Source organism: Arthrobacter sp. DMZ02-1R, from assembly GCF_057747935.1.
On record NZ_CM173230.1, the window covers coordinates 399,946 to 624,303 of the forward strand.

Annotated in this window: 219 protein-coding genes and 5 riboswitches (2 of these 224 cut by a window edge); of the genes, 101 read left to right on the plus strand and 118 right to left on the minus strand. The window is 63.3% G+C overall.

The features are described 5' to 3' along the window. The 3 genes from AC3ANQ_RS01840 to AC3ANQ_RS01850 form a co-directional block, all read right to left on the minus strand. A protein-coding gene (locus AC3ANQ_RS01840) for a hypothetical protein (protein ID WP_488303533.1) crosses the window boundary here: on the minus strand, positions 1-1,609 show its 5' portion. Its footprint begins 305 nt before the window's first position; the window shows 1,609 of its 1,914 coding nt (coding positions 1-1,609); its start codon is at positions 1,607-1,609; the stop codon falls past the left edge of the window. Further along, positions 1,606-4,455, minus strand: a complete 2,850-nt coding sequence (locus AC3ANQ_RS01845) for a hypothetical protein (protein WP_488303534.1) — start codon at positions 4,453-4,455, stop codon at positions 1,606-1,608. The genes AC3ANQ_RS01840 and AC3ANQ_RS01845 overlap by 4 nt, the downstream gene beginning before the upstream one ends. Before the next feature lie 608 nt (positions 4,456-5,063). Next, positions 5,064-7,979 carry a Tn3 family transposase gene (locus AC3ANQ_RS01850; RefSeq protein ID WP_488303535.1) on the minus strand — a complete coding sequence of 972 codons (2,916 nt, stop codon included), beginning with the start codon at positions 7,977-7,979 and terminating at the stop codon, positions 5,064-5,066. 219 nt (positions 7,980-8,198) lie between these two features. Here AC3ANQ_RS01850 and AC3ANQ_RS01855 point away from each other — a divergent pair, with 219 nt between their 5' ends. The 6 genes from AC3ANQ_RS01855 to mnhG are packed head-to-tail and all read left to right on the plus strand — an operon-like array spanning position 8,199 to position 14,681. Then, on the plus strand, positions 8,199-11,282 hold the full coding sequence (locus AC3ANQ_RS01855) for a Na+/H+ antiporter subunit A (RefSeq protein WP_488303536.1): 3,084 nt from the start codon (positions 8,199-8,201) through the stop codon (positions 11,280-11,282). Beyond that, complete coding sequence (locus tag AC3ANQ_RS01860) at positions 11,279-11,734, plus strand: Na(+)/H(+) antiporter subunit C (protein ID WP_488303537.1); 456 nt, start codon at positions 11,279-11,281, stop codon at positions 11,732-11,734. The genes AC3ANQ_RS01855 and AC3ANQ_RS01860 overlap by 4 nt, the downstream gene beginning before the upstream one ends. Further along, the gene (locus AC3ANQ_RS01865; protein ID WP_488303538.1) at positions 11,731-13,365 is read left to right on the plus strand and encodes a Na+/H+ antiporter subunit D; all 1,635 of its coding nucleotides are present in this window, start codon (positions 11,731-11,733) and stop codon (positions 13,363-13,365) included. Before AC3ANQ_RS01860 ends, AC3ANQ_RS01865 begins: the two co-directional genes overlap by 4 nt. Further along, entirely contained in the window at positions 13,362-13,928 is a 567-nt protein-coding gene (locus AC3ANQ_RS01870; protein WP_488303539.1) for a Na+/H+ antiporter subunit E, read from the plus strand. Before AC3ANQ_RS01865 ends, AC3ANQ_RS01870 begins: the two co-directional genes overlap by 4 nt. Further along, positions 13,925-14,203 carry an MrpF/PhaF family protein gene (locus AC3ANQ_RS01875; protein WP_488303540.1) on the plus strand — a complete coding sequence of 93 codons (279 nt, stop codon included), beginning with the start codon at positions 13,925-13,927 and terminating at the stop codon, positions 14,201-14,203. The genes AC3ANQ_RS01870 and AC3ANQ_RS01875 overlap by 4 nt, the downstream gene beginning before the upstream one ends. After that, a complete protein-coding gene (gene mnhG / locus AC3ANQ_RS01880) occupies positions 14,193-14,681 on the plus strand; it encodes a monovalent cation/H(+) antiporter subunit G (protein WP_488303541.1) in 489 nt (162 codons plus the stop codon). The genes AC3ANQ_RS01875 and mnhG overlap by 11 nt, the downstream gene beginning before the upstream one ends. On the opposite strand, the gene AC3ANQ_RS01885 is transcribed toward mnhG, so the two are convergent. Beyond that, positions 14,678-14,938, minus strand: coding sequence for a DUF4235 domain-containing protein (locus tag AC3ANQ_RS01885; RefSeq protein WP_268020140.1), 261 nt, complete (start codon positions 14,936-14,938; stop codon positions 14,678-14,680). The genes mnhG and AC3ANQ_RS01885 overlap by 4 nt on opposite strands. A 60-nt stretch (positions 14,939-14,998) precedes the next feature. After that, on the minus strand, positions 14,999-15,763 hold the full coding sequence (locus tag AC3ANQ_RS01890) for an NUDIX hydrolase (protein WP_488303542.1): 765 nt from the start codon (positions 15,761-15,763) through the stop codon (positions 14,999-15,001). A 182-nt stretch (positions 15,764-15,945) separates the two neighbouring features. Continuing rightward, positions 15,946-16,082, plus strand: a riboswitch (TPP riboswitch). 74 nt (positions 16,083-16,156) lie between these two features. Between AC3ANQ_RS01890 and AC3ANQ_RS01895 the strand changes: the two genes are divergently transcribed. From AC3ANQ_RS01895 to AC3ANQ_RS01910, 4 genes are all read left to right on the plus strand, one after another. Further along, the gene (locus tag AC3ANQ_RS01895; RefSeq protein WP_488303543.1) at positions 16,157-16,786 is read left to right on the plus strand and encodes an ECF transporter S component; all 630 of its coding nucleotides are present in this window, start codon (positions 16,157-16,159) and stop codon (positions 16,784-16,786) included. Further along, positions 16,786-18,384, plus strand: coding sequence for an ABC transporter ATP-binding protein (locus tag AC3ANQ_RS01900; protein WP_488303544.1), 1,599 nt, complete (start codon positions 16,786-16,788; stop codon positions 18,382-18,384). The genes AC3ANQ_RS01895 and AC3ANQ_RS01900 overlap by 1 nt, the downstream gene beginning before the upstream one ends. Further along, on the plus strand, positions 18,381-19,184 hold the full coding sequence (locus tag AC3ANQ_RS01905) for an energy-coupling factor transporter transmembrane component T family protein (RefSeq protein WP_488303545.1): 804 nt from the start codon (positions 18,381-18,383) through the stop codon (positions 19,182-19,184). The genes AC3ANQ_RS01900 and AC3ANQ_RS01905 overlap by 4 nt, the downstream gene beginning before the upstream one ends. A gap of 203 nt (positions 19,185-19,387) precedes the next feature. Continuing rightward, complete coding sequence (locus AC3ANQ_RS01910) at positions 19,388-20,911, plus strand: UDP-N-acetylglucosamine 1-carboxyvinyltransferase (protein ID WP_488303546.1); 1,524 nt, start codon at positions 19,388-19,390, stop codon at positions 20,909-20,911. A gap of 145 nt (positions 20,912-21,056) precedes the next feature. Here AC3ANQ_RS01910 and AC3ANQ_RS01915 read toward each other — a convergent pair whose 3' ends face one another. Continuing rightward, positions 21,057-21,881, minus strand: coding sequence for an endonuclease domain-containing protein (locus AC3ANQ_RS01915; RefSeq protein ID WP_488303547.1), 825 nt, complete (start codon positions 21,879-21,881; stop codon positions 21,057-21,059). Between the two features lie 241 nt (positions 21,882-22,122). Here AC3ANQ_RS01915 and AC3ANQ_RS01920 point away from each other — a divergent pair, with 241 nt between their 5' ends. Then, positions 22,123-23,412, plus strand: coding sequence for a glutamate--cysteine ligase 2 (locus tag AC3ANQ_RS01920; protein WP_488303548.1), 1,290 nt, complete (start codon positions 22,123-22,125; stop codon positions 23,410-23,412). Between the two features lie 25 nt (positions 23,413-23,437). Here the strand turns inward: AC3ANQ_RS01920 and AC3ANQ_RS01925 are convergent, their stop codons facing one another. From AC3ANQ_RS01925 to AC3ANQ_RS01940, 4 genes are all read right to left on the minus strand, one after another. Beyond that, positions 23,438-24,646 (minus strand): O-succinylhomoserine sulfhydrylase, encoded by a 1,209-nt coding sequence (locus tag AC3ANQ_RS01925; RefSeq protein WP_488303549.1) that lies wholly within the window; start codon positions 24,644-24,646, stop codon positions 23,438-23,440. After that, positions 24,647-25,057 carry a rhodanese-like domain-containing protein gene (locus tag AC3ANQ_RS01930; protein WP_488303550.1) on the minus strand — a complete coding sequence of 137 codons (411 nt, stop codon included), beginning with the start codon at positions 25,055-25,057 and terminating at the stop codon, positions 24,647-24,649. Beyond that, positions 25,054-25,311 carry a DUF1737 domain-containing protein gene (locus AC3ANQ_RS01935; RefSeq protein WP_395799402.1) on the minus strand — a complete coding sequence of 86 codons (258 nt, stop codon included), beginning with the start codon at positions 25,309-25,311 and terminating at the stop codon, positions 25,054-25,056. Before AC3ANQ_RS01935 ends, AC3ANQ_RS01930 begins: the two co-directional genes overlap by 4 nt. 10 nt (positions 25,312-25,321) lie before the next feature. Beyond that, a riboswitch (SAM riboswitch) is annotated at positions 25,322-25,434 on the minus strand. A 202-nt stretch (positions 25,435-25,636) separates the two neighbouring features. Beyond that, positions 25,637-25,996 (minus strand): hypothetical protein, encoded by a 360-nt coding sequence (locus tag AC3ANQ_RS01940; protein WP_488303551.1) that lies wholly within the window; start codon positions 25,994-25,996, stop codon positions 25,637-25,639. Positions 25,997-26,305: 309 nt separating this feature from the next. On the opposite strand from AC3ANQ_RS01940, the gene AC3ANQ_RS01945 reads away from it, so the two are divergent. Continuing rightward, the gene (locus AC3ANQ_RS01945; protein WP_488303552.1) at positions 26,306-26,569 is read left to right on the plus strand and encodes a hypothetical protein; all 264 of its coding nucleotides are present in this window, start codon (positions 26,306-26,308) and stop codon (positions 26,567-26,569) included. A gap of 77 nt (positions 26,570-26,646) precedes the next feature. Further along, positions 26,647-27,144: a DinB family protein gene (locus AC3ANQ_RS01950; RefSeq protein ID WP_488303553.1), complete on the plus strand. Its 498-nt coding sequence runs from the start codon at positions 26,647-26,649 to the stop codon at positions 27,142-27,144. Between the two features lie 17 nt (positions 27,145-27,161). Here the strand turns inward: AC3ANQ_RS01950 and AC3ANQ_RS01955 are convergent, their stop codons facing one another. Further along, positions 27,162-28,103: an aminodeoxychorismate lyase gene (locus AC3ANQ_RS01955; RefSeq protein WP_488303554.1), complete on the minus strand. Its 942-nt coding sequence runs from the start codon at positions 28,101-28,103 to the stop codon at positions 27,162-27,164. 124 nt (positions 28,104-28,227) lie between these two features. Here AC3ANQ_RS01955 and cls point away from each other — a divergent pair, with 124 nt between their 5' ends. Continuing rightward, positions 28,228-29,676 (plus strand): cardiolipin synthase, encoded by a 1,449-nt coding sequence (gene cls, locus AC3ANQ_RS01960; protein ID WP_488303555.1) that lies wholly within the window; start codon positions 28,228-28,230, stop codon positions 29,674-29,676. Positions 29,677-29,679: 3 nt separating this feature from the next. On the opposite strand, the gene AC3ANQ_RS01965 is transcribed toward cls, so the two are convergent. Then, complete coding sequence (locus tag AC3ANQ_RS01965; protein ID WP_488303556.1) at positions 29,680-30,129, minus strand: MarR family winged helix-turn-helix transcriptional regulator; 450 nt, start codon at positions 30,127-30,129, stop codon at positions 29,680-29,682. A 112-nt stretch (positions 30,130-30,241) separates the two neighbouring features. On the opposite strand from AC3ANQ_RS01965, the gene AC3ANQ_RS01970 reads away from it, so the two are divergent. Further along, positions 30,242-31,339: an FAD-dependent oxidoreductase gene (locus tag AC3ANQ_RS01970; RefSeq protein ID WP_488303557.1), complete on the plus strand. Its 1,098-nt coding sequence runs from the start codon at positions 30,242-30,244 to the stop codon at positions 31,337-31,339. A gap of 120 nt (positions 31,340-31,459) precedes the next feature. Further along, the gene (locus AC3ANQ_RS01975) at positions 31,460-33,040 is read left to right on the plus strand and encodes an NCS1 family nucleobase:cation symporter-1 (protein WP_488303558.1); all 1,581 of its coding nucleotides are present in this window, start codon (positions 31,460-31,462) and stop codon (positions 33,038-33,040) included. Position 33,041: 1 nt separating this feature from the next. Here the strand turns inward: AC3ANQ_RS01975 and pabB are convergent, their stop codons facing one another. The 7 genes from pabB to uriH form a co-directional block, all read right to left on the minus strand. Then, positions 33,042-35,069, minus strand: a complete 2,028-nt coding sequence (gene pabB, locus AC3ANQ_RS01980; RefSeq protein WP_488303559.1) for an aminodeoxychorismate synthase component I — start codon at positions 35,067-35,069, stop codon at positions 33,042-33,044. After that, positions 35,066-35,641: a low molecular weight protein-tyrosine-phosphatase gene (locus tag AC3ANQ_RS01985; protein ID WP_488303560.1), complete on the minus strand. Its 576-nt coding sequence runs from the start codon at positions 35,639-35,641 to the stop codon at positions 35,066-35,068. The genes pabB and AC3ANQ_RS01985 overlap by 4 nt, the downstream gene beginning before the upstream one ends. Positions 35,642-35,836: 195 nt before the next feature. Then, the gene (locus tag AC3ANQ_RS01990; protein WP_488303561.1) at positions 35,837-37,429 is read right to left on the minus strand and encodes an ABC transporter permease; all 1,593 of its coding nucleotides are present in this window, start codon (positions 37,427-37,429) and stop codon (positions 35,837-35,839) included. After that, the gene (locus AC3ANQ_RS01995) at positions 37,426-38,358 is read right to left on the minus strand and encodes an ABC transporter ATP-binding protein (RefSeq protein WP_488303562.1); all 933 of its coding nucleotides are present in this window, start codon (positions 38,356-38,358) and stop codon (positions 37,426-37,428) included. Before AC3ANQ_RS01995 ends, AC3ANQ_RS01990 begins: the two co-directional genes overlap by 4 nt. A gap of 191 nt (positions 38,359-38,549) precedes the next feature. Further along, entirely contained in the window at positions 38,550-39,494 is a 945-nt protein-coding gene (locus tag AC3ANQ_RS02000; protein WP_488303563.1) for a ribokinase, read from the minus strand. After that, positions 39,491-40,933, minus strand: coding sequence for a uridine transporter UriT (gene uriT, locus AC3ANQ_RS02005; protein WP_488303564.1), 1,443 nt, complete (start codon positions 40,931-40,933; stop codon positions 39,491-39,493). The genes AC3ANQ_RS02000 and uriT overlap by 4 nt, the downstream gene beginning before the upstream one ends. Next, the gene (uriH, locus tag AC3ANQ_RS02010) at positions 40,934-42,007 is read right to left on the minus strand and encodes a uridine-preferring nucleoside hydrolase UriH (protein WP_488303565.1); all 1,074 of its coding nucleotides are present in this window, start codon (positions 42,005-42,007) and stop codon (positions 40,934-40,936) included. A 162-nt stretch (positions 42,008-42,169) separates the two neighbouring features. Between uriH and AC3ANQ_RS02015 the strand changes: the two genes are divergently transcribed. Further along, positions 42,170-43,207, plus strand: a complete 1,038-nt coding sequence (locus AC3ANQ_RS02015; protein ID WP_488303566.1) for a LacI family DNA-binding transcriptional regulator — start codon at positions 42,170-42,172, stop codon at positions 43,205-43,207. A 52-nt stretch (positions 43,208-43,259) separates the two neighbouring features. Here AC3ANQ_RS02015 and AC3ANQ_RS02020 read toward each other — a convergent pair whose 3' ends face one another. The 6 genes from AC3ANQ_RS02020 to AC3ANQ_RS02045 form a co-directional block, all read right to left on the minus strand. Then, positions 43,260-43,883: a LysE family transporter gene (locus AC3ANQ_RS02020; protein WP_488303567.1), complete on the minus strand. Its 624-nt coding sequence runs from the start codon at positions 43,881-43,883 to the stop codon at positions 43,260-43,262. An 89-nt stretch (positions 43,884-43,972) separates the two neighbouring features. Then, a complete protein-coding gene (locus AC3ANQ_RS02025; protein ID WP_488303568.1) occupies positions 43,973-44,371 on the minus strand; it encodes a type II toxin-antitoxin system VapC family toxin in 399 nt (132 codons plus the stop codon). Next, complete coding sequence (locus AC3ANQ_RS02030) at positions 44,332-44,583, minus strand: type II toxin-antitoxin system Phd/YefM family antitoxin (protein WP_488303569.1); 252 nt, start codon at positions 44,581-44,583, stop codon at positions 44,332-44,334. The genes AC3ANQ_RS02025 and AC3ANQ_RS02030 overlap by 40 nt, the downstream gene beginning before the upstream one ends. Positions 44,584-44,896: 313 nt before the next feature. Beyond that, complete coding sequence (locus tag AC3ANQ_RS02035; RefSeq protein WP_488303570.1) at positions 44,897-46,150, minus strand: RNA polymerase sigma factor; 1,254 nt, start codon at positions 46,148-46,150, stop codon at positions 44,897-44,899. A gap of 3 nt (positions 46,151-46,153) precedes the next feature. Beyond that, on the minus strand, positions 46,154-46,513 hold the full coding sequence (locus AC3ANQ_RS02040; protein WP_488303571.1) for a YciI family protein: 360 nt from the start codon (positions 46,511-46,513) through the stop codon (positions 46,154-46,156). 114 nt (positions 46,514-46,627) lie between these two features. Continuing rightward, positions 46,628-47,443 carry a methyltransferase domain-containing protein gene (locus AC3ANQ_RS02045; protein WP_488303572.1) on the minus strand — a complete coding sequence of 272 codons (816 nt, stop codon included), beginning with the start codon at positions 47,441-47,443 and terminating at the stop codon, positions 46,628-46,630. Positions 47,444-47,633: 190 nt separating this feature from the next. On the opposite strand from AC3ANQ_RS02045, the gene AC3ANQ_RS02050 reads away from it, so the two are divergent. The 3 genes from AC3ANQ_RS02050 (at position 47,634) to AC3ANQ_RS02060 (ending at position 50,462) form a co-directional block, all read left to right on the plus strand. Further along, complete coding sequence (locus AC3ANQ_RS02050) at positions 47,634-48,032, plus strand: YybH family protein (RefSeq protein ID WP_488303573.1); 399 nt, start codon at positions 47,634-47,636, stop codon at positions 48,030-48,032. 15 nt (positions 48,033-48,047) lie between these two features. Then, the gene (locus tag AC3ANQ_RS02055) at positions 48,048-49,529 is read left to right on the plus strand and encodes a purine-cytosine permease family protein (RefSeq protein WP_488303574.1); all 1,482 of its coding nucleotides are present in this window, start codon (positions 48,048-48,050) and stop codon (positions 49,527-49,529) included. Positions 49,530-49,619: 90 nt separating this feature from the next. Next, positions 49,620-50,462: a hypothetical protein gene (locus AC3ANQ_RS02060; RefSeq protein WP_488303575.1), complete on the plus strand. Its 843-nt coding sequence runs from the start codon at positions 49,620-49,622 to the stop codon at positions 50,460-50,462. Between the two features lie 144 nt (positions 50,463-50,606). On the opposite strand, the gene AC3ANQ_RS02065 is transcribed toward AC3ANQ_RS02060, so the two are convergent. The 13 genes from AC3ANQ_RS02065 to AC3ANQ_RS02125 form a co-directional block, all read right to left on the minus strand. Then, positions 50,607-51,833: a pyridoxal phosphate-dependent aminotransferase gene (locus tag AC3ANQ_RS02065; protein ID WP_488305240.1), complete on the minus strand. Its 1,227-nt coding sequence runs from the start codon at positions 51,831-51,833 to the stop codon at positions 50,607-50,609. Between the two features lie 63 nt (positions 51,834-51,896). Continuing rightward, positions 51,897-52,826 (minus strand): PASTA domain-containing protein, encoded by a 930-nt coding sequence (locus tag AC3ANQ_RS02070; protein WP_488303576.1) that lies wholly within the window; start codon positions 52,824-52,826, stop codon positions 51,897-51,899. A gap of 48 nt (positions 52,827-52,874) precedes the next feature. Then, a complete protein-coding gene (locus AC3ANQ_RS02075) occupies positions 52,875-53,348 on the minus strand; it encodes a hypothetical protein (RefSeq protein WP_488303577.1) in 474 nt (157 codons plus the stop codon). Then, positions 53,345-53,881: a phage tail protein gene (locus AC3ANQ_RS02080; protein ID WP_488303578.1), complete on the minus strand. Its 537-nt coding sequence runs from the start codon at positions 53,879-53,881 to the stop codon at positions 53,345-53,347. Before AC3ANQ_RS02080 ends, AC3ANQ_RS02075 begins: the two co-directional genes overlap by 4 nt. Beyond that, positions 53,868-56,570, minus strand: coding sequence for a baseplate J/gp47 family protein (locus AC3ANQ_RS02085; protein WP_488303579.1), 2,703 nt, complete (start codon positions 56,568-56,570; stop codon positions 53,868-53,870). Before AC3ANQ_RS02085 ends, AC3ANQ_RS02080 begins: the two co-directional genes overlap by 14 nt. Beyond that, the gene (locus AC3ANQ_RS02090; RefSeq protein WP_488303580.1) at positions 56,567-57,001 is read right to left on the minus strand and encodes a GPW/gp25 family protein; all 435 of its coding nucleotides are present in this window, start codon (positions 56,999-57,001) and stop codon (positions 56,567-56,569) included. Before AC3ANQ_RS02090 ends, AC3ANQ_RS02085 begins: the two co-directional genes overlap by 4 nt. Before the next feature lie 13 nt (positions 57,002-57,014). Continuing rightward, a complete protein-coding gene (locus tag AC3ANQ_RS02095) occupies positions 57,015-57,356 on the minus strand; it encodes a hypothetical protein (protein WP_488303581.1) in 342 nt (113 codons plus the stop codon). After that, positions 57,356-58,876 (minus strand): phage baseplate assembly protein V, encoded by a 1,521-nt coding sequence (locus AC3ANQ_RS02100; protein WP_488303582.1) that lies wholly within the window; start codon positions 58,874-58,876, stop codon positions 57,356-57,358. The genes AC3ANQ_RS02095 and AC3ANQ_RS02100 overlap by 1 nt, the downstream gene beginning before the upstream one ends. 25 nt (positions 58,877-58,901) lie before the next feature. After that, complete coding sequence (locus tag AC3ANQ_RS02105; RefSeq protein ID WP_488303583.1) at positions 58,902-59,660, minus strand: CIS tube protein; 759 nt, start codon at positions 59,658-59,660, stop codon at positions 58,902-58,904. A gap of 1,181 nt (positions 59,661-60,841) precedes the next feature. After that, positions 60,842-61,333, minus strand: coding sequence for a phage tail protein (locus AC3ANQ_RS02110; protein ID WP_268020181.1), 492 nt, complete (start codon positions 61,331-61,333; stop codon positions 60,842-60,844). Between the two features lies 1 nt (position 61,334). Then, complete coding sequence (locus tag AC3ANQ_RS02115; protein WP_488303584.1) at positions 61,335-62,624, minus strand: phage tail sheath family protein; 1,290 nt, start codon at positions 62,622-62,624, stop codon at positions 61,335-61,337. Positions 62,625-62,637: 13 nt separating this feature from the next. Continuing rightward, complete coding sequence (locus tag AC3ANQ_RS02120; protein WP_488303585.1) at positions 62,638-63,333, minus strand: hypothetical protein; 696 nt, start codon at positions 63,331-63,333, stop codon at positions 62,638-62,640. Between the two features lie 93 nt (positions 63,334-63,426). Next, on the minus strand, positions 63,427-64,362 hold the full coding sequence (locus tag AC3ANQ_RS02125; protein WP_488303586.1) for an NAD-dependent epimerase/dehydratase family protein: 936 nt from the start codon (positions 64,360-64,362) through the stop codon (positions 63,427-63,429). Between the two features lie 135 nt (positions 64,363-64,497). Here AC3ANQ_RS02125 and AC3ANQ_RS02130 point away from each other — a divergent pair, with 135 nt between their 5' ends. The 7 genes from AC3ANQ_RS02130 to AC3ANQ_RS02160 all read left to right on the plus strand — a co-directional run bounded on the left by AC3ANQ_RS02130 (position 64,498) and on the right by AC3ANQ_RS02160 (position 71,366). After that, on the plus strand, positions 64,498-65,223 hold the full coding sequence (locus AC3ANQ_RS02130; RefSeq protein ID WP_488303587.1) for a TetR/AcrR family transcriptional regulator: 726 nt from the start codon (positions 64,498-64,500) through the stop codon (positions 65,221-65,223). Positions 65,224-65,245: 22 nt separating this feature from the next. Further along, positions 65,246-66,067, plus strand: a complete 822-nt coding sequence (locus AC3ANQ_RS02135; protein WP_488303588.1) for an oxygenase MpaB family protein — start codon at positions 65,246-65,248, stop codon at positions 66,065-66,067. Continuing rightward, the gene (locus AC3ANQ_RS02140; protein WP_488303589.1) at positions 66,060-66,911 is read left to right on the plus strand and encodes a DUF817 domain-containing protein; all 852 of its coding nucleotides are present in this window, start codon (positions 66,060-66,062) and stop codon (positions 66,909-66,911) included. The genes AC3ANQ_RS02135 and AC3ANQ_RS02140 overlap by 8 nt, the downstream gene beginning before the upstream one ends. A 267-nt stretch (positions 66,912-67,178) precedes the next feature. Next, positions 67,179-69,047, plus strand: a complete 1,869-nt coding sequence (gene dnaK, locus AC3ANQ_RS02145) for a molecular chaperone DnaK (RefSeq protein WP_488303590.1) — start codon at positions 67,179-67,181, stop codon at positions 69,045-69,047. A gap of 2 nt (positions 69,048-69,049) precedes the next feature. Then, complete coding sequence (locus tag AC3ANQ_RS02150) at positions 69,050-69,712, plus strand: nucleotide exchange factor GrpE (RefSeq protein ID WP_488303591.1); 663 nt, start codon at positions 69,050-69,052, stop codon at positions 69,710-69,712. Positions 69,713-69,948: 236 nt separating this feature from the next. After that, positions 69,949-70,914 carry a DnaJ C-terminal domain-containing protein gene (locus tag AC3ANQ_RS02155; RefSeq protein ID WP_488303592.1) on the plus strand — a complete coding sequence of 322 codons (966 nt, stop codon included), beginning with the start codon at positions 69,949-69,951 and terminating at the stop codon, positions 70,912-70,914. A 29-nt stretch (positions 70,915-70,943) separates the two neighbouring features. Further along, the gene (locus AC3ANQ_RS02160; RefSeq protein WP_488303593.1) at positions 70,944-71,366 is read left to right on the plus strand and encodes a heat shock protein transcriptional repressor HspR; all 423 of its coding nucleotides are present in this window, start codon (positions 70,944-70,946) and stop codon (positions 71,364-71,366) included. A gap of 75 nt (positions 71,367-71,441) precedes the next feature. Here the strand turns inward: AC3ANQ_RS02160 and AC3ANQ_RS02165 are convergent, their stop codons facing one another. The 5 genes from AC3ANQ_RS02165 to AC3ANQ_RS02185 are packed head-to-tail and all read right to left on the minus strand — an operon-like array spanning position 71,442 to position 77,818. Further along, the gene (locus AC3ANQ_RS02165; RefSeq protein ID WP_488303594.1) at positions 71,442-73,832 is read right to left on the minus strand and encodes a bifunctional salicylyl-CoA 5-hydroxylase/oxidoreductase; all 2,391 of its coding nucleotides are present in this window, start codon (positions 73,830-73,832) and stop codon (positions 71,442-71,444) included. A gap of 14 nt (positions 73,833-73,846) precedes the next feature. Then, on the minus strand, positions 73,847-75,505 hold the full coding sequence (locus AC3ANQ_RS02170; protein WP_488303595.1) for an AMP-binding protein: 1,659 nt from the start codon (positions 75,503-75,505) through the stop codon (positions 73,847-73,849). 41 nt (positions 75,506-75,546) lie between these two features. Further along, positions 75,547-76,437, minus strand: coding sequence for an acyl-CoA thioesterase (locus tag AC3ANQ_RS02175; protein WP_488305241.1), 891 nt, complete (start codon positions 76,435-76,437; stop codon positions 75,547-75,549). Between the two features lie 5 nt (positions 76,438-76,442). Further along, a complete protein-coding gene (locus AC3ANQ_RS02180; protein ID WP_488303596.1) occupies positions 76,443-76,925 on the minus strand; it encodes a cupin domain-containing protein in 483 nt (160 codons plus the stop codon). A 5-nt stretch (positions 76,926-76,930) separates the two neighbouring features. After that, positions 76,931-77,818, minus strand: a complete 888-nt coding sequence (locus tag AC3ANQ_RS02185; protein ID WP_488303597.1) for a fumarylacetoacetate hydrolase family protein — start codon at positions 77,816-77,818, stop codon at positions 76,931-76,933. A gap of 154 nt (positions 77,819-77,972) precedes the next feature. Between AC3ANQ_RS02185 and AC3ANQ_RS02190 the strand changes: the two genes are divergently transcribed. After that, entirely contained in the window at positions 77,973-78,371 is a 399-nt protein-coding gene (locus AC3ANQ_RS02190) for a RidA family protein (RefSeq protein WP_488303598.1), read from the plus strand. 46 nt (positions 78,372-78,417) lie between these two features. Then, entirely contained in the window at positions 78,418-79,896 is a 1,479-nt protein-coding gene (locus AC3ANQ_RS02195) for an amino acid permease (RefSeq protein ID WP_488303599.1), read from the plus strand. Between the two features lie 107 nt (positions 79,897-80,003). Here the strand turns inward: AC3ANQ_RS02195 and AC3ANQ_RS02200 are convergent, their stop codons facing one another. The 3 genes from AC3ANQ_RS02200 to AC3ANQ_RS02210 form a co-directional block, all read right to left on the minus strand. Next, entirely contained in the window at positions 80,004-80,879 is an 876-nt protein-coding gene (locus tag AC3ANQ_RS02200; RefSeq protein WP_488303600.1) for a PaaX family transcriptional regulator, read from the minus strand. Positions 80,880-81,086: 207 nt separating this feature from the next. Further along, on the minus strand, positions 81,087-82,271 hold the full coding sequence (locus AC3ANQ_RS02205; protein WP_488303601.1) for a Fic family protein: 1,185 nt from the start codon (positions 82,269-82,271) through the stop codon (positions 81,087-81,089). 99 nt (positions 82,272-82,370) lie between these two features. Next, positions 82,371-85,793: a DEAD/DEAH box helicase gene (locus AC3ANQ_RS02210; protein WP_488303602.1), complete on the minus strand. Its 3,423-nt coding sequence runs from the start codon at positions 85,791-85,793 to the stop codon at positions 82,371-82,373. A 333-nt stretch (positions 85,794-86,126) separates the two neighbouring features. Here AC3ANQ_RS02210 and AC3ANQ_RS02215 point away from each other — a divergent pair, with 333 nt between their 5' ends. Beyond that, positions 86,127-86,957: a DMP19 family protein gene (locus AC3ANQ_RS02215; protein WP_488303603.1), complete on the plus strand. Its 831-nt coding sequence runs from the start codon at positions 86,127-86,129 to the stop codon at positions 86,955-86,957. A 147-nt stretch (positions 86,958-87,104) separates the two neighbouring features. Here AC3ANQ_RS02215 and AC3ANQ_RS02220 read toward each other — a convergent pair whose 3' ends face one another. After that, the gene (locus tag AC3ANQ_RS02220) at positions 87,105-87,647 is read right to left on the minus strand and encodes a COG4315 family predicted lipoprotein (protein WP_488303604.1); all 543 of its coding nucleotides are present in this window, start codon (positions 87,645-87,647) and stop codon (positions 87,105-87,107) included. Positions 87,648-87,801: 154 nt separating this feature from the next. Between AC3ANQ_RS02220 and AC3ANQ_RS02225 the strand changes: the two genes are divergently transcribed. Both AC3ANQ_RS02225 and AC3ANQ_RS02230 read left to right on the plus strand, forming a co-directional pair. Further along, positions 87,802-88,302, plus strand: a complete 501-nt coding sequence (locus AC3ANQ_RS02225; protein WP_488303605.1) for a sigma-70 family RNA polymerase sigma factor — start codon at positions 87,802-87,804, stop codon at positions 88,300-88,302. Next, a complete protein-coding gene (locus AC3ANQ_RS02230) occupies positions 88,299-89,051 on the plus strand; it encodes an anti-sigma factor (protein WP_488303606.1) in 753 nt (250 codons plus the stop codon). The genes AC3ANQ_RS02225 and AC3ANQ_RS02230 overlap by 4 nt, the downstream gene beginning before the upstream one ends. Positions 89,052-89,084: 33 nt before the next feature. Here AC3ANQ_RS02230 and AC3ANQ_RS02235 read toward each other — a convergent pair whose 3' ends face one another. The 3 genes from AC3ANQ_RS02235 to AC3ANQ_RS02245 form a co-directional block, all read right to left on the minus strand. Beyond that, positions 89,085-89,897, minus strand: coding sequence for a methylenetetrahydrofolate reductase (locus AC3ANQ_RS02235; RefSeq protein WP_488303607.1), 813 nt, complete (start codon positions 89,895-89,897; stop codon positions 89,085-89,087). Between the two features lie 17 nt (positions 89,898-89,914). Beyond that, positions 89,915-90,940, minus strand: coding sequence for a lipoyl synthase (lipA, locus tag AC3ANQ_RS02240; RefSeq protein WP_488303608.1), 1,026 nt, complete (start codon positions 90,938-90,940; stop codon positions 89,915-89,917). A gap of 49 nt (positions 90,941-90,989) precedes the next feature. Beyond that, a riboswitch (glycine riboswitch) is annotated at positions 90,990-91,095 on the minus strand. A gap of 1 nt (position 91,096) precedes the next feature. Then, positions 91,097-91,195: riboswitch (glycine riboswitch) on the minus strand. Between the two features lie 121 nt (positions 91,196-91,316). Further along, entirely contained in the window at positions 91,317-92,075 is a 759-nt protein-coding gene (locus AC3ANQ_RS02245; RefSeq protein WP_488303609.1) for an IclR family transcriptional regulator, read from the minus strand. A gap of 171 nt (positions 92,076-92,246) precedes the next feature. Here AC3ANQ_RS02245 and AC3ANQ_RS02250 point away from each other — a divergent pair, with 171 nt between their 5' ends. The 6 genes from AC3ANQ_RS02250 to dhaL (AC3ANQ_RS02275) are packed head-to-tail and all read left to right on the plus strand — an operon-like array spanning position 92,247 to position 97,115. Further along, a complete protein-coding gene (locus AC3ANQ_RS02250) occupies positions 92,247-93,002 on the plus strand; it encodes an MIP/aquaporin family protein (RefSeq protein ID WP_488303610.1) in 756 nt (251 codons plus the stop codon). Continuing rightward, positions 92,999-93,991, plus strand: a complete 993-nt coding sequence (gene dhaK, locus AC3ANQ_RS02255) for a dihydroxyacetone kinase subunit DhaK (RefSeq protein ID WP_488303611.1) — start codon at positions 92,999-93,001, stop codon at positions 93,989-93,991. Before AC3ANQ_RS02250 ends, dhaK begins: the two co-directional genes overlap by 4 nt. Position 93,992: 1 nt before the next feature. Further along, positions 93,993-94,640, plus strand: a complete 648-nt coding sequence (gene dhaL, locus AC3ANQ_RS02260; protein ID WP_488303612.1) for a dihydroxyacetone kinase subunit DhaL — start codon at positions 93,993-93,995, stop codon at positions 94,638-94,640. After that, a complete protein-coding gene (locus tag AC3ANQ_RS02265; RefSeq protein ID WP_488303613.1) occupies positions 94,637-95,356 on the plus strand; it encodes an HPr family phosphocarrier protein in 720 nt (239 codons plus the stop codon). Before dhaL (AC3ANQ_RS02260) ends, AC3ANQ_RS02265 begins: the two co-directional genes overlap by 4 nt. A 59-nt stretch (positions 95,357-95,415) precedes the next feature. Next, positions 95,416-96,423 carry a dihydroxyacetone kinase subunit DhaK gene (locus AC3ANQ_RS02270; protein WP_488303614.1) on the plus strand — a complete coding sequence of 336 codons (1,008 nt, stop codon included), beginning with the start codon at positions 95,416-95,418 and terminating at the stop codon, positions 96,421-96,423. A 26-nt stretch (positions 96,424-96,449) separates the two neighbouring features. After that, positions 96,450-97,115 (plus strand): dihydroxyacetone kinase subunit DhaL, encoded by a 666-nt coding sequence (dhaL, locus tag AC3ANQ_RS02275; protein ID WP_488303615.1) that lies wholly within the window; start codon positions 96,450-96,452, stop codon positions 97,113-97,115. Between the two features lie 333 nt (positions 97,116-97,448). Here dhaL (AC3ANQ_RS02275) and AC3ANQ_RS02280 read toward each other — a convergent pair whose 3' ends face one another. Together AC3ANQ_RS02280 and AC3ANQ_RS02285 are read right to left on the minus strand one after the other, a co-directional pair. After that, positions 97,449-97,982, minus strand: a complete 534-nt coding sequence (locus AC3ANQ_RS02280; RefSeq protein WP_488303616.1) for an NADPH-dependent FMN reductase — start codon at positions 97,980-97,982, stop codon at positions 97,449-97,451. Between the two features lie 179 nt (positions 97,983-98,161). Then, a complete protein-coding gene (locus AC3ANQ_RS02285) occupies positions 98,162-98,365 on the minus strand; it encodes a hypothetical protein (RefSeq protein ID WP_488303617.1) in 204 nt (67 codons plus the stop codon). A gap of 724 nt (positions 98,366-99,089) precedes the next feature. Here AC3ANQ_RS02285 and AC3ANQ_RS02290 point away from each other — a divergent pair. Together AC3ANQ_RS02290 and AC3ANQ_RS02295 are read left to right on the plus strand one after the other, a co-directional pair. Next, complete coding sequence (locus AC3ANQ_RS02290; RefSeq protein ID WP_488303618.1) at positions 99,090-99,749, plus strand: GNAT family N-acetyltransferase; 660 nt, start codon at positions 99,090-99,092, stop codon at positions 99,747-99,749. A 109-nt stretch (positions 99,750-99,858) separates the two neighbouring features. Then, a complete protein-coding gene (locus tag AC3ANQ_RS02295; RefSeq protein WP_488303619.1) occupies positions 99,859-100,302 on the plus strand; it encodes a P-loop nucleotide/nucleoside kinase family protein in 444 nt (147 codons plus the stop codon). Between the two features lie 160 nt (positions 100,303-100,462). Here AC3ANQ_RS02295 and AC3ANQ_RS02300 read toward each other — a convergent pair whose 3' ends face one another. After that, positions 100,463-101,143: an HAD family hydrolase gene (locus AC3ANQ_RS02300; protein ID WP_488303620.1), complete on the minus strand. Its 681-nt coding sequence runs from the start codon at positions 101,141-101,143 to the stop codon at positions 100,463-100,465. An 87-nt stretch (positions 101,144-101,230) separates the two neighbouring features. Between AC3ANQ_RS02300 and AC3ANQ_RS02305 the strand changes: the two genes are divergently transcribed. Beyond that, positions 101,231-101,761 (plus strand): ATPase, encoded by a 531-nt coding sequence (locus AC3ANQ_RS02305; protein WP_488303621.1) that lies wholly within the window; start codon positions 101,231-101,233, stop codon positions 101,759-101,761. On the opposite strand, the gene AC3ANQ_RS02310 is transcribed toward AC3ANQ_RS02305, so the two are convergent. Both AC3ANQ_RS02310 and AC3ANQ_RS02315 read right to left on the minus strand, forming a co-directional pair. Continuing rightward, positions 101,758-102,573, minus strand: coding sequence for a hypothetical protein (locus tag AC3ANQ_RS02310; RefSeq protein ID WP_488303622.1), 816 nt, complete (start codon positions 102,571-102,573; stop codon positions 101,758-101,760). The two genes, AC3ANQ_RS02305 and AC3ANQ_RS02310, sit on opposite strands and share 4 nt — an antisense overlap. A 58-nt stretch (positions 102,574-102,631) precedes the next feature. Further along, on the minus strand, positions 102,632-103,030 hold the full coding sequence (locus AC3ANQ_RS02315; RefSeq protein ID WP_488303623.1) for a GNAT family N-acetyltransferase: 399 nt from the start codon (positions 103,028-103,030) through the stop codon (positions 102,632-102,634). A 372-nt stretch (positions 103,031-103,402) separates the two neighbouring features. On the opposite strand from AC3ANQ_RS02315, the gene AC3ANQ_RS02320 reads away from it, so the two are divergent. The 4 genes from AC3ANQ_RS02320 to AC3ANQ_RS02335 all read left to right on the plus strand — a co-directional run bounded on the left by AC3ANQ_RS02320 (position 103,403) and on the right by AC3ANQ_RS02335 (position 106,951). After that, positions 103,403-104,557, plus strand: a complete 1,155-nt coding sequence (locus tag AC3ANQ_RS02320; protein WP_488303624.1) for an MFS transporter — start codon at positions 103,403-103,405, stop codon at positions 104,555-104,557. A 174-nt stretch (positions 104,558-104,731) separates the two neighbouring features. After that, positions 104,732-105,541: an aminoglycoside 6-adenylyltransferase gene (locus AC3ANQ_RS02325; protein WP_488303625.1), complete on the plus strand. Its 810-nt coding sequence runs from the start codon at positions 104,732-104,734 to the stop codon at positions 105,539-105,541. Between the two features lie 86 nt (positions 105,542-105,627). Continuing rightward, complete coding sequence (locus AC3ANQ_RS02330; RefSeq protein ID WP_488303626.1) at positions 105,628-106,026, plus strand: VOC family protein; 399 nt, start codon at positions 105,628-105,630, stop codon at positions 106,024-106,026. Between the two features lie 145 nt (positions 106,027-106,171). After that, on the plus strand, positions 106,172-106,951 hold the full coding sequence (locus tag AC3ANQ_RS02335; RefSeq protein WP_488303627.1) for a nucleotidyltransferase domain-containing protein: 780 nt from the start codon (positions 106,172-106,174) through the stop codon (positions 106,949-106,951). A 75-nt stretch (positions 106,952-107,026) separates the two neighbouring features. Here AC3ANQ_RS02335 and AC3ANQ_RS02340 read toward each other — a convergent pair whose 3' ends face one another. Beyond that, positions 107,027-107,740, minus strand: coding sequence for a class I SAM-dependent methyltransferase (locus tag AC3ANQ_RS02340; RefSeq protein WP_488303628.1), 714 nt, complete (start codon positions 107,738-107,740; stop codon positions 107,027-107,029). 237 nt (positions 107,741-107,977) lie between these two features. After that, positions 107,978-108,595 carry a GrpB family protein gene (locus AC3ANQ_RS02345; protein WP_488303629.1) on the minus strand — a complete coding sequence of 206 codons (618 nt, stop codon included), beginning with the start codon at positions 108,593-108,595 and terminating at the stop codon, positions 107,978-107,980. A gap of 121 nt (positions 108,596-108,716) precedes the next feature. On the opposite strand from AC3ANQ_RS02345, the gene AC3ANQ_RS02350 reads away from it, so the two are divergent. Continuing rightward, positions 108,717-109,007, plus strand: coding sequence for an antibiotic biosynthesis monooxygenase family protein (locus AC3ANQ_RS02350; RefSeq protein WP_488303630.1), 291 nt, complete (start codon positions 108,717-108,719; stop codon positions 109,005-109,007). 138 nt (positions 109,008-109,145) lie between these two features. Here AC3ANQ_RS02350 and AC3ANQ_RS02355 read toward each other — a convergent pair whose 3' ends face one another. Further along, positions 109,146-109,664 carry a cupin domain-containing protein gene (locus tag AC3ANQ_RS02355; RefSeq protein ID WP_268020207.1) on the minus strand — a complete coding sequence of 173 codons (519 nt, stop codon included), beginning with the start codon at positions 109,662-109,664 and terminating at the stop codon, positions 109,146-109,148. A 198-nt stretch (positions 109,665-109,862) separates the two neighbouring features. Here AC3ANQ_RS02355 and AC3ANQ_RS02360 point away from each other — a divergent pair, with 198 nt between their 5' ends. Continuing rightward, positions 109,863-110,408, plus strand: coding sequence for a MarR family winged helix-turn-helix transcriptional regulator (locus AC3ANQ_RS02360; protein ID WP_488303631.1), 546 nt, complete (start codon positions 109,863-109,865; stop codon positions 110,406-110,408). A gap of 50 nt (positions 110,409-110,458) precedes the next feature. Here AC3ANQ_RS02360 and AC3ANQ_RS02365 read toward each other — a convergent pair whose 3' ends face one another. The 13 genes from AC3ANQ_RS02365 to AC3ANQ_RS02425 form a co-directional block, all read right to left on the minus strand. Beyond that, positions 110,459-111,259 (minus strand): aspartate dehydrogenase domain-containing protein, encoded by an 801-nt coding sequence (locus tag AC3ANQ_RS02365; RefSeq protein ID WP_488303632.1) that lies wholly within the window; start codon positions 111,257-111,259, stop codon positions 110,459-110,461. Between the two features lie 146 nt (positions 111,260-111,405). Next, positions 111,406-111,528 carry a hypothetical protein gene (locus AC3ANQ_RS02370; protein WP_488303633.1) on the minus strand — a complete coding sequence of 41 codons (123 nt, stop codon included), beginning with the start codon at positions 111,526-111,528 and terminating at the stop codon, positions 111,406-111,408. Between the two features lie 11 nt (positions 111,529-111,539). Continuing rightward, the gene (locus tag AC3ANQ_RS02375; RefSeq protein WP_488303634.1) at positions 111,540-112,628 is read right to left on the minus strand and encodes a Rieske 2Fe-2S domain-containing protein; all 1,089 of its coding nucleotides are present in this window, start codon (positions 112,626-112,628) and stop codon (positions 111,540-111,542) included. A gap of 3 nt (positions 112,629-112,631) precedes the next feature. Next, positions 112,632-112,850, minus strand: a complete 219-nt coding sequence (locus tag AC3ANQ_RS02380) for a recombinase-like helix-turn-helix domain-containing protein (RefSeq protein ID WP_488303635.1) — start codon at positions 112,848-112,850, stop codon at positions 112,632-112,634. After that, complete coding sequence (locus tag AC3ANQ_RS02385) at positions 112,843-113,466, minus strand: alpha/beta fold hydrolase (RefSeq protein WP_488303636.1); 624 nt, start codon at positions 113,464-113,466, stop codon at positions 112,843-112,845. The genes AC3ANQ_RS02380 and AC3ANQ_RS02385 overlap by 8 nt, the downstream gene beginning before the upstream one ends. A 15-nt stretch (positions 113,467-113,481) precedes the next feature. Further along, positions 113,482-115,128: a thiamine pyrophosphate-binding protein gene (locus AC3ANQ_RS02390; protein ID WP_488303637.1), complete on the minus strand. Its 1,647-nt coding sequence runs from the start codon at positions 115,126-115,128 to the stop codon at positions 113,482-113,484. 88 nt (positions 115,129-115,216) lie between these two features. Then, on the minus strand, positions 115,217-116,005 hold the full coding sequence (locus tag AC3ANQ_RS02395; RefSeq protein ID WP_488303638.1) for an SDR family oxidoreductase: 789 nt from the start codon (positions 116,003-116,005) through the stop codon (positions 115,217-115,219). Positions 116,006-116,090: 85 nt separating this feature from the next. Next, on the minus strand, positions 116,091-116,834 hold the full coding sequence (locus tag AC3ANQ_RS02400; RefSeq protein WP_488303639.1) for an SDR family oxidoreductase: 744 nt from the start codon (positions 116,832-116,834) through the stop codon (positions 116,091-116,093). Next, positions 116,831-117,646 (minus strand): alpha/beta fold hydrolase, encoded by an 816-nt coding sequence (locus AC3ANQ_RS02405; protein WP_488303640.1) that lies wholly within the window; start codon positions 117,644-117,646, stop codon positions 116,831-116,833. Before AC3ANQ_RS02405 ends, AC3ANQ_RS02400 begins: the two co-directional genes overlap by 4 nt. Continuing rightward, positions 117,630-118,574 carry a VOC family protein gene (locus AC3ANQ_RS02410; protein ID WP_488303641.1) on the minus strand — a complete coding sequence of 315 codons (945 nt, stop codon included), beginning with the start codon at positions 118,572-118,574 and terminating at the stop codon, positions 117,630-117,632. The genes AC3ANQ_RS02405 and AC3ANQ_RS02410 overlap by 17 nt, the downstream gene beginning before the upstream one ends. Before the next feature lie 78 nt (positions 118,575-118,652). After that, complete coding sequence (locus tag AC3ANQ_RS02415; protein ID WP_488303642.1) at positions 118,653-119,687, minus strand: PDR/VanB family oxidoreductase; 1,035 nt, start codon at positions 119,685-119,687, stop codon at positions 118,653-118,655. Between the two features lie 3 nt (positions 119,688-119,690). Further along, positions 119,691-120,038, minus strand: coding sequence for a RidA family protein (locus AC3ANQ_RS02420; RefSeq protein ID WP_488303643.1), 348 nt, complete (start codon positions 120,036-120,038; stop codon positions 119,691-119,693). Positions 120,039-120,082: 44 nt separating this feature from the next. Then, the gene (locus tag AC3ANQ_RS02425) at positions 120,083-121,678 is read right to left on the minus strand and encodes an aldehyde dehydrogenase (RefSeq protein WP_488303644.1); all 1,596 of its coding nucleotides are present in this window, start codon (positions 121,676-121,678) and stop codon (positions 120,083-120,085) included. Between the two features lie 373 nt (positions 121,679-122,051). Between AC3ANQ_RS02425 and AC3ANQ_RS02430 the strand changes: the two genes are divergently transcribed. Beyond that, entirely contained in the window at positions 122,052-123,332 is a 1,281-nt protein-coding gene (locus AC3ANQ_RS02430) for an MFS transporter (protein ID WP_488303645.1), read from the plus strand. 163 nt (positions 123,333-123,495) lie between these two features. On the opposite strand, the gene trmB is transcribed toward AC3ANQ_RS02430, so the two are convergent. Next, on the minus strand, positions 123,496-124,419 hold the full coding sequence (trmB, locus tag AC3ANQ_RS02435) for a tRNA (guanosine(46)-N7)-methyltransferase TrmB (RefSeq protein ID WP_488303646.1): 924 nt from the start codon (positions 124,417-124,419) through the stop codon (positions 123,496-123,498). 77 nt (positions 124,420-124,496) lie between these two features. Here trmB and AC3ANQ_RS02440 point away from each other — a divergent pair, with 77 nt between their 5' ends. Then, entirely contained in the window at positions 124,497-125,783 is a 1,287-nt protein-coding gene (locus AC3ANQ_RS02440) for a CynX/NimT family MFS transporter (RefSeq protein ID WP_488303647.1), read from the plus strand. Between the two features lie 72 nt (positions 125,784-125,855). On the opposite strand, the gene AC3ANQ_RS02445 is transcribed toward AC3ANQ_RS02440, so the two are convergent. Next, positions 125,856-127,148 (minus strand): MFS transporter, encoded by a 1,293-nt coding sequence (locus AC3ANQ_RS02445; protein WP_488303648.1) that lies wholly within the window; start codon positions 127,146-127,148, stop codon positions 125,856-125,858. A gap of 28 nt (positions 127,149-127,176) precedes the next feature. Continuing rightward, the gene (locus AC3ANQ_RS02450; RefSeq protein WP_488303649.1) at positions 127,177-128,406 is read right to left on the minus strand and encodes a M20 metallopeptidase family protein; all 1,230 of its coding nucleotides are present in this window, start codon (positions 128,404-128,406) and stop codon (positions 127,177-127,179) included. A 143-nt stretch (positions 128,407-128,549) separates the two neighbouring features. Between AC3ANQ_RS02450 and AC3ANQ_RS02455 the strand changes: the two genes are divergently transcribed. Beyond that, positions 128,550-129,605, plus strand: coding sequence for an Lrp/AsnC family transcriptional regulator (locus AC3ANQ_RS02455; protein ID WP_488303650.1), 1,056 nt, complete (start codon positions 128,550-128,552; stop codon positions 129,603-129,605). A 106-nt stretch (positions 129,606-129,711) separates the two neighbouring features. Then, complete coding sequence (locus tag AC3ANQ_RS02460; RefSeq protein ID WP_488303651.1) at positions 129,712-131,181, plus strand: MFS transporter; 1,470 nt, start codon at positions 129,712-129,714, stop codon at positions 131,179-131,181. On the opposite strand, the gene AC3ANQ_RS02465 is transcribed toward AC3ANQ_RS02460, so the two are convergent. Then, on the minus strand, positions 131,178-131,852 hold the full coding sequence (locus tag AC3ANQ_RS02465) for an SAM-dependent methyltransferase (protein WP_488303652.1): 675 nt from the start codon (positions 131,850-131,852) through the stop codon (positions 131,178-131,180). The two genes, AC3ANQ_RS02460 and AC3ANQ_RS02465, sit on opposite strands and share 4 nt — an antisense overlap. 384 nt (positions 131,853-132,236) lie before the next feature. Here AC3ANQ_RS02465 and AC3ANQ_RS02470 point away from each other — a divergent pair, with 384 nt between their 5' ends. Further along, positions 132,237-133,961, plus strand: a complete 1,725-nt coding sequence (locus tag AC3ANQ_RS02470) for a DEAD/DEAH box helicase (RefSeq protein WP_488303653.1) — start codon at positions 132,237-132,239, stop codon at positions 133,959-133,961. A 112-nt stretch (positions 133,962-134,073) separates the two neighbouring features. Here the strand turns inward: AC3ANQ_RS02470 and AC3ANQ_RS02475 are convergent, their stop codons facing one another. The 5 genes from AC3ANQ_RS02475 to AC3ANQ_RS02495 all read right to left on the minus strand — a co-directional run bounded on the left by AC3ANQ_RS02475 (position 134,074) and on the right by AC3ANQ_RS02495 (position 137,447). Next, positions 134,074-134,724 (minus strand): MBL fold metallo-hydrolase, encoded by a 651-nt coding sequence (locus tag AC3ANQ_RS02475; protein WP_488303654.1) that lies wholly within the window; start codon positions 134,722-134,724, stop codon positions 134,074-134,076. A gap of 36 nt (positions 134,725-134,760) precedes the next feature. Continuing rightward, the gene (locus tag AC3ANQ_RS02480; protein WP_488303655.1) at positions 134,761-135,780 is read right to left on the minus strand and encodes an aldo/keto reductase; all 1,020 of its coding nucleotides are present in this window, start codon (positions 135,778-135,780) and stop codon (positions 134,761-134,763) included. A 78-nt stretch (positions 135,781-135,858) separates the two neighbouring features. After that, entirely contained in the window at positions 135,859-136,221 is a 363-nt protein-coding gene (locus AC3ANQ_RS02485) for a DMT family transporter (RefSeq protein ID WP_488303656.1), read from the minus strand. A 2-nt stretch (positions 136,222-136,223) separates the two neighbouring features. Beyond that, positions 136,224-136,538 carry a DMT family transporter gene (locus tag AC3ANQ_RS02490; RefSeq protein WP_488303657.1) on the minus strand — a complete coding sequence of 105 codons (315 nt, stop codon included), beginning with the start codon at positions 136,536-136,538 and terminating at the stop codon, positions 136,224-136,226. Between the two features lie 9 nt (positions 136,539-136,547). Continuing rightward, positions 136,548-136,613, minus strand: a riboswitch (guanidine-III (ykkC-III) riboswitch). Positions 136,614-136,811: 198 nt separating this feature from the next. Further along, positions 136,812-137,447 carry a HutD/Ves family protein gene (locus AC3ANQ_RS02495; protein ID WP_488303658.1) on the minus strand — a complete coding sequence of 212 codons (636 nt, stop codon included), beginning with the start codon at positions 137,445-137,447 and terminating at the stop codon, positions 136,812-136,814. Positions 137,448-137,581: 134 nt separating this feature from the next. On the opposite strand from AC3ANQ_RS02495, the gene AC3ANQ_RS02500 reads away from it, so the two are divergent. The 7 genes from AC3ANQ_RS02500 (at position 137,582) to AC3ANQ_RS02530 (ending at position 142,843) form a co-directional block, all read left to right on the plus strand. Further along, entirely contained in the window at positions 137,582-138,178 is a 597-nt protein-coding gene (locus AC3ANQ_RS02500) for a phosphoribosylanthranilate isomerase (protein ID WP_488303659.1), read from the plus strand. Between the two features lie 225 nt (positions 138,179-138,403). Next, positions 138,404-138,754: an ArsR/SmtB family transcription factor gene (locus AC3ANQ_RS02505; RefSeq protein ID WP_488303660.1), complete on the plus strand. Its 351-nt coding sequence runs from the start codon at positions 138,404-138,406 to the stop codon at positions 138,752-138,754. Next, positions 138,751-139,212 (plus strand): SRPBCC family protein, encoded by a 462-nt coding sequence (locus AC3ANQ_RS02510; RefSeq protein ID WP_488303661.1) that lies wholly within the window; start codon positions 138,751-138,753, stop codon positions 139,210-139,212. Before AC3ANQ_RS02505 ends, AC3ANQ_RS02510 begins: the two co-directional genes overlap by 4 nt. Before the next feature lie 392 nt (positions 139,213-139,604). Continuing rightward, positions 139,605-139,820 carry a hypothetical protein gene (locus tag AC3ANQ_RS02515; RefSeq protein ID WP_488303662.1) on the plus strand — a complete coding sequence of 72 codons (216 nt, stop codon included), beginning with the start codon at positions 139,605-139,607 and terminating at the stop codon, positions 139,818-139,820. A 302-nt stretch (positions 139,821-140,122) separates the two neighbouring features. Beyond that, the gene (locus AC3ANQ_RS02520) at positions 140,123-140,524 is read left to right on the plus strand and encodes a YccF domain-containing protein (protein WP_268020242.1); all 402 of its coding nucleotides are present in this window, start codon (positions 140,123-140,125) and stop codon (positions 140,522-140,524) included. Positions 140,525-140,605: 81 nt separating this feature from the next. After that, positions 140,606-142,342 (plus strand): ubiquinone-dependent pyruvate dehydrogenase, encoded by a 1,737-nt coding sequence (poxB, locus tag AC3ANQ_RS02525; protein WP_488303663.1) that lies wholly within the window; start codon positions 140,606-140,608, stop codon positions 142,340-142,342. A gap of 162 nt (positions 142,343-142,504) precedes the next feature. Then, complete coding sequence (locus AC3ANQ_RS02530) at positions 142,505-142,843, plus strand: DUF1801 domain-containing protein (protein ID WP_488303664.1); 339 nt, start codon at positions 142,505-142,507, stop codon at positions 142,841-142,843. 37 nt (positions 142,844-142,880) lie between these two features. Here the strand turns inward: AC3ANQ_RS02530 and AC3ANQ_RS02535 are convergent, their stop codons facing one another. The 4 genes from AC3ANQ_RS02535 to AC3ANQ_RS02550 form a co-directional block, all read right to left on the minus strand. Then, positions 142,881-143,660: a 2-phosphosulfolactate phosphatase gene (locus AC3ANQ_RS02535; RefSeq protein ID WP_488303665.1), complete on the minus strand. Its 780-nt coding sequence runs from the start codon at positions 143,658-143,660 to the stop codon at positions 142,881-142,883. Continuing rightward, a complete protein-coding gene (locus AC3ANQ_RS02540) occupies positions 143,657-144,526 on the minus strand; it encodes a DUF4031 domain-containing protein (RefSeq protein WP_488303666.1) in 870 nt (289 codons plus the stop codon). Before AC3ANQ_RS02540 ends, AC3ANQ_RS02535 begins: the two co-directional genes overlap by 4 nt. A gap of 18 nt (positions 144,527-144,544) precedes the next feature. After that, positions 144,545-145,012 (minus strand): SRPBCC family protein, encoded by a 468-nt coding sequence (locus AC3ANQ_RS02545; RefSeq protein ID WP_488303667.1) that lies wholly within the window; start codon positions 145,010-145,012, stop codon positions 144,545-144,547. Positions 145,013-145,108: 96 nt separating this feature from the next. Then, positions 145,109-145,447 (minus strand): YciI family protein, encoded by a 339-nt coding sequence (locus tag AC3ANQ_RS02550; RefSeq protein ID WP_488303668.1) that lies wholly within the window; start codon positions 145,445-145,447, stop codon positions 145,109-145,111. A gap of 224 nt (positions 145,448-145,671) precedes the next feature. Between AC3ANQ_RS02550 and clpB the strand changes: the two genes are divergently transcribed. Then, positions 145,672-148,341: an ATP-dependent chaperone ClpB gene (gene clpB, locus AC3ANQ_RS02555; protein WP_488303669.1), complete on the plus strand. Its 2,670-nt coding sequence runs from the start codon at positions 145,672-145,674 to the stop codon at positions 148,339-148,341. Between the two features lie 29 nt (positions 148,342-148,370). Here the strand turns inward: clpB and AC3ANQ_RS02560 are convergent, their stop codons facing one another. After that, a complete protein-coding gene (locus AC3ANQ_RS02560; protein ID WP_488303670.1) occupies positions 148,371-149,087 on the minus strand; it encodes a septum formation family protein in 717 nt (238 codons plus the stop codon). A 220-nt stretch (positions 149,088-149,307) separates the two neighbouring features. Here AC3ANQ_RS02560 and AC3ANQ_RS02565 point away from each other — a divergent pair, with 220 nt between their 5' ends. The 4 genes from AC3ANQ_RS02565 (at position 149,308) to AC3ANQ_RS02580 (ending at position 151,997) form a co-directional block, all read left to right on the plus strand. Then, entirely contained in the window at positions 149,308-149,541 is a 234-nt protein-coding gene (locus AC3ANQ_RS02565) for a DUF3073 domain-containing protein (protein WP_028265518.1), read from the plus strand. A gap of 221 nt (positions 149,542-149,762) precedes the next feature. Continuing rightward, a complete protein-coding gene (locus AC3ANQ_RS02570) occupies positions 149,763-150,113 on the plus strand; it encodes an ArsR/SmtB family transcription factor (RefSeq protein ID WP_488303671.1) in 351 nt (116 codons plus the stop codon). Beyond that, positions 150,110-151,090, plus strand: coding sequence for a TIGR03086 family metal-binding protein (locus tag AC3ANQ_RS02575; protein WP_488303672.1), 981 nt, complete (start codon positions 150,110-150,112; stop codon positions 151,088-151,090). The genes AC3ANQ_RS02570 and AC3ANQ_RS02575 overlap by 4 nt, the downstream gene beginning before the upstream one ends. A gap of 121 nt (positions 151,091-151,211) precedes the next feature. Continuing rightward, the gene (locus AC3ANQ_RS02580) at positions 151,212-151,997 is read left to right on the plus strand and encodes a VOC family protein (RefSeq protein WP_488303673.1); all 786 of its coding nucleotides are present in this window, start codon (positions 151,212-151,214) and stop codon (positions 151,995-151,997) included. A gap of 88 nt (positions 151,998-152,085) precedes the next feature. On the opposite strand, the gene purM is transcribed toward AC3ANQ_RS02580, so the two are convergent. The 3 genes from purM to AC3ANQ_RS02595 form a co-directional block, all read right to left on the minus strand. After that, positions 152,086-153,246: a phosphoribosylformylglycinamidine cyclo-ligase gene (purM, locus tag AC3ANQ_RS02585; protein ID WP_488303674.1), complete on the minus strand. Its 1,161-nt coding sequence runs from the start codon at positions 153,244-153,246 to the stop codon at positions 152,086-152,088. Beyond that, on the minus strand, positions 153,243-154,862 hold the full coding sequence (gene purF, locus AC3ANQ_RS02590) for an amidophosphoribosyltransferase (RefSeq protein ID WP_488303675.1): 1,620 nt from the start codon (positions 154,860-154,862) through the stop codon (positions 153,243-153,245). Before purF ends, purM begins: the two co-directional genes overlap by 4 nt. 62 nt (positions 154,863-154,924) lie before the next feature. After that, positions 154,925-155,296 (minus strand): hypothetical protein, encoded by a 372-nt coding sequence (locus AC3ANQ_RS02595; RefSeq protein WP_488303676.1) that lies wholly within the window; start codon positions 155,294-155,296, stop codon positions 154,925-154,927. Positions 155,297-155,431: 135 nt separating this feature from the next. On the opposite strand from AC3ANQ_RS02595, the gene AC3ANQ_RS02600 reads away from it, so the two are divergent. From AC3ANQ_RS02600 to AC3ANQ_RS02625, 6 genes are read left to right on the plus strand one after another with little or no spacing between them, the layout of a single operon-like run. After that, complete coding sequence (locus tag AC3ANQ_RS02600) at positions 155,432-156,976, plus strand: amino acid permease (protein WP_488303677.1); 1,545 nt, start codon at positions 155,432-155,434, stop codon at positions 156,974-156,976. A gap of 58 nt (positions 156,977-157,034) precedes the next feature. Further along, positions 157,035-157,769, plus strand: coding sequence for a FadR/GntR family transcriptional regulator (locus tag AC3ANQ_RS02605; RefSeq protein ID WP_488303678.1), 735 nt, complete (start codon positions 157,035-157,037; stop codon positions 157,767-157,769). Beyond that, positions 157,766-159,178, plus strand: coding sequence for a glutamine synthetase family protein (locus AC3ANQ_RS02610; RefSeq protein WP_488303679.1), 1,413 nt, complete (start codon positions 157,766-157,768; stop codon positions 159,176-159,178). The genes AC3ANQ_RS02605 and AC3ANQ_RS02610 overlap by 4 nt, the downstream gene beginning before the upstream one ends. A gap of 3 nt (positions 159,179-159,181) precedes the next feature. Beyond that, positions 159,182-159,988 (plus strand): gamma-glutamyl-gamma-aminobutyrate hydrolase family protein, encoded by an 807-nt coding sequence (locus tag AC3ANQ_RS02615; RefSeq protein ID WP_488303680.1) that lies wholly within the window; start codon positions 159,182-159,184, stop codon positions 159,986-159,988. After that, positions 159,985-161,349, plus strand: a complete 1,365-nt coding sequence (locus tag AC3ANQ_RS02620; RefSeq protein ID WP_488303681.1) for an aldehyde dehydrogenase family protein — start codon at positions 159,985-159,987, stop codon at positions 161,347-161,349. Before AC3ANQ_RS02615 ends, AC3ANQ_RS02620 begins: the two co-directional genes overlap by 4 nt. Positions 161,350-161,391: 42 nt before the next feature. After that, positions 161,392-162,174 carry a 3-oxoacyl-ACP reductase gene (locus AC3ANQ_RS02625; RefSeq protein ID WP_488303682.1) on the plus strand — a complete coding sequence of 261 codons (783 nt, stop codon included), beginning with the start codon at positions 161,392-161,394 and terminating at the stop codon, positions 162,172-162,174. Between the two features lie 198 nt (positions 162,175-162,372). Here the strand turns inward: AC3ANQ_RS02625 and uraH are convergent, their stop codons facing one another. Together uraH and uraD are read right to left on the minus strand one after the other, a co-directional pair. Then, a complete protein-coding gene (gene uraH, locus AC3ANQ_RS02630; protein ID WP_488303683.1) occupies positions 162,373-162,714 on the minus strand; it encodes a hydroxyisourate hydrolase in 342 nt (113 codons plus the stop codon). Next, positions 162,711-163,241, minus strand: coding sequence for a 2-oxo-4-hydroxy-4-carboxy-5-ureidoimidazoline decarboxylase (uraD, locus tag AC3ANQ_RS02635; protein ID WP_488303684.1), 531 nt, complete (start codon positions 163,239-163,241; stop codon positions 162,711-162,713). The genes uraH and uraD overlap by 4 nt, the downstream gene beginning before the upstream one ends. Positions 163,242-163,697: 456 nt before the next feature. Between uraD and AC3ANQ_RS02640 the strand changes: the two genes are divergently transcribed. Continuing rightward, positions 163,698-164,792: a pyridoxal-phosphate-dependent aminotransferase family protein gene (locus AC3ANQ_RS02640; RefSeq protein ID WP_488303685.1), complete on the plus strand. Its 1,095-nt coding sequence runs from the start codon at positions 163,698-163,700 to the stop codon at positions 164,790-164,792. Between the two features lie 377 nt (positions 164,793-165,169). On the opposite strand, the gene bcp is transcribed toward AC3ANQ_RS02640, so the two are convergent. The 7 genes from bcp to AC3ANQ_RS02675 form a co-directional block, all read right to left on the minus strand. Further along, positions 165,170-165,637 carry a thioredoxin-dependent thiol peroxidase gene (gene bcp / locus AC3ANQ_RS02645; protein WP_488303686.1) on the minus strand — a complete coding sequence of 156 codons (468 nt, stop codon included), beginning with the start codon at positions 165,635-165,637 and terminating at the stop codon, positions 165,170-165,172. A 67-nt stretch (positions 165,638-165,704) separates the two neighbouring features. Continuing rightward, positions 165,705-166,382 (minus strand): winged helix-turn-helix domain-containing protein, encoded by a 678-nt coding sequence (locus AC3ANQ_RS02650; protein ID WP_488303687.1) that lies wholly within the window; start codon positions 166,380-166,382, stop codon positions 165,705-165,707. A gap of 10 nt (positions 166,383-166,392) precedes the next feature. Continuing rightward, the gene (allB, locus tag AC3ANQ_RS02655; RefSeq protein WP_268020277.1) at positions 166,393-167,754 is read right to left on the minus strand and encodes an allantoinase AllB; all 1,362 of its coding nucleotides are present in this window, start codon (positions 167,752-167,754) and stop codon (positions 166,393-166,395) included. After that, complete coding sequence (locus tag AC3ANQ_RS02660; RefSeq protein WP_488303688.1) at positions 167,747-168,970, minus strand: glycerate kinase; 1,224 nt, start codon at positions 168,968-168,970, stop codon at positions 167,747-167,749. Before AC3ANQ_RS02660 ends, allB begins: the two co-directional genes overlap by 8 nt. 22 nt (positions 168,971-168,992) lie before the next feature. After that, positions 168,993-170,771, minus strand: coding sequence for a glyoxylate carboligase (gene gcl, locus AC3ANQ_RS02665; RefSeq protein ID WP_488303689.1), 1,779 nt, complete (start codon positions 170,769-170,771; stop codon positions 168,993-168,995). Between the two features lie 149 nt (positions 170,772-170,920). After that, complete coding sequence (locus AC3ANQ_RS02670) at positions 170,921-171,799, minus strand: 2-hydroxy-3-oxopropionate reductase (RefSeq protein WP_488303690.1); 879 nt, start codon at positions 171,797-171,799, stop codon at positions 170,921-170,923. A 120-nt stretch (positions 171,800-171,919) separates the two neighbouring features. Next, a complete protein-coding gene (locus AC3ANQ_RS02675; protein WP_488303691.1) occupies positions 171,920-172,723 on the minus strand; it encodes a hydroxypyruvate isomerase family protein in 804 nt (267 codons plus the stop codon). Positions 172,724-173,079: 356 nt separating this feature from the next. On the opposite strand from AC3ANQ_RS02675, the gene AC3ANQ_RS02680 reads away from it, so the two are divergent. The 4 genes from AC3ANQ_RS02680 to AC3ANQ_RS02695 all read left to right on the plus strand — a co-directional run bounded on the left by AC3ANQ_RS02680 (position 173,080) and on the right by AC3ANQ_RS02695 (position 176,896). Further along, the gene (locus tag AC3ANQ_RS02680) at positions 173,080-173,400 is read left to right on the plus strand and encodes a hypothetical protein (RefSeq protein WP_488303692.1); all 321 of its coding nucleotides are present in this window, start codon (positions 173,080-173,082) and stop codon (positions 173,398-173,400) included. A 33-nt stretch (positions 173,401-173,433) separates the two neighbouring features. Then, positions 173,434-174,426: a hypothetical protein gene (locus AC3ANQ_RS02685; protein WP_488303693.1), complete on the plus strand. Its 993-nt coding sequence runs from the start codon at positions 173,434-173,436 to the stop codon at positions 174,424-174,426. Positions 174,427-174,590: 164 nt separating this feature from the next. Continuing rightward, positions 174,591-176,153, plus strand: coding sequence for an IS21 family transposase (istA, locus tag AC3ANQ_RS02690; RefSeq protein WP_488303694.1), 1,563 nt, complete (start codon positions 174,591-174,593; stop codon positions 176,151-176,153). Then, positions 176,150-176,896 carry an ATP-binding protein gene (locus tag AC3ANQ_RS02695; RefSeq protein ID WP_488303695.1) on the plus strand — a complete coding sequence of 249 codons (747 nt, stop codon included), beginning with the start codon at positions 176,150-176,152 and terminating at the stop codon, positions 176,894-176,896. Before istA ends, AC3ANQ_RS02695 begins: the two co-directional genes overlap by 4 nt. A gap of 101 nt (positions 176,897-176,997) precedes the next feature. Here AC3ANQ_RS02695 and AC3ANQ_RS02700 read toward each other — a convergent pair whose 3' ends face one another. Both AC3ANQ_RS02700 and AC3ANQ_RS02705 read right to left on the minus strand, forming a co-directional pair. Beyond that, complete coding sequence (locus AC3ANQ_RS02700) at positions 176,998-177,507, minus strand: GNAT family N-acetyltransferase (protein WP_488303696.1); 510 nt, start codon at positions 177,505-177,507, stop codon at positions 176,998-177,000. Next, positions 177,504-177,791 carry a type II toxin-antitoxin system TacA family antitoxin gene (locus AC3ANQ_RS02705; RefSeq protein WP_488303697.1) on the minus strand — a complete coding sequence of 96 codons (288 nt, stop codon included), beginning with the start codon at positions 177,789-177,791 and terminating at the stop codon, positions 177,504-177,506. Before AC3ANQ_RS02705 ends, AC3ANQ_RS02700 begins: the two co-directional genes overlap by 4 nt. A 1,006-nt stretch (positions 177,792-178,797) precedes the next feature. On the opposite strand from AC3ANQ_RS02705, the gene mpaB reads away from it, so the two are divergent. From mpaB to AC3ANQ_RS02770, 13 genes are all read left to right on the plus strand, one after another. After that, positions 178,798-179,820 carry a daptide biosynthesis RiPP recognition protein gene (gene mpaB / locus AC3ANQ_RS02710; RefSeq protein WP_488303698.1) on the plus strand — a complete coding sequence of 341 codons (1,023 nt, stop codon included), beginning with the start codon at positions 178,798-178,800 and terminating at the stop codon, positions 179,818-179,820. A 54-nt stretch (positions 179,821-179,874) separates the two neighbouring features. Beyond that, a complete protein-coding gene (mpaD, locus tag AC3ANQ_RS02715) occupies positions 179,875-181,164 on the plus strand; it encodes a daptide-type RiPP biosynthesis aminotransferase (RefSeq protein ID WP_488303699.1) in 1,290 nt (429 codons plus the stop codon). Positions 181,165-181,211: 47 nt separating this feature from the next. Then, positions 181,212-182,375, plus strand: a complete 1,164-nt coding sequence (gene mpaC, locus AC3ANQ_RS02720) for a daptide-type RiPP biosynthesis dehydogenase (protein ID WP_488303700.1) — start codon at positions 181,212-181,214, stop codon at positions 182,373-182,375. A gap of 4 nt (positions 182,376-182,379) precedes the next feature. Next, complete coding sequence (locus AC3ANQ_RS02725; RefSeq protein ID WP_268020286.1) at positions 182,380-182,523, plus strand: daptide-type RiPP; 144 nt, start codon at positions 182,380-182,382, stop codon at positions 182,521-182,523. A gap of 51 nt (positions 182,524-182,574) precedes the next feature. After that, positions 182,575-182,700, plus strand: a complete 126-nt coding sequence (locus tag AC3ANQ_RS02730) for a daptide-type RiPP (RefSeq protein ID WP_265978757.1) — start codon at positions 182,575-182,577, stop codon at positions 182,698-182,700. A gap of 51 nt (positions 182,701-182,751) precedes the next feature. After that, on the plus strand, positions 182,752-182,889 hold the full coding sequence (locus AC3ANQ_RS02735; protein WP_265978759.1) for a daptide-type RiPP: 138 nt from the start codon (positions 182,752-182,754) through the stop codon (positions 182,887-182,889). Between the two features lie 84 nt (positions 182,890-182,973). Continuing rightward, positions 182,974-183,798, plus strand: a complete 825-nt coding sequence (mpaM, locus tag AC3ANQ_RS02740; protein WP_488303701.1) for a daptide-type RiPP biosynthesis methyltransferase — start codon at positions 182,974-182,976, stop codon at positions 183,796-183,798. After that, entirely contained in the window at positions 183,786-185,042 is a 1,257-nt protein-coding gene (locus AC3ANQ_RS02745) for a YcaO-like family protein (protein WP_488305242.1), read from the plus strand. The genes mpaM and AC3ANQ_RS02745 overlap by 13 nt, the downstream gene beginning before the upstream one ends. After that, a complete protein-coding gene (mpaP, locus tag AC3ANQ_RS02750; protein ID WP_488303702.1) occupies positions 185,039-186,739 on the plus strand; it encodes a daptide biosynthesis intramembrane metalloprotease in 1,701 nt (566 codons plus the stop codon). The genes AC3ANQ_RS02745 and mpaP overlap by 4 nt, the downstream gene beginning before the upstream one ends. Beyond that, positions 186,736-187,446: an ABC transporter ATP-binding protein gene (locus AC3ANQ_RS02755; protein WP_488303703.1), complete on the plus strand. Its 711-nt coding sequence runs from the start codon at positions 186,736-186,738 to the stop codon at positions 187,444-187,446. The genes mpaP and AC3ANQ_RS02755 overlap by 4 nt, the downstream gene beginning before the upstream one ends. Further along, on the plus strand, positions 187,443-188,192 hold the full coding sequence (locus AC3ANQ_RS02760) for a hypothetical protein (protein WP_488303704.1): 750 nt from the start codon (positions 187,443-187,445) through the stop codon (positions 188,190-188,192). Before AC3ANQ_RS02755 ends, AC3ANQ_RS02760 begins: the two co-directional genes overlap by 4 nt. Continuing rightward, entirely contained in the window at positions 188,193-188,906 is a 714-nt protein-coding gene (locus AC3ANQ_RS02765) for a hypothetical protein (protein ID WP_488303705.1), read from the plus strand. 40 nt (positions 188,907-188,946) lie between these two features. Further along, complete coding sequence (locus tag AC3ANQ_RS02770) at positions 188,947-189,144, plus strand: hypothetical protein (protein ID WP_488303706.1); 198 nt, start codon at positions 188,947-188,949, stop codon at positions 189,142-189,144. 424 nt (positions 189,145-189,568) lie between these two features. On the opposite strand, the gene mctP is transcribed toward AC3ANQ_RS02770, so the two are convergent. From mctP to AC3ANQ_RS02790, 4 genes are all read right to left on the minus strand, one after another. Next, entirely contained in the window at positions 189,569-191,266 is a 1,698-nt protein-coding gene (mctP, locus tag AC3ANQ_RS02775; protein ID WP_488303707.1) for a monocarboxylate uptake permease MctP, read from the minus strand. Then, positions 191,263-191,544 carry a DUF3311 domain-containing protein gene (locus tag AC3ANQ_RS02780; protein WP_488303708.1) on the minus strand — a complete coding sequence of 94 codons (282 nt, stop codon included), beginning with the start codon at positions 191,542-191,544 and terminating at the stop codon, positions 191,263-191,265. Before AC3ANQ_RS02780 ends, mctP begins: the two co-directional genes overlap by 4 nt. A 217-nt stretch (positions 191,545-191,761) precedes the next feature. Then, on the minus strand, positions 191,762-194,263 hold the full coding sequence (locus AC3ANQ_RS02785) for an alkaline phosphatase family protein (RefSeq protein WP_488303709.1): 2,502 nt from the start codon (positions 194,261-194,263) through the stop codon (positions 191,762-191,764). A 258-nt stretch (positions 194,264-194,521) separates the two neighbouring features. Continuing rightward, the gene (locus AC3ANQ_RS02790; protein ID WP_488303710.1) at positions 194,522-194,845 is read right to left on the minus strand and encodes a DUF6221 family protein; all 324 of its coding nucleotides are present in this window, start codon (positions 194,843-194,845) and stop codon (positions 194,522-194,524) included. Positions 194,846-194,999: 154 nt separating this feature from the next. Here AC3ANQ_RS02790 and AC3ANQ_RS02795 point away from each other — a divergent pair, with 154 nt between their 5' ends. Both AC3ANQ_RS02795 and AC3ANQ_RS02800 read left to right on the plus strand, forming a co-directional pair. Beyond that, a complete protein-coding gene (locus AC3ANQ_RS02795) occupies positions 195,000-195,737 on the plus strand; it encodes a glutamine amidotransferase (protein ID WP_488303711.1) in 738 nt (245 codons plus the stop codon). 28 nt (positions 195,738-195,765) lie between these two features. Next, positions 195,766-195,906, plus strand: a complete 141-nt coding sequence (locus tag AC3ANQ_RS02800; protein ID WP_488303712.1) for a hypothetical protein — start codon at positions 195,766-195,768, stop codon at positions 195,904-195,906. A gap of 223 nt (positions 195,907-196,129) precedes the next feature. Here AC3ANQ_RS02800 and AC3ANQ_RS02805 read toward each other — a convergent pair whose 3' ends face one another. After that, positions 196,130-196,360 carry a hypothetical protein gene (locus AC3ANQ_RS02805; protein WP_488303713.1) on the minus strand — a complete coding sequence of 77 codons (231 nt, stop codon included), beginning with the start codon at positions 196,358-196,360 and terminating at the stop codon, positions 196,130-196,132. On the opposite strand from AC3ANQ_RS02805, the gene AC3ANQ_RS02810 reads away from it, so the two are divergent. Next, entirely contained in the window at positions 196,344-197,018 is a 675-nt protein-coding gene (locus AC3ANQ_RS02810) for a serine hydrolase (RefSeq protein WP_488303714.1), read from the plus strand. The two genes, AC3ANQ_RS02805 and AC3ANQ_RS02810, sit on opposite strands and share 17 nt — an antisense overlap. A 1,155-nt stretch (positions 197,019-198,173) precedes the next feature. On the opposite strand, the gene AC3ANQ_RS02815 is transcribed toward AC3ANQ_RS02810, so the two are convergent. The 8 genes from AC3ANQ_RS02815 to AC3ANQ_RS02850 form a co-directional block, all read right to left on the minus strand. Beyond that, on the minus strand, positions 198,174-199,637 hold the full coding sequence (locus tag AC3ANQ_RS02815) for an aromatic amino acid ammonia-lyase (RefSeq protein WP_488303715.1): 1,464 nt from the start codon (positions 199,635-199,637) through the stop codon (positions 198,174-198,176). 101 nt (positions 199,638-199,738) lie between these two features. Beyond that, the gene (hutU, locus tag AC3ANQ_RS02820; protein ID WP_488303716.1) at positions 199,739-201,463 is read right to left on the minus strand and encodes a urocanate hydratase; all 1,725 of its coding nucleotides are present in this window, start codon (positions 201,461-201,463) and stop codon (positions 199,739-199,741) included. Positions 201,464-201,491: 28 nt separating this feature from the next. Further along, entirely contained in the window at positions 201,492-202,406 is a 915-nt protein-coding gene (locus tag AC3ANQ_RS02825) for an ABC transporter substrate-binding protein (RefSeq protein ID WP_488303717.1), read from the minus strand. Positions 202,407-202,521: 115 nt separating this feature from the next. Then, the gene (locus tag AC3ANQ_RS02830) at positions 202,522-203,250 is read right to left on the minus strand and encodes an ABC transporter permease (protein WP_488303718.1); all 729 of its coding nucleotides are present in this window, start codon (positions 203,248-203,250) and stop codon (positions 202,522-202,524) included. Further along, on the minus strand, positions 203,247-203,897 hold the full coding sequence (locus AC3ANQ_RS02835; RefSeq protein ID WP_184741542.1) for an ABC transporter permease: 651 nt from the start codon (positions 203,895-203,897) through the stop codon (positions 203,247-203,249). The genes AC3ANQ_RS02830 and AC3ANQ_RS02835 overlap by 4 nt, the downstream gene beginning before the upstream one ends. Next, positions 203,894-205,000, minus strand: a complete 1,107-nt coding sequence (locus tag AC3ANQ_RS02840) for an ABC transporter ATP-binding protein (RefSeq protein WP_488303719.1) — start codon at positions 204,998-205,000, stop codon at positions 203,894-203,896. Before AC3ANQ_RS02840 ends, AC3ANQ_RS02835 begins: the two co-directional genes overlap by 4 nt. Continuing rightward, positions 204,997-205,728 carry an IclR family transcriptional regulator gene (locus AC3ANQ_RS02845; RefSeq protein WP_488303720.1) on the minus strand — a complete coding sequence of 244 codons (732 nt, stop codon included), beginning with the start codon at positions 205,726-205,728 and terminating at the stop codon, positions 204,997-204,999. The genes AC3ANQ_RS02840 and AC3ANQ_RS02845 overlap by 4 nt, the downstream gene beginning before the upstream one ends. A 353-nt stretch (positions 205,729-206,081) precedes the next feature. Next, positions 206,082-207,290, minus strand: coding sequence for a CdaR family transcriptional regulator (locus tag AC3ANQ_RS02850; protein WP_488303721.1), 1,209 nt, complete (start codon positions 207,288-207,290; stop codon positions 206,082-206,084). 175 nt (positions 207,291-207,465) lie between these two features. Here AC3ANQ_RS02850 and AC3ANQ_RS02855 point away from each other — a divergent pair, with 175 nt between their 5' ends. The 5 genes from AC3ANQ_RS02855 to AC3ANQ_RS02875 all read left to right on the plus strand — a co-directional run bounded on the left by AC3ANQ_RS02855 (position 207,466) and on the right by AC3ANQ_RS02875 (position 211,756). Next, complete coding sequence (locus AC3ANQ_RS02855) at positions 207,466-208,389, plus strand: substrate-binding periplasmic protein (RefSeq protein ID WP_488303722.1); 924 nt, start codon at positions 207,466-207,468, stop codon at positions 208,387-208,389. 43 nt (positions 208,390-208,432) lie between these two features. Next, positions 208,433-209,191, plus strand: coding sequence for an amino acid ABC transporter permease (locus AC3ANQ_RS02860; protein WP_488303723.1), 759 nt, complete (start codon positions 208,433-208,435; stop codon positions 209,189-209,191). Then, positions 209,188-209,982 (plus strand): amino acid ABC transporter ATP-binding protein, encoded by a 795-nt coding sequence (locus AC3ANQ_RS02865; RefSeq protein ID WP_488303724.1) that lies wholly within the window; start codon positions 209,188-209,190, stop codon positions 209,980-209,982. The genes AC3ANQ_RS02860 and AC3ANQ_RS02865 overlap by 4 nt, the downstream gene beginning before the upstream one ends. A gap of 98 nt (positions 209,983-210,080) precedes the next feature. Beyond that, the gene (locus AC3ANQ_RS02870; RefSeq protein WP_488303725.1) at positions 210,081-210,512 is read left to right on the plus strand and encodes a RidA family protein; all 432 of its coding nucleotides are present in this window, start codon (positions 210,081-210,083) and stop codon (positions 210,510-210,512) included. Continuing rightward, positions 210,509-211,756, plus strand: coding sequence for a D-amino acid dehydrogenase (locus AC3ANQ_RS02875; RefSeq protein WP_488303726.1), 1,248 nt, complete (start codon positions 210,509-210,511; stop codon positions 211,754-211,756). The genes AC3ANQ_RS02870 and AC3ANQ_RS02875 overlap by 4 nt, the downstream gene beginning before the upstream one ends. A 485-nt stretch (positions 211,757-212,241) precedes the next feature. On the opposite strand, the gene AC3ANQ_RS02880 is transcribed toward AC3ANQ_RS02875, so the two are convergent. The 3 genes from AC3ANQ_RS02880 to AC3ANQ_RS02890 form a co-directional block, all read right to left on the minus strand. Continuing rightward, positions 212,242-212,895, minus strand: a complete 654-nt coding sequence (locus AC3ANQ_RS02880) for a cytochrome P450 (RefSeq protein WP_488303727.1) — start codon at positions 212,893-212,895, stop codon at positions 212,242-212,244. Continuing rightward, a complete protein-coding gene (locus AC3ANQ_RS02885) occupies positions 212,847-213,449 on the minus strand; it encodes a cytochrome P450 family protein (protein WP_488303728.1) in 603 nt (200 codons plus the stop codon). The genes AC3ANQ_RS02880 and AC3ANQ_RS02885 overlap by 49 nt, the downstream gene beginning before the upstream one ends. A gap of 201 nt (positions 213,450-213,650) precedes the next feature. Continuing rightward, positions 213,651-215,045 carry an IS1380 family transposase gene (locus AC3ANQ_RS02890; RefSeq protein WP_488303123.1) on the minus strand — a complete coding sequence of 465 codons (1,395 nt, stop codon included), beginning with the start codon at positions 215,043-215,045 and terminating at the stop codon, positions 213,651-213,653. Positions 215,046-215,310: 265 nt separating this feature from the next. On the opposite strand from AC3ANQ_RS02890, the gene AC3ANQ_RS02895 reads away from it, so the two are divergent. Further along, complete coding sequence (locus AC3ANQ_RS02895; protein WP_488303729.1) at positions 215,311-216,087, plus strand: IclR family transcriptional regulator; 777 nt, start codon at positions 215,311-215,313, stop codon at positions 216,085-216,087. Between the two features lie 323 nt (positions 216,088-216,410). After that, positions 216,411-217,220, plus strand: a complete 810-nt coding sequence (locus tag AC3ANQ_RS02900) for a PDR/VanB family oxidoreductase (protein ID WP_488303730.1) — start codon at positions 216,411-216,413, stop codon at positions 217,218-217,220. A gap of 235 nt (positions 217,221-217,455) precedes the next feature. Here AC3ANQ_RS02900 and AC3ANQ_RS02905 read toward each other — a convergent pair whose 3' ends face one another. Next, positions 217,456-218,901, minus strand: a complete 1,446-nt coding sequence (locus AC3ANQ_RS02905) for an aromatic amino acid ammonia-lyase (RefSeq protein ID WP_488303731.1) — start codon at positions 218,899-218,901, stop codon at positions 217,456-217,458. A gap of 439 nt (positions 218,902-219,340) precedes the next feature. Here AC3ANQ_RS02905 and AC3ANQ_RS02910 point away from each other — a divergent pair, with 439 nt between their 5' ends. The 3 genes from AC3ANQ_RS02910 (at position 219,341) to AC3ANQ_RS02920 (ending at position 222,788) form a co-directional block, all read left to right on the plus strand. Further along, positions 219,341-220,540, plus strand: a complete 1,200-nt coding sequence (locus AC3ANQ_RS02910; RefSeq protein ID WP_488303732.1) for an allantoate amidohydrolase — start codon at positions 219,341-219,343, stop codon at positions 220,538-220,540. Further along, the gene (locus AC3ANQ_RS02915) at positions 220,537-221,895 is read left to right on the plus strand and encodes a formimidoylglutamate deiminase (protein WP_488303733.1); all 1,359 of its coding nucleotides are present in this window, start codon (positions 220,537-220,539) and stop codon (positions 221,893-221,895) included. The genes AC3ANQ_RS02910 and AC3ANQ_RS02915 overlap by 4 nt, the downstream gene beginning before the upstream one ends. A gap of 143 nt (positions 221,896-222,038) precedes the next feature. Further along, positions 222,039-222,788 (plus strand): HpcH/HpaI aldolase family protein, encoded by a 750-nt coding sequence (locus AC3ANQ_RS02920; RefSeq protein ID WP_488303734.1) that lies wholly within the window; start codon positions 222,039-222,041, stop codon positions 222,786-222,788. A gap of 144 nt (positions 222,789-222,932) precedes the next feature. Here AC3ANQ_RS02920 and AC3ANQ_RS02925 read toward each other — a convergent pair whose 3' ends face one another. Beyond that, entirely contained in the window at positions 222,933-223,406 is a 474-nt protein-coding gene (locus AC3ANQ_RS02925) for a sensor histidine kinase (protein WP_488303735.1), read from the minus strand. 152 nt (positions 223,407-223,558) lie between these two features. Continuing rightward, positions 223,559-224,358, minus strand: the 3' portion of a protein-coding gene (locus AC3ANQ_RS02930) for an alpha/beta fold hydrolase (protein WP_488303736.1). The gene runs 37 nt beyond the window's last position; the window shows 800 of its 837 coding nt (coding positions 38-837); its start codon lies off the right edge, out of view; it ends in the stop codon at positions 223,559-223,561.

Sequence of the window (224,358 nt, forward strand, 5' to 3'; positions counted from 1 at the left end):
GGTCCAGCGGTGCGATGCCGGCTGAGTAGACCCAGACCCTGTTCTGCAGGGCCTGGCCTTCGAAGGTGACCGCCGGGTCCGAGATCGCCCCGCCGACACTCGTGGACGTGTTGGCCCCCTGATGGGCAATGGATCCCAGCCACAGGGCAGGTTTGGTTCCGTCGCCGGGATCCGGCATGGAGTGGCCCAGGGTCCAGACGTCCACGTCTTGGTACGCGCCCGGGCCGGTGTTGGTCCGGGTCGAAACGGTCTGCAGTCGCTGGTCACTGTAGAAAGTGGGTGAGTAGACCGCGCAGGTGCCTGTGGGCTGGCAGGCGAATCCGGTGGGGATATCGTTGCCTTTGCTGCAGTCCACCCCGGTGCAGCGGCCGGTGTAGCCGAGCTCGATGCGCAGCGGCGAGGAGGCACTCAGTTCGGTGCCGGCGCGCATTCCGTAGTCGACCCGGGCCAGGCGGCTGGATCGCACGTAATTCATCAGCGGGCCCGTTCCCTGCTGGGTGGAGTAGGTGTTAGTGTCCTGGGTGTAGTAGAACGCTTCGGAGTTTCCCTGCATGTCGACGACGTAGTCAAGGTTCCAGGCGTAGGCCTGCTGGCACACGGAAGCAGCGAAGCTTGCGGCGGCGCAGGGTTGGGACGGGGTTGCTGCCCCGACCGGGACCGTGTCCGCGGAATTCGTTGAAGCGTTCCCGCCAATCCACCCCGGGAGGTGGTTGCGGCCGAAGAAATACTGCGTTCCGGAGGTGTCGGTCAGTTTCCAGTACCCGCCGTCGAAGGTGCCGTTCGAGTTGGTGTTGTCGGTCAGGTATTCGACGCGGGTGTTGTCATCGTTCTGCAGCTTGTATTTTGCCGGGACGGCATCTTTGTCTTTGATGACTTGCCCGGAGCGGCCGCCGAAGGAGATGCTGAACTGCTGGCCTTCGGCTGCCCCGCAGAGGTCATAGGAACCGGTCACCCCCTGGTCCATGCATGGGGCGAACTTCTGCCGGATCGATCCGGCTCCCCCGAGCGACCACCCGTCTCCGACGACGGTGGCCTGGTTGTTCGTCGAACTGGTCAGCCCGTCGATCGAGGAGGAATCGTAGGCCAGCCCCAGGGCCGGTGTCGGACCGGCGGGGGCTTTCCGGGCACTGAAAGGGTAGCTCCACGTGAAGGCGCCGGTCTGGCCGGTGACACCCCAGCTGCCGGAGGACACCCCGGGCAGCGCGGTGAAGTTCCCGCCACCATTGTCATTGACCGGCACGGGTGCCGGCGGTGCAGTCAAAGGCACCGTGCGGGTGAGCCCAGCGGGCACCACGTTCAGCCCGGCGCCCGGCACAGGCGGAGTTCCAGGGGCCCCGGTGACGAGGGCCGGCGAGTTACCCTTGACGGTTGCCCGGACAGCGGCCGGATTGACGCCTTCCACGAACGGTTGCGGACTCGCCGGTCCCTGGGTTGCGGCACTCCACGGGGTGACCTGGACCGAGGACACAGGATCTGGGGCCTCGGGTATCCATCCGAGGGAGTGGTCGACGGTGATCGCGAACAGGCCCGCGGAGGCAGTCACCACGGCGGAGGCAACCGCGAGAACGGTGGCCTTGCCGAAGCCATTCCGGTTCCGGACGTTTCTCATTTCAGGACTCCCTGGGTGGTGGCGGCGAACTGCGCCTGAATGCTGTGGAACTGGTCTTTGGTGAGGACGCCCTGGGTCATCACGGGGTTGAGGATCTGCCCGGTGAATCCCTCTCCGAGCCGCACGGACTGGGTCGTAGCGGAAAGATGGGTCTGCGGGGAGGTGGCCGTGGTCCAGTTGCCTGTAAAGGATGCCGAGCTCACGTTGATGCGCAGCTGCTGGTTGAGCTGGTCATACACCGCCGAGACGAAGAACCACTGATTCGGCGTCTGTGCTGTCAGGGTCTGGACCTGCTCCAGGGCGTTGCCCGTGGCCCAGGTGTCCAGTTCGGGCAATCCGCCCGAGCTCAGCCGAACAGCACCGCCCGGAACGCCGGTGTCGGCGATCTGGGCGATCAGCGATTGGATGGTGCTTCCCCCCGGTGCGGGATTCGTCGGACAGAACCACCCCGAAATACTGAAGCTCTTCGAAGTGTCCACGGCAGGTGACGCGGTGGCCCCGAACTGGCCGGGACCGCCGTTGAGCTGAAGGGCGTTGAACTTGCTGTTGCTCGGGTACCCCGAGCTGGTATCGCCCTGGCAGGAATTGGTGGCATAGGGCGTGCCGTTGCTCTGCACGGCGACAGGAATCCAGCTTCCCTGGCTCGGTGCAGTGATCGGTAACGGTGTCAACGTCGTGTATGCCGGGGGTGCCACGTCGAACTGGTAGGAGGCCGGAGTCTTGGATGCGGTCTGGGCACTGACGTTCCCGGCATAGTCGAAGGCCCACACCGTCAGCACGGTGGAGGTATCCACCGGTGTGACGGTTGCGGTTGCTGTCCGGCCATCCGCCGGGCAGACCACCACGTACTCCTTCACCCTGGTATCGCAGCTGAGATTGACCGGCACCGATGTGGGCCCGGGGGCATTGGTGACCGAGTACACGAAACCCCGGACAGGATACGTCCCCTGCTCGTTGAGGGAAAACGCGTAAGTTCCGGCACCGGCAGCACCCCCGCCGTTTACCGTCCCGTAGCCGGGGAGGTTGGGGTTGGTCTTGATGGTGTCCGGCGGGGTGATGAGGGGAGCGTCCGGGGCGGTTGTTTTCACCTCGAAGAAGAACTGCATGACACCCGAGTTCACCCCTTGGGCGTCCTGGGCCTGGGCCTGCAACTGATACACCCCGTCGGCCAGCTGGTTGGGGCCTTGCCAGGACGGATACCCCCCGGACCCGGGCACGGAGATGGGACCTGTGCCGAAAACGTACTTGTTGTTGCTGTCGAAGACGGCCATCCAGACGTTGATGGGCCCGCCGGCGGCGCCGTCCGGGTCACCGACGGTCAGGGTATAGATCGGGTGGTCCATCCGGGTCACGTAGGTGGACGCGAACGGGGCCCCGGTCCAGCGGGCATTATCGATCGACCACAACCCCGGGGTGTAGGGCGGGGTGTCGTAGGTGACGATGATCGAGGCGTCGTTGTTGAACCGCTTCCACCCCAACGGGTCGCCCTCGTTGCCGGCCCTCAAGGACACCGTCCACTGGCCCACGGTGGAGATGATGTTCTTCGCCGCCCCCATATTGAAGCCCACGGTCCCGGCCGCACACCCCGGATAGCCCATCGCCACCGTCCTGGAATCCACGTTCGGCGCCACGGCCAGGCCCGGCTGGGCGTTCCACGTGGTCCCGGGACTGATGCCGCCGGTCACCCACGCGTCCACCGGCGTCGCAGTGCAGGAGGAAGCCCAGGTCTCGGTCGCGTTCATCACGGCTCCGAGAATGACCTTGCCCGACATCGGCGAGGTGGTGAACTGGTAATACCCCCGGGTGGTGTGGGAGACACCGTCCGGCGCCCAGTACGAGGGGAGGTATCCCACGTGCACGGTGGAGTCCGTGTACTGGCCGTTCCAGTACGGGGTGGTCGGGTAGGCGCTGTCAACGTATAGGTAGGAGGCCCGGGCCACCGACCAGTCCGGATCCACGAACAATGGGTAGTGCAGGTTCGGCAGGTTCAGGATCTCGCTCATCCCCAGGACCTGGGTCTGTTTGCCGTTCTCTGACCCCAGACCCAGGGAAAACGGCCGGGTGATCCCGGGTCCGCCCGGATCCGACGCCGACGCCCCGGACTGGGAGGAATCCCACCACTGCCCCATCGCCGTACGCAGTTCCGCTTTCCCTGTGTCCGTGCCCGTGGCCGAGAGGCCTCCGCCGGGCTCGGCCTGGACGGTGGCGTTCTGCGCATCCAGGAAAATGCGCATCTGCACCACCCGCGGATCCTTCGCAGCCTCCGCGGTGGCGATCTTCAGTACCTGGGACACTCCGGTCTTGTGGCTGACCTGGATCAGATCCACTCCGGGCAGCACCGACGCGTACGTGGCCGTGTTGCCCGAAACCACCGGCTCGGGCAACGGATCGAAGGGCCAGGACTGCTTCACGACGTGGCCGCGCTTGTCATCGACGCTGGCCATCTGGGTGCTGCCGCCCCGGGCGAGGGTGACATCGACAGGCGTCATCCTGGGTTTGAGGACCGGTTGCCCGTTCACGGTCGCCTGGACCAGCTCCGTGGAAATGTCCTGCCAGCCCGCAGCGGTCTGCATGCGGGCCGGTTCCGCGTTCACGGTCCGGGTGAACGTGCCGTCGGGGTGCGCCACGGTCTGTTCGGTCGGGGTCGTCAGGGCGTCGACCACGACATCGGTTTTGTTCTGGGCCGCCTGGGTCGTCGCCACGCTTTCCGTGACAGGGCCTGTGATTCCGGTGCCCGTGCTCCCGGGCGCGGGCCCGGCCCACGCCGCTCCGGGCGCAGTCAACAGCCCCGCAACAACCGACAAACCGCAAAGAGCACGCAACAGCACAGAGGAACGAGAACCCACGGGACAACTTTCACGAGAAGCCAAGTGCGCGGGATCCCCAAAACGGCCGTTCCCCCAAAGCACGGATATCTGAGAGCAAACTACATGCCGGCTGGATAAACGCGCAACAGGCACGGAAAACATTCGATTTATGACGAAAATGGCATGCTGCTCGGCAGAGGAACCCGGGCTTCAAAGTCCCGTCAACGTGGCGGGGTACGCAACGCCAGTCGCCGCAAGCAGATGGAACCCCGGACACCGCCCGCGTGAAGATACTGGCCCAAGGTCGAGCATCGAAGGAACGCGCCGCCGGCCCCGCTGCACGCTGACACCGTGCCCGTTGGGCAGGCTGAAGGAGTTCCATACCAACACGGACGTTCCCCAAGACAACGGCGGTGATCCGCTGGAAATGCCCTTGGCCCCAAGGCACCGCTCGACCGGAATACGGTGTCAGCTTGTGGAAGACCTGCACTTCTCTGCGTCTGCCCACCATTATTGCTAAGTCACGGGACGAGGCAGCATCCGCGCTGGCCGGCTCTACATGCAGTAATCTGGCCACCTTTCCGCACTCTTGCTGGACGCGTCACGCATCGCAATACCCCTGGCCGAAAGAGACTTAAGCCCGATTATCAGTGCGTAGACACCGGGCCCAGTTCCAGGCGGGTGTTCATGTCAAGAGTGAAGCGTCCGTAGGGGTTGATATGGGTCCAGAACAACGGGGTCAGGCCCCTGCGGTCTTCGGGTTCGAGGATTTCATTGAACTCCTCGACTTCGAGCACGGTTTGAAGCATCAGGGTGTTGATCAGGACCAGGGAGGACTGTAGAAGGTGCAGGGCGAGCATGGACACCTCTGTCGTTTCACGGTCCGGGCCGGTGAGGTCGCGGTTCTTGCCGTAGAAGACGACGTCATTGCCGCTGTTCCAGTTCTCCACGACCTGCAGGCCGGAGTTGATTTCCCGACGGAGCTCCTCTCTTGCGAGGTAATCGGCGGCGAAGATCGTCCGCACGACCCGTCCGAGTTCCTCGAGGGCCTGGTACGTGGGGTGTTTGGGCCCGCCGCGGGTGAAGCGGCGCAGGATCGTCTCCGATTCGGCAGTACCGAGTTTGAGCGCGGTGGCGTACTTGACCATCTGGTCATATTGCTGGGCGATGATGTCCCAGTTGATCGGCCTGGACAGCACCGGGTTGATCTCCCCATAGACCTCTTCACTGCCGGCCCGGTAGAGGCGGATCGAGCCGATGTTCTTCAACCGCGGCAACAGCTTGAAACCCAGCAGCTCGGTGAACGCGAACCCCACAATCGAGGCGCCGTGGGTGTCAACATAGTTCGCTTCAATCTCAGCATCGGTGTCATGGCGCAGGACGCCTTCGATCATGGCAGCAACCTCGGACGAGGAACAGTTCTTCAGCTGGGAATAGCTGCACGTCGACTTCTTCTCCACGTGCCAGTAGATCATCACCCCGGGCCCGCCGTAACGGTTGTGCCACTCGGTCATGAGATTCGATTCCCAGGACCCGAACTTCTTCGAATCCGACGCACACGCATTCCCTTCACCCCACCAAGCAGGGTTCCTGGCTTCAAAGGTCGCGTTGACGACCTTGACAATCGCCTGGCGCAGGTTGTCTTTGGTAATGAATGTCCGGCGGACATGGCGTAACTCCCGCTCAGTCTCCCCGTGACCGCCGGCGTCCGTGACAGCTTTGATGCCCATGTTCGTCCCGAGCCCGAACAAACAAAGCAGCAGACGCTTGCGCAGCGTGTCACGATCAAGGACCTCGCGAGAGGCCACGGAAACGAACTCCCCGGTGAACCCGGTCAGGAAGTCTGCCTCCTTGAGGACCTCAAGCAAGTCCAGGGTGCCCCACCGTGCCAGGACCTCGTCCTTGAGTTTGCCCAGATTCACCGGTTCCAGTTGTTTCTCAAGCTTCGGCACCTTTATCCACGGCGCCCCGCGGCGTCTGGTGATCTTCACCCCGCCGGTAGTATCGGCCAGCAGCCCGTTATCCAGATGCTCCAGTGACCTCCGCATTCTGGACTGAAGATCAAAAATGAACTTGGCCGGGTCCAACGGTTTCCGCAAGGCCTCGTAGTGGAGCTCACGGGAAGCGTCGAAGTCCTGGGGAAGGTCCTCTTCCGGATCCCGCCATCTCCCGGCCCCGTCCACGAAAACCTCACGACGGCGCAACGCGTCCCGTAGGGACACGAGCAGGCAAAGCTCGTAAGGGATCCGCTCAATCCTGCCCTTCTCGTCCCGGACAGCACCCTCCCATGACCTGGGCACCACCCCCGCAACCGGGACCACCTCTCCGGGCGCGAAGAACTGGCTCTTACTTCCAGCATCCGCGTACCGTTCCAGCAACGCGATGGCATCCATGATGGGACGGAACGCCGTGTTGTGGCACCGGAACCGCAGCACCGACAGCAGTGCCGGCAGCATCCGCCGGTAATGATTCGAATACGAACCCCGCAACACGGTCCGGACCTTGCCCTGGAACACCGTCTCGTTGGCTTTTGCCTCCTGGACCAGTTGCCGCAGGGTCTTCTCACTCACCACCGGGAACACGGCCTTCCGGACCGTCTCATCAGGGCATGCAACCGCTGTCTCGGCGAGTTTGAACAGCAAAGCCGTCTTCCCACGGACCCTTTGCAGATCCTCGGTCAGTTCTTTCTCGACCTTCTTCACCGCGCTGGTATTGATCTTCAACACCAGGACCAGCAACAGATCGACCAGGCTGTCAACGATCTCCGCCGTACGTTGATGACACAACGCCGCCAAGAGCGTCAAGCGCACCGGCGCCGGCGCGTCATGGAAATCCGATGGATACGTCCGCGCCGCCCTCGCCCGCCACGCGCTCACGACCTTCTCCGACACACCGGCGAACAAACCAGAAGGAAGAGCAAGACCCTGTGCTGCTGAAAGCTTCTCCACCTCCGCCAGCAACGATTCCAAACCAGCCGGGCCCCGATCAGCCTTCAACACCGACAACAGAGAACCCGCTGTCCCATCAGCGACGAGAGCCTCCAGGCCAGCCGCACCGTCCTGCCCCAGAACCTTGACAACATCAGCACACAGGCGCTTTTCAAACAACGCCCGGCCAGCACCAACAATCCTGCCCGCACGCCCCGGCGGCTCAATCCGCTCCTGACGGCACCGGGAGAGCAAAGCCTCCACAAGCGCAGACTCACGAACCTCCGACGGGCACACCTTCCCCGCCAACCACCCAGCCAGCCGGGCCTCATCAACGGAGGTGAACTCACGGAATCCAAAATGGGACCTGATCTCGGCCCGGTGGTATCTGATTGAACGCCCACCCCAATAGGGGCCCAGCGCATCGATAGGAACAGAAATCTGTGCCGCAACATAGTTTAAAGCTCCGAGTGGAAGATCAGAAGGCCCGACCGGAAACCTGCCATGTTGCTGGAAGAACTTCAGCAACACAGCAAACCCGGCCCGAGTCGCTCCTGACTTCCGGGCCATCAATGCCACATCGTCATCAACGAGCGTCCACGAATCAAGCAGCTCGCCCGTCAGCTCAAGGCCCATACCCAGAACTTAACCACACCTAGATTGCCCCTGAAGACACCTTCAGGAGTACCGGGCCTTTTGGGACGTGTTGCCGGCCGGCATCGAACCGCACCCCTATACACCTTGGAAGCGGACATTGCTTGTCACATCCGGTTGATAAACTACCTGCACCGAACCCAACGATTGACCGCCTGCTCCAACTTTTGACAATTCATTCCTGACTTTGCGGAGATACCAGTGATCACAGTTCTTGCCGTGACCTTTGCAGCGGCAACTGGGGCGCCCTGGATCTTCCGGAAACTCCAAAGGAATGCCTTCTACGTCCTCGCAGCGGTTCCCACCGGGGCTTTCGTCTGGCTGCTTTTGCAGTATGACCAGGTCTATCCCGGCAAGAACCTTGCTGGCTCCGGCGCAGGCACAGCGGGCGGCTTCGTCGAGGAGACCCTCCCCTGGATTCCCAACCTCAAGCTCGAGTTTGCCTTCCGCTTGGACCCCTTGGCCTGGGTGATGTCCTTGCTGGTCTTGGGTGTCGGCGCGCTCGTCTTGGTCTATTGCGCCCGTTACTTCAAGAACAAGGACCCCGATCTGGGCGGGTTTGGGGCCCAACTGCTTGCCTTTGCCGGAGCGATGTTCGGCCTGGTGACGGCCGACGACCTCCTGATGATGTTCATCTTCTGGGAACTCACCACAGTCCTGTCCTATCTCCTGATCGGCTACGCGCGCACCCGCCTCGCCGCCCGGCGCTCGGCGTTGCAGGCCCTCATGGTCACCACCGCCGGTGGCCTCGCTATGCTCGTCGGCCTGATCATTCTGGGCCACGCGGCCGGAACGTACCGGATTTCGGCGGTCATGGCTCAAGCAGCCACCCTCGTCGCGGGACCGGCCCAGGGTGCTGTCGCTGCCGCCGTCGTACTCATCCTGGTAGGTGCGATTACCAAATCAGCGCTTGTCCCGTTCCACTTTTGGCTCCCGGGTGCCATGGCCGCGCCTACCCCCGTGAGCGCGTACCTGCACGCAGCAGCCATGGTGAAGGCCGGTATCTATATCGTGGCGCGCATGGCACCGGGGTTCAGCGAAAGCCCCTACTGGTTGCCCCTGGTGCTCGGACTGGGCCTGGCGACGATGCTGGTGGGCGGGTATCGGGCGCTCCGGCAGACCGATATCAAGCTCATCCTCGCCTACGGCACAGTCAGCCAACTCGGGTTCCTGACCATGGTGGTGGGCCTCGGCCGGCCAGACGCCGCGCTCGCCGGACTCGCGCTCCTGCTGGCACACGGCCTCTTCAAGGCTTCGTTGTTCCTGGTGGTGGGCATCATCGACCGCCACTCCGGCACACGCGATATCCGCAAACTCTCCGGGGTGTACAAGTCCTCGCGAGCCCTTGCCATCGTGGCTGGGATCGCCGCCGCGTCCATGGCCGGAATACCGCCGCTGGCTGGCTTCGTTGCCAAGGAATCCGTGTTCGAGGCGTTCGTCCACTACCGCGCCGGCGCTGCCTCCCAACCTTGGGGACTGGTCCTCCTGGCGGGTTTGGTCTTGGGGTCCATCCTCACCTTCGCCTACAGCGCCCGCTTCATGTGGGGCGCGTTCGCCACCAAGCTGGGCGTGGACCGGACGCCGTTCAAAGCCGTCCAGCCATCGTTCCTGGCGGCGCCCGCCATTCTGAGCTTCCTCACCATCGGGTACGGCCTGTGGCCGGATCCGGTTGATGGGTGGATTCAGCCGTATGCGGCTCTTTTTGCAGGGCACGACGCCGGAGCAGAAAGTGCCGTTGCCAGCCACCTGGCGCTGTGGCACGGGTTGACGACCGCGTTGGGCCTGACCGCCGTAACGTTCGCGGCCGGCGTCGCGATGTTCTATGGCCGGAACCCTGTGTCCCGGGCGCAGAGCCGTATCCCGGACTGGGTGGACGGCGATCGCGCCTACCAGCGCACCATCGGCGCCCTGGACGACGTCGCAGTGTGGGTCACGGGGCGCACGCAGCGCGGTTCCCTGTACTTCTACTTGGCAGTCATCCTCACGGTGGCTTTCGCCGTCCCGCTGACGGCCCTCATCATGGCCAACAAACCACTTCCGGGTGGTCTCTACCTGATCGACCCGAACTCGCCGCTCCAGCTTATCGCCGCGGCGGGAATCGTTGTTGGCGCGTTGGCCGCCGTTCGTGCCAACAAGCGCTTCCTCGCCGTGCTGATGGTCTCCGTCACCGGCTACGGCATCGCCCTGATGTTCGCGTTACAGGGAGCCCCGGACCTCGCCCTGACCCAGATGCTCGTGGAGACCATCATCCTGGTGGCTTTCCTCCTGGCGATGCGCAGCCTCCCCCCGGAGCTCCGGGACCGTACCGGCGGCAAGTACCGGGTGGTGCGCGTCATTATCGGCGTAGCGTTCGGCGTCACCATGATCTTCGTGGCGATCTACGCCATGGGAGCCCGGATCGCGGAGCCGGTGTCGCTCTCCTTCCCCCGGCTTGCCTACGAAGGCGGTGGCGGCCTTAACGTCGTCAACGTGACGCTCGTGGACATCCGGGCGTGGGATACCTTCGGTGAGATTTCAGTGCTCGCGGTTGCGGCAACCGGCGTCGCGAGCTTGATCTTTGTGCGCAGCCGGGGTGAGCGCCTCAACAAGGCGGCCACGGTGCCCGAAGGCACTGTGGGAAGGCGCGCCGCCGTCGGGGGCAGTTCGCGCGAGGACGCTTCACTTGCAATCGTGCGCAAGTTCGCCGGATCTCTGACGGACCCCTGGCTTGTGGCTGGCCGAACCTTGGCACCCGAACGCCGTTCCATCATTTTCGAGGTGGTTACTCGGCTGATTTTCCACTCGCTGATCGTTTTCTCGGTGTATCTGCTGCTGGCCGGACACAACCTTCCGGGCGGCGGCTTTGCAGGCGGACTCACGGCCGGGCTCGCCCTGACCATCCGCTATTTGGCCGGCGGACGCTTCGAGTTACGGGAAGCCGCACCGATCAGCGCCGGCATGCTGCTGGGAACGGGTCTTGCGACGGCGGCCGCGGCGGGCTTCGTTCCGCTGCTTCTGGGCGGCCAAGTGTTCCAAAGCGCCATCATCGGGTTCTGGCTGCCGCTGTTCGGTGACATCAAATTCGTCACCTCCACGATCTTCGACATCGGCGTTTACCTCGTGGTGGTAGGCCTTGCATTGGACGTGTTGCGCAGCTTGGGAGCCGAGATCGACGAACACTTCGAAGAGACCGCCAGCCGAGATTCAGGTGGATCCGGGGAAACCCGGGCCGGAGCTTCGACGGCCACGGCCAGCGGGGCTGGGGCGTCCACGGCATCCACGGTGTCCGGGAAGGGGACACCATGAGCATCAACCTGACCTTGTTGATCGCCATGGGCTTGCTGTATGCCTGCGGAATCTATCTGATCCTGGAACGCAGCTTGACCCGAGTGCTGCTGGGGCTGATGCTTCTGGCCAACGCTACCAACCTGCTGCTCCTGTCCACCGGTGGCTATGCCGGACTTGCTCCACTCTTCAACAAATCGACGGATCCGCGCGACTACAACGATCCTTTGCCGCAAGCCTTGATCTTGACATCGATCGTGATTTCCTTCGCGGTGACGGCCTTCATGCTCGGCATCATCTACCGGACCTGGGCGTTGGCACGCCAAGACGACATCCAGGATGACGCTGAAGACCGTCGCGTGGCCAAGACGCCCAGCTTTGACGCCGAGGACGATTCTGTGGTCCCCGAAGAAACGTCGGAGTTCCCTGTTACGGCAGTCACCGAAGCAGCCAAGGAAGGAGGCTCCGAGTGAACATCGCCAGCCTGGCGCCGCTCGCCGTCGTCCTTCCCATCCTCGGTGCCGCACTGACATTCGCCCTGAACAGGAACCCGCTGGGGCAGCGCATGGTCAGCATCGGCCTGTTGTCCCTTACCCTGCTCCTGGAATGCTTGCTCCTTGCCTCGGTCTGGACCACCGGCGCGGCATCTGTCACACTGGGCGGCTGGCAACCGCCTTGGGGCGTCGTGATGGTGGTGGACCAGTTCTCTTCCCTCATGCTGGTGGTTTCCTCCGTCATCAGCCTCGCGGTTCTGATCTACGCCACGGGTCAAGGCATGGCCGACGGCGACCGCGAAGCACCGGTGTCGATCTTCCACCCGACCTACTTGATCCTGGTGGCCGGGGTTTCCAACGCCTTCCTCACGGGTGACCTCTTTAACCTGTACGTCGGTTTTGAAATCCTGCTCACAGCGAGCTATGTGCTTATGACACTGGGCGGGACCGGCCCGCGTATCCGCGCAGGGGTCACCTATGTGGTGGTGTCCGGAGTGTCCTCGGTGTTGTTCCTGATCGCCATTGCGATGATTTACGGCGCTACTGGAACCATCACCATGGCGGACCTCGCCATCAAGCTTGCCGAATTGGACCCGGGCACCAGGAACTTGCTCCACGTCATGCTGCTGGTGGCGTTCGGCATCAAGGCCGCGGTGTTCCCGCTGTCCTTCTGGCTCCCTGACTCGTATCCGACAGCCCCCGCACCGGTCACCGCCGTGTTCGCCGGCTTGCTCACCAAAGTAGGCGTCTACGCGATGGTCCGTACGGAGACGCTTCTGTTTCCAGGGGACACGTTGAACACCCCGTTGATGGTGGTGGCGCTACTGACCATGCTGGTGGGTATCCTCGGCGCCATAGCCCAGAGCGACATAAAACGTTTGCTCTCCTTCACCTTGGTCAGCCATATCGGTTACATGGTGTTCGGCCTAGCCATGTCCTCGATTGCGGGGCTTGCAGCTGCCGTCTTCTACGTGGCCCACCACATCACCGTCCAAACGAGCCTGTTCCTGGTGACGGGCCTGATCGAGCGCCGCGGAGGGAGCTCGTCCATGGACAGGCTCGGTGGGCTGGCCAAACTGTCCCCGCTCCTTGCGCTCTTGTTCTTCATTCCCGCCATGAACCTCGCCGGAATCCCGCCGTTCTCGGGGTTCCTGGGGAAACTCGGGCTCATGCAGGCCGGCATTGCCCTTGGCACGCCTTTGGCTATTACCTTGGTGGTGGGCGGGGTGGTCACCAGCCTCTTGACCTTGCTGGCCGTTGCCCGCGTCTGGAACCGCGCATTCTGGCGGAAACCCGAGGATGCGGAGTACCCGGACCCCGTGCTGAAGGACGCGGCCGGCGTCGGACTGCTTCCGAGGACCATGGTGGGGCCAACCGCCGCGCTAGTGGTCTTTGGTGTGGCGCTGACCGTCTTTGCAGGTCCGCTGTTCCAATTGGCCGGCAACTCCGCGGAACAGATGCTGGACCGCACGGCATACATCCGCTCCGTGCTTGGCGAGCATGCCCGGATTCCAGGAATCGCCGCGCCAAAGGGCGACACGCCCGCGGGCTCGCCAGCTGGCGGGGCATCACCGGGCGCGCCCGCGGCAGCGCAAGGAGGTGGCAAGTGAGCCGCAGACGGATTTCATTCCTGACCGAGTTGCCCCTGCTGGTCTGGCTGGTGGTGGTCTGGGGCGCTCTCTGGCGGGACTTCAGCCCGGGAAACCTCGTCTTCGGTGCCTTGATTGCGGTGATAGTGGCCAGGGTCTTCTACTTGCCTCCCGTGGAGCTCAGCGGACGCTTCAACGTGCTGCGTGCCATTCCTTTCGTCGTGGTGTTCCTTGGCAAAGTGGTGGCCGCGAGCTTCCAGGTCATGTACTTGGCGATCTTCCGCGGGCCCTCGGTGACCAACGCGGTCGTCGCTGTTCCGTTACGTAGCCATTCCGACCTCATGGTCACCGCCACGGGACACGTGATTTCGCTGATCCCGGGTTCGCTGGTGGTTGAGGTGGACCGTTCTACGTCCACTCTTTACATCCACGGGCTCAATGTCCGCAACGATTCAGACACCGCCAAGCTGCGCCGGGAAGTCCAGGACACCGAGGCCTCTTTGATACGGATCATGGGCACACAGGCGGAAGTGGACGCACTCCAGGCCGAAGGCTGGCCTGCAACGAGGGGAGCCAGTTCATGAAAGACATCGTGCTGATCGTTACTGCGGTGATTCTCAGCCTCGCGGCGGCCGGCGCGATCTACAGGATCGCCGTCGGGCCGTCCCTGTTGGACCGCGTGCTCGCCTCGGACGTTCTCCTGGCCATCCTGGGCGCGGCGCTGGCGATCGACATGGCCGTTAACCGGCACCTCAATAACCTCGTGCTGCTCGTGGCGCTGACGTTGATCGGGTTTATCGGTTCGGTGACCGTGGCCCGCTTCGTGGCCGACCGGAGGGGACAAGCCAATGACTCCTAACGCCACCGGAGTGGATGCCGTGATCGATGCAGTGACCGCGGTGCTTCTGATTGTTGGTGCCCTGATGTCGTTGGGCGCGGCAATCGGCTTGCTGCGCTTCCCGGACCTCATGAGCCGCATGCATGCAGCCACCAAGCCACAAGTGTTGGGGCTGTTCCTGGTCTTGGCGGCCATCGGGCTGCAGCTGCGCGAATGGTGGGTATGGCCGGTCCTGCTGGTCGCGTGGATTTTCCAACTGCTGACAGTGCCGGTGTCCGCACACATGGTGGGCCGTGCAGGCTACAGGACGAAGCACCTCCACCCCGAACTGCTCAGCGCAGACGAACTCGAGGCCGTGGTGTTGCGTGCTGCTGGTGAGCGGGCAGCCGAGAAAGCTCAAGGGGCAGGCCCGGACGCGCCCCCCAGCCGGAACGGTGGGCACCCGGGCAGCATCACAGGGGATAGCCGGCCCAAGGGGAATGGCGGCGCCTCGTCCTAGACGATGTCCGGCGTCTTCGAGAAGCGTGAGATGGCTCGCTGGGTACTGCGGCCGGCTACAACCTGGATGATGGTGCTGACAGCGGCCGAAATCAGGGCGAAGGTCAGCGCTGAGCGCAGGCTGGTTTCCATGTCGTCGTGGCCTTTGGGCGGCTTGTTGCCCGTGGCCTTTTCCCACAATGCGTTGACGAGCTTGCTGCCGACGATTCCTGCGCCGATGCTCACACCGGTGCCGAGCAGTTTGAAGAGCAGGTTCATTCCGGGACTCCTTGCGGGAGGAAACAGGACCATCCCCAGCCTAACCCCACTTCAGGACAGTCACGGCGCAACGGATGGGGGTTGGCGCCTGAGCCGGAAGAACTCCTGCAGTGCTCCGGGCTCCGGCCGCACGGGCACGATGTCACGCTCTTCAGCCAACACGGCCTCCACCGTGCCGAGCGCGAGCAGTTCATCAAGCAGGACCAAAGTGGGCGGCATGAGCTTGAGGGTTCCCGCAGCCTCGGCATCCAGGATTCCGCGGACTGGCATCCACAGTGATGACGACGCCTCCGTCGTCTGGTGCTGCGGCTCGGCCCCAACGGACGGGCAGGCAACGTAGAAATACGTGTCGAAGCGCTTGGGCTGGTCTTCCGGAGTGACCCAGTTGGCCCATGGGCGGAGGGTGGCGGCGTCGAGCTTCAGCCCGGCCTCTTCGAACACCTCACGTTGCGCGGCCGCCAGCACCCGGCCGGCATTGTGCCGAGCCGATGCAGGCTCGACGGCGATGCTGCTCCGGTGCCACGCGGCGGCATGCTGCTCAACGACGTCGTCCGTGAAGTTCCAGCCGGTGCTGTCCGCGTGATCCACCCGGCCCCCGGGGAAGACCACCATGCCCGCGGCGAAATCCATCGTGGACACCCGGTGCTGGACGAACACTTCCAGATCGCTCACGGCACCTTCGGAAATCGCCGCGCCGCCGGCACCTTCAGAACGGGCCGAACCTCCAGGGCTCGCGGGAATGGGAGCATCGCGGACCAGGATCACGCTTGCGGCGAGCCTCGGTTCGGTCACCATGGTGCTGTTCGCTTCGCCTTTGCCTGTCAAGACCGCTCCTTTGCCCTGCTTGCTGCGTCGGATTCTGCTGGATCATTCTCCCAGCTTCGGTGGCCGCCCGTGCCATTTCGGGCCTGCTCGCGCCCGCCCAGCGAGTGATCCAGCAGAATCCGTCGCTTTCCGCTCGGCAACCCCGCCAAGGTGTAAACTGAACCACGCCCAAAAGGGTGGATTGATAACGACAGGGGAGCGCCGCCGTCGGGCTCGCAGCAATGCGGCACGGAGGAGGGGCGCTGAGAGTGCGGACAGCCGCAGACCCTCGAACCTGATCCGGCTAGTACCGGCGCAAGGGAGTCGAGTTCTCATAGTGTCCGGAACCGGCGGCGGAAGCCGCTCGCAGGCAAACCGGAAACACTTTCCCCTCCTGTTCCTCAGGAGGACAAAATGACTGGTATTTCTGCAAAGCCGGGCCTCACCAAGCCCGGTTACAACTGGCGCGTCGTGGACATCGTCGTGGCGGCACTGATCTCGATTGCCGGCGGCGTGATCTTCTGGGCATGGGACCAGATGGCTCTCGTTGTCACGCCCGCGACCGCCGGCTACCCGCCGCTGGGCGGCCTGATCGCCGGCGGTTGGATGATTCCGGCAGTGCTGGGCATGCTCATTGTCCGCAAGCCCGGTGCGGCAATTTTCTGCGAAATAGTGGCCGCCACCAGCGAGCTCATCATGGGTAACCAGTACGGCACCACGGTCCTGATCTCGGGACTGCTCCAGGGCCTGGGCGCGGAACTCGTTTTCCTGGCGTTCATGTACAAGAAGTTCAACCTGCCGGTATCCCTGCTGGCCGGAGCCGGTGCGGGCTTGTTCTGCGGACTGAACGATTCCTTCCTGCCGTGGGGCTGGAACATCGAGTACGAAGCCGTTGCTAAGCTCGCGTACATCGCGTTCTGCACGATTTCCGGGGCCGTCATCGCCGGTGCCCTGTCCTGGATCGCGACCCGCGGCCTCGCCAAGACCGGTGTGTTGAGTGCGTTCGCGTCCCGCAAGGCCGCCTCGGAGCCCGTCTTTTCCTGATGCCCAGTCCTGATTCCGGCACTCCTGCTGTGGTGCGACCCGCCGCCATTTCCGCGCAAGGCTGGGGCTGGCGGCACGCGGGCCGCACCACGCAGGCCATCCACGCCCTGGACCTGGACATCCGTCCGGGCGAGCGGGTGCTGCTGCTTGGCCCCTCGGGCGCAGGCAAGTCGACGCTCCTGCATGCTCTCGCGGGAGTGCTGGGCGAAGAAGGCGACGACGCCGACGAGACCGGCTCGTTGCTGGTGGACGGCGTCTCGCCGAGGGCACAGCGGGGACGTGCCGGACTCATGCAACAGGACCCTGAAACCCAGGTGGTGCTTTCCCGGCTGGGTGACGACGTCGCCTTCGGTGCCGAGAATCTTTGCGTGCCGGGGGAAGAGATCTGGAAGCGGGTCCATGAAGCGCTCGACGACGTCGGGCTGCGGAATAGTGCCAGCGGCAGCTTTGCGTTGGACCACCCGACGTCGGCCCTCTCCGGTGGGCAGAAACAGCGCCTCGCGCTGGCTGGCATCCTGGCGATGCGGCCGGGCTTGATCCTCCTCGACGAGCCGACCGCCAACTTGGACCCTGCCGGCGTGCTGGAGGTCCGCGATGCCGTAGGCCGTTGCCTGGACAAGACCGGCGCCACCCTGGTGGTGGTGGAGCATCGGGTCTCCGTCTGGAAAGACCTGGTGGACCGGATCGTGGTCCTTCAGCCGGGTAGCGGCTCTTCCGAGGAAGGCTCGACGCCGGCGGTGCTCCTGGACGGCGATCCGGACACGGTTCTGGCGCAAGCAAGGGACATGCTCACTACGGCGGGCGTCTGGGTTCCCGGTTATGTGCCGGCCACCCGGCCACGTTCCAGAACAGCAGGCGGCTCCGGCGCGGCGGGCGGTGGAGAGTTGCTGCTCGCCACCCGGGAGCTTGCAGTGTCACGTGAACGGGCACGCCGCCGCGGGTTCACAACCATCCCGCCTCAACCTGTGCAGACCGGGCTCGACGCCCAGGTGCTCGCCGGCCAGGCGCTGACCATCACGGGCCCGAATGGTGCCGGAAAATCTACCTTCGCCTTGACCCTCGCCGGGCTGCTGGCGCCCGTGGCCGGCACGGTGACTGCCGCCGTCGGGCTCAGCGACGGCGCTGGCGCCGATCCTTTCAAGTGGAAGGCCCAGCAACTGATCTCGCGGATCGGGACCGTGTTCCAGGAACCAGAACACCAGTTCGTCACCGGCCGGGTGCTCGACGAGTTGATGTTCGGACCCAAGCACCTTGGACACGGCGAGGAGCGCGTGGACGAGTTGCTGGAACGGCTGAGGCTGGGGCACTTGGTGGACGCCAATCCGTACACGCTCTCCGGCGGGGAAAAGCGCCGGCTGTCCGTGGCCACCGTGCTTGCCGCGCACCCGCGGGTCCTGGTGCTGGACGAACCCACTTTTGGCCAGGACGCCAACACCTGGGCTGAGCTTGCGTCCTTCCTGTCCGAACTGCTCGACGCCGGCACCTCCGTTGTTTCCGTGACCCACGACCAGGAATTCAGCTCCGTCCTGGGCGGCACCGAGATGCGGCTTGCGCCTGCGTTCCAAGGCAGCGCCCGGCAGGAAGCGGGTGCGGCATGAGGGAAGCGTTGAGCATGCGCGGCAACAATGCGCTCCTGACGCGCGCGAATCCGCTGGCCAAGTTCGTGTCGGTCTTCCTGATCACCTTGGTGCTGGCGTTGTCCATTGACGTGGTGTCCGCCTCGACAGCGCTCCTCGGCGAACTGGCGTTGTTCCCCCTCGCAGGGCTCACCGTGCGCTTGCTGTGGCAGCGCGGCTGGCCCCTGATCATCGCGGCAGCGCTGGGTGGCTGGAGCACCGCGATCCTGTCAGCTGTCAGCGGCAGGATACTGCTCGACGTCGGGATCTGGTCCATCAGCGAAGGCTCGCTCCAGCTGGGGCTTGGGTTCATGCTGCGAGGCTTGGCGATCGCGTTGCCGGCCATTCTCCTGATGAGTTGCACCGATCCCACCGATCTTGCCGATGCCTTGGCGCAGAAGGCGAAACTGCCGCACCGCTTTGTCCTGGGTACCTTGGCCGCGCTGCGGCTCGTGGGGCTCATGGCGGAGGAGTGGCAGACCATCGGCATGGCACGGCGCGCGCGAGGTGTCGGCTCGCATGGGAGCCCGCTACAACGGTTTAGGGCCATGCTCGGCCAGAGCTTCGGCCTGCTGGTCCAAGCGATCCGCCGGGCATCCCGGTTGGCCGTGACCATGGAGGCACGTGGCTTCGGCGGTGGCCGGCGGACCTGGGCGCGCGAATCCACCTACAGCCGGTTGGACGCCTGGGTCCTGGTGGGTGGGATGTTCATCGCAGCCGCGGCTGTGCTCGCAGCCCAATGGGCAGGGACGTGGCACTTCGTCTGGCTGAAGCAGGGTTAGGGCCCGGCTGGCTTGCCTACGGGAGTGTTCGGGTACGGTGGGCCCGCATGAGTGCGCCCGCACCGCCGTCGAACTGTGACTGAGCCTCCCTCCCAGCCGCTGGCGCGTCAACGCATATCGCACCAAACGACTATTCTGCCGAAAATGCGGCGTGTTGCACCATAAAATGGGCCTTCGTAGACCATCTATGATATTTATTGGTCATGACGCAACCGACTGCCGAACATGTAGGTCTCCTTCTTCGCGACGCCCGCGGCGAAAAGGGCTGGACACAGGGACAGCTCGCTTCCGAACTGGGCACCAGCCAAAGCGCCATTGCCCGAATGGAACAAGGCAAGCAGAACCTCAGCCTCCGGATGATCGAACGCCTTGAGTCAATCTTCGGTCGCACCATCGTCAAAGTCGGCAAGCGACAGATGACCCACCTGCGTGTCGAGGGCGGACGCACGCTCTCCGGCTCGGTGGACGTCAACAGTAGCAAGAATGCCGGCGTCGCGCTGCTTTGTGCGAGCCTCATCAACCGCGGCACCACCACCTTGCGCCGGCTGGCCCGGATCGAAGAAGTCAACCGGATCGTCGAGGTTTTGACCTCAATCGGTGTCGAATGCACCTGGCTGAACGGCAACGATTTGCGCATCCGCCGCCCGAAGACCCTTGACCTTGCCTCCATGGACGTGGAGGCGGCGCGCCGCACTCGCAGCGTCATCATGCTGCTGGGTCCCCTCCTCGATGAGGCGGCCTCGTACCAGCTGCCTTACGCCGGCGGTTGCGACCTCGGGACTCGAACTGTGGAACCGCACATGCAGGCGCTGCGGCAGTTCGGGCTCTCCGTGGAGGCCAAGTCCGGCTTCTATTCCGTGCAGGCCCCACCGGCCGACGGCGATCACCGCACCTTCGTGCTCACGGAGCGCGGTGACACGGTGACGGAGAACGCCATCATGGCCGCAGCCCACCGCAGCGGCACCACGGTGATCCGCAACGCCAGCCCCAACTACATGGTGCAGGATCTCTGTTTCTACCTTCAGGGGCTCGGCGTGGTGATTGACGGGATCGGGACAACCACCCTGAAGATCACCGGCCGTCCGGCGATCGACGTCGACATTGAGTACTTCCCGTCTGAAGACCCGATCGAAGCCATGAGCCTCATCACGGCAGGCATCGTGACCAACTCGGAGGTCACCATCTGCCGGGTTCCGATTGAGTTCATGGAGATCGAACTGGCCACGCTTGAGCAGATGGGCCAGCAATTGGACATCTCCGGCGAGTACTTTGCACGCAACGGACGGACACGCCTGGTGGATGTCACCACTAAGCCATCCCGACTGCGCGCCCCCGAGGACAAGATCCACCCGATGCCGTTCCCCGGGCTGAACATCGACAACTTGCCTTTCTTCGCGGTCATCGCTGGCAATGCTGAGGGCCAGACCATGATCCACGACTGGGTCTACGAAAACCGGGCCATTTACCTAACCGAGCTCAACAAGCTAGGAGCCCAGGTACAGCTCCTCGATCCGCACCGCATCTACGTCAATGGCCCCACCAAGTGGCGTGGGGCGGAAGTGGGGTGCCCACCGGCCCTCCGTCCTGCCGCTTGCCTGCTGTTGGCCATGCTGGGGGCCCGCGGCACATCCGAGTTGCGCAATATCTACGTGATTGAACGCGGATACGAGGACCTGGCCGAGCGGCTCAACACCATCGGCGCCAAGATCGAGTACTTCCAGGACTGACGGCGTCGGATGGCCGTGCTGAACTCGGCCCTGGTCGGGCGGAACATTCTGCTGGATCACCCAGAGTGTGCTGTCGCCCAGGCCCGGAAACCCGCGGTTGTCTCTTCCACCAGTGGCGGTGATCCAGCAGAATCCGTCGTCGCGATCACTTCCGTCCGCTGTCCAGGGCCAGGACGGCGCGGATTTCCTCCATCACTTGCTCCGGGTTGTTCCAGATCTTCTCGGGGGCGAAGCTCAGGACGTCAAAGCCACGTACCTGCGCAGCGTTCAGTCGTGCCATGTCTTTCCTCCACGCCTCCCGGGAACTATGGAACGCGTAGCCATTGACTTCAACGATCAACCGCCTGCCAATCAAAAAGTCGACCCGTCCGACACTGCGGATACGGACTTGGCGGCGGAATGGCAGGCCTTCCGATTCGAACAGCAGACGGGCGCTGATCTCGGGTACGGATTCGGACAGTCCGTCTGCCTTTGCCAACAGCCTTCTGGCGTTTCCGTAGTAGTCGGCAGAGATCTCACTTTCGATCATGGCCTGCGGGATGCCGAACTGCTGCATGGCCGACTGCGCAATGGAAATAGCATCCACGTCCGGCAAACAGCTCAGAGCATGAATGACGGTGTCTTCTACGGATGCCACGGGGACGGCAATCTTTGGAGACAGGCGAAGCCCGCCATGCCGGACGAAGCCCTTGCCCCGGCAGTGGCGCGCGGCCAGGTGTACATGCCTGGGTTTGTCCTTGATCCACAGGCCGTAGCGTAAGGCGGCACTTGCGCAGGTGAGCTGCCCGTTGTTGAGGATCGCCGTGAGGTATTCCGGATCCGCCGACGGGAGGGCCCACACGCCCTTTCGTGGTTGGTGTGCCCCGGCGGAAGCCAGCTTGTGGATCGCTGAGGGCGTATAGCCGTTGGCGCGAAGAAGGCCTACCCGGGCGACGCCGCCCACTGAGGAGAGGTAATCCAAGGCATCCATGGATCCAGCTAGCCATGGAATTGCAGCTGACGCCCCAAGGAATGTGGCGTATGTGGATGAGTTGGCCGACATTCTGCTGGATCACTCCGGGGGCGGCTTCCACTAATGCCCGGAATATGGGGACACTCGTTCCGCATGGCCGGAGTGATTCAGCAGAATCCGTCGGGACCCAGACCCCCGACCCACCCAGCCCCAGCCCCGCCCCTATTTCCGAAAGGCTGCCATGGCGCACAATTGATCCGTGCGCACTTTTGGTGTGGAAGAGGAGTTGCTGATCGTCGATCCCGTGACCGGCGAGCCCCTTGCCCTTGCCGACGCGCTCCTGTCGGGCATGGCCCAGAACGGCGCACCCCAGCGCAGCCCCGCCCAGGACGGCGTCAATCAAGACGACCCCACCCCGGACGCCCCCGAAACCAGCTTCAACCCTGAGGACATGGACGACGCCGATACCGCCCTCACCCATGAGCTCAAACTTGAGCAGATCGAGACGCAGACCAGGCCATGCCGTAGCTACGCCGAACTGTTGCACCAGATCCGCAAGGGGCGGGGCCTCGCGAGCCACGCGGCACGGCGCCACGGTGCCAGGATCGCGGCGTTGGCCACGTCACCTGTGGACGCCGCTTTGCACACCACTCCGGATCCCCGGTATGCCGTCATGCTCGAACGCTTCGGCATCACGGCACACGAACAGCTCACCTGCGGATTCCACGTACACACCTCGATCGAGTCCCCGGAAGAAGGCGTGGCGGTCCTGGACCACATCCGGGACAAGCTCGCAGTCCTCACCGCGATCAGCGCCAATTCGCCCTTCTGGCGGGGGCTGGCGACGGGCTTTGAGAGCTACCGGACGCAGGCCTGGAACCGTTGGCCGTCCTCGGGTCCGTCGGCCGTCTTCGGTTCCTTGGCCTCCTACCGGCGGGTGGTCCGAAGGCTCATCGAAACGGGTGTCCTGCTGGATGAAGGCATGGTCTACTTCGATGCCCGGCTATCCCGGCACGTTCCTACGGTGGAAGTTCGCGTTGCCGATGTCTGCCTCCGGGCCGAGGACGCCGCGTTGATCGCAGTGCTCGTCAGGGCCTTGGTGGAGACCTCTGTGCGTGAATACCATGCCGGCATTGAGCCTGCGGCAGTGCCCACGGTGCTTTTGCGGATGGCGTCGTGGCAGGCAAGCAACTTTGGACTCCGCGGCGAACTCCTGGACTTTGGAACCTTTCGGCCCGAGCCTGCCGCCGACGTGGTCTGGTCGTTGGTGGAATATCTGGAACCGGTGCTGGCGGAACAAGGTGAATTCGACTTGGCGAAGGCCGGCATCGCAGCCATCCTTAGCCGTGGTAACGGTGCGATCGAGCAGCGCGGTGTTGCCGAGCGGTGGAGCGAGAGCAACGGCGGCCAGCCCGACTCCGCCGGGCTGGCCGCCGTCGTCCAGCACGCCGTCCAGATCACGATGCGCTCAGAGAAGGACCAGAGCGACACCAAACCGCAGCCCGTCCTCACCTGGGTGCGCCAGGACTGGCGCGACGCGCCCGGCTAACCACGCCGGGCTGACCCGCAGCCGGCTAGACCTGCTTGAGGGCCCGCTCCAGGTCCCGGATGAGGTCGTCCACATCCTCCAGCCCCACCGAAAGCCGCACCACACCGTCAGCCAGCCCGATGGCCGCGCGGCCTTCCGGACCCATGGCACGGTGCGTGGTGGTGGCAGGGTGGGTGATGAGGGACTTGGAATCGCCCAGGTTGTTCGAGATGTCGATGACGGAGAGCCCGTCCAATAGCGCGAAGGCGGCCTCTTTCGCCGAGCGTCCCGCGGAGGGGAGCAGCTCGAAGGTCAGCACGGTGCCGCCGGCTTTCATCTGCTTCGCGGCGAGCTCGTACTGCGGGTGCGACTTCAAGAGTGGGTACTTGACCCAGCTGATGGCCGGCTGTTCCTCAAGCCATTCGGCGATCCGCAGCGCCGACGCCGAGGAGTGGTTCACGCGCAGCCCCATCGTTTCGAGGCCCTTGGTCAGGACCCAGGCGTTGAACGCGGAGAGGGATGGCCCGGTGTGCCGCATGAGCTGCTTGACGGGACCGTCGATGAACTCCTTGGTGCCCAGGATCGCTCCGCCCAGGACCCGGCCTTGGCCGTCGATGTGCTTGGTACCCGAGTAGACGATCACGTCCGCGCCCAGATCGCCGCAGCGCTGCAACAGGGGAGTGGCAAAGACATTGTCGACGACGACGGTTGCCCCCGCCGCGTGTGCCAGCTCACTCACCGTGGCGATGTCGACGATTTCCTGCATGGGGTTCGACGGCGACTCGAAGAACACTGCCGTTGTCGGCTCGGACAACGCGGCACGCCACTGGTCCAGGTCCGGGCCATCGACGAAGACGGTCTCGACTCCCCAGCGCGGCAGGATCTCGTTGAGGATGACGAAGCAGGAACCGAACAGTGAGCGCGCGGCAACCACCCGGTCACCGGCCGCCAGCAACGCACCGAGGGCGGTGAAGACAGCGGACATGCCCGACGCCGTCGCGAAGCACGCCTCGGTGCCTTCGAGCAGGCGGAGGCGCTCCTGGAAAGTGGCCACGGAGGGGTTGCCGTAGCGTGAGTAGACGAAGCGTTCGTCCTCTCCGGTGAACGCGCGCTCGGCGGCCGCGGCGGATTCGTAGACGAAGCCGGAATTGAGGAAAACGGCCTCGGACGTTTCCTGGAAATTGGTGCGGTCAAGGCCGCCGCGGACTGCCTGGGTGTCAGGGCCCCAGCCGGCGGCGTCAGGATTGAATGTCACTTAGATGTTCCCCAGGTTCGTCGGAAGTCCACGGTTTTTCCAGCCGTTCACGGTTCGCTCGCCGTAGCGGTCAGGCTCGCCTTCAAAGCCCTCCAACACGTTGTAGGCGGTGTAGCCGGCCTGCGTTGCGGCGATGGCGGCGGCGATCGAACGCTGGCCGGAACGGCAGAGGAAGACCAGTTCGGTGCCACCAGCCTCTGGGGCCTGCTGCGTCAGCTCTTCGATGAAACGCGTGTTGGGGATCCCACCGGCAAGGTTCCACTGGATGAACAGGGGATCGTTTTCGGTGGCTTTGGTGTCTGGAATGCCGATGTGTGCCCACTCGCCTTCGGTGCGGACGTCCACCAGGATGGCGCCCTGCTCCAGTTTGGCCCAGGCATCATGCGGGCTCAGGTCGCCTGCATAGCTCATGCGTGGCCCTCGCCGTCGAACTCTTCGTCGAGTGCATCCACTGCAGACGCGACTGCCGCATCCGCGCTGGCGATCGCCGCGGGCAGGATGATGGCCTGCGCCACGATCACGTCCGTGCCATTGAAGGTGGCAGCCGGGCTGCCGTGCAGCACGTAGCCTTCCGAGAGGGCAGTGGAGATCCGCTCGCAGAATTCCTTGGTATCGGGACCCGTGATGAGCCGGTAGGAGAGTTTTTCTTCGGTGGGTTCAGGCATTGGTGCTCCTCAGTCACGCTTGCAGTTCGAAAGTGTCGATACGCCGAGTAGTCACCTGAGGCACCCCGCCGGAGAGAGGGTTGCCGACCAGCAAGTCAGGGCTTCGCGCTGGTGCTCATTACTCAAGAAGAAAATAACATCCACGACGGCGGCCCGCACCACCGGCCGTCGTCATGTTCCGTAACCGGGGCGGCGGCCCAGCTGATCCGGGCGAGAATCAGCGCTCGACGTCGGTCCTGCGGGACCCGGATGCCCCTTCAAATATGTGGCAGGATCGCGCATTTACCCAGCGTGGCTTGCTGAGCACGGGATCACTGGCGGGGGACTAAGCCTCGGTTTCCCGCGGAAGCGGCTCTAGGCTTGCTTGGATCCGGCGTGGCAATTGTTTGGATTCTTGCACCAAAAACGACGGTGAATGATGGAACGTGGTGCCTTGATGCTTTCGGATTTCCAGCAACTCATGGACGGATATCCCGGTGGCCGTGGCCAAGGCATGCAGCGAGAGGCTGTTGTGATGAGCCAGGGCAAAGACCACACCTGACAGGGCTTCGAAACCTTCTGTCTCGTAGATTTCCTGTACCAAGTTGGACATGGCATTCGCATCGTCGATTGATCCCGCTGACGCGGCAGTCGCCATGGCAGTTAGCGACCATGCAGCGGAGTCGGGGCTGATGTAAATGCTCATGTCGATACCCTACGGACTCAAGCCCACTTGGGGAATGGGCGGAACGTCTTCCTCAGCGACCCAAGTGCCTCGCAGTTGGTGTCGTTATGGACGCCGATAACGACAACAAGTGCGGGTCAGTTGGGCAAGAAGTCTGATACGCCGGCCCCAGAACCGGCGCATCAGACGCCTTTATCCGGCTGGGGGCCGTTGGCCCTAGAGGTAGATCGCCCTCCCCAGCAGGGTTCACGAAACTAGTTAACTACTGCGGCCATGGCGGCACAATAGACTCTGGCAAGCTAAATGACCCGGCCCCCTACACTCGGATTCATGTCGGGTCATGGGGGAACCAGAACTGTGATGGCGGCCTGCGTTGGTGCTCCGGAGGTCCAGATGGTCATCGGCCAGGATCCGCGGACCGGGCTGGCTCCGCAGGACCTGACGTTCGATTGCTCCGCCCCATACACGGGGGTTGTTCAGCTGCAGCCGGGGCCGGTTAACATCCAGGTTCACGTGGCGCGGGCCAATTCGGGCGCCTCCGCCTCTGCCGGAGCTGGAGAAGTCGCCGCGGTGAGGATCACGGCCAACGGCTGAGAGGCGAGGCTGATCATTGGGTGGTCCAGGGGCCGCCTTCGATTGCCCTGGGGCGCCGGTCTTGGGATACTCCACCCATGTCTTCTCTCCCCGTGACGTTTGCCGAGGACGTCATCAACCAGCAAATCAGGACCCAGTTCGAGGCATTCATTGACGAGCACCGCCGTGCGCTCAATGCATGCTTGAACGGGTTGACCGAGGAACAAGCCCGCCGGTCACTGGTGCCGTCCCGGACCACGCTGCTTGGCCTCGTGAAGCACGCGACCTTCGTCGAGAAGGTCTGGTTCGACGAAGCCATCACTTGCCGCCCACGCACCGAGATCGGTATCCCCGCGACGCCGGACGAGTCGTTTATCCTCGACGACGGCGACACCATCGCCACAGTCCAGCAAGCACATCTCGAGGCATGCGAGGCGTCACGCCTTGCGACCTCGTCCTTGGAGCTCGACAGCATGCTCAACGGCAATCGACGCGGCCCGCTCCCGTTGCGCTGGGTGTACCTTCACCTGCTGCGCGAACTCGCTCAACACTGCGGGCATGCAGACATTCTGCGGGAGCAGATCCTGAGTCAGTAGCGCCGCCTTGGAAACCCCTATTCAATCCCCGCGAACAGCTCGTTGAGCTCGGCCGTGAGCTGCTTGCGCATTGCCGGGGTGCCGATCTCCCTGCCGTCCACATGATTGACGGGCGCGATGAGCCGGATGCTTGAGATCAGCCACACTGCGTCGGCGTCGAACAGGTCGTCCGGGACCAACGGGCCGTAGCCGAGCTCCCAGCCGGCCGCCTTCGCTTTCGCGAAAAGTGCGTCTTGCGAGGTGCCGGGGAGGATGCCGCTGTCCAGTTGCGGAGTGATGAGGCGCTTGACCGTGCGCACGGAACCGGCGCCGTCGTCCACCGTTTCAACATGCGCCAGCAAAACGGTGGAGGTCGGACCCTCCAGCACGCGGCCGTCTGTTGAGATGAAGATCGCGTCGTCAGCGCCTTGCTTGTGCGCGTAGCGCAGTGCGGCCATGTTCACGGCATAGGACAGAGTCTTGGCACCGAGCAGCAGCCAGGGGGCGCGCTCGCCCGCATCCGTGTCGAAGCCGCGGTCAAGAAGTACGACGTCGATGCCCGTCTCGCGCTGCCGGCGACTGCCCGCGGGGGACGGCGAAGCCTGGATCCAGCATGTAGGGGTCGAAGCGCCTTCGACGCCGCGTGTCACCAGAAGCTTGATGACTACTTCGTCCTCGGCCGGGCTCGGCGCGGGGAACGCGTCGCGGAACTCGGTGATTGCAGTGTTGATCGCCTTGCGCCACACCTCCTGATCGGGAATGTTCAAGTCCAGAGCGCGGGCTGAGCCCTCGAGCCTGTTCAAGTGGGCCTGTACCTTCCGTGCCCGGCCCTCGAGGGCGAGCAGCGATTCGAAGACGCCGTCACCTCGGGTGGCGCCCAGGTCCGTGGCCATGAGCTGCGGCTGGCTGGAATCGGCGATGCGGCCGTTTTCGAACGCGGGATCCAGGAAAACGAGGACCGTCGGGGCAGGAAAAGTCATGCTTCCAGCTTAGTGCGGGCCCGGCAGGACGTGAGGTCAGCAGCGGTGCGCCGGATAGGCTGTGCTGACTGCTAGTTCTTTTGACCGCGGGGGTTGTGGAGTGCTGTTTCCTTTTCAGCTCGGGATGGAGTGGACCTGGCTCCTGGGCGCATGGGTGATCGCTGAAATCATCCTGCGCATCGTGCTGCTTGGCGTCATCCCGGGAAACCGCCGTCCCACCACGGCCATGGCCTGGCTCCTGGCCGTCTTCCTCGTCCCTTCCGTCGGTTTCGTCCTGTTCCTGTTGTTCGGCAATTTCCGGCTGTCCCGCCGTCGTCGTGAGCAGCAAGAGGAGGTCAATGAAAGGGTGCGTGCCGGCACCTCGGCGATCGCCGCCGTCGTCAGCACATACTCCGGACCTGAATGGGTGACGTCGGCGGGTGAACTGAACCGGCGCCTCGGCTCGCTGCCGATGGTGGACGGCAACTCCGTGGAGCTGATCCCCGGCTACGAGGAATCACTCAAGGCCATGGCTGAAGCCGTGCGGGGGGCCAAAAAGTTCGTCAACGCGGAGTTCTACATCATGAGCAGCGACCCCGTCACCGACGAACTCCTCACCGAGTTGGAGAACGCGGCCGTGCGCGGGGTCAACGTGCGGCTCCTGTTCGACCACATCGGCACGCTGCGGATACCGGGGTACCGAAGTCTGGTCCGCAGGCTCAGGAGTGGCCGGATCCAGTGGCGCCGCATGCTGCCGCTGTTGCCCGTCCTCGGTCAGTGGCGCCGTCCCGATTTGCGGAACCACCGGAAAATCCTGGTGATCGACGGCGAAATTGCCTTCACCGGCTCCCAGAACCTGATCGAGCCCTCCTATAACAACCCCAAGCACCGACGCGCCGGCCGTAAATGGGTGGAGCTCATGGCCCGCATGGAGGGGCCGATCGTTGCCACCCTCAACGTCGTCTTCGCCACCGACTGGCTCAGCGAAACGGACGAGTCCCTCGAAAACCAATTGCAGGTCTCGGTCCGAGCGACACCCGGCAGGATGACCGCACAGGTGGTCCCCAGTGGCCCGGGATTTGTCACGGAAAACAACCTGCGCCTCTTCAACACGCTGATCTACTCCGCCCAGCACCGCATCTCGATTTGCAGCCCTTACTTCGTCCCTGACGATTCGCTGCTGTATGCCATCACGACGGCGGCCCAGCGTGGCGTGGATGTGGAACTTTTTGTGTCCGAGAAGGGTGACCAGTTCCTGGTGCATCACGCGCAGCGGTCCTACTACGAAGCGCTCTTGGAAGCCGGAGTGCAGATCTACCTGTACCGGGCACCGTACGTGCTGCACGCCAAGCACTTCACGATTGACGACGAAGTTGCCGTTCTCGGTTCAAGCAACATGGACATGCGCTCCTTCTCCCTCAACATGGAGGTCTCGGTGATGCTCCTGGGTGCCGAGGCCGTGGACAGTATGCGCTCGGTCGAGTCTTCGTACCGGGAAATGTGCCGCGAACTGACCTTGGACGATTGGCTGGACCGGCCGATGCTTGCCAAGTACGTGGACAACGTGGCGCGATTGACGGCGACGCTGCAGTAAGGGTCAATCCTCGGCGCAGGGTTCATCTGCGGGTTCGGCATGGATCCGCGACAGCAGCCCATGGAGTTGGAAGAGTTCATTCGCAGAGAACCCGGCAAAGGCCTCGCGTTCGACGTCGGCCACGGCAACTTCGATCGAACCCACCGCGCGTTTGCCTGCCGCGGTGATGTCCACGATATGGCGACGGCGGTCCGCTGGATCGCGGCGGCGTTCCGCGAGCCCTTCGCGTTCAAGATCGTTCAACACGGCCACGAGTGCGCTGGCGTCGATCGAGAGGATATCGATGAGGCCTTGCTGGCTGATGGGCCCGGACTCGTCGAGCCGGCACAGGAGGACCGCATGCCTTGGACTAAGCCCGGAGAAGTCCAGCGCTTGGCGAAGACGAGTGTTCATGATGCGTCCGTGGCGCGCCAAGAGAAACCCCAGTTGTTTGCCCGCTGCTGAAGGACTCATCGTGAAAATCTTATCACTGAGGAAATTATTGCTCATTTGAAATCGTTGTCATTCATGAACGATCTGAGCGGCACCAGCCGAGCGGCGTGAGCTTCTTACCTAAGGAGTTGCCATGAATGACCAAGCCCAGCAACCCACTGTGGTGGTTGTCGGCGGAGGCTACGGTGGCATTGCCGTAGCCAAGGCGCTCGACGAACATGCGACCGTCACCTTGGTGGAGCCCAAGGACGCCTTCGTCCACAACATCGCGGCGTTGCGTTCCGTGGTCCAGCCCGACTTCCTGCCGCGGATGTTCCTGCCGTATGACCGGCTGCTGGTGCACGGCGAGGTGTTGCAGGATCGAGCTGCCAGGGTGGACGGACACACGGTCGAGTTGGCTTCGGGGGCCAATTTGGTGGCGGACTATATTGTCCTCGCCAGCGGTTCCAGCTACCCCTTCCCGGCCAAAAGTGATCGAGCGGTCACCACGGACGCCATCGCCCGCTATCAAGCCGCACATGATGACCTCAAACGGGCCAGCAGGGTGATGCTCCTTGGTGCCGGGGCAGTGGGCCTTGAATTCGCTGGCGAGATCGCCGCCGCATGGCCGGACAAGGACATTGTGCTGGTGGATCTGGCGCCGGACATCCTTCCCGGACCGTACGATCCACGGCTGCGGGTGGAGGTCAACCGGCAGCTGGATGACCTCGGCGTGCGGCGAATCATGGGCAGCGCGTTGGTACAGCTGCCCCCTGTTCCCGCCGGGGAGTTCGGCACCTTCACGGTCAACACCACGGACGGCACGGCCATCGAAGCGGACATCTGGTTCCGCTGCTACGGGATCGCCCCACAGACCGACTATGCGGCGGGAGACCTCCTTGCTGCACGGACGCCGGAGGGCTACCTGGAAGTCACCCCGGAACTCCGCGTGGTGGGCTTCGAGAACGTCTATGCCTTAGGCGATATCTCGGCGATCGACGTCAACAAAGCCGGGGTCGCCGCACGCGAAGCCGCGGTGGTTGCCAAGAACATCCAGGCCCAGATTGGCGGCTCAGCCGAGTTGGCAGCTTATCCGCCGTCGCGGCCCGTCATCATTCTTCCGTTGGGGCCCGCGGGCGGTTCGGGACAACTGCCCGACGGCGAGATCGCCAGCCCGGAGTTGATCTCCCAGATCAAGGGCCAACACATGATGATCGACCGTTACGTCGAGATGCTGAACCTGAGCGCCTGAGCCGACCACCGCCGCGCCGGCGCCCTTCGCGCGCCGACCGCCGTCGGGGGCTTTCCTTCCAGCCGCGATGGGGCGATTCTGTAATTCCAAGCATGTTTGGAAGCGTTCTTCGGAGGCATCATGGCGCGGAAAAACGACACCCCGGCCATACAGGCACCACCTGAGCCGAGTGTCGAACACCCGGAGAAGGTTCGGATCCTGGCCGAAGGCCGCGTGGTCAGCGACCGGCTGTGGAACGAGGACCTCGCCCCGGCCAGGCAACGGAACTGGAGGGTCCGCAGCCTCTTCGCCCTGTGGATGTGCGACGTCCACAGCATCGCCGGTTACACCTTCGCCGCTGGCCTCTTCATCACCGGATTGGTGGGCTGGCAGGTCTTCCTGGCACTCGTCCTTGGCATCACCCTGGTCTACTTCCTCATGAACTTCGCTGGGACAGCGGGGCAGAAGACCGGCGTTCCGTATCCGGTCCTGGCGCGGATGTCCTTCGGCCTCTTTGGCGCCAACCTCGCGGCCCTCATCCGGGCGCTCATTGCCATTGCCTGGTACGGCATCCAGACGTGGCTCGCCTCGGAAGCAGTGTTGGTGTTGTTGTTCTCGGTATGGCCGCAACTGACCTCCCTCGACGGCCCGGACGTGCCGCGCATCCTTGGCCTGACGCCGCTCGGATGGGCTGCTTTCCTGGTCCTCTGGGCGGTCCAGCTGCTGGTCATCCGCCGGGGCATGGAGACGGTCCGGAAATTCCAGGATTGGGCCGGCCCTGCCATTTGGGTGGCCATGTTCGCGCTCGCGGTCTACATCCTGACTCAAGCGGGTGACAAGTTCAGCCTCTCGATTCCGGGCGTCGCGCCCCTGGACGGCCCCGCGGCGCTTACGCAGTTCTTCTCCGCCATCGCCCTGACGGTCACCTACTTCTCGGCACTGCTCCTGAACTTCTGCGATTTCTCCCGGTTCTCCCCGGATCGCAGGACCATCCTGCGCGGAAACTTCTGGGGCCTGCCAGTGAACTTCATCGCCTTCGCCCTGGTCACAGTGGTGGTCACCGCCGGGGCGGCGTCCTACTTCACCGCAGACCAGTACCGCGGCCAGGACATGTTCAAGGTCATCACCGACCCCGTCGCGATCGTTCAGGCCATCAAGAATCCGTGGATCACCATCATCGCCGCCGTCACGTTTGTGGTGGCCACGATCGGCATCAACGTGGTGGCAAACTTCGTCTCGGCCTCCTACGACCTCGCCAACGTGGCCCCGCATCGGATCGACTTCCGCCGCGGTGGGCTCATCAGCGCAGTCTTGGCGATCGTGATCCTGCCGTGGAACCTCTTCAGCAGCCCTGTGGTGATCGTGTACTTCCTGGGAGGCCTGGGCGCGCTGCTTGGTCCGCTGTTCGGGGTCATCTTCACGGACTTCTTCCGCATCCGGCACCAGCGTTGCAAGGTCTCGGACCTGTACCACGAGGACGCGAAAGGCCTCTACTTCTACACCAAGGGCTGGAACTTCAAGGCCATCGCCGCGCTGGTCCCCGCCGCCGTCGTCGCCGGTGTCATGGCGCTGGTCCCGGCACTGCAGACCTTCCTCCCGGGAGGCTCGGGCCTGGGCCCGTATTCATGGTTCGTGGGGGCCATCCTGGCCAGCCTCATCTACTACACGATTACCCGCAACGATCCCAGAACGGTCCGCGCCCGGACGGAGGAGCACGACTGACTCAGCCCTCGGGGAACTCCGCGCCCAGCGTCGAGAGCACGCCGAATGCCTTGGTCCGGATTTCTTCGTATTCGTCCAAGGGCGTGGAGTCCGCAGTGATGGCGCCACCGACGCCGAGACTGAGCATCCGGCCGCCGTCGCCGTCCGGACCCATCACCAAAGTCCGGATCACGACGGCGAGGTCCGTCGCCGCGTTGAGCGAGAAGTAGCCGATGGCCCCGGAGTAGATCCCGCGAGGGCCGGACTCCAGCTGGTCCAGGATGTCCATGGTGCTGATCTTCGGGGCGCCCGTCATGGACCCAGCGGGGAATGCGGCAGCCACGGCCTCGGCCCGGGGGGCTCCCGGCCGCAACTGGGCGTCGATGGTGCTCACCATCTGGTGCACCGTGGCGTAGCTTTCCACCGCACACAGCCGGCTGACAGTCACCGATCCCGGCACGGCAAAATGACTCAAATCGTTGCGGAGCAGGTCCACGATCATGATGTTCTCGGCACGGTCTTTGAGGGAAGATTCGAGGCCACGCCGCAGCGCATCGTCGATGACGGGATCGTTCGCCCGGGCCCTGGTGCCCTTGATCGGCTCGGCCCGCATGCCGCCGTCGGAGGTTATCCGCAGGAAGCGCTCCGGCGAGGTGCTGGCTACCGTCAGCTCGCCGAACCGCAAGTAGCTCGCGAAGGGCGCAGGGTTGCGGTTACGCAACGCGAGGTAGCTCTCCCACGCGTCGAGTCCCGGATCCGCGGCGCTCACGGTGGTGGTCAGGCAGACCTCGTACGTGTTGCCCTCGGCGATCTGGTGCTGGGCGTCAGTGATTTTGCCCTTGTAGTCGTCCTCGGTATCGCGGCTGGAAAAGCTCGGAACCGGCGGCGTTCCCGGCGCCGGCAGCGGCTTCTCCGAGGAGCGCACGACGGCGTGACGCACCCGGGCGAGCCACTCGCCGTCGTCGGGGTCAAGGGTGAGGGCCCAGACGTGGCCGCTCTGGTGGTCCAGGACCACCGCGCGGCCGGCGAAGATCAGTTGGGCGTCCGGGGTGTGCGATCGTACATTGGACCCGCCGGTCTCGCGCTTCAGCTCGTACCCCAGGTAGCCGAGCCAGCCGAGTGTGAATCCGCATTCGTAGCCATCGGGGCCTTTGAGCGTTCGGCGACCCCACACCGAGTTGAGCCAACGGAAGAACAGCCCTTCGGCGGCCACGGATGCCTGGCCGGCCGTAATGGTGGTGACTCCATTGGAGTGCCTTGCCCATTGCCCGAAGGGTCCCGAATCGTCGGCCATGATGCTGAAGCGGCGGCGATCCGCGCCCGGAGCCGTGGTGTTGCCCGAAGCATTGGAGGAATCCAGCCACACCGCCCGCGGCGAATCGCCATACAGTTCGGAAAACAAGGCCGCCGGATCCGGGAGCACGCCCTCATGGCGCTCGTAGTTCAAACTCAAACCGCGGCGTGCCGAGAGTTCGGGAGCCAGTACGGGGGAGAGCGCCGGGAGGTAGTTCAGCGCCTGCAGAACGTCCTCCGGGGCATTGCCGTCCGCGCGGTTCCTGACCCTGATGTCAAGGTGTTCGAGGACGTCGTCGGTCTCCAGCCACTCGTCTTCCTGGGACGCCCAGCTGTCCCAGAACTGTTCGTAGCTGCTGCCGTCCCGGGCCAATGCACGGTTCTTGCGTTCGTCGTCGGGGGCGTCTACCCAAACCACGGCGTCCAGCATGGGCCGGGCGGCGCTCGCCGCGGCCCCGACGCCCTCCACAATGACGATCTCGGCAGGCAAGGTCACATGGCTGCGGCCGTCGTAGTGTTTCTCCCAGTCCCAACTGACCCATTCGGCCGCATCGCCGTTGTGCAGTGGTGCCAGGACGGTGGTGACGTACCGCTCGATGCCCGCGGCGAGGCCGTTCCAGCCCGGATAGATGTCCTCAAGATGGAACAGCGACACCTTGTGATGCATGCGGAGACGAGCGGCCAGTTCGACGGCGAGGGTGGTCTTTCCGGCGCCGGAGCGGCCATCGACGGCGATGATCACGGGTGCTGGGGTCATGAAATAGAGCGTACCTGCTGTGGGTCGAGGTCCTGTGCCTGCGGCCCAGCGCCCGGATGTCCTGCGGCGAGGGCGGCCCGCGTGTGGGCCACGATCCCGGGGACGGCCGCGCGGATGAGGTTCCACGTGACGTCAAAATCGTGGTGGCCGCCGTACCAAGGATCCTCGATGCCCAGATCCAAGGTGCTCCCGCCAGCCACCGCGGGGTCGAAACTGCGCAGCATCCGGATTTTGGCGAGGGTTTGCGAGTCCGGGGCGGCCTCGTGCAGCCAGCCGTAGTGGTCCACATCGAGCGCCAGGATCAAGTCCCGTTCCCGGAACCATTCCTGCCGCCAACTCCTGGCCACGTGCTTCTCAGAACGGATGCGGTGAGCCGAAAGGACGCGGGCGGCGCGTGGATCGATGGGGTGCCCGGCCTCGTATGACGTGGTCCCAGCGGAGTCCACCACAACCGCCCCACCCAACCCTCCGGCGTCGAACGCTTCGGTCAACATCAGCTCAGCCATGGGCGAGCGGCAGATGTTCCCCGTGCAGACGGTGATGATGCGGTATGGGCTCGACGCTGAGTACATGCAGCAAGCATGGGGGATGCCACCCCGTCTTGGCTAGTCAAAAAGTGGGGAGATTACAGAATTTGTAAAGTCGCTGGTTAGGGCGTAAAAGCGCCTCAAATTCCTACCGTTTTTGACTGTCATAGACGCCGCCGATGGCGGTATTCCGGGGGTTTCGGAACCGGAAAAATGGTAGGAAGTTGAGGCGGCCGTCGCCTAGGTGCACACCAGATCCCGACGGCGGTAGCCCACTAGCCCGGCAACGGCCAGGATGGCGGCGATCGCCAGGGTCCACCAGGTCGAAAGCCAGTCCGTTCCGGCCGAGAAAACGTGAGGAATAGCGTGGAAAGGACTCGTATCGAGCAGCCACTCGGGGACTTTCAATATCGGCCCGAAGAACGTGAGCAGCAACCAGTAAACCAGGAGCAGCCAGGCGAGCGAACGCAATTGCGGGGCAAGCCCGATGAGGGCAAGGGCCACCCCCACGGCGAGCCATATCGCAGGAAGCTCGGCGGCGCCCTGCAGGACCACCTTGCCCACGTCGAGCGGAGAACCGGAGACGTTGGACGCGGTGGCCAAAGCAAGTGAGCAAATGCCCATCCCCGCCGCGGGAGCAAGGATGGAAAGCGCCGCCGTCGGTATGACGTGGCGCAACCGTGACAGCGGTGCGGACAATATCCACTCCGCCCTGCGCTCCTCTTCTTCCGCGAAGAAACGCAGGGCGAGCTGGACGCCCATCACCGCGCCGATGATCCCCAGGATGAGCACCAGGACTTCGACGAACGCGTAGGTCAGTTGTTCTTCCGTGGCGACCCGGAAGGCGATCAATTGCCTGACGAAGGGGTTTCCGGCGAAGGCGCTGCCTAGGGTGCCCGTAACCAGGCCGAACACCGTGCCCAGAATCAACAGGTTCACTCCCCACGTCCACAGCGGCAAGCGGTTCAGCCGCGAGGTCAGGCCCCAGATTCCTGAGCGTCCCCGAGCCGGACCGGGCCTGGTGGGGATCAGTCCTAGACCAAAATCCCGGCGCGAAGACAACCACGCGGCAAGGATCACCAGTATTCCGCCGGCCCCCACCAGGAGGAGCAATGGCCCGGCATTGTTTTCCGATGCCGGACGGATGTGCTCCGCCCAGCCCAGCGGACTGGCCCAGAGCAGCCAGCCGGAGTCTTGGAGGGTGTCACCTAGTCCCCGCACGAGGTAGCTGATGCCGAGCACCGTACCTGCAAGGGTGTTGGCTGTGCGCGCCACGGAGCCCAATTGCGCGGTTGCGGCTCCGACGCCTGCGAAGGCCACCCCAGTGCCTCCCATTGCGCCCCCCAACGCATATGCCGACGTGGTCGGCGCTCCAGCCAGCGTCAACGCCGCCCCCACCAAGAAGGCCAGTGCGGCGGAGGCCAGCCAGGCGAACAGGACGGCCGAGGTCAGCCTCGCGAGCCTGCCCACGACTCCCGAGTCCAAAAGCTCGGCTTGTCCTGAGTCTTCGGTTGCCCGGGTATGCCGGGTTACTGCGAGAATGGCCATGAGCGCGGCGAAGAACATGCCGAACATCTGGATCCGCCACGTGGTGAAGCCGATCGCGTTGCTGAGATCCGTTGCGGGGCCCAGGAGCAACGAGAAAGCCGGGTTGGTGGAAAGGCTCGATTGGAGGGCCAAAGCGTCCAACGGCGTGGGGAAGAGGGATCCATACACCGCGTAGACAACTACCGGAATGATCCCGAAGGCCAGAAACCAAGGCAGCAACTTCCAACGGTCCAAGCGGATCGCGTGGCGCAGCAGGGGCAAGGTGCCCGTGAACGCATGGTTCATGGTGCGCGCCTACGGCCGCGCCTGGCGAAGATCGAGGTGTTCAGCCGTTGCTCGTCCTCGTTCCCGGAAGGTTCATGTTTCTCGCCGTAGTGCTGGAGGAACAGGTCCTCAAGGCTCGGCGGTGTGACAGTCAGCGCGGACATTCCGTGGCGGGCAAGCACGCTCATCGCGTCCCCAAGGGTCCGTGCGTCCACGCTGAAATGCACGCGGTTCCCTTCGATCCTCAGATCCGCGATTCCAGGCAACGTGGCCAACGCCCCGGGGCCATCATCGAGGGTCGCCGAGACGTTGGTGCGGGTCCGGCTGCGCATCTCTTCAAGGCTGTTCGTCTCCACCACCTTGCCTTTGCGGATGATACTGATGCGGTCGGCCAGGGCCTCCACCTCGGCGAGGATGTGGCTGGAGAGCAGCACAGTGCGCCCCAAGGTCCCTTCCTGGAGGATTTCCTCCCGGAAGGTGGCTTCCATGAGTGGGTCCAAGCCGGCAGTCGGCTCGTCTAGGATCAACAGTTCGGCGTTGGAGGACAAGGCAGCCACGATGGCCACTTTTTGCCGGTTGCCCTTCGAGTAGGTGTGCCCCCGCTTGGAAGGATCCAACTCAAGGGCTTCCAGGAGATCTTTGCGGCGCTTTTCGTCCAATCCGCCCCGCAGTCTGCCCAGAAGATCGATGGCCTCGCCTCCGGTCAGGCTGGGCCAGATGCTGACATCCCCTGGGACATAGGCAATGCGCTTGTGCAGTGGGACCACGTCCCGCCACGGGTCACCGCCAAGAACCTTGACAGTGCCCGAGTCGGCCCTGAGGAGGCCAAGGAGAATACGGAGGGTTGTCGATTTGCCTGCGCCGTTCGGCCCCAGAAAGCCATGGACTTCGCCTTCGAGGACCTCGAGGTCCAATCCGTCCAAGGCCCTGAACCGCCCGAACGATTTCACCAGCCCCGAAATGCTGACCGCGGCAGTTATGGAGTGAGCTTACTCCTGCGCCGAGAGCGCGGACAGTATTCCCTGCGGTCGGCCTGCGGACGCCTCAACTTCCTACCGCTTTTGACCTACGTTGACGTTACCGATGGGGTTTTCCGGGGAAACGGAACCGGAAAACTGGTAGGAAGTTGAGGCGGGCTAAGTTAGGAAATCCGCAAGTGCCCCAGGACTTCCTCGGCCCCGGGGTAGGCGGCTTGGGTGCCCTTCTTGGTGGTGGCGAGCGCCGCGGCAACCGATGCGAACGCCGCGGCCTCCGCTAGGGTCTCACCTGCGGCGAGGCGGGCAGCCACTGCACCAGTGAAGGCGTCTCCCGCGCCGGTCGTATCTACTGCATTGACCTTGGTGGGTGCAATTCGGGAGATCTGTTCTCCAGACACGGCGTGTGAATCCAACACCACCGAGCCGTGGGAACCGAGGGTAACCAGGACCCGCTCCAATCCCCGCGCGGCGAACTGGCTTCGGACCGGCTCCCAGGCGCTCGCATGCGCCCCAGGGTGGGGCATCTCGGCATCGCCTAGGAACATGGAGGCTTCATGGGCGTTGACCAGCAGGACATCGCTCAAGTCGGCCAGGCTCTGGGGGATCTCGGCGTATGGCGAGAGGTTCAGCAGAACTGTTGCTCCGGCGTCGTGCGCTGTTTTGGCGGCGGCCTCAACAGTCTCAAGTCCGACCTCCAGGCAGAGGCAGAGCACCGCGGCGTCGTCGAAGGCGTCGGCCGACACGTCTGCCGGGGCGAGCGTTCCGTTGGCGCCGGCCGAAATGATGATGTTGTTCTCGCCGCTCGCGTCCACCGCGATCACCGCGACGCCTGTGGCCACATCCGCGGAACGGCGGACGCGCGACACGTCCACGCCTGCGCCTTCCGTGGAGGCGAGGAGCATGGCGCCGTTGGAGTCATTGCCGACGGCGCCGATCAGGCTTACCGAGCCGCCCAGCTTGCTCGCCGCAACCGCCTGGTTTGCGCTCTTGCCGCCGGGATTGACCGCGAAACCGTTGCCGTGGACGGTTTCGCCCGGGAGCGGGAGCCGCTCGCAGTAGATAGTCAGGTCCGCGTTCAAGGACCCGACGACGACGATCCTTCCGGTCACTTTTCCACCTCGGCTTCGAGCGGCTTGGGAATGAGCAGCGACGCCGCGAAGGCGGCAACCGTGATGGCCAGGCCGACGACGACCACCGTCAAGTAAGGGGCCTTGGCATCACCGAGCGCCGAGGTCGCCACAAGGACCGCTGGCAACACCAGGAAGCTCAGGCCCGCGCCGAGGTTGAACGCGCCGGCGTTCATTCCGGGCAGGAAGCCGGGGTTGCCGGCAGGGGAGAGGACAACTCCGAGTCCGTTGAGCATGATGTTGACCGTACCGGCGTACATGATGCCGAGCAAGGCCGTACCCACGATCATGAGAGGCAGGCTGCCGAGGCCAAAGAACGCGATGATGGCCAAGGCCGCGATACTGCCAAGCATGCCGATGCGCAGGACTTTGGTGTAGCCGAGCACCGGGGCGAGCCGGCCACTGATGGGTCCGAATACCCAGCCGAGGAGGGCATACGGAGTGAGGATCATGAGCGACATCTCGGTGGGGCCAACGCCGAAGCCGGGCGCAGCTGCCTGGACGTAAGCGGGGACGATCCCGTTGATGACCGCGAAGATGCCGGTCATGGCGAGGGTGGTGGTCAGCAGTGGTGCCCACGTGGAACGCTGGCGAAGGTGGATGGTTTCCACCATCGGCTCCTTGGAGCGCTTCTCCACTGTCCACTTTTCAACCGTCCAGAAGGCGGCGAACGCGGCAACAGCAACGACGATCAGCCCGATGGCCAGCATCAGCGTGCCGGAGGAGAAGGCACCCACCAGCTTGGAGCCCTCGTTGAGTGCCGTCAGGAGCGCGCCCACGGCGATCACGATGAAGAACACTCCCAGCCAGTCCATGGTTGTGCCCGCGGCGGGCTTGCTCTCACCAGCAAGGAAAGCGATCAGGGCCGTGGCCACGACTGCGAGGCCGACCATGAGCCAGAAGATGCTGCGGAAACCGAAGTGCTCAGCGAAGTAACCGCCCACGAAGGAGTCGACGCCGGCCACGCCGCCGTTGACTGCGGTGATGAGGCCCATCAGGGCTCCGTACTTGCGCGGGTTGTTGACCGCGGAGCGCAGCATGATGAGGCACAGCGGCACGGTAGGGCCACTGACTCCCTGGATGATGCGGCCCACGAATAGCCACGTGACGTCTGGGGCCATGGCCGCGATGACCGAGCCAACGGCCATCAGCAGCATCATGCCGAGGAGGATCTTCTTGCGTCCCACAATGTCGCTCAGACGCGGCAGGAAGAGCGAGAACAGGGCTGCGGCGGTGAAGAACCAGGTCTGGGAGAGGCCGATGACTGCCTGGTCCGTGTGCAGTTCGTTGCCCATGGTGACCAGAGCCGGGCTGAGCATGGAAGCGTTGAGCTGGAAGGCCACGCAGGCGGCCAGCAGGGCGACCATGAGGGCGGTGACGTTACCGCGGGTGGTCTTGGTTTCGGTGATCAGGGTGGTCATTTAATTGGCCTCTCCTGCGACGGCGACCGCAGCGGCGGCGACGGCGGGTTCGACGGCGGTGGTGGCGCCGCCGATGGTGGCGGAAGCACCGGCGTCGGGCCCTCCGATGCTCGGCTCTCCGATCCGGATGATCGCATCGGTGACGAGGTTCCAGAACTTCTCGTGATCGAGGTCGACGGCAACGGAGGTATTGCAATCAGCGGGTGCGGGGGCACGGAAATCGGCCACGGTCATGCCAAGGGTGAGCTTGCCCTGCAGTTCGATGTCCACGGGGACCTTGCGGGTGGTCATCACGGTGGGATCTATGACGTAGGCCACGGCGCAGGGATCGTGGACCGGTGGATAGTCGAAACCTTGGGCGTCTTTGTAGGTCTTGGTGAAGAACTCCATCAGTTCCATGACGAACTTGGCCGGCTTGGTACCCACTGCGGCGATCTTCTCGACAACCTCCGGGGTGGCCAGGGCCTGGTGCGTGAGGTCCAGGCCGACCATGACCACGGGCCATTTTTCGTTGAACACGATATGTGCGGCCTCGGGGTCGATGATGATGTTGAATTCTGCCACCGCACTCCAGTTGCCCACGTGGTAGCCGCCGCCCATGAGGACAACTTCCTTGACGCGTTCTACGATGCGCGGCTCCTTGCGGGCGGCCATTGCGATGTTGGTGAGTCCCGCGGTGGGAACCAGGGTTACGGTGCCCGGCTCGTGCGCCATGATCGTTTCAATGATGAGGTCGACGGCGTGGCGGGAGTCCAGCTCGATGGTGGACTGGGGCTGCTCGGGGCCGTCCATGCCGGTTTCACCGTGGATGTCCGGCGCGGTTTCGATGGAGCGAACCAGCGGGCGGTCACAGCCGGCGGCAAAGGGAACACCCGTGATGCCAGCGATGGTTCCTACGGAAAGGGCGTTGCGGGTGACCTTTTCGAGGGTCTGGTTGCCAACCACCGTGGTGACGGCGAGGAGTTCGACGTCCGGGTTGCCGTGGGCCAGGAGCAGGGCCACGGCGTCGTCATGCCCGGGGTCGCAGTCCAGGATGATTTTCTTGCGTTCACGGGTCATGGTGTTGGGGTCCATGTTCATCTCCACGTCATTGGGGCCTGCGTAGGCAGGGCGCTAAAGCATTCAGGGGAATTCTGGCACTGGCCCGTAAGTCACGTCAAGCGCTTAACGCAAATCGCGTCAAGCGCTTGATGTCTTGCGGGGTGGGAACGGCTGGTTCCCGGCTACGATCGATGTATGGAATCGGCGGAACGAGTGCAACAGGGCCTAGTCCGTACGCAGCGCGTGACTGCGGCGATGGTGGCCTCGCGGGCAGGGGTTTCCACGGCCACTGTGTCCTTGGTTGCCAACGGGAAAACCCAGGGCAGGGTGTCCGAAGAGAACATTTCGCGCGTCCGCCAGGCCATCGCCGAGCTTGGCTACGTGGTGGACGGCATCGGCAGTTCCTTGGCCAAGGGCGTGAGCTCGATTGTGATCCTTGTGGCGCCGGATATTTCCAACCCCTTTTTCGCGAAGGTCATCGCCGGAGTCCGGGAATCGCTTGGCACCGATTACCAACTGCTGCTCTCAGTAACCGACGCCGGTGAATTCCCGCGCGCTGACGACGTCCGGAAGCTCCTTGCCCTTCGCCCTGCGGGCCTGCTGGTAGATGCACCCAACGCGGCATTCCTGGAGGAGCTGTCCGTTGCCGGGCCGCTTGTCCTTCTCGATGCCCCGGGCCTTGAAACCTACGCCCCGTCGGTGAACCTCGATGTTGCCCATGGCGCCCGTGAGTTGGCCGCACATCTTGCTGCTTCGGGGCACAAGCGCGCGGCCTACGTGGACAGCGTGACGGGAACGGAAACGTTCGAGGTGCGCCGGGCGGCATTCTTGGCTGAGGCAAGCGCTCGCGGTATTTCCGTGGCGGACGCGCACATCACCAGTACAACCATCGACGTCGGCGCTGCTGCGGCTGCCTTCGCCGCCGCCTGGCCGGACTGGCAGCGTGCCGGGGTCACCGCCGTCGTCTGCGGAACGGACACGCACGCCTACGGTGTGTTGCAAGAGGCCCGTGTGGCTGGTGTCCGGATCCCGGAGGACCTGGCCGTAGCCGGCTTCGACGATCTGCCCTATTCCGCCACGAGCAACCCGAGCTTGACCAGCGTGCATTTGCCGGCGACGGCACTTGGGCTCAAGGCGGGCGAACAACTCCGCGGTCTCATGGAAGGCCGTGTGCTGGAGTCGCCGCAGCTGACGCTGGAGAGCTCGCTGGTGGTGCGAGGCTCCACGGGCTAGGGGGCTGCGGGCCGCCGGGGGCGAAGGCCGGCAAGTATTTGGTAGCGGCGGCCTAGTGGATGACGGCGAGCAGCACGCCCACCGACATGAACAACACGCCGAAGGTGCGGTTGAGGACCTTCTGCCCATGTTCATTGTGTATGAACCGTTGGAACGAACGGGCCGCCAAGGCGAAGAAGAACCACATGACGCAGATGTCAATGAAAACGATCGTGGTGCTGAGGATCAGATACTGCGGAATCAGTGGCTGTTCGGGGCGGATGAACTGCGGCATGAAGGCCAGGAAGAAAACGATTGCCTTGGGATTGAGCAGGTTGACCCACACGCCCCGCTGGAACATGGACCACGCCGGCTCGTTCCTTCGGGCTTCCACCTTCTCCTTGTCCAGGTCCGGCCGGTGCAGGAACTGCCGGATGCCCATGTACACCAGATAGGCCGCCCCGGTGTAGCGGATCACGTTGAAGACCACGGGTGAGCTCGAGACCAAAACCCCCACCCCGAGAGCCACGATCAGGATGTGAATGATCAGTGCAGCCTGCTGGCCCAACACTCCCCAGATGGAGCGGCGGAATCCGGAGTTGAGCGAATTGCTCATGGTGGAGATGGCGCCCGCGCCGGGAGTGAAACTGATCAGGGTACCGGCGCCCACCAGGGCCAGCCAAAGCGAAATTTGCACCGATCCAGCTTATGCCTGCGGGACGCGGCGCCCGGACGCGCGGCTATCCGGATGGCGCGGCTACTCGGATGCGGAGCCGGGACGCGCCGCTACCAGAGTGCCTCGACCAACGGGAACTTATGGAATTCCTGATCGGCCGTGATCACTACCATGGATTCCACGATGGCTTGCGCCGCGATCAGCCTGTCGAAGGGGTCCCGATGCTCCCAGTCGAGGTGTCCGGCTGCGAGTGCATGCACGCTCTTGATGGACAGTTCCTGGTTGCACAGCTCGGCGACGTGACGCCCATAGCCTAGAAGGAGACCATCCAAGCCCGGGAGCTTTCCCAGTTTGTGCTTGTAGCCGAGCTCGTAGGCGCTGGCCGATGACGCAACGAGGGGGTTGTCGAAAGATTGAATGACACGTCTCGCCTTGGGGGAGAGCTTTCGGGGATCGGTGAGAGCCCAGATCAGGGCGTGGGTGTCGAGGAGGTAAGGGGTGCTTCCCACAGTGCAAGTTCCTCCTCATCCATGGGCTCAAGAAAGTTGTCCGGGAGCTGTCCTTTGACGAATCCAAGGCGGCGCTTCGTGGGAGGCTCGATCATTACCAGCCGGGCGACGGGCTTGCCGGCCTTGGCGATAACCACTTCTTCGCCCCGTTCAACCATATGGAGAAGTTCAGAAAGGCGCGTTTTTGCTTCCTGGACGTTGTACTGTGCCATGTTGACCAAGTCTAGTTGGTCAACCTCTGCGGCGTAAGGCTCAGCGGTGCAATGGGTGTCCGCGACCCCCGGACGGCGACGTTCACTCACAACGGCCAAACCTCGAATGCACCCAGTGAGTCATGGTGCTAGGGAGATCGTCTCCTAATGAATATTGGTCGAAGTAGGAGTGCGGGCCGTTGGACATGTACCCCGTGTCGTCGAACCCAAAATGGCCGATCATGTGAAACCCGCGCTCGAGGTCAAAGCCTGCTTGAATGATCATGATTCGAGGCTATTCGCGGCCCCAAGCCACAGACAGGGGCTATTTTGCCTATGTGGACAACTGCCCGAGTTTGGCCGCCTGCACCAGAAGGTACTGCCGCTCCTGAAGGCTTCCGGTCTTCTTCGCGGCGGTAAGAAAGCACTCCCTGGCCCCCACAAGCTCCCCGGCCATTTCGAGCAGGTGCCCGCGAACGGCGTCGAGCCTGTGCCAGCCTTTCAGCTCCAAATCAAGCCCGTCCAGTAGCTCAAGGGCCGCACGCGGCCCTTCCACCATTGCCACCGCAACGGCCCGGTTGAGCGTCACAACCGGGCTTGGGGCCATGGCTTCGAGAACCGTATACAAAGCCAGGATCTGCGGCCAATCGGTCTGGTCCGCGGAGGCCGCCTCGGCATGGACCGCGGCGATTGCGGCCTGCAGCTGGTAGGGCCCCGGACGGCCAACGCCCAGCACCGTTGACAAGAGTTCAAGGCCCTCGGCGATCTGCGCCGTGTCCCACAGCCCGCGGTCCTGCTCGGCGAGCGGCACCAGCATGCCGTCGGGCAGCGACCTCGCCCGGCGTCGCGCATCGGTGAGTAGCATGAGGGCAAGCAGTCCGCCCACCTCGAGCTCGCCCGGGAGCAGCCCCCGCAGGAGCCGCGTAAGGCGGATGGCCTCCGCGGTGAGGTCTTCGCGCTGCATGGATGGGCCGGAACTCGCCGCGTAGCCTTCGTTGAAGATCAAGTACAGGACGTGGAGTACGACGCCGAGCCTCGCCTCGCGCTCCGCGGCTTCGGGGAGCTCGAAATGGGCTCCCGCCTTTTTGATGCCGTGCTTCGCCCTGCTGATCCTCTGGCCCATGGTGCTTTCAGGGACGAGGAACGCGCTGGCGATTTCCGCCGTCGTGAGCCCTCCGACTGCCCGTAATGTCAGTGCCAGCTGCGAGGGTGCCGAGAGAGCGGGGTGGCAGCAGAGGAAAAGGAGGGTGAGGGTATCTTCTGCAAACCCTTCCGCGTCGCCAATTGAAGAAGGCTCCTCGCCGGGCGGCGGTTCCAAGGCTGCGGCGCGTTCTTCGCGAGCGTGCCGGGCACTCTCGCTGCGCCAGTGGTCCACCAGGCGACGCGTGGCGACGGTGATTAGCCACGCCTTGGGGCTGTCCGGGACACCGGACGCGGGCCATTGCAACGCGGCCTCGAGCAGAGCCTCCTGGACGGCATCCTCGCACTCGGCAAATTGCCCGTGCCTGCGGGCGAGCACGCCAAGGACCTGCGGCGCAAGCGTGCGCAGCAGGTCCTCCACCGTGGATTCCCCGGAAGGCTCGGCCAAGCGCTAGACCTCCGGCGGTGCGTCCTGGACGCGGCGCAGCTCCACGACCGGTGCGTACTTCACGATGCTGGAGCAGATTTCCACTGCCCGTTCCTCGCTGGCGACGTCCACCACCCAGTAGCCGATCAGGGATTCCTTGGCTTCGGCGAAAGGTCCATCGGTGGTGATGACGCCGTTGTCCGTCCGCTTGACCAGCTTTGCGGTGCCGGGGTCGGCCAATCCGGCGTTGAAGACCATCTCGCCGGAATCAGTGAGATCCTTGTCGATCTGGATCATGAACCCGATCATTTCCTTGATCCATTCGGGATCGGCAGTCTCCATCATGCCTTCGGCAGAACCAAACATCATGATCATGTATTTCATCTCGAACTCCTTATGAGGGGGCGCTCCGTTTGGGCGCCTTCATCCATGGGTCGGAACTGCAGACCGGTTTTCGACATAGCTTGGTGGAAAATCGCAAGAATCTTTTGCGGGCCGCTACGCCCGTGCGATGACTTCCCCGTTCGGGATCAGGAAGAAGCCATCATCAGTAGAGCCCCAACGGTGCCAACCAGCTGCAATTCGCGCCAGATCGGCCTCGTTGGCCAGCCCGTATTCCAGCGCTTGCTCGGCAAATGCCGAGTGCAGGACGCGCTCGCTCCACACCCGTGACTGCCAGCGGCGCTGCTGCGCGGTGGCGTAAAGCCAGTTGCTGCTGGAGGGAGCGACGTCGGTGAAGCCCGCCTGCTGCGCCCAGGACACGAGCCGCCGCCCGGCGTCGGGCTCTGCTCCGTTCCGGCGGGCGATCTTCTGGTAAAGCTCCATCCAATCGTCGAGCTCGCGGATCTCGGGGTACCAGCTCATGCCGTGGAAATCGGCGTCGCGCACGGCCACGATGGCACCGGGCTTGGCGACCCGCCGCATTTCGCGCAACGCGGCCACGGGGTCGGTCAGGTGCTGCAGGACTTGGTGGGCGTGGACGAGGTCGAATGTCTCGTCCTCGAAGTCCAGATCGTAGATGTTGCCGGTCACGAATTCCACATTTTCCACGCCACGTTCGGCCGCAAGCGAGGCAGCCTGGGCCACGATCTCGGCGGAACGGTCCAGACCGACTACCTTCGCGGGAGCCACCAGCTCCGCGAAGTCGCAGGTAATGCTCCCAGGTCCGCATCCGACGTCGAGCACTGATGTCCCGGGGGTGAGATGCGGGATGACAAACGCGGCAGAGTTCTCGGCTGTTCGAGAGGCATGGGCGCGTACGACGGACTCGTGGTGGCCGTGTGTGTAGACGTCTTCAGGCTTCTGCTCGTTCATAGGGAAACGCTACCCCGAGGGAGTCGAAAGCGAGCGGAACTCCCCAACGACTTTTAGGCGAAATATGTTGCCTAAAGGGCATCAATAGTTGCATACTGGATAATGTGATTCGGATCACTCCGAACGCCTGCCCGTTCGGCGGCGACATCCGCCGGACGACACGGCATTCCAGATCAGAAGTGGAGAAAGAATGAGCCCGCAGCTAACACCGGAAGAAGTCACTTCGGCAGCGGAACGGATCGTTGCGGCCTATTCGGCCATGGACGAGAACGCATATTTCAGCTCGTTCGATCCGCAGGCCACCTTCTTATTCCACGCGACCCCTGAACGGCTCACCAGCCGGGGGGACTACGAAGCACAGTGGCGCATCTGGGTGTCCGAAGGATGGAAAGTGATCAGCTGCCACAGCAGCGATCCATTCATTCAGATCTATGGCACAACCGCTGTTTTTTCCCACAGCGTGGCAACCACCACCGAAGAGCACGGACGGCGTGCAACCACCGAGGAACGGGAAACCATTGTGTTTACCCGGGCCGGCTCCGGCGGCATCTCGGCCGTGCACGAGCACCTATCACTCAACACTTTCTGATCACGGAGTCGAGCAATGACGACAGAAGCATCCGACCGACCCCGGGCACGGCCCGGCGCACCCCTGATCGAGGTCCGCTCGATCGACTGGGTTCCCGATAGCGAACGGCACGGCCGGCTGTGGCACCAGGCGCCACTATGGTTCCTGGGCAACTTCCAGTACTTCTCCATTCCGATCGGTTTCATCGGCCCATCGATGGGCCTGTCCTTCGGGTGGACGGTGGTGGCCAGCGTCCTGGGCATTGGAGTGGGAACCATTTTCATGGCCTTCCACGCCTCCCAGGGCCCCACCATGGGCCTGCCACAGATGATCCAGTCGCGGGCCCAATTCGGGTACCGGGGAGTGGTCGTTCCCTTGATCGCCACCCTTTTCACCTATGTGGCCTTCAATGTCGTTGACACTGTGCTCCTCGGTGACGGATTGGGCAGCGCTTTCGGCTGGAATCCGGCCCTCATCGCCATTGTCGCTGCCTTGGGCGCGGCGGCGCTTGCGATCTTCGGCCATGACTGGCTGCATAAGGCCTTCCGCATGCTGCTCTACATTTCCCTGCCGCTGATGCTGATTCTGACCATCGGAGTCATCTCCGGAAACGCCGGCGGAGTCGAGAGCACGACGCAGTACGGCTTCAACTGGGGCGCGTTCATGGCGCAGTTCGCCGCGGCAGCGGCATACAACATCACGTATGCCCCGTACGTCTCCGACTATTCGCGGTACCTGCCGTCCAAAACCAAGAGCCGGTCCGTCATCGCTGCCGTGTTCTTCGGCGCATCGTCGTCGGCGATCTGGCTGATCGTCCTAGGAGCCTGGCTGGCGATCCGGCTTGGCGCCACCGACGGCCTCGCCGGACTCCAGCTGGCAGGAAACACGGTTTTCGTACACCTTGGTGACGCTACCGCGTTGCTTTCGGCCATGGCCCTAGCCGCCACCATGGGAATGAACGCCTACGGCGGGATGCTCACCGTATTGACCACGGTTGATTCCGTCCGGCCCATCAAACCGACCCGCAAAGCCCGGGTCATCACTATCCTTGTCCTGACGGCGGCGTGGTATCTCATCGCCAGCACGATCACCTCCGGGGCCGTCAGCACAGTGTTCTCCTCGCTGACCTTGATGCTGTATCTTCTGGTTCCCTGGACGGCGACGAACCTGGTCGATTACTTCCTTGTCCGCAAGGGCCACTACGCCATCACGGACCTGTTCACTCCCAAAGGCATCTATGGTGCTTGGGGGTCGAGGGGTTTGATCTCCTTCGCCATCGGCCTCCTGGCTGAAATTCCCTTCATGGTTCTGCCCGAGATCGGTTCCTGGAGCTACACGGGACCCCTCGCCCAGGCGCTGGGTGGCGTCGACATTGCCTGGCTCGTCGGGCTGTTAGTCACTTCCATCGCCTACATCCTGCTCAGCCGCTCACTCAACGTGGCCGCCGAACAGGCCGCGCAGACCAGCAGCGATCAACAACTCGGCCGCGAAGAAGAAGCAGCGACCGCGGGGCATTGAGGCCCCCCGGCATCGGCAGGGAACCGCAAAGCCTTCCCGCGGATATCCCGACTGCTTGTTTTCGACCCCTGACCTCACCACAATGGACCCATGGCCGCAGAATGGCGGGGTCGGGGGTCGCAGCTGGGGCGTGGATGGGGCCTCGGCGGGCTGCATGACGGACCATCCCCGGACGCCTTGCGTCGACCGTTCTTCGTTGCGGCAGTGGCCGTCTTCGCCGTCGTCGTCCTGGCCGAAATCGGCCTTTCGATCCTCCTCGGCGGGACCGCCGTCGAGCCCGTTTCCCCTGACCAAGCGGACAAACTCGGCGTTCCTATCGACGTCTTCCTCAAAACCCAACGCGCGTCAGCTGCACCGCCGGGCGCGGGAATCGGTTTCCTTGCGTTTCTGGACGGGCTGTTGCTGTTCACCGTGGTGATGCTCGGGCTCAGCCTGATCATGGACCTCCGGGTTTACGGGCGGGTTCAAGGGATCGCCACCTTGATTGTCACGTTTCTCTGGGTGGTGGGTGCGTTCTTCACAGCCCTTTTGGCGTTGGCAAAGCTGTTCCTGATGTTCGGCCTGTTCGTGGCTGCACCGTTCGGGACTATTGCCTACCTGGCGTTATGGGGGAGTTTTCCCACGAGCCAGGCGGCAGCCATCCTTGCCCTCCTCCTGTTGCTGAAGATCGTCTTCGCGGTGCTGCTGGTCCTGAGCCAGCCGAAATTCCTGAAGGTCACCGGGCTTGTTGTGCTGCTTCTGGTATCGGTGCTCCTGCAGCTTATTCTTGGCCTGATTCACGGATTCCTCCCCGGCCCGCTCGTGTCTATCGGGGATCAGTTCTGGGCGCTCATCACGGTGGTGGTGGCCTTGGTGTGGGCGCTCATCATGCTCATCGGATCCATCCCGGCCATCGTCAACGCGCTGCGGGTCAGCGGCTCGGCAGGCGACTGACATCCCGGACGCCCGCTCACTTTTGGTGATCTTTTCGCAGACCGTCGCTCACGTCAGGTGAGTGAGGGTTGGGGGAAACGCGGCTATAGGTGAGTGAGGGTTTGGGGAAACCCCGCTATAGGTGAGTGAGGGTTGTAAGGGGCCCTACTCCGGCGGCCGGTTCCGATAGGCGGCCAGGAACGTGGCGATCCTGCGCACGGCCTCCTCGATCTCCCGGACGGAGGGCAGGATGACAAAGCGGAAGTGGTCCGGGTTTGGCCAGTTGAAAGCCGAGCCGTGGGAGACCAGGATCTTCTGGTCCTGCAGCAGGTCCAGGACGAATTTCTCGTCGCTTCCGATCGGGTAGATCTCAGGATCCAACCGCGGGAACAAATACATGGCCCCGGCCGCCGGAACGCAACTCACTCCCGGGATGGCCGTCAGGAGTTTCAAGGCCAGATCCCGTTGTTCCCGGAGCCGCCCGCCTGGCTTGATGAGTTCCTCGATGCTCTGGTAGCCGCCCAAGCAGGTTTGGATGGCGTGTTGCGCTGGAACGTTGGAGCACAACCGGAGCGAAGCCAGGAGCTCCAACGCCTCACGGTATTCAGCGGTGGCTGCGTGCGGACCGGTCACTGCGACCCATCCCGCACGGTACCCGGGCATCCGATAGGCCTTGGAGAGGCCGCTGAACGTCAGGACGCAGATATCGTCGGCCACGGAAGCGGTGTGGATGTGCTGGGCGTCCTCGTAGCGGATTTTCTCGTAGATCTCGTCGGAGAACAGGACCAGATCGTGCTTGCGTGCCAGCGCCGCGAACTGCTCCAGGATGTGGTGAGGGTATACCGCGCCCGTGGGGTTGTTCGGGTTGATGATGACGATGGCCTTGGTGCGCTTAGTGATCTTGGCTTCGACATCGGCCATGTCCGGCCACCAGTTTTGGCCCTCATCGCAGAGATAGTGCACCGGATTACCGCCAGTGAGGGTCACAGTGGCCGTCCACAAGGGATAGTCCGGCGCGGGGATGAGGACCTCGTCGCCGTTCTCCAAGAAGGCCTGCAGGGTCATGGAGATCAGTTCGCTCACACCGTTGCCGATGAAGATGTCCTCGACGCCGATATTCATCAGGTTCTTGGTCTGGTAGTACTGCGAAATCGCGGTCCGCGCCGTGAAAATCCCCTTGGAATCGCTGTACCCCTGGGCGCCTCGAAGGTGGTGGATCATGTCCACCACAACGGACTCCGGCGCTTCCAGTCCGAACGGCGCGGTGTCCCCAAGGTTCATCTTGAGGATGCGGTGCCCTTCGGCCTCCATGGTCTTGGCCGCTTGGAGGATGGGACCGCGGAGTTCATAGCGGACGTTCTGTAGTTTGCTGGAGTGCTGCATCGGACGCATGGTTGATCTTTTCATGGGCGGCACTGTTTTCGGCACCGGATTACACGCAGCATCAAGCACGCCCTACTGCTTGATCGCGCAGATCTGCGGCTGGACCATGCAAATGTTGATCGGGTTCGGCTCGATGATGATCCCCCGGATTTCTGTGCGGACCAATACCAGGGCGTTTTGGTTCACTTTGCTTCCGACATCGGGGTTGACGCCCACCACAACGCAGCTTTGCAGGAATCCTCCGGGCGAGGCTTGGCACGTGGAGCCCTGGGTGAAATCGAGCTGGATTTTCGCGGTCTGGAACGCGGTCCGCGCACTTTCGATCCGCGAGCCCAGGACCGCAGGCACCACCGATTTCACCGGCGTCGCGATCTCCAGATTGACCGTGGAACCGCGCCCGGCGGACGTGCCGCCGTCGGGGGTTTGCTTCACCACGGTGCCTGCCGTCTGCGCGCTCTCTGTTTCCGTGGTGCTCACCTTGAACCCGGCGTCCTCAAGCATTTTTACCGCTTCCGCCTGCGGCCTGCTTTCGACCGAGGGAACCGTTGCGTCCTTCAGAAGGAACCAAATCACTCCACCAATAGCCGCCAACAGCACGACGCCGCCGATGATCACCCACAGCCACGGGAATCCGGGCCTCGGCTTGGTCGGTTCGGCGGGCCTGGTGACGGTCAGCGTGACCACGTGGGCCTGGTCGGCATAGTCCTCGGGGGCGTCGTCGGCGGAGTACGCGATCAGTTTCACGGGATATGAGCCCGGTGCGGCACCGGTGGTGTCGAAATTGACCAGGTATTGCTCTGTGGCGCCGGCGGCGATGGTCCGCAATGGAGTGGGGATGGTGGTGTACGTCGGCGACGGCGGCGTGCTCTCGGTGCCGGGGAAGGCGCCTAACACCACGCGTTCAGGTCCGGGAGCTCCGTTGGTCACAGACGCCGTGAGGGAGCCTTTGCCATCCTTGAGCTCCACCGTGGGAGAACTCAGCGTCGTGGTGATGGTGCTCATGCGACAACCGCCTTTCGGGCAAGGGCAATGGAAAAGGTGACAGCCACTTCATCCGCCTGCTTCCAGGAGCTTCAGCGCACACGTGCCAACAACGCGGCACGTGATGCCCAGCTGACCCCCGGAGGTGCCGAAGGTCAGGCTGGCGGTGTCGCCTGCGGAGACGTCCTGTTCTGTTCGCGTGCCTTCCACGACGAGGGTCACAGTGACTGCCTGCTGGGGAACCAGCCGGGCACGCTTGGTGGGGCTGCCCAGATCGAACAGGCCCCCGAATTTTCTGACCTCGAAGACGCAGCTTCCCGCCACCAGCAGCTGTGTTGCCTGCGCGGAGCATTGGCCGCCTTGGCTCACGAGATCCGAGGCTGCGAGGGTGCCTCCTCTGGCAGCTTGCGAGAACCCCGCTTGCCAGCTGGCCGCCGCGTTGTTGTTCCCGCCGCCGCAACTGACGCTGAAAACCAGCACGAGCACGGCGATGACACCGCATACGACCACCGCGATGATGGGCTTCCGATTCTCATCGTTCACGAGTCCATCACCGCGATCTCGTCCGTGACGTGGGCAGGCTTGATGCCCTTGACGATTCTGCGAATCAGCTCCACTTGCCCAGCGGCAGCCGCGGGGACCAGAACCTTGATGTGGAACTCGCCCGGGACGGATTCGACGCCGAACCCCGCGATCCCGGTGGCCAGCTGCAGGAAGCGGGTGAGACCGTCCACGGTGCCCCGGCGCGCGGACAACGAGGCTGCACACGCAATCAGGTCCCGTTGCCGGGCCACCGGGACTCCTGCCGCCGCGGAGTCCACGGATTCCGGGCCTGGTAGGGTCAGCCAGTCCAGGTCCACCCAGCGCGACAAAAACGGAATGAACGACGACGGCGAGCGGCCGGGATCGGGAACGGTGTGGATGCGGTCCAAGACGTCCCGGACGGGCTGTTGCATATCCTCCGCCACGGCGATGAGGGCCTGCAGCGGCGTGCTGGTTTCAGCCGCCACTTGGTAGATCTCGGGCAGGACCTTCAGCATCGGAGAGTTACGCAGCACGGGTTCAACCATTGCCATGCACCACTTCGATCCGGTGGTCGCCCGAGCAGAACAGCCACGTGTTCGGGAGGGTCACTACGTCGTCAACCATCCGCCGCGTGCAGCTCGCCCAAGAAGCGGCGTTGTCCGTGCTCCGGTAGATCCCCTTTGGGCCGGCTGCGAGCACAAGCTGCGTACCGTCGTCGCGCATTACTCCGGACACCGCGCGGACGGGCTCGAAACGCGTCCTGTCCCGCAAGGGCAGATTGCAGTTCACATCGGGCACGCTCCACTGCGCGGAAGCCTGGCCGAGCTGCAGGCGCAGCACGCCTCCGCTCTGGGTGGCAGCATAGGCGGCATTGCCCATCACATGGACACCCCAACAACTGCCACCGGTCCAGCCCGTGTTGAACTGTTCCCAGGAAGCCATGAGGGAGGCGTCGAACTGGGTGCGGGCGAGTTCGTCGATCTTCAGGCGGAGGCAGCCGGTCCCTGTACCCTCCGGCACGGAACGGCCGAGCCAGACATAGCTTGCGCCGCCGTCATATTGGATCGCCATGCAGCGGATATCCTCGCCCGCAGATTTGATCTGATGGAAGCTGCCGGCCGCTCCGGCGTCGGGGGAGAGCCAAATGCCCGCGGAGGCTTCGGCAGCCACCACCACGCCAGTGCGTCCGCGCACGTCCACGAGTGCGTCCACCGCGTAGAAGCCGCGGTCCGGCTGGCTCGCGTCCACCACGTTCTGGACCGGGATGGCGCCCTCGCCCATGGGCAGCTCATAGAGGCCGTGCTCGCCGGCGAGCAGCAGCACCGGGACTCCCTGCCGGTCCACCCAGCACAAGTCCGCGACGACGAAGCCCAGTTCCGCGGCCCGCCGCCAGGATTCGCCGAGGTCCTCACTGACGTAGATGCGGGAGCCAGTGGGGGTCACGGTGCTGACTGCCACCATGCCGGGATGCTGTCCGGGACCGAAACCGCCAGGGCCAAATCCACCGGCGCCGAAGCGGCCCGGAGCCGGGGAACGGAAAGGCGCGATGGACCTTACCGTTTCACTGGCCGCCTCCGAGCCGAATTCGGCGCAGGCCTCCCAGCCATCGCCCGCGTTGGTAGTGCGGAAAAGCGTGCTGTCCTGGGCGACGAACCAGGTGTTGTCCTGTCCCTCGGCCTGCACCAGCGCCAAGGCATCGGTGTCCGGAACCTTGTCCATTTCGAGCCGCACCCGGTCCACGTACTGGACTCCGGGTTCGGCTTCCTCCATGGCGCGGTAGAGGTTGGAGACGCGCAGCGGCTTGCCGAAGCCTGAGCCGTAGTTGGAAGAGCTCGAGCTCAGGGGACTGATTCCTTCCGCGAGCCGGCCCACGATCCTGGATTTCACGGCCTCGGCGTCCTCATCGGGCCGGACTACGATCCTCGCGTCTACCAGCACTTGTTTATAGAGGCCCCAGCGGACCACGGGCTCTGCCCCCACGGTAGAGCGGCGGCGCAAGTACTGTTCAACCTCGAGCCGGACGCTTTCACGTGCCTGGGCGTTCAGCTCGGTGGCGCGCACAGGAACCGGTGCGGCAGCGGGGGAGCCGGGACTTGCCGGGCCGCTGGGTGCAGGTAGGCCGGTGCCGCCGTCTCCGGAAGCCGGCGCACCCGGCACGAACGGCACCAGCACCACCTCCACCTCGCCGGGTCTGGCGAAAGCCCAGATGTCCCGTCGCGTGAACGCACGCGCCCTGGCGACACCACCATGGCGCATGGCCAGGACCTCGTAGTCGCGCACCGTGACGGCCCTGTCCCGGGCCTGGAAATCCTGCGGTGCCCGGCGGAGCGCATTCTCCAGCGATTCGCCGTCGCGGCCTCCCGTGGCAGGTTCCGGGTTGCTGACCTTTACCCCCGGGATCGGGGTGCGCATGACCGTCAACTGGCCCGCGCCGACGTTGCCCCGCAGGCCTCCGCCGCCGCGGTACCAGGCGCGCACCTCGGCCCCCGGACCCGGAACAACTGCCGTCCGCGCTACGGACTCCTCGTCCCACCATGCGAACATCACGACGCCGGCACTCCGATCGATCCGGACCGGCGCCTCCCCCGGGCCGGCGTCTGCGAAGGCCTCAACTTCGCGGCAAAACCGGAAAGGCTTGCCATCTACCAGGACGGCTTCGCCGCTGCTCAACTGGGTGCCCGCGGGGACTTCTATGGCGATGGACAGGCCCGCCCCGGAGACGATGGGCGCGTTGGGAATGACGAAGCTCTGGCCCGGGCGACCCGTTCCGACGCCAATGGGGACGGCGTCGTACAACGTGACATCGGCTGCCGGGACCTGCACACTGGGCTGGCCCGCCACGAGTACGGCCGCCGTCGTCGTCGTGAACACCGGTTGAGGGGCGCCGGGCACGCCGGGCGGGCAGCTGACCTGGGTCCCTCGGGGGATGCGGATGTCCTGGCTGTCGGCACTGCTTCCCGCCGACGACCGAGTGAACTCGAGGACGGTTTCGGCAGTGCTGGGCGGGTACAGGCTGGTGCCGAGAAGGTTCAAGTAGACCGCATACAGCTTTTCCGGCACCCGGTTGAGCCGGTACATCAGGGTGTCCGTGAGGTAAGCGAAAGCCTCAAGGATGGTGATGCCGGGATCATGGACAGAGAGGTCCGTCCAATCCGGGGCAATCTGCTGGATGCGCTCGCGGGCACCGGCCACGAGGTCTGCGAAGCTGCGATCGTCAAGATTCGGCACGGGGATACTCATGCTGCACCTCCGGAATCGACGGGCAGGGCGATGGCGAGCTGGTCCTCGAGCTGGGTGGAACGGACCCGGTATCGCAACCGGACCTCCAGCACTTCAGGACTTTCGGGGGACCGGGATGCATCCAAGGACAAGACGGTGATCCGGGGCTCCCATTGCTCCACAGCCCGGGCAACATAATGGATGGCCAAGCCTGCCGTGGTGTCATCCGCGGGCGCGAACGCGAGCCGGAACAGATGGCAGCCGTAGGTGGGCCGGGTGACGCGCTCGCCGGGCCTGGTGCTCAGCAGCAGGAGGAGCGCCTGGCGCACGGAAGCTGCATCCGTGACGGTGGCGAGCCGTCCGTCGGGGGTCACCCGCAAGCCGGGAAGGCCGGTGGCGGCATCGAAGTCCGGGTGGACGAAGGCCACCGACTTGTATCTTGGGATGCTCACGGCTGGCCGCCTCTCATGACCCCGCCGCCACGAATTCCTGGCCCGGCCTCCGGACCGTGTACTTCACGGCACCGGGCGGAGTGCCGTCCGTGTAGCCCTCCACAGTGTCCAGGCAGACCTTCTTGCCCCCGATCCGGACAAAACCCGAATAGCCCTTGATCACCGGCAGGGTCTTGTTGCAGGGCTTGATGTTGAGGCCGACGTTGGGGCACATGCTGATGTCGCGTCCTTGGGGATCGTTGTCGACCAAAACCGGCGAATCGGCAACGCGGACCCACTGCTGGGAAGGCACGTTTTCCACCTTGCCGTCGTGCCCGCAGCGCAGGATGGCCTCCTTGACCAGGAACTTCAGCATCAGGCCTCCTCGAAATCGACGGTCTTGGCACGGATCTTCATGGCCTTGCCCGGTGCCTCCAGGAGCAGGTCCGTTGCCGAGGTGATCCGCAGCTTCTCCGGCCCGAGTTCCACCGTGGAGCCGTGCCCGTCCGTGAAACTGATGGTGCGGCTGCCGCCGTCGAGCACTATCTGCTGGCCGTCAGCGCTCCGGAAGGTGAAGCGGCTGTCCCGCGGTGTGTTCACTGTGTTGTCCGGCGTCTGCTCCCTGCCGTAGAGCCCGCCCAGAATGATCGCCTGCGCCGGATCCGTGGCGGGCAGCAGGACCAGCACGGTGTCCTCCGGGGCGGGCGGCACCACGAAACCTTTCCCCGCTCCGGCTCCCATTGTCAGGACGGGTGCCCAGGCTGATTCCAGCGGCGGATATGCGGGGAGCCGGACCCGTGCCCGGCCGCGTCCTTCCGGATCTTCCACGTCTAGGACCGTGCCCAGGGTGAAGACGTCGGGACGCCGGGCGGTCGGGGGTTCCGGGGGACGTGTGGTGATGGTGGTTTCGTAACCTGTGCCGTCCAGCTTGTGAGTGGCGGTGGCAATTGCGTAGGTGCCTTCGAGCGACGTCGCGAGTCCGCGCACGCGAACCCGGCGCCCGGCGCGGAGGCGGGGATCGCCGTCGGCCACGAAGACGGCGGTGACTTGCCCCGCCATCCGGACGTCCAGTTCCGCCTGGGCCAGGCCATGGGCCAGGGATTCGTCGGCGAAGGACTCGTTGTCGCGCAGGAGCTCGCCGCCAGCGCCAACACTGGTGAGCGCAGGGTCTGCGGAGACGTTGGCCTTCGCGTCGCTGTTCCCTGCGGAGGCCTGCTGCACCGAGGCGTCCTCGGACCGCCAGCCCGTGGTCTTGGCACCGAGGTACGCCGGCTCCTGGCTCAACTCCACCTCGGCCGAATGCAGGCTGCTGCCCAGTTCCAGCTCAATCGGTTCGCCTTCGCCGGACAAGTCCGTGAGCCTCAGCGCATCGCCATCCACCACGGGATACGCACCCACCCGGGTGCTCTGCTCCACCAAGAGACTCAAGTCCGAGCGGGCACATTGGTACACATCACCGAGCCGGGTTGCGCCGCCCACCACTTGCAGCCCCGTGCCCTCCGTGAGTGTGCGGGCCAGCCCGGCGAGATCGACGTCGCTGTGCAGCCGGGTGAACTGGCGTTTCCTCAGCCGGTGCAGGGCATCGTAGGCGCGGACTCTGACTTCCTGCGAAAGATCTGCCCCGTAGCTGTGCTCCACCACAGTCACTTCGCCCACGAAAAGAGGAGTGCGTTGGCCCCCCAATTCCACGCGCAGCGCATCCCCGGGGGCGGGGTCCACTCCGCCGCGTGCCGTCGCCGAGCGTCCCGGGCCGGGGCGCCAGCTAATGAGGCACTGGGCTGGCCTGGCGAGCGAGCTGAGGACTTGCACGGAGATGATAGCCGCGGTTTCGGCCGCGGAGAGGCGGCGCCGCCCGAGGGTGACGATGAGTTCCGGGAGGCCCTGGAGCTGCCTCATCGGGCTGGGCCCTTCACGGGGCGCCTCATGGCACCTCGCCAACCGGGGGAACGGCGAGGGGACCGTTGAAGTGGGCGGGATCGTCGATATTGTTGTACTCCAGCAGCAACTTCCACAGCAGCGGCGTGCCAAAGGCGGCCAGGCTGAGGCGCCCCAACTCACCCGGCGGAACCTCCGGAAGCAGTTCGCCGCCGTCGGGCGCTGTTGCGTCCCTGTCCGTGCTGCCGTCGCCGCCCACCGCGAGCGTATCCACGGGCGGCGCCGTTAGATCAACGGCCGGCAGCCGCTGGGCGAGCTCGTAATTCTCGCCCCCTTCCTCGTCCGCGCTTTGCCCGACCCGCACGAACACCATGCGCATCCACGAGCGCAAGGGGGAGCCATCCGGGGAAAAGCGGTCGAAGCGCTCCGCCACTTCAGTCACGATCCCGGGCACGTTCCATGCGCGCCCCCACACGAACCGGACCGACGGCGGCCGGCGTTGCCTCTCCACCTCGGCCGAGTTCTCCGCGAGCGCCCAGATGGGCCGCGTCATCTGGCGTACGTCCTGGACATGGAGCGACGCCGGCGCGAGGTCGACGTCGAACAGGAGATCCAGGCGAAGCTCGGTGTGTCCGCCTCCGGTGAAGAGCAAGGGATCGTCCGCGAGGCCCGTTCCCGTCAGCTTGCCGCCCGCCGAACGCCGCGGCTCAACACCGGCCGTCCGTGACATCACCACCGTCTCCGGATTGAGCAGGCAGCCAAGGTGTTCCCCGGTGTCCTCGATCAGGAAAGCGACGCGTTCCATGTCAGATCGCCAACTGTTCGCGGTTCAGCCGGGCGGCGCGGGCCATCGCTGCTGCTGCCGCCGATGTTTCCCCCGCGGGCTGCGGTGCGGGGCGCGGGGTCAGTTCCGGCCAGTTTCCGGCTATAGGTGCGGCGGGGGTGCGTGCCAGTGTTGCGCTTGGGTGGCCTTGATGCTCTGTGTTATTCAAGACGACGACGGCGGGAGCCGCTTCCGGCGGCCGGTGCAGTGGTGTTGCGGGCGGCTGAGGGGCGGTTGCGTTGGATGCGCTGATTACGGCAGCCGGGGCTGCGCTCGGTGGGCTGGTTTCGATGGCCGCGGCTGGGGGTCCTGGATGATGTGTTGCCGGACCAGGGGCCGGCCGGGTTGTCGCGTTGGCTGAAGGCGTCCCGTGAAGTCTCAGGAGGTGGCGCGGTTGCGGGGCATCCGGGGATGCGGACTCAGAACCGGTGGCCGCCAGGGTTTCGACCGAATCCTTGCTCGGGGACGGTCGCACGGAGGGAAAGGAGGCCGCCGCCGGTTTCGGGGCGCGGACGGGCGGGGAGCTAGCGGCCTGAGCACTCTGGAGGCGTTTGCCCAGCGTCAGCCGGGGGAGGAAAGACGACTTTAAGGCGGTTGGGGCTTCGGAGACGGTCACGGCGTCGGCGGGAGAGAGAGCGCCCGGCGCCGGACCGTCGTCGAGGACTGGATTTTCGCGGGTGTACCGCGGCGGCTCGGGCTCAAAGACGCGGTCTAGGTTTGAGGCGGGACTACCGGTTTCCCTGACGGTATTCGGGCCGTATATGTCCGGATGTGAGCGAGCGTTGGGGCTAGAGGGGGGTATATCTGCAGGAGCGTCGGGGGTGGATGGGACCAGGCCGGCGTCGCGCAATAACCGTACCCAATGCTCCGGTGCGCCGGACATGTCCAGTCTTCGTACCGGCGTCGGGCCCTCCGTTCCAACTCCGCCCTCCGTTCCAACTCCGCCCTGGGTTCCAACTCCGCCCTGGGTTCCAACTCCGCCTTGGGCTCCAATCCCGCCCTGGGTTCCAACCCCGCGCGGCATTCCAACTACTCCAGCAGGCCGACCACCACTCCGGGAGCCGGGCGCTGCTCCAGGGTGCAGCGGCGGTTCCAGCCTCTCCGCAAGTTCCCGGAGCCGCCGCGCCACCGAACGACGCCACGGGTTCCGGGGCCACCTCCCATCAAGCCACGGGAGCGCGGGCATCGTCGAGCTCCAGGCGGTCGTACGCGATGCTGAGGGATTCGATGGCCAGGTCCTTTCCGAGGGCATCCAACGGGGCTCCGAACCAGTCGCACGGCCAGGCGCCCAGCAAGTTCCAGCGGCGGACCTCCACCGAGCCTGCGTCGTTGAGCATGGCGATGGAGACGTTGCGGCGCTCCACATGCCCGTCCACGGCCTTGAATAGCCATTGGAGCATTTCGGTGGAGTCGGTGAGTCCGTAGCGGAGCGTCACCGGGGTGTACTCGACCTGGCCGGGGATAACGCGGACTGTGCTGTTCTCGCCACCGGAGCGGTACAAGATTCGGTCGATTTTCAGCCCGAGGCCTTCAACCTTGGTGAAATGTCCCTGGACCACGCCTTGGATGACGAGTTTGAAGTTGTAGGCGCGGTACGGGTCCACGACGTTCCCGGGTTGGGCAGCAGGGGCCGGGGTGCTTGGCTGCGTGCTCATTTCAGGCTCCTGCGCTCTCTGTCTCGCTGGTGTTGTCGGCCGATTGCATGAGCTTGAAGATCACGAATTCGGCAGGTTTGACCGGTGCGATGCCGATCAGTGTGACAACCTGCCCGGCATCGCGGACTTCGGGCGGGTTGGTTTCTTCGTCGCATTTCACAAAGAAGGCCTGTTGAGGAGTAGTCCCCAACAGCGCCCCGTCCCGCCACACATTGGTCAGGAATGCGCCGATGTCGCGGCGGATGGACTTCCACAACGTGTGGTCGTTGGGTTCAAAGACCACCCAGCGCGTTCCGTCGGCCACGGATTCCTTGATCATGTTGGTCAGCCTGCGGACGTTGACGTACCGGTATTCGCTGGCCTCGGGTGCCTTGGTCCGGGCACCCCAGATGCGGATGCCCTCGCCTGGGAAATAGCGGATGCAGTTCACCCCGGCCGGGTTCAGCACTTCCTGTTCGCCGCGGCTGACCCGCCGGACCAGGTCCAGCGCCCCTTGGATGGGTTCGTTGGCGGGAGCCTTGTGGACACCGCGAGTCGCGTCGACGCGCGCCCAGACCCCGGCAACATGGCCCGACGGCGGTTGGGTCACCTTCTTGCCGGATACTGGATCGATCATGACAATCCAGGGGAAGTACAGGGCGGTGTAGCCGCCGGGGGATTGGGGAGCACCGATCGCGTCCTCGCCAGTTGCCCGCTCGGCGTTCGGCTTGTCGGAGCCGGTCTTGGGGTCGTCAGACTTGTCCGGGTCGCCTTCGTCGTCCGCTTTCGCGCCGGTGGACTTTGGCGTGTCCGGCACACCGGACGTCGCCGCCCGGGTGAGGGCTCCGACGTCGTCCACTTTCTCTGGAGTGTCCATGATTGCCATGCGATCCTGCCGCAAGGGATGCTCCACGTGGGCCTGCAGCGCCGCGTACGCTTCGGCGTCGGCGTATCCGGGGGCGGCCACCATGGAGATGTCGTCGATCGCTTCGAACAGGGTCACTCCGCTGGGCTTTGCGGCAGTGCCGGTGAGGCTGCCGCCGGTACCGATGTTGACCACGTAACAGCGGCTGCCGCCGTTGGCGAAGAATCCGAAGACCGCGTTGGACAGGGGTGTCCCCTGCGCGGATTTGCCCACGTATTGGTCCACGAACTGGGTCCAGTTGTCCAGAACCCTTGCTTCATCCGGATACGCCAAAGGGTCCGGGGAAACTCCTACAAAACCGGCAATGCTGGTGCTGACCTGGCCGATCGAGCGTGCACCGCTGGGCACTTCCTGTACATACACTCCCGGCGCCTGGTAATTCGCCATGGTGTGCTCCCTTTCACTCCCACCGGATGATGACCGGCAGGCTGCTCGTGTCTGCTGAGACTTCACGTTCAGTGCCGCGGACAGCCACGACAAAGTGCTGGAGTTCGTCCGCCGAGGCCAGGACCTCGAAATGGCCGGTGGGATCGCTCACGACGGCGGTGACGGACGAATGCGGGCGGATATAGGCGTCGGGGATGCCTTTGTTATGGACGTCGACAAGCCTGCCGTGGATCCGGCGCGCCACGCTGGTGGTGGCGACGAGGGGTTCAGTGACCGGCGGGCCGAAAGGCTCGTCGAGACGTATCCCCACCGGGACGCGGATCAGGAAACCGAGGCCTTGGCGGATACCGGAATCATATTCGTCCGGCTGGAATTCGCCGCTGGAGACCACCGAGTACTGGGTGTTTTGCTCGATGGCAAGCAGGAGCTTCTCCATGTTGTCCAGTTGCGTGGGACCGTGGCATTCCACGGCTACTTTGAGTTCGAGGTCCAGTAGGGGCCCGTCCCGCCGGGAGCGGCCCACCCTGTTCATCGCGACGGCGTGGACAGTTACAGGTGCGTCGGTGGATTGGCCGGTAGGTGGCACGGAGCCGTCATCGAAGCGGACACGCTCGGGCGAAATGGCGTCAGAGAGCACCCCGAGGAGCTCGGTCAACGATGATCGCACAACACCCACGGTGACACCCCAGTCCACGAAAGTGGCCAGCACAGCCGATGTGCACTACGTTACTCCCGCAGTGGCCTGCGAGTCACTGGGACCTCAGGAATAACTCCATTCGATGGTTCGGCTTTTGGGGAGGCATCAGCGGGCTGCCACGGGTTCCTGATCCCGCCACCAGGCCACTGTTGCCGCCATGGCGTCGGCAAGCGGCGTCGGCTCAAGCCCGAGTTTGACCTGGCTCGCGGTGGAGTCCATGACGAACGGCCGCTCGAACTGGTACAGCATTTCGGCCAGCTCCCGCATGTCCGTGGAAAACAAGCCAAGGGTCCGGAGCAGCCAACCCGGGACCACACTTAACTTCGGTTCCGGAACGCCGGCGGAGCGTGCGAAGTTTCCCGCGATTTCCCGCATTGTCATGGCGGGGCCTGTCGGGGCGTGCAGCACTGAGTTCCAGAGTTCGGGCTTTTGCGCGGCGCCGATCATGGCTGCGGCAAGGTCCGGGACGTAGGTGAAGGAATGGGGCTGATCGGCGTTTCCAAGGACCTGGACCGTTTTGCCTTTGAGGACCAGTGGGACCATGCGCTCGCCGGCATGCGCCAGGCGGGCCCGTGGCCCGAAGAAATCGCCAGCCACCACGCTGACCGTGTTGGCCGGGTGGGCCTGCCGTGCCTTCAAGAGCGCCGTCCGGATTCCGCGCTTACCGCCGGCTGCCTCACGCGGGCTCCCCTCGGTGATGGTCTTGTCCGGCTCGCTGTACGAGTAGGGACTTTCCGGGAAGACGACGACGGCGCCTGCCGCCGCTGCGGCGTCCATCACCACTTTCTCCGCTCCAGGAAGTTCGGCCGCCCAGGCTTTGGCGCGGTAGGCAGAACCGTGGATGCAGTGAAAGACGGCCGTGGCGCCGTCGAAGGCTTGCGCCAACTTGGCCGGGTTCGAGACGTCCACGCGGAGCCTCTCGATCAGCGGATGGTCCGGGCCGCTGCCGGAGCGAGTCAGGACGCGAACCTGTTCTCCGTGCTCCGCGAGCTGCTCGGCAGTGGTCCATCCGACGGGGCCTGCTCCAGTGACGACATACATGGTGGTGCTCGCTTTCTGATGGGATTGGATTGGAGAGCAGTGCTCTCTGAATTCAGAATGGTCCCTTCCCGTTTGCATGTCAAGAGCACTGCTCACATTTGTTGTCGGTGCTCTCATTTGTGGCATGCTAGATGCATGAACCCCGCTCCCGCCGCAGCAGCCAAGCAATCGACGCCCCGCGCGCGCGCCCGGGCCCAGACCGTGGCGGACATCATCCGGCTGGGCCGCCAGCACCTCGCTCTGCACGGGGCCGCGGGTCTGTCCCTGCGGGCCGTGGCAAGAGATCTCGGCGTGGTTTCCTCTGCCGTGTACCGCTATGTGGAGAGCCGGGACGAACTTCTGACCCTTCTCCTGATTGACGCTTACGGCGAGTTGGGCGACGAGGTGGATGCCGCCGTCGACGCCCTCCCCGACGATGACTACCGCGGAAGGTTCCTGGCGCTCGGGCGGGCCGTTCGCAAGTGGGCCCTGCGCGAACCCGCCAGTTATGCCCTGCTGTTCGGCAGCCCGGTGCCCGGATACCAAGCACCGGCCGAGCGCACAACCGAACCCGGGACGCGCGTGATTTACCGGATGGTGGGAATCTTCGATGCCGCCCACCGCGCAGGTGCCCTGGCCGCGGACGTGGCGCCCGCCGTCGTCGTTCCTCCTGCTCTTGCTGCAGACCTCCAAGCCATCCGGGCCGAACTGGGCCTCGCCGTTCCTGAGCCGGCCTTGGCCCGGGGTGTGCTGGTGTGGACATCGGTCTTCGGCGCGGTCAGCTTCGAGGTGTTCGGCCAATACGGGGCGGATACGTTCGCGGCCCGGGAGGAACTGTTTGATCACCAGTTGGAGGTCCTGCTGGGGATCGTGGGGTTGTAGCCGCCGACGGTAGAGTATCTAGATGGCTCGCGGACTTGTTGACATCGGCGCGGAGGGCGTTTTGCTCGCCGGGGCGGGCCGCGCCATCCTGATGCAGATCGCCGATCCGGCGGTCGGCCACGGCGTCGCGGAGCACAGCAACTTCGCCGAACGGCCGCTGGACCGGCTCCGCGCCACCATGACGTACGTCTATGCCGTGGTCTATGGCACCGAGCAGCAATTGGCTGCGGTTCGCCGGGCCGTGAACCGTGCGCACGCACCCGTTCGGCGGGCGGCGGACGATTCCACCCCGGGGTATAACGCCTTCAACGCGCAATCCCAGTTGTGGGTGGTGGCGACCCTCTATGACACCGCGGTCACCGTGTACGAAAAAATCCACGGAACGCTCGACGACGACGCCGCCGATCGTATCTATCGTGAGTACGCGCAGATCGGGACAGCCCTTCAGCTGCCCTCCGAAGTCTGGCCCGAGGACCGCTCGGCCTTCGCCAGGTACTGGCAAGAATCGTTGGGGAAGCTGGAACCGGACGCGGCGGCTTTGAGGGTTGCCCGCGAACTCCTGTATCCCGTGAGTGGGCCGCTCTTGTTGCGCGTGAGCATGCCGTTGGCCCGTTTGCTCACCGCGGGACTGCTGCCCGAGCAGCTTCGGGAGGGTTTCGGGCTGCCTTGGAATGCGTGGCAACGGCGCAGTTTTGATGGCACAATGCGTCTCTTGGCTATGGCCTATCCCAAGTTGCCGGAGAAGGTCAGGCATTGGCCGAAGAACTATTATCTTGGCCAACTCGGCCCAGCCAAGAATCGCACGGGCCCGGCGAGGGCGGGCCAGCAGCACTCCGATGCGTGAACTCACCGCGGTAGAAGAACTTATCGATGGGAGTGCAAGCCGCTTCCTCGGCCCCGCCCCTGCCCAGGGCCTTCGAACCAGGCTCACTGAGTTCACCGTGTTCGGCCTCAAGCAAGCATGGGCTTGCATCTTCGGCGCTTCGCTCCTCGCCGTGATCTTCGGGGCGCACCTTTGGTACCCGGCCGACGCAGGCCTGGCCCGGAACGATTTCCTGACGATCGCCGCCGTGGTCATCCAGGTACTCATGGTGGCTACGAAGCTGGAAACCTTGCGCGAGCTCAGGGTGATCGTGCTCTTCCACTTGGTGGGGACGGTCATGGAACTGTTCAAGACCGACGTCGGCTCGTGGTCCTACGAGGCTGAGGGCGTCCTCCGGGTCGGCGCTGTTCCGCTCTTCAGCGGCTTCATGTACGCGGCGGTCGGCTCCTACATGGTGCGGGTTTACCGGGTTTTTGACCTGCGCTTCGCCAGGTATCCAAGGCGTTGGATCACCGCGGTCCTGGCCGCGGCCATCTACGTGAACTTCTTTTCGCACCACTACATCGTTGATGCCCGCTGGATCCTGCTGGCCGCCGTCGTCGTGCTCTATGGCCGGTGCGTCATGCACTTCCGGGTGTTCCGACGCCGGTTCCGGATGCCGCTGATCGTGGCATTCCTACTGGTGGCGCTCTTCATCTGGATTGCCGAAAATATCGCAACCTGGTCTCATGCCTGGCTGTATCCGAGCCAGTTGGATGGCTGGCACTTGGTGTCACCGGACAAGCTTGTCTCGTGGTTCCTCCTGATGATCATCTCCGTGGTGCTCGTGGCCTGGGTCTACAAGCCGACGCCGCCTGACGTCTGACTGAACACCCGCCGTCGACATCGCCGGAACGCTGCGGAGTCGCCGGAGCGCTCACGCGAACCGGCACTGTTCCCGCGAGTTCGACGTCGGCCCTCCGGGGTTGAGCGTAGTTGACTCAACTCTGGATTGACTTTGAGCGAGGCCTGAGTACAGTTGAGTGCAGAACGCTCAACTAGCCGAATGTTGAGTGCTCCCCGGCTCCAAACCCTTAACGGGTTGAGGAAGCGGGTGCAATCTCGATCGTCGGCCATTGAAAGGAAGCAACATATGTCACGCGCTGTAGGTATCGACCTCGGAACCACTAACTCCGTCGTCTCTGTTCTCGAAGGTGGCGAGCCCACCGTCATTGCCAACGCCGAGGGTGGCCGCACCACGCCGTCGGTCGTTGCATTCTCCAAGTCCGGTGAAGTCCTGGTTGGCGAAATCGCCAAGCGCCAGGCCGTCAACAACATCGACCGGACCATCGCCTCCGTCAAGCGCCACATGGGCACCGACTGGAGCGTCGCCATTGACGACAAGAAGTACACGCCGCAGGAAATCTCCGCGCGCATCCTCATGAAGTTGAAGAACGACGCCGAGTCCTACCTCGGCGAAAAGGTCACCGACGCTGTCATCACCGTCCCGGCCTACTTCAACGACGCCGAACGCCAGGCCACCAAGGAAGCCGGCGAAATCGCTGGCCTCAACGTCCTGCGCATCGTCAACGAGCCCACCGCAGCTGCACTGGCCTACGGCCTGGACAAAGGCAAGGAAGACGAGCTCATCCTGGTCTTCGACCTCGGCGGCGGAACGTTCGACGTTTCCCTGCTTGAAGTCGGCAAGGACGAAGACGGCTTCTCCACCATCCAGGTCCGCGCCACTGCCGGTGACAACCGCCTCGGCGGCGACGACTGGGACCAGCGGGTCGTCAACTACCTGCTGAACCAGCTCAAGGTCAAGGGCATCGACCTCTCCAAGGACAAGATCGCCCTGCAGCGCCTCCGCGAAGCCTCGGAGCAGGCCAAGAAGGAACTCTCTTCCTCGACCAGCACCAACGTTTCCCTCCAGTACCTCTCCGTCACCCCCGACGGCCCGGTCCACCTGGACGAGCAGCTGACCCGCGCCAAGTTTCAGGACCTCACCAAGGACCTGCTGGAGCGCACCAAGAAGCCGTTCCACGACGTCATCACCGAGACGGGCATCAAGCTCTCCGACATCGACCACATCGTGCTGGTGGGCGGTTCCACCCGTATGCCCGCCGTCTACGAGCTGGTCAAGGAACTCGCAGGCGGCAAGGAGCCTAACAAGGGCGTCAACCCGGACGAGGTTGTTGCCGTTGGTGCAGCACTCCAGGCCGGTGTGCTGAAGGGCGAGCGCAAGGACGTTCTGCTCATCGACGTCACCCCGCTGTCCCTCGGTATCGAAACCAAGGGGGGCGTCATGACGCACCTGATCGAGCGCAACACGGCCATCCCCACCAAGCGTTCCGAGACCTTCACCACCGCTGACGACAATCAGCCGTCCGTGGCCATCCAGGTCTTCCAGGGCGAACGTGAATTCACCCGCGACAACAAGCCGCTGGGCACGTTCGAACTGACCGGCATTGCCCCGGCTCCCCGCGGCATCCCCCAGATCGAGGTCACCTTCGACATCGACGCCAACGGCATCGTCCACGTCTCCGCCAAGGACAAGGGCACCGGCAAGGAGCAGTCGATGACCATCACCGGCGGCACCGCGCTGTCCAAGGAAGACATCGACCGCATGGTCCGTGAAGCCGAGGAGCACGCAGCCGAGGACAAGGCACGCCGTGAGGCTACCGACACCCGCAACACTGCCGAGCAGCTCGCCTACTCCGTGGACAAGCTCATCGCCGAAAACGACGACAAGCTGCCTGAAGCGGTCAAGACCGAGGTCAAGGCCGACGTCGATGCCCTCAAGAAGGCCCTCGAAGGCACCGACGACGCAGCAGTGAAGACCGCTTTCGAGAAGCTGCAGCACTCGCAGTCGAAGCTCGGCGAAGCGATCTACTCGCACGCCGGTTCCCCGGATGGTGCAAGCAGCGCGGCCGGTGCTGAGGGCGCTCACGCCGGTGCCAAGGCTGCCGACGAGGACATCGTCGACGCCGAGATCATCGACGAAGACGAAAAGAAGAAGTAACCATGCCCCACCACGGCAACGAAGCAGAGCACTCACCTTCCAACAACGAGGGCAACGAGCAGCACAAGCCGGTCATCCGGGACCACCGCAAGGTTGACCCGGAGACCGGTGCCGCCCGCCACCCCCAGAGATCGGCAGCTGAATCCAACGCCGCTGCCGCCGAGGGCGACGCCCTGTCCCAGGCTGAGGAAATCCTCAACGGCATCGAGGTTCCGGCTGAAGAGTCGGTGGCCCCCGGTGCCGCGGCAGAAGCAGAGGCCGCGGAACTCCGCAACGACCTCCTGCGCCTGCAGGCCGAGTACGTCAACTACCGCAAGCGCGTGGAACGCGACCGGGCCGTCGCAGGGGAAATGGCCGTCATCGGCGTCCTGAACTCCCTGCTGCCGGTGCTCGACGACGTCGACGCCGCCCGCAAGCACGGCGACCTCGTGGACGGCCCGTTCGCCGCGATCGCCGCCAAGCTGGAGAACGCGCTGAAGACGTACGGCCTGGAGCGCATCGCGGAAACTGGCGTCGAATTCGACCCCACGATCCACGAAGCCCTCATCCAGCAGCCGGGCGAGGACATCGAAGTGGACACGGTCAGCCAAGTGCTGCGCTCCGGCTACCGCTCAGGCGACCGAGTGCTGCGTGCGGCCCAAGTGATCGTGGCAGTGCCGGCCTGAGGTTCGTGCCCCTGTTGTACTCACCGCGCCTTCGCGGATGAGGGGGCCCCGCCCCTTCGCCGGGTGGCCTAGGATCTGCGATCCTTGGCCACCCGGCTTCGGCAGGCCCGATGCCACTCCCGGGCCCCCTCATCCGCTACGGCCCACGCGGTTGGCTCGCCTGACGCGGGACTCACCTAAGGTGGGATGAGCGCAGCGATGCGCAACCGAACACAGAAACGAAAGAGAGAAGCCGAGTGGCCAGCCAGGACTGGGTTGAGAAGGATTTTTACGCCATCCTTGGTGTCGCCAAGGACGCCTCTGACGCTGACATCAAGAAGGCGTACCGCAAACTTGCGCGGAAGTACCATCCGGATACCAATTCCGGGGATGTTGCTGCGGAGAAGAAGTTCAAGGACATCTCGGAGGCCTATTCGGTGCTTTCGGATGCCGAGGAACGTCAGCAGTACGATGCCATTCGTGCCATGGGCGGGGCACGCTTTGCGCCTGGTGCGGGACGCGGCGGGCCGGCCAATGGCGGCTTCGAGGACCTGTTCGGCGGACTTTTCGGCGGCGGCGCACGTCAGCCAGCCGGTGCAGGCGGTATCCCTCCCGAGTTCGCTGACCTGTTCGGCGGCGGTTTTGGCGGTGGCCAAACCGGTTTCCAGCGCGCCCCCCAGAAGGGCAGCGACCGCACGGCGTCCACCTCGATTTCCTTTGCCGGCTCGATCCACGGCACCACGGTGAGCCTGCGCGAAAGCAACGGCAACGTCATCGAGGTCAAGATTCCCGCGGGCATCAGGGATGGGCAGAAGGTCCGTCAACGGGGCAAGGGCAATCCGGGTGCGGCAGGTAACGGGGACCTCATCATCACGGTGAACGTCAAGCCCCACGATTTCTTCATTCGCGACGGCGACAACATCCGCATCCACGTGCCGGTCACCTTCGCGGAGGCCGCCTTGGGTTCCAACATCCACGTGCCAACGATCGACGGCGATAGTGTCACGGTCCGCGTCCCGGCCGGCACGCCTTCCGGCCGCACGCTTCGGGTCAAGGGCCGCGGCGTCAAAACACCGAAGGGCACCGGAGACCTGCTGGTGACGATCGACGTCTCCGTCCCGCAGAACCTTAACAAACAGGCCGAGGAGGCCGTCAAGGCATTCGCCGCGGCCACTGCCGACGCCGATCCGCGCCACGACCTGGCCGCCAAGGCCCGCTTGTAGCGGCAGCAACACACAGGAGGGACGTAGTCATGGGCATCGACGTCAACCAGCCGATCTTCGTCATCTCCGTCGCGGCCTCACTGGCTGACATGCACCCGCAGACCCTGCGCCAGTACGATCGTCTCGGCATCGTCTCGCCGAGCCGTGCGCCGGGCAAGTCCCGGCGCTACTCCCAGCGGGATATCGACCGCTTGCGTGAAGTCCAGCGGCTCTCCCACGAAGGCGTATCCCTTGAGGGCATCAAACGCATCCTCGATCTCGAAAACCAAGTGGCCGCGCTGCAGTACCGCGTGGCCGAGCTGAGCGAGGAATTGCAACGCCGGCGGGGCCAGGTGGAGGCCCGTATTTTCGCAGCAGGAGCAGCGGGCGACGTCGTCAGCCTGGCCCGCGGGCAGCGCCCCCGGGCGCGGTCCCAGGCGGTTGTGGTGTGGCGGCCGCGTCCGGGGGAGTAGCCCTCTAGGCCTGCGACAGGGTAGCCAGCAGCACGGGGCTGCTGGGCTCAGCGCGGGGACTCCAGGCGGTAGAGCCTAGTTGGCCAGTGCGGGCGCGGAGACTGAGCTCGGGGTCCAGCGCAGGTGCGTGTTGTCGGCGTCGGACTCGGGCTCTTTCAAGAGCGAAAGCCTGGGCCTCACGGCATCCGTGCGGGAGCTCGGCGGTTTGCGTCGGCCCGCACGGAACTGCGGCACCCATTGCGCTCCCGGGCCCTGGTATTCCTGCTCGGCCGCGGCGTGGAGCGTCCACTGGGGGTCGAACAGGTGCGTCCGGCCAAGCGCCACGAGGTCTGCCCGTCCTGCAAGGAGGATGGAATTGACGTCGTCGTAGCTGGAGATGGCGCCGACAGCGATGACGGCGGCTCCCGCCGGTGCGGCGACTTCCTGCCGGATGCGGTCCGCGAAAGGGGTTTGGTAGCTGCGGCCGAACGTCGGTTGTTCTTCCTTGGTGACCTGGCCGGTGGAGACATCGATGCCCGCTGCGCCGTGGGCCACGAATGCCCGAGCGATGTCGAGTGAATCATCCGAGTCGTTGCCCCCTTCGATCCAGTCTGTCGCGGAGATGCGTACCGTCACTGGCTTGCTGGCGGGCCAAGCCGCGCGGACGGCGTCGAACACCTCCAGGGGAAACCGCAGGCGGTTCTCCAGGCTGCCACCGTATTCGTCCGTGCGGCGGTTGGACACCGGCGAAAGGAACGAGGAAAGCAGGTAGCCGTGCGCGGCGTGGAGCTCCAGAAGGTCGAAACCTGCTTCATCCGCCCGACGGGCAGCATCCACGAATTGCGCCGTGATGGCGGCCATGCCTGCACGGTCGAGCTCCTGCGGCGTCTGGTTGCCGGGACCATAAGGCAAAGCTGATGGTCCGACGACGTCCCAGTTGCCGGACGCGAGCGGCTCGTCGATGCCTTCCCACATCAGCCGGGTGGAGCCTTTGCGGCCGGAGTGTCCAAGTTGCGCACCGATCTTCGCCGTTGAGTTGCCATGGACGAAGTCCACGATTTCCTTCCAGCTGTCGCGTTGGCCGTCCGTGTACAGGCCGGTGCAGCCGGGGGTGATCCGCCCGGTCTCGGAAACACACACCATTTCGGTCATCACCAGTCCGGCGCCGCCAAGTGCCTTGGAGCCGAGGTGGACTTTGTGGAAGTCGCCCGGGACGCCATCCACTGCGGAGTACATGTCCATAGGGGAGACCACAATGCGGTTCTTCAGTTCCAGTCCGCCGATCCGGAACGGCTGGAACATGGCCGGGGCGGGCTCTGCCAGTCCTTGGGATTGGGCGAAGTTGCGGTCCACCGTGTCGGCGAATTCCGGGTCGCGCAGGCGCAGGTTCTCCTGTGTGATGCGGCGGCTGCGCGTGAGGAGGTTGAAAGCGAACTGCGTCGGATCCTGCTCCTTGTATTGGGCGATCCGCTCGAACCATTCCAGTGAAGCCTGGGCAGCGCGCTGGGTGGAGGCCACAACCGGACGCCGCTCGGTTTCATAGGCGGACAAAGCAGATTCCACATCCGGGTGCTCGTGCAGGCATGCGGCGAGTGCCAGGGAGTCCTCCATGGCCAGTTTTGTTCCGGATCCGATGGAGAAGTGTGCGGTGTGGGCAGCGTCGCCTAGCAGCACAACGTTGCCGTGGCGCCAGCTTTGATTGCGCACGGTGGTGAAGTTGAGCCACTTGGAGTTGTTGGACAGGACCTCAAAGCCATCGAGTTCCTCGGCGAAGATGGAACGGATCTTGCTGATCGCCTTCTCGTCTGACACGCCCGGCGGGAAGACGTCGGACGCGGTCTCGTCGAACCCGGCAGCGCGCCACACGTCCTCGTGCATTTCGACAATGAACGTGGACCCTTCGTCGGAGTAGGGGTAGCCGTGGATCTGCATGACCCCCCATTCGGTCTCCTTGACGAAGAACTTGAAGGCCTCGAAAACCTGGTCCGTGCCCAGCCACATGAACTTGTTGGGCCGCAGGTCCAGGCTCGGAGAGAAGGAGTCCGCGTATTTGGCGCGGATCTGGGAGTTGATGCCGTCCGCTGCGAGGACCAGGTCATAGCCGGCCTCAAGCTCCTCAACGGGCGGTGCGACGGTCTGGAAACGCAGGTCGACGCCGAGTTCGGCGCACCGGCGCTGAAGCAGTTCCAGCAGTTCCTTGCGGCTCATGGCCGCAAAGCCTTGGCCGCCCACCGTCATCGTTTCGCCGCCGAAGTGGATGTCGATGTCGGACCAGCGTGCGAAGCGCCGGCTCATGTACTCGGCCACGACGGCGTCGGCGTTGCCAATGCCGCCGAGCGTCTCATCGGAAAATACGACGCCGAAACCGAAAGTGTCGCTGGCGGCGTTGCGTTCCCAGAGGGTGATCTTGTGCGACGGGTCGAGTTGCCTCATCAGGGCCGCGAAGTACAGGCCGCCGGGGCCGCCGCCTACGATTGCGATTTTCATGCTTTTGCTCCTTCTCAGGCCTGGCCCATGCCTGCGCCGGCAAGCTGTTCAGGGTCGTTGTTGATGCGGTCACGCAGCTTGAAGTGCTGCAGCTTGCCGCTGGGGTTGCGGGGAAGTTCGTCAACGAACCGGATGTCCCGCGGGTACTTGTAGGGGGCGATCATCCGTTTGACGAAGTCTTGGATTTCCTTGCGCTTCGCGTCATCGCCTTTGACGCCTTCGCGCAGGACGATGAACGCGCAGACAACGCTGCCGCGGGCCTCGTCGGGCCGGCCGATAACGGCGTTCTCCACCACGTCCGGGTGCAGGTCGATGGCGGTTTCCACCTCGGGGGCACCGATGTTGTAGCCGGAGGAGACGATCATGTTGTCCGACCGGGCCTGATAGGTGAAGTACCCGTCCTCGTCCTTCGTGAAGGTATCGCCGGTGACGTTCCAGCCATTGACCACATAGTTCGATTGCCGTGGGTCGTCCAGGTAGCGGCATCCGGTGGGGCCGATGACGGCGAGCCGGCCAATCTGCCCGGGTCCTAGTTCCAGGCCCTCGTCGTCGAGGATGGCTGCCCTGTACCCGGGAACGGCCCGGCCTGTGGTTCCGGGCCGGATGTCGTCCCCGGACGCGGAAATGAAAACGTGCAAGAGTTCGGTGGCTCCGATGCCGTTGACGAGCCGGAGGCCCGTGGCCTGCCGGACTGCCTCCCACGTTTCTTTGGGCAAGTGTTCGCCCGCCGAGACAGCCACACGCAGCCCGCGGAGCAACGATCCGCGGCCTTCCTTGAGGATGGCGCGGTAGGCGGTGGGTGCGGTGAAGAGGATGGTGGCCCCGGCGGCGGCAGCACTTTCGGCAAGTTCCACGGGGGTGGCCCGTTCGGTCAACAACGAGGATGCGCCGAACCGCAGCGGGAAGACCACCAGCCCGCCGAGGCCGAAGGTGAACGCGAGCGGCGGGGAACCGGCAAACACGTCGTCGGAGGTTGGCTGCAGAATGTGGCGGGCGAACGTGTCAGCGTTCGCGAGGATGTCCCGGTGGAAATGCATGGTGATCTTGGGCGTGCCCGTGGTGCCCGACGTCGGGCCGAGCAGCGCGACGTCGTCGGCCGAGGTGGGCACGGCCGTGAACTCGCCGCTCTTGGCGGCGGCGCGGGACGTGAGGTCGCCGGCGTCGTCGGATCCGTAGGAGAGGACAACGGTGTCCTCTCCTGCCGCCGCGAGCAGTTCGTCCATGAACCTGTGGTCCGAGATGGCCACGGTGGGACGCGTGAGGTTGATAAGCGTGCCGACCTCGCTGAAACGCAGCGTCGGCATGGTGGTGACAACGACGGCCCCGGCTTTGAGCACGCCAAGCCAGGCCGCGACGATCCAGGGATTGTTCGGCCCGCGCAACATGACGCGGTTGCCGGGCACCACGCCGAAGTCCTCGGTGAGGACCTGGGCTACCTGGTTGGCGCGTTGCTGCAGTTCACCGTAGGTCCAGACCGCGCCGTCGGGGGTTCGCAGGGCGGCCCGCTCGGCGCCAAGGGTTGCGACGGCGTCGTCAATGAGCACCGCTGCTGCGTTGAGCGTCGCCGGGTACTGGAGTTCCGGCAGGGTGAATTCGAGGGTCGGCCACGTGCCGGCCGGTGGCAGATGGTCGCGGGTGAAGGTGTCCACGTGGGCTGATCTCAACATTGTCATGGCCACTCCTTTCAGTAATAGGGCGGATAAGTCGTAAGGGTTCAGGAGCCGGCGCGGATCATGCCTTCTTGGGCCACCGTTGCCAGCAGGCGTCCTTGCCTGTCGAAGAAGCGGCCCGTGGCCAGCCCCCTGTTGCTTTGTCCGGACACGGCCTCCTGGGCGTACAAGACCCAGTCGTCGGCGCGGCCGTCCCGGTGGAACCACATGGAGTGGTCCAGGCTAGCGGTGGCGAGTCCGTGGCTGGACCAGTGGAGTCCGTTCACCCGGAGCAGCGGCTCAAGGATGGTGTAGTCGCAGACGTAAGCCAGTGCCGCCCGGTGCAGATCGGCGGTGGCATGTTCGTCACCGGCGTCGGGCAGCTGTTCGAAGGCTTTCACCCAGATGGCCTGATGCGGCACGGATTCGCCTTCCACCTGCAGATATACCGGCCCGGGAATGTGTCGCATGTCGAAACTGCGCTTCGAGGACCAGTACTCGGCAGCGGGTCCCTCGACGCCCTGCAGCACCTCGGCGGCGCTGCGGAGGGATTCGGGTTCGACGGCGGATGGCGCCTCGGGCTGGAATTCCGGGCCGTCTTCGGGCACCTGGAAGGAACCCATCGCCGCGTACACGGTCTTGCCGTTCTGGTATCCGCGGACGCTGCGGGTCGAGTAGCCGCGACCGTCGCGGAGGCGTTCAACCTCGTAGCGGACCGTGGCCCCGATCTCCACGGGGCGCATGAAGTAGCTGTGCATGGAATGCAGCGAACGGTCGTCGTCGACCGAGCGCATCATCGCCGCCGCGGCCTGGGCCACCATGTCTCCACCGTAGGCTTTGGGCCATGGAACGTACTGCGAGATGGCTTCGTAGGCTTCGTCGTGGATCTGGGCCGGGACGGCCGTCAGCTCGATGGCTTTGAGGAACGTCTCCGACGTCAGGATCCCAGTGGACATGTCCATCAGGCCCTGCGGAAGCCGGCGAGGGTCTCGTCTGCAACGTCCTCAAGGTTGACCACCAGGTTCTCCGGAGTGCGCGCGGTCAACCACACGAGTTCCTCGGTGACGGACATGTTCGCCTCGACGTGAGGCATGAACGGCGGGACGAACACCCAGTCCCCGGTCTTCATGTCCAGGAACTCTGAGTAGTTCTCGCCGAAGTAGATGCGTCCATGGCCGCGGAGCACGTAGCCGCCGGTTTCCGCTTCGCCGTGGTGGTGCGGCAGGGAGCGGTAGCCGGGGACGTTGGAGACCTGCCCGAACCAGATCTTGGTGGCCGGCGTGTGCTGGATGCTGACGCCGGAGACGCGGACGCAGTCGCCGGACTGGGCCGTGTTGGTGTCCTCTTCGCCGGCGCGCGTGACGACGGGAACCACTTTGCCGTCGGGCTGGGCGTAAATGGAGTTGTCGCCTTCGGTACGGTACTCGGTGGTGGTGTCGCTCATGATGCTCACTCCTTGGAAGTGCTTGTGGATGCGGTTGTCGTCTTGGATGAGTCGGCTGTGTGGATCCGGATGGTGTTTTCCAAGCGGCCGATGCCAATGATCTCGGTGGTGAGGATGTCGCCGTCGTTCAGGAACCGTGGGGGAGTCATGCCCATGCCTACTCCGCCCGGGGTCCCGGTGAGGACCAGGTCTCCTGGACGCAGGATGGTGAACTGGGAAATGTAGGAGAGCAGGCGCGCGGGGCCGAACACCAAGGTGCTGGTGTTCCCGGACTGCACTAGCTCGCCGTTGACATAACCGCGGACCTCGAAATCGCCGTCGATCCCGTCCGCGGTCACCATGACCGGCCCCACGGGGGTGGTTCCGTCGAACGCCTTGCCTTGGAACCACTGGAGCGTCCGGTTCTGCCAATCGCGCATGGAAATATCGTTGGCCACCGTGTATCCCGCGATGGCTTTCCGCGCTTCGTCTTCGTCCGCGCGGAACAGCTCGGAGCCGACGACGACGGCCAGCTCGGCTTCCCAGTCGACCTTCGCGCTGCCGTGGACATCGATGGTGTCAGCCGGCCCGGTGAGGGTGTCCGCATACTTCGCGAAAAGCGTGGGGTATTGAGGCAACTCGCGGCCCATCTCCTGGATGTGGTCTCCGTAGTTCAGCCCGCAGCAGATGACCTTCCCGGCCCGCGGAAGCAGAGGTGCCAGCTCGCTGGCAGGTGCAGAAACGGCTTCCGATCCGGAGGCTACAACAAGGGCGGCTTCAACGAGCGAGCGCCAGTCCCGGACTGCAAGGAGGGCTCCGACGTCGTTGGCCGGCAGCCGAACGTAACTGTTCCCGCCCGTGGCGAGCGCCGCCGTCGTGCCCCCGTCGGCTGTCCGCAAGGTGGCCAGCTTCATGGTTTATGTCCCTTCGTTTCCGGGCAATTCCTACATTCTCCTCGATGTGTCGACTTTTTTACGATCGTCACATATGCTCAATGTAGCACGGCGGGGAATGATCTGCACAGGGTTTTTCGAACATGCCGCAGCCGCCATCACGAGGAGGAACAACATGAGCCACAAGACCGTCAATCCCGGGTCGCTCCCGAAGCCGTCAGGCTTTGCTCACGGAATGCTCGCCGGAAACACCTTGTTCCTGGGCGGCCAGACGGCCTTGGACAAGGACATGAACATCGTTCCTGGCGGGATCGTCGAACAGTTCACACAGGCTTTTTCCAATGTGCTGACCACCCTGCGCGAGGCTGGCGGATCGCCCGAGGACCTGGTCAGCGTGACCATTTACCTCACCGACGTGGACGACTACATGGCCAACGGCCGCGAGATCGGACGAATCTGGCGCGAAATGGCCGGATCCGAGTATCCCGCCATGGCTGGAATCGGCGTCACGCGGCTTTGGCAGAAGGAAGCCCTCATCGAGATCCAAGGCATCGCCGTCATTCCGGAGCGCTAGCCACGAGGCGCAACATTCAAGAAAGTTTCGAGCAAAGGAGACAACGATGTCACAAAGCTTCGACCTGATTAAGAACCGCGAGCGCGGACTCAAACGCGAACTCACCAGTCCCCAATTGACCATGATCGCGCTGGGCGGCGCGATCGGCACCGGGCTCTTCCTCGGAAGCAAGTTCGCAATATCCTTCGCCGGGCCCAGCGTCTTGCTGAGCTATGCAATCGGGGGCCTGATCGCCGTGATGCTGATGGGCGCGCTGGCTGAGATGACCGTGGCGCATTCGACCACGGGATCCTTCGGGGCTTTCGCGGAGCACTACATTTCGCCCCTCGCGGGATTCCTGGTGAAGTACCTCTACTGGTCCTGCGTCGTGCTGGCCGTGGGCACTGAGGTCCTCGCGATCGGGGACTACATGAAGCTGTGGTTCCCCGGACTTCCCCCGCTGGTTTGGATCCTGTTGTTTGCCGGGGTTCTCATCGCCGTCAACATGTTCAACGTCAAGGCCTTCGGCACCCTTGAGTATTGGTTCTCCAGCATCAAGGTGTTCGCCATCCTGGGATTCATCCTGCTTGCCGCCGTTCTGGTCTTCGGAAAGGGGGAGTCCGGCTACGGCATCCACAACTACACTGCCGAGGGCGGGTTCTTCCCCAACGGGGTGTCCGGCATGTGGGTGGCCGTGATCGTCGCGATCTTCAGCTACCTCTCGGTGGAGATGATCGCGATTGCTGCGGGTGAGGCGAAGGATCCGGGAACGGCGGTCAAGAAGGCATTCAAGGTCACGGTATTCCGTCTTTTTCTCTTCTACATCCTGACCTTGGCGCTGATCCTGGCCATTGCGCCCGTCAGCCAGATCCTCGCCGGAAACAGCCCCTTCGTCACCGTCATGCAGGTCATCGGCATTCCGTTCGCAGACTCTGTCATCAACGTCGTGGTGATTGTGGCTGCTCTTTCAGCGATGAATTCGCAGCTCTACATCTCCACCCGCATGATGTTCAGCCTGTCCCGGGCAGGGCAGGCGCCCGCCGTGTTCGGACGGCTCCACAAGAACGGATCCCCGGTCAACGCGCTGATCCTCTGCACAGGTGGAATCGCGGTCGCGGCCTGCGTCTACGCGATGAACCCGGAGTCGGGCTTCACCTTCATGATGGCGTTGTCGATGTTCGGGGCCATGGCCACGTGGCTCATGATCTTCGTAACCCACTTGGCATTCCGACGCTCAGTGAAGCGTGACGGGACAGCCCTGTCATACAAGCTTCGGCCCTACCCGGCGGCGTCCTGGGGCGGAGCCGTCCTCATGGTTGCCATCATGCTCACGACGCTCTTCGTCGAGGCCTTCCGGATGACATTGATCTTCGGTGTCCCGTTCGCCATTTGCATCGTCGTCCTCTACTTCGTCTTGAAGAGGGGCCGCCAAGGTGCCCCTTCGGGAACCGCAGAGTCCGACGCCGCCGGTTCCGCAACCGGTGACAAAGCCACCTCCGCCGGGTCCGCCGTCGTCGGGTCCGGCTCCGACGCGACCGGAATTTGAATGGGGCAGCGCCCTCCTAGGGTAGTGGCGCGCACCCCTTGGGCGTGGGGAGGACCGGCCGCATTGCGGCCGGTCCTCCCGTGCTCCTTGGACTCGCGCGCTAGGGGCTAAGGCGCCACCAGATCGACGCTGCCGTGGATGAGCTCGTGCGCATAGGCTGCCGCGAGGGGCGCAGCAAGACGATGAACCGCCTGGAAGGTCTCGCGAACCGCCGGGCCGCGCCAGTCCTTCGGGAGGTATTCCATCGGCAGGTTCGGGTCCCGGTACGGGAAGCGCCGCCACAGGGTCAGCATGGGAATGTAGTAGCGGAAAGCATCCCGGCGTAGCTGGGCCGTCGAGTTGGCCAGGACGGCCTCGGGATCATCTCCTACCAGCCCGGCCCAAAGATCTCCGGCCCCTTCGTAGAGGTCCAAGAACTCGGCGAATTGCTCATCGATGGCCTTCAGATCCCACCATTCGGCCACCTTCGGCCGCATGGGGCCCTCAAACAGGTAGTCGCCGCGGAAGAAGTCCACAAACTGGATGAGACCCCGCGAAGCAAGCCGATCCCGCGCTTGGTCAAGGACTTGGGCCGGCGCTATCCATACCCCCGATGCCACGGATCCAAAACCGAGCCCGGACAGCTCGGAACGCAGTTGGTGCCGGCGGTTCCGCATTGACTCGGGGACGGAGAACACCGCGAGGATCCAGGATTCCAACTGGGGGGAGCGCTCGGCGGCGAAGATCCTCCGGTCGCCCTCGCGGAAGACGTCCAGAACGGTGTCGGACAGTTCGTATTTGGCGACGCCGTCCTGGCGGACACTTTTGAGCACACCCTTGGCCTTCAGCCGCGAGACTGAGGATCGGACTCCCGGCGCATCGTAGCCGAGGTCGCCCAGCATGGAAATCAGTACGGAAACCGGGAGGGCATCGCCTGAACTGCGGCCGTAGAGCCCGTAGATGGTGACGATCAGCTGCTGGTGGCGCACCGGAGGAGTGGGCATGTCCATCACGTTTCTGAGCCCCGATCCCATTCCACAGTTCTGTCGATGCTTGCCTGCATCACCGGCGGCGCTTCGTTGCCCTCCACGGGTCCCCTTTCGGGGACGTCGTAGTGCTCTGGCCGCGTTCAATTGTATACATCAAGTGACGGCCGTTCGGAACTTGATATGCCGAAGGAGGTGGGCTTGTTTACCTGCGCGCCCAAGGACTCAGACGTCGCGTCCAGCCAGGCGACGGTTAAGCCTGTCCACTTCGTCCAAGACTTCGGTCGCTGCCCATGCACGATTCCGTTGAGACTGGGTGATCTGCGTCAGAATTCCGGCGTTGGTCAGCCTGTCCAGGACCCTGTAGATGGATCGCTCTTCGATGCCTGCGATGTATGCGGCGCTGTGTGCTTCGAACACTGGCCGCTCCAAGAGCCAAGGAATGATCTTCTCGTCTGCGGAGCCCTTTCGGGGCCGGGCTGCCTCCATCCATGCGGCCGGGAGGGCGTCGAGGGACGCCACTGACTCACGGGCCGCTTTCGCTGCGCGGAGTGAGGATTTGGCCAAGTACAGCACGAACGGATCTGCGTCGCCATTGCGGTAATTGTTGAGCAAGGAAAAGTAGCTCTCCACGTCCGCAACCATGGCCGAAGCGATTGGTATTACGGTGTTTTTGGTCAGCCCCCGCCGACGGGAGATGGCTCCGATCAGCGCCCGGCCAATACGACCATTGCCGTCGGTGAACGGGTGGATGGATTCGAAATGTGCGTGCGCAAGAGCGGCTTGCGCCATGATGGGGACGTCTCGCCGGGCGCAGAACGCCATGAGATCGTCCATGAATCCGGGGACGAGCCCTGCGGGCGGTGGCACATGAATGGCCCCTCGAGGTGAGTAATCGCTTCCGCCGATCCAGTTCTGAACGTCGCGGTACGAACCGGCATGCCTACCGTCCATGGGGTCGTCCTTCATGAGCGTTTTGTGCGCGGCAAGTATGGCCTCCAGCCTGACCTCACCTGTGGTGCCGGCATCGTTGATCATGCTCTGGACGGCTTCAGCGGCAGCCACCATCGAGTTAGCCTGGTCCGTTGCCTTCAGCCCGATCATGGCGCGTGCGTAGTCATTTCGGTTGGCGTCGACGTGCTCGATCTTGGATGAAGAAACCGCCTCGCTGCGAAGGAGAAATCCGCTGACGGCCGTCATGCGGGTGCCGGCTGTTACATCCAAAGATGCGATGGCAACTGCAGCCTCTTCGAGCGCCACGATGGTTTCACGTCCTGGCTCGAACCAGAGATCCGCTATGAGCGGCGGCAGCGACACCTCTACCTCTGTGAACTCCCGATCCTCGCGGGGCGGTCGTCCGGATGACTTCCATGGCACAATCTTGCTTCCGTGCGCGGGCCAAGTAGCCATGTAGCCTCCTGAAAACTGTGAATTAGTGGCTCGTTATTCACATTTTATGGCAAAAAAGTGAATAGCAGCGATCTTGGTGGTCATTTCTCGGCGCGGACCCTACTCCGCGAACAGCCCCGCCAGGTCTTCCGCCGTCAGGGCACCGCCGGCCAGGGCATCGCCCTCCATGACATCGGCGAACAGCTGCGACTTCTTGGCCTTGAGCGCCATGACCTTTTCCTCGATGGTGTCCTTTGCCACCAGGCGGTAGACCATCACGTTCCTGGCCTGCCCGATCCTGTGGGTGCGGTCCACGGCTTGTGCCTCAGATGCCGGGTTCCACCATGGATCCAGCAGGAATACGTAGTCGGCCTCAGTCAGGTTCAGTCCGAACCCTCCGGCTTTCAAGGAAATGAGGAACACGGGCGCCGCGCCGTTCTTGAATTCGCTGACGACGTCGGCCCGGTTCCGGGTGCTGCCGTCGAGATAGCAGAACTCGGTACCCTCTTCCTCAAGACGCTGGCGGACCTTGCCCAGGAATCCCGTGAACTGGCTGAAAATGAGCGCCCTGTGCCCTTCGGCGACGATGTCCTCAAGCTGCTCGAACAGCACGTCCAGCTTGGACGAGCGTACAGCGGACAGAGACTCATCCACCAAGGAAACGTCCAGGCTCAACTGCCGGAGCAGGGTGAGTGACTGGAAGATCGTGAAGCGGTTCTTGTTGACGTCGTCAATGAGCCCAAGGATCTTTTGCCGCTCACGCTGCAAGTGGGTCTGGTACACCTTTTGGTGCCGCGGGTTGAGGACCACTTCCAGCACTTGCTCCTGCTTGGGCGGCAGGTCCTTGATGACCTGCTCTTTGGTGCGGCGCATCATGAGCGGACGGACCCGACGGCGGAGCTTGGCGAGTTGGGCTTTGTCGCCGTTCTTTTCGACCGGCTTCTGGTAGTACTCCGCGAAGCGGCGCGGGCTGGAGAACAGCCCCGGCGCCACGATGGAGGTCAGCGCCCAGAATTCCATGAGGTTGTTCTCGAGCGGTGTTCCCGTGATGGCCAGTTTGAAGGATGCCGGGAGTTTCCGGGCGCACTGGTAGGCCTTGGACTGGTGGTTCTTCACGAACTGGGCTTCGTCGAGCATCAGCCCGGCCCATGCCTTGGCGGCATAGGCCTCGTAGTCGATCCGGAACAGCGCGTAGGAGGTGATGACGACGTCGGTCCCGGCCATGGCTTCTTGCGGATCCGTGCCGCTCTTGGCGAAGGTTTCTCCGATGGTCTTCATGCTCAGCTCGGGCGCGAATCGCTGCACTTCGGCGGCCCAGTTGCCTACCACGCTGGTGGGTGCGACCACTAAGAAGGGGGCGCCACCCGAACCCGCCTCGCCGAAGTCCGCGACGCTGCCACCGGAAGCAGTTGCGGCCTCCTCCTTCGCCGCGCACATCAAGGCGATCGCCTGCACGGTCTTGCCGAGGCCCATGTCGTCGGCCAGGACTCCCCCCAAGCTGTGCCGGTACAGGAAACTCAGCCAGTTGAAGCCCTCCAGCTGGTACGGACGGAGCTCAGCGTCAAGCGAGCCCGGCAGCGGTAGCCCGGTCACGCCGTCGTCGAGCAATCCGCCCACGGCCTCGCGCCATGCGGCCGCTTGCTCGTCGACAATCCCTAGTTGCGCGAGCTCATCCCAGAGCCCGGCCTGGAAGCGGCTGATCTGCAGGGGGCCGTGCCGGTCCGGGTTGTCCTGCAAAGACCTGGCCTCGTCGATGAGAGCACGGAGTTGGTGCAGCTCGGGCAGGTCAAGCGAGAAGTAGGCGCCGCTTGGTAGGAGCATGCGGCTCTGGCCCGCGGCGAGGGCGGAAAACACTGCGGCGAAGGACACCGGTTCGCCCTCGAGCGTGATGACGATGCCGAGATCGAACCAGTCGCGGCTGTCCGTCGCCTTGGTCGAAATGGAGACAACGGGGGCCTCGGTGGCTTCGCGGTAGTCGGCGATCTCGCCTGAGGTGTCCACGACGACGTCGGGCAGTTCCCGGAGCCGGGGCAGTACCTCCTCGGTGAAGGCCAGCGTGTCCAGCCCGTCCAGCGCCACCGAGGCCGCCAGCCGCGGGGCTCCCCATCCGCCGCTCGAGGATTCGCCCAGCGCGCCAACCGTGTCCCAAGGCCGGCCCAGGATCTCCAGGATCCGCGCTTCCTCGGCGTCGTCGCGGTAGCCGTGATCGTCCGGGTGCCGCCAGAGGGGCTGGGCCGTCACGAGCTTGCCGGCCTTGTAGTGCCACTCCCAGTGCAGCCGCACCCGGTGGTCGGCGCCGTAGTTTGCCAGCAGGGACAGCGTGGGCACGGCGAGGACAGGCAACTCCACGGAATGGTCCGCCGCCGTGACCCGGGTGGATTGCTTGAGTTTCGGATAGAACGCCGTGAGGAATCGTTCCTCGTCCTGGGCCGGGATCTGGAGCCGGGACGCGCCCATGACGAAGTCCAGGAGTTCCTGCGACTCGCCACCCTCCAGCGGGGCCAACGTGATGAGGTTCTCCGGCGCCGAAACGCCGGGCAGGTACCCCTCGCCAGGGCCCGTGAAAAATAGGCCATGCGCCGGGCGGCCGATCAAGCCCAAGGTGACCGGATCAAGGGCGTCCCCGCCCAAGGTCACCGACGGCGCCAGCTGCAGTCCGTCGTCGGCCCGGCCGCTTTCCAGTCGGCTCAGGTCAAGCCCGACGACGGCGGGCTCCCCAGCAATGCGGACAGGTTCAGTCCCGCCGGAGTGGATGAGCGCGACCCCCACTTTCGCGGCTTCGGCCAGCAGGCTCCACAGGTTCTTGCCAGCGAATTCATTGAGCAACATCCACATGCTGGACGTGAGCTGCCGGTAGTCGGTGGTGGAATGCGCGGCGAGGAAGTTCTGCATCCAGTCGATGTGGGCTTCGTTGAATTCGCGCTTGTAGCTGAGGTAGTTCAGGTTGGTCCAGGAGACGTCGCCGCGGATCCACTTGCCTTTGGCTCCCATCATCACCGGGCGGGCTTTGAGCTGGCGCACGCTTCGGAGGGGATCGCGCCGGCCTGTGTAGGAGAAATGCGGGGCCGGCTCTTCCACTTCGAACGCCAGCGCCAAGGGGAGGCCTTGGCCTTGTGGGGCGTTTCCCGGAGTGGCGATGAGCTTGCTGAGGGCCTGTTCCCACGCAGGCCGCTGCACGGTTCCACCGGCCTGGGCAGTCTGGCCGAACGCCGGGGCGCTGAGCAACTGAGCCCGCACGGCAGGATGGTCCTCGGCAGCGAAGAGAAGGGCGGCCACGTGTTTGCAGTCTTTGCGGACGGGACAGCTGCACACTCCCACGGTGCAGCTCCAGCCGCCGGGCTTGCGGACCAGTTTGGCCGACGTCGAATACGCTGATGGGCCACTGCCCCGGACCTTGCCCATCATCAAACCTGTGGCCGAGTCGAAAGTGATGCTGCTGACCCGGCTTCCCATGGCATAGGCAAGGCCGGCCGCCAAGGAGCGGTCGTTAATGGCGGGTGTCTGAATCGCCAGTTCCCAGGAGTCGTCTGAGTGGGAAGGCATTCTTTGGGGCTACTTTCGACAGGAGGCTATCTATGAATCCTAGTCCCCGCCGCCTCCCTGACTTCGCTCCGCTCAGCCAGGGAACCCGGGCGGCGTGGGCCCAAGCCGCCTCCCTGACTTCGCTCCGCTCAGCCAGGGAACCCGGGCGACGTGGGCCCAAGCCGCCTCCCTGACTTCGCTCCGCTCAGCCAGGGAACCCGGGCGGCGTGGGCCCACCGAGCGGCGCTGAAACTTTGCCGGACGTTCACCTCGGCCTAGCCTGCCTGACTACCGCCCCCGCGTACGTTGAAAGGGTCCGGAGCAGCACAAGCTTCCTAGCAGTGAGGAAATCCCATGACCAGCATTGAGAACCCCGTCATTCTGACGAAGGACAGCATCGAGGCCGCCAACGCAGACGTTGTGGACGCGAACGTCACCGTGGTCAACGAGATGTACGAGGAGCTCCTCAACCATGAGGAAATCGCTACCAACGCTCTGCGCAGCTACTTTGTGGACTACTACCTGACGCAGGCACTGGCCGGCGGCTTCGCCCAGTACGTATTCACCGTCCCGGAGCGCGAAGAAGTGGACACGTTTGTCCGCGAAGGCCTCGAAGCCATGGGCGCCACCGGCCACCTTGAGCTGTTCAACCGCACCGCAGCAGCATTCGACGCCCTGTCCGAGGACGACGCCGAGGCATACCTGGACGGCGACCTTGACGAGTCGGAAGTGGCAGCGGAAGCCGTGGCAGAACTCGAAGCCCTCGACGGTGAATTCGAATCCCTCCTGGAGACCGAGGACATCATCGAACTCAACGCAGCGTGGCTCCGCAGCCAGGATGGCGTCCTCTACCTGGACGAAGAGCAGCGCAAGGCCCACATCGCCGAGCGCGTCGCCCTCATTCCGAACCTCGAAGAGCGCCAGGCAGAGGCCGCCGAAGCCGAGCTCGAAAATGCCCCGGAATTCGAGCTCATCATCCGTGAACTGTGCGACGTCGCCGGCTACGAGCTGGAGAAGATCACCATGGGCGATCCCAACTACAAGCACGACGGCGAGACGATCCTCGCCTGGCACTTCGCCACAGACCACGGCAACTACGTCATGATCGAAGAGGACGACGAAGCTTTCATGATCCACCCGGAGACGAAGGAAATCATCGCGGCCGTCGAGTTCGAAGACGCCTAAAGACGCTCGCTCACCTTTGAGCCTTCCAAGGCAAACGCTCGCTCACCTTTGAGCCTTCCAAGGCAAACGCTCCTTCAGATCTGCCGGCCCGGCCGGACAGATCTGAAGGAGCGTTTGCTGTTTGGTGCGTAAAGGTGAGCGAGGGTTTCAGTAGGCCATTCCGCTTCCTGTGATCGTGGAACCGGACGGGCTGACCAGGAACCAGACACCGCCGACGCCCTGGCCCTTCATGTCACCGGCGGCCTTGTCTTGCCCGAAGTAGTAAATGGGCATTCCGTTGATGGTGATCTGCATCTTGCCGTCTGCCGTGGGGATGGTGCCGAGGGTTCCACTCACGTCCTCAGCCGTCGGCTTGCTCGACGTCGTTGTCACGGCCGGCCACGAGGCGGCGCAGCCTCCGGTGCAGGCGCTCTTGCCCGAATCCTTGACGTCCTTGGTGAAGAAGTACACGCTCCTGCCGTTGGCGCCCACCACAATCTTGCCGGCGCTCGACGTTGCAACCTCCAGGTCATAAGCCTCAGCGGAAGCGCTCGACGACGGTGCCGGACTGGTCGCCGTCGGGCTCGGCGCTGCGGCGCTTGAGCTCGCCGGGCTTGAGGAAGTTGTAGAAGTCCCGGGGCTGCCTCCGCAGGCACTAAGGACTATGGCCAGTGCGAGGACGCCCAGACCGGTGCCGAGTTGCTTCTTCATGGCGTGCTCCTTTGCTTGGACCGGCCGTCGACGTGCCGGAAACTAACCCGTACGACGACGTGAGGTGAAGAATGGTTCAACGGGCTGAACCATTCTCGTGCCGGGCACGTCGTATCGCAGGAGAAGGGGAAGCCGAAGCAGACAGGAGGCGCCGATGCCGCTCGACGAGGACGTCGTGGCCGCGATCTACCGCGACCACGGCACCGCCCTGCGCCGCTTCGTGCTGAGCTGCACGCCGGACGCACATCTGGCTGAAGATGTGGTGCAGGAAACCATTCTTCGGGTATGGCAGCACGCCCCCCAGATCACCGGGAGCCTGCGCAGCTATTTGTTCCGCACGGCCCGCAACGTCATCATCGACAATTATCGGAAGGCCCAGCGGCGGCCGGCCGAGGCTGCCGAACGCGACATAGCGGACCCGGAGGAAGCCACCGAACGCGTTGACGAACTCCTCAACCGGGTCCTCATGGAAGAAGCCCTCTTGCGGCTTAGTACCGAGCACCGGGAGGTCCTGATAGCTCTGCATTACGAACGGTTCACAGTGAACGAGGCCGCGCTGAGGCTCAACATCCCCAGCGGAACCGTAAAATCCCGGGCCTTCTACGCCGTCAGGGCGCTTCGCACGATTCTGGACGAAATGGGGGTGCAGCGGTGAACGAAACAGGACTTCACCAATTGCTGGGCGCCTACCTGCTTGGCGGCTTGGAGCCGGACGAGGCCCGGGCCTTTGAGGAGCACCTGGAATTCTGCGCTGATTGTCGGCGCGAGCTTGGCGAATTGGAAAGCCTCCCGGCCCTTCTCGACGCCGTCCCCGTGCCCGACGCCGTCGCGCTAGCCGGCGGGCGCCCCGCCGTCGAGCGCCTTGCCGCGGCGCAATCCGCTGCGCCTTTCGCGGTCGGACGCCCCGCCGTCGAATCCACTTCCGACGCTCGCTCACTTTTGGGGGCCTTTTCGGAAACGCTCCCGCAGCCGATCCTCCTGAAAATGGCAGCGCGACGCCGGAAGTCCCGACGCCGGTGGACGGCTCTGGTGAGTGCCGTGGCCGCCGCTTGCCTCGGGCTGGGAGTCCTGGCCGGGCCGCTGCTGAACCAGCCGCCCAAGCCTGACGCCAGCTACTCGGTGCAAACGGACAACGGCCTGCAACTCACCGTGGGGCTCGTCAGGAAATCGTGGGGGACCGAGCTGCAGCTGGAAGGCCGCAGCATGCCGCTGCAAGGCACCATGTACCTGTGGGTCAAGGGCCGCGACGGCAACGAGGAATTGGCGTGCGGTTGGACCGCGACGTCCAGCGGACGCATCAAGGTGACGGGCGCGACGCCGGTCCAGCTCGCCGGGATCTCGGGCGTGGAACTGCGGGACGATGCCCAGAAGACGGTCGCGGTGATTTCGGTCCCGGGGAGCTAGGGGTCCCCGGAACCAGTCACGGCAGCCCGCCGTCTAGGCGGAGGCTGGTTCGTTGGCCGCAGGATCGGGCAGGCCCATTGGCTCCCACGTGGGCCTGTCCAGCCTGTTGAAGCTGTAGAGATGGATTCCCGCGACGCTGTCCGGGTGCGCCATGAGTTCGGAGACGAGGCTCTCCGGTGAGTACTTGTCGCCGCTGAGGAGCCGGCGGGCGAGAGTTCCCTTGCTGCTGAGGAACTTCAGGGACGTCCCGACGCCGATCTGGGTTGCCAGGGCCAGCAGCCTGGTCCGGGGAACCGCCCCGGCCACTCCGGCCCACACCGGCAGTTCCACCCCTTCGCGACGCAGGAGCGCTGTGTAATCCAAGACCCTGGGTGCGGAGAAGCACATCTGCGTGACAACGTGCTTGGCCAGATGCTGTTTTGCCAACAGGGCATCCAAGAGGTCCAGCCCGCCCACGGAAGGATGACCTTCGGGGTAGCCGGCGATGCCCGCGGAGATCCCGCCGCCGGAGTATTCGGCGATGTCCTCCAAGAGGTGAAGGCACGATTCGTAGGGGCCAGGACCCCGCGGTCCGTCTCCACCAATGGCGAAGACCTCGGTGATCCCCGCAGCTTCGCAGTCCCGGAGGATGCCGGAAAGCTGCCCCCGGTCCTCCAGCCCGCGTGCCGAGAGGTGCGGAATCACGTTGTAGCCGAGGAAGCTGAGTTTGAGGGAAGCCTCCATGGTTCGCTTGACGCCGTGATGGGGCAAGCAGGTAACGGTGAGTGTTGTGGATACAGGCACCGTGGCCTGGACCTTCTCGACGATTCCGTCCGAGGGAATGATTTCAATCCGGGTGGGGAGCATGCTGGAGTCCTTACGGATCAGGCCGTCGCGTGGTGTGCGAGGAGGGTGCTGGCTTCCTGGCGGGTGGTGCCGGAGTCCTGGATGCCGCCGGCGATGTGGGCCAGGTGGGCGGGGATGTCGCGGCCTTTTTTGCGCATCGCGGTGGCCCAGAGGCGTCCGGCGCGGTAGGAGGAGCGGACCAGGGGTCCGGACATGACCCCGAGGAAGCCGATGTCCTCGGCTTCGGCGGCGAGCTCGACGAATTCCTGGGGTTTGACCCAGCGGTCCACGGGCAGGTGCCGTTCGGAGGGGCGCAGGTACTGGGTGATGGTGATCAGGTCACAGCCCGCGGCGTGCAGGTCGGCCAGGGCTTCGGAGATTTCGGCCCGGGTTTCGCCCATGCCCAGGATCAGGTTGGATTTGGTGACCATGCCGGCGTCCCGGCCCTGGGTGATGACGTCCAGGGAGCGGTCGTAGCGGAACGCGGGGCGGATGCGCTTGAAGATCCGGGGCACGGTCTCGACGTTGTGCGCGAAGACCTCGGGGGCGGAGTCGCAGATCGCACTGATGTGTTCGGGTTTGCCGGAGAAGTCCGGGATGAGCAGTTCCACCCCGGTGCCCGGGTTCAGTTCGTGGATCTTGCGCACGGTCTCGGCGTAGAGCCAGACGCCCTCGTCGGCGAGGTCGTCCCGGGCGACGCCGGTGACGGTGGCGTAACGCAGGGCCATGGCCTGGACGGAGCGGGCGACCTTGGTGGGTTCGAACATGTCCACGGGGGAGGGTTTGCCGGTGTCGATCTGGCAGAAGTCGCAGCGGCGGGTGCATTCGGAGCCGCCGATCAGGAAGGTTGCTTCCTTGTCTTCCCAGCACTCGAAGATGTTCGGGCAGCCGGCTTCCTCGCAGACGGTGTGCAGGCCTTCCTTTTTCACGAGGTTCTTCAGGCCCACGAATTCCGGGCCCATCTGGACCTTGGCCTTGATCCACTCGGGCTTGCGTTCGACCGGGACGGCTTTGTTGCGTTGTTCAACGCGCAGCAGCTTACGGCCTTCAGGTGCCAGGGTCATGAGGAACTCCATAATTCAGGTGGCGCGGACGCGCCACGATGATTCGGTTCCTCCCCGCTCTGTATTGGACCTGAGAGTTTCCGCGCCACCCGCCTTCGCGGCTGGACGCTTGCACCGTCGGTGAGTCCGGTTGCCCGGGCTGCTTTCCAGAGTTGCCTTGCCGCGGCGGTACATGGGCCTGAGAGATTCCTGGGGAGGATTTGCTCCTACGGCGCCTGCTAAAACGTACCGGCAGGGCTCTCCCGCCGCAGATCATAAGCACGTGCCGCCTTTCGGTGACACGTCTCACATGGTATCCGGTGCCCTGACGGTGCGCAAAGAGCGGGCAGCTTCAACCGTCGTGGGTTCCTCCGCGGCCGTCTGCCCGGGCGCCAGCTTAGCGGGCACCTTGGGAGGACCATACGGAAGCTCCGAGCTCCCGTGAAATTGTCCACGCGGCGTCGCGGAGTTCGCGGACCGTGGCCTCGCTTGCCGGCCACTCGCTCGCGGAGAGCACTACAGACAAAACGGCGACGACGGTCCCGCTTTCATCGTAGACGGGGGCCGCGATGGAGGCCTCGCCAATCACCGCTTCCTCGTATTCCAACCCGAGCGCGTTCTTGCGCACTTCCTCAAGCTGGGATCGGAGGACGGCGGGGTTGGTAATCGTTTCGCCGGTAAATTCGGCCAGCGGCTTGCTGAGCACGTCATTTTCGAGCTCGGGGTTGAAGGCGAGTAGTACTTTTCCGAGAGCAGAGGCGTGGGCGGGCAGGTTGAGTCCCGTTTCCGGCATTTGCTCTGTGCCGTCGGGGCGGCGGTCGTGATGAATGATCAAAACCTCGCCGAGAAGGTTCACACCCAGTCGCGTCGCGTAACCGGTCCGTCGTGACAACTCGTGCATCCACCGCATCGCGCGAGCCCGGACGTCAAGGGTGTCGAGGTAGACGCTCGAAAGTTTCAGCAGCGCAGGCCCGAGCATGTAGCGGTTTCCGGAGCTTTCCTGGGCGACCAGCCCGTGTGCCTGTAGCGATTTCACGAGTCCGTGGACTGTGGAAGGCGGAAGCTCCAATGCGGCGGCCAGTTCGGAGATTCCGAGGCGCCTGGCGCCTTGGAGGAGCCCGAGGATTTTGGCCGCTCGGTCAATCGACTGGATCACAGCTCCACCACTCTCGCATCATCGGTTGCCTTGTCGGGCCAACAAGTTAATTTAGCCCCTTGACAGTCGGGAACCCTAAACGGCATGATTCGATATTAACGAACTGGAGTCGACAATGTCGAATCTACTCGTCGTCTAATATAACCCCGCCGTTCAAAGGAGAACTTCGTTATGGACGAAAACCGCATGTGGCAGCGGCTTGCTGCCGAGTTCCTGGGGACCGCGTTCCTCGTCTTCGTAGGCGTAGGATCCGTGCCCGCCCTCGCCATGGCCCGCGGCAATGCGCCGTTCACCGGCTCCGAGCTGGGCGTCATCTCGCTGTCGTTTGGCGCAGTTGTCATTGGCACCGTCTACGTCTTCGGTTACATATCCGGAAATCACATCAACCCAGCTGTGACAGTGGCGCTTGCCGCAACGGGAAAGTTCCCGTGGCGCGATGTGCCGGGATACCTCGCAGCCCAGGTATTCGGCGCCGTTGCAGGCTCATTCGCCATCATCGGCGTGCTCGGCCAGCGCGCCAGCGAACTGGGCCTCGGAGTGGCCGCCTATGGCGAGATCCCCGTCTGGCAGGCCTTCACCGCTGAGTTCATCGGTACTTTCCTGCTCGTCTTCACCGTGTTCGGCGTGATCCACCGCAAGGCAGCACCGGGCTTTGCCGGGATTGTCATCGGATTCATCGTGTTCGCCGCAATCATCCCCGTCGCGCCCGCCACGGGGGCATCGATCAACCCCGCCAGGACCACCGGGCCGATGCTCGTCCAGTTCCTGCTGGGCGGAACCGTTCACTGGGAGCAATGGCCTGTTTATGTTGCCGCAGAACTTGCAGCGGGCATCGCCGCGGGAGCATTGTTTGGGCTCATCTCGCGCACGCAAGCTGACCGCACCTCGCTCACCGCTGCTCTGACCGAACAGGAAACCCGGGCATGAAGAAGCTGATCAACTCCCCGCAGACCCTGCTGGCGGACGCACTGCGCGGTGTCGCCGCCGCGCATGGCCAACTGTCAGTGGACTTCGAGAACCGCATCGTTCTCAGCACCGCACCACGGGAGGGACGCGTCGCACTAGTCTCCGGGGGTGGCTCGGGCCATGAACCGCTGCACAGCGGGTTCGTCGGCGCAGGAATGCTGGATGCCGCGTGCGCCGGTGAGATCTTCACATCACCGACTCCAGACCAGATTCTGGCCGCCGCCACTAGGGTGAACACGGGGGCGGGCGTGCTCTTCGTGGTCAAAAACTACACCGGCGACCTGCTCAACTTTGAAATGGCCGCCGAACTCGCCCGGGAGCAGGGAATCGAGGTCGCCTCGGTTGTCGTCGCCGACGACGTCGCAGTTGAGGACTCCACCTGGACAGCGGGCCGGCGCGGTGTCGGCACCACGCTGATACTGGAAAAGGTTGCCGGCGCCGCCGCGGCCCGCGGCTGGTCGCTTGAGAAGGTGCATGTAGTCGCCAAACGGATCGCCGACGCCGGACGTTCCATGGGAGCGGCGCTTACCAGCTGCACGGTTCCCGCCGTCGGTAGGCCCAGCTTCGATCTCCCCGAGGACGAAATGGAACTCGGCGTCGGCATCCACGGCGAGCCAGGACGAAAGCGCGTACCGCTGATGTCGGCCGCGGAACTGTCCCACGCGTTGGTCGAGTCGATCACCAGCGACTATGACTTCAGCGGCAAACCGGTCATCGCTCTGCTGACCGGCCTGGGAGGAACCCCGCTGATCGAACTCTACGCAATGTTCGCCGAGGTCTCCGATCGCCTCAACGAGCGCAACATCACGATAGCCCGTTCATTGGTCGGCAATTACGTCACCAGCCTCGACATGCAGGGCTGCTCCCTGACTCTGGTCGGTGCAGACAACGAAATTCTCGACCTTTGGGACGCGCCGGTGAATACCCCCGCCCTCCGCTGGAACGATTGACATGCCAGACACACTCACGATTGATGCGCTACAGCAGTGGCTGCACCGCTTCGCGTCCGAAATCACGACACAGGCAGACTGGTTGACCGAGCTGGACTCGGCGATTGGAGATGCCGACCACGGGACCAACATGGTCCGCGGCACAGCCGCAGTGGTCGCCAAGCTCGATGGCGGGACGACAGGCACCGTACAGGAACTGCTCAAGGCCGTCGGCATGACCCTGGTGTCCACCGTCGGCGGAGCCAGCGGGTCCCTGTACGGCACCTTCTTCCTTGAAATGGGCCGAAACAGCCCCTCAGACGTGCAATTGAACGGATCTGAATTGGAGAACGCGCTGCATGCGGGCGTGAACGGTGTCATTGCACGAGGGCACGCAACAGTTGGCGACAAGACCATGATTGATGCCCTCGAACCGGCCGTCGCGGCGCTGTCCCAGTCCCTGGCTGACGGCCGGCAACTGCAGGGCTCAATTGCGGATGCCGCCACTGCGGCGACGACCGGCCGGGACTCCACCAAACCGCTCGTCGCACGCAAAGGACGGGCGTCCTACCTCGGTGAGCGCAGCGCCGGACACATCGATCCCGGAGCCGCGTCAGCAGCCATCCTGGTTGCAGCGCTGGCTGCCACCATCGGGGAAGGAACCACATGATCGGCATCGTACTCGTCTCACACAGTGAAGCCCTCGCAAACGCTGCGATGGAGCTCGCCCTGCAAATGGTTCACGGCGCGCAACCTCCCATCCGGATCGCCGCGGGCGCTGCCGGAGGATTCGGCACCGACGCAACAGCAATCGCGGCCGCAATCGATGACCTCGCCACTACGGAGGGCGTGCTCGTTATCACCGACCTGGGATCAGCGATCCTCAGCGCATCCCTGGCCTTGGAGATCCGCAGCAGCACCCACCAGGCCTTGATCAGCGACGGCCCCTTCGTCGAAGCAACTACGGCGGCCGTGGTCGGCGCAACGGCAGGCAGTTCGCTGGCCGACGTGGCCGCTGAAGCGAGCAACGCCCTCAACGCAAAGAGGACGCAGACTGTCGCCGGACCGGGCGCTTCAGTCCCGGAAAACACCGATCCAAAGAACCCCGCCGCCAGCGCAGAGGAACGTCTAATCAATCCGATGGGCCTGCACACCCGCCCGGCAGCACTACTCGTGCAGACGGCCGGGGAGTTCAGTGCCGACATCGAACTGACAAACACCACCGCCGGGCGAGGACCGGTCAGCGCATCCAGTGTGATCGGTCTGCTGTCCCTCGCAGCGAGCAAGAACGATCAGCTCCGCATTGATGCCAACGGCCCCGACGCCAGTCGGGCCGTGAACGCCGTAAAGCAGCTCGTCCTCAAAGGGTTCGGCGAGCTTTCCTAGCCTTTCCTATCCCTTTCCGTCTCCTTCCACTGACCTAAAACAAGAACCGGAGTACTTCCATGCCCACAACCGTGCGCCGACACATCATCAACAACCCCCACCGCGTGATCGACGAAGCCCTCGACGGTTTCGCCCTCACCTACCCGGAGCTGGTGACGTTCAACAATGAACACAACCTGATCTCCCGCAAAACCCTGACACCCGGCAAGGCCGGACTTGTCTCAGGCGGAGGCTCCGGCCACGAGCCGCTGCACGCCGGATTCGTCGGGAGCGGCATGCTCGACGTCGCCGTCTGCGGCGCAGTGTTTGCCAGCCCCACCGCAGATCAAGTGCATGCGGGCACCAAACTCGCCAATACCGGCGCAGGTGTAGTGCAGATCGTCAAGAACTACACCGGTGACGTACTCAATTTCCAGATCGCCGCATCCCTGGCCGATGACGACGGCGTCCCTGTAGAGCAGGTCCTGGTTGACGACGACCTCGCCTCCGACAACGGCAACGACGGCCCCGGACGCCGCGGCACCGCCGCAGTAGTCACGGTCGAGAAGGTATGCGGCGCCCTTGCCGAGCGGGGCGCCGGTGTTTCCACGATCGCCACACGCGGCCGCGACGTCGTAGCGCGTTCCCGCAGCCTGGCGATCGCCCTGGATGCGGGTGCGCACCCCGGGGAGTCCGCTGCGGCGTTTGAGCTGGAACCACACGAGGTGGAATACGGTGTGGGCATCCACGGCGAACGCGGCACCGGCCGCATCGCCTATGCACCCGCCGACGACCTGGTCGAACAGCTCGTGACCCCGCTGGTTTCCAGCCTGCAGGTCAAGCGTGGCCAGTCGGTGATTGCAATCGTGAACGGCCTCGGCGGGGCCTACCCGCTCGAGCTATCCATCGCAGCCCGCAACGTACACAACCTTCTGAACGGTCGTGGCATCAGCATCGCGCGTTCCTTGGTCGGCACGTACGTGTCTTCCCTGAATATGCACGGGCTCTCCGTCACCCTGACGGTCGCCGATGACGAGCTGATCAGCCTGTGGGACGACGCGGTCCGCACACCGGCCCTCACTTGGTAACAACACAACAAACCGAAGGAAACACAATGACCAACCTCATTGACGGCAGCACTGCACTGGCGTGGTTCACCGCGTTTAGCGAACGATTTGCCTCGACTCAGGCATACCTGACAGAGCTGGACCGCCTCGCCGGTGATGGCGACTTCGGCGTGAACATCGCCTCCGCCCTGGAACGCACACAAGCGCATTTGCCGCCCGCCACGGAAGCGACCTGCGCCACCGTGTTTGAAGCCGCAAGCCGTGGTTTCATGGCCACCGGCGGCACCAGCGGACCGCTGTTCGGGATGTGGTTCCGCGACATCGCCAAATGCACCATTAATGACGCAGCAGCCGTCACTGACATCGCCCAAGGCATCGCCGCGGGCCTGTCGACCATCCAGAAACTCGGCGGCGCCCGGGTCGGTGACAACACAATGATCGACGCACTGGAACCAGCATCCGTTGCCCTCACCGTGGGCGCCGAGTGCGGCAGTACGCTGGGCGAGGCGCTCCTGGAAGCAGCCCTGGCTGCCCGGGCCGGTGCCGAGTCCACTGCCGACCTCATCGCCGCCCGCGGCAGGGCCACCTACGTAGGCGAACTCGCGCGGGGGGTGCTCGATCCCGGCGCGGTCACCATCGCACTGTTCTTTGAGGCCGGCGCGGACACTGCCGGCGCCGGCGGGGCCTGGCAACCGTTGGGCGCCACGGTCTAGTGGGTTGACGGCGAGCACGCTGGGTTGAGGGGTTCAGATCCGGGCCGGCAGCGGCGGCCCCAGCCAACCATCGCGTATTCGCCGTAAGGGTTAGATGCATAGGGCCATTACACCACCATGAGGACATCACGACTGGAATCCTCAGCAGGCGCTCAAGCCAGGCGGTCGCGGCGTGGTCGAGGTTCACGAGCTGTTCCGGGACCGGCCAGCGAAACTCTTCTGGGTGGGCCTGGCAACGAACCTGCTCAACCCGAAGGCGGCTGTCATGTATCTCGCGCTGATCCCACAGTTCATCGTCCCGCCGTTGGCAACACCACGGTTCAAGGATTGGCTCTATTCGACGGCCCCTAGGAGCGCGCACATTGTCCGTGAGATCGTCGAACGGACTTCCTTGTCGTGCACGATTCCATCTTCGCCGATGAGTGCCCGTGGCACGGGAACATCGGCGCAAGCCTGTTCAACAACATTCGCGCCGGTGTAGTCCAGCGCGATCCGCAAAGAGGCATATGTGCCCGCGGCACGGTTGAGCATCGAAGACGGGTTGATCCAGCCGGCGGGCTTTCCTGTAATTTCCACGCCGCCAACGGTCCACTCCAAGAGGTTCTTTAACGCACCCGGCATCGCACCGGCGTACTCAGGGGTGCTGAAAAACAACGCGGAAGAACCCTCAATCAGACGCCGCAGCTCAGAAACGTTGCGAGGCAACGGGTCCCGATCCGAGTCTGGGTTGAAGTGCGGAAGGTCCCCGAGACCGTCATACACAACGGCCGTCATACCGTAAGGCAACAATTCGGCCGCTGTCGCAATCACCGCCGAGTTGACCGAACCATCGCGAACGCTGCCACTGATCATAAGGATGCTCCCCATCAGTCAAGACTATCTGTACGGACAAACTTGTCGACCATCCGAAACGATGCGGGCCGGTCGGCGGCAGGCCTCCGCTCTTTGACAAGAGGACTACAAGGCCGGAACGCCGCCGAACGAAACTTCAATACATTCAAGCAATGGAGAGGCCTGGCCGCCCGCGACGACAAACTCGCACACACCTACCGCTGCGGAGCCGTTCGCCGAGCAGCCAGCATCTGGCTGGCCGCTTTAGGAGACACGTCCAAGGGCTTGTGTCCGTAGAGGCGGTAGCGTCGTTGGGTGACCCGGAGCCGGCCGCCAAGCTCCAGTTCTCGGAGTGTCTCGGGGTGGTCGTCGATGCGGAAGTTTGGGATAGTCCAGGGGACCAGGGCCAGATAGGTCACGAGAGCCTCCAGGTCGGCGAACTCCTAAAGCCTGACCATTCTTCGGCTACGTCGACGACGAGACCGGCCCCCGCGAAAGCCTCTCGCTCTACGCCCAGACGCACTTTCGGGTACTGCGGCTCGCCGCCGAACCAGTCACGCAGCTCCTGCGCGTCCCGTGCGTCGACCTGCTGACTAAGGAGTACCCCACCGGGGGCTAGAACCCGGGCGACCTCGGGGGCGTCGAACGCCTCGTGGCGGCACATGACGAGCTCAAGAGAGTCATCGTCCGAACAGCAGTGTGTCTCCCGCGTCAGCGTCGTACTCAACCACATCGACCCCGATCGTGGCGAGATTCCTGCGCGCTACCAGGACGTTAGGTTTCCATCCCTCCGTAGCGGTCAGGTGCGGCCGCGGACCGTCGGTCAGTTGCGACAACAACCGCAGAACGCGCTCCCCGCCCCCGGTCCCCAGGTCGGGAACCCGCCTCGCGTTCCCGTTCTCCACGCGAGACGTACTGGACACAGGGGTGCCGTTGAGGGATCGGCGGATTCAAACGGTCATTGCAACAGGAGTCCTTCGATCAATTCGATCGGCTTTCTGAACTCTAGTCTTTTGCGTGGCCTCTGCCCGAACGGCAGGTCTGATCCCGGTACCGGCTATCCGCCACCCCGTGCCGGGATCTCCTCCGCTGTCCCGCAGGACTTACTTGGTCCCGCGAGTCGCGGAAGTGTAGATTCGGCGGATGCTTGGACTAACCGATGTGTGGCCACTCTTTGATTTGGCAATCAGCAGCCCGCGGCTGGAACTTCGGCCGGTACGGGACGAGGATCTGCCCGGGATCGTGGAAGCCGCGCTGAGCGGAATCCACGACCCGGCCGTCATGCCCTTCGCCGTTCCCTGGACGGACGCGCCACGCGAAGAGCTCATCCGCAACACGGTCAAGCACCAATGGCATCTCCGGGCAGGTGTTGCGCCGGATAACTGGACGTTGAACTTCGTCGTCAAACACGAAGGTGTCCCGATCGGCACCCAATCCGTCAGCACCCATGATTTCTCGGTCAGGAAAACCGTGGCCACAGGTTCCTGGATCTCCCGCCAACATCACGGGCAAGGGCTGGGAAAGGAAATGCGTGCGGCTGTCCTGCTTTTTGCGTTCGATCACCTCGGGGCAGAGGTGGCTGAATCCGGTGCTGCGGTCTGGAACCACTCCTCTCTGGGCGTGTCGCGCAGCCTTGGGTACACCTTCACCGGGATCAAGCGCGTGGTGGCCCGGCCGGGAGAGTTGACGGAAGAGCAGGAAGTCAGAGTAACGCCGGCCGAGTTCAAGCGCCCCGACTGGAACGTCACCATCACCGGTCTCGACGCCGCCAAGAAGGAACTGCTCCGGCAAGCACCCAGCTGACACAGATGCCAACAGCGGGATCGTTGCTGCTGCTGGCGACCGACCCCCGGCGCTGTGGCGATGGCTTGGGTGTCGGTGAAGTCCTCGGGATCACATCCGGTGGCCTGGTTTGGCCCAGCAGATCAAGGAAGAACGCGGCCTCCTCGGCGGCCAAGGAATCCCCGTCGAAGAATGGATCCGGACCAACGAGGAAGCTACCCGTCGAGTCTCCGCAGCCTTGGAGCGGGGCCGACGCGTCGTGGTGGACGACACAAGCTCGCCCCGTTTTCTGCGCGATAACTGGCGCACCCTGGCAGCGAACGCAGGCTCGGCCTTCGCGCTTGTTTACGTAGATGCCCCCGAGCACATCACGCGCGAGCGTCTGCTGAGCAACCGCGAACAAGAGAACCGCAACGACGTCATCGACGAAGTTATGGCCAAGCACCCGGAAAGCTTCGAGCCACCCCGAGCCCGACGAAGCGCACATCAGTACAAGGTCGCTGGCGGAAGACAAGCCGTTGTTACTTGCTGCGGTCCATCAACTCATCTCATAGTGCGTGGGAGGTCTCAATAAGTCCCGCACTTTGCCATTTACAGAGTTCGCGATGGAAAACGCGACCTCTGTAGGCGCGAGATGGGTGGCGTCGATTACGGTCGTGGCCCGGCTGAGCCAAGGAAGCGCGTTTCGGTAGTCGAATGCTTTTTCGAAGCGCGACTCTCGCACCGCGCTCAACTTACCGGTCGGGAGGTGTCGAGCCTCGAACCTGCTGGGCGTCTAACAGAACGACGGCGTCGATCACCTCTGCGGCTGTGGCCGCGGAGAGGTCCGGGGCTGTCATCTCGCCGGGCCATTCCTTGCCGCGGGAGACCCAGCCAGTTTTCAGGCCAGCCCCGCGGCCACCGGCGATGTCTGCGACCGGGTGATCGCCAACCATCCAGCCCCCAGCGAGTTCGGCACCGAGGCGGTGCGCGGCACGATGGAATATCACGGGGTCCGGCTTCTTTACGTGTTCTGCCTCGGAAATAACGACGGTATCCAGGTATGGTTCAAGCCCGACTGTTTGGATCTTGAGGGTCTGCTGCGCCGTTGTCCCATTGGTGACGACACCTATTTTCCAGCCCGAGTTGCGGGCATCCCGGAGAGCGCCCGTCGTCGTCGGGTCTATGGTCATCAAGTCCACGTGGTCGTAGAGGAGTGCTTTCACGAGAGCCTCGACGCCCAGGTCAGTGTCGAATCGTTCCTTGACGGCGTGGGCCAAGGATTCCCGTGGTTCGTAGCCGTCACGGTCAGCCGCAACAAGCCATGCAGCCTCCGAATCGGATCCCCCAAGTGACCGGACGAAATCAGTGGCCCAGCAATCAAACGCGGATGCCCGGTCGACCAACGTGTTGTCCAAGTCCACGAGCAGCAGCATGTTTTCAGAATACGCGTGCGGGGGTCGCGTTTCCCCTTCCTAGGCCGCGACCGTGGGCCAGGCCGCAACTTGCACAATACTCGAGGGATGAACATGCAGAGTGAAGTTCTTTTCGTGGGTGGCCGGTCGGGTGTCGGGAAGAGTTCCGTGGCGTTTGAACTCCATGCCCGGCTGGCCGCTCTGAAAGTCAAACATTGTGTGATCGAAGGCGACACCCTCGACCTGGCCTTCCCCCGCCCGTGGGAGCATCATCTGGCCGAACGGAACCTGGCCGCTGTCTGGGCGAACTACCGGGCTCTTGGCTACCAGCGGATGATCTACACGAATACGGTCAGCGTCCGATTCACCAAGGAGCTGTCGGCCGCCATGGGGGACGAACCCAGAATTACGGCCGTCCTGCTGACCGCCACCGATGAGACCGCCTCGGCGCGCCTGCGCGGGCGCACCCAAGGCAGCGACTTGCAGGAGCATCTTGACCGCGGGAACACCGCCGCACGGGAGCTTGAGCTCCGAACACCACAGTGGGTGCATCGAGTCCCCACGGACAACCGCAGCGTCCAGGACATTGCCGCTGACCTTTTGCCGCTTATCGGATGGACCGCCGGTTCGGCCGCCTAGGGTCGTCGATCAACCGGGTTTTTGACCTGGGCGAGTTCAAGGATACGCCCGACGGCACTGTCGTATGCGCCGTATTCAGACACGGGCGTGCCGTTGAGGTAGTCTGCCACGATCCGGAACAGCAAAGCGCGGACGAGGTATTGCGGAAAATCCCTGGCCGGGCTGATAGTTTCGAAGAGCGAAAGCGGCGCGCCCTCGAAGCAGGCCGCGTCAGTTGCGATCACGGCAACTGAGTAGTTCACCGGACGCCAATAGACGGTCAAATCTATAACGGCCGGTGGAAGAGCGGGATCGAACAAGATGTTTCCGGTGAGATCGCCGTGAATGATGCCAGCCGGATCGAACACCTCCCGCCGCGCGCTCACCAGGTCTTCAACATGAGGAGCAGCGATCGGCAGACCACCATTGTCTTCGCCCCAGGCGAAGCGGTCAGCTTTGGCCCAGGGGTGAGTCCGCTTATCGATAAAGGCCGGGCGCTCAACGTCAGAGAAGACCGTGGCGAACTGATGAGCAATTTTCGCGAGTTCCAACCATCTGCCGGGTTGATGTTCACCGGTGAGGTAGGGGAAAGCCGTCCAGCCGTCAACGATCAATTTGCCTGACCGGCTTCTGATCGGAAGGCTCAGGCGCAGCTCACTTCCGGCGCTGTGTTTACGCGCGACGTCGTCCAACCAGAGCAGCTCTTCGGGAAGCACATCAAGAGGTTTCAGCGTCACATCGCCGCTTCTCCAGGCTGTTCCCCGGCCACCAGCCAGCTTTAACAGGGTCCCGGCGGCACGGAATTCGGCTTGGGTTTCGATCGAAGGACGCACCTGAACACTATAGGAGGTGGTCGCAGCTTCAGTTGGCGGTTCCTGATGTCTGTGCCAGCTATCGCAGTTGGATTAGCCCGGCATTGGTGGGACGGAAACCGCATGCATCGAAGTAGAAGCTCTTCAGGTGATCGTCGAAGTCAACATGAAGCCACTCGCACCCGGCCTTCTTGGATTGCTCCGTGGCTACGGCGATGAGTCTTTTCCCAATGCCCTCACGGCGGGCCCGGTCTGCCACCAAGGTGTCTTCGATGAACGCGTGCACCTGACCGTCCCAGATCACGTTGACGAAGCCCACAAGGCCCTTCTCATCGCGCGCTGTCACCCATCCCAGACTCAGGCGCGAGAGCACATCAGTCCAGTCATCTTCAACATATGCGTGATCGAAGCCCTCTGCGTGCAGCTGGTTGATTTCTTCGTTCCGAATCGCTCCGCGCCATTCAAAGGTGATCGTCATGCTGAACAGCATCGCAGACGAGTGCCCGGTTTCCGCGGGGGGCCGCCAAGAACGATCGACTCCGGGCGGCTCAGCCATTTCGGGCAGGCACAGGGCGCCGTGGCCATTGACATACGCATCCGGGGCATGGAGCATTGCCCAAGGTTGATTCTGATTCAGCCAATCTTGCGCGGCGATGCAGGGGTGGTTTGCCCATGACGGGCACGCCTCCTACGGACCCTGCAGGTGACCAATCGACTTCCAGACCCGACGTTTCTGGCGATTGACTCACCCCGGCCGCACCAAACAGGACTCTGTACCGTGCCAATCACTGGCGATCGATCCAATCAGCCCCTTTCTGCGAAGTTACGTGGCCTTCAGCGATACAAGGACGTGCTTCACACCCAGGGTGCTTCAAAGTTCTTCTTCGCCGTGGGAATTGGCCGGCTTGGTATTTCCATGGCAGGGCTGGGGATCCTTTGGCTCGTCCAGCATTACACCGGTTCATTTGCCCCCGCGGGCCTGATCACCGGCGCGTTCGCCATCAGCGAGGCGCTCATGGGACCACAGATCGCCCGGCACATGGACCAACGCGGGCAGAGCCGGCTGCTGCCACCGCTGCTCCTAGTGCATGGCCTTGCCGCTGCTGCATTGCTTGCTTCGCTGGTTCTGGATGCGCCATTGATCGGCACGTGTTTGGCGGCTGTCGCTGCCGGCGCCTCTGTCCCGCAGTTGGGCGCCCTGTCAGCGGCCCGGTGGAGCCATCTCCTGGACGGGTCGCGGTTGACAGCGGCATTCTCCTTGGAAGCGGTGGCGAACGATGTCGCTTTCCTTGCCGGACCCGCTTTGGTTGGTCTGCTAAGCGCGTTTGTCCATCCGATCGCCGGGTTCGTCTGCGCGACCGCGCTTATCGTCATCGGGGGGCTCGTCCTTGCGGCCCAACCCGGCACTGCGCCGCCTTTCGGCGCGCAGCCGTTGGCGAAGGTCGTCGACAAGGGAATCATGGTGCGGGCCTTCTTCATCTTGTTGGTGGTGAATATCGGCTTGGGACTGTTCTTCGGCTCCATGCAGCTGTCGGTGACCGCGTTTACCGTTGAGCATGCAGCCCCACAGCTAGGAGGCGTGCTCTATGGCGTGATGAGCGTGGCGAGCCTGCTCGGCGGGCTCGCTTACGGCGCCGGACGGTGGAAGTGTCCACCCGAGCGCCTCTTGTTGGGAATCGCGGCCTACTTTGCGGCCGCAACGGCCCTCCTCGTCATGGCGGACGCGGCCTGGTTTCTGGCCGTACTCCTGGTCCTGGCCGGTGCGGCGATCGCTCCGATGATGGTGCTGTCCTCGGTACTGACCGAACGGAAAATGCAACCGCGGATGTTGACCCAGGCCTTCACCTGGATGAACTCCGCCAGCGCCGCAGGTATCGCCGCCGGCGCTGCCCTGTCTGGACCAGTCATCGACTCCCGGGGTGCCGCCGCAGGCTTTACCTGCGCAGCGATCGCCGCACTCATCATCGCCGCGACGGCCGCAATCGGCCAAAGGACCCTGAAATAGTTCCAGGCACCCCCCGGCAGGAGGCGTTTGATCACGAAGGCCAGGAGTCGCAGTCTCTTGGAATCGGGACCGTTCTCCCGCGGCCATCCCGGCGAGACAGCTGTGGGACCAATCGGCGATCCTGCGCGGGTGCCGGCCGCTGCTGCGTGCCGCACTCTGTGGAAAACTGCAGGCATGGAGTACGACAAGGCACTCGGCACGCTGACCGCATGGGCGCGGGACAGCGAGAACGTGCGCGCGATGCTGATGACTGGTTCCGCTGCCGGCCATGAGACGCACCCGCTGTCGGATCGCGACATCGAGATCTACGCCACGGACCCGGCGCCGCTCCTTGCCGATGATTCCTGGTGGGATCAACTCGGGGACGTGCTTGTTGTCGAACGCCTGGCGACGCCCGGCTGGCACCCGGCCCGTTTGGTGTACTACACCGGCGGCAAGTTGGACCTGACCGTCATCGGGGCTGAGGCGCTGCCGACGATCCGCCGTGAGCGGCCTTTCACCGTCCTCGTGGACAAGGACGGTCTTTCCGGCTCACTGCACGTGGCTGCGGCGGGGGCTTCATTGCCCGGTGAAGCGGCATTTCAAGAGCGACTGAACTGGGGGTACGCGGCCGCACTGATGTGCGCGAAGGCAATCATCCGGGACGAACCATGGTCAAGCAAGATTCGAGACAGAGACCTGAAAGCATCACTGCTGACCTTCATCGAGTGGGACCATCACGTGCGCCAGGGACTCGACTATGACGTGCGCTTCCTGGGATCCCGCATGCGGGAATGGATGGACGTTGACGTGCAGCAAGCGCTTGAACAGTGCTGGGGGCATTTCGACGCTGTGGACTCGGCCAAGGCCCTGCGCGCTTCGATCGCTTTGTTCGCCATGCTTGGCGGGCGTATCGCTGACGGACTTGGCTTCCGGTCCTTCGACCACGACCGCGTCCAGGGCGAGGTCGAAGCCATCCTCGCAATGGACCCGGATGCACGCTAGAGGATCCCTCACCGGATGCCTCCTCATCAACTGAGGAGACGGTGTGGGAACCCGCTGCCTGGCCGACACTGCGGAAGAATCGGTCCATGTCTGACGTCAGCATCGCCACGGTCACCCTCAAGACGCATCGCCCGAAAGAGGTCGCCCGGTTCTGGCGCGATCTGCTCGGCTACCGCATCGCGCCGAACCACAGCAACTCGGTCCTGCTGGTCGGTGACGATGGGCCAACACTCCTGATCCAACCCTCTGACCACCCTGCCGGACACGGGACGATCCACCTGGACCTCCGCGCCGAAGACCAGAAAGGCTGCGTCGACCGCGCCCTCCAACTCGGAGCCACACGAGCCGACGTCGGGCAGACCGGCCGCGAAGGATGGGTCGTCATGGCCGACCCCGGCGGCAACCAGTTCTGCATCCTGCAGTCTCGGGCCGATTACCAAGCCCTACTGGAAGACGACCCCGGAACCCCAACCCCGATCGACTGAACTCCCACTGGCCTGCTTCTTCCAGCCGTCCGGTACAGGATCCCTGACCGGACGCCGTAGCCAAAGACATGCGGCGTCCCGTTTGACCCGTGGCGGAGGCGTGCAGGTTTGGCGGCGCGTACTGTTGCTTCTTTATGCCCCTTGAATGACAGGTACCCCCGTGGACGATTCATTGTTCGTTGATCATGTGGCCGATCGCCTCGCCGCTCTTCCCGGGGTGCTTGCGGTATCGCTCGGCGGATCACGTGCAACGGGCACCAACGGCCCGTCGAGCGACTGGGACTTCGCACTGTACTACCGGGAACGTTTCGACCCAGATGATCTGAGAGCAGTTGGCTGGCCAGGAACGGTCTCCGAGATCGGCGGCTGGGGTGGCGGGATCTTCAACGGCGGGGCATGGCTGGACATCGATGGCCGCCGGGTCGACGTCCACTACCGGAACCTCGACGTTGTCGAGCACGAGCTGGCCGAGGCCCGCCGGGGCCGCTTCCATATTGAGCCGCTTATGTTCCATCTGGCAGGGATCCCGAGCTACCTCATCGTCGCCGAACTCGCCATGAACCGCGTCCTCCACGGCGCCCTGCCGCGCCCGGACTACCCGCAACTCCTGCGAGATACCGCCCCTGCTGTGTGGACTGATCGGGCACACATGACGCTCGGCTACGCGCGCAACGCATACGCCGGCACCGGCAAGCTCACAGAGATCGCCGGTGCCCTTGCCATATCCGGCGCGATGGCCGCACACGCCGTACTTGCTGCTCGCGGCGAGTGGGTCACCAATGAGAAGCGGCTCCTGGAGCGTGCTGGGCTGCGCGAGATGGACGAGCTCATCCTCGGACTACACACAGAACCATCCATTCTTGAAGGCACGATCGATCAGGCCACCCGGCGTTTCAAGGATGCTTTGGCCAAAGCGATGCACTAGCCCGCTCGGCAGGGTGAGTGTTCGAGCACAGTTGGGAATGGCGGGTTGGCCGTCCCGTTTACGGAACGGCCAACCCTATGCGGGACGTTCTGCCACGGCGAGGATGGCCTCCGAGGGCAGGTGTAGTTCGCCTCCGGTCGTGAGCTCCCCGGCGAGGCGGTAGAAGGTCTCTGTCATGCGTTGCCTGGTGACACGGCTTTGGGCTTGGTAGGTCGCACCGATGACCGCGATGCCGGCGGCCACGGGTCGCCAGAGATCTTCGGGTGTGATGTCGAAGGACCAGGATAGCTCGCCTGCGACAATTGATACGAAGCCGCACTCGGTCATGAGCCCGTCAAGCCCGGTCACGCTCCGCTCGAAGTCCTTCTCCGGCGGCAACCGCACCCCCTCAGTCCTGCGGGCGTTCGACTGGTCGATCACCTCGTTCCAGAGCGCGTTCATCGGGCTGACGGAGGCGGGCCAGATCGTGATCGCGGCAGGCGCACCCGGAGCAAGGACGCGGGCAAGCTCCCGGACCGAAGCGCGCGGGTCCTTCGTGGGGTTGATGACGAAGTTGGCTGTGCCCGCGTCGAAGGTGCCGTCCGGATAGGGCAGGTTCGGCAGTTCGCCTGCCACGAAGGTAAGTTCCGGGTGTGCCCGGCCGGCGTAGGCGAGCATGTCCTGGGAGGAGTCAACGCCGTCGACCGCGAAGCCACGGCGTGCCGCCGCTGCGGCCGCGGTTCCGGTGCCTGTGCCGGCGTCGAGGAGGCGTTCACCGGGTCTCGCCCGCCCGGTCAATGCCTCAAGCATGGGTTCGACGGTTCCGGCGCACAGTCTGGCGAAGGATCGGGCGTAAGCGTCAGCGGCGCCGCTCCAGGAAGATGACAGGAACGAAGGATACGGGCACGGGCATTATCCGGTGCGCTCGAACACTGTTCCACGGCCTCCCGACGAGACGCGAGGAAATGACCGACCGATAGCCGGACCTACAGGCTTCATATGTGTGCCAAGGCTTAGTTTTCGCAGTCTGAGACGGCTATGACCGCCTCAGCGCGGATGGGGGTCGTGGCGGCGGCCCGTATCAGCTGAAAAAGCCTTCTCGTAGACGTCGTAGACGAACTCGGCCTTGCTGCCGTTGTAATCGCCGCATCCAAAGCCCTGGCCTGCCAGGCCCGACTTGAGATCGCCGTACGCTGTTCGGTCATCCTGATGGGAGAGCAACCATTCGCGGAAGACAAGGTGCCGCGCCGGCTCAATCGCACCCGGCGAGAACACGTGGACGTTCGCATTGGGATACCCGAACGTCACGCAGCGGTGTTCCTCCCACCCGGGCTCTCGCGCTATCAATCGAAAACCTGCCGCTTCCAAGGAAGGCAGATACGCAACTTCGTCTGACGAGTCAGCGACGAGAAGATCAACATCGATGATGGGTTTCGCAGCAAGCCCGGGAATCGATGTGGAGCCAACGTGGTCGATCGACATTGCCCGATGCCCCAGCACATCCCGAAGTATCGATTGGATCTTCCCGAACTGAGAGATCCAGCCGGCATCGTAAGCGACGACTCCAGGCACGGAAACTTGCCGGGAGCCGACACGGGCCAGACCACGCACCCGCGTGGCCTCAGGGTCGAACGGTCTCCACAGCGGGTGAGTGTCCATATCCATCAGCGTATTCGACCTCATCCGGCGTCTGAATCCGGACCGTGTGAGAGCGCTTAGCAGAGAGTGAACGCGGAGCGGAACGGTGACAGGCGCGCATGGGATTCCTCTGTGTGAAACTGGTCCAATGATCACCGAACACGCGCTATTGCCAGTCATCCCCGGCCAGGAACACGACTTCGAGCTGGCGTTTAGCGAGGCGAAGCCAATCATCGCTTCGGTGGCCGGCTTCCGGAATTTGTCGTTATCGCGTTCGATCGAGTCACCGAGCACCTACCTGCTCCTCGTTGAATGGGATCGGCTCGAAGACCACACCGTCGGATTCCGACAGTCCGAACAGTACGGGAAGTGGCGCGCACTACTGCACCACTTCTACGATCCCTTCCCTGTCGTGGAGCACTACCGAAACGTCCTGTAAGGGGTCGGGCCCGTGCGGCGGATCGGGGACTAGCCGGGAGGGGACGTAGGCGCCACAGAGCACGCTGATACCTCACAGCTGTACCGAGAAGCGCGGGTACCAGCTCAAGCTGGTACCCGCGCTCCTCGGAGAACATTTCTAGCGAGTGACTCCGTGCATCTCGGAGGTCGGCGGGTAGAAGGGAATCTCCGGCTTTTTCGCACCGATGATTACGCAGATCAGCGCATCATCTTCGCTGACAGTGCGAAGGCTCCGTGGAACGCCTGCAGGAACACGAATCAGGTCGCGGTAGCCCAAAACACGACTGGCCGTCTTTGTGCCGTCCTCGACATCGTGGACGCTGAACTCCACCTGCCCCTCAAGGACAAAGAACACCTCTTCGACGTCAGGATGAGTGTGCTCCGGTCCTACGCACCCTGCCGGTAGAACCATGTTAGAGAACGTGAAGTGCTCGGCCTGGAGGATGTTGTTATCGTCCGAGTGGTCCCCGGTAGCTCCGGAGCCGATGTAGCGGACCTGGCCACGCCGGAATTTGTCTCCCATTTTCGTCTGGAACTTCAGAGTGTCAAAGTCAACGACACGGCTCTCACGGGACGCGATAGACGAATCGATGAGCTCTTCAAGATCTGTTGTCGGTGCACTTACGGTTTCGCTCATTGTTAAACCTCTCGGACTGGGGCGATGTAAACCAAAAACTGGCAGCAAAGCTCAGGAGCAATTCCCTCAACTCTAACTATCTCAACACTAAGGTAGATTGAGCTAAGTAACAAGACCCTGAGTGGAACTAGACTGAGTTAATCGATTGCTGAAAAGCTCAATGTTTAGATGCATTACTTACATCCAAAGGACAAGGCCATGCCTGACGATTCAACTGAAGCCGACGCCATTGACCGCATTCTGGCGGATTGGCTACGTGAACGGCCGGACTTGGATGCGAGCTCAATTGGCGTCCTCGGGCGGCTCTTGCGGCTGGCTAATCAGGTCCGCGCTGTCGAAAGTTCCTACTTTGAAGCGTACGGGCTGACACTTGCGTCCTTCGACGTACTGGCCAACTTGCGCCGCTCCGGGCCACCGCACCGGAAGACTGCCGGCGAGCTCGCGACCTCCTCCATGCTCACGACCGGTGGCATTACTTTCCGGTTGGACAGGATGGAGGAGCAGAACCTCATCGAGAGAGTTCGGACCCGCGAAGACCGTCGGGTTGTCTACGCCCAGCTGACCGCACATGGTAAGGCTGTTATCGATGAGGCATTCGGAAAGCATTTAGACAAGCAACGTCAAATGTTGAGCGGTCTGACACCATCGGAGCTCGATCAACTCGCAGCGCTGCTAAAGAAGGTAGAGGCATCGGTGGTTGCTTTTGATGTAAATGCGATGGAAGCGGTTGGCCGAGGCTCCTGAAGCGCTTACTGCCCGATGCGGGAGGCTGTAGTTCGAGGCGGTTCCTGCACTCATATCAGTCCACCCCGGCCACCGATAATGGAGTCCAGAGATCGTAGTACGGCGAACGGTACTACACCGCTTGTCCTGGGATTGTCCTCAGAAGGCTTGTTGCGGATTTCGAACCGGTATTCCCCTATGTTTCCAGAAGCTTCGATGACGTGGCTGGTCAGTTCCGCTGCGGGGTCTGCCCTTACTGTGACCGTCACAGCGTCCCAGTTGTTTACAGCGATGGCAACGGCCGCGCCAGCGTTTAGAGACTTGGGGAACAACAGCGCAGCTTCAGCGGCCGATCCTTCATAAATGTCCAGTGGGCCACGAGCATTGCGTATCTCCTCAACCAATGCCTCGTTCATCCAGGGCTGGACAAGGGAACCCGGCAGCTTCGTCGTCGTAATCGAGACTCTGTCATAGCCTTCCGCACGGGCGCCTGAGGACAAAAGGTCGAGGCCGCCGACTGCGCCAGATGTCAGGAAGAGCCGCCCCGGCCCGGCGGCGTTGAGCTGCTTTGCGAATTCTCTATCTGCCAGGGCACCAACAGACGTCACGAGCAGGTCAACACCAGCCCGGAGCACAACTTCGGCGTGTTCGACGAGTGCTTCCTGACCTGCACATTCAACCAGCAAGTCGCAGCATTCCAGAGCCTCCGCCAGGTCCAGCTGCTTCACCGGAGCACTATTTAGCGGGCTCCGGGAGATGACCCCTTCCAAGACAGCCCCTGTGACCCGTCCCTCAGTAATCCCAGCAACGACGGGTACTCCGATGGCGCCGTAACCGATAACTCCGACCCGGCAGCTGCGTGCTGGCTTCATGATGTCCTTCGAGTCTTGAGAGTAGGTAGTTAGTTCCGCTCGCGCAGGCGGTTCATGAAGCACAGTGTCGGGAATATTCTCGTCACGCCCGGAGGCACTTGTGCTCACTCGAATACCACTCTGAACTACCGGTGCTTTTACCCTGCTCAACGGCTTACCCTTTCGTTGGACTCGCTGCGCAGGCGTTCGCGCACCGGCAGGAAGTCATACGTCGGATATAACTCGGTGGAGAAGCACAGATCATGCCGCAGAAAGACGGTCAGCAGCATGGAGTCCTCCATTACAGGCCTTCCCCTCTGAGGACGGCGGCCTGCTTTTCTGCATCGGCTTCGTATACGCGCCTGATCCGTGCGACGCCGAGATCGTGCTGGTAGAGGTGTTCGTCTTTGTCAGCGTCGGCGGCGAGTGCTTCGAGGACTTCTCGGTCCTGTTCCAAGACTGCCCAGTGTTTTTCTTCAAGGGTGGTCTTGTACATGAACCGCCAGACGTCGCGCTCCCAGTCGGAGACGGTGCGGGTGCGCCAATGGAAAATTGCCGAGTTGTTTGCATCAATGGGAGTGGCCATGCCGACGATGCCAAAAGTCCCGCCGGGTCCTGCGGACTCGGCATAGGGGATTTCCAGATCGACGTAGTCCATGGCTTCGCGGCAGTATTCGACCCAGTCGAAGTTCACACCGCGCTGGTCCGTCTTCTCAAAGAAGAAGCCACGGTCGGTTTCGCGGATGCGGAAGCGGGCGCTGGTGTCTCCGCCGAACATTGAGTGTGAGTCGCGGTGAAGGAAAGCGCCGTGCATCGGATCCAGGACGTTGTCCATGTAGAAACGCCAGGGCCCCTTCCATTCCGCGAAGTTCGAGAACCAGGAAATTTCCGGATTGGCCAAGCGGTCCGGCAGCTTGAACTCCGTTACCTCGGAGTCAGTTGTCAGCGGCATGAACGCAAAGATGGTATCGGCTGCTTCTGCAACCGCCAGCGACGTTGTGACGGTTCGGCCTTCGAGGGCACATCCGGGCATGCCAGGAACGGAAATTACCGTACCGTTTCCATCGACCTGTACTCCGTGATATTTGCAGGCCACGCGGTCTCCGAGGTGCTGACCGACCGAGAGGGGAGCACTGCGGTGGGGGCAGCGGTCCTCAAGCATACGAATACGTCCGGTGGCGTCGCGGAACAGCAGCCAGTCCACGCCCAGGCGCTTGACCTTGACCATGTCCCCAACGCCGACGAAGCGGGAGGGGTAGATGGGGTACCATCGGTCCCGCAAGCCCATCGCTGCCAGTTCCTTGGCATCGACTTCGTGGCGGACGCCGACGACGTTCTTTGTCTTGCTCTTGCCGCCGGTGGGGCGTGCGGTTTGTGTTGTAGTTGTCATTTCTTATTCTCCCAGTCGTCGCATTTCGGCGCGGAAACGGGCTTCGTCCCACGGGCTGCCATCCGGAGCATTTAGACCGAGGCCGTTCAAACCTGCAACCACTCCGGGCAGATCTTTTGTGCCGCCGGCGAAGATCTCACTGAGTGCCCCGGCGAGTTTCTTCTCGTAGGGAGTTACACGCCCGGTGCGGGCCTGATTCGGTTCTAGGTACTGTTCAGGCACGGAAATCCTCCTCTGATTCGGCGAAGGTGTGCAGGCCTTCGGCGATGTTCATGAATGATGTGGCCCACTCGTTGAAAGAGTCAGCCCTTGTTCGGTGTGCGGGGACGGCGGTATTTTCGATAATGACGAAGACGCCGTTGTCGATGCCGCCGGCGATGCTCTGGGGCTCGGCGATGTCGCTGTCTGCCTGCGGCACGGCGGCGATAACCAGCGATGGGGCTTGAACGAGCTGGAGCGAATGGGCGTATCCCTCGATGGAGGTGTCAACCTCTGGGTCACCAAGAATCATGCTTTTGACCAGCTCGGGATAACGGCCGGCGAGCACGATCGTGCCGTAGACGGCACGGCCGGAGGCCACTAGGTGCACGGGGGTGACCCCGCCGTCCCGCAGCGCTGCCGCAGCGGCCGACACCCACGCTTCAAGCTGGTCTTCTGAGACAGTGGCGCCCAGAAAGGCGCCATCGGAGTTTTCCCAGGTTTGGGCATCGTAGGCAGCCACCTGCCGTGTGTACCACTCCCCGGCTCCGGTGCCGTTGTGAAGACAGACGACCCGGTGCCGGATTTGCCCTGGGTCCGCTTGCGGACTGTCCAAAATCAGTGGTTCTGTCAGTGCCATTTTCCTCTTCGTCCTCTAGTGGTTCCGGCTGGGGATATGCACCGGCGGCACAAACGCTCCCGGGGCTGGGTCCAGGGCCGTGACATCAATTTCGATAACTGCCGGTCCCCGAACTGCCAGCGCTTCCGCCAAGGCCTGGTCGAACTGTCCGGAACCACGGACCCGCCAGAACGGCAGGCGAAGTGATTGGGCCAACAGATCGAAGTCCGGTGTGTAAAGGTTCACGCCGGCTTCGGCGAAGCCGTTGGCCTTTTGCATGTTCCGAAGGACTCCGTAGCCGCTGTCATTGAAGACCAGCACTACGCACCAGGCACCCGATCCTCCTAGGGAGGCAAGCTCACCGAGGTGGACCGCCAGTCCGCCGTCACCGACAATCACCGCCGTGGGGATCCCCGGCCGGGCGCAGGCGGCGCCGATGCCCATGGCAAGTCCCTGACCTATGCCTCCACCGAGCGGGAAAATGTTCGTTTCCCGCGAGTAGATTTCTAGCAGGCGGTTGCCCCATTGGCTGGAGGGGATCGTCACGTCCCGGGCGATCACGGATTCGCGGTCAAGCCGCCGACGAACGCTTTCGCAGATCTCGGCATACCCGCCGATGTATTCGGTCAGGGCGGCCCGGACGTTGCGGCGCGTCGCGCGCACCCGCTCGGTCCAGCCCGTCTCGACGCCGGGGGCGGAGAGTTTCCCGACGATCTGCTCAAGCAGGATCCGGGAATCCCCCTCCAGCCCGACATCAGCCGGGTAGACCCGGCCGATGGCGGCAGGATCAATGTCAAGCTGGATGTGCGTGCCGGGCAGTGCCATGGAGTAGTGCTTCGTTTCGTTGGAACGGAAATGCGTTCCAACACTCAGCAACACGTCCGCGTCTTCGAGAAGTGCCAGGGCCTCGGGTGTGGTTGCGAAGTTTCCGATGACCTGATCGTGGTCTTCGGGTACAACGCCTCTGCCTGAATTGCTGGTCAGCAGCCCGGCGCCGAGGCGGTGCAGCAGCTCAACGAGGGCAGTACCGGCACCTGCGGCCCCGCCACCTGCCCAGATGAGGGGCCTCTTGGCCTGCGAAAGCAGTTCAACGGCTTCGGCCACAGCCTCATGGTCGATGGAGACTTCAGGCCGGCTGGGTGGGTCCGCTGGTCGCTGGTCCTCTGGCAGGGCCAGGTACTGAAGGTCAATGGGCCATTCCAGGCTGGACGGAGTGTGCGGGACGGACAGCAGATGCGCAATAGCTTCCTCTAGGTCCGCTTCGGCATCTTTGGCGTTGAAAATGGTCCGCGCGTAGCCCGATACTGCCTGAAGCATCTGCAGCTGGCGGGGGACCTCATGGATCACTCCCCGGTTACTTCCGAGGAATTCACTGTCAATCTGGCCGGTGATGTGTAGTACGCGGCTGCCTGCAGTCAGTGCCTCCACCATGGACCCTGCGGCGTTCCCGGCACCTGTGCCAGTGCTGGTCAGGGCCACTCCGAACTTGCCCGAAGCGCGCGCGTAGGCGTCTGCCGCATTCACTGCCGCAGCTTCATGGCGGACGGCGACGAAGTTCAGTTCCCGGTCCACGGCCTCGATCAGGGGAAGATTGTGGATGCTGATCACGCCGAAAGCGGTGTCGATGCCGTGCCTGCGCATGACTCGGACGAGGATGTCACCGCCGGTAGGGTTTTGGGGCATTTTCGTTCCTTGTTCCATGGATATGTCTCATCTCTTTCGTAGATCAAGGCTGGGCAGGCGATTCAGCCTGAGCCCGATGGCAGGCGCCTTAGACATAGCGGCCAACACCGCCGCCGACATCGATGGTGGCTCCTGTTGTATAGCCGCTTAGCGGGGATAGAAGGGTGAGAATGTGAAAGGCTACTTCTTCGGCTGTGCCGAAGCGGCCCAGCTTTACCCCCCGGTCTTTCGTGATCTCGGCGCTCCAGTCCGTGAATTCCAGCCCGCTGCCTGACTGCTCGAATCGCCGGCGCCACTGGCCGGTGTCGATCAATCCGAGCAGCACCGAGTTGACCCGGGTGCCGTCCGCGGCGAGGTCCTCGGACAGTGAGTGGCTCAGGTTCAACAACCCGGCACGCGCGGCTGAAGTTGCGGCCAGGCGCAGCTCAGGCTGGCGGGACAGGATGGCATTGACGTTGACCACTGAGCCGTGCGGTGACGCCGCCAGGGCAGCCCGTGCCGAGCGCACTATGTTCAACATCCCGAAGATCTTGAGGTCGAATTCGTCGCGGAACTGTTCGTCAGCCGTCTCATCCAGCGTGGCCATCAGGGAACGGCCGGCATTGCACACCAGCCCGTCAACAGCCCCGAAGCTCTCCAAAGTTCCTGCAACAAATGCGTCGGTTGCTTTGCGGTCAGTGACGTCGCAGGTAGCCAGGTAGATGGAGTTCTTGTCGGTCCAGACACACTGATCGAAAGCTGCCGCGAGGCGGCCGGCATCGCGGGCGCAAGCAGCTACTTTGGCGCCTTCTGCGAGCAGGTAACGGGCGGTAGCCAGGCCGACGCCGGAACTCGCTCCTGTCACAATGACGGTGCGGTCTTTTAATTGCAGATCCATCTGGTGGTCTCCTTGATCATCAGCCGGAGCCCGGCATCGTTGGGTGGTTTTGGGATGTGGGATGCTTCAGCAGGCGATAGCTGTCTTAATGCCCCATGACGAAGCCGCCATCCACCACGATGTTCTGACCGGTGATGAACGCCGCAGCATCCGAGAGCAGAAACTGGACAACCCCTGAGATATCCTCGGGCACCTGGTCCCTTTCCAGTACCCTGTTCTCCCCGTAAAGCCGGTAGCGGGAGGACGGCACGGATTCGGTTGCCTCGACCCTGATCAGGCCCGGCGAGACAGCATTTACACGGACCCCGGCTGCGCCCGCATCACGGGCCATGGTCCGGGTCATCGCCAAGACAGCACCTTTGGAACCGACATAGTGGACCAGACGCGGTGAGCCATACAGCGCAGCGTCGGAAGCGACGTTCACGATGGCGCCTGCCTGCTTTTGAGCCAGCTGTGGATAGAGGTACTTGCTCACCAACCATGTACCGAAGGCGTTCACAGTCATGACCCGCTGGAAGAAATCTTCTTCAAGGTCCCAGAAGGTGTCCCCGCCAACCCCGTCAGCAAGAGCCGCATTGTTGACAAGACCATCTGCCCCGCCCAGTTTCCGGACGGCATCGGCTAAGGCGGCAACAGAGGCCTTGTCCGCAATGTCGGTAATGATTGCCGTGGCATCGAAGCCGCGCTCCCGCAACGTGCCTGCTGCATGTTCTGCGATCTCGGCGTTTTTCTCAGCAATGACGATGCGATCACCTCCGGCTGCCAGCCGTTCAGCGATACTGAACCCCAGTCCGCGTCCAGAGCCGGTGATCACTATCAACCGTGTCATGAAAGCCTCTTCCAAAACTCTAGAATCGATGACGCCATCTCTGCGGGCTTCTCCTGCACTGCGGCATGGCCAGCGCGGGAAATGATTTTGAAAGAAGCGTCTGTTATGGATTCAGCGAGGATCCGGGATTCAGCCACGCCGGTAACTACATCGTCTTCGCCAACCAGGATCAGCGACGGTACCTGCAGAGACGGCAGTACATCCGATGTGTCGGTGGCTGCCATCATGGTTGCCGCGGCCGTGTAACCAGGAAGCCGGACCGCGGCCATTTCAGACCTGACCGCCGCGGCCGTGACAGCATCAGCTGCGGGCGAAAGCAGCCGGGGAGCTCGCCGGCCGGCAAAGGCTTCCGGCCCCAATTCAGCCAGTTCCGGGATGCGCGCCAGCATCCTGTCCGCCGTATCCCCGGTAACAGCCGAACCCCGGGTGCTGTCCGCTAGAACCAGAGAGCGGACAGCACCCGGTGCTTGCGCTGCCGCTTTGGTGGCGATAACTCCACCCCACGAGGTCCCGATCAGGTGGGCGGGTCCGACGGCGAGGGAAGCCAAAATCTGCAGGACGAGTCCGGAGTGGTCCACCGGGCCCCGCGGATCAGCAGATTCCCCGTAGCCGGGCGCATCCCAGCAGAACGTGCGGTAGCCGACCTCACTGAGCAGTTGCGCCAACGCCCCGCAGGACGAGGCATTTCCCCCAATGCCATGCAGCAGGAAGACAGGCGGTCCTTCACCGCGGACCACCAGCGATACGCCGTGGAGGGAAATACGGCTGTCCAGGTTTCCGGTGGCGGTAGCTACTTCAGTGGGCAGCTGCATGGCTTGCTGCATTTACCGAGGGAACGGTGAAGTAATCGGCGCTACCCGGAACAACCAGCGAGCGGTAGCCGTCATCGGGGATTCCGGCCATAGCGGTGCGAACATTTACGGTGGGCGGCCCGGCAGTTCCCCACTGGTCCGACAGCTCGGGAGTCCGCTTCCATGTACGGCACAGCCAGCTGTCTTCATCAACCTGCGCCACTTCAGAGGTGTACTCACAAACAAGGCCTGAAGGGTCGGTGAAGTAGGAGAAGGTGTTATCCCCGGGACCGTGGCGGCCTGGACCCCACTGGGGGGCAATACCGTGGGTTTTGAGTGACCCGATGCCGCGCATGAAATGGTCGATGCTCTGCATTTCGTACGCCACGTGGTTGACCGCTGTCCAGGGAGCCTGATTGAAAGCGATGACATGGTGCTCTGAATTGCACCGAAGAAATGACATCTGATGCTCGGACCAGTCCGAGACCCGCATCCCCAAAACTTGGGTGTAGAAGGCCGTAGCCCGGTCAATATCAATAGTGTTTAGCACGACGTGGGCGATCTTGCGCGGGATCGCCCGCCGCCCCGCAGGCTCTTGGTTGAGGACGGCGTGAACATCAGCGGAAAGCTCAACAAGTCTTCCCTCGGGGTCAACCAGCTGCAGGCCGTAACCGCCTGCAGCGTCGTCCAATGGTCCTGGCTGGCGGAAGAGGGGAATACCCAGAGCGGTGAGCTTAACTGCGGCCTGGTCCACCTCCTGGGGCGTAGCGACGGCGAAGGCCACGCCGCCGAGAGCGTTCTGCTGGCCCTTTTCCAGCTTCAGAATGTGGTGCTCCGAGCCGGTTCCACGGAGCCAGAAGCGGTCACTATCCTCTTCAACGGTGGAAAGGCCCCAGACCTCGTGATAGAAATCCTTGGCACGCGCCGTTTCCGGTACCTTCAAGGACACTGACCGAAGAGACCGCAATTTACAGACAGGCTCTGCTGCAAAGAAATTCATGGGGCTACCTTCTTACTTTTCGAGGGTTTAGAGGTCAAGAATCAGTTCGGACGAACGGCAACGCGAGACGCAGACGAACATGGACTTGTTTGCGGCCTGCTCAGCCTGGCTGAGGAGAAAATCACGGTGTTCCACGTCGCCGCTGATAACACGGGTTTCGCACGTACCGCAGATTCCCTCCGCACATGAGCTGGGAACGTCTATGCCGGCGTCGTTGAGAGCATCAAGGACAGATACATCGGGCCCCACGGGGATGCGTTGGCCGGTGCTGTTGCACACCACGTCAAACGCTGATTCGTTTTCCTTGGCGACGACGACCTTCTCAGGTGCCTTGAACCGTTCGATCCGAAGTTGGGCTTCGTCCCGCATGGCCCCGGCAACAGCCTTCAACAGTGGTTCCGGACCGCAGGCGTAAACCAGCGCATCGGGGCTCAGGGTTCCGACAGCCGCCGCCAGGTCAGGGTAACTGCCATTGGCCTCGTCATCGGCGTGGATGGTAATCCGGTCTTGAGGAAGGGCCACGATCTCAGGCAGAAAGGCCATAGTGGCGCGGGACCGGCCGGTGTAGAGCAGCGACCAGTCCGCCCCTGCGGCCTGAAGCTCCCGCGCCATGGAGATGATCGGGGTGATGCCGATCCCGCCAGCGACCAGTACGTAGCGTCCAGCATCTTCCAGCGCGAAGTTATTGCGCGGGCCTTCGACCTTGAGCAACGACCCTACCGGCAGGCCATCGTGGACCAGCTGGCTGCCGCCGCGCGAATCAGGCGTCCGCAGGACAGCCACTGTCCAGCTGGTCGGATTCAGCGGATTCGAGCACAGCGAATACTCGCGTATCAGACCGTTGGGCAGATGAAGACTCAGGTGCGAGCCTGGCTTCCATTGGGGCAATTTCGCCCCGGACGGATCAGCGAAGGTGACACTGGTGACCCCGTCTGCTTCCCAGGTCTTCTGCTGTACTCTCAGGGTCCGTGTGGTTGTCTCCCCGTTTACGGCCCGGTCACTGTCGGCAACCGGCTGGGGTGGTTCTTCCGGTCCCCGCGTGTTCAAAGTGGCGATAGTCATTGTTCACTCCTCGCCCCGGTGCGCTATGGCTTCAATTTCAACCGTCGCACCGTACGGCAGAGCAGAAACCTCCACGAATGTCCGGGCCGGCCGGGGCTCGCTGAAGAGCTGTTCGTAGTGGCTGTTGGCCTCTTCCCGCAAGGTCAGATCCGTGACGAAGTAGGTGGTCTTGACGATGTCCTGCAGGGACATGCCGATGGTTCCCAGCCGCTCAGAGAGCCTGGTTGCAGCGGCCTCAATGGCTTCAAGACGGCCACTGACGGGTATGTAGTTTTCATCAACGGACAACGCCCCGGACACGAAGCCGAAACCTCCGGCCTGGTATGCCGGGCTATACGGGTGAGCACTCACTGACTTGCCTTTCATCGGGGATGGATCGATAACTGCTGCGGATTTCATGCGCCGGCCCACGGCAAAGGTGCTCCGGAAAGATCTACGTAAATGCTCTTCTGGCGCATATAGGAACGGATACCGTCCCTCCCTTTTTCGGTTCCCAGACCGCTTTCCTTGATCCCGCTGAAGGGGGTAGCGATGCTGAACTGCTTATACGTGTTGATCCAGACAGTGCCGGCAGCAACGGCACGGGCAATGCGCCATGCCCGCCGGTAGTCTGCCGTCCAGACGCCGCAGGCGAGACCAAAAACACTGTCATTGGCCTGGGCGAGCAGATCAGCTTCATCATCAAAGGGAAGGACGACTGCCACCGGACCGAAGATCTCCTCCTGGCAGATCAGGTCTGAGTTCGCCACACCGGCGATGATGGTCGGCAGGTAGTATGCGCCCTTCTGTAGTTCCCGCTCGCTAGGCCGTGCACCGCCGCAAAGGACTTGTGCCCCGGCGGATCGTGCGTCCTCGACCACCTTTTCAACGAAATCTCGGTGGGCGTGGGCAACCAGCGGTGCAACCTGCGTGTCCGGATTGGTTCCAGGACCCACCCGCAGGGCTTTCGCACCTTCGACCAGGCGCGCCAGGACTGTTTCGTAGATGGCGCGCTGGATGAACACCCGCGAACCAGCGATGCAGCTCTGGCCGCTGGAGGAAAAGATGCCGTAAAGCACCCCGGCGACGGCCTGGTCCAGATCCGCGTCCGAAAAAATTATGGTCGGCGATTTTCCGCCCAGCTCCAGCGTGATCGGCATGATTTTCTCGGCTGCGATATGGCCCAGCTGCCGACCGGTCGAGGTGCCGCCGGTGAAGGAGACCTTGCCGACATCCCGGTGCCGTGCTAACGCATCCCCGACGGTCCGCCCCGGGCCCGGAAGCACCGAAAGCAGACCCGGCGGAAGTCCGGACTCGTCGCAGATCCGGGCGAGTAGCAGCGACACCCATGGTGCCCATACCGGTGGTTTGATCACGACGGCGTTGCCGGCGGCAAGTGCCGGGGCAACCTTTTGCGCGTCACTGGCAATCGGGGAGTTCCACGGCGTGATAGCAGCCACCACACCGATGTGTTCATAGGTGGAGATGCTCAGGTAATCCCCCCGAGGCGGCGTTAGTGAATCCTCCATGGTTTCAAGGGCCGACGCGGTGAAACGGAACGTGGCCGCAGCGCTCATTGCCAAGGCTCGCGTCTCTTTGAGGGTTTTACCCGTGTCCCGAGTCTGCAGAAAAGCGATGCGGGCCGCGTTGGCTTCGATAGCCGAGCCGATCCGGTGCAACACAGCAGCACGTTCGTGCGGCATCCTACGGGCCCAGCCTGACTCTTCAATGGCCTTCAGGCCGGCCGCGACCGCAACATCTACATCCTCAACAGTGGCACCATGGAGCGTCGCGAAGACCTCAGCGGTTGCGGGATCAACAGACTCGATCAGCGCACCCGCTCCTTGAGCCCAGACGCCGCCGACATAAATTTCATCCAGCATGTCCATGCCTGGTTCGAAGTCGCCAGAGGGCACGAATCCATCAGAATTCGTACCGGCCGGCCGGTCCACGATGCCCGCGCTGCTCAGCGTTGTCATCCTCAGGGTCCACCAATCTCTATAGTCACTCATGCTGGCCGTCGACGTTGTTCTCGACTTGTCCTGCAGGCCGTAGAAACGACCGAAATGTGAACTAGGTCATGCCAAAGAATATCAGCACTAAGATACTTGGTGTCAAGGAAATTGATGCTTGACCTTTAAGCACTAAGGAGATAAAACTAACGCAGTGCCATGATCTCCATCACACTTGCGCACTTCGCCAGTCCGCTTCTGTGGCTGGGCCGACAGCGAGAGAGCACATGTCAGGCTTGAACGGGGAAACGCCGTGACGTAGCCTGCGACGCGTGCGCCTCGTCCACGGCCTTGAATGGCGAGCCACCGATGACGTTGGCATGCCCCCGCTTCGAGACTGCATTCGAAGCCCTCACAACCTTAAGGATGTCCGATGGACACGATGAGCGAACCCAAGAAGGAAGAGACCAAACCGAATTGGTGGGTACTCTGTCTCGCATGTACCGCGGTAGTGCTCGATGGATACGACACGGTCGCGTTGGGCCTGTCCATACCGGCGATCGCTAAGAACTGGGGTGTTCAACCCTCGCACTTCACTCCTGCGCTCGCACTGACCAGCGCTGGAGTCGCTCTGGGGTATCTGGCGGTAGGGCGCCTCGTGGCCAAGCTGGGCACTAGAAACGTCATTTTTTCGGCGGTCGTGGTGTTCACCCTGGGTTCGCTGCTGACAGCGTGGTCGGGTTCGATTGTGGAGCTGACGGTTCTACGTTTCGTAACCGGCCTGGGACTGGGTGCCGTGCTGCCGGCCGCTGTCTCCCATGCGACCGCAGTCAATCCTGGTCGTATGCGTCAATCGATTGCGGTGGTCGTGATGACGGGCATCTCGCTCGGGGCTCTCATCGCAGGGCTGGCCGGGAGCGGTATCGTGGGCGCATTCGGGTGGCAATGGGTGTTCATTATCGGAGCTATCGCTTCTGCTGTACTTCTGCCGTTCCTGTGGTTCGGACTGTCCGGTAGCCACGTACCGAGCACGCCCAACGACGCGGCCGAGGCCAAGCATCATGCGTCAGTTGCGCGTCTGTTCGATGCTTCCGTACGAAGCAGAACGCTTCTCCTGTGGGCTTTTTCGTTCCTCATCTTCGCAGTGTTCTACGTGTTCTCGTCGTGGTTGCCGACCCTGCTCACCAGCTACGGCTTCAGCACCGGTCTAGCACCGCTGGGATCGGCGGCCCTGGGCATCGGAAGCATCATCGGTGCCTGCGTACTAATCCTAGGATCGCGCCGATTCCGGATGACGTCGGTCCTGGCTGGAACCTCGGCAGCGGCGATCGCGTTCCTAGCCATCTCTGCATTCCTCGGCCCGGACAAAGCGCTGCTGCTACTGGTCTTCGGTGGCGTCGGCCTCGGACTTCAGGCCGGTATGATCGGCCAGGCCGCCGTGGCAGTGACGCTGTACCGCCAACCAACGCTGACCGCCGGCGTCGGCTGGGCGGCTTCACTGGGCCGACTCGGATCGGTTGTCGGCCCGATCTTCGGCGGCGTCCTCATCGGACTCGGCGTGGATACCAGCATCATCGTTCTCTCAGTATGCGTGCCCGTGGTCATCGCGCTGGTGTTGGTGCTGATTTTAGGGCGGATCACAGCAGCCAAAGCACGGATTCCGATGTCAGCACACCTGGCGAAATCGCCCCTCACCGCGCCGCCTCGGACCTAGCGTAGACCCCGCCCCGCGCTGCCCCTCCCACAACGACCTGCGGGGGCAGTGCGGGACTCTACGCATAGGTTGAATCCTCATTCGCGTGCGCCAGTGGAATGCTTCCCAAGGCACTTAAAAGGCATCAGGCCAACTATCCAATAGCGGTCGCCTGCACCCCTGGTTAGATCCTGCGGTAACTGAGGTCGAAGATCATGCGTCCGGCCTCGTGGGCCTTGTTTTCGAAGCTGGTGCGGATCCGGCCATCGAAGCGTGGAGCCCACCCGCCCACGTGATCCACTCCCTCATTGGGACCGGTGTGCTCGGTGCTGACCGGTGCGCGGCCTTCCTTGACGGGTGCCCCGCCCACCATGGATTCGACTCCCGATTCCCACACCTGGGTGAGGGGGCTGTCCGCGCCGGTCCGCTCGCCGTCGTGCACGTTTTCAAACTCAGTGGAACCGGCAAGGACCTCGCGGACGTGGATGGCGTAGTTGGACCAGTCTGTGGCGATCCGCCACAGACCACCCTTTTTGAGGGACCGCGCAGCGAGTTCGGCGAACGCGGGCTGAATGAGGCGGCGCTTGTGGTGCCGGGACTTGTGCCAAGGGTCGGGGAAGAAGACCCAGAGCTCGCTGACCGAACCCGCGGGGAGCATGGTGGCCAGGACCTCCGGGGCGTTGGCTTCCACCACGCGGACGTTGCTGAGCCCGCGGCTGTTGATTTTGATCATGGTGTTGGCAAGTCCCGGGGTATAGACCTCGACGGCGAGGAAATCCTTGTCCGGGTTCTCCTCCGCCGCATGGCACACGGCATCGCCGAGTCCTGAACCGATTTCGACGATCAGCGGCGCCTTACGCCCAAATTCCGCCTCGGCGTCGAACACGTAATCCGGGTGCACCGAAGTGTTGGCTACATGCCGTGGAACCTGGATGGCCCAACGGTCCGAGTGCTCTTCCCACGCGGCCTGGCGGCGGCCTTGAAGGCGCGTCCCACGGCGCACGAAACTGACCGGCCGGCCACCATAGGTGCCGAAGGAGGCTTGGCTGCCGGGGGTCACGGGGCGCGGGGACTGCGGTGTTTCGGGGGATTCTGGGGTTTCACTCATCCCCCTCAGAATACCTTCGCACGGTCAAAGCCCCACGGCGGAGCCGGCGTATGTGGACAAACTGCCAGAATGGGCTGGTGACCCCCGCCTCAAGCGCTTCCAAGAACACCAAGCCGCATTCCGGCGTTCCCGATATCCTCGTCGATGCTGAGATCGATGAGGTTCCCGCCGCCGAGCCCACACAGATCAAGACTCGCCGTGGACTCGTCTTCCTAGGGATCTGTCTGGTTCTCATCGGTTTGAACCTACGGACCGTGTTCTCGAGCTTTTCCGCTGTCCTTCCGGAAGTTGCTGCCGACGCCGGACTGCCGGGCTGGGCTGTGGTGGTGCTCACCACTGTGCCAGTGACGTTGTTGGGTGTTTTCGCGCCGCTCGCCCCGATTCTGGCGCGCCGTTTCGGTGCCGAGAGAGTATTGCTCGGCGCGATGGCGGTGCTAACAGCGGGGCTGTTGCTGCGTCCCGTGGACCTCGCCGGTGCCGGGCACTTGCCCGCCCTACTTGCTGGAACGGCGGCGTGTGGCGCCGCGATAGCACTGTGCAACGTGCTTCTGCCCGGGGTGGTCAAGCGCGATTTCCCTCACCGGCTCGGACTCATGGGTGGCCTGTACACGACGGCGATCTGCGCTTCTGCCGCGCTGGGCGCCGGTTTCACCTACCCCGTCTTCACGGCTGCCGGGCACTGGACTTCGGCGCTGTGGTTCTGGGCGCTGCCCGCCGCCGTCGTACTTTTGCTTTTCTTGCCGCTGGCGCTCCGCCAGCATCCCGTCCGCCACAACGCCGCCGACGGCGGTGCGAACGTGTGGCGTTCCGCCGTCGCCTGGCAGGTCACCATCTTTATGGTGCTGCAGGCCATGATGTCCTTCAGTGTGTTTGCCTGGCTGGCGCCGATTCTGCGTGATCGCGGGATCGACGGCGGGACGGCCGGCTTGATCGTGTCCGTTTCGATCGTGCTGCAAATGCTGGGTTCATTCCTGGCACCGGGCCTGGCGGCCCGCTTCAAGGATCAGCGCGTCATCAATTCCGTGGTGGCCTTGATGACCGGTGGCGGCTTCGCCCTGAGCATCTTCGGCCCCACGGAACTGATCTGGCTCTGGACCGCGCTGCTGGGCCTCGGCCAGGGCAGCCTCACGGCCGTGGCTTTGACCATGATCATGCTGCGCACCCGCGACTCGCACACCGCGGCGCATCTTTCCGGGATGATGCAGGGCGTCGGCTACGGGCTGGGGTCTACCGGAACGCTGATGGTCGGCCAGTTGCACCAAGTTACGGGTGGCTTCGTGGCGGCCGGCATCCTGTTCCTCGTGGTGGGATCGTTGGCTGCTTTCTTCGGGTTCCGCGCCGGCCGGAACCGTTACGTCGACTAACCCAAGCAACTCGCAGCAGGTGTCGTTATGAGGGCTCATAACGACACCTACTGCTAGTCAGTTGGGAGAGTTTTAGTGCGTCAGGTCCTTGCCCTTGGTTTCCGGAATCGTGAAGGCGAACGCGATTCCGATGGCCAGCAGGATCACAGCGTAGACGTTGAACATGTTGGCCTGGCCGATGCTGCCCAACCAGGTCTGCAGGTACGGGGCCGTGCCGCCGAAAGCAGCGACGCAGATGGAGTACGGGACACCGACGCCCACGGTACGGATCTTGGTGGGGAAGAGCTCGGCGTACACGGCCGGGACAATCGCGGCGCTGCCGGCGATGAAGAACAGCATCACGGACATGCTGACGGCCAGCTGCCAGGGGGAATCCTTCAGGAGCCACGTCATGGGGAAGTGCAGCAGCGCCACACCTGCTGAGCTCATGATCAGCACGGGCTTGCGGCCGATGCGGTCCGACAGCTTGCCCCAGAACGGGAGTGAGGCGATGAACGCGATGTTGCCGATGACGCCGGCCCAGAGGGCTTCTCCGCGGTCCATCTTGAGGGTGGTTGCCGCATAGCTCGGCGCCACGACGCCCCAGATGTAGTAGACAACGGTGAGGCCGACGGTCAGGCCGATCACCTGTAGTGCCTGCTTGCGGTACTTGACGATCTGCGGCCACATGGGCTCACGCTTTTCCTTCGGCGCTTCGGCTTCGAACGCCTCCGTCTCCTTCATCTTGGCGCGCATGACCAGGGCGTAGATGCCCAGGGCGCCGCCCACCAGGAACGGGATGCGCCAACCCCACGCGTTCATGTCGGCCTTGCTCAGCACCCCGGTCAGGATTGCGCCCAACAGGGTTCCGGCGAGGATTCCGGCGGTGCCGGAGGTGTAGATGAGGGTCGCCCAGAAGCCTCGCTTTTCCTTGGGTGCCATTTCGGACAGGTACGTTTGCGACGACGGCAGTTCGCCACCGTGGGCGAGGCCCTGGATGAGGCGGGCCACCAGAAGCATGACCGAGGCCAGGGCCCCGACGGCCTGGAACGTCGGTGCGATGCCGATCAGCAGGCTGCCGAAGGCCGCCAGGCCGACGGCGAACGTCATGGAGGTCTTGCGGCCGATCCTGTCGCCGATCCAACCAAAGACGAAGCCGCCGAACGGCCGGGCCACGAATCCGACGGCGAAGATCGCCAGGGTGGAGAGCACAGCTGACGTGGGGTCGGCGTTGCTGAAGAGGGCGCTGGCAATGAAGGGCGAGAATGTGGCGTAAATAGCCCAGTCGTACCATTCGACGGCGTTTCCGATGCCGGTGCCAATGAGGGTCCGCAAATGGGACTTGTGAACCTGAACGGTGGCTGATGCGCCTACGGTGGCGGTCATGTCTTGCTCCAAGTGGCTGGGGTGGTGGTTAGTTGCTGGCGGCGAGGGTGGCGATGCGGGAGACCGCGAGCTCTGCGTAGAGCGCCGCACCGTCGGCCAGGACGCCGTCGTCGAAGGTGGCGTAGGGGGAGTGGTTGAACGGTGAGGTGGTGTGGTCCACGCCCCGCGGCACGGCGCTGAGGCCTACGAAGGTTCCCGGAACTTCGGCGAGGACCCGGGAGAAATCCTCCGAGCCACTGATTGGCGTGGCCCAGCGGGAGAGCCGCGAATCGCCGAACATGCCGGAGATGACGTTCTCCGCGGTGTGGGTCTCGTCCTCGTCAGTGACGGTCATGGGGTATTCGCCGCGGTAGTCGACATCCACCTCCAGGCCGTGCGCGGAGGCGATGCCCTTGAGGAGCTGCGGAACGGCGGTCATCATCCGGTCGCGGGAGGCTTCCGAGAAGGTGCGGATGGTGGCTTCGAATCGGGCGGATTCGGGAATGATGTTGCGCTTGGTGCCGGCCTGCAGCACGCCCACGGTCAGGACTACGGGATCGAACATGTTGAACTGCCGCGTGATCATGACCTGCAGCGCGGTCACCATTTCTGCGGCCGCCGTGACGGGATCCTTGGCTGAATGGGGCGCCGAACCGTGCCCGCCGGCACCCAGGATGGTGACGAAAAGCCCGTCCGAGGCGCTCATCATCACGCCTGGCTTAGTGCAGAACTGGCCATACGGTTCCAGGGAGGAGAAGACATGCATGCCATAGGCGGCGTCGACGCGGCGGCCTGCAGCGTCCAGGACGCCTTCGCGGATCATGTGGCCTGCGCCGTCGAAGCCTTCTTCGCCCGGTTGGAACATCAGGACCACATCGCCGGCCAGCTGATGGCGCCGTTCGGCCAGCAGCGTAGCGGCTCCGGCGAGCATGGCCGTGTGGAGGTCGTGGCCGCAGGCATGCATGGCGCCGTCGATCTTCGAGGAGAACTCGACGCCGGTGCGCTCCTGGACGGGAAGGCCGTCCATGTCGGCGCGGAGCAACACCGCTGGCTTCTGCGCTGACGCGTGCGGCGCACCGGGCGCGGTGCCGCGCAGGACTGCAGTGACCGACGTCGTGCTCTCGCCGAGGGTGATTTCGTACGGGAGTCCGTCGAGCGCCTTGAGCACCTTTTCCTGGGTGCGCGGGAGGTCCAGGCCGACTTCCGGTTCCTGGTGGAGCTCGTGGCGGAACCGGGCGATTTCTCCCTGCATCTCTTTGGCGTCTGCGGCGATCGACATCTGTTCTCCTGTTTCCTGAACGTTTGGTAAGTATCCATAGCCATTGTGGAGTGATTAGCCTCACAATCGTCTAAAGCCCTGAAAAAATTCAGGAACATGCCAGAATTAACAGGATTCACGCACCACCTAGGAGAGGATCGCTCATGGAACTCAGTGAAGAGGACCTCCGGCTGATCAATGCCCTCCAGATCTCGCCGCGGATCAGCTGGTCCGACGCCGCCGACGTCCTCGACGTCCATGCCACTACGTTGGCTTCCAGATGGGACCGGCTGCGCGAGTCCGGAGCGGCCTGGACAACGGCGCACCTCATGGGCGATCCCAAGAACGCCTGCCTTGCCCTGATAGACGTCGACTGCGAAATGCACCTCAGGCCCGAGGTCACTGCCGCGCTAACCGCGATTCCGGAGATCATCACGGTTGAGGAGGCTGCCAGCAACCGGGACCTCATGTTGACCGTGATCACCCAAGACCTTGGCGAGTTCAGCACCCGGCTATTGCCCAAGCTCAAGGAAATCCGGGGGCTCACCAAGTACCGGACCTCGCTCTGCACGCGGATCCACACCAGCGGCTATGCGTGGCGGCTCAATGTGCTGAGCCGGGCGGAGCAGCAGGCGCTGCGCGCCCTTGCCGGGCCGGAAGCGGCCAATCCGTCCGCCCCCAACGCGGTGGTCACCCCGCTGCCGGCGAGCCACATGGCACTTCTTCCCTTCCTCGCCCGGGATGGCAGGGCCTCCGCCGCGGAGATCGCACGTGCCCTGGGGCGCCACCCTGCCACGGTGCAGCGGCAGCTCGGCCGCGTGCTCGCGAGCCGGATGCTGTCCTTCCGATGCGAAATTGCCCAGAAATTCTCCGGCTTTCCCATGACGTGCCAGTGGTTCGCGAATGTTCCGGCAGGACAACATGAAGCCGCGGCCGCCGAGCTACGGGCCGTCAGGAACGTCCGGTTCACGGCCTCCACCACCGGCAGTACCAACTTTGTGATCATCATGTGGCTGCGCTCACTGGCAGAGATCATGGAGATGGAACTAGCAATCCAGCAGCGCATTCCCGGGATCGAACTCGTCGAAAGCGTCGTGATGCTGAGCACGGCCAAGCGGGTCGGCTGGATGCTGAACCCGGACTCGACGGCGACTGGCGCCGTCGTACCCACCGCCGCCGGTGAGCTGGTCTCCGCAATCGGGCTGACGACGACGGCTTGACTCACCGTCGGCGGTGAGCGCGCCTTCCGGGCTGCCGCGGTCCCCCGCGGACTCCCGCGCGCTGGGTCTGTGGCCCCAAACTCGTTTGGGCTTCTAGGCTGGGATGATGACTAGCCACGACGCGACAGCCGGCATCCTGCAACGCCCCTACCTTTTGGCCACTGCGGGTGCCTGCGCGCTGGTCTTCCTGGCAGCCTTCGAATCGATGGCCGTCACCACCATCATGCCGCTGGTGAGTCGCGAACTGAATGGCGCCGGACTCTATGCCTTGGCGTTCGCCGGTCCCCTCGCCACAGGCGTCATTGGGATGGTGGCCGCAGGGAACTGGGCGGACCGGCGTGGGCCCGCCGCTCCGCTGTACGCTTCCGTAGCACTGTTCGCAGCAGGACTGCTCGTCGCCGGTACCGCGGGTTCCATGTCGATGCTCGTCGCTGGGCGGCTCGTCCAAGGCCTCGGCGGCGGCGCCATGACGGTCGCATTGTACGTGGTGATCGCAAGGGTTTACCCCGCCAGGCTGCACGCCCAGGTCTTTGCGGCGTTCTCGGCTGCCTGGGTCATTCCTTCGATGATCGGGCCTTTCGCGGCCGGCGTGGTGGCCCAGTTGAGTAGCTGGCACTGGGTCTTCCTGGGCGTCGTGGGCCTGGTGGTTCCGGCGCTTGCAATGATCCTGCCCGCCATGCGCGGCATGCGTTCCGCGCCGGACGTGCGCGAGGCAGGCTCTTCGAAAACCGCGCCGCGCCCAGCAAAGCCTGGCACCGCGGACGTTCCCTGGGCGTTCGGCCGCATGGGATGGGCTGCGCTCGCAGCCCTTTCCGTCCTCGGCCTGAACCTGTCCGGCCAGTTGCCTGGCGTGGGCTGGGTGATCGCCGCCGTCGCGCTCGTCATCGCAATGCTGGCCGTGAAGCCATTGGTTCCCCGCGGCACCCTCGGCGCACACCGCGGATTGCCGAGCGTCATCCTGATGCGTGGAATCGCCGCAGCCGCGTTTTTCGGCGCCGAGGTCTATGTTCCGTACCTTCTCACGGAGCGGTACTCCTTCACCCCGGCGTTCGCAGGGCTCGCGCTGACTGGATCGGCCCTCGCCTGGGCAGGAGCGTCCGCTGTCCAGGGCCGGCTGGGTTCCAGGCTCGGGAATGCCTTGGCTGTCCGGATCGGTTCAGCGCTGGTGCTTGGTTCCGTGGCCGTTGTCCTTGTGACCACGGTGTTTGCGTGGCCGGCCGCGGTGGCGATTGCAGGCTGGCTCTTCGCGGGCGCCGGTATGGGCCTGATGTACCCGCGCCTGAGCGTCATGACCTTGGCCCTCTCCCGCCCCGAGGACCAAGGCTTCAACAGTTCGGCAATGTCCATTGCCGATTCCCTGGGAGGCGCCCTCTCGCTCGCGGTGACTGGACTCGTCTTCAGTGCGCTGACGACGACGGCGGCCTCCTTCTCTGGCGTGTTCGCACTGACGTCGGGGATCGCCGTCGTCGGACTCATCATTGCGCCGCGCGTGGCGGGCAGGCGGCCTCCGGGCGGTCCGGGTGGTCAGGGCGCGGAGGCTCACCGCGCCGAGGAAGCCGACGACGTAAGAGCCTAAGACTTTCTGTGGGCCCGGAGCACGCTATCGACGGTGGTGGCCTGCTGACCGTCCGGACCGGTCACCACGCGTTCCCGGGAATCGGCGACGTTGATCCTCCACGAGCCAGGGCCGCGGGTGAGCGCCTCTACTGAGTCCTCGGGAGTGAAGAACTTGTCCTTCATTTCCTTGTGCGCGCTCCACGGAGTCAGGCCCTCCGGGTGATGCCCGACCACAAGCAAAGCCCCGCCGGGAGCCACGGCTGCTGCGGCCGAGGCAAGGGAATCGCGCCACGGCAGAAGCGGAGAATGAAGGAATTGGGCGGACACCAGATCAAAGGCCTCGTCCGGGCGCCACGTTGCGAAGTCCCTCTGCAACCAAGTGATCCGGTCCTGTAGCCCCGCTTCGATCGCGTGGGCTGCTGCCCGTTCAAGCGCGACGGCGGAGACATCCACGGCGGTCACCGTCCAGCCATGCTGGGCGAGCCAGATGGCGTCCGCGCCCTCGCCGCAGCCCAGGTCCAGGGCGGTGCCAGGAGTCAGGCCTGCGGCTTCCGCGATCAGCTGCGGATTGGGATTCCCGCTCCACCTCTTCGCCTTTTCCTGGTACACCTCGTCCCAGAACTGCGCCGCGTCAACGTCGTGGTTCGGTTCGCTGTGAAGGTGGGCTCCGCCGTCGTGCTGGTGCGTCATGGCTCAAGCGTGCCCTGACTTGCTCCCGCGGGGCAACGGCCGCCCACCCAACTGGCTCGCAGTTGTTGTCGCTTTTAGCCCCTAAAACGACAACTACTGCGAGTTACTTGGGCAACAAAGACCCCCGTGGAAAGGCGGGCTGCCCGCGGATGCTAGAATGGATTTACTTGATGTGCAGTGATGCCCGCTTAGTCCCGGATTTCGGGGAGTGGGCTTTTTTCATGTGAGAGGCACATCCTGCGTCGATGAACGCGTTTTCTCTGGTCCCGGCCACGGCTTATTGCCTACCGGTCGATCACTGACTTTTTCCTCGGCGAACCCTTGGCCCAACCGGCGTCGGGGGACGATGTCCGTTGGACACCGCCAGAAAGACCCTTGAAACACATGACTACTTTTGCTGCCCTTGGCACGCCCAAGGCCATTGCCGAGTCCCTCGCTGCAGATGGCATCGAAGAAGCCTTCCCCATCCAGGTCAAGACCCTCCCGGATACGCTCGCAGGCCGCGACGTCCTGGGCCGTGGCCGCACGGGCTCCGGCAAGACCATCGCTTTCGCTATCCCGCTTGTGGCACGTCTCGCCGAGCGCGAAGCCAAGCACTTCCGCAAGCCCGGCCGCCCCATGGGCCTGGTCCTCGCACCGACCCGTGAGCTCGCCACCCAGATCAACGCCACCATCGAACCGCTGGCCAAGGCCATGGGCCTGAACACCACGGTCATCTACGGCGGCATCTCCCAGGCACGCCAGGAAAAGGCCCTGCGTGCCGGCGTCGACATTGTCATCGCCTGCCCGGGTCGTCTTGAGGACCTCATCCGGCAGCGCATCCTGACCCTCGAAGCTGTCGAGATCACCGTCCTGGACGAGGCCGACCACATGGCCGATCTGGGCTTCCTCCCGGTGGTCAAGAAGCTCATGGATATGACCCCCACCCAGGGCCAGCGCCTGCTCTTCTCTGCGACGTTGGACAACGGTGTTGACAAACTGGTCAACCGTTACCTGTCCAACCCGCTGACCCACTCCGTGGACGACCCCCAGGCAGCCGTCACCACCATGGAGCACCACGTCCTGGTGGTCAACGACCAGACCGTCAAGAAGCAGCTGATCGTGGAGTTGGCCTCCGGCGCCGGCCGCCGCCTGCTCTTCATGCGGACCAAGCACCACGCACGCAAGCTCGCCAAGACCCTGACCGATTGCGGCATCCCCGCCGTCGATCTCCACGGCAACCTGTCGCAGAATGCCCGTGACCGTAACCTTGCCGAGTTTGCCAGCGGCGAGGTCCGCGTCCTGGTGGCCACCGATGTCGCGGCCCGCGGCGTACACGTCGACGACGTGGAACTCGTCATCCACGTGGACCCGCCCACAGAGCACAAGGCTTACCTGCACCGCTCCGGCCGTACGGCCCGCGCAGGTTCAGACGGCACCGTGGTCACGCTGACGCTTCCCGAGCAGCAGTCCGACGTCAAGAAGCTCATGAAGGCTGCCGGCGTCGACGTCTCATTCGAGCGCGTCACGGCCAGCTCCCCGCTGGTTGCCCAGCTCGTGGGCCAGGTTGCCGACAAGGTTGACCCGCGCACCCGTGCGGCATTGCTCGCAGCTAAGACCCAGCAGCCGGGTGGCGGCACCTCCACTGGCGCCAATGCCCAGCGCAAGCGCAACCGCCGCACCACCCAAGCTGCACCCACTGCGGGTGGCCGTGGTGGTCGCGGTGGCCGTGGCAAGGTTGGCTCCGAGCCGGTACGCACCGACATCAACCGTGCAGATCGCCGCGCAGCAGCGAACGACGACGTCGCCCGCAGCTCGCGTGGTCGCGGCAACTCTGCTTCCACTCACCGGAATGACGTTCCCGCTGCACAGGGCCAGAACGGTCGCAGCGGCCGTCCGGCAACTGGTCAGCGTGCTGCTGGGGCCAACCGCTCGGCGTCGGCTCCGCGTACCGAGTCCGCAACTGCTACGCGCAGTAGCGGCAACAAGTCCGTCTGGTCCTCGAACACCGGTGGCAACTCCGGTGGCTCGTACGGCTCCGGCGCGGGCAACTCGGGTTCGGGTCGCCCGGCCCGCAGCGGCCCGCGCCGTGCCTCGGCTCCGGCGTCGAACGAGCGTCGCGGCCGCTAGGCCACCTGTGCTCTAGGCACTCCACTGGACATGCTCAACGTTGGTAGCGAGGAGTGGACATATTCCTGATATGTCCACTCCTGGGCTCAAAGAATGAGCATGTCCCTGGGGATTACCAGCCGCGCTCGCGCCATTCCGCAAGGTGTGGCCGCTCCGCGCCGAGTGTTGTCGGATCTCCATGGCCAGGATGCACCACGGTGTCATCCGGGTAGGCCTCGAACAGCCGTTCCGTCACGTCGTTCAACAGCGAAGTAAAGCGGGCGGCATCGTTCTGGGTGTTGCCAACGCCTCCGGGGAACAACGAGTCGCCGCTGAATATGTGCGCGGGCCCTTCCGGGTCCAGGTACACGTAGGCGATTGAACCCGGAGTGTGGCCGCGCAAGTGCACCGCGGTGATGTCAAAACCGTCGAAGTTTCCCACATCGCCATGGTGCAGCTGCACGTCCACCCGTACGGGCAGCGCGTCGGCGTCGTCCACTCCGGCCGAGGTCTTCGCGCCCGTGGCTTCCACCAACCCGGGAAGCGCGCGGACGTGGTCCCAGTGCTGGTGCGTCGTGGCGATCAGGGCCAGCTTCGGGGTGGCCTTGGTGTCCGCGGCCGAGTCCTCGATCATCCGCTGGATGGCCGGAAGGTCGTCCGCGGCGTCGATCAGGAGCTGCGCACCGCTTGCCTTCGCGGTGAGCAGGTACACGTTGTTGTTCATCTCGCTGACCGAGATTCGCCGGATGGTGATGTCACGCAGTGAATGAATGAGTGAGTCCATTCGTCCACTCTACGGAAGCCGCGTGCGGCCGGCCGGTTACTCGCGGCCCTGCGAAACCCAGGTGGGATCCGCGGACCGTGAGCCGACGACGGCGTCCGCGGCGCCGTCGAGCACGTCCAGTTGGGCGGCACTCAACTCGACGGACAGGGCACCCAGGTTTTCGTCGATCCGGTGCGCTTTGCGTGTCCCGGGGATGGGGACCACGCTGAGCTGGAGGCGGCGGCCTTGGACGAATAGCCAGGCTAAAGCCACCTGGGCGGGGGTTGTATCCCGGCCGGTGCTCTCGGATAGCTCCGCGGCCACGGCGCGAACCGCGGCAACAACCGCCTGGTTGGCGTCGAGGGCGCCGTCGGCAAAACGGGGGATGCGGTGCCGGAAATCGTTGTCGCCGAGTTGATCGGCGCTGACGGTTCCCGTGAGAAAGCCCCGGCCAAGCGGCGAATAAGGTACGAAACCCACACCAAGCTCAGCCGCAGTCGGGACGACGTTGCGTTCAACGTCCCGGCTCCAGACGGACCACTCGCTCTGCACAGCGGAGATCGGGTGCACGGCGTTGGCTTCCCTCAGTTCCTCGGCTGTCACTTCAGACAAGCCCAGGTGCCGGACCTTGCCTGCCCGGACAAGCTCTGCCATGGCCTCCACGGTTTCCACAATCGGAACGCGGAGGTCGCGGCGGTGCATGTAATAGAGGTCAATAACGTCGGTGCCCAGGCGGCGGAGGCTCGCTTCCGCCGCCTGGGTCACGTAAGCGGTATCTCCCCGGACGTCGGTGTAACCATCGCGCGGGTTGCCCACGATTCCAAACTTGGTGGCCAACTGGACCTCATCGCGGCGATTTCTCAGCAGTTTTGCGATCAGTTCCTCGTTGTCGCCCGCGCCGTAAATGTCCGCGGTGTCAATGAAGCTGATGCCGGCATCCACGGCATGGTGCAGCGTCTTGAGGGATTCGGCGGGATCCACCTCGCCATAAACGGGCGTCAATGCCATCCCGCCGAAACCGAGGGGGCTTACGGTCAGGCCGTCGCCGAGCTGGGCATTCGTGGTTTCCGGGCTCATGGTGGTTCTCCTTCGCCGAGTGTTCGTCTCATTGCTGGCAACTCCGCGGGGCGGGGGAGTATTCCGCGTGCCCGGCGCTTAAGGTTGGGCTGGCTCGGTCACTTCCGGCGCTTCAGTCGGCAGGGCCTTCAACCCGGCCGCGCAGCCCACGATTCCGGCGATGAACAGCAGCTTGAGGGGGCTGGCCGGTTCGACGCCGGTGGCCATCGCCCAGCCGACCGTCAGTGCCGCCCCGATCCCGACCCAGACGGCGTAGGCCGTGCCAAGGGGAATGCGCTTCACCGCGATGCCGAGGCCGATCATGCTGAGGGTCGCCGTCGCGGCGAAGACCACGGTGGGGATGGCCTGGCTGAAGCCGTCGGACAGGCCGAGGGCCGTTGCCCACACCGCTTCGAGCACGGCGGAGGCCAGCAAAATGGCCCATGCAAACTTGGCGGCCACGGCTACGCCACCACCTTCAAGCCGACCACGCACACGCCGATCCCGGCGAGCAGCAGCAGCCGGGCCGGCGTCGGGCGCTCAACTTTGGTGACTATCGCGTAAGCGGCCGTGAGGACGACGCCGACTCCCACCCACACCGCGTAGGCGGTGCCCGTGGGGATGGATTGCATCGCGAAGGCCAGACCTGCGGTGCTCGCAATCACGGTGACCAGGAAGATGGCGGAGGGGACCGGCTTGCGGAAGCCGTTGGAACGGTGGAGCGCTGCGGCCCAGACGGCCTCGAGCGCACCGGACAGAATGAGGATTAACCACGACATGACAGATCCTTTGGCCAGTCTTGTCGCGTGCCGGGTACTGAACCGTCGTCCGGAGGTCCCTCTGCGGGCCTTCCTTCGAGGCTAGCAAATCCCGACGCCGGGTAGCCAGCTTTGGTGGCGAGCCTCACCAGGGACATGCGCGGTCGTGGGCTTTACCAAGGGACATGTCCAGCGTTCGGCTCCGCGAGTGGGCATATTGCGAACACCATGAAGGACATGCGCTGCCGTGGGCTCAGCGAGTGGGCATATTGCTGTTATGTCCAGTGCTGGGACCTAGGAGTGCGCATGCTCCACGCGGTCGATCGAGATGACGGCGAGGAATCCACGGCCCAGGATTTCCGGGCTGCGGGTGTCGGAACCTACTACTGCGTCGTAGCGGGCGAGTTCGATGGACTCGGCGGCCGCCGCGGCAGCCTCCCCGTCCGAGCCGTCCGCGGCGTCGGCAGGCTCCGCCCCGGGTGTGACAGAAGCCTTGCCCTCCAAGAGGACGGCCATCTGACCCTCGAACACCGGGTGCGCGCGCCTCTTCGAGAGCTCGATGATGGACGTGTAACCCTTGAATTCGCCGGCCCGGGCGATCACGTTGAGGTCCCGGATGTCGCCGGTCGGGAGTGCGCTGGCAGAGGCCGCCTCGCCCGAAAACCGGAAAGGCCGATACTTTTCCAAGGGGTGCTCTTCGCCGTCAACAGTAAGCAACAGCAACTCGCCGTCGATCACTGTGATGACGCGCTCCATGCCGGGGAACGTCGAGAAATCGCCGGCCGATCCGACGTCGGCAATGCTGACCCGCCAGTCCCACGCCCCGTCCTGCGCCGATGCTGCTTTCGGATGGCTGGCCAGTTCGCGGGTCACCCCGCCGCCGTTGCGCCACGGTTCAGGTCTGAGCTCGGCAAAACGGATGATCTCCATGCGCTCCAGCCTAGCCCGAGCCTGCCTTTGGGCGGCTGAACTCTCGCGTAACATCGGCGCAATCTTGGCACGGTTCAACAATCGCCGGGGCCCTTGCTAACGTCGTAGGGAGGTAAACGGTTTGGAGGTGCGGAATGTACGTCAAAGTGTGTGGCTTGAGCACGCCTGAATCCGTGCAGGCCGCCGTCGGGTCCGGCGCAGACGCCGTGGGTTTCGTGCTGACGAAGAGCCCGCGCGAGGTATCGACCGACCGGGCCCGGGACTTGCTGGTCCATGTGCCGGAAGGCGTCATCGCCGTCGGGGTCTTCCGCCACGAATCGGCCGCCGACGCCGTCGCAACCGCCCGCGAGGCCGGTCTCGCATGGGTCCAGCTGCACGGAAGCCGCACTCCGGAAGATGTTAAGGCCGTGCACGACGCCGGCATGCGGCTGGTCAGGGCCGTCACCATGGGTGCCGCTCCGGGGGAGTTTGACGACTGGGGCGAGGAGTTGCTTCTGATCGACGCCGCAGTGCCCGGTTCGGGGGAGGCCTGGGACTATTCCTCGGTCCGGAAACTGGGCCTGGGTGGGCGCCACTGGTTGTTGGCGGGAGGGTTGACCCCGGCCAACGTCGGAGCGGCAGCACACGAAGCCGAGGCCTGGGGCGTCGACGTGTCCAGCGGCGTGGAGTCGTCACGCGGTGTGAAGGACCTCGACCTCGTTCGCGCCTTCGTCCAAGCCGCCAAAGCCTGACGCCCCGGCAAACGCTCGCTCACGTTTGGTGCCTTTTCGGCAAACGCCCGCTCAGGTTTGGTGCCTTTTGGCGCGATGCTCCTGCAGATGATGTGATCGAGGGTTCGAGGATTAGCCCCCAAAAGTGAGCGAGGGTCGCAAGAAACCCTTGACAGCCGCCGTTCAGCTGCGCATATTTAACACATCAGTTAATTAGCTGAATGGTTAAATACAGAGGCCCTAAACATGTCCACAGATCGGCTCAGTCTCATCTTCTCGGCCCTCGCCGACCCCACCCGAAGGGCAATTCTGGCCCGGCTTTCGGAGGGTGAAGCTACCGTGAACGAGCTCGCCGAACCGTTCGACATCAGCCTTCCCGCCGTCTCTCGGCACCTCAAAGTCCTGGAAACCGCAGGGCTCATCAGCCGGAGCCGGAATGCGCAATGGAGGTCTTCCAAGTTGGAAGCGGAACCACTGCGCGAAGCCACCGAATGGATGGACAGATACAGGCGTTTCTGGGATGCCAGCTTTACCCGCCTCGATGCCCACCTACGCAAGATTCAGCACGATTCAAAGGATCCAGGAGTCAAGCAATGAACACGGAACAGCACATCCTCACCATGACCCGCGAATTCGATGCCCCACGGGAGCTCGTCTTCGAGGCCTTCATGGACCCCGATCAGCTCGCCGCATGGTTCGGGCCAGTAGGTGTTGATTCGCCGCGCGACCAGATTGTCGTGGAACCCAGGGTGGGCGGCGTCTGGCAGCTCGTCATGACCTGGAATGAGGATGGCGCCCCCAAGGAATCGCCTATTGACGCCGTCATCACCGCTTACGATCCGCCCGCCCTCCTTGTCGCCACCCAGAAAGCAGAGCCCGACGCCGGGATCACGCTATTGCTCGAAATGCGCCTTGAATTCGAGGTGCTGGAAGGCGACCGCACGCGGCTTCATCTCACCCAAGGCCCGTTTGACTCCGACGAATGGGTTGAAATGACCCGCGAGGGGTGGGGTACCTCGTTCACCAAGCTGGACACCCTGCTGGTGCGGGATTAGGAAAGCGGGCCAAAGGCCGCCAGAAGTCAACTTGGAAGGTCGGGGTCCGTTCGGGCTACACTCCACGGCGGGGACAGAATGCCATTGACTCCGGAGACCGAACGGTTCCGGAGACAGACGATCAAGCAGAATGCGACCTTTTGAAAATCCTTGTTAAACCTCTTAACGGCCCTATCCGCTACCTGACAGTCGCCCTCTTCGCCGCTTTGGCATTGTCTGGTTGCTCATCGCAGGCAGGCACCGCATCGGCGGGCACGCCGTCGGCCTCTTCTGGAGGTGGCTCCGCATCCGCAAGCCCAACTCCGTCGTCGGGGCCCTTTGGAGGCTTCGCTTCGGCGGCCGAGATGTGCTCCACTATTTCGCAACAGGCCACGGGAGCTTCGTTGCTGCCAATGTCTGCGGCGCAGGGAAAGACCGCTGAACTGGAGCAATACAAAGCCGAGCTTGCCGCTACGGCCCAGCGTGTCCCAGATGCGCTCAAAGCCGATTTCACCAACCTGAAGGACACCGCGATCGCAGGTTTGAAGGATCAAACCGTGTACTCGAGCGGCAAGTTCGAAAAAGCGATGGCTCCAGTTACAACCTGGCTGAGCGCCAACTGCAAGTAGGCCCTGGCCCGCGGTGTCCCGGCGGGCGATGGCCTGCCCTGGCGCCCGTAGGTGAGCGAGCGTCAGCCAAGAGGGCCGCAAAGGTGAGCGAGCGTTGGGGCGGCGCGACGCTCGCTCACCTTTGGGGCCAAAATAGAGCGCCCTCCTTCGGATCATCTGAAGGTGGGTGCCGCCGTTTGGGCTCATACGTGAGCGAGCGTCGGGGGAAAGGGCCACATATGTGAGCGGGGATCGGAAGATCAGGGGGATCTCAGGGCGAACCCCTAGGCCTTGGCCGCGTCCCGCAAGGGACAATGGAAGATATGAAAACGCTGCTTAACATCATCTGGCTCGTCTTCGGCGGCTTCGTCCTGGCCTTGGGGTACTTCATGGCCGGAATTGTCTGCTGCTTGTTGATCGTGACCATCCCGTGGGGCATCGCGTCGTTCCGGATAGCCTCGTACACGTTGTGGCCGTTTGGCCGTATGGTTGTCGACAAGCCCGGAGGCGGGGGAGTTTTCCCGCTCATCGGCAACGTCATCTGGCTGCTGGTTGCGGGCATTTGGATCGCGATCGGCCACGTGGTCACGGCTTTCGCCATGGCCATCACCATCATCGGGATCCCACTGGCCATCGCCAACCTGAAGCTCATTCCGGTATCACTCATGCCGCTGGGCAAGCAGATCGTGCCCAGCAACCGCCCGTTCGTCAGCACCTACCGCTAGCCTCCCCGGATAAGGCACCACGAACTGTTCCGGAGTAGCGTAGGCCGTGTCTGCACTGCCTCCCCTCGAAAGGAACAGTCCATGTCCGCAGCCAGGAACACCGTTGCCAAGAACATCGTCGCCACCCTCAAAGCCAACAATGTCCAGCGCGTCTACGGGATCCCCGGAGATTCGCTGAACGGATTCACGGACGCGCTGAGGGATGAAGAGAGCATCCGGTGGGTCCATGTCCGGCACGAGGAAGCCGCCGCGCTGGCAGCCGCGGCCGAGGCAGGCCTCACGGACGAGCTGGCTGTGTGCGCCGGATCCTGCGGCCCCGGCAATCTCCACCTGATCAATGGGCTCTACGATGCCAACAAGTCCAGGGTCCCCGTGCTGGCCATCGCCGCGCACATTCCCAGCGAAGAGATCGGCAGCCAGTACTTCCAGGAGACGCATCCCCAGGAGTTATTCCGGGAATGCAGCGTTTACGTCGAGCACGTCGCACATCCCAGCCAGATGCCCCGGATCCTGGAAATCGCCATGCGGACCGCGGTCGAGAAGCGGGGCGTCGCCGTCGTCGTGATCCCGGGTGATGTGGCCCTCGCCGAGGCGCAAAGCGACCGGACCGCGGTGATCCGGGCCGCCCGCCCGGAGATCCGGCCCAATAGCCGCGAACTCGCCGAAGCGGCGGAGATACTCAACGCGGCCGGCAAAGTGACTATCCTCGCGGGTGCCGGCACCGCGGGTGCGCACGCCGAGGTCATGGCGTTGGCGGACGCGTTGGGGGCGCCGATCGTCCACGCGATGCGGGGCAAGGAACACGTCGAATACGACAACCCGTTCGACGTCGGCATGACCGGCCTTTTGGGGTTCAGTTCCGGCTACCGTGCGATGGAGAGCTGTGAGGCCTTGCTCATGCTCGGTACCGACTTTCCGTACCAGCAGTTCTACCCAGAGAACGCGAAGATCATCCAAGTGGACATCAGGGGCGAGCAGCTTGGCAGGCGCGCGCGGATTGATCTTGGACTCGTGGGCACAGTCAAGGACGCTGCGGCCTCGCTCCTGCCTTTGATCAAGCGCAAGGCGAAACGAACACACCTCCAGGCTGCGCTCAAGCACTACGCGAAGTCGCGCGCCAAGCTCGATGACCTCGCCTCTCCGGCGAAGGACGGCCAGCCCATCCATCCGCAATACGTTGGCAGGCTAGTCGATGAGTTGGCGGCACCGGATGCGGTTTTCACGTGCGACGTCGGATCCCCCACGGTGTGGGCCGCCCGCTATCTGACCATGAACGGCCGACGCCGGCTTCTCGGCTCGTTCAACCACGGAACCATGGCCAACGCCCTGTCGCACGGCATCGGAGCGGCGGCCGCGTATCCCGGGCGCCAGGTGGTGGCCCTGGCCGGCGACGGCGGGCTGACCATGCTGCTCGGCGAGCTGATCACCTTGGTGCAGAACAAGCTCCCGGTCAAAGTGGTGGTCTTCAACAACTCCTCGCTGAACTTCGTGGAGCTCGAAATGAAGGCGGCTGGCTTCGTCAACTATGGCACGGACTTGGAAAACCCGGACTTCGCCAAACTCGCTGAATCCCTGGGCATCCGCGGCATCCGCGTGGACGACTCCTCGGGGCTGCAGGCGGGTCTGGCTGAAGCCTTCGCGCACGACGGCCCGGCCCTCATCGATGTCCGCACGGCCCGGCAGGAATTGTCCATTCCACCGGCAATCAGCGCCGAACAAGTCAAGGGCTTCACTCTCTACGCGATCCGGACGGTTCTCTCCGGCCGCGGCGACCAGCTGATCGACCTCGCGAAGACCAACATCCGGCAGATCTTCTAAGCGGAACCGCCACGGTCCTAGCTGTCACGGCTCCGGTTCGCTGGCTGGCACCGTCGACCAAGGAGGTAGGAGGTCACGCCTCCATGATTCGAGGTGTCGCCTTGGGCTCCGGCGGCCGCGGCCAGGCTTATGGTTACTGCCATGGGCAATAGAAATCCAGAAGTGGACACCTGGCTTAAGCAGTACGACAACCCGCACCGCGAACTGGTCGGTCAGATCAGGGAATTCATCCTCTCCGTCGACCCCCGCTTGTCCGAAGCCATCAAATGGCAGGCACCCACCTTCATCTACAAGGGAAACATTGCCTCGTTCTTTCCGCGATCAAAGAAGAACGTCACCCTGATGTTCCACCAGGGCGCGTCGATCGCCGATGAGCTGGGCCTGCTCGAGGGTGACGGCGAAGTCTCCCGCGTTGCGCGTTTCGTGGACAATGCCGATTTCGAGACAAAGAAGCCGGCGCTTGAAGCCGTGATCCTGGGATGGATCAAGGACAAGGGCTAGCCACACGGGGCTGACCGGCACACAGGCTTGGTGGGCCTCAGGGCCGCCCGAACGCACCATCCCTCAACAGGGCCACTGCGAATCCGGCATCAAGTTCGGCGGCGATCTCGACGTCGTCGGCGTACCCTGCGCCGATCAGCTCCCGGCCGCTTGAACAGCTTTGCAGGGCGTCGCGGAGCCGGGGCTCAGCAGCGTTGAATACTGCCATCGCGGCCTCAGCCTCCGGCGAGAAACCTTCCCTGCCGTCTTCCGGGGTGAAGCCACCCCGGCCCGCGGCTGCGAGCCCGGCGATGAAAGCCCCGGCGCCGATCTGATCCTCCACGGCCGGCCGGAGCGGACCGCCGGGCCACCGCTCACCGGCCGCGATTACCGCGAGTACGGCGTCAGGCGGCAGTTCGGACGCCACCCAATCCGCGGTGACGGCCGCGTTACGCAGCGACACTGCTGCGATGAGCGGCACTTCCTGGGAGAGCTCATGGGCAAGTGCGGAACCGTTGGGCGAGGGCAGGACCACGCGACTCAGCGTCTGCGCGTCGCGAAGGCTCGACGGCGAGAGGCTCAGTCCGCCACCACCCCTCGGACCCGCCAACAGGGCGCCATGGTGGGCTGCGAAGTCCTCCGCACCCGCATCCATCCACGGGTAAGGGAACACCATGGCGCCGCGATCGACGGCGACGCTCACACACGTGGTGAAGGACAAGACGTCAACCACAACGGCAAGGTCGGCTCCGGACGATATGGCGCGGGCGCCGTCGAGCCCCCACTCAAACCTCACCGCGAACGGAAGCTGCCGGTGCACTATCGCCGCCATTGTCATGACAGTTCGGCCTCCAGGTTGCGTCTGGCGGCGTCCAACCAGAGGTTTTTCGCGCGCTCGCTGTGGAAGAGCGGATCCAGAGCGAGCAATTGGCGGACCACCGCGGCCCGGCCCGCGGCAAAGTCGGGATCGCTAACGTGGGCGTAGTCCTCGCGGACAGCCGTCAGGTAGCGGGCGTAAGCTGCGGGTTCCGCGCCGAGGATGGAGAGATCGGCGTCGCACAGGAGGGCGCCGGCAAGATCATCCGGCGTGGGGCTGTGCGTGGAAGTCAGCCTGACGAGCCGGGCAACTTCGTCCACGACTGACTCGGGAAGGCCCGCAATGGCGAGGCGGTCCTCGGCCAACTTGGCTGATTCTTCCTCGTCCTGTCCGGCGATTCCTTCATAGACGGCGTCGTGGAACCACGCGGCAAGGGTGACCGAGCGCGCTGGAAGCGCCGGGTCCGTGAGGAGGTCCAAGGCTTCGAGTACCGCCAGCAAATGCGTGCGGCTGTGGTACTTCCGGTGCTCCTCACCCCAGCGCTCCAGGAGTTCGAACCCCAGCTCCTCATGTCCCGGAAGCGTCGAATTCCAGCGCTCCAGCAGGGGCACTGTGAGGGCCTTGCTCCGCTCACGGGCGGGGATGCGCAAGCCGCTCGCGATCAGCTTGCGCACCAAAATGCGGGCCTCAACGGGGATGGCCCCGGCGGACAGGAGATCCTGGTAGCGGCGCTCGGGGACGTCGTAGTGGTCGCCGTCGAAGGCCCGTTCGGGGATCCCCGCGGCCTTGGCAAAAGTATGCAATTCGTCGAGCGATGTGTCCGAGACCAGATGTGAAAACACTGTCCCGTGCGCGGGCCATAGCGGCGGATCAACGTAGACAGCCATGGCCTGCGCCCGGACGGACTACGAGTTCTTCTGGGTGGCTGCCGCAGAAAGCGAGGTCAGGCCCTTTTCGAAGTCGCCGCCCACCATCTTGTCCATGTTCATGAACAACGCGAAGATCTTGCCGAGGCCTTTGTTCTCGCCCGTCATTGTCCACGTGACCCGGGTGCCGTCGCCTTCCGGCACGAAGGTGAATTCTGTGGGGTTGACGGCCTTCATCGGCTTGGTGAATTCCAAGCGAATGTCGATCTTGCCGGGCTCCTCGGAGCCGACGATTTCCATGTTGCCGGTGCCGGCCTTGTTGTTGCCGCTCCAGGCATACTTTGCTCCGACGCCGGATTCATTGCCCGAGTAGGTGCGGCTCAGCTTGGGGTCAACCGCCTCCCACGGAGACCATTTGGTCCATTCGTGGAAGTTGTTGACCAGCGGGAAGATGTCCGCGGGAGTCGCGGGGATGAGTGCATTGCGGGTGACTGTGAAGGGTGCCATGTGCATATCGTACGGCGGTTTGTAGTGATAGTGGGTCCGGGCCGAGTGCTGCGTTCCGAACGCTGCGCGTGGCCCGGACCCACGTTGTCGCGAGCGTTACATGCCCGGGATGTCGAGTTGTTCGTAGATGTGGATGGAGGCTTCCGGTGCCATGAGGAAATGCGGGTGGCCTTCGAGGAGCTTCAGGGCTCCGTCCATGTCCTCCGCTTGCAGGACGCTGTAGCCGCCTACGCCGGTCTCGGCATCGGACACTCCGGAATTCCCAACGATCTTGCCTGCGCCGAGGGGTGTGCCGAGATCAACAATCCCGTCACCAGCCCGCGTGGCCCAGTCCATCCACAGCTTCATGCCTTCCGCTGCTGCCTCGGGAGTGCTGTCAGCCATGGCCGATTCGGCCGATTGCGGTGCATTGTAGAGAACAACGAACTTCTTCATTGCGCGTCCTTTTTCTCAGCTTGCCGGGTGGGTGATCCGCCCAGTCAGAACCGATCCTAGGGCCAGGAGCTGCAAACGGCGAGGGGCTTTTCCACATAAGTGGGGTGGACTATGGACAGTGGTTTCGCCGTCGGCAAACATGGAGCGGGAGAGTCGGTTTGCCAAAGTTGAGCATAGTAGACTCAACTTTGAGAAACGGTCATCTTCCCGAAAGGAGCTCTTCCATGGACGTCAAATTCACCACCAAGAGCCAGGAGGCTCTTTCCGCAGCGGCCATGAACGCCTCCACCGCCGGAAATCCGCAATTGGAGCCGGCCCACCTGCTCAAGGCGCTCATGGACCAGCGCGAGGGCGTCGCCGTCGCGCTTTTGCGCGCCACCGGAGCGGACCCGGACGCGGTGAGTGTGCAGGCGAGTTCGGCGATCAAGGCCCTGCCGTCGTCGTCGGGCAGTTCCGTGCAACAAGCGCAGCTCTCCCGCCCCTCCATGCAAGCCATCCAGGCCGCCCAGCACGAGGCCGAGAAACTCGGTGATTCTTTCGTGTCCACCGAGCATCTTCTTTTGGGGCTCTCCGCAGGAAGCGACGCCGTAGGGAAACTACTGCGCGACGCCGGCGCCTCCCATGAAGCGCTCCTCGCCGCCCTGCCGGGTGTCCGAGGGGACCGGAAGGTCACCTCCGCGGACCCCGAAAACACCTTCCAGGCGCTGGAGAAATACGGTATGGACCTCACTGCCGTAGCTCGCTCCGGCAAGCTCGACCCCGTGATCGGGCGGGACAGCGAAATCCGGCGGGTCGTCCAGGTCCTCAGCCGCCGTACTAAGAACAACCCCGTGCTGATCGGAGAACCCGGCGTGGGTAAGACGGCCGTGGTCGAAGGCCTCGCCCAGCGCATGGTGGCCGGGGACGTCCCGGAAAGCCTGCGCGGCAAGACCCTGATCGCCTTGGACCTCGCTTCCATGGTGGCCGGGGCCAAGTATCGCGGCGAGTTCGAGGAACGCCTCAAGGCAGTATTGGAGGAAATCAAGAACTCCAACGGTCAGATCGTCACGTTTATCGACGAAATCCACACGGTTGTGGGCGCTGGTGCCACGGGCGAAAGTGCCATGGACGCAGGCAATATGCTCAAGCCCATGCTGGCCCGCGGCGAGCTCCGGCTCATCGGTGCAACCACTTTGGACGAGTACCGCGAGAACGTCGAGAAGGATCCGGCCCTGGAACGCCGATTCCAGCAGGTCTACGTCGGAGAGCCGAGCGTGGAGGACACCATCGGGATCCTCCGTGGCCTCAAGGAACGCTACGAGGCCCACCACAAGGTGGCTATCGCAGACTCTGCCCTGGTGGCCGCCGCCACGCTCTCAAACCGGTACATCTCGGGCCGTCAGTTGCCGGACAAGGCGATCGACCTCGTGGACGAGGCCGCATCACGGTTGCGCATGGAGATCGATTCCGCTCCCGAGGAAATCGACCAGCTTCGCCGTGCCGTGGACCGCCTCACCATGGAGGAGTTGGCCCTGGCCCGCGAGACTGACGCTGCCTCAGTGGAACGCCTCGGAGCCCTCCGCGCTGACAAGGCGGACAAGAAGGAAACCCTGGCGGCATTGAACGCCCGCTGGGAATCTGAGAAGGCCGGACTCAACCGGGTTGGTGACCTCAAAGCAAAAATCGACGAATTGCGATCCGCCGCCGAGAAGTACCAGCGCGAAGGCGATCTTGAGGCTGCCTCGCGCATTCTCTACGGCGAGTTGCCCGCGTTGGAGCGCGAACTCAGTGCGGCGGCCGAGGAGGAATCCGCCAGGGAGGCGCGGGGCGAAGCAAAGCCTGCGTTGATGGTTGCCGACGAAGTCACGGCGGACGATATTGCCGAAGTCATTTCCGCCTGGACCGGCATCCCCGCAGGCCGCATGCTGCAAGGCGAATCCCAGAAGCTGCTGCACATGGAAGAGGAGATCGGCAAGCGGCTGATCGGCCAATCCAAGGCCGTGGCCGCCGTTTCCGACGCCGTCCGCCGCGCCCGCGCGGGCATCAGCGACCCCAACCGCCCCACGGGTTCGTTCTTGTTCCTCGGCCCCACCGGCGTCGGGAAGACCGAGCTGGCCAAAGCGCTGGCCGACTTCCTGTTCGATGACGAACGCGCCATGGTGCGGATCGACATGTCCGAGTACGGGGAGAAGCACTCCGTGGCCCGCCTGGTCGGTGCTCCTCCCGGATATGTAGGCTACGAGGAAGGCGGTCAGCTCACCGAAGCCGTCCGCCGTCGCCCGTATTCCGTGATCCTGCTCGACGAGGTGGAGAAGGCCCACCCGGAAGTCTTCGACATCCTCCTCCAAGTGCTCGACGACGGCCGCCTCACCGACGGCCAAGGCCGCACTGTGGACTTCCGGAACACCATCCTGGTGCTGACCTCAAACCATGGCAGCCAGTTCCTCGTGGATCCAACCCTGGACGCCTCGTCGAAGCGAAATGCGGTCCTGGCCGTGGTCAACGCTTCGTTCAAGCCGGAATTCCTCAACCGGCTCGATGAGATCGTCCTGTTTGATGCCCTCACCGTGGACGAGCTCGCCAGGATCGTCGAGTTGCACGTGGACGAGCTGACCAAGAGACTGCACGACCGTCGGCTCATCCTCGAGGTCACCGACGGCGCCCGCGCCTGGCTCGCGATGTCCGGTTACGATCCCGCCTACGGCGCGCGTCCGTTGCGCAGGCTGGTTCAACGCGAGATCGGCGACCGCCTGGCCAAGGAGATCCTCGCCGGAGAGATCGTGGATGGCGACACCGTACTGGTGGACACGGCGGCCGACGTCGACGAACTCACCATCGAAGGGCTCGAGGCTCTGTCAGGTCCCGACGGCGGCGCTCCGGCGGGTAGCGGCCTGACGGTGAGGCGGAAGGAGTAACTGCTGCCGGCGGACTGGGGCTGGCGGCGCTACTTCTGCAGAAGACTCTCCTTGATGGTGTTGCCCGACTTCGTCACCAGAAAACAGTCCACGCGGCGATCTCCGACGTTCCAACTGTCGGAACTGGGGTAAACGAGTTCATTGATGAGTGTGTAATTTGCGATGCTCGGCGAAAGAACGGCCGTCCTGCAGGTTTCGAGCGCCTTCTGCTTGAGCGCATCGCGTCCGGGGAACGTGTCGTCTGCCTTGTACCGGAAAATGGCGCCCAGCTGCGCCGAATGGTCGGTGGTGCAGTCCACCACCTTGGCCTTGATTGCGTTGGAGTCGAAATCCTCAAAGCAATCGCCTAATTGGTAGTCCTTCGCCTCAATGTCCGCCGGAAGGGTGCCACGGCTGGTGGACGTGGCCGGCTCGGGGGTGGCGTCGGCCATCGGACGGTTGGCCAAGGCTCCAACGAGGACCCAGATCACTACCCCGATGAGGATCAATACAGCCAGCACGATGCCGCCAATGATGAGCCGATATCGCGTTATGGCGTCCAGGGTGCTCCGCAGAGGAGACTCTTTTTCGGAGGGAACGTCATCCTCAGGCTCGGTTTCGCCAGTTACGCCATTTTCCGGATCGATGCCCGAAGTCGCCGGATCCTCGGTCCCTGAACCAGGGTCTACCGGCGACTCGTTGTCGCCTGTACCGTTGTTGCCCGGGATGGTGTTGTCCTGGCCCATGTCTGAGTTTGCGCCTTTCATGCGTGTGGCCCGATATTAGGGCGACTCTACCCAAGTTTTTCATGCCGATGAATGTTGAGGCTGCCGGTGGGACTGTGACGCCGCTTTCGTGAACGTCGTGGCGAGCAGTTGCTCCGGAAAGCATGTAATCTAGACATACGACAAATTGACCAAACATTCCGGGGCCTCACCGATCGCCAAGGTGACCACCTCCGGTCCAAGTACAAAAGGGGGTCACGCCATGGGGCGCGGCCGTCAAAAGGCAAAAGCTACCAAGCAGGCTCGGGACATCAAGTACTACTCCCCGAACACTGACTATTCGGCCCTTCAGCGCGAGCTAACGGGTCCATCAAGTCGTGCGACGAGCCGATTCGCGGATGATCCGCCGGAGCCGGATTACTCGGCTTATGAGGACAAGTACGCACAGGACTTGGAAGACGATGACGACGAGGTAGACACCCGCCGCATCGGATAGCTGTCGCGACCATCAGGTGCCTTCCGGCATCGAGTTGCGTACCGCCGTCGTACAAGAGGTCATTTGGCATCCCCGGATGCCACGCAAACGATTGAGCCCGTGGGGCCCGCCATGATTGGCGTGCCCCACGGGCCTTTTTCGTTCCCTTCTCGATGAGGCGTCCCCCGCCGTGCTGTAGGCATCGGTAGTGCGCTCTCGAAAGCCGTTGACAGAATGCGTTAGTGACGGCTAACGTATTAATCATGCTCGACCCACTGGAAGTCGCCGCGGAGCCGAACAGGCGGCGCCTGCTGCAAATTCTTGCGGCGGGCGAGCGCACCGTGACGGAGCTAGCTGGCGAATTCACGGTGAGCAGGTCCGCCGTTTCTCAGCACTTGTTGCTGCTGGAGCAGGTAGGCCTCGTTGCGGCCCGCAAAGAGGGACGCAACCGCTTCTATCGTTTGGACAACGCTGGCATGAGAGAACTCCGGATGCTTTTTGAGCAGTTCTGGACCACGGAGCTGGACATGCTCCTTGCTGACGCACAGAACTTCACCACCGACCGCCTTCAAACAACAGAGGAATCATCATGATTTATGACAAGACCGTTCTTCTTCCCCTCAACGTCGACCAGGCGTTCGAACTCATCACCCAGCCCGCACGCCTCCGCCGCTGGCAGACCGTTGCCGCCCGCGTCGACCTGAAGCTAGGCGGCGAGTACCGCTGGACCGTCACTCCGGGCCACCACGCAGCCGGAACCTTCGCCGAAATCGAACCGGGCAAGCGCGTCGTCTTCACCTGGGCGTGGGAGCAGCCTGAAGCGCCGGCGGACAACGTCTCCACCGTAGCCATCACCCTTGAGCCGGCCGACGGCGGCACCACGGTTCGCCTTGTGCACGAGGGGCTTCCGACGCCGGAAGCCGTCGCAGCCCACTCCGAGGGTTGGAACCACTACCTCGACCGCCTCCTCGCCGCGGCATCCACGGGCGACGCCGGTGCCGACGAATGGGCAGCTGCCCCTGCCGATCTCACCGAGCTCACCTCCGCTGACGCCACGCTTGCCATCGTGCAGCGCGTGCTGGCGCATGTCACCGAAGCCGACGCACAGACCCCGACCCCGTGTGCCGACTTCAACGTGGCGCAGCTGCTTGACCACCTCGCTGGCTCAATCGCTAGCATCGCCAAGGCTCTGGGAGCCGATGTAGCGGACGACGCCGGAAAGTCGCCTGAGGTGCGCATCGCAGATCTCGCGCAGCCCACACTGGAAGCCTTCTACCGCCGCGGGCTCGAGGGCACCATCGACATGGGCTTCGCCGAACTGCCGGCCCCGATGGTCGCCTCCATTCTCAACCTCGAGTTCCTGGTCCACGCTTGGGACTTCTCCAAGGCCCTGGGCCTTGAGGTGTCGGTGGCAGATGAGCTCACCAATTACGTCGAGGTCCTCGCGCAGAACACCATCAGCGAGCAGGTCCGCGCAAGCGGCAGCTTCGCCCCGGCCCAGGAAATCGCGGAGACGGCATCCAGCCTGGACCGCTTGGTCGCGTTCACGGGCCGCGCAGTTCACGCATAGAGGGTTGCGAGGGGTTCCAATCGGGTCCGCCCGCGCTGGCTGTTGTCAGTGTCGGACCCCCGTACTAGTTTGAACGTGGTATCCGCTGGCGCATGCCGGCATCTTCAACGAAGGGATAGCAATGCCGCAGGTTGATAGCTACAAGCAGGGAACTCCGTGTTGGGTGGACCTGTCGTCGTCGGACATTGAGGCTTCCAAGGCCTTCTATGGTGATCTGTTCGGCTGGGAATTGGACGCGATGGATGCCGGTAACGGCGTGACCTACTACATGGCCAAGCTGCAGGACCGCTACGTCGCGGGCATGATGCAGCAAATGCCGGACATGGCGGCGGCCGGTGTGCCGTCCTACTGGGCGAACTACCTTGCCGTCGATTCGGTTGACGAGGCAGCTGAACGTGCGACGGCGGCCGGCGGCAACATCCTGTTTCCGCCGGACAGCGTCCCCAACGGAAGCGGCCGCATGTTCTTCGCCGCCGATCCCACCGGTGCGCAGGTTGGTTTCTGGGAAGCCGGAAGCCACCATGGCGCCGGGTTGGTCAACGAGCCTGGCACTGTGGTCTGGAGCGAACTGCAGACGAACGACGTCGCCAAGGCCGTTGCGTTCTACGAGGCCGTGACGGGATGCTCCAGTGAGACGGCCGCCGCCGGCGATCTGCAGGAGTACACGCAGCTCGTAGTAGATGGAAAGTCCGTGGCCGGAGCCATGAAGCAGCCCATGGAGGGTATGCCGCCGTTCTGGATGACGTACTTCAATGTGGCCGACGTCAATGAATCCGTGGCGAAGGCCGTGGAGCTCGGGGCCCAGATCTTCGCTCCTGCCTTCGACGTCCCCGGCATCGGCCGCATGGCAGTCCTCGGTGATCCCGCCGGAGCGGCCTTCAGCGTGATGGCTGGCGAAAGCAACTAGACCTTAAACACCTAGGCCTTAAACGAACGAGTGCCCACCCAACTGCCAGATCGGCAATTGGGTGGGCACTCTTTTGCGTTAAGAACGCTTAGGCGTAGGCGTTGACCAGGCGCACCGCGCCGCCGTCGACGCCCTTGGCACCCTGGACGTAGTCCGGGCCGCTCTTGTCCACGGATGCGGAATCCGCGGCAACAGTACCCATGACCCACGACGGCAGGCCGCGCTCATTGAGGCGGGAAACAGCGGCGTCGGCGATCTCCGGGGACACGATGGCCACCATGCCGACGCCCAGGTTGAGTGTGCGCTCGAGATCGGCCAGGGGCACATTGCCGAGCTCGGACACCAGCTTGAAGATGGCCGGCAGTTCCCACGTGGCGCGGTCAACCGTGGCCACGAGGCCCTGCGGCAGGACACGGGCCAGGTTGGCCGCCAAGCCGCCGCCGGTGACGTGGCTGAAGCCATGCACTGCACCGGCTGCGGTGCCGAGGCCGGAAACCGGGAAGGCGCGGGCGAGGTCCAGGCAATCGGCGGCGTAGACGCGGGTCGGTTCCAGGAGCTCTTCACCCAAGGTGCGGCCGAGTTCGGAGACCTGGCGGTCCAAAGCCCAACCAGCGTGGTTGATGACGCGGCGGACCAAGGAGTAGCCGTTGGAGTGCAGGCCGGAGGACGCCATGCCGATCACGACGTCGCCGGCGCGGACGCGGTCCGGGCCGAGCAAAGCGTCGGCTTCGACAACACCGGTAGCTGCACCGGCGACGTCGTACTCGTGCTCACCCAGCAGGCCAGGGTGCTCAGCGGTTTCGCCACCCACCAGCGCAGTTCCGGCAACGGAACAGGCAGCGGCAATGCCGCGAACGATGTCCGCGATGCGCTCAGGGACAACCTTGCCGCAAGCGATGTAGTCGGTCATGAAGAGCGGCTCGGCACCCACCACCACGATGTCGTCAACTACCATGCCGACCAGGTCGAAGCCGATGGTGTCGTGGATGTCCATGGCCTGGGCGATAGCCACCTTGGTGCCGACGCCGTCAGTAGACGTGGCCAGCAGGGGCCTCTTGTACGTGAGCAGCTTGGAGACGTCGTACAGGCCGGCGAAACCGCCGACGCCGCCGAGCACTGAGCTGTTGTGGGTCGCCTTGACGGCGTCCTTCATGAGTTCGACGGCGCGGTCGCCCGCTTCGACGTCGACGCCCGCGGACGCGTAGGTGATGCCGGTTGTGTTCTCAGCGGCGGAGGATGCGGAGGTCATACAGACTCTTTCTTATCGGCGTCGGTCAGCAGGTTCTCAAACTCGGCGTCCGGTCCGGGATCGCAGCCCGTGGCGCCGGGCTTGTTGGCCGGGTCGTCCAAGGCTGCGCCGTCGGCTCCGCCAGAAATGCCCGACGTCGGCAGTCCGCCGAGGTCGGTGCGCTCCAGCAGGTTCTTGCCCAGTTTGTCCGAGCCCGGAAGCTCGATGGGGTACTGGCCTGTGAAGCAGGCGGTACAGAGGCGTTCGCGGGGCTGCTGGGTGGCGCCGATCATGCCGTCTTCGGAAATGTAGGCGAGGGAATCAGCGCCAATGGCGTGGGTAATTTCCTCGATGGTGGCACCGTTGGCGATCAGTTCAGCGCGGGAGGCGAAATCGATGCCGTAGAAGCAGGGCCACTGGACCGGCGGGGAGGAGATCTTGATGTGGACGGCTGCGGCGCCGGCCTCGCGGAGCATCCGGACGATGGCGCGTTGGGTGTTGCCGCGGACGATCGAGTCATCCACAACGACCACGCGTTTGCCGCGGATCACGGATTCGAGGGCGTTGAGCTTGAGCCGGATGCCGAGCTGGCGCAGGGTCTGCGAGGGTTGGATGAACGTACGGCCCACGTAGGAGTTCTTGACGAAGCCATGGGCGAACGGGATACCGGATTCCTCGGCGTAGCCGACTGCGGCAGGGGTGCCGGATTCCGGGACAGGGATGACGATGTCCGCTACCTGGGTGTTTTCGCGGGCCAGCTGGCGGCCCATCTCCACGCGGGACTCGTACACGGAGCGCCCGGCAATTGAAGCGTCGGGGCGAGCAAGGTAGACGTACTCGAAAACGCAACCGGCCGGCGTCGCGTCCGCGAAGCGCTGGGAACGGACGCCGTTCTCGTCAATGGCGATGAACTCGCCAGGCTCGATCTCGCGGATGAAGCTCGCGCCGACCGTGGCCAGGGCAGACTGCTCGGAGGCGACAACCCAGCCGCGTTCGAGGCGCCCCAAGCACAAGGGGCGGATGCCGTAGGTGTCGCGGGCTGCGTAGAGCGTGCCTTCGTCCATGAAGACGAAACAGAAACCACCGCGGATCTTGGGCAATAGCTCAAGGGCGGTCTGTTCGAGGGTCTTGCCTTCTTCGCCTTCGAGGAGGGCTGTGACCAGAGCGGTGTCCGAGGTGTTGCCCTGCTTCATTTCGCCGGTCAACTGGCCGCCGCTGAGCGCGAGGATCATTTCCCTGAGTTCGGCAGTGTTAGTCAGGTTGCCGTTGTGGGCGAGGGCCACCGTTCCGGTGGCAGTTGCGCCGAGGGTGGGCTGCGCGTTGGCCCAGTGGCTCGCTCCGGTGGTGGAGTAGCGGCAGTGGCCGACGGCGAGGTGCCCGGTGAGGGTGTTCAGCGTCGTCTCGTCGAAGACCTGGGACACGAGGCCCATGTCCTTGTAGACATTGATGCGCTTGCCGTCACTGGTAGCAATACCAGCCGATTCTTGTCCGCGGTGCTGCAGCGCATACAGCCCGTAATAGGTGAGTTTTGCTACTTCTTCGCCGGGCGCCCAGACCCCGAAGACGCCACAAGCGTCCTGAGGTCCTTTTTCGTCGGGGAGAAGATCATGAGAAAGTTTTCCGTCGCCACGTGCCACTGGTCAATTGTCGCATGATGTTGGCGTGGTATTTTCCCTCACGCGTCTTTGTGACCCGGATCCTATGCTTCGGCCTCGTCCTCGTTTGAGTCCGGCACGGACTCGACGACGGCGCGCTGGGAACGCCGCACGCTGACCTTATCCAGGACGAGCGCGGCGATAGAACCCAGCAGCACGCCGCCGCCAGCGAAGGCCACGAGGAAGAAGCCGAAGACTGCGCCGCGGTCAAAGCTGGGGTCGCCCGGGAGTCCATAGGCCACGAAGGCGGCGGCGATGATACCGACAACCCCGCCAAGTGCTAGGAACGGAACGAACTTGGGAGCGCGGCGGACCGTGATTCCGCGGCGTTCGGGCCCGCCGTCGTGTGCCGTGCCATTCTGCGCCGTGCCATTGTTTGGCGTGCCGCTGGGGGTGTTCGAGTCGTCGGAAATCATGCCTTCCAGCCTACCGTTTCGGGGAGGCCGCTTTATGGTTTGAAGTCAGACCATTGACATATCGATGTGAAGTGGGTCACTATCGATGCGAGCGGTGTCGGCCCGTTCCCCCCTCCGTTTAGAAAGAGAATAATCATGAGTGATCGTTCTACGGCAGCGAAGGTGCAGGCTGTGCAAGACGCAGATGCTGCGGCCCTCGCCGAGCTTGGCTACAAGCAAGAGCTACATCGCGGCATGTCCGGCTTCTCCAACTTCGCAGTCTCGTTTTCCATCATTTCGATTCTCGCTGGCTGCATCACCTCCTTCAGCATTGCGCTTAAATCCGGTGGCCCTGCTGCCATCAACCTGGGTTGGCCGCTGGTTGGCGTCTTGGTCCTGTGCGTGGCACTTTCCATGGCCGAGGTCTGTTCGCGATACCCCACGGCCGGTGGCCTCTATTTCTGGGCCGGCAGGCTCGCCAAGCGGAACAAGCGGGCTTGGGCCTGGTACGTCGGCTGGTTCAATTTCCTCGGCGAGGTGGCCGTCACAGCCGCAATCGACTTCGGCTGCGCCACAACAATGATGGCTTTCGCGGCCCTGACATTCGGCGTCGAGCCCACCGCCGGCGGTACCTTTGCACTGTTCGTCGTCCTGATGGTCATCCATGCCCTGCTTAACAGTTTCGGCGTCAAGATTGTCAGTTTCCTGTCCAATGTCTCTGCTTGGTGGCACATTGTTGGTGTGGCAATTATCGTGGCGGCGCTGTGGATCATGCCCACGAGCCACCAGTCCTTCGACTGGACAATGACGGCGTGGCACAACGAGACCGGCTTCACCTTCGGGCCGTATGTCTTCCTCATGGGCCTGCTCATGTCGCAGTACACCTACACCGGCTACGATGCTTCGGCCCACGTTGCCGAGGAGACCAAAAACGCCGCCATCGCAGCCCCGAAAGGGATTGTCATGAGCGTGGTCATCTCCATTATTGGCGGCTGGATTCTGCTCTACTCGCTGGTCGCCGCGATCCCTGACGGCTCAGAGGACGGTCTGACCACCCTTGGCGCCACCGCAACTGGCTTGCCGCCGGCGCAGATTTTCCTCGATGCGCTGGGCAATCCAGGCGTAGCGAAGTTCCTGCTCGCCATCGTGGTGGGCGCACAGTTCTTCTGCGGCATGGCGTCAGTGACAGCCAACTCGCGCATGACCTACGCCTTCTCCCGTGACAACGCCCTGCCGGGGTCCCGCATGTGGGCCAAGGTCAACCCCCGGAGCGGCACCCCCACAAATTCGATCTGGCTCTGCGTTGGCTGCGCGATTGTGCTCGCTTCGCCTGCCCTGTTCAATACGACCGCGTATTTTGCCGTGACGAGCGTCGCCGTCATTGGCCTCTACATCGCGTACATCACCCCGGTGTTGCTCCGCAGGCTCAACAAGAATTTCACCCCTGGCCCGTGGCACCTGGGCAAATGGAGTCCCGCAATCAACTGGATAGCGATCGTGTGGGTCGCCATCATCGTGATTCTCTTCGTTCTTCCGCCGGTCGCAGATATCACAATCGACACCTTCAACTACGCACCAATCGCCATCGCGGTGGTCTTCCTCCTTGCCACCGTGCTTTGGTACACCACGGGGCGCAGGACATTCATGACGAGCGCCGAGCAGGAGCACCTGACGATCGACGCCGATAAGCTGCTCAACTAGCACACCCGCGGGCCGCCGGCGGTTCTCCGCCGGTGGCCTCCCAACAAGGAAGGCCACCATGTTGTTCGCCGAACCGATTGAATCCCCCCTGCTGGAGACGGTCTTGCTTCCCGTGCGCGGACACATGGCCTTCGAATCGTGTGTGGAGCACTTGGGGTCCGCCATTCAACTGGGCATCTTCAAAACCGGCGAGCGGCTACCCCCGGAGCGCGACCTGGCCGAGCGCATGCAGGTCTCCCGGGCGACGTTGCGGGAAGCGATCAGCGCATTGCGCGCCGCCGGCTTCGTCACGACCGTCCGCGGAAGGGGTGGCGGAACCATCGTCGAACCCGTTGGCAACGCCCGTCCGCCGGAGCGTCTCGACAACAAGGACCGGCAAGAGGAGATCAGCGACATTCTCATCTTCCGTTCGGTGATTGAACCCGGAGCCTGCCAGCGGGCTGCCTCGCTCCGGCTGAGCGAGGATCAGCGGCGGCTTCTCACTGATTCGCTGGCGGAGGTTGAAAACGCGCGTTCACCGGTGGAATACAGGCAAGCAGACGCCCGCCTTCACCTGGCTTTTTCCGCCGTTGCGGGCTCGTCCGAACTCAACAAAGCCAACACCACCATCCAGACAAAGATCCACGAGTTCCTGGCGGAAATCCCCTTTCTGCAACGGAACATCGAACATTCAAACCAAGAACATCGATTGATAGTGCAGGCCATCCTCGACGGCGAGCCTGCCGCGGCCCGAAGCGTCATGGAATTGCATTGCGAGTCCACTGCCGCACTACTCAAGGGACTACTGAAATGAGCAGCACCATGAACGACATTTCGAACACTGTGGGTACAACTGTCCACCCTCGCAATGACCGTATGCTCACCGTTGAGCAACTCAAAGCGCAGATTGGCGACGGCGTCATAGACACCGTGATCCTCGGCTTCACCGACATGCAAGGCAGGCTGCAGGGCAAGCTCCTTCATGCGCAATTCTTCCTGGATTCCGTCCTGGAGCACGGCACCGAAGGCTGCAACTACCTCCTCGCCGTTGACACCGAGATGAACACTGTGGACGGCTATGACATTTCTTCGTGGGACAAAGGCTATGGCGACATGGTCTTCGACATGGATTTGGACACCGTCCGCATCCTTCCCTACCGCGAGGGAAGCGCGTTGATCCAATGCGATTTGTCTATGACCGACGGCACTCCGGTCTCGGTTTCACCGCGCGCCATGCTCAAGCGCCAGGCGGCCAAAGCGGCCGAGCACGGATGGAAGGCGCTTGCCGGAACCGAGCTTGAGTTTGTGGTCTACAACGACTCCTACGAGCAGGCATGGGATCTGGATTACAAGCACCTCACTCCTGCCAATCAATACAACGTGGACTACTCGCTCTTGGGATCCGGCCGGGTGGAACCGCTGCTTCGCCGGATCCGGAACGAGATGTACGCGGCCGGCATGACCGTGGAGTCCGCCAAGGGCGAATGCAACTTGGGCCAGCACGAGATCGCGTTTAAGTTCGATGAAGTGGTGACCACCGCGGACAACCATTCCGTCTACAAGACCGCCGCCAAGGACATCGCCCACGACATGGGCCAATCCATTACTTTCATGGCCAAGCCCAACGAGCGCGAGGGCAATTCCTGCCACATCCACCTGTCCCTTCGTGGACTCGACGACGAGCTGGTCTTTTGGGACAAGGCCACCGGCGCCCGAACCAAAACCTACGATCACTTCATCGCTGGAGTGCTTGCCACGATGCGGGAGTTCACGCTTTTCTACGCCCCCAACATCAACTCCTACAAGCGGTTCGTCAAAGGATCGTTCGCTCCGACGGCGGTAGCCTGGGGCCTCGACAACCGCACGTGCTCAGTGCGTCTGGTAGGGCATGGTCAAAGCGCGCGGCTGGAAAACCGACTGCCGGGTGGGGACGTCAACCCGTACTTGGCACTCTCGGCCATGCTTGCCGGCGGGCTTTACGGAATCGAAAATGAGCTCGAACTCGAACCGGCAACCATTGGCAGTGCTTACACTTCGGGCGCTCCCACCGTGCCGACGACGCTGCGTGAGGCCCGGGAACTATTCGCCAACTCGGTGATCGCCAAGGAAGTCTTCGGTGAGGAAGTGGTGCGGCACTACGTGAATTACGCCGACGTCGAACTGGCAGCTTTTGAGTCCGCCATCACGGACTGGGAGCTCCGCCGCGGTTTTGAAAGGCTGTAGGCAATGACTCAGAACCAGACGCCCGCCCCGGTCGCGGAATCAAACCGGCCGCCTCGCATCGCCTTGACCACCTACCTTCAAAACGCGAAGTGGGGGGTTTGGGACGCAACAGCGGCAGTTCTGCCAGGCGCATATTTGGAAGCAGTCGTAGCGGCCGGCGGCACACCTCTCCTTCTGCCGCCTATCGGCACCGATACTTCCGTACTTGACCTGGTGGATGGCCTCATTGTGGTGGGCGGGGCCGACGTCGATCCCGGAAACTACGACGCCGAGCCTCACCCAAGCACTCGCAGTCAGCCCGAGCGGGACGAGCACGACATCGCGCTGACGCTGGCCGCTTTGGAGAAGGGCATTCCTCTTTTCGCGATCTGCCGCGGTGCGCAAATCCTGAACGTGGCCTTGGGCGGAAACCTCATCCAGCATGTGCCGGACGTGCTGCCCGAGGCGAATTACCAACCCGCGCCAGGGGTCCACGGCGAGGTTGAGTTCGGTACTCGGCCGGGGAGCATCATCGCGGAGCTACTCGGCGAGCGGGCATCGGCGCCCGTCTACCACCACCAAATTCTGGACCGGGTTGCAGACGGACTTTGCGTCACTGCGTATGCAACGGACGGCACGATTGAGGCTGTCGAGTCCACCCAGGGAAGCTGGGCGCTTGGCGTTCAATTTCACCCGGAACAAAACCCCTCCGATCTGCGCCTCTTTGAAGGATTCATCGAATCCGCCCGACGCTACCGGGACGGCGAACCCTACGCTGACCGCCTCGACCCATCGACGCAGTTCAAACCAACAGAAAAGAGCCGGGCGTGAGTGCCACAACTTTTGACATCATAAATCCGGCCACCGAAGAATTCCTTCAAACCGTTGAGCTCACATCGCTCGCGGAGACTGACGCCCTGATTGCCCGCGCGGCCGCCGCCTTTGAGTCCTGGCGGAAAGTGTCGCCGTCGGACCGGGCACTGCTCTTGCGCCGGTTCGCGGCCGCCGTCGACGCCGATCTGGAAAACCTCGCGCAACTGGAAGTCCGCAACGCGGGACATACGATTGGCAACGCCCGCTGGGAAGCGGGCAATGCGCGCGACGTCATCAGCTACTACTCGGCGGCCCCTGAGCGGCATTTTGGGCGGCAGATCCCCGTTGCCGGAGGCCTGGATGTGACGTTCCACGAGCCGCTGGGTGTCGTGGGCATTATTGTCCCCTGGAACTTTCCCATGCCGATCGCGGCGTGGGGCTTCGCACCGGCACTCGCGGCAGGCAACACGGTGGTCCTCAAACCAGCAGAACTTACGCCGCTGACGGCAATCAGGCTGGGTGAGCTGGCGCGCGAGGCTGGACTGCCAGACGGCGTGCTGACCATCATCCCGGGAAAGGGGTCCGTGGTGGGCGCGCGCTTCGTGACCCACCCCGCGGTGCGAAAGGTCGTCTTTACGGGGTCCACCGGGGTTGGCAAGCAGATCATGGCCGGTTGTGCCGACCAAGTGAAGCGAGTGACCCTCGAGTTGGGTGGCAAAAGCGCGAACATCGTGTTCGCCGACGCCGACCTTCCGGCTGCAGCAGCCGCAGCCCCCGGAGGTGCGTTCGACAACGCCGGCCAGGACTGCTGCGCCAGGTCTCGGATCCTGGTGGAAAAGTCTGCGTACGATGCCTTTCTTGAACTCTTGGAACCCGCCGTTCGAGCTGTCAAAGTTGGCGACCCGTCGGATGAAAGCACCGTTATGGGGCCCTTGATTTCCGCCCGGCAGCGAGAAACCGTCGCGGGGTTTGTGCCTTCGGGGGCACCCATAGCCTTCCAGGGCGAGGTTCCCGAAGGGCCCGGTTTCTGGTTCCCGCCCACCGTTCTGGCTCCCGATTCGTTTGACGATCCGGCGGTGCGTGAGGAGATCTTCGGACCGGTCGTCGTCGTCGTACCCTTCAACGATGAGGCGGACGCCGTAAGGCTTGCCAATGACACCGAATACGGCCTCTCCGGTTCCATCTGGACGCAAGACATCGGCCGGGCCCTGCGCGTGGCCCGCGGAGTGGATGCCGGAAACCTCTCGGTGAACTCCCACTCTTCAGTCCGGTATTCGACGCCGTTCGGCGGCTTCAAGCAGTCGGGCCTGGGCCGCGAACTCGGTCCAGACGCGCTCGATTCCTTCAGCGAAGTAAAAAACGTTTTCATCGCACACTGACCCCCAAACTTTGGAAGCCTCATCATTCAAGGAGAGATCACCATGACCGAATTCATTTCAAACCGACTCAAGGACCGTACTGCCGTCATCACCGGCGGCGGGAGCGGGATCGGCTTGGCCACGGCAAAGCGTTTCGCCTCGGAAGGTGCCAATGTGGTCATCGCCGATATCGATCCGGCAGCCGGAGAAGCAGCTGCGGCCGCCGTCGATGGCATCTTCGTGAAGGTCAATGTCACGGACGAGCAGGAAGTCATCAACCTCTTCGCCGCCGCCAAGAGCCACTATGGCAGCTTGGATATCGCCTTCAACAATGCAGGCATTTCGCCGCCGGACGATGCATCCATCCTCGACACCGGAATTGAAGCCTGGCGCCGGGTCCAGGAGGTCAACCTGACCAGCGTCTATTACTGCTGCAAATACGCACTGCCGTACATGTTGGAGCAGGGCAAGGGCTCGATCATCAACACCGCGTCCTTTGTAGCCGTGATGGGTGCGGCCACTTCGCAGATCTCCTACAGCGCTTCCAAGGGGGGAGTGCTGGCCATGACCCGTGAACTGGGAGTCGAATTCGCGCGTAAGGGTGTGCGAATCAACGCACTATGCCCGGGGCCGGTCAACACTCCGTTGCTGAAGGAACTTTTCGCCTCCGATCCGGAGCGGGCCGCGCGCCGCTTGGTCCACGTGCCCTTGGGACGTTTCGCAGAGCCTGAGGAACTGGCCGCCGCCGTCGCCTTCCTGGCGAGCGACGACGCGTCGTTCATTACCGCATCGACCTTCATGGTTGACGGCGGCATCTCCGGAGCTTACGTCACCCCGATCGACTAGCGGGGGCGTTCAGGTGCGTCGATTGCTCCGCAACGGTCCTTTTGGGACCCCAAAACGACTGTTAAGTGGGCCCCCGCCGGCGAGGGCCCCGGCCTGAGCTTGCGAAGGCTGGGAGCCGGTGGGTGGGCCCACACCGGCGAGGGCCCCGGCCTGAGCTTGCGAAGGTTGGGAGCCGGTGGGGAGCAATCGACGGAAGAGCTAGCTTCCCCGATACGTGGAGAACGCGAAGGGGCTGAGCAGCAACGGCACGTGGTAGTGCTCGCCGGCGTCGGACACCGTGAAGCTCAAGTCCACTTCCGGGAAAAAGGTGTCGACGCCTTGTGACTTGTAATACGGACCGGTCGCAAAGTTCAGCCGGTAGCTGCCGCCGTCGACCCTTTCAGGGCCCAGATCCTTGATCCGGCCATCCGCGTCGGTGGTGCCGCTAGCTACGTGCCTCCAGTTGTCGCCGTCGCGCACTGAGAGAACGACGGCGACGCCCGCCGCCGGGCGGCCGGAGCCGGTGTCCAGGATGTGGGTGGTTATCTGGGAAACGCTCATTTGTTGGGCACTCCTTCGCTGATCGCGCTGGACTCATTGATCACGCCGGCAATCCGCAGCAACGCGATTTCGCGCAACTGTCCGGCCACGATGACGTCCTCTTCTTCCGCGGTGTGGGTCAACCGTTCCTGAAGGGTCGCCAGGATTTCCCCGGCAGTCCGGCCCGCGGCGCGGATCAGGAAGACACGGCCGAACTTTGCCTCGTACTTGCGGTTGCCTTCGGCCAAAGCAGTGACGACGCCGTCGTCGCCCGGGTCGACGCCGGCCTGTTCGGAGCGGGACATCGCGGCTTCGGTGGTCTGGGCCTTGGGCCGTTCGCCGATCCGAGGGTGGTGGGCCATGGCGGCGGCCACTTCGTCCGACGTGAACGGCTCGGCAGTTTCCCGGGCGAAGTGGAGCAGGGAGTCCAGGCTACTGAAAGGGCGCGCATCGGCGATGTGCTCCACCCAGCGCTGGATGTCGAGGCATGGGCGGAGGACGTTGATGGCGTCCGCACGGTCCACGCTGTTGAATACTTCAAGCTGCATGCTTGTTCATTCCTCGTGCGAGTGCTGGCATCCATGGTGTTGGCTATGCGGAACTCCGGCGATTCCTGCCGGATGGGCCTGCGCGTCTCTGCACCTCAGGCCTTCCACATCATGGAACTGTTATTTCAGCATACGTAATAGTGAATCCAAAGACCGCCGTGGTGTCAAGAGAATACCGCAGGTACGCCCCTCCCGCCCTCCGACGCTCACTCACCTTTGGTTGCGTTTACCGAAACGGCTCGCTCGCCTTTGGTGGCGTTTACCGAAACGCTCGCTCACCTTTGGTGGCGTTTCCCGAAACGCTCGCTCGCCTTTGGTGGCGTTTCCCGAAACGCTCGCTCGCCTTTGGTGGCGTTTCCCGAAACGCTCGCTCGCCTGTGGTGTCGTTTCCCGAAACGCTCGCTCGCCTTTGCGGTCTGTTGGACAATGTCAGCAACGAGCCAAAGGAGTTCCGCCATGCCAGAGGTCCTGACTTCCCGGTATCTCCTCGGGCCGGGTCCCAGCAATTGCTATCCGGAAGTGACTGCCGCGCTGGCCTATCCGGTGATCGGGCATCTCGATCCCGTGTTCATCGAGCGCCTTGATCGGACATGCGCGGGGCTTCGGACGGTGTGGGGGACTCGGAACGCCCGCACATTGCCGCTGAGCGCCACCGGCTCCGGCGGGATGGAAGCGGCCTTTGTTAATACAGTGTCCGACGGCGACGTCGCAGTGATTGCCGTCAACGGCCTTTTCGGGGAGCGTATGTGCGAGGTCGCCCGGCGCTGCGGTGCCACGGTAGTGCGCGTCGACCACGAATGGGGCCAGCCCGTGGATGCCGAGCGGGTCCTCGCCGCGCACCCGCATCCCAAGGTGATAGCCGCCGTCCATGCCGAAACGTCCACAGGTGTCCTGTCCGGCGTCGCGCCCCTCGGCGCAGGCAAAGGCGATGCTCTCTTGATCGTGGACGCGGTGACGTCCATCGGCGGACTGGAGCTGCTGGCTGACGAGTGGGGGATCGACGTCGGCTATGCCGGCACGCAGAAGTGTTTGGGAACGCCCCCTGGTTTGTCGCCATTCACGGTGTCCGAGCGTGCGTTCGACCGGCGAATCAAGGAACCGCGTTCGTGGTACCTGGATATCGGTCTTCTCGGCGGGTACGTGGGGGCGGCGAGCGGCAGCCGGACCTATCACCACACTGCGCCGGTGACCATGATCGCCGGGCTCGAGGCTGGACTGGACCGCATCCTCGCCGAGGGGCTCGCGGCCGTTCAGGCGCGGCACCGCGCAGCCGGGGCCGAGCTGCGCGATGGCCTTGAAGCGATGGGGCTCGAGTTGTTTGCCGCCGAGGGCTCGCGATTGCCGAGCCTCACCACGGTCAAAGTGCCCGACGGCGTGGACTCGGCTGCCGTTCGCGCTTACCTTCTGGAGAACTTCAGTATGGAAATCGGCTCCGGGGCCGGTGCGTTCACGTCGACCGTTTGGCGGATCGGCATGATGGGTCCGAATGCAAACAGGGCATCGGTGAAGCTGGTCCTGGGCGCGTTGGAAGAAGCGATCGCGAAAGCCTGACGCTCGATCACATATCGGCGTCAATCCCCGGACGCTCGCTCACCTATGACGGTCAATTCCAGAACGCTCGCTCACCTCTGGGCAGAAAGTTCGGAATCCTCCTGCAGATCGTCTGCAGGGGTTCTCCATCTCGGCGTCATATGTGAGCGTGCGTCACGCCAAACGGCACCACACATGAGCGAGCGTCCCGCCGGGAGTCGCCGTATGTGAGCGGGCGTCCGGCTGGAAGGCGTTATATGTGAGCGAGCGTCCCGCCCGGAGTCGTCATATGTGAGCGGGGGTTGGCCCGGAGGGCGACATATGTGAGGGAGGGTCGGTCTGGAAGGCCTCATATGTGAGCGGGCGTCCGGCTGGAAGGCGTTATATGTGAGCGAGCGTCACAGCCCGAGTTCGGCCTTCAGCGCTGCCACGTGGCCCTGGGCCTTCACCTGGTACTGGGTCAGCTTGACCTTGCCTTCGCCGTCGAGCACTACGGTGGAACGGACCAGGCCGTCCACCACTTCGCCGTCCACGAGCTTCTCGCCCCAGGCACCGTAAGCCAGCGCCACCGCGTGGTCTTCGTCGGAGAGGAGCGGGAAGGTCAGGGAGAAGTCGCCGGCGAAGCGTGCGATCTTTTCCGGGGCGTCGGGGGAGATGCCCAGGACTTCGTAACCGGAGGACTGCAGGCTGGAGAGGCTGTCGCGGAAGTCGCAGGCCTCGGTGGTGCAGCCAGGTGTGGCGGCTTCGGGGTAGAAGTACACGATGACGTTGCGTCCGCGGTAATCGGACAGGGAGACCTTCTGGCCTTCGGAGTTAAGCAGCGCAAAATCGGGGGCCTGGGTTCCGGCGAGGAGTTTCTGGGTCATGTTTCGATCCTTGACTTGTCGGGCAACCGCCGTGGCCGGCGATCAATCTATTGGTGTAACGGGCTGCCTAGATGCAGTATTCCGCGGGTCCGCGGACTGTGGAGCCTGGTCCGGGCACGAACTGGTAGCCGCCTCCACGCACAGTGGCGATGACATGGCGGGCTGAGCCCAGCTTGCGCCGGACGCGTCCAACATACACGTCGATCGACCGGAATGCCGCGCCGGGACAGTCAAGTGACTCCAAAAAACGTTGCAATTCTTCACGTGGGATTGCTCGGGACAGGTTTTCCACGAGGTAGCGAAGAAGGCTGTGTTCCATCGCCGTGAAGCTGACCGGGACACCGTCCAGGAGAACGGTGTCCGCGGCCAGGTCCACTGCCACGCTGCTGCGCCGGCCAGCCAGGGAGACAGGAGACGGAGCGGCGGGGCGGTTTCCGGCGTCGGACGCTTCGGGCGGAGTGCCACCGCCGGAGGCGCCGAAACCACCGGACGTTGCGGCTCCGGCGGCGGGCCAAAGGAGGACTTCCGCCCCCGGAGCAAGCTTGCGGGCCCGGGCCAGGACCGCTTCAGCGGCCCGGGCCCAAACCTCGGGATCGACATCCCGGCCTTCGCCGGGCTGCACCCACAGGGCCAGGCCACGCGGGTGCAGGCCGGGCCGAAGCGCGGAAGGCCGGGCGGCCTGGTGCCGCGAGGCGTTGAGCCGTGCGGGCAGTTGCCCGTACGGGGCATGGACGTTGACGGCCATGGCCGTGGCCTTACACGCCGCCGCGGCGAATCAGCTTGCCGCTGGGCGTCCGGCCGTCGATCTCGTTGCCGCGCAGGTACGTTTTGCGTACGACGCCGGAGAGCGCCTTGCCGTCGTACGGCGTGATCGGGTTCTTGTGCTTGAGTTTCTTGACGTCGACGACGAACGCGTCGTCCGGCGCGAAGATGGAGAAATCGGCGTCGTAGCCGAGCGCCAGCTGGCCTTTGTTGTGCAGGCGGGCCAACGCTGCAGGCTTCTCGGACATCCAGGACACCACCTGCTCCAGGGAGATTCCGCGGTGCCGGGCCTCGGTCCAGATCAGCGAGAGCCCCAGCTGGAGGGAAGAGACGCCGCCCCAGGCCACGGCGAAGTCGCCGTTTTCCAGGTCCTTCAGGTCAAGGGTCGAGGGCGAATGGTCCGAGACGATGCAGTCGATGGTGCCGTCCTGCAGACCCTGCCAGAGCAGCTCGCGGTTGGAGGCCTCGCGGATGGGCGGGCAGCACTTGTACGCGGTGGCGCCGTCGGGGATTTCCTCGGCCATGAGCGTCAGGTAGTGCGGGCAGGTCTCCACGGTGAGGTGCACGCCGTCGCGCTTTGCCGTGGCGATCATGGGCAGCGCGTCCGAGGACGAGAGATGCAGGATGTGCGCGCGAGCACCGGTCCAGCGGGCGCGTTCGATCACCTCGGCGATGGCTTTGTTCTCGGCGCCGCGGGGGCGGGAGGCAAGGAAAGTGGAGTAGTGTGCGCCGCCGGGGTGGGGGGCGTGGTCGATTGAGTGGGAGTCCTCGGCGTGGACGATCATGAGGGAGTCGAAGGACTTGAGCTCGGCCATGTCCTCTTCCATCTCGTCCGCGTCCAGGTGCGGGAACTCGTCCACGCCGGAGTGGAGGAGGAAGCATTTGAAGCCGAACACGCCCTCGTCGTGCAGCGGGCGGAGGTCTTTCTTGTTGCCCGGGATGGCACCGCCCCAGAATCCGACGTCCACGAACGCCTGGTCCTCGGCTACTTCGCGCTTGAGCTTGAGGCCGTCCACGTTGGTGGTGGGCGGGATGGAGTTCAGCGGCATGTCGATGATGGTGGTGACGCCGCCGGCTGCGGCAGCACGGGTGGCGGAGGCGAAGCCTTCCCATTCGGTACGGCCGGGTTCGTTGACGTGCACGTGGGTGTCCACCAGGCCGGGAATGAGGGTTTCGTCGTCGGCGAGTTCAATGATCTCGGTGCCCTGCAGGCCGTTGCCGAGCGGTTCGATCGCGACGATCACGCCGTTGCGGACGCCGACTTCGCGGGCGGTGATGCCTGCGGTGGTGAGGATGCGCTGGCCGCGGATGACCAAGTCAAACGGGCCGTGTGCTGTGGTGGTTTCTTCAGACATGGAGTTGCTCCTTGGTCTCGGTTCGCGCTGCGTCTTGGGTGGGTGCCGATTTTTCAGATAGGCGCACGCCGATGTGCTTACCCAATTCTTCAAGCAGCGGCCCTGCTTCAGCTATACATTTCTCTACATTGGATTCGAGCCCGGTCAACGCGTGGACCGATTCGAAACCGGACTCCGAAACTTGTTCCGGGCTCAGCGTACTGCGGCCGCAGACGGCAATCACAGGGACGCCGGAACGCGCTGCTGCCCGCGCCACGCCCATGGGCGTTTTGCCGAGCAGGCTCTGTTCGTCGAGACTGCCTTCGCCGGTAATCACCAGGTCCGCGCCCGCCAGCCGGTGCTCGAGTTCAGTGAATTCGAGGACGACGTCGATGCCCGGTCTGCGTGCCGCGCCCAGCGCCGCGATGGCGATGTAGCCGACGCCGCCTGCCGCACCCGCGCCCGGGGCCTGTGCGGCGTCCTGGGCTTCGGGGCCGATCTCGCTGGCGAGGACCCGCACGAAGTGGGCCAAGGCGGCGTCGAGCGAGGCGACGTCGTCCGGCGTCGCGCCCTTCTGCGGTCCGAAGATCGCGGCGGCGCCGGTGCGGCCCAAAAGGGGATTGTCGACGTCGGACGCGAGGACGAACTCGGTGACCTCCAAGCGGACGTCGAGGTTCGAGAAGTCGATCCGGTCCAGCCGGGCCAAAGCGGCCCCGCCGCCGGGGAGTTCCTGGCCGTCAGCGTCGAGGAGGGCCGCGCCGAGGCCCTGCAGGACGCCGGCGCCGCCGTCGGTATTGGCACTGCCGCCGACGCCGAGGATGATGTGCCGGCAGCCCAGGTCCAGGGCGGCGCGGATGAGTTCGCCCGTGCCCAGGCTCGTGGAGCTCTTGGCCGTTTCGGGGTTCGGGGCGCTGCCGTCGCCGAAGCCTGACAGTACCGCGAGTCCGGAGGCCGCCGCCATTTCAATGACTGCTTCCTCGCCGCGGACGGCGAACTCTGCCTTGATCGGCTGGCCCGTGGGGCCGGTGACCGTGGCGCTGCGGCGGGTGAAGCCGGAGCCGACGGCGGCGTCGAGAGTCCCCTCGCCGCCGTCGGCCACTGGAATGAGCGTGGTCTCAATGCCCTGGCCCGGGCGGCTGGCCGCAAAGCCAGCCCGCAGTCCGGCGCTCAAGCGGCTGGCGACCTCGGGAGCGGACAGCGATCCCTTGAACTTGTCCGGGGCTATGACCACACGCATTCCGTGCCTCCTTCAGTCCTTACTAGTCCAGCAGGGCGATGATCGACGTGGGGGCGTCCGCGCCACGCTCGGCCAGTTCTTCGAACTCGTTCACGCCGTTGATTTCAACACCCATGGAGATGTTGGTGACTTTTTCCAGGATCACTTCAACCACCACGGGAACCTTGAACTCGCCCATGAGTGCCTTGGCCTTGTCGAAGGCGGCAGGCAGGTCGGACGGGTTCTCCACGCGGATGGCCTTGCAGCCCAGGCCTTCGGCCACCTTGACGTGGTCCACGCCGTAGCCGTTTGTCTCGGGGCTGTTGATGTTCTCGAACGCCAGGGACACGTTCTGTTCCATGTTGAAGCCGCGCTGGGACTGGCGGATCAAGCCCAGGTACGAGTTGTTCACCACCACGTGGATGTACGGCAGGTTGAACTGTGCGCCCACGGCCAGTTCTTCGATCATGAACTGGAAGTCGTAGTCACCGGACAGGGCAACAACGGTCTCGTCCGGCTTGCCGCGGACAACGCCCAGGGCGGCTGGTGCTGTCCAGCCCAAGGGACCTGCCTGGCCGGCATTGATCCACTTGCGCGGGCCGAAGACGTGCAGCAGCTGTGCGCCGGCGATCTGCGACAGGCCGATGGTGGACACGTAGGTGGTGTCCTTGCCGAAGGCCTTGTTCATCTCTTCGTATACGCGCTGCGGCTTGATCGGTACGTTCTCGAAGTGGGTCTTGCGCTGCAGGGAACCCTTGCGGGCGATGCATTCGGCAACCCAAGCGGAGTAGTCCGGCAGCGACTTGGCTGCCTGACGCTCGCGGGCCAGCTCGATCAGCCCGTCCAGCGCCGCACCGGCGTCGGACGCGATGCCGAAGTCCGGCGAGAACACGCGGCCGATCTGCGTCGGCTCGATGTCGATGTGCACGAACTTACGGCCGGCCGTGTAGGTGTCCAGGCCGCCGGTATGGCGGTTGGCCCAACGGTTGCCGATGCCGATCACGAAGTCCGAGGCCAGCATGGTCTCGTTGCCGTAGCGGTGCGAGGTCTGCAGGCCCACCATGCCGGCCATCAACACGTGGTCGTCGGGAATGGTGCCCCAGCCCATCAGGGTGGGGATGACCGGAACGTTCAGCAGTTCGGCCAGCTCAACCAGCTGCGCGGAGGCGCCGGCGTTGATGATGCCGCCGCCTGCAACGATCAGCGGGCGCTCGGCCGAGGTGAGCATGTCCAGTGCCCTTTCCAGCTGCTTGCGGCTGGCCTTCGGCTTCTCGACGGCGATTGGCTCGCAAGCGTCGATGTCGAACTCGATCTCGGCCATCTGCACGTCGAACGGCAGGTCCAGCAGGACCGGGCCCGGACGCCCGGAGCGCATCAGCTGGAAGGCCTTCTGGAAGGCGCCCGGAACCTGGCCCGGTTCCATGATGGTCATGGCCATCTTGGTGACCGGCTTGGCGATGGACTCGATGTCCACGGCCTGGAAGTCTTCCTTGTGCAGCTTGGCAACGGGGGCCTGGCCGGTGATGCAGAGCATGGGGATGGAATCTGCCCAAGCCGCGTACAGACCGGTGATCATGTCCGTTCCTGCGGGGCCCGAGGTGCCGATGCAGATACCGATGTTTCCGTCCGCTGCACGGGAGTAGCCGTCAGCCATGTGGCTGGCGCCTTCAACGTGGCGAGCCAGGGTGTGGCGGATGCCGCCGTGGGCCCGCATCGCGGAATAGAAGGGGTTGATTGCCGCGCCTGGCAGGCCGAACGCCTCGATGGCGCCTTCCTTTGCCAAGATGGCGACGGCTGCGTCTACAGTGCGCATCTTCGTCATGGTGTGCTCCTTGAAAAGTCTGTTTTTGCCCGCTGCGGGCGGCTTTTGGGTGTGTCTGGGGGAGCCGGCGTCGGAAGTGCCCGACGCCGGCTGCTGGTTTTCGCTTGTTTCCGCCCTATAGGGGCGGGCGGCTTACTTGCGGCCCGGCTTTACTTTCGGCCGCTGAGCTGAAGGACCTGCTTGAAAAGGCCGGAGTGGTCGAGTCCGCCGTCGCCCTGGTTGACAGTGGCGGCCACGAGCTGTGCGACGACGGCGCCGAGCGGGATTGCGACGTTGGCTTCACGGGCCGCGGAGGTGACGATACCGAGGTCCTTGTTGTGGAGCGCCAGGCGGAAGCCGGGGTCGAAGTTGCGGTCGAGCATCTTCTGGCCCTTCTGGTCGAGGACCTTGGAGCCGGCCAAGCCGCCGCCGAGGACCTTGAGAGCCGCGTCGGTGTCCACGCCGTAGGCCTCAAGGAAGGCGATAGCCTCGCCGAGGACCTCGATGTTGACGGCCACGATCAGCTGGTTGGCTGCCTTGACGGTTTGGCCGGAGCCGGAGGGGCCGACGTGGACGATCGTCTTGCCGACGGCGTTGAGGACATCCTGTGCTGCTTCGAAGTCGGCTGCGTCGCCGCCAACCATGATCGAAAGGACGGCGTCGATAGCGCCCTGCTCGCCACCGGAAACCGGGGCGTCGAGCGGGCGGATACCGGCTGCGACGGCGTCTGCCGACAGGCGGGCTGCGACGTCCGGACGGATGCTGCTCGCGTCGATCCAGAGGGTGCCATTCTTCGCGTTGGCGAAGACACCATCCGCACCGCTCACAACACCTTCGACGTCGGGGGAGTCCGGCACCATGGTGATGACGACGTCGGCGTCCTTGACGGCGTCGGCGATGCTCGTGGCACCCTTGCCGCCTTCGGAGACGAGCTTGTCGATCTTGTCCTGGCTGCGGTTGAAACCGGTGACGGTGTGGCCGGCCTTGACCAGGTTGATGGCCATGGGGAGGCCCATGATTCCGAGTCCGATAACTGCAACGTTGCTCATGATTTTCCTTACTGAAGTCTTTTTAGCTCAGGTGTGCTGGACCCAACTAGCTCGCAGTTGATGTCGTTTTGAGGGCTCTAAACGACATCAACTGCTACTCAGTTGGGCCGAGGGGGTTCGCTAGTGGGAGGTGGCGCGCTGGCGGATGGCCCAGCTGAAGGCTGTTTCTTGCGGTTCCTTGTATTCGAGGCCGATGTAGCCGGCATAGCCGAGTTCGCGGCTGCGGGCGATCCATTCGCCGAGGGGAAGCTCACCGGTTCCGGGAGCCCCGCGGCCGGGGTTGTCGGCGATCTGGATGTGGCCGAAGTCCTTGGCGTGGTTCTCGATGACGGCTGCGACGTCGTCCCCGTTGACTGCCAGGTGGTAGAAGTCGGCGAGGAGCTTGACGTTCGTTGCGCCGGATTCTTCCTTCACGCGGGCTATCACCTTGAGGGCGTCGGCGGCCTTGAGGAGCGGGTATTTGGGGGCGCCGCTGACGGGCTCGAGGAGGACCGTGCCGCCGATGCGTGCGACGCCTTCTGCAGCGCTGGCCAGGTTCTCGGCGCCGATGGCGTCCTGCTTCTCAGCGGATTCGCCGTCCACGCGGTTGCCGTAGAGGGCGTTGAATGCCTTGCAGCCTAGACGCTCGCCGATGCCTGCGACAACGTCGATGTTGTCCAGGAATTCGGAGGAGCGGGCTGGCCAGGACACCAGGCCGCGGTCGCCGCCCGGCATATTGCCTGCGTTGAAGTTCAGGCCTGTGAGCTGAACGCCAGCGTCCTTGATGGCGTTCTCGAACTCGTTGATCTGGGCGTCCGACGGGACGGAAGTCTCAAAGGGCCACCAGAATTCGACGGCGTCAAAGCCAGCAGCCTTCGCGGCCGCGGGGCGCTCGAGCAGGGGCAGCTCCGTCAGGAGGATGGAGCAGTTCACTGTGTACGTCATCGTAGGTGTCCTTCCGGGGAGGGCTTGGGATCTATGTTCCGCTTGGCTCTTGGTTGCTTGCCTCGATTGCTGTGGCAAGTTTCCGCCTTGTGGAATTTAGATTCTGCTTTATGAAAAGTTTAGGGAAGGAGGGGGTGTGAGTCAAGGGGGTGTGTGGATGGAAGGAATTTGGGATACCAGCGTGCTACTGGGTGTGCGGACTGCAGATCGGTCTTGTGGGCCAAAGCGGAAGGGCAGGCTAGACGTGGCTTCTGTAAACGCGACAAGCTCGGATGGGGGATCCCCGGTGATGCGCCAATCGCGAGCAGGTGGATACCGCAGCCGTAAGATGATTGAGGGATGCAAAGGGGTAGCTCGTGATTGGCAGCGTTGGCAATGTCCGAATCATGCTTGACTTGGCATCAAACTGCGCCGACGGCGGACATATTGCCTGCGGTAATCCCGCGGCTTGTGTGGAATTCGTCGCGTGGGCCCGCCAGGAGATGGATGCATACCGGTCCGCCGCACAGTTCGACCTTATGGGTCACGTGACTGAAGTCGAAGGGCCGAGCGCAATGACTTCAACGGCCGCGTTGTTAGGCTGCGTCGAGTCCAGCATGCTGATGGAGCCATGGGTGGCGCGCGGGTTGAAGAGGTCGATATGGGCGACGGCTGCTCTTGCTCGCCTGGCGGAGTGAGGGATCCCTGCCGATTCTGTTGTGCGGACGCACATGGCGCAGCCGGTGCGGAGAAAGATCGCCCTGCACATTGCAATCGCCTGGTCTTATGAGCAGAGGGAGAAGACGCGAGAGGGAATCCCCTATCAAGCGCTTGCATGGCTCGAACGCTTCGAGGATACGATCGATATGAAAGCCCCGGACGCTCCCGCCACTTTTGTCGATGTTCTAATCGCGGCTTCTACAGGTAGGTTTCGACGGGTAATTGCCGATTGGGTACGTACCACCGCGGTTGCGCACATCATCGACTGGCGTGTCGACGATCCATTGACGGTTGAGGCACCGCTGGGTTCGATGTCAGTATCAGGGGGAGCGAGTGCAACGCAGTGGCTGTTTGATCGCTTCACGAAGCCCTTCATGCATGAATGGCAAAGTGAGTCCGTCTCATGGGAGCTGAGTTTTGCCCTAGAGCCCTTAGAAACGGCACGGAGGAGCGGAATGGACATTCGTTGGCTTAAGGAGCGACCAACTTCAGTAGCGCTTGCAACGAACACTCTCGTGCACCAACACACTCTCTGGCACGATGAGCCTGACCTGATTCTAAGTGGCGTGTCCGAGGCCGACGTGATCGAAGACATATTGCATCTTATTGACTCTGGTGAACTTAGGGGTGCGCAGGAACTTGCCGCCGAGGTGGCAACCAGAAACCCTGGCAGCTTCGCGCTTCGGCGGCTGTGTGCATTTACGTTGATACCAACCGAACCTGTAAGAGCTCGCCGAATGTTCGCGGATAATTCCGATTCAACCGACGCATGGCTTGGTCAAATTAATCTTGCTTGTTGCCTTATTGCTGAGCACAAGCTCTTGGCGGCACTGACTTTGCTGTCGGAGATAGATCCTGCCGACTTGACGGGTAAGGGTGGATGGCTGTGGGTTCCCGAGTCGCTGAGTTCGGGCCAACCCTCTGTCCGGGGGTGTCAAGCGACCGAATGGCTAACGGAGACAATTTCATATCTCGAGTCGGTTTCTTCCGCTGCCGAGAAATGAGTGAATATTCGCGCTGTTGGGGTCCATCTGTCGTGTGTTTGGGGGCCGGTGGGCAGAGCGCGCAGTAGCGGTCTTGGGTGCCGGTAGTGGCGTGCCTGGGGGCCACCAAGTTTAGGCTCCTTCCGTCGTGTGTATAGGGCGCACGGCGGAAGGAGTAATCATCAATGGTACGGAAGATCAGAGCGAAGCTCGTGTTGCAGTTGCGCGCCGAAGGCCTGTCGGGCCGGGCGATCGCGGCATCGCAGGGAATGTCGCGGAAGAGCATCACGGCGGTGCTGGAGGCTGCCGATGCGGCCGGTGTGGTTTGGGACGATATCGCCGACAGCTCGGATCGCGAGGTGTATGCCCGGTTGTTCCCGGGGCGCGGTGAGCATCAAAGCGTGTTCGCGCAGCCGGACTGGGACCAGGTCCACCGGGAGATGGCCCGGGTCGGGGTGACGCTGAAGCTGCTGCATGGCGAGTACGCCGATTCATGCTCCGCTGCCGGTGAGCCGATGATGGGCTATGACCGGTTCTGCCGGACCTACCAGCGGCATGTGTTGGTAACGGGGGCGGCGTCGCGGGTCGGGCACAAGGCCGGGCAGACGGTGGAGGTCGACTGGTCGGGGCCCACGATGCAGTTGGCCGATCCGGTCACGGGCAAGGCCAGGACCGTGTATCTGTTCGTGGCATGCCTGCCTTTCAGCCGGTATGCGTTCGTCGAACCCGCCCTGGACATGAAGCAGGACACCTGGTTGCGAGCCCACGTGGCGATGTTCGAGGCGTTCACCGGTTCGGTGCCGCGGATCGTGCCGGACAATCTGAAGACCGGGGTCATCAAGCATCCCCGCGAGGGCGAGGTCGTGCTCAATGACGCTTACCGCGAGATGGCGGCGCACTATTCAGCGGCGGTGCTGCCCGGACGTGTCAGAGCACCGAAGGATAAGGCCAGCGTGGAAAACACGGTCGCCCACGTGGCTACCTGGATCATCGCCGGGCTGCGTCAGCGGCAATTCACTTCGTTGCCGGAGCTCCGGGCCGCCATCATCGAGCGGGTGGCGGCCTACAATGCGGAGCCGTTCCAGAAGCGGCCCGGGTCCAGGGCCAGCGTGTTCGCAGCCGAGGAGCAGCCGCTGCTGACGGGGTTGCCGGCGGCGGCCTACGAGATCAGCAGATGGGCATACGGGCGCCGGGTTGGCCGGAACGGGCACGTGGTCTGGGAGAGGAACTACTACTCGGTGCCCTTTGCCAATATCGGCACCACGGTGGACCTGCGCATCACCGACCGGGTGATTCAGGCCTACCGGGGAACCGAACGGCTGACCAGCCACCTGCTGCTGCCCGAGGGCGCGGCCAACGAGTACCGCACCAACGACGCCGACCTGCCCGCCGGCGAGAAATACCGGCAGTGGGATGCGGCCCGGGTGCGGGAGTGGGCCGGACGGCTCGGCCCGGCAGCGGTGACCGTGGTCAACCGGATCTTCGAGTCCGTCCCGGTCGACGAGCAGGGCCTGGACGCGGCACTGGCCGTGTTGCGGCTCTCCCGGCGTTACTCGGCCGAACGGGTCGAGGCGGCCTGCCGGCTTGCGTTGGCAGGCCGGTTGCGGTCCCCGCGGTATGCGCATCTGCAGCCGATCCTGGCCACAGAGCAGGACAAAGCCGCCGGTCTCAGGCCGCCAAGGGATGAACCGGTCGAACACGGCGGATACGTCCGCGGCGCCGAATACTACGCAGGTGGTGCAAGGTGAGCGGGATCGATATCGAAACCAAACGCAAGCTCCGTGAGATGGGCGCCACCCCGATGCTGGAGGCGCTCGAGGCCCAGGACGAGACGCTCGTGCTCGGCATGGCCTTCGAGGAACGGCTGCGGCTGGTCGTGGACGAGGCCCACTCCGGGTTCAATCACGCCAAGGTCGAGGGACTGATCCGGCGCGCCGGGCTGCGCTACCCGGGCGCGGATCTGCGCCGGCTCGACCTCGTGGACGAGCGTGGTCTGGACCGGAACGTGATCGCCCAGCTCGGCACGTGTTCGTTCATCGAACGGCAGCAGAACGTCGTGTTTCAGGGATTCACCGGATCCGGGAAGTCCTACCTGGGGTGCGCGCTGGCGAAGCAGGCCTGCCAGCACCGGATCCGGGCCCACTACGTCCGCATGCCCGACCTTGAGGAAGCCTGGGTGCTGGCAAAAGACAAGCCACAGGGACAAACCAAATTCCTGAACAAGTACGCGGCCTTCACCCTGCTCGTGATCGACGAATGGCTTCTAGACCACCCCGACGAGGGCATGCGCAGCATGCTGCTGGAACTGCTGGAGCGCCGGTACGACACAGCATCAACCGTGTTCTGCACCCAGTACGCCAAGAAAGACTGGCACCAGCGGCTCGGCTCCGGGGTCCACGCCGATGCGATCATGGACCGCATCGTGCACAACACCATCTGGGTCGATACCGGCAACCACAACATGCGCCAACACGCCACCATGAAGCAGTAAGAAAACGTCGGTGGGGGCCTGTGGCCCCACAACCCCGGCCGCTGGCCCCCACCGGCAATATCAATGGCCCCGAAAGGCAATATCGAGTGGCTTCCAAACCTTCAAATACTCAATGAGCTTCTAATTGATTTCATTGGGATCATTAACTGTAGATCTGCGACGGGGGACCTGAAGCAGTCGGTGTGGCGCTCATAGAAGGCACGAGCGGTCTCATCTCTTGCGTGGATGAGAACCGCTCGTGCCCCAACGGATTCACTGATTGTCGCCGCTCGCAATAGTGCGTCTTGCAGGAGGCCAACTCCTAATCCCTGACCCTTATGGCTTTCGTTTACCGCCAATCTGGCGAGAAGGACGCACGGTATATCAGCGGGGACTCCCCCCTTGGTGATTTCCCGGTGAGCGTTCGCCTTTGCCACTCCGGCTACAGCAATCGAATAGAACCCAACCACGCGGCTGTCTTCGCACGTAACGTATGTGATGGCGTTATTCGCGCGAAGATTCTCATAGGCGAAGCGACGGAACCAGTCGTCGATCTCTGCAGCCCCAGAGGTGAATTCGCTGCAGTCATCGTTTCGTTCAAGCTTGCGCGGGGCGCAAGGGTTGCTGGTCAATTGTCCGGGCCGCTAAAGGGGCTGGGTCGACTGGCTAGGGCATCGAGTTTCGAAGTGGAAGACATCGGTGCGTCCAGCAGCCTATTAAACTCTGCCCATTGTGTTTCATTTAGCATGAACCATCGTCGATCAGCCAATACCCGTTCAGCCTCCATGCTGGCGCTCTCGAGGATGAAGTCCGTCATCGAGCGGTCGGTAGCCTCGGCGGCTCGTTTGATTAAGTTCTCTTGCCGGGCCGTAGCGCGCACGGCGATGCGCTGATTTTTGCTGTTCTTGGTTTCCATGATTCGCTCCCTTTGCGTACGTACAGTGTGCGTACGTTGATGCAAGGTTGTCAATATGAGTTGTGTCTCTCTGCAATAAGTATCCCGCCGTGGGTTGGAAGCTCAGCAGCCTGCTGCAGTCGGCACACCGTTAGCCCTGTACGGCAATGGTTGCGTCGAGTTGTGCATGTTCTACGCTAAGTCTGGGGCCTCGGTCGAGAACGATGGAACGTCCTCTCCTGACCGCCAGCTCCTCAGCCACAGAGTGGATGTCCGACAGGCCCGCAAAACTTCTGGTAAGGAGCCGCCACACGATTCCGCTAGATAGCTCAGTTCACGGCTCTTCGTTGAGTGCAGGACCGGGCAGGTAGGGCCGGGCTTGCGTGGAGTGCAGGGTTCGGCAAACAAAAATGGCCCTTGGCGTATGGCCCGCCTCTCCTGGCGTGCCTGAGAAAGGTGTCGCACGGGGACGCGGCGATGCCCCGGAGTGAAGGTGGCCAGCGCGTTCCCCTACTGAGTCGGGCCTATTCGATACCTAATCCGCCAGAATCCTAACCATTTCCGCAGCAGCCAGCACCTACGGCCGATGAGACGCCGAGGGTTATAACCTACGAGCCAGACACGCGTCCCGAGGTCTCAAGCCTAGTCTTGGCGGCTGCCCTCTGTCTGTACCGAGATACCTGGCGGCTCCATCCGCCTTGGCCTCGGTCTGGCTTGCCTTCGCCTGGGGTACAAGAAGGGTCTCGGGAAAGCTCAATAGGGATCAACTCCGGCGCCCATCACGATCGGATGAAAAACCCATCTAGGTGCAAACCGTCGATTTACACCTAGGCCCGCCGTCAGCCACACCTAGATTGAGCGATCCCACCCCTAATTCCGGTCTCCGGGCACCTAGTTTCACCCATCTCACCACCTAGGTCCGTTTTGGCGTCATAGTCTCCTTCACGAGGACGGACCCCGTTAGACCGAGTGTCGGCGGGCCGCCCAGACGAACGCACGCAGCGGACAACTTATTGGGGGTTGGGAATTGAAGCTGAGTCAGCAACAGACCATTGCAGCAGCTGTGGACCAGTGGATTACGGGGATTCCCGGGCGAATACCGGATCATGCCATCTTCGTTGAGAACCCCGCACATGAGTCGTTTGCAAAGGAACTTGCCGGCGAGCAGTCGATCGTCCTTGTGCTTGACGGCGGCGGGGAAGATGACGCGGTCATCCCAGTCTCCGGGTTCTTCAATGTCGCAGGTGAAGAACTCTTGGTTGGTGGAACCCTCAGTCTGGAGATCCAGGACTATGTGGCCATTCCGTTCGTCAATCTCATCGGCGTCACGGTAGTCAGGATTACCACGGCTGAAGACTGGCAGGCCTTCTTCGATGACGCAGAAGAATCCCGACGATCGGGCTACTTCGTGCGACAGCTCACCGAAGTGAACGCCGTTCTTGCCGAGCGGGGCCTTTTGGACGGCAGCCCGGCTATCGGTTCCTCGCTGGCAAGGCTCCACGTCGCTCGAGACGGAAGAGTACTCAGCGGACCCTACGGAACCCAGATCGGTTGGGTCGGCGACTCCTTGGCCGACATTCACAACAGGTGCCGCTCGCTCCAACCGGAGTCTTCGCTCGCTTCCGTCTGTGACGTTGAGGTGATTCGTAAGTCCCTTGACTCCAGGCCTTGGATTCCCCGGTATTTGGCTGCATTGGATGCCTGGAAGTTCATTCCCCAGGGCAATCGCGCAGACACTACGCTGGTCGGTTTCGGTGCCAGCCTCTACGGCGCATCGCCCACTGATGATCTCCCATCACCACGCGCACCATTCATCATCCACAGGGGAGGAGAGCACACGCTCTTAGACACTGCGTCTGGACGCACTTTCAGACTCGGACCTGATGCCGCCGCGATCATCGAGGCACTCTCGAATCTGCGGGATGTCCAAGCCGCTGCGTCCGCCGTAGCAGCCCCGCTGGGCATTTCCGCAGCGTTTGCCGAGGAATCCGCACGAGTGATTCTCACGCAGTTCGAACAGGCAGGCGTGGACGTTTTCGGCGCCAGCTGAATTCCGAACCTTCACTTTGCCGGCCACCCGTCGAACTCAAAGGACTAACAACCGATGACCGCAGCACCTGACCGTGCCACACCCAGCACTCAGCTCCCGCTCTGGATTCCCCTGATTGCGCAGCACGATTTCCCCGTCGAGAGCCATACCGCTGTCAGCGCCCACGGCGTCCACGTGGCTTTTGAAGACGGGCGACGCCGCCTTTGCGCAAGGAGCGGACTGTGGAATGCCAACCTCGGCTACGGCAATCCGCGTATTGCCGAGGGAATCGCTACGGAACTTGAAGCTGCGTCCTACCTTCCGTTGTTCAGGACGGCGCATCGCAAAGCGATCGAGGCGGCCAACGCACTGCTCTCACTCCCTGCCCACCGCTTTCAGCGGGTGGTCTTCTCCACCTCCGGGGGAGCTGCCAACGACGCCGGTATGAAGCTCGCGCGCCAATACTTCGTCCTGGACGGACAACCCGAGCGAAAAATCATCGTAGGCCTGACCGGCAGCTATCACGGGCTCACCTACGGGAGCCAGGCCCTCAGCGGTGACGACCTCGGTCAGGCCGTCTACGGTGTCGACCGCCGCAATATCCGGCACATCAGATTCGATGACGGGGGCGCCGAACTGGCGCAATTGATGCTAAGGGAAGGGCGCAGGGTCGCCGCGGTCATCGTCGAACCGGTCCTCGGATCCGGTGCGGACGTTGTGCCGGAAAGCTTCCTGGACTCATTGTTGAAGCTCCGGGAGGAACACGGCTTTCTGGTTATGGCGGACGAGGTGGCCACCGGATTCGGGCGGGTGAATTCCTGGTTCGTTTCTGATGAGTGGCCGTCGGCTCCGGACGTCATCGTGACGTCGAAGGCCATGACGAACGGCACCAGCGCGTGCGCCGCACTTCTGATCGGACAGCGGATAACGGAGAAGTTCGATTCCACCGAATCTGTCTTTGTCCACGGAGAGACCCAAGCAGGAACTCCGGCCACCTGCGCCGCCATTCTTTCGACCATCGACGAAATGAAAAGGCTGGATCATGGCGGCCTCACAGCGGCGGTCTCGGCTGGACTCGATGATCTCATCGGCCGACTCCAGGGCATCCCCGGCGTCGGTACGGCCACCGGTCGGGGCTGCATGCGGGCCATCAAGCTGCAAACAGTGGACGGATTGCCATTGTCACCCAGCGGTGTCCTGGCCATCGTCAGGCGTATTCACCAGGCCGGAGCGATCGTCCAGCCCGGCCCAAGCCGGATCCAGCTCCTGCCGGCTTTGGTATTCACGAAGGAAAACTTCGAGGAACTCCACGCGGCCATCGCAGCGGGGCTCAGCGCAGCCCGTCGGGACGGGGCCTTCGCGTGATCGCAGACCGGACCTGGAAGACTCGCTGCGTCATTGTCGATGGGGGGATGCCTGCAAACTACCTCGGCACACTGATTCGTGGACGGGCCGGACTCGTGGTGGACAGCGCGCTCACCGAGCACCGAGATCGACTCTTGGATGGCGGTCTCAGCGGAGCGCCCGTCTTGGAACTCGACGCGCGACCCGTATCATTCGCGACCCTGACGGTTGTTGCCGACTTCACTCGAGCACACGGTCTCGAGACCGTTGTGGCACTCGGCGGCGGCTCCGTCCTTGACGCGGTGAAACTTTCTGCCCTGTTCTTCGCCGATCCGTGCTTCGCTGAATTTGCAGCCCGCCATGCCAAGCGATCGGGCCTCGTCGTCATGCCTTTCGGGACCGAACCAAACGAGCGCCCTAGAACCATCCTGATGCCGTCCACTGTGGGGACCGGCGCCGAAGTCAGCGCTGTAGCGTGCCTGGACACCGACGTCGGACGCCACCTGATCGCCTCACCCCACCTGTCGGGTGACCTAGCGGTGCTCGACGCCGCGCATTTCGCGAGCCTCCCCCGGACCCTTGTGTTCGAAGGGCTGCTCGAAGCGTTTCTCCGGGTGGCCGGAACGATGATCGGCAGCAGCCGGAGCACTTTCGACGACGACGCCCTCTCGCTTTTAGCGCGGATCGTGCGGCTGGGGCATCGCTTGCAGCACGAAGATTCCGCCGAGCTGCGGCTTGTTGCGGCCCGGCTCAGCATGGAAACCCACACCGGATGGTCGCTCATGGCTCGCAACCCTTACGGGGCGAAGCACTGGTATGTCGCGAACGAATTGGCATACCTGACAGGTGAGAGAAAGATGACCGCAACTGCCACCGTCATCGGGCCGATATGGGACGAGATCGAGAGCGGCGCGACGGCCTGGGGCAACCCTCATCGTTTGTCCGAACTATGGTCCGTGGTGGCAGAAGTTGACCCTTCGCTCGGCCGCTCTGCCGCCTCCGGCATCAGGGAGTTGCTGCAGCAATGGGGCGTCCAAGGGCTCGATGACCTGAGCGAACAAACCGCCGTGAAAACAGCCAAATTGGCGGTCGGCCGCTGGGGTGGGGTGCTTCCCATGCTGCGCGGCATTGACCCCGCACAAATCCAGCAAGTTCTCCTGACCTCAGTCAAGAAACAGCCAGTCTTGCCAGGCCCATTGGGCGACCAACGAGCGGCAAGGGAGAGGGGGTGAGCATATGAACAACACCGTCGCGCCAAGGCTTCTGGACCTCGAAATCCAGGAGCTGGAAAGCATCGAAGTTCCGGACGACTGGAGCGAACGTATCCACGGAATCACCGTAGGGCTTGCTTTGGTCGGAATCGCCGTCACCATCACGTGATGAGCAGCCGGCCGGAAGACCAGTCAATCGACACAGGGGGAGGTGAAAGCGATGCAGGAACAGCTCAATATCTCAATCCAGGAAATTGAGTCCATGGATACACCGGACTTCAACAATTGGTTCATTGGCGTGTCCCAAGGGGTGGCTATCGGCATCATTGCCGTCAGCATCACCTAGGCGGAAGCACGGCCGACTGTCCAAGAAACAAGACGATCGAGAGGAGGGGCAATGATCGCAACATCAAACCTTCAGCTGACCATTGAAGAACTGGAGAACCTCGATACACCTGACGACACACCGTGGTACATCCGCGTTGGAGACGTCATCATTATCGCCGGCATCGTCGTCGGCATCGCAGCGACCTAGCCAGTACGCGCGGGTGGTGAAGCACTAGCGTTCGCCACCCGCGTGTACTCCCCTCCCACGTCTGACTCCCGAGAGTACGAGTTGATGAGAACCGCAACTGACAAGACTGCTGATGACATCCTGCGCGCCATTGGCCACGAGGGTCCTCCCGAGGATCTGTACGGCATTGAAGGGTCCCGTCTTTACGACAGGCTCACTTCCGATGATCTGTCCGAGCTTCCCGAGATTCTGGGCGCCGTACGGAAAACAGCCGGACCCATCCTCGAGTTAGCCGCGGGGTCCGGCAGGATTACCCGGGCGCTCCTGGCTCTGGGGCGTCCCCTGACAGCCGTTGACTCTTCGCCGGAAATGCTGGAAATGCTCAGGCAAAGGGCTGCGACCTGGTCCTTTAATCCTCGGGGCGTCGCCGTGGAGCTCGTCGAGGCGGACATGTCCCAGCTGCCTGTTGGCGGCAACTACGGCTGCATCGTACTGGGTGCCAGCTCAGTGACCCTTCTGACTCATGACCAGCGACGAGCGCTCTTCTGCCGGGTCCGCGATTCCCTGGCCCCTGAAGGCCGCTTTGTGCTCACAGTCCTCGACGCCGACTTATCTGACCAGTCGCCAGACGATCACGAGGGCTCGATTACTGGATTCTCGGTGCTCGACGCCAACTCCATCCTCTTCAATATTGAGCGCCGGGACCCGGATGGCGGAGCAAGGCACGTGACCATGATCAAGATCGATTTCGATGAGGGAAAGTCATACCGAACGGCCGCCTATGTCAGCGATGTGGCTTACGTCCGGAACCAGGTCATTGAAGCCGAGCTCTCCGCTGAGGGCTTGCATGTTCTCGAAAGAGGAGCTGTCCGGATCGCCTCGCCGGTCCCTTCCCTGAACAAGGTTGAGATGTGGGTATGCGGCAAATGATGATCGACCCCGCGCGGACCTTGGATCCTTCCCTCGGCCTGGTTTCTGACGCGCAGGTCTACGTCCCGAATGAGGTTGGTCTGTGGCGCACGGTGGCGTATTTGGCCAACGCCCCGTGGGACGGGGAACATCCCAGGCTTTCTTCCGCCGTCGGAGCATTCGACGTGAACAGGCGATCCTCGGTGACCAGGGGATCCGGCGAGGCGGTAGAGCGCTTCGCGCTCGTTCCAGTGCCGGCCGATTCGGAACACCTCATCGTGACCAACCCTTGCCGCGAAAGGAGGATCGACTTCGTGGGAGCAGGCCTAGGGCACTCTTCGGCCCTTGGCCTTGAGCTCCCTTGGTACCGGGCGACAGACCTGGTTTCCGGGACTGAGTCACATGTTCCCGCCGGGGTTGTGGACTACAACCCCGGCAAATTCCCAGAAGAAGGTCTTGCTGGTCAGTTCTTCGATCCATCTCCCAACGGAGCCGCCGCCGGACCCTCGGAACACTTCGCCATGACTTCCGCCGTGGCCGAAGTCATTGGGCGTGATGCCTTCTTGTGGGCTTGGCACAACAGGACACAGCTCAAGAAAATCATGATGGAAGACTTGCCAGCAGAACTGTCCGGTAATCCGGACACTTGCAGTCTCACGCGGCTCTTCAGAACCGCCCTCGACTCCGGCATCGACGCCAATCTTGCTTTTGTCCCGAACGACGGCGGGCCATTGGAAATCGCGGTCAGCGTCATCATCGGCGACACGAAGCATGGACAGTTCGGTGCAGTCGGAATCAAGGCTTCCGCAGACCCAATTTCGGCATTGAAGGGCGCCCTCCAGGAAGGGCTTCAAATCCGTGAACTCTTGTTGTCCAGATCGCCATCCCCGGTGACATGCCACGCAGCGGTGACAAACGACGAGTCGAGAGCGGACTTCTGGATGACTCGCCCAGCAATCGATGAACTTCGCGGATGGGTGCAGTCGTTCTCGAAGTCGCCACTGCCTCGTGCTCAACCCCAACCCGACGTGGACGATTTGGTGCAGCATCTGGCTCGGAGAGGAATCACTTCGCACTGGGTAAGCCTCACTCACAGGCTTCCTGCGGCGATACAAGAACTCGGCTGGGAAGCAGGCAAGGCAATCTGTCCGGGTGCGTTCCCACTCACCATGGACGAATCCAAGCGACTGTCCTTGGCGCCGGACAGCTTTGACGGCCCGCCACGTCGGAACGCCTTCGCTTCAACACCACATCCGTTGATATGAGCCCCTACAGGAACGACGACACGGTGACACGACCTTCTCACGCTCGAACTACGATTCAATGGCCTGCACAGCTGGCTACAACCGCGTCCATTGATGAGCCCCTGCGGGCTGGCGGGCCATGGATCGTGGCTCTGAGCGGCGTGCCCAAAGCCAGGGTCTCTGCGGACGTGGCCAATCTGCTCAGAGTTTTGGACGGCAAGAAGGAACCTGCGCAAGTGGCTCATCACCTTGGCAGTCCATGGACTACTGAGGACGTCATCGGGGTCGCCCGCCAGTTGGTCCACACGGGTGTCTTCGATGTGACGGCAAACCAGGCGGAAACTCGGCGAGTCCAGTTCCGTGCGCCCCTCACCGTGCAGGTTACGTTGTTCAACCCCGCGCCGCTCCTCAACTTCTTCCGACCGGCAGTTGCCGCCATGGCCCGTCCCGGATTCATCGCTGCGGCGGCTGTTCTCGTCGTCAGCGGCATCATCGGCGCTTTCATGGCGGGCCCAAACGTTTGGCGAGTACTGGCAACCCCACTTCCCTTGGAGGCCTATCTTTACGTCGCCACCGCGATGTTCGCGTCCACTTTGCTGCACGAGCTCGGTCATGGAATGGCGCTCGTCTACTTCGGTGGCACGCCCAGACGCATCGGAATCATGCTCTTTTATCTAGCCCCGGCGTTCTTTTGCGACGTGACGGACGGCTGGCGACTCAGTTCGCCCAAACAAAGGGTGCTGGTCGCATTGGCCGGCCCCTTCGTTCACCTCGGCCTTGGGAGCATTGCGCTGGTGTTCCAGGGCATTCTTCCGGCGATGTCCCTTAAAGACGCCGCCATCCTCTACGGAATCATTTGCTACGCAATAGCCGTCTTGAACCTCTTTCCGTTCATCAAGCTGGATGGCTACGTGGCGTTGATGTCAGCGGTGGATATTCCGCACCTACGTCGAAAATCCATCGCCGCATTGTCAAACGTGGTCAGCTCCAGGTTCCTTGGCTCACGTATCAATACGGGCAGCCAAGGTCTCCTAGCATGGTTCGGCCTTGCGAGCTTCGTGTCAGGCATCGCCTTCATGGTCATTGGTTTCCAAAGATTTGCGCCAATCGTCCTGCAACTCGGATACGCGGGACACATAGTGGTCCTCGTCGTCCTCGTTCTCTTGCTTGTGTTGGCCCTCAAGGGAATCATCCGGTTTTTTCATTCGGCCTCAAAGAGCGGCAGCCCGACGTGGCGGCGGATTGGTTGCTTGCTCCTCGGAACCGCTGTCGCGGCAGGACTTCTCATCGTGATTCCGACCAGGTCCGTCGTCGTGGCCGGTTACACCTACATCAACGGAGAACTAAAGATCGTGACCCCCATCGAATCGCCCGCTCAAGCGATCGCCCCGGGAGACAGAGTGACTTTGAAGTCCCAAGGAATGGTGGTTCATGAAGAACTGGCACAAGCCACCATCGGCACAGAACCGCCGTCGAACTCGATTGCACCTGTGGAAACCATCGTCCCGGTGACGTTTCCGGGCACGAATGTCCCTGTGCGTGCATACCCGGGACGCCTTGAAGGTTCGGTCTCCCTTCCGGTCTCGGGACGAGCCGAGGTGACGAGCCAGAGGGAGATGCGGCTGGGGGAGTGGCTCTGGGATGCCGCCTCGAATTCTCCGCTATGGCCAGGGAACTTCGGACAAGCCACCAAAGTCTCGACGGAAGGGCAACAGTGAAAATCCATGCCAGCTTTGACGGGTTCAGCAAGAAACGAGGCACAAGTTTCGCCGTCGAAGACTTGACGTTCGATGTACCGGCAGGGCGAATCGTGGGACTGATAGGACCCAATGGCGCCGGAAAGAGCACGGCCCTGGCTGGCTTGACCGGCCTGTTGGAGGCGACGTCCGGGCGTGCCACGGTCTTTGGAACTGACTACCGGACGCTGCACAGACCCGTCACTAAAGTAGGGGTAAACCTGGACGGAATGGACGTCGAGCCTGGGCTCACCGGCCGGCGTCACCTGCAGATCTGTCGGCTTGCTGCCGGGACTCCGCCCGAGAGTGTCGATCGGGTCCTGGAACTGGTTGATTTGACCGCCCAAGCGAACAAGAAGGTCCGGGACTACTCCCTCGGGATGAGACAGCGTCTGGGCATCGCCTCGGCAATCATCGGTGGCCCCAAGCTCCTGGTCCTCGACGAACCGGCCAACGGGCTCGACCCGGATGGCATTCAATGGCTGCGATCGTTCCTCAGGGACTTCGCCAGGTCCGGGGGAAGCGTGCTGATCTCCAGCCACCAGCTGACGGAGCTGGAACAGATAGCCGACGACGTGGTCATCCTGAAGCAGCGAATGTTGTTCCGCGGGTCCCTTGAGAACGCCACTGCAGTTGGTGGCGGGAACCTGGAAGCCGCATATTTCCGGATTCTGGAGGGAGCCCGATGAACTACGAAGTCCATGCGGCTTTCGCCGGCGGGCTCCGGTCCGAGCTGCTGAGATACTTCAGCGGTTACTCCGTCCTCGGCATCCTGGCCTTCAGCGGGCTGGTGCCTTGGTTCGTGGCTAATTTCCTCGGCTGGCCCAATCATGCGGACAAGCTTTCATCGGCCCAAAACGTCGAGACGTTTTGGGCACTCGCCACGACGATCGCAATCGTTGCCACTTTCGCAGGAAGCTACCTCGTAACCCGGGAAGCCTACTTCGGGACTCTTCGACGAAGCGTTGCTATCTCCGGGATGATTCAGCTTGTGAGGACCAAGTACGCAGCCTCCCTGGTTGTCGGTCTTTTCACGGCAGCTTCAGGCCTGGCTCTCTGGAGCGGCAGCACCGCGCTCGCCGTGCCCCCGGAAGTGCGCACTGAACTTGTGGAAGGCGCCTCCTGGCAAGCTTTGCTCGGCGTCGTCGTCGCCTCAGTTGTCGGGTGCTTGTGGGGTTGTTCACTCGGCTGGATCATCAGGCACTACTACGCAACCACGATCGCCACCATGCTGATTCCCCTCGCTTTGGAACTCCCGCTGATGGCGAACTTTCCTCAAATCGCCCGATGGCTGCCGTCGGGAGCATTGGCAGGGATCGCAAACCTGCCGATTGAGGGCCTGTTCGGACCGCTCCACGCATGCATCGTCTCTCTGGGATGGCTGATTGCCGGAGGAACAGGCGTGATGTGGGTGCTGCGGAGAAGGGGGGTCTAGTTGGACAACTATGCACCTGCCTTCCTATCTGACATGCGGCGCCCCTGGCTGTGGAAAGGATCAGCCGTCTGCGCGTTGCTTGTGGCTGCTCTGATCGGTTCACTTGTGGTGGCCGCGGCAATCGGTTCCAAAGAAGGCGGGCAGGCGATGACAGGCGTAGATCGAACTCTCCTGGAAGCCGGCTTGTCGCTGATGCTTACCGCAGCGGCCGTGGTGGGTTCCTTCTCATTCACGTCGGACTTTGACACGAGATCGTTTCATCGACGCATCTTGATGTTCCAGCGTGGAGCGGCATTCACCGGGCGGGCGGCCTCCATCACAGTCGCTGCCCTCGTGACGGGCACAATCGTAGGCGTGCTTTTCGGGCTATCAGGGGAACTAGCGGCAAACCTGTGGCATGTCAGCGCCCCCGCCGTGCTGGCCTTCGCCGCGATGGCCGGAATCGGTTCGCTCTGGGGTTTCGCGATCGGTTCCCTCATCCGCAACCATTTCCTGAGCCTCTTTGTTGTACCCCTGAGCCTTGTTCTTCCGGCAGCTCTCGCCAGTCGGCTGGGACAATTCGCCGATCTTCTCTTCCCGAACCTGGTCACGGAATGGGTGAACCAATGGGCGTTGGGAAGCGCGAAGCTCGATTCCTTCGCAGGCGCAGTTATCTGGCTTGCCTGCTCACTCGGCGGGGCATATTGGGTGTTTTCAAAGCGCGACCTGACTTAACCATTTACCGTACCATTTACCGTTCATTAGGGAATTTATTGTGAAGCGTAACCCGGCCATTTGGCTTCTACTCGCTCTTATTTTTGGTTTCTACTCCATCTACATCTTTTCCTCCACACCCGGGGACTCATTGTGGGCCATCGTTTCCGGAGTGGTCCTCGTAGCCGCTTCACTGGCTTCGCTTTGGAAATTCCTGCGCGATGTCAAGGCATCAAAGAACCACAGAAGCGGCGAGTGACGCCTGTGGCCCGCTGCAGAAAGCCCTCCCCGATATCCCGCCCGATCCTCCGCAGCCGCTCCGCTGACAACACCGGATCCTTCGACGAGTCCTGATCCGTGTAGTCCGCCAGGGCGTAGACATGCGAGAGCGACATGTCGGACCACCGTTCCTTCGGCAGCAGCGAGCGGCCTGCGACGGCGATGATCGGCCAGGGGCCCGATCGGCGTGCGACGGCGGCAGGCAGCTTTCCGGCGAGGGTCTGCTCGAGGTCCGCGACGCTCGCGACCCCGGCGCCCGCCGTCGTAACCTTCCGCTGTGACCCGGCGCCCGCCGTCGTAACCTTCCGCTGTGACCCGGCGCCCGCCGTCGTAACCTTCCGCTGTGACCCGGCGCCCGCCGTCGTAACCTTCCACCGTGACCCCGGCGTCCGCCGTCGGGGGTTTCAGAACGCGGGCCCTCCCGTTTCGCCCAATGGGTACTCGCGTTGGAGTTCGGCCACCTTGGGATCGTCCTCGTCTGCGCCGTAGTCCGAGTTTCGGGTGATGTCCTTTCCATCAGGGAGCTTCATCGCGCGGAAGGCCAGGGACAGGACTGCAGCAACGATGAGGTTGATCGCGAACGCCACCACGGCGATGTAGACCTGAACATTGGTCCCGGGGATGGCCGCGATGGAGCCGCCGAAGTTGGCCTTCGTGACCGGATTGACCACGTTGTATGCCGCGATAGTGCCGTAGATGATTCCGGCGGCCCAACCTGCGAAGAGCGCCCAGCGGTGGAACCACCTGGTGTAGAGCCCTGCCACGATCGCCGGGAAGGTCTGCAGGATCCAGATACCACCGAGGAGCTGCATGTTGATGGCGGCCGACTGGTCCATCGCGATGACGAAGATCAGCGCCCCGAATTTCACCACGAGCGAGGCGATTTTGGAGACCTTCGCTTCCTGCCGCGGGTCGGCGTCGGGCCTGATCAGGTCACGGTAGATATTGCGCGTAAACAGGTTGGCGGCAGCGATTGACATGATGGCGGCCGGGACCAAGGCGCCGATCGCGATAGCCGCCAAAGCGATCCCTGCAAACCACGCGGGGAAGTTGTCCAGGAACAACTGCGGAACCACCAGTTGCGGGTTGACGGCACCGTTCAGGTCAATCGGCTTGGTTCCCGCGGAGATGGCCGCGTAGCCGAGGAGGGCAAGGAAACCCAGCATCAGCGAGTACAGCGGGAGCACCGCGGCATTCTTGCGGATCGTGTTCCTGCTCTTGGTCGCCAAGACCCCGGTGATTGAGTGCGGGTACATGAACAGGGCCAGCGCAGAGCCAAGCGCCAGTGTCCAGTAGGCCGAGTAGCTGGCCGCGCCCGGGATGAAGACGCCGGTTGGTTTGCCTGTGGCCGGGCTGATGGCGTCGAGTTTCGTCTGGGCTGCACCGAAGATGTTGTCCCAGCCTCCGAACTTGATCGGCAGGTAGATCACCGCGACGATGACCGCCAGATAGATCAGGAGATCCTTCACGACGGCGATCAGCGCCGGGGCGCGAAGGCCCGAAGTGTAGGTGTAGGCGGCCAGGACCACGAAAGCGATGATCAGCGGCAAGTCAGTCAGCAACACATTCTCCGCGCTGCCGAGGCCCAGCACCGTGAGCACGGCCTTGATGCCAACCAATTGCAGCGCGATGTACGGCATGGTCGCCACGATGCCGGTGAGGGCCACAGCAACCGTCAGCGCCCTGCTGCCGTAGCGCCCGCCAACGAAGTCCGCCGGAGTGATGAAACCATGCCTGTGCGAGACCGACCACAACCGGCTCATCAGCAGGAACACGATCGGGTACAGCACGATCGTGTATGGCACCGCGAAGAAACCGCTCACAGCGCCGGTGGCCCACATTGCTGCCGGGACGGCCACGAACGTGTAGGCCGTGTAGAGGTCCCCACCGAGAAGGAACCAGGTCACCCAGGTTCCAAACCCGCGGCCACCGAGGCCCCACTCATCGAGGCTGTGCAACCCCGTCTCTTTGCCCGAGCGCCAGCGTGCAGCGAAGAAGCCCAATACCGCCACCAGGATAAAGAGGACGACGACGACCGTGAGCGCGACCCCGTTGACGGGCCTGTCCGCTGTGGTCGCCAGCGGCACCGCGAGCCCGCTCATTGTTCCTGCTCCCCAGCGCGTGCGCCCCGAGCGTCCTCGCGGCGGCGGCGGTCCTCTTTGGCTAGTATCCGGTAGGCGATGCCAATCATGCCTGCGGTGATCGGAACCCAGAGCATTTGGTACCAGTAGAAGAACGGCATACCGGCAAACCGCGGCTTGTCGATCGAGTACAGGGGGACGAACAGCGGGACCAGAATGGAGATGGTTAGCAAGATTCCGGCAACAACATATGGGCCGGGCCTTGCCGGCCCCCTGGTTGGCACATCGGGAGTTGACATGGACGCCTCCTCATCGAGACGGCCCCCGGAGCGGGAAGGGCTTCCCTGGACGTGCCGGCGGCCTGGGGGCCGCGAATATAACGGTCCACCAACAGAATAGATTCTGGATTAATTCTCCGACAGTGGAAGTGCGCCCCGTTTTTGCGGCGATGCCAGCACTAGAACAGCAGAGGGCGGCCACCGATGCCGGTGACCGCCCCTGCCAAACTGGATTTGTTTAGCCGTCAGTATCCTTCGCGGCCGTCTGGCCGCTGGAACCAGAGCCTGAGCCTGAACCGATCACGCTGTGCTGGGGTTCGGGCATTTTCGAGTCAGTACCGTTTACTGACTGCCAGATGGCCTTGTTGTAGAGCTGCTCATCGATCTTGTCTTCGGTAGCGGTGTCCTGGGTGGCTACCTGTGGGGCCATCGGAGCGTTTGCCCCGTTGACGGTGGTCATGTCGTAGCTGGGCTTGACCGCGGTGTACGGCGTATTATCCGGCTTGGCCGTGAACGACGCGTTCATGGGAGTAGCGAATGCATCGAACTGGGTCAACGGGCCGATGCCGGCGATCAGGCCAATGGTGCGCACCATTGAAGCCGTGCTGTAGAAGGTTGAATCGACTTTCCCGGTCTGGGTGTAGGGGCTGATGGCCAGCGCCAAGGTGCGGTGCGCATCCACGTGATCCGGTCCATTCTGCGCATCATCCTCGGTGACGAAGATGGCAGTGTCCTTCCAAGCGGAGGAGTGGGACACGGTGTCCACCAGCTTGCCGAGCGCGTAGTCGTTATCTGCGACGTATGCCTTCGGCGTGGGAGCGCCAACACGGGTGGCCTGGGTGTGGTCATTGGGCAGCCGGACGAACTGGACCGTGGGAACAGTTCCGGACGCCACTTGGGACTGGAAGTCCTTGGCCCATTCCTCAACACGCGGAGTACTGCAGTTAGGCTTCAGCGGTGCGAACGACCCCGCGGAATCAGGGCAGTTCAGGTCGTAGCCGTGGTAGCTGTGGTCGGTCTGCGCATCCAGGACAGGGTCTGCCGCGTTGAACGTGCCGGCGTTGTTTGAAACGTAGAAGCCGTAGTTCCGGAAGCTGACGCCTGCCTTGGCCAGCCGCTGCCAGACATACGTGTTGTCAGGCTGCTGGGCCGCGATTTCCGGGGCGTTTCCTTCGCTGGGATACGGTGCCTTGCGGCCCGAGTAGTTGGCTGGCCACATCTGCTCGGCGTAGGGGTTCGAGTTGGCTGAGGCCACCCAGTTCCAACCGTTGGCGCTAACTTCAGCATCGGCGTAGAAGTTGTCAATCGTGGTGAACTTCTTGGACAGGGCCCTCATGTTCGGGGCAGACTCGTCGCCGAAGAGATTCAGCGAGGGATCGCCGTTGCCCTTGCCGAGGCTGCCGAGCACCTGGTCATAGGTGCGGTTTTCCTTGACCACGTAGATCACGTGTTTGAGGGGGCTCTCTTGACCGGGTTGGCGCGGGATGATGTTGCCCCCGGCGGTATCCGGGCGGTTGTTGTTTTTGACCTGCTCGGTGGCCTTCTGCAGTTGGCCGCCTTCGGGAACGCTGAAGCTGCTCAAGGTGCCTGCGATCATGGATCCGCTGTACTGGTTTTCGGCGGTGGGGGCAGTTGACTCAGGGTTCGGGTGGCCGGCGCCGTTGTTCGGCCCGGCGCCAAGCCCCTTCGCATTGGTCACGTGCAGGGTCCCGCCGCTGAAAGCCAATGAACTCGGGTACCAGCCGACAGGCACCACGCCGGCAACCGCGTTGTGGGCAAGGTCGACGACGGCGACGTCGTTGTTACCGGAGTTGCTCACGAAGAGGCGGTGCCCGGCTTCGTCCAGGGCCAACCCTGTGGGATTGGTTCCCACCGGCGCGCCCTTTTCAGGCGCGACGCTGATACTCGAGCTTGTGCCGGCGGCGGTATCGACCACCGAGATGGTGTCGTCATCGCCATTGGCGACGTAGAGCGTACGTCCGTCCTTCGAGAGGACGGACTTGTTGGGGTGGAGACCCACGGTGACGGTGCGGGAAACCTTCGGTTCTGAGCCTGAGATGTCCAACGCGGAGAGGTCGGACGCGCCCTGGTTGGTGACGAACGCCGTCGTACCGTCTGGCGAAACGGCAACTGAAAGTGGCCGGTGACCGGCCGGCGTCGTCGAAACGGTGCCAGTGGCGAGGTCGACGACGGACACGGCGTCGGCCAGCTGATCTGCAACTACGAGCCGCTTACCGTCGGGCGTGATCGCCAATCCGGCCGGGAAGAGGTTCAGTGCCTTGCCCGCGGGGGTCGTGGTGGGCAGCTGGATAGGCGCGCCTTCCGCCAGCTTGCCGCCGGAGTAGCTGTAGGTGCGGATTTTGGAGTTCGCAGCCGCGCTGGCGTAAAGCTTGGTGCCGCCAGGACTCCAGGCCAAGCCCATGTAGAGCGATTCGGGAGACTTGTAGGAGATGGTCTGGTCTACCTCGTGATCCGCAAGATCGACGAGTTGCAGGGACTGGGTACCTTGACCGTTGTTGGTGACGGCGAGCCTCTTGCCGTCGGGGGAGATGGCGGAGTTCAGCGGGAGGTCTCCGAGTGAGGTCTGCTGTCCAGTTGGCGTAACGCGCATGCCCACTGGCGTGACCGCTGTTCCGTCCTCGTGAGGGCCGGCGAACGTGGAAACCGCCGCAAAGGCAGCTCCGCCGACCAGCACACAAGACAATGTTCCGATGATGACCGGGATTGTTTTGAATTTCATGATCCCAAAGCTAGGAGCCTTGAAACACGGTGGCCCGACTCACAGGGAACCGTCAGCTAAATCGTCAGTGAACTGATGAAGTGGGTGGGACGGAGCGGCGACCCCGTAAACGGCAAGTCCTCCAACCTGACCCTCCCAGAAACTGGCAGGGCCAGCCTTTTGGGCTGCTTTGAGGCCGTCAAAACCCAATTTCGGCAAGATTCTGCCGATTTCTACTGAGAAGCCCGGCTCGCGGAAAGAAGCGCTGTACCCCGCCAGCTACGCCCCCGCCAGCCATTCCGGATCGAAATCCGGATGGTCCGAATAGGGCAATGCAAGGGCATTCAACGATTTTGTGGTCCATTCGATCGACTCCGGAATCCACCGTGGGTCATCTCCAAGCGCGTGGTGGACCATGGTTGCCAGGGCCGTCTGCCGTGCAGATTCAACAATGCTGAGCAGTCTTCGCTTTGAGGCGCATTCCAGAAGAAGGCGGCGCTCATACCATTTGCCCGCCTCTGAGACGGAACGGTCGCCGAGGAGTTTCCGCGCCGCGGCCTCGTCCTCGTCCAGGCGTTCGGATAGGAAATCGACGATATCCACAAAACGAGCGTACGCGCCCGCTGCGGCCGCGGAAATGCCTGCTTCCGCTATGCCGGGTCGGCTTGCTTTTCGCGCTGGAGTTCGACGGCGGCAGCTGCGTGGGGGAGGTGCGGGCGCCGGGTCTCCTGGACCGGGGGTGTGGGACACTTACCCTGTGAAGCCGTTTCTCCTGCTCGCATCTCGTGCCGAAGACGCCGCCGCCGAGGAAGAGTACCAGGCGTATCTTCGCTTCGGAGGGCTGGCTCCCGAACAGCTCATACGCATCCGGTTGGAAGCGGCGCCCCTGCCGGCGCTTGAGCTCTCCGACTATTCCGGCGTGATTGTGGGTGGCAGTCCTTTTACCTCGAGCGATCCGCCTGAGCACAAGGGTCCTGTCCAGAGACGGGTGGAGAAGGAGCTTTCGCAGCTGCTGGACAGAATTGTCGCTGCCGACTTTCCATTTCTGGGGGCTTGCTACGGGGTCGGAACCCTGGGCCTCCACCAAGGAGCGGTGATTGACCGTACCTACGGTGAAGGACTGGGCGGTGTGACTATCAAACTCACAGCAGAGGGGCTCCTGGATCCACTCCTCGAAGGCATGTCCGAACGCTTTGTTGCCTTCACCGGTCACAAGGAGGCGTGCACCGTTCTGCCCGGACACGCCGTATTGCTGGCCAGCTCGGCCGCCTGCCCGGTGCAGATGTTCCGTATCAAGAGGAACCTTTACGCCACACAGTTCCATCCGGAGCTTGATGCCGAGGGTCTGGTCACTCGGATCGACACCTACCGCTACGCCGGATACTTCCCGCCCGATGCCGCGGAACAGCTGATGGCGGACGCCCGAAAGTTCACGGCGACCGAACCGATGAAGATCCTCAAGAACTTTGTCCTGCGGTACGCAGGTCCTCACTAGCGTCGGAGGGATGAAGCACGATGGGGCCATGACCTTTGCAAACATGGGAAGTCTCGGCACGAAACCTGGCCAACGCGACGCCGTCGTCTCCATCCTGCTCAGACCGAAGCCGGAGCTGCGGGGCGGCAGTCGGTTCACCGTGCTGGGCTCACCGCTCCGCGACGCCTGAAATTCACCCAGGCGACACGTGGCTGACGGACAGGATTTTCATAGCCCTTACATAGCTGCCGTAGCTACTGTTGGTTCATTATGGAAAAGCAAGAGCCCCATGGTTCCGGTCTTGGGACCGGACGGAAGCGAAATCGGCGGAACTTTTGGAGTTCCCTCCGATATCGATCGGCCTTGCTGACAGTTTGCGCGGGTGTTTTGGCGCTGGCCCTTACGGCAACGATCTACTCCGCCGCGCATGCGCGTTCATCCACCTCCCGTACCGTGTCGGCGGTCGCCAGCACCACGCGGTCGGTCACCCGGACGACGGCGGCCGCCGCGCCGTCGTCGTCCGCTCCTGTCGCGCCCGAGACTCCGACTGCCTCCGCAGTGGCCCCTGCTCCAGCGGCGGCGGCACCGGTTGTGCCCGCTGCCTCGACGGCAGGAGCGACTCCTGCCTTGGACGCGGAGCTCAACGGCATCCTCGACGCCAACAGCCAATACCAAATCGGTGTCACGCTGATCGATTTGTCCGATGGTTCAAGCCACCAGTACGGGGTCCAGGCGCCATTCGAGGCAGCGAGCACGGCCAAGGTCCTGGCTGCCGCCGCCTACTACCACCTTGTCGAGGTAGGCGAAGTGTCGCTTGACGATCCCTTGGGGGATTACACATCCGGACTCCAGATCAAGGACATGATCCAAGAGAGCGACAACGAGTCGTGGTCCTTGATCATGGACGCCGTGGGCTACTCGGATCTGCAGTCATATGCCGCCTCAATCGGCGTCAGCTATGACCCCCTGAACAACACCTTGACTCCAAGTGAGATGGCCAGCATCCTGGCTGACCTCTACACCGGAAAGCTTTTGAACCAACAGGACACCGCGCAACTGCTTTCCTACATGCAGAACACGAACTATGAATCCCTCATCCCCGCCGCGGTACCAGCCGGCATCACGGTCTTCCACAAGTACGGGCTGCTCGACGACGAACTCCACGACGCCAGCGTCCTCACCGCAGGCACGAGCTCCTACGTGTTCGTGGTCTACACCAAAGGCCAGGACGAGAGCGATATACCGGCCCGCGCCGACGTCTTCCACCAACTCACCCAGGCCGTGGTGGACGGTCTGTTCTAGCGAGCCTTCGGCTTCAACAGCTCCAGCACAACGACGCCGGCCGTGCAGTCAGTCTGACTGCCCGGCCGTCGTCGTTGTTTCCTTATCGGCGCTGAGCGCCTGTCGCATTGCTGGTTACTTGCCTCCTTTCCGCATAGGGTCGGGCCAATTTCCGATGATTCTCATGTGGTCCTGCATGGTCTTCTCCTGACTGAGACTTGTCCCTGCGCGGTGTGGCGCAGGTGGGTCGTGCCTGCCTTGGGGCAGGGGCGGCCTGGTCAGTCGGGGAAAGACCCTGGATCGAACGCGGGTTCCGCAGCGTGGTTTTGACGGCCTTCAGGGACGCGGCCCTCGTGGAAGGGGGGCGCCAGTGCACGTTGTTCGGGGAGATCTGCCGCCCCATGGCCGGACCCTCCCTGTGGTCCCGACGTCGATCCCGACTCGCGTGGTGACGCCCCGGCAGCATCCGGTGCGTCCCCCGGAGGATCCACCGCGCCACCCAATGAGTTGGTCATCGCCAATTCTGCAGGGAACGCCGGAGCAGGCCTGTCTGGAATGAAGCGAAGGATACTTTTGTGGGCTGACGGTCCAGTCGGGACGGCTGGTGAAAGAGCGCCGGTACGGAGAATCGTGGTGGGTGCCAATTCGCCGGCGTCGTTCCCAGCTGCAGGAACGGCCGGAATGTTCGTCCCCGTGGAAGGCAGGATCCCGGGCACCGGCGGCAATCCCGGGACCGAAGGCGGCTCGGGCAATGCCGGGAGTTCCCTAATCGTATTGTCAATCAGGGGTGGAACGGTGTCGATGATTCCAACGACGACCGGTGCCAAAGCGTCGCCCGGCAGTTGATTGACGAGGGTCTTGGGAATCCCGGCCATTTGGCTCGGGCTCGGAATGGCGGAAGGGACGTCACCGACCAGCGACCGTAGGGGATCGGGGGCTATGGAAACCGTGGGTGATGACGGAACAGCGGGAACTGTCGGCAGAAGGTCACTGGCTTGCGACGGGCCGGCGAGCCAGACCGTCCAAGCCAATGCGCCAAAAATAGCGAGAAGAACAGGGCGTAGCAAGGAAACGCCACGGCACCCCAGATACCCGGCCAAACACGCCACCTCCCCAGTGCGGTGTTTGGATATTAACGTACGCCCGTCCGGGGCGGCAGTCCATAGCTAAGCATGCTTAGCGCCCGAATTCCGGAAGCATCGTCAGGTGGATCGCCGCGTCCATATCGGGGCGCAGATCCCGGTCCTGGACGTCGGCGGGCAACGATAGGCCTGCGTCGAAGGCTTTTCGGAACCGCGGACTCGCGAACTCTCCGGGTGTCCGGCCCTGCAGCCTCAGTGCCCGTGACGCGCAAAGGAGTTCAACACCAACAACCGTTGCAAGCGCCCGAACGGTGGAATCCAGCCGGGAGGTGGACACACTCGCGAAACTTGCATCTTCTTCAGCGCCCAAGGACAGGACCACCGTTTGCAAGCTCACTGGCTGGGCATTGGCTCGAATATGGCCCACCGCTGCGGCCGCGACGTATTCCAGCATCATGACGCCGGACTGGCCGGAGTCGTCGACCGCAAGGAACCTGTGGAGGCCCGTGTACGCGGGATCGCACAACCGGCTGATCCTTCCAAGCGTGTTGGTGCCTGCTGCGCCAAGTGCCAACTGCAACCCGTCAATCCGTCGGGCGAGAGTGGACATCTGGAAGAGGCCGTGGTGCGCCACACCGTTGCTGCCATCTTCCGCGGAGCCGAAGACCATAGGGTTCTCGTGGCCTGCCACCACCAGACGCTCCAAGACGAGCTTCAGCGCGTCGAGTTCTTCCACTACGGCACCTAGTGGGTGTGGAAGCATGCGTAGAGAATACGGGTCCTGAATACGTGCGGGCTTGCCATGCCCTGATACCAGTTCCTGAAGGGTCGTAGCCACGTTTGCCAGTGCGTCCGATTCTGCCGCCTTTGCAACTTCCGGGGCGAACGCTTCGGAGTTTCCTGACATGGCAGTGAATGTCAGTGCGCTGACGGTCGTGAGGTTATCCAGCAAGGTCGCTAGCGTCTGATGAGCCAGGACGGCTTGGGCGATGGTAAGCGCGCTGGAGCTGATGAAGGGCAGCGCATCCTCGGTCGCCCAAGTCTCCAGGGGCACCGGGACTTTCTTGCCGTCCATTGTGGGCCGCTCACCGAGGAGGGTGAGAGCCGTTCCCGCCAGGGCCGGAAGGTCCGCGGTTCCTATGCCGCCGAATTCCCGTACTTCCGGCAGGGTATCGGCGTTGAGCATCTCCGAGACGGCGTCGGCTACAGCCGGGTTGATCCCGGATGCGCCGGCCGCGAGTTGGGAGAGCCTGATGACCAGCATCGCCCGGACAGTCTCGCGGTCAAGGGCCCGTCCGGCATCGACGGCATGGCTCCGCAATAAGTTGAGACCGTGGGCGTCGACCGCAGTGTCCGCTTGGTCGAGGGTCACGGAGCGGTTAGCACCTACGCCTGTGGATCGTCCGTAAACGGGCCGTGCCTGTGCCGTCGCGCGGGCAGAGCGCTGGGACGCCGTCATGCGTTCAACGGCCGACGGCGCCAACGTCACTTTATTGCGGCCTGCTGCTACCGCTACGATGTCGCCGAGCTCAAGCCGGCGTCCGTCGATTTCGATCATGGTAGTGATTCTTTCAAAAGTAGGCGGTTGGTCTCCCAACTAGCTCGCAGTAGATGTCGTTTTCGGGTCCCGTAGCGACATCTACTGCGAGCTAGTTGGGATTAAAGGGAAGTCATGGGGATGCGGACGCCGCGTTCCTTGGCGACTTCGACGGCGCGTTCGTAGCCGGCGTCGACGTGGCGGATGACGCCCATGCCGGGGTCGTTGGTGAGGAGGCGTTCGAGCTTCTGCGCGGCGAGCTCGGTGCCGTCGGCGACGGAGACCTGGCCGGCGTGCAGGGACCGGCCGATGCCGACGCCGCCGCCGTGGTGGATGGAGACCCAGGTGGCGCCGGAGGAGGTGTTGATCAGGGCGTTCAGCAAGGGCCAGTCGGCAATCGCGTCGGAGCCGTCGGCCATGGACTCGGTTTCCCGGTACGGGGAGGCGACCGAGCCGGAGTCCAGGTGGTCCCGGCCGATCACGATGGGGGCCTTGACCTTGCCTTCGGCCACGAGCTGGTTGAACAGCAGACCGGCCTTGGCGCGTTCGCCGTAGCCGAGCCAGCAGATCCTCGCCGGCAGGCCTTCGAATTCAACGCGTTCCTGGGCGGCGTCGATCCACTTGTGCAGGTGCTTGTTCTCCGGGAAGAGCTCCTTGATGGCTTCATCGGTGACGCGGATGTCCTCCGGGTCACCGGAGAGCGCGACCCAGCGGAACGGGCCCAGGCCCTCGCAGAACAGCGGACGGATGTAGGCCGGGACGAAGCCGGGGAACTCGAACGCCCGGTCATAGCCGCCCTTGCGGGCCTCGTCGCGGATGGAGTTGCCGTAGTCGAAGACCTCGGCCCCGGCGTCCTGGAACTCGACCATGGCCTGGACGTGCCGGGCCATGGAGGCCTGGGCCTTCTTGGTGAACCCTTCCGGGTCCGCCTCGGCCTCGGCGTGCCACTCGGCCACGGTGATGCCCTCGGGCAGGTAGGACAGCGGGTCGTGGGCGGAGGTCTGGTCGGTCACGACATCGATGCTCAGCTCGCCGGCCTGGTGGCGGCGGAGCAGTTCGGGGAAGACTTCGGCGGCGTTGCCGACGTAGCCCACGGACCAGCCGCGGCGCTCTTCCTTGGCCTTGAGGACCTTGGCGATCGCGGCGTCCAGGTCGGTTTCGACCTCGTCCAGGTAGCGCTTGCCGGCGCGGCGGCGCAGCCGGGTCTCGTCCACGTCCACGATCAGGCAGGCCCCGTCGTTCAGGGTCACGGCCAGCGGCTGGGCCCCGCCCATGCCACCGCAGCCGCCGGTCAGGGTCAGGGTGCCTGCCAGCGGGCCTTCGGTGGAGCCCTCGGCGGCCGGCGCCGGGTGGCGTCCCTCGGCGGCAAGCTTATTCCCGACGGCGGCGAAGGTTTCGTAGGTGCCCTGCAGGATGCCCTGGGTGCCGATGTAGATCCAGGACCCGGCGGTCATCTGCCCGTACATCATCAGGCCCTCGGCCTCGAGGCGGCGGAACTCGGGCCACGTCGCCCAGTCCCCCACCAGGTTCGAGTTGGCCAGCAAAACCCGGGGCGCCCATTCATGGGTGCGGAACACGCCCACGGGCTTGCCGGACTGGACCAGCAGGGTCTCGTCCTTCTCCATGGTCTCCAAGGTCCGGGTGATCGCGTCGAACGCGGCCCACGACCGCACCGCACGGCCCGTGCCGCCGTACACCACCAGGTCATCCGGGCGCTCGGCGACCTCCGGGTCCAGGTTGTTCATCAACATGCGCAGCGGCGCCTCGGTCTGCCAGCTCTTCGCGGTCAGCTCGGTACCGCGGGCGGCCCGGACAGGACGGGCTCCGGTAGTGAAATCAGCACTCATTTGTTCGTACTCCTCAGGTCTTGCTGGACTACGCCAGGTTCTTGGACTTGAGCCAGTCCTGGGCGATTTGTCCCATGTCCTCGAATTTCGCCACGCGGCCGTTCATCTGGATCAGGTCGTCAGTGGTCAACGCAGCGGAGACCTTGTCCAGCACGCTCTTGACGGCGTCCGAGGACTTCTTCTGGTTGATGACGGGGACGATATTCTCGGCGAGGAAAAGGTTCTTGCTGTCTTCCAACGCGACCAGGTTGTTGGCGGTCAGGGCGGGATCAGTACTGAAGAGGTTTGCAACCTGTACCTGACCGGAAAGGAGGGCATTGAGCGTGAGCGGACCGCCGGCGTCGAGCGCTGAGAATTCCTTGAAGTCGAGGTTGTAGACGGACTTCAGTCCAACGACCCCGTCAATGCGGGTCTTCCACTCCGGTGCGGCGCCCAGGACGAGGTCCTTGGCCACAGGCTGCAGGTCGCTGATTGACTTGAGGTTGTACTTGTCGGCAGTTTCCTTTTTGACGGCCAGGACGTCCTTGTCCTGTGCCTTGGATGCTGTCAGCTGGGTCAGCCCTGACGGGATCTTGGTGCCCAGTTCTTTGGTGACTTCATCCGAGGTGACCGCTTTGGTGGCTGAATCAAGGTACTGCAGGAGGGCTCCGCCGTATTCCGGCATGAGGTCGATGGACCCGTCCTTCAGTGCCGGGATGGTGACTTCGCGGCTGCCGATGCTGGGCTTTTCGGTGACCTGGACGCCTTTAGCCTTGAGGGCACCGGCGTAGATCTTGGCGATGAGCTGGCTTTCCGGGAAGTCCGCGGAGCCGACAATAATGCTGTCGGTGGAGCCTGCGGCCTGGGAGTTGTTGGAGGAGCTCATGGGATCCCCGCCGCCACAAGCGCTCAGGGCGATGGCGGTAGCTGCTGCCAGGGCGAAACCGGTCAAGTACTTTTTCATGTCAATTCTCTCTGGGGAGGGCCGTTGCAGGGCATGCAGTGGCCAAGTAAGGGTGGGTTGAGGGGTGTTGCCGCTGTCGAGCATGGCGCTCGGCGGCGATGAAAGCGGTAGCGAGTTAGACCGTGACGGGGGTTTTCACGGTGTCGGCCGTAGCGGCCACAACGGCCGTCTTGACAGTGCGCCGGGTCAGTCCGGGTGAGACGACCCTGCGGGTGATGAAGGCGAGCACTTGATCGAAGAACAGGGCCAGCAGCGCAACCAGCACGGCCCCGGCAACCATCTGGCTGTAGTCGTTCTGGGCTTTGCCGTCGATCAGCAGCCTTCCGAGGCCACCGAGCGAAATGTACGCCGCAATGGTCGCCGTCGAGATGATCTGCAGCAGCGCGCTGCGGACACCGGACAGCATCAGCGGAAGCGAGCAAGGGAGTTGGATGTCCGTGAGGATCTTCATGGTGCGGAAGCCCATGCCCTTGGCGGCATCGACGGCGGCGGCATCCACAGCGCGGACGCCGGCGTAGGTGTTGGTCAGGATGGGCGGGACCGCGAGCAGCACCAGGACGATGAGGCTCGGCAGGATGTAGCCCATCTTGGACGGGAAAGCGGGCGAGATCAGCAGGACCAACAGAATCAGCAGACCCACGCTGGGGAGGGCGCGGAGGGCGTTGGCCAGGCCTGCGATCATGAAGACACCCTTGCCGGTGACTCCGATGTAGATGCCGAGCGGAACTGCGATGATGGCGGCGACCGCGAGGGCGATGAGGGAGTAGAGCAGGTGTTCCCCGATCAGGCGGGGGATGCCGTCGGCACCGCTCCAGTGCGCGGGATTGAACAAGTAGTTCATCATGATGCCACCACCTTGGGGGTCCACGGTGTCAGCCACCGGTTGAGGAGGATGATCAGTCCGTCAAGGATCATGGCCAGGACCACGCAGAGGATGATGCCGGCGATGATCGGGGTGAAGAACCGCAACTGGAAGCCCTGCGTGAAAAGCGAGCCGAGTTGCGGGATGCCCAGCAAGGCTGCCACGGAAACGAGGCTCACGTTGGAGACCGCCGCGACGCGCAGGCCAGCGCTGATGACGGGGACGCCCACGGGAAGCTCTACTTTCACCAAGCTCTGGTACCCGCGGTAGCCCATGGCCTTGGCGGCTTGGACCGTGTCTTCCGGTACGGAATCCAAGGCATCAGCGACTACGCGTACCAGCAGCGCCACGGTGTAGATGGTCAGGGCTGCCACGATGTTGAGCGGGTCAAGGATCTTGGTGCCTAGGACCAGTGGCAACAAGACGAACAGCGCGAGGGAAGGGACTGTGTAGAGGAGGCCCGCGATGCCTACCAGAAGGGGATAGATCCGGCGACTGCGGTGTGCCCACCAACCAAGGGGTAGCGCGATCAGCAGGCCCAGGATGAGGGGAGTGACGGCAAGCAGCACGTGCCAGCCGAGGAGGAAGACGATGTTGTCGGACTGGCGGCCCAGCCATTCAAAGTTCATCGCGCCGTCTCCAGGTGCGGTTCCGCCTCGATCACCTTGACGACGTCGGTGGCCGTCACCGTGCCGATGAGCTCGCCGTGTTCATTGACGACGACGCCGCGCCGGCTGGGTGAGGAGAGTGCGGCGTCGAGCAACTGGCGCATGGTCCCGGACGATGATGCGGAGGTGCCGCTGAGGTTCAAGTGCTCCCTCTTGAGCTCGCCGCTGATGAGATCGGGTTGTGCCCAGCCGAGCGGCTTCCGCAGAGGATCGACTACCAGCACCCAGGCCCCTGTGGCCTTGCTCTGTGCCTCGGCGGCAGAGGCGCCGAGAGTGACCACGGCTTCCTCTGAAACTGCTACTGTGCCGGCCGCGTTGGTGAAGCCGAGAGAACGGTAACCGCGGTCACGTCCCACGAAGTCGGCTACGAATTCGTCCGCCGGGGAGGTCAGCAGCTCCGACGGCGTTGCCATCTGGGCGAGCTTTCCGCCGACGTGCATCACCGCAACTTGATCGCCGAGCTTGAGGGCTTCGTCGATGTCGTGGGTGACCATGATGATGGTCTTGCCGATCTCGCGCTGCAGGCGGAGGAACTCGTCCTGGAGCTGCGCGCGGACCACTGGGTCAACGGCACTGAAGGGTTCGTCCATGAGCATGAAAGCCGGATCTGAAGCCAGTGCACGGGCCACGCCCACGCGCTGCTGCTGTCCACCGGACAGCTGCCACGGGTAGCGCTTGGCAAAGCTCGCCGGGAGGCCGACGCGCTCCATGAGTTCGAGGGCTTTCATGCGCGCCTTTTGCCGGCTCTCGCCAAGCAGCACGGGCATGGTTGCCACGTTGTCCACGATGGTGCGGTGCGGGAACAGGCCTGCGTGCTGGATGACGTAACCGATCCGGCGGCGCAGCAGGGCGGCGTCCATTCCGGAAGTGGGCTGGTCATCGAGATAGATGGTGCCGCTGGTGGGCTCGATGAGGCGGTTGATCATCCTCAGCGAAGTGGTCTTGCCACAACCGGACGGGCCAACCAGGATGGTCAGCTTGCCGGTAGGTGCTTCAAGATTCAGGCCGTCGACGGCGACCGTCCCATCCGGGTACGCCTTGGTGACATTTTCAAACTTGATCATTTCTTTTCCATGCTTTCCTGGGGCACTTCATGGTTTCCGGAGGGTTCCACGAGGATGTTGTCCGCCACCCCCACCAGTTCCTCGCCAAATGTCTGGGCCTTCGCTTCGTCCAAGCGGTAGCTCGGTACGACAATGCTGAGGGCCGCCACGGTCCGGCCGCCGATCACAATGGGTGCGGCGACGGCCGTGATGTCGTCTTCTACGCCGCTGCGCACGATGGCGTAGCCGCGGCCGTTCTGCCCGCCAGTCAGGACCTTGCCAGCGGCGGACCCTTCCAGCGGGATGCTCCTGCCGACCCAGCTGGTGTGCCGGACAGAGCGGGTACCTTCGACGATGGCTATGTAGATTCCGGTTTCCCCAGGACCGGGAATACTCAGATAGCAGGACTCACCTGTTTCGGCCACCAGCCGCTTCATGTGCGGCGTGCAGAGCGATACGAGGGATTCCTGTCCCAACGCGAGGGCTCCCAACTGGATGACGCTGGCACCGGGACGGAAGTTGCCGCCCGGATCCCGCTTCACGAATCCGCTGCCTTCCAAGGTGCGGAGGAGGCGGAGCGCGGTGCTGGCCGACAAGTCGACAACGCGTGCGGCGTCGCTCAGGCTGATGGAGCCATCGGCGCAGACCGCGCTCAAAAGGGCCAGTGCTCTTTCGACCGTCCGGGTGGAGGAATCTGCTGCCACTGTCTGACCTGCTTTCAAGTGGTCTGAATCACCATGTCTTGCCACTTAGTAAAAACCAACTTTCAGAGAATGGCAAGAGTTGTTCGCTAAATTTCCTCACTCCGCCACAAAGCAAAGTTCGTTTCACTCCATGTCAAAGCCCCTTGGCGATGGAAACACGTCGCAACATGAGCTCCCAAGAAGCTGTGCCCTTGTGCTGGCTAGGGCCTCTATGCACACCCCCGGGTAATGTGGGTTTCACTGCTGGAAACGTATACTCGGTCCTCCGGCCCAGCAATGCAGATTCTCAGTTTGTGAGAACATGCGGCCTGGTCTTATACCGGACGCGGATAGAGAACGGATTGGGGTCCGGCGACAGAACCAATATGGTGGCCGACGGGTTGGCGCTCCTGGAACGGCTAAGCGCTCCGGGGCTGGCTGCCATCGAGATCGAATTCGCTCACTTTGCACGCGAGATAAAGGGCCAAGTACGCCTCGCTCTTCCGTTCCGTCCAACCTTGCAGCTCCTCAATTTTCTCAAGGCGGTGGATGAGCGTGTTCCTATGGATGTGGAGCCGCCGCGCAGCTCCCACCAGGGAGAAGCCGCTTTCACACCACGCCACTACAGTCGCTTGGACGGTGGGCCAGTCGCCCTGCCTTAAGAGCCTGTCGGCGACGGCGGTAGTGTACCGCTGCCTCGCCCGCAGGCCGACCCCTGACAGCAGTTGCTCGATGCGGACTTCATCGATCGTTGTGACGCTCCGGTGCTTGATGCGCCGGCCAAGCCGGAGCGAATCGACGGCGTCTTCGTAGGAGGTCCGCAGACCGGCCGGTCCCGTGGCCTCGGTTCCGATTCCGATCTCGACGTCGGAGGCCAGATGCGTGCGGAATTGCTCCACGCAGTGCCGGGCCTGCGCCACGATTCCGGGCACCCCCTCCCCGGTGGGGTGCGCGAAGACAACATAACGGTTGGCGGCGATCGAAACGGCGATGGTGTGGCGGTGGGCGAAGCTCTCGCGGAGCAGCACAAGGGCGCGGGGCAGCCACTCCGTGGTGGTAGCTGGGCTGGCGGTCCGGCCAAGGACCTGGACGGCGATCCCCACTCGGCTCGCCGCCAGGTCAACCGCCTGCTCGTTCGCCTGGTCGAGGAGCGCCCCGGCCTCGGTCATGAGGGGATCGAAGGCAAGGATCTCGCGGACCAGATCCTCAAGCTCGCGTTCACGTTGGAGAGTCGAGCGCAGGAGTGATGCCTGATGCAGCAGGATTTCCGTCTGGCGTTCCACCATCAAGCCAAATCGGGTGACCTGCACGGGCGAACCGGTGATGCCAACGGTGCCCACCGCGTGCCCGTTGAGCAGGATGGGCAGTGTGACTCCGGGCTTTACGCCATGAAGGGCCCGCGCCTCCGCCGCCGAGTGCGTGGCAGGCTCCCTCGTGCGGACAACTTCCAGGGAAGCCTCATGGAAACTGCCTACTCGGCCGGTGTCGCCACTGCCGATCACCATGCCATGGGCATCCGTGATGAGGATGTTAAACCCCACGATCGCGCTGGTTTCACCGGCAATCTGCTGCGCGAGGGCCGGGGTCAGGGGCCCCGCCACCGCACGAGTACTGCTTTCCCCCGCCATGACACCTCCGATTAGTTTTTTCGTACAGCGAACCCCACGAAAATTCGCCAGAAGCTGGACGAATGGTCCAATGACTTTCGTCACACCCAAGCCTACGGTTGTTCTTAAGCGGCACAAAGCCGGACCCGCAGAAGGTGTTCTGCCAAAGCGATAGATCCATCGAAAGGTGGTAACCATGTTTAGTCGCATCCATAAACCACTTCGCAAATCCGCGCTTGCGGCAATCGGCGTCGTGGCCTTGGCCCTGACCGCTTGCGGCGGCGGCAACGGCGCCGCGTCAAACAGCGACGGCCTGGATACGATCACGCCGGGCAAGATGATAGTAGCGATCGAGCCCTACATGCCGTATACCGCCATGAAGGACGGCCAAATGGTTGGCCTGGACGCGGAGATCCTCCAGGCCGCTGCGAAGAAACTCAACCTGACAATCGAGCCCCAGGTCACGGACTTCAACGGCATGCTGGGTGGCGTCCAAAGCCGGCGCGTCGATATCTCCATCGGAGGCATCGCCTGGACCAAAGAACGCGCCAAAGCGGGCCTGTTTACCGATCCGCCCTACTACTCCCCACCGGCCATGGCGGTCCAGGGCGACAAGAACGTGAAGACCCTAGCAGATCTCCAAGGCAAGAACCTCGGAACGGTAACGGGGTACGTCTGGGTGAAATCCATCAAGGCAGTTCCGGGCGCCAAGCTCAGTTCGTACCCGGACGCTAACGGGCTCTTCGCGGATGTTGCGGCCGGCCGCGTGGACGTGGGCTTCGTGGATCCACTGCTGATTTCCTACACGCAGGCCCAGCGGCCTGACCTGGGCTTGCAGACCAAGTATCTGACGCCGCCCACGGACGAAGAAGTCAAGATATCCCCGGACCTCGCCTACTTCCAGCCTTACATGACCAGCTTCTACGTCCCCAAGGAAGAACCGAAGCTGGAAAAGGCGATCTCCGGAGTGATCCGTGAAATGTACACGAACGGCGAACTGGCCAGCCTCATCAAGAAGTACGGCGGTGATCCCGACCAGTATCTCAAGCCGTCGCCGTCCATGACCAGTGAGCGGCAGGCAACCGACCGCCCCGCCGACTGGAAGGCACCGTCGAGCTGACGCCTTCCTGATCCATGCGCTCATACCAAGACAGGAAACAACAATGAACCCCGCACCCGGCCTCTTTCAGGTGCCATGGCTGGACTACCTTCCGGCAATAGGCGATGGCCTGCTGAGGTCCCTTGGATACACTGCCGCCGGATTCGTCGGCGCAGTCGCCGTCGGACTCGCCGTCGCACTCCTACGCATCAGCTCCAGGCGGCTCCTCCGCATACCCGCGGCCATCTATACGGAATTGTTTAAGAACGTCCCCCTCCTGGCCATCATTTTCATCACGTACTTCGGCCTGGCATCCATCGGCCTCCGGCTTGATGCCTTCCAGGCGGGAACCCTCAGCCTGGTCATTTTCTACGGAGCCTACCTCTCGGAGATCTTCCGGGCGGCGCTCCTCGGAGTCCATGCCGGGCAGCAGGAGGCCGGGCAGGCCCTGGGGCTGGGGCCGGTGGTGACGTTCACCGGCATCATCTTCCCACAGGCGCTTCGGCTGGCACTCCCCGGCACCGGCACCATGCTGGTGGACCTGTTGAAGTCCACGTCCCTGCTCGTGGTCATCTCGGCAGCCGAACTGATGTCCCAGGCCCAGCTGATTGCGAGCGAAACCTTCCGGGCGCTCGAGGTCTACATCGTTATCTCGGCAATCTACTTCGTGGTCTGCTACCCGCTCTCACAGCTCGTCCTCCGGCTCGAGCGCCGGGTCCAGGCGGGCGCACCCCTGTCCCTGCGGCGGCATCGCAGGCTTGCCCAGGCGCGGGCACTGTTGGCAGCCGCCGAAACCAAGCCATACTCGGAGGTAAAGCCATGACTGTCGGAAAGATCGAAGCGGAGGGCTCGGCGGTGAGCACCCTTCCAGTGGTGGAGATCAGGTCACTCGTGAAGTCGTTCTCCGGACGGACTGTGCTGGACAACGTCGACTTCACGGTCAAGCCGGGAAATATCGTAAGCATCATCGGACGAAGCGGCGGCGGCAAGACCACCCTGATGCGCTGCATCAACCTCCTCGAGAAACCCGACTCAGGCTCCATCACCCTGCAGGGCGAGCCTGTGTTCTCCGGGGACAAGACCGTCTGCAAGGACCTGGCCAAGCTCCGGCAGCGCGTGGGGATGGTCTTCCAGCGCTTCTACCTGTTCCCCCACCTCACCGCAGTCGAAAACGTGATGCTGGCCCAGATGAAGGGATTGAAAATCCCGGAGAAGAAGGCTCTTGAAACCGCCCTCGAACTCCTTGCGGAAGTTGGGCTGACGCACCGAGCCCTGGCATTCCCCGAGCAGATGTCTGGCGGGGAGCAGCAGCGCGTGGCAATCGCCCGCGCATTGGCGCTCGGACCAAGCCTTTTGCTCTTCGACGAGCCGACATCGGCTCTTGATCCCGAATCCACCCGGGACGTCCTGGCCGTCATGCGGCGACTGGCCCGTTCCGGCATGACCATGGTGATCGTTACGCACGAAGTGCCGTTTGCCCGGGAGATTTCGGACAAGATCGTCTTCATCGACGGCGGCCACATCATCGAGCAGGGGCATCCGAGCGAGGTCATAGACAACCCTCGCGAAGATCGCACCAAAGCCTTTCTCCGGTCCTACAAGACGGACGGCTAACCGCTCCCTTTCCTTTCTTCCTGAACGCTCGCCCCTGTACGCCCGCTCCCGCGTACTGCGTAAGCACCCCTTTGCCCTTTTTCGTCCGAAAGAGACCCATGACTTCGATTTCCAGTCCCGGCCGCACGGTTGACGTGGACGGCATTACGACCCCGGGCTCGCCCTATCCATCAGCAACCCGGGTGGGTGACACCGTCTATGTTTCCGGCCAGGTGTCATTTACCGACGAGGGCGGTGTCCTCGCGGAAGGGGATGCTTCTGCCCAGACCCGACACGCGCTTGCCAGGCTCGCTCGTGTCCTTGCTGTCTACGGAGCGACCCTCGACGACGTCGTTTCCTGCACCGTTTATCTCAAGGACGCAAGCCTGGCGGAGCCCTTCAATGCTGCCTGGAGCGCCGTCTTTGGAGGGCACCGGCCGTCCCGGGCCACAGTTGTTGCCGAGCTACTCGATCCGCGCCTTCTCGTCGAAGTGCAAGCGATCGCCCGCCTGCAGAGAAGCAGCTCAAGGGACGCGGAGGGCGAGAAATGAAGCTGATCGTGATCGGGGCCGGCATCATCGGAGTGACAACGGCCTACGAGCTGGCACGTCGCGGGCACGGCGTCCAGGTCATTGACCGGGAAGCCGGAGAAGCCCGTGCGACGAGCGACGCAACGGCAGGGCTGATCGCCCCAGGTCATTCCTTTGCCTGGGCGTCGCCGTCGGCCCCCATAGAACTCCTAAAGTCCCTGTTCAGCCCTGACACCTCAATTCGGGTCAGGCCGCGTTTCGATCCGGAACTCATTTCCTGGGGGCTGAAGTTCCTGCGGGAATGCACACCGTCGCGGGCGCACGACAACACCCTGGCTAAGCTCCGGCTCGCTCAGCGCAGCCAGCAGCTCTTCAACCAGATCGTCGCCGATGAGGGCATGGACTTCAAACCTTCCGTCGGCGGCGTCTTGTACCTCTACCGTGACGAGGCAGGACTGCGCCGGGCGATTGAGCACGGACGGATCATGCGCGAGAACGGGCAACAGCAGAACGTCCTCTCCAGGGACGAACTGTTCCATCTCGAACCGGCATTGGCCAAGAGTCAAGTTCCCTTTGTTGGAGCAGTTCGTGATGCCACAGACGCAACCGGGAATCCTGCATTGTTTGCTTCGGAAATCCGGAAACGGTGTGAGGAGATGGGCGTTCGGTTCACCTTCGACACGACCATCCAGTCCATCGAGGTTGACGGCGACCGCGTAACCGGTCTGAGCAGCGGAAAATCGGATTTCCTCGCCGACGGCTATATTCTCGCCAGCGGCCCCGACAGCGCCCGGCTTGCCCGCACGATAGGAATCCACCTCCCCGTCTACCCTGCTAAGGGATATAGCATGACGGTGCCGATAATCCCAGGTGCCGTGGCGCCACAACTGGGAGGAATTGACGAAAAATCGCTCGTGGCCTGGTCGCGATTCGGCGATCAATTGAGGATGTCGGCCACGGCCGAGTTCACCGGATACTCCTTGGAATACTCGGCCAAGGACTTCAGCAGGATCCATAAGGCCGGAGAGGAACTCTTCCCGGGGGTCTTGGACTACAACCGCGCCACGTACAAGGTGGGGCTTCGGCCGATGACGCCCGACGGGCCGCCCATTATCGGCACAGGACGGCCGCGGAACCTTTACATAAATACAGGCCACGGTCATCTCGGATGGACTATGGCCTGCGGTTCGGCCGAGATGCTGGTGGACATCATCGAATCCAAGCCATCCACTCTGCGGACCGATGCATACGCGCTGAACCGATAGAGGCATGCCGTACCGGATTTCCGTCAGGTGCATCGCGAGGTACGGAACTCGAGTTCATCTTGTTTGAAGACAGCTACGAGGAAGCCTGGGACAAAAAGTACAAGGGGTGAACACCTGCAACCCGCTACAAACACGAAATGTTTGTGCTGACAGCCTTGAGACCAAGATGCGGCAAGAGTGCTGAACCCAATCATGCTTATGAATCCATGCACGCTACTCCTGCGAACCTAGTCTGTTTCCGGCAATCCCCACCGTCTGCATGTGTGGTTAGCATCCGGCATGCAAGCACACGAAGGTGGATTGGCTGCAAACCGTGCGCGATCTGGGCAATTGCGAACAGCGCTATTCAGCTCATTCATCACGCCCTTGTAGATCTTCTCCAGGGCTGTTCTCCCTTACTTCCGGCGGGCCGATCTGACGATGTTAACGTCATGCAAATCCTCCAAATGCAGCTCGCGCAGGCTCCCCAGTGGGACCTGCAACCTTTAAGCGGGTGTCAGCCGCATGGGAACAGATGCCCAACCTCGGAGCGTGTTGTGTAGCAACGGGACGGGCTCTGCTGTTAGCTCGATCCGTCTGACTTTCTTAGCGAGGGCAGTGAACAGTACTTCCATTTCGAGTCGGCTAATTGGTTGCCCGACACACTGGTGGATCCCCATTCCGAAAGCCAGGTGCCCTGCCGCTTGTCGGTCCAATCTGAACTTATCGGCATCTACGCCCCAATGAGCGGTATCTCGGTTGGCAGCTCCGACAAACAACAGGACCTTTGTGGCAGCTGGCAAATGAATGCCCCGAAAGTTCGTGTCTCGAGAGGTAGTGCGATAAAAGGATTGGAAGGGCGATTCGAATCTTAATGCCTCATCGATCGCGAATTTTACCAACTTGGGGTCTGCATGAATGGCCTCCCAGATTTCCGGGTCGCTGGCCATTGGTACCAGGGCGTTCCCGATGGAAAAAATAGTTGTGTCTAGGCCTGCAGAAAGCATTGCTCGCACAAGCAAGGGAGCCTGTTCCGTTGAAATTTCTCCTCGGTCTGCATACTCCCAGACCTGATGTCCGAGCCCACCCGGAGCCAAATTTTCGCGCGCGGTCATTTCCATGACCCACTCGTGCGTTCCCGCGCCTTTCTCAAAATACATCTGATGGCGTTTGTTCTCGGTCCGAAGGCGCTGAAGTTCATGGCGCCGTGAGGAAGAAGATTCTTCTCTCGTCCTTCTCTGGGAATGCCGACTGCATCTCCAAATACGCGGATGGGGAAGATTTCTGCTAGATCGGTCACTCCATCGATGTTCGATCTGGTTAGAACATCCTCAACCAACTCCTGTGCAAACTTCTCAAAGCCTACCCGAAGGGATCGGACGCCTCTCGGTGAAATAACACCACTCATTGCAGTACGCATCGACGTGTGGATTGGGGGATCTAGTTCCAGTATTCCTTGCGGGCGCCATGGAGGATTATCGTGAAGATCCTTTGGACCTACTCCCGCGCCCGAAATAAATGTTTGGTAGTCGTCAAGGATTTCGCGGCACTCTTCGTAGCGGCTGAATGCTATGACCCCGTATTTCTCAAGCCAGACAGCTGGCCCTGCCGACCGCATGCGTTCGAAGAGCGCATAAGGGTCTGCCAAGTTATCGTCAGAATAAGGGTCGTCAGGAAGCGACGGAATACTCGCATCGGCTAGCGTCTTGGTCATTGTGATTCCTAGCCTCGATCTTTCATGAGGCAGGATTTCGGCGGGGTCAGGGCTTACCGGCGGCCTGACGTGGTCGATTTTTGCATGAGGGTGTGACGGAAGGGCCGCTGACCGATGGCGGCTGGGCGCGGGCGGTTCCACTACCACCCGGGGTGCGGCTTTTGCTTCCCGTGGTTCCCTGTTGTCCGGTCCGGTTGCCGGCTATGGCGGGGTGATAGCCCTCAGCCTCGCGAGAGCGTTTATCAGCAGAGACGTTTCGGGTGCCTTGGATGCCAGGTGAAGGGTGATCTGTCGGGCGTGCCGGCTGATCTTGCCGGCGATCTCGAAAATCCGGGCCCGGAGTTTCTTGGGTTCCCACCGCCGCGCCTTGGTTCCGGGGAAAGCGAGCATCTGCGCCCATGCGGTGATCTCGGCCGCGAGCATGACCAGGTGGCACCAGAGCGTGTTCGCGGCGAAGGAGTGCAAGGGCAGGTTCCTCAGGCCGGTGTCCTTGACGCCCCGGATCCTATCCTCGCACCGGGCCCGCAACCGGTGCCGTGCTTCAAGATCGGCGAGCTGCCCGCGGGCCTGGTTTGTCGCGAACGCTGTGTAGCGCATCCCGTCGATGTCGGTGATCCGCAGCTGCGCGCCCGGGTGCGGGATTTCCTTGCGGACGATGACCCGCAAACCTTTGGGCCATGCGGAGAGCTCGAGCATGCCTGTGACATCCGCGACCCAGGCGCCGTCACGTTCTTCCCCGTCGCTGTTGTAGGCCCGCGTCCACGCCTTTTGAGGGATCAGCGGCAGGACGTTTTCGAGGGCACCATGGATCGGGAATCCGACCGAGTACCCCAGGTTCCGGTGGCGGGCGGCGAGCCAGTGCAGGAACTCGTGGGTGCCGCCGGCGGAGTCGGTGCGGATCATGAGCTTCCGCCCGGACCGGTGTCCGGCCGGGAGTTGTTTCAGCGCGTCTTTGACGATCTGGATGTGGTCGGCGGCGGTGTTGGAGCCGGCGTTGCCCGGGCGCAGGATCACTGCCAGGGGTTCACCGGTTCCCTCGGCGCCGTGGTCGATGAACGCGGCCAGCGGGTGGAACCCGAAGCCTTTCTTCCACGTCGGGCGGGCGTGTTCCTTGTCCGAATGGGCGCTCAGGAGCGTGGCATCAACGTCGATCACGACCGGGTTCCAGACGCTGGCGTTGTGCAACGGGGAGGCGTCCCCGGCAGCGTTCCAGGCACGGGCGCGGGCTTCGGCACGCGCCTTGTTGACCGCGGCCAGCGCCTTGGCCGGGTCGACCGTGGCGAGCACCTTGACCAGCCTGCTGACCGTGGGATCCGAGGCCACCAGCCCGTAAACCTCCGGCTGGGTCCGGAGCCGGTCCACGTCCGCCAGGCAGTCCCCGCCGGTCGCCAGGGACAGGGCCTGGTCGGTGAGGATCTTGCCGGGGTCATGCCGGGCGAAGGGCTTACGCCACGGCCCAAGTCCGGCCGACAAGCCAGCCATCAACCCCGTTGCCCGGACGGCTTCCGTCAGCACCAGCCCACCGGCCTGGGACACCACCCCGTCCCCGGCGGAATCAACACGGACAGACGGGTACGACGGGGTAAAGTGGTTCACCAGAAAGGTGCTCCTTCGAGCGGGTCAAAACAGTGCGTCAACAACACTATTTTCCCAGCTCAGGGGCACCTTTCCCTGCTTAAACACGCACTGGCCGCACCACCCCCTGAAATACCGAGGCTAGGGTTGCTGATGATCGTAGGGCCACCACAAAGGTATCGACGCGTGGGACTATGGGCTAACCGAATTCTCACTATGCAGGAACGCGAGTTGGATCTCGCCAGATGGACCGGCACCATCGGAGAACCAGCAAGGAGGAGGTCAGATGGCTAACACGTCATTGGAGCGGGGGTTGACGATTCTGGCTGAAGTGGCCGGTGGAGCCGACACGACCGTCGAAGATGTGGCCTTGCGATTGGGGATCCCAGTCAGCACAACGTACCGGTACTTCAAGACCCTCCGGGAGCGAGGCTTTATCGTCGAGGATGCTGGCGTTTACCGACCAGGTCGGGCATTGCTGGCTCTTGGCGGCCAATATTCCGTACAGAGTCACCTGGCGGAAGTTGGCACTGCCGTGCTGCGGAGCGTTGTGGAGAGCGTAGGCGAGACGGCCGTGATGATAATTCGAGTGGGGGTCCACGCAATGTGCCTTCGCTGCGCCGAAACGGACAAAGCCTTTAGGTACACGTTCGCGGTGAACGAACTTCTGCCGCTCTACGCCGGAGCCGGACAACGTCTGTTGCTTGCATGGTCACCGCCTGACGTCGCGAAGAGAGTTCTCGACGGAAAATTGGTTCGCTTCACGAAGAACACCCTAGATGCGGATCAAATTAGGTCGAGCTTGGTTCAAATCAGGTCGTCAGGTTGGGCTATTTCACGCGGCGAACTTGACCCCGGTTCTGTCTCTGTTGCTGTTCCCGTGTTTCAAAACGGGGAAGTTGTATGTTCCTTAAACGTGGCGGGGCCGGAAGGCCGATGTGGGTCAAAGACCTGGCTGACTGCTGCCTTACGTTCCCTAACTAGCGCTGCGGAGAACCTGGCGCTAAGCCTTGAACCCCTCTCTCCACCAATTACTACCCGAAAGGCACTCGATGCTGAGTGAACTGACAACCGCCCTTATCCCTACCGCAGCGCGGGTGGCTATGGGTGACGCATATTCGCAATCAACTAGCAAATCTGATCCGCTAATGTGTATGCTCACCGCGGCCGAAATTACGCGACCTTCCTGGCGAGGTTTCCGGAATGCATGAGCAAACGTTGGCAGCTTCCCGGCATTTGCTCGGTGACTTTATCTCAGTCCAGGTCCGAGAAATTCGACGCGAGGCATCCGGCGTTGTCTCCGTACTTCTGGGTCCCGTGGATTCGGAAAAACTAACTGGATGGAGACCGGGCGCGCATATCGATGTGGCTCTACCAGGTGGCCTCTTGAGGCAATACTCGCTTATTTCAGATCCTGGCGATGGAGATGCTTGGCGGATTGCTGTGTTGCTTGATAAAGAGGGGCGTGGCGGTTCAAAATACATCCACACAGCATTAAAACTCGGAGATAGCCTTGAGGTTAGAGGACCGAGGAATCATTTTCCGAGCGGAAGTGCTGATGGTCCGATACAGTTCATAGCCGGTGGGATTGGAATCACGCCTTTGCTGCCGATGATTCGTGAGGCTTCCCGGAAGGGGACAGACTGGAGTCTCTTGTATCTCGGCTCGGACCGCAGCTCAATGCCGTTCCTATCCGAGTTGCTGAACTACGGGGTCCGAGTGCAAGTGCATTCGAAGAGCGAGCGGGGCCGAATGGATCTGACTGCGTTCGTTCAAGGGCTAGGGCTTCCAATATTTTCCTCAACATATGCCTGTGGACCCCAGCGCATGCTGGCCGAACTCGCGGAGCTGTTCCGAGGCGGGACGTATGGTGCCTATTACAGCGAGCTCTTTGATGCCGCAGTTTCCGCCACGGCTGGTATTGAAGGCAACCGTCCGTTCCTCGTGGAAACATCGGACGGTTCGGAAGTGGAAGTCGCCGCAGACGAATCCATCATTGATGCCTTGGAACGAGCCGGCGTCAGGACACTTAGCTCGTGCCGGAAGGGCACCTGCGGCACTTGTGAGACAGAGATTATTGGCGGCGTTCCGGACCACAGGGACTCCCTCCTCAGCTCGGAGGAGCGAGCGATGGGAGACACTATGATGATCTGCGTATCCCGGTGTGAAGGTGATCGGATTGTCCTAAACATCTAGACGGATTGCGTAGATCAGGTTGGGTGCGGAACGGATTTGACTTAGCAAGGTTCTCTCCAGCCCTGGATTTCGAGCTTCTGGCAGCCGCATCCTGACCGCCAAAGTCGGGCGAACGACACAGGAATCGACCCGGTGCAACCACGACGAGCGTGGTTGCACCAGGCGAGGTGCACACTATTTGGCGAGACGGTCAGGAGCATTGTCCCGCACGAACACCTGACGCGTTCGGACGGTTCTAATGGCCAAAAGGGGCCAACTCTTCGAGGATGGATTCCGCAGATTCCAGGTCCTTTCTTTGATCGCGGTCAGAGTCATCCTGAGGCAATGAGAGGGCCAGCTCGTATGCATCTGATGCTGCATCAGAATGCATGTCAGATGGCGTTAGTCCGCGTTGCCGCAATAGGCGGGTAGCGATAACGAGCTCACCGGCTACTACCGAACGATAGCCGCGAACAGCCCTCTCCAGCTGGACCACCCCCTCGCTCGCAAAGCTTGCGTCCTCCTCCGTCCCTCGCGACAAAACCACCGTAGCCAGGCTGCTGGGGTGGGCGGCTGTATGTATTGCCCCATAGGCGCTGGCCACTACATATTCAATCGTCATGATGCCGGACGCACTCTCGGCCCCGACTGATAAGAACGGGTTGAGCAGCGTATATTCCGGTTCAGTCATCATCCGAATTCTGGACATGCTCAGAGGAATGGTCTGCGCCAAAGCAATCTTGATCCCGTCGAGAGCCAACGACAAGGGGGCCTGATGGAAGCCGGCACCGTGCTCAACAGATACACCCCTACCGTTTTCGTCGTATACGAAGAGGGGATTCTCCTGAGCAGCGACAATAAGTCGCGAAAGTAATGCTTCGATTTTGTCTAGAGCATTAATAAGACCAATGGAGGAGGGCAAAAAGGCCCGCAACCCGTATGGATCCTGGATCCGCGATGGCACATGACCGGAACCAAGAATATTTCGCATTCTCTGAGCAAATTGCGCCACTTCTTCTGCCGCTGTCCCCTTCGCCGCAGCGTCACTAAAGGGAGAGGGGTTGCCCGAGAGCCCAGTGAAGGTGAGAGCGTAGACCACAAGTGCTGCATCAACTAACTGACGGAGATCGTGAGCTGCAAGGACTGCACGACCGATAGTCAGGGCGTTGCTTGAGATAAAGGGTAATGCGCTGTCTTTTCCCCACGCCGCCATTGGATCGAGCGGGCCGGTGGCGGGGCGCTCACCGAGCAACGTAAGGGCCGTGCCGCAAAGTGCTGAAAGGTCGGCAGTGCCAATGGAGCCGAACTCTCGGATTGTCGGGAGTGAATTGGAGTTAAGCATAGAGGCGAGGGCTGGCAGGATGCGCTCTTCAAGGCCGGATCCTGGGGTGCACAGCTGCGACAATCGCACTGCAAGCATCGATCTAACGGCGTCTTCGGCTAGTGGCGTTCCGGAGTCGACTGCACTACTTCTAAGCAGCCGCATGCCATGCTCTAGGTCATTCTCATCAACTAGGGTCGCTTTGTTGGCACCAAACCCAGTCGATCGGCCGTACGTCGGGATCCGAGCCGAAAGGGCGGCCGCTTCCTGATGAGCCAACCGGATCGAAGCAACGACATCGGATGAGATCGCCACACTTGCTCGTCGTCGCGCGATGGCAACGATTTCAGCGGTTGTGGTTGACCCGGAAAGCACAATCATGGGGCTCCTCTACTCGAAATCGAATATGCCTGTCATAGCTAGTGGATGCTACCTGGGCGACCCCGTCGCGGCGAGCATCAATTTCCTATCTGGCAACGGACTCGCCCCCGTCTTAGGGCGACTGTCGCTTCGGCTCACGGTATTGTCAACCGCGTTCTATCAGAAAAGCCATTCTCACCAAGTAAGAATGCTTCTCGCGCTTTAATATAGGCTTCGACTGCCGCCACGGAACGCGTCCGGCCGGGCACGACGCCGGGGCGACAGTTTGCGGCTCATACCGGCCGGCCAATCTCAGCGGCCGTCAGGACCGCAGCGCGTGGGCAAGCCGTTTCGGTGGTGTTTCAGGCCGGTTAACTGTGAAGATTCTATGCCCAGGGGCTTGTCATGGGGTGGCAAGTGGTTTTTACTTGGTGGCAGTCTTCATTAATCGGAGGAACACGTGGAAACCGTCAATCAGCTCCTTGACTCAATCAAGGACGTGGGCCGCGATGCGGTGCGCGGAGGATATTCCAGGGCCGTCTACTCGACGCCCGAGCTCGACCTCAGGCAGTGGTTCATCGAACAAGCCCGGCAGCGCGGCCTCGGCGTCGAGACCGACCGCAACGGCATCATCTGGGCCTGGTGGGGAAAGCCCCAGGACGGTGCGCTCGTCACCGGCAGCCACCTCGATTCGGTCCCCGGCGGAGGGGCTTTTGACGGGCCGCTCGGAGTCGCTTCCGCACTCGCCGCCGTCGATATCCTCAAATCACGCGGCACAGCCCCGCGGCGTTCCCTGGCTATCACGGTCTTTCCGGAAGAGGAAGGATCCCGTTTTGGCGTGGCCTGCTTGGGATCGCGGCTCCTGACCGGCGCCATCGACGTCGACAAGGCGCTGAACCTGCGCGACGTCGACGGCAACACTTTCGCCGACGTCGCGCGGGGCAACGGGCTGGATCCGCGGCATATCGGTCCCGATCCGGAGGCCCTGGCGCGAATCGGTCACTTCGTTGAATTGCATGTGGAACAGGGCAAGGGGCTGGGCCAGGGCGGGCCGGCCATCGCCGTCGGAAGCTCCATCCTGGGCCACGGCCGCTGGAAGTTGAGCGTCAGCGGCCAGGGCAACCATGCCGGGACCACACTCATGGCCGACCGTGCCGATCCCATGGTCGCGGCCGCGCAGATCGTCCTTGCGGTACGCGATACCGCGGCCAAGCAGCCGGATGCCCGGGCCACGGTCGGCCGTTTGACGCCGGTTCCCGGCGGCACCAACGTGATTGCGTCCCGCGTCGATCTGTGGCTTGACGCCCGCCATCCCGACGACGCCGTCACGGCGCAACTGATCGAATCGATCTACGGCGCGGCCCAGGAAATCGCGGCGGGCGAAGGATGCACCGTTACCCTCACCGAGGAGTCCTACAGCGACACCGTGCATTTCGACCCGGGCCTGAGCCGACGCATCGAGGGCCTCCTGCCGGGCGCGCCGGTCCTGGCAACCGGCGCGGGCCACGACGCCGGAGTCTTGGCTGGACATGTCCCTTCGGCGATGCTCTTCGTCCGCAACCCCAGCGGAATCTCGCATTCCCCGGAGGAATACGTGGCTGATGAGGACGCCTCGACTGGCGCCGTTGCGCTAGCCGACGTTCTGGAGGGACTCCTGTGAGCAGGTTCTGGTGCCAGGCGGCGCTGGTAAACGTCGACGGCGGTTCTGTCGCGGGCGGTTCGACGGCGGCCGCCGGCGTGCGCCTGGAAACCCAGGACGGCCGGATCTCCAACATCACCACCGGGGTCCAGCCCGAAGCCTCTGACCAGATCCTGGATGGAGTCGTCTTCCCGGCGGCGGCCAACGCCCACTCGCATGCATTCCACCGGATCCTGCGCGGACGGACGCATGATGGGCGTGGTGACTTTTGGGTGTGGCGGGAGCAGATGTACCGGAGCGCAGCTGAACTCACGCCCGAGAAATACGAAAAGCTGGCCACCGCAGTCTTCACTGAAATGGTGGTGTCCGGCTTCAGCAGCGTGGCGGAGTTCCACTATGTCCACCACCAGCCCGAAGGAACACCGTATCCGGAGCCGCACGCGATGGAACTGGGGTTGGCACGGGCAGCCGTTGCGGCCGGGATCCGGCTCACTTTGCTGGACACCCTTTATCTCGCGGGAGGCATCGGAACGCCGCTTAGCCAAGAACAGGCGCGGTTCGGCGACGCCGACGCCCAGGCTTGGCTGGACCGGCTGGCCTCGTTGAGGGCCGAAGTCGCGCGAACCTTTCCGCCGGACATGGTCAGCGTGGGGGCCGCCCTGCATTCCGTCCGTGGCGTGCCCGAGGAGGCTCTCAAGACAGTCGCCCGGCAGTTGCCCGCTGACATTCCACTCCACATCCATCTGAGCGAACAACCGGCAGAGAACGAGGCGTGCCTGCAGGCCTATGGCGTCACTCCCGCTGGACTCCTTGCCCGGCATGGCCTGTTGTCCACGCGGCTCTCCGCCGTCCACGCCACGCACCTGACACCGGAAGACATCCGGATCCTCGGTGATGCTGGAGCCACGGTGGTGATGTGCCCGAGCACCGAAGCCGATCTCGCCGATGGGATCGGGCCGGCCCGCGCATTGTCCGAGGCTGGTGCGACCATCGCGCTCGGCACGGACCAGCACGCCGTGATCGATCCCTGGGTCGAAATGCGCACCTTGGAGCACGGAGAACGCCTTGGTTCCGGTCAGCGGGGCAGGTTTTCACCGCAGGAACTGCTCCGCGCTGCCACGGTCGGTGCGGCGGCATCCATGGGCACGCCGATAGCGTCGGCGCTGGAAGTAGGCGCAGTCTGCGACCTTATGGCTGTGGCCCCGGACTCGGTGCGGACGGCCGGTTCCGTGCCGCAGCAGTTCGCGTTCAGCGCGACGGCGAGTGACGTCACCGGCGTCGTCATTGCCGGGGAACTGGTGGCTTCACACGGAGTCCATGTCCGGCTCGGCACTCCGGGCAGGTTGCTCACGGAGGCGTTGAAGGACTTCTCCTGAAGGACGGCGCCCACGATCCGTCCATCGGCCGCCAGTCAGAAGGGCAGTCTGCCCACGGCTCCTGTTGCGCTCCTGCCGTAGATTTGCCTTGGTCGACCCCGACCCTTGAACTGCCCTCCCCCCGAATCTGACCAGGAGAATCCATGACGCCAGCCCCTACGCACAGCCAACGGCAAACCCGCCTTGGCGCTTGGGTCACTTTTCTGGACCCGCATGGCATAGAGGCCTTGTCCGGCAGCGGATTCGACTGGATCGGCATCGACCTGCAACATGGCACCGCCACCCTGGACGGACTCCCCGGGTTGCTCCGCGCTTGCGAACTCAACCGAACTCCTGCTTTGGTGCGCACGTCCGGGCACAGCGCGGCGGAGATCGGCCGTGCCCTCGACGCCGGAGCGGCCGGCGTCGTGGTCCCCATGGTCGAGTCCGCGGCCCAAGCCGCGGCGATCGCCGCCGCCTGCACTTTTCCGCCGGAGGGTGTCCGCAGTTCCGGGGCTTCACGATCCGCTTTCGCCACATCTTTGCTGCTGCAGCCCGAGGGGAAAGTCCTGTGCTTGGCCATGATTGAGAGCTCCGCGGGGCTGGCCAACGCTGAGGAGATCGCCGAAACCGACGGCATCGACGGGATCTTCCTGGGGCCTTACGATTTGGCCCTTTCCCTCGGCGCCAGTGGCGTTACGGATCCGAGGACCCTCCACGCGATCGGACAGGTTATGGCGGTGGCCCGAAATCATGGGAAGCTGACGGGCGCGTTCAGTGGCTCAGCCGAGTTGAGCGGTGCGCTGCGCGACGCCGATCTGCTGGCTGTCGACTCGGACCTCGCCTTCCTGAGGTCCGGCGCCGAAGCTAAGCTGGCGGCCACCCGTGCGGCACTTTCGGCCGCACGCGGCTAGGCTCACGACGGGACTCGGCCACCGAAATACGCTTTTGGCGCCGCGCCCCGTGTGCCGGCCCGGAATTCCGGCGCGCTTACACCGGAGCCAGCGAGAAGTTGCACGGCGGGTGCCGCCCGCCGTCGTCGGGCACTGGACCTAACGTCAGTCGAGCGGCAGCGTGACCGTAACGCAAGTACCGTTGCCTGGCTTGGAGGCGATGGAGACCTCGCCGCCCACTTCATTGACGGCGATGGACATGAGGCGGAGTCCGAATCCGTGGTTCCCGCTGCCGGCCGTGGCCTGGCCATCGAAGCCGGCGCCGTTGTCCGTGACGGTCAGCCGGATCCCGTGATAGACGGCGGCAAGCCGGACGGTGACGTCGTGGGCGTGCGCGTACTTGTACGCGTTGCTGAGGACTTCCTTGGCTGCATGGTAGAGGAGGGACGCAGAGCCGGACGAGATTTCAATCCCATGGTGCGGCGTCTCCCAGTGGACCTCGGTCCCTTGGCGGCGGAGCGGTGCGGCCAAGCGGTCGATGCAGCCAGCGAGCCCCAAGGCGTGGAAGTCAACGGGTTGCTGATCGGTGATAACGCCGTTGATCGCGGTAACCCCGTCCAGAGCTGTTGCTGCCTTCATGACCGGTCCTGCTTCCCCTTGCAGCCTTGGTGCTTTCGCCGGCGAATGGATTCCGCCTCTGCTTGGGTTAAGAGTGGACCCTAGGGCATAAGGTTCCCGCGATATTTGCTTAGTTTCGTCCTAATTTTTTGTTAGGAATCTTCCTCCGGGCGCTACTTCGCGAGGAAGCCCAGCAGAGCTTGGTTGATTTCGGCGCCATGCGTCCACAGGAAGCCGTGCGGGGCGCCGTCGATCTCCACATACTCGGCGCTGGGGAGCGCTTCGGCGAACCTCCGGCCAGTGAAGTCGATAGGCAGGATGTTGTCCGCGGTGCCGTGCACGATCAAGGCGGGCACATCGATCTTGGGGATGTCGGCACGGAAGTCCGTGAGCCACGTGGGCTGTGCGGCCACTGAGGCGTAGGCGCCTGAATGGGCTGCCAGGTTCCAGCTGGCGGTGACTGCTTCGTGGCTCAGGCGGTGCGTTCCGAGGAAATTGGGAGCGTTGTAGAAGTTGTTGAAGAATTCGGTGAAGAAAGCGTAGCGGTCGGCAATAACGGCTTCGGAAAGTCCGTCGAACACGGACTGCGGGACGCCTCCGGTGTTGTCCTCGGTCTGCAGGAGGAACGGTTCCAAGGATGCAAGGAACACGGCCTTCGCCACTCGCGCCGAGCCGTAGGTGCTGATGTAGCGGGCCACTTCGCCGGTGCCCATCGAGAAACCCACCAGCACGGCGTCGTTCACGTCGATGGTGTTCAGCAGAGTGTTGAGGTCCGCGGCGAAGGTGTCGTAGTCGTACCCGACGGTCGGCTTGCTGGACTTGCCGAAGCCGCGGCGGTCGTAGGTGATGACGCGGTAACCGGCGTTGAGCAGTGCGGCGGTCTGCTTCTCCCATGACGAACCATCCAAGGGGTAGCCGTGGATCAGGACCACTGCCTGGCCGGTCCCATGGTCCTCGTAGTAAATCTCGATCT

Bases quoted from the DNA above. Each gene is read 5' to 3' on its own strand.
- AC3ANQ_RS02080 (WP_488303578.1), bottom strand. From the start codon at position 53,881: ATGGCAATGGTTGAACCCGTGCTGCGTAACTCTCCGATGCTGAAGGTC.
- AC3ANQ_RS02840 (WP_488303719.1), bottom strand. From the start codon at position 205,000: ATGATCAAGTTTGAAAATGTCACCAAGGCGTACCCGGATGGGACGGTC.
- AC3ANQ_RS02345 (WP_488303629.1), bottom strand. From the start codon at position 108,595: ATGGATATGGACACTCACCCGCTGTGGAGACCGTTCGACCCTGAGGCC.
- AC3ANQ_RS02735 (WP_265978759.1), top strand. From the start codon at position 182,752: ATGATCGCAACATCAAACCTTCAGCTGACCATTGAAGAACTGGAGAAC.
- AC3ANQ_RS02540 (WP_488303666.1), bottom strand. From the start codon at position 144,526: ATGGCTGTCTACGTTGATCCGCCGCTATGGCCCGCGCACGGGACAGTG.
- istA (WP_488303694.1), top strand. From the start codon at position 174,591: ATGGTACGGAAGATCAGAGCGAAGCTCGTGTTGCAGTTGCGCGCCGAA.
- AC3ANQ_RS02050 (WP_488303573.1), top strand. From the start codon at position 47,634: ATGAGCCCGCAGCTAACACCGGAAGAAGTCACTTCGGCAGCGGAACGG.
- AC3ANQ_RS02060 (WP_488303575.1), top strand. From the start codon at position 49,620: ATGGCCGCAGAATGGCGGGGTCGGGGGTCGCAGCTGGGGCGTGGATGG.
- bcp (WP_488303686.1), bottom strand. From the start codon at position 165,637: ATGACCCAGAAACTCCTCGCCGGAACCCAGGCCCCCGATTTTGCGCTG.
- AC3ANQ_RS02835 (WP_184741542.1), bottom strand. From the start codon at position 203,897: ATGAACTTTGAATGGCTGGGCCGCCAGTCCGACAACATCGTCTTCCTC.
- AC3ANQ_RS02825 (WP_488303717.1), bottom strand. From the start codon at position 202,406: ATGAAAAAGTACTTGACCGGTTTCGCCCTGGCAGCAGCTACCGCCATC.
- AC3ANQ_RS02685 (WP_488303693.1), top strand. From the start codon at position 173,434: ATGGCGCAGCCGGTGCGGAGAAAGATCGCCCTGCACATTGCAATCGCC.
- AC3ANQ_RS02070 (WP_488303576.1), bottom strand. From the start codon at position 52,826: ATGAGCACCATCACCACGACGCTGAGTTCTCCCACGGTGGAGCTCAAG.
- AC3ANQ_RS02355 (WP_268020207.1), bottom strand. From the start codon at position 109,664: ATGAGCGAAACCGTAAGTGCACCGACAACAGATCTTGAAGAGCTCATC.
- AC3ANQ_RS02650 (WP_488303687.1), bottom strand. From the start codon at position 166,382: ATGGCCGTCAACGTCCATGCCCCGTACGGGCAACTGCCCGCACGGCTC.
- AC3ANQ_RS02270 (WP_488303614.1), top strand. From the start codon at position 95,416: ATGCCCACAACCGTGCGCCGACACATCATCAACAACCCCCACCGCGTG.
- AC3ANQ_RS02895 (WP_488303729.1), top strand. From the start codon at position 215,311: ATGGCTAACACGTCATTGGAGCGGGGGTTGACGATTCTGGCTGAAGTG.
- AC3ANQ_RS02860 (WP_488303723.1), top strand. From the start codon at position 208,433: ATGAACCCCGCACCCGGCCTCTTTCAGGTGCCATGGCTGGACTACCTT.
- AC3ANQ_RS02110 (WP_268020181.1), bottom strand. From the start codon at position 61,333: ATGAGCACGCAGCCAAGCACCCCGGCCCCTGCTGCCCAACCCGGGAAC.
- AC3ANQ_RS02165 (WP_488303594.1), bottom strand. From the start codon at position 73,832: ATGAAAATCGCAATCGTAGGCGGCGGCCCCGGCGGCCTGTACTTCGCG.
- AC3ANQ_RS02450 (WP_488303649.1), bottom strand. From the start codon at position 128,406: ATGTCGATCGCCGCAGACGCCAAAGAGATGCAGGGAGAAATCGCCCGG.
- pabB (WP_488303559.1), bottom strand. From the start codon at position 35,069: ATGACCCCAGCACCCGTGATCATCGCCGTCGATGGCCGCTCCGGCGCC.
- AC3ANQ_RS01970 (WP_488303557.1), top strand. From the start codon at position 30,242: ATGAATGACCAAGCCCAGCAACCCACTGTGGTGGTTGTCGGCGGAGGC.
- AC3ANQ_RS02880 (WP_488303727.1), bottom strand. From the start codon at position 212,895: ATGTATTTTGAGAAAGGCGCGGGAACGCACGAGTGGGTCATGGAAATG.
- AC3ANQ_RS02855 (WP_488303722.1), top strand. From the start codon at position 207,466: ATGTTTAGTCGCATCCATAAACCACTTCGCAAATCCGCGCTTGCGGCA.
- AC3ANQ_RS02925 (WP_488303735.1), bottom strand. From the start codon at position 223,406: ATGAAGGCAGCAACAGCTCTGGACGGGGTTACCGCGATCAACGGCGTT.
- AC3ANQ_RS02265 (WP_488303613.1), top strand. From the start codon at position 94,637: ATGATCGGCATCGTACTCGTCTCACACAGTGAAGCCCTCGCAAACGCT.
- AC3ANQ_RS02560 (WP_488303670.1), bottom strand. From the start codon at position 149,087: ATGAAAGGCGCAAACTCAGACATGGGCCAGGACAACACCATCCCGGGC.
- AC3ANQ_RS01930 (WP_488303550.1), bottom strand. From the start codon at position 25,057: ATGAGCTATGCAGGCGACCTGAGCCCGCATGATGCCTGGGCCAAACTG.
- AC3ANQ_RS02365 (WP_488303632.1), bottom strand. From the start codon at position 111,259: ATGAAGCCAGCACGCAGCTGCCGGGTCGGAGTTATCGGTTACGGCGCC.
- AC3ANQ_RS02140 (WP_488303589.1), top strand. From the start codon at position 66,060: ATGCGTGAACTCACCGCGGTAGAAGAACTTATCGATGGGAGTGCAAGC.
- AC3ANQ_RS02095 (WP_488303581.1), bottom strand. From the start codon at position 57,356: ATGCTGAAGTTCCTGGTCAAGGAGGCCATCCTGCGCTGCGGGCACGAC.
- AC3ANQ_RS02595 (WP_488303676.1), bottom strand. From the start codon at position 155,296: ATGATTTCCGACGACTCGAACACCCCCAGCGGCACGCCAAACAATGGC.
- AC3ANQ_RS02210 (WP_488303602.1), bottom strand. From the start codon at position 85,793: ATGCCTTCCCACTCAGACGACTCCTGGGAACTGGCGATTCAGACACCC.
- AC3ANQ_RS02250 (WP_488303610.1), top strand. From the start codon at position 92,247: ATGGACGAAAACCGCATGTGGCAGCGGCTTGCTGCCGAGTTCCTGGGG.
- AC3ANQ_RS02150 (WP_488303591.1), top strand. From the start codon at position 69,050: ATGCCCCACCACGGCAACGAAGCAGAGCACTCACCTTCCAACAACGAG.
- uraD (WP_488303684.1), bottom strand. From the start codon at position 163,241: ATGCAGCTTGAAGTATTCAACAGCGTGGACCGTGCGGACGCCATCAAC.
- mpaC (WP_488303700.1), top strand. From the start codon at position 181,212: ATGCCTGCAAACTACCTCGGCACACTGATTCGTGGACGGGCCGGACTC.
- mpaM (WP_488303701.1), top strand. From the start codon at position 182,974: ATGAGAACCGCAACTGACAAGACTGCTGATGACATCCTGCGCGCCATT.
- AC3ANQ_RS02610 (WP_488303679.1), top strand. From the start codon at position 157,766: ATGAGCAGCACCATGAACGACATTTCGAACACTGTGGGTACAACTGTC.
- AC3ANQ_RS02180 (WP_488303596.1), bottom strand. From the start codon at position 76,925: ATGAGCGACACCACCACCGAGTACCGTACCGAAGGCGACAACTCCATT.
- trmB (WP_488303646.1), bottom strand. From the start codon at position 124,419: ATGAGTGAAACCCCAGAATCCCCCGAAACACCGCAGTCCCCGCGCCCC.
- AC3ANQ_RS01900 (WP_488303544.1), top strand. From the start codon at position 16,786: ATGCCCAGTCCTGATTCCGGCACTCCTGCTGTGGTGCGACCCGCCGCC.
- AC3ANQ_RS02730 (WP_265978757.1), top strand. From the start codon at position 182,575: ATGCAGGAACAGCTCAATATCTCAATCCAGGAAATTGAGTCCATGGAT.
- AC3ANQ_RS02515 (WP_488303662.1), top strand. From the start codon at position 139,605: ATGTCTGCGGCGCAGGGAAAGACCGCTGAACTGGAGCAATACAAAGCC.
- mctP (WP_488303707.1), bottom strand. From the start codon at position 191,266: ATGAGCGGGCTCGCGGTGCCGCTGGCGACCACAGCGGACAGGCCCGTC.
- AC3ANQ_RS02505 (WP_488303660.1), top strand. From the start codon at position 138,404: ATGTCCACAGATCGGCTCAGTCTCATCTTCTCGGCCCTCGCCGACCCC.
- AC3ANQ_RS02290 (WP_488303618.1), top strand. From the start codon at position 99,090: ATGCTTGGACTAACCGATGTGTGGCCACTCTTTGATTTGGCAATCAGC.
- hutU (WP_488303716.1), bottom strand. From the start codon at position 201,463: ATGAGTGCTGATTTCACTACCGGAGCCCGTCCTGTCCGGGCCGCCCGC.
- cls (WP_488303555.1), top strand. From the start codon at position 28,228: ATGGAGTGGACCTGGCTCCTGGGCGCATGGGTGATCGCTGAAATCATC.
- uriT (WP_488303564.1), bottom strand. From the start codon at position 40,933: ATGACCACCCTGATCACCGAAACCAAGACCACCCGCGGTAACGTCACC.
- AC3ANQ_RS02760 (WP_488303704.1), top strand. From the start codon at position 187,443: ATGAACTACGAAGTCCATGCGGCTTTCGCCGGCGGGCTCCGGTCCGAG.
- AC3ANQ_RS02045 (WP_488303572.1), bottom strand. From the start codon at position 47,443: ATGAACGAGCAGAAGCCTGAAGACGTCTACACACACGGCCACCACGAG.
- AC3ANQ_RS02315 (WP_488303623.1), bottom strand. From the start codon at position 103,030: ATGACGATCACCTTTGAATGGCGCGGAGCGATTCGGAACGAAGAAATC.
- AC3ANQ_RS01950 (WP_488303553.1), top strand. From the start codon at position 26,647: ATGTCTTCTCTCCCCGTGACGTTTGCCGAGGACGTCATCAACCAGCAA.
- AC3ANQ_RS02500 (WP_488303659.1), top strand. From the start codon at position 137,582: ATGTACGTCAAAGTGTGTGGCTTGAGCACGCCTGAATCCGTGCAGGCC.
- AC3ANQ_RS02015 (WP_488303566.1), top strand. From the start codon at position 42,170: ATGGAATCGGCGGAACGAGTGCAACAGGGCCTAGTCCGTACGCAGCGC.
- AC3ANQ_RS02040 (WP_488303571.1), bottom strand. From the start codon at position 46,513: ATGAAATACATGATCATGATGTTTGGTTCTGCCGAAGGCATGATGGAG.
- gcl (WP_488303689.1), bottom strand. From the start codon at position 170,771: ATGACGAAGATGCGCACTGTAGACGCAGCCGTCGCCATCTTGGCAAAG.
- AC3ANQ_RS02865 (WP_488303724.1), top strand. From the start codon at position 209,188: ATGACTGTCGGAAAGATCGAAGCGGAGGGCTCGGCGGTGAGCACCCTT.
- AC3ANQ_RS01875 (WP_488303540.1), top strand. From the start codon at position 13,925: ATGAAAGACATCGTGCTGATCGTTACTGCGGTGATTCTCAGCCTCGCG.
- AC3ANQ_RS02135 (WP_488303588.1), top strand. From the start codon at position 65,246: ATGGCTCGCGGACTTGTTGACATCGGCGCGGAGGGCGTTTTGCTCGCC.
- AC3ANQ_RS02535 (WP_488303665.1), bottom strand. From the start codon at position 143,660: ATGACAATGGCGGCGATAGTGCACCGGCAGCTTCCGTTCGCGGTGAGG.
- mpaP (WP_488303702.1), top strand. From the start codon at position 185,039: ATGAGCCCCTACAGGAACGACGACACGGTGACACGACCTTCTCACGCT.
- AC3ANQ_RS02510 (WP_488303661.1), top strand. From the start codon at position 138,751: ATGAACACGGAACAGCACATCCTCACCATGACCCGCGAATTCGATGCC.
- AC3ANQ_RS01990 (WP_488303561.1), bottom strand. From the start codon at position 37,429: ATGAACCATGCGTTCACGGGCACCTTGCCCCTGCTGCGCCACGCGATC.
- dhaK (WP_488303611.1), top strand. From the start codon at position 92,999: ATGAAGAAGCTGATCAACTCCCCGCAGACCCTGCTGGCGGACGCACTG.
- AC3ANQ_RS02400 (WP_488303639.1), bottom strand. From the start codon at position 116,834: ATGACACGGTTGATAGTGATCACCGGCTCTGGACGCGGACTGGGGTTC.
- AC3ANQ_RS01860 (WP_488303537.1), top strand. From the start codon at position 11,279: ATGAGCATCAACCTGACCTTGTTGATCGCCATGGGCTTGCTGTATGCC.
- AC3ANQ_RS01985 (WP_488303560.1), bottom strand. From the start codon at position 35,641: ATGTACTCAGCGTCGAGCCCATACCGCATCATCACCGTCTGCACGGGG.
- AC3ANQ_RS02195 (WP_488303599.1), top strand. From the start codon at position 78,418: ATGTCACAAAGCTTCGACCTGATTAAGAACCGCGAGCGCGGACTCAAA.
- AC3ANQ_RS02160 (WP_488303593.1), top strand. From the start codon at position 70,944: ATGGGCATCGACGTCAACCAGCCGATCTTCGTCATCTCCGTCGCGGCC.
- AC3ANQ_RS01850 (WP_488303535.1), bottom strand. From the start codon at position 7,979: ATGGGCCTTGAGCTGACGGGCGAGCTGCTTGATTCGTGGACGCTCGTT.
- AC3ANQ_RS02235 (WP_488303607.1), bottom strand. From the start codon at position 89,897: ATGCTCCCCACCCGGATTGAAATCATTCCCTCGGACGGAATCGTCGAG.
- AC3ANQ_RS02875 (WP_488303726.1), top strand. From the start codon at position 210,509: ATGAAGCTGATCGTGATCGGGGCCGGCATCATCGGAGTGACAACGGCC.
- allB (WP_268020277.1), bottom strand. From the start codon at position 167,754: ATGTCTGAAGAAACCACCACAGCACACGGCCCGTTTGACTTGGTCATC.
- purM (WP_488303674.1), bottom strand. From the start codon at position 153,246: ATGACCTCCGCATCCTCCGCCGCTGAGAACACAACCGGCATCACCTAC.
- AC3ANQ_RS02495 (WP_488303658.1), bottom strand. From the start codon at position 137,447: ATGGAGATCATCCGTTTTGCCGAGCTCAGACCTGAACCGTGGCGCAAC.
- dhaL (WP_488303615.1), top strand. From the start codon at position 96,450: ATGACCAACCTCATTGACGGCAGCACTGCACTGGCGTGGTTCACCGCG.
- AC3ANQ_RS02455 (WP_488303650.1), top strand. From the start codon at position 128,550: ATGGAACTCAGTGAAGAGGACCTCCGGCTGATCAATGCCCTCCAGATC.
- AC3ANQ_RS02340 (WP_488303628.1), bottom strand. From the start codon at position 107,740: ATGCTTGAGGCATTGACCGGGCGGGCGAGACCCGGTGAACGCCTCCTC.
- AC3ANQ_RS02065 (WP_488305240.1), bottom strand. From the start codon at position 51,833: ATGCGTCCGATGCAGCACTCCAGCAAACTACAGAACGTCCGCTATGAA.
- AC3ANQ_RS02520 (WP_268020242.1), top strand. From the start codon at position 140,123: ATGAAAACGCTGCTTAACATCATCTGGCTCGTCTTCGGCGGCTTCGTC.
- AC3ANQ_RS01945 (WP_488303552.1), top strand. From the start codon at position 26,306: ATGTCGGGTCATGGGGGAACCAGAACTGTGATGGCGGCCTGCGTTGGT.
- AC3ANQ_RS02780 (WP_488303708.1), bottom strand. From the start codon at position 191,544: ATGTCAACTCCCGATGTGCCAACCAGGGGGCCGGCAAGGCCCGGCCCA.
- AC3ANQ_RS02330 (WP_488303626.1), top strand. From the start codon at position 105,628: ATGTCTGACGTCAGCATCGCCACGGTCACCCTCAAGACGCATCGCCCG.
- AC3ANQ_RS01910 (WP_488303546.1), top strand. From the start codon at position 19,388: ATGACGCAACCGACTGCCGAACATGTAGGTCTCCTTCTTCGCGACGCC.
- AC3ANQ_RS02580 (WP_488303673.1), top strand. From the start codon at position 151,212: ATGCCGCAGGTTGATAGCTACAAGCAGGGAACTCCGTGTTGGGTGGAC.
- AC3ANQ_RS02425 (WP_488303644.1), bottom strand. From the start codon at position 121,678: ATGAGTGACTATAGAGATTGGTGGACCCTGAGGATGACAACGCTGAGC.
- AC3ANQ_RS02565 (WP_028265518.1), top strand. From the start codon at position 149,308: ATGGGGCGCGGCCGTCAAAAGGCAAAAGCTACCAAGCAGGCTCGGGAC.
- AC3ANQ_RS02905 (WP_488303731.1), bottom strand. From the start codon at position 218,901: ATGATTGTGCTTTCCGGGTCAACCACAACCGCTGAAATCGTTGCCATC.
- AC3ANQ_RS02115 (WP_488303584.1), bottom strand. From the start codon at position 62,624: ATGGCGAATTACCAGGCGCCGGGAGTGTATGTACAGGAAGTGCCCAGC.
- AC3ANQ_RS02545 (WP_488303667.1), bottom strand. From the start codon at position 145,012: ATGGCACCCTTCACAGTCACCCGCAATGCACTCATCCCCGCGACTCCC.
- AC3ANQ_RS02445 (WP_488303648.1), bottom strand. From the start codon at position 127,148: ATGACCGCCACCGTAGGCGCATCAGCCACCGTTCAGGTTCACAAGTCC.
- AC3ANQ_RS02220 (WP_488303604.1), bottom strand. From the start codon at position 87,647: ATGAAGAAGCAACTCGGCACCGGTCTGGGCGTCCTCGCACTGGCCATA.
- dhaL (WP_488303612.1), top strand. From the start codon at position 93,993: ATGCCAGACACACTCACGATTGATGCGCTACAGCAGTGGCTGCACCGC.
- AC3ANQ_RS02390 (WP_488303637.1), bottom strand. From the start codon at position 115,128: ATGCCCCAAAACCCTACCGGCGGTGACATCCTCGTCCGAGTCATGCGC.
- AC3ANQ_RS02300 (WP_488303620.1), bottom strand. From the start codon at position 101,143: ATGCTGCTGCTCGTGGACTTGGACAACACGTTGGTCGACCGGGCATCC.
- AC3ANQ_RS02785 (WP_488303709.1), bottom strand. From the start codon at position 194,263: ATGAAATTCAAAACAATCCCGGTCATCATCGGAACATTGTCTTGTGTG.
- AC3ANQ_RS02200 (WP_488303600.1), bottom strand. From the start codon at position 80,879: ATGCCCACTCCTCCGGTGCGCCACCAGCAGCTGATCGTCACCATCTAC.
- AC3ANQ_RS02885 (WP_488303728.1), bottom strand. From the start codon at position 213,449: ATGACCAAGACGCTAGCCGATGCGAGTATTCCGTCGCTTCCTGACGAC.
- AC3ANQ_RS02625 (WP_488303682.1), top strand. From the start codon at position 161,392: ATGACCGAATTCATTTCAAACCGACTCAAGGACCGTACTGCCGTCATC.
- AC3ANQ_RS02030 (WP_488303569.1), bottom strand. From the start codon at position 44,583: ATGGCACAGTACAACGTCCAGGAAGCAAAAACGCGCCTTTCTGAACTT.
- AC3ANQ_RS02370 (WP_488303633.1), bottom strand. From the start codon at position 111,528: ATGCTGCTGACCGTCTTTCTGCGGCATGATCTGTGCTTCTCCACCGAG.
- AC3ANQ_RS02670 (WP_488303690.1), bottom strand. From the start codon at position 171,799: ATGAGCAACGTTGCAGTTATCGGACTCGGAATCATGGGCCTCCCCATG.
- AC3ANQ_RS02725 (WP_268020286.1), top strand. From the start codon at position 182,380: ATGAACAACACCGTCGCGCCAAGGCTTCTGGACCTCGAAATCCAGGAG.
- AC3ANQ_RS01895 (WP_488303543.1), top strand. From the start codon at position 16,157: ATGACTGGTATTTCTGCAAAGCCGGGCCTCACCAAGCCCGGTTACAAC.
- AC3ANQ_RS02640 (WP_488303685.1), top strand. From the start codon at position 163,698: ATGCCAGAGGTCCTGACTTCCCGGTATCTCCTCGGGCCGGGTCCCAGC.
- AC3ANQ_RS02175 (WP_488305241.1), bottom strand. From the start codon at position 76,437: ATGTCCACTGGGATCCTGACGTCGGAGACGTTCCTCAAAGCCATCGAG.
- AC3ANQ_RS02105 (WP_488303583.1), bottom strand. From the start codon at position 59,660: ATGGAACGCGTCGCTTTCCTGATCGAGGACACCGGGGAACACCTTGGC.
- poxB (WP_488303663.1), top strand. From the start codon at position 140,606: ATGTCCGCAGCCAGGAACACCGTTGCCAAGAACATCGTCGCCACCCTC.
- AC3ANQ_RS02405 (WP_488303640.1), bottom strand. From the start codon at position 117,646: ATGCAGCTGCCCACTGAAGTAGCTACCGCCACCGGAAACCTGGACAGC.
- AC3ANQ_RS02430 (WP_488303645.1), top strand. From the start codon at position 122,052: ATGGACACGATGAGCGAACCCAAGAAGGAAGAGACCAAACCGAATTGG.
- uriH (WP_488303565.1), bottom strand. From the start codon at position 42,007: ATGGACCCCAACACCATGACCCGTGAACGCAAGAAAATCATCCTGGAC.
- mnhG (WP_488303541.1), top strand. From the start codon at position 14,193: ATGACTCCTAACGCCACCGGAGTGGATGCCGTGATCGATGCAGTGACC.
- AC3ANQ_RS02305 (WP_488303621.1), top strand. From the start codon at position 101,231: ATGAACATGCAGAGTGAAGTTCTTTTCGTGGGTGGCCGGTCGGGTGTC.
- AC3ANQ_RS02100 (WP_488303582.1), bottom strand. From the start codon at position 58,876: ATGAGGCAGCTCCAGGGCCTCCCGGAACTCATCGTCACCCTCGGGCGG.
- AC3ANQ_RS02705 (WP_488303697.1), bottom strand. From the start codon at position 177,791: ATGGAAACCAAGAACAGCAAAAATCAGCGCATCGCCGTGCGCGCTACG.
- AC3ANQ_RS02415 (WP_488303642.1), bottom strand. From the start codon at position 119,687: ATGACTATCGCCACTTTGAACACGCGGGGACCGGAAGAACCACCCCAG.
- AC3ANQ_RS02490 (WP_488303657.1), bottom strand. From the start codon at position 136,538: ATGTCGTGGTTAATCCTCATTCTGTCCGGTGCGCTCGAGGCCGTCTGG.
- AC3ANQ_RS01935 (WP_395799402.1), bottom strand. From the start codon at position 25,311: ATGCCTGAACCCACCGAAGAAAAACTCTCCTACCGGCTCATCACGGGT.
- AC3ANQ_RS02745 (WP_488305242.1), top strand. From the start codon at position 183,786: ATGCGGCAAATGATGATCGACCCCGCGCGGACCTTGGATCCTTCCCTC.
- AC3ANQ_RS02480 (WP_488303655.1), bottom strand. From the start codon at position 135,780: ATGAGCCCGGAAACCACGAATGCCCAGCTCGGCGACGGCCTGACCGTA.
- AC3ANQ_RS02185 (WP_488303597.1), bottom strand. From the start codon at position 77,818: ATGAAGCTGGCCACCTTGCGGACAGCCGACGGGGGCACGACGGCGGCG.
- AC3ANQ_RS02815 (WP_488303715.1), bottom strand. From the start codon at position 199,637: ATGATCGAAATCGACGGACGCCGGCTTGAGCTCGGCGACATCGTAGCG.
- AC3ANQ_RS02465 (WP_488303652.1), bottom strand. From the start codon at position 131,852: ATGACGCACCAGCACGACGGCGGAGCCCACCTTCACAGCGAACCGAAC.
- AC3ANQ_RS02920 (WP_488303734.1), top strand. From the start codon at position 222,039: ATGACGCCAGCCCCTACGCACAGCCAACGGCAAACCCGCCTTGGCGCT.
- AC3ANQ_RS02830 (WP_488303718.1), bottom strand. From the start codon at position 203,250: ATGATGAACTACTTGTTCAATCCCGCGCACTGGAGCGGTGCCGACGGC.
- AC3ANQ_RS02125 (WP_488303586.1), bottom strand. From the start codon at position 64,362: ATGTATGTCGTCACTGGAGCAGGCCCCGTCGGATGGACCACTGCCGAG.
- AC3ANQ_RS02325 (WP_488303625.1), top strand. From the start codon at position 104,732: ATGGAGTACGACAAGGCACTCGGCACGCTGACCGCATGGGCGCGGGAC.
- AC3ANQ_RS02350 (WP_488303630.1), top strand. From the start codon at position 108,717: ATGATCACCGAACACGCGCTATTGCCAGTCATCCCCGGCCAGGAACAC.
- AC3ANQ_RS02600 (WP_488303677.1), top strand. From the start codon at position 155,432: ATGAGTGATCGTTCTACGGCAGCGAAGGTGCAGGCTGTGCAAGACGCA.
- AC3ANQ_RS02660 (WP_488303688.1), bottom strand. From the start codon at position 168,970: ATGCGTGTGGTCATAGCCCCGGACAAGTTCAAGGGATCGCTGTCCGCT.
- AC3ANQ_RS02475 (WP_488303654.1), bottom strand. From the start codon at position 134,724: ATGGACTCACTCATTCATTCACTGCGTGACATCACCATCCGGCGAATC.
- AC3ANQ_RS01955 (WP_488303554.1), bottom strand. From the start codon at position 28,103: ATGACTTTTCCTGCCCCGACGGTCCTCGTTTTCCTGGATCCCGCGTTC.
- AC3ANQ_RS02550 (WP_488303668.1), bottom strand. From the start codon at position 145,447: ATGAAGAAGTTCGTTGTTCTCTACAATGCACCGCAATCGGCCGAATCG.
- AC3ANQ_RS02605 (WP_488303678.1), top strand. From the start codon at position 157,035: ATGTTGTTCGCCGAACCGATTGAATCCCCCCTGCTGGAGACGGTCTTG.
- AC3ANQ_RS02850 (WP_488303721.1), bottom strand. From the start codon at position 207,290: ATGGCGGGGGAAAGCAGTACTCGTGCGGTGGCGGGGCCCCTGACCCCG.
- AC3ANQ_RS02385 (WP_488303636.1), bottom strand. From the start codon at position 113,466: ATGGCACTGACAGAACCACTGATTTTGGACAGTCCGCAAGCGGACCCA.
- AC3ANQ_RS02055 (WP_488303574.1), top strand. From the start codon at position 48,048: ATGACGACAGAAGCATCCGACCGACCCCGGGCACGGCCCGGCGCACCC.
- AC3ANQ_RS02225 (WP_488303605.1), top strand. From the start codon at position 87,802: ATGCCGCTCGACGAGGACGTCGTGGCCGCGATCTACCGCGACCACGGC.
- AC3ANQ_RS02575 (WP_488303672.1), top strand. From the start codon at position 150,110: ATGATTTATGACAAGACCGTTCTTCTTCCCCTCAACGTCGACCAGGCG.
- AC3ANQ_RS01965 (WP_488303556.1), bottom strand. From the start codon at position 30,129: ATGAGTCCTTCAGCAGCGGGCAAACAACTGGGGTTTCTCTTGGCGCGC.
- AC3ANQ_RS01975 (WP_488303558.1), top strand. From the start codon at position 31,460: ATGGCGCGGAAAAACGACACCCCGGCCATACAGGCACCACCTGAGCCG.
- AC3ANQ_RS02190 (WP_488303598.1), top strand. From the start codon at position 77,973: ATGAGCCACAAGACCGTCAATCCCGGGTCGCTCCCGAAGCCGTCAGGC.
- AC3ANQ_RS02675 (WP_488303691.1), bottom strand. From the start codon at position 172,723: ATGACGTACACAGTGAACTGCTCCATCCTCCTGACGGAGCTGCCCCTG.
- clpB (WP_488303669.1), top strand. From the start codon at position 145,672: ATGGACGTCAAATTCACCACCAAGAGCCAGGAGGCTCTTTCCGCAGCG.
- AC3ANQ_RS02205 (WP_488303601.1), bottom strand. From the start codon at position 82,271: ATGGCTACTTGGCCCGCGCACGGAAGCAAGATTGTGCCATGGAAGTCA.
- AC3ANQ_RS02085 (WP_488303579.1), bottom strand. From the start codon at position 56,570: ATGAGTATCCCCGTGCCGAATCTTGACGATCGCAGCTTCGCAGACCTC.
- AC3ANQ_RS02215 (WP_488303603.1), top strand. From the start codon at position 86,127: ATGACCAGCATTGAGAACCCCGTCATTCTGACGAAGGACAGCATCGAG.
- AC3ANQ_RS02800 (WP_488303712.1), top strand. From the start codon at position 195,766: ATGACCTTTGCAAACATGGGAAGTCTCGGCACGAAACCTGGCCAACGC.
- AC3ANQ_RS02130 (WP_488303587.1), top strand. From the start codon at position 64,498: ATGAACCCCGCTCCCGCCGCAGCAGCCAAGCAATCGACGCCCCGCGCG.
- AC3ANQ_RS02460 (WP_488303651.1), top strand. From the start codon at position 129,712: ATGACTAGCCACGACGCGACAGCCGGCATCCTGCAACGCCCCTACCTT.
- dnaK (WP_488303590.1), top strand. From the start codon at position 67,179: ATGTCACGCGCTGTAGGTATCGACCTCGGAACCACTAACTCCGTCGTC.
- AC3ANQ_RS01940 (WP_488303551.1), bottom strand. From the start codon at position 25,996: ATGAGCATTTACATCAGCCCCGACTCCGCTGCATGGTCGCTAACTGCC.
- AC3ANQ_RS02470 (WP_488303653.1), top strand. From the start codon at position 132,237: ATGACTACTTTTGCTGCCCTTGGCACGCCCAAGGCCATTGCCGAGTCC.
- AC3ANQ_RS01905 (WP_488303545.1), top strand. From the start codon at position 18,381: ATGAGGGAAGCGTTGAGCATGCGCGGCAACAATGCGCTCCTGACGCGC.
- AC3ANQ_RS02335 (WP_488303627.1), top strand. From the start codon at position 106,172: ATGACAGGTACCCCCGTGGACGATTCATTGTTCGTTGATCATGTGGCC.
- AC3ANQ_RS01915 (WP_488303547.1), bottom strand. From the start codon at position 21,881: ATGGATGCCTTGGATTACCTCTCCTCAGTGGGCGGCGTCGCCCGGGTA.
- lipA (WP_488303608.1), bottom strand. From the start codon at position 90,940: ATGACCCTGGCACCTGAAGGCCGTAAGCTGCTGCGCGTTGAACAACGC.
- AC3ANQ_RS02170 (WP_488303595.1), bottom strand. From the start codon at position 75,505: ATGACAATGTTGAGATCAGCCCACGTGGACACCTTCACCCGCGACCAT.
- AC3ANQ_RS02280 (WP_488303616.1), bottom strand. From the start codon at position 97,982: ATGGGGAGCATCCTTATGATCAGTGGCAGCGTTCGCGATGGTTCGGTC.
- AC3ANQ_RS01885 (WP_268020140.1), bottom strand. From the start codon at position 14,938: ATGAACCTGCTCTTCAAACTGCTCGGCACCGGTGTGAGCATCGGCGCA.
- AC3ANQ_RS02375 (WP_488303634.1), bottom strand. From the start codon at position 112,628: ATGACAACTACAACACAAACCGCACGCCCCACCGGCGGCAAGAGCAAG.
- AC3ANQ_RS02870 (WP_488303725.1), top strand. From the start codon at position 210,081: ATGACTTCGATTTCCAGTCCCGGCCGCACGGTTGACGTGGACGGCATT.
- AC3ANQ_RS02360 (WP_488303631.1), top strand. From the start codon at position 109,863: ATGCCTGACGATTCAACTGAAGCCGACGCCATTGACCGCATTCTGGCG.
- AC3ANQ_RS02395 (WP_488303638.1), bottom strand. From the start codon at position 116,005: ATGGATCTGCAATTAAAAGACCGCACCGTCATTGTGACAGGAGCGAGT.
- AC3ANQ_RS02615 (WP_488303680.1), top strand. From the start codon at position 159,182: ATGACTCAGAACCAGACGCCCGCCCCGGTCGCGGAATCAAACCGGCCG.
- mpaD (WP_488303699.1), top strand. From the start codon at position 179,875: ATGACCGCAGCACCTGACCGTGCCACACCCAGCACTCAGCTCCCGCTC.
- uraH (WP_488303683.1), bottom strand. From the start codon at position 162,714: ATGAGCGTTTCCCAGATAACCACCCACATCCTGGACACCGGCTCCGGC.